Source organism: Chitinophaga filiformis, assembly GCF_023100805.1.
In the GTDB taxonomy this organism is placed as follows: domain Bacteria; phylum Bacteroidota; class Bacteroidia; order Chitinophagales; family Chitinophagaceae; genus Chitinophaga; species Chitinophaga filiformis_B.
On record NZ_CP095855.1, the window covers coordinates 6,155,704 to 6,386,389 of the forward strand.

Annotated in this window: 188 protein-coding genes and 1 pseudogene (2 of these 189 running past the window's edge); 62 read left to right on the top strand and 127 right to left on the bottom strand. The window is 44.3% G+C overall.

Annotated elements, in window-relative coordinates; all coding sequences use genetic code 11:
• From MYF79_RS23775 to MYF79_RS23805, 7 genes are all read right to left on the bottom strand, one after another.
• Positions 1-379, bottom strand: partial view of a hypothetical protein gene (locus MYF79_RS23775; protein WP_247810318.1) — the 5' portion only. It extends 2,882 nt beyond the left edge of the window; only the first 379 of its 3,261 coding nucleotides appear in the window; it begins with the start codon at positions 377-379; its stop codon lies beyond the left edge, outside the window.
• A gap of 25 nt (positions 380-404) precedes the next feature.
• Entirely contained in the window at positions 405-1,538 is a 1,134-nt protein-coding gene (locus MYF79_RS23780) for a hypothetical protein (RefSeq protein WP_247810319.1), read from the bottom strand.
• A 29-nt stretch (positions 1,539-1,567) separates the two neighbouring features.
• Complete coding sequence (locus tag MYF79_RS23785) at positions 1,568-2,974, bottom strand: hypothetical protein (RefSeq protein ID WP_247810320.1); 1,407 nt, start codon at positions 2,972-2,974, stop codon at positions 1,568-1,570.
• Positions 2,975-3,343: 369 nt separating this feature from the next.
• Entirely contained in the window at positions 3,344-4,243 is a 900-nt protein-coding gene (locus MYF79_RS23790) for a hypothetical protein (protein WP_247810321.1), read from the bottom strand.
• A gap of 297 nt (positions 4,244-4,540) precedes the next feature.
• A complete protein-coding gene (locus tag MYF79_RS23795; protein ID WP_247810322.1) occupies positions 4,541-4,771 on the bottom strand; it encodes a hypothetical protein in 231 nt (76 codons plus the stop codon).
• Positions 4,772-5,195: 424 nt separating this feature from the next.
• Positions 5,196-6,314, bottom strand: a complete 1,119-nt coding sequence (locus MYF79_RS23800) for a FecR family protein (RefSeq protein WP_247810323.1) — start codon at positions 6,312-6,314, stop codon at positions 5,196-5,198.
• A gap of 3 nt (positions 6,315-6,317) precedes the next feature.
• Positions 6,318-6,923 (bottom strand): RNA polymerase sigma factor, encoded by a 606-nt coding sequence (locus MYF79_RS23805; RefSeq protein WP_247810324.1) that lies wholly within the window; start codon positions 6,921-6,923, stop codon positions 6,318-6,320.
• A gap of 500 nt (positions 6,924-7,423) precedes the next feature.
• Here MYF79_RS23805 and MYF79_RS23810 point away from each other — a divergent pair, with 500 nt between their 5' ends.
• From MYF79_RS23810 to MYF79_RS23825, 4 genes are all read left to right on the top strand, one after another.
• Positions 7,424-7,813, top strand: a complete 390-nt coding sequence (locus tag MYF79_RS23810) for a hypothetical protein (RefSeq protein ID WP_247810325.1) — start codon at positions 7,424-7,426, stop codon at positions 7,811-7,813.
• A gap of 63 nt (positions 7,814-7,876) precedes the next feature.
• A complete protein-coding gene (locus tag MYF79_RS23815) occupies positions 7,877-8,713 on the top strand; it encodes a JAB domain-containing protein (RefSeq protein ID WP_247810326.1) in 837 nt (278 codons plus the stop codon).
• Between the two features lie 10 nt (positions 8,714-8,723).
• Complete coding sequence (locus MYF79_RS23820) at positions 8,724-9,164, top strand: hypothetical protein (RefSeq protein ID WP_247810327.1); 441 nt, start codon at positions 8,724-8,726, stop codon at positions 9,162-9,164.
• 334 nt (positions 9,165-9,498) lie between these two features.
• Positions 9,499-9,918 carry a helix-turn-helix domain-containing protein gene (locus MYF79_RS23825; protein ID WP_247810328.1) on the top strand — a complete coding sequence of 140 codons (420 nt, stop codon included), beginning with the start codon at positions 9,499-9,501 and terminating at the stop codon, positions 9,916-9,918.
• 82 nt (positions 9,919-10,000) lie between these two features.
• Here the strand turns inward: MYF79_RS23825 and MYF79_RS23830 are convergent.
• From MYF79_RS23830 to MYF79_RS23845, 4 genes and pseudogenes are all read right to left on the bottom strand, one after another.
• Positions 10,001-11,054 (bottom strand): annotated as a pseudogene (locus MYF79_RS23830) (IS481 family transposase).
• A gap of 319 nt (positions 11,055-11,373) precedes the next feature.
• Entirely contained in the window at positions 11,374-11,736 is a 363-nt protein-coding gene (locus tag MYF79_RS23835) for a hypothetical protein (RefSeq protein WP_247810329.1), read from the bottom strand.
• A gap of 265 nt (positions 11,737-12,001) precedes the next feature.
• The gene (locus MYF79_RS23840; RefSeq protein ID WP_247810330.1) at positions 12,002-12,715 is read right to left on the bottom strand and encodes a hypothetical protein; all 714 of its coding nucleotides are present in this window, start codon (positions 12,713-12,715) and stop codon (positions 12,002-12,004) included.
• Positions 12,672-18,923: a hypothetical protein gene (locus MYF79_RS23845; RefSeq protein ID WP_247810331.1), complete on the bottom strand. Its 6,252-nt coding sequence runs from the start codon at positions 18,921-18,923 to the stop codon at positions 12,672-12,674. The genes MYF79_RS23840 and MYF79_RS23845 overlap by 44 nt, the downstream gene beginning before the upstream one ends.
• 804 nt (positions 18,924-19,727) lie before the next feature.
• On the opposite strand from MYF79_RS23845, the gene MYF79_RS23850 reads away from it, so the two are divergent.
• Together MYF79_RS23850 and MYF79_RS23855 are read left to right on the top strand one after the other, a co-directional pair.
• The gene (locus MYF79_RS23850; RefSeq protein WP_247810332.1) at positions 19,728-20,168 is read left to right on the top strand and encodes a MauE/DoxX family redox-associated membrane protein; all 441 of its coding nucleotides are present in this window, start codon (positions 19,728-19,730) and stop codon (positions 20,166-20,168) included.
• Entirely contained in the window at positions 20,155-20,391 is a 237-nt protein-coding gene (locus MYF79_RS23855; RefSeq protein WP_247810333.1) for a DUF6520 family protein, read from the top strand. The genes MYF79_RS23850 and MYF79_RS23855 overlap by 14 nt, the downstream gene beginning before the upstream one ends.
• A 65-nt stretch (positions 20,392-20,456) precedes the next feature.
• Here the strand turns inward: MYF79_RS23855 and ltrA are convergent, their stop codons facing one another.
• The 6 genes from ltrA to MYF79_RS23885 all read right to left on the bottom strand — a co-directional run bounded on the left by ltrA (position 20,457) and on the right by MYF79_RS23885 (position 29,671).
• A complete protein-coding gene (ltrA, locus tag MYF79_RS23860) occupies positions 20,457-21,794 on the bottom strand; it encodes a group II intron reverse transcriptase/maturase (RefSeq protein WP_247809395.1) in 1,338 nt (445 codons plus the stop codon).
• Positions 21,795-22,367: 573 nt separating this feature from the next.
• Positions 22,368-23,798: a RagB/SusD family nutrient uptake outer membrane protein gene (locus MYF79_RS23865; RefSeq protein ID WP_247810334.1), complete on the bottom strand. Its 1,431-nt coding sequence runs from the start codon at positions 23,796-23,798 to the stop codon at positions 22,368-22,370.
• Between the two features lie 26 nt (positions 23,799-23,824).
• Entirely contained in the window at positions 23,825-27,085 is a 3,261-nt protein-coding gene (locus tag MYF79_RS23870; RefSeq protein ID WP_247810335.1) for a SusC/RagA family TonB-linked outer membrane protein, read from the bottom strand.
• Between the two features lie 150 nt (positions 27,086-27,235).
• Entirely contained in the window at positions 27,236-28,360 is a 1,125-nt protein-coding gene (locus MYF79_RS23875) for a FecR family protein (protein ID WP_247810336.1), read from the bottom strand.
• 90 nt (positions 28,361-28,450) lie between these two features.
• A complete protein-coding gene (locus MYF79_RS23880; RefSeq protein ID WP_247810337.1) occupies positions 28,451-28,909 on the bottom strand; it encodes a hypothetical protein in 459 nt (152 codons plus the stop codon).
• A 27-nt stretch (positions 28,910-28,936) separates the two neighbouring features.
• Complete coding sequence (locus MYF79_RS23885) at positions 28,937-29,671, bottom strand: RNA polymerase sigma factor (protein ID WP_247810338.1); 735 nt, start codon at positions 29,669-29,671, stop codon at positions 28,937-28,939.
• A 962-nt stretch (positions 29,672-30,633) separates the two neighbouring features.
• Here MYF79_RS23885 and MYF79_RS23890 point away from each other — a divergent pair.
• On the top strand, positions 30,634-30,990 hold the full coding sequence (locus tag MYF79_RS23890; protein WP_247810339.1) for a hypothetical protein: 357 nt from the start codon (positions 30,634-30,636) through the stop codon (positions 30,988-30,990).
• A gap of 164 nt (positions 30,991-31,154) precedes the next feature.
• Here the strand turns inward: MYF79_RS23890 and MYF79_RS23895 are convergent, their stop codons facing one another.
• Positions 31,155-33,776 (bottom strand): alpha/beta hydrolase family protein, encoded by a 2,622-nt coding sequence (locus MYF79_RS23895; RefSeq protein WP_247810340.1) that lies wholly within the window; start codon positions 33,774-33,776, stop codon positions 31,155-31,157.
• Positions 33,777-34,192: 416 nt separating this feature from the next.
• Between MYF79_RS23895 and MYF79_RS23900 the strand changes: the two genes are divergently transcribed.
• Entirely contained in the window at positions 34,193-34,543 is a 351-nt protein-coding gene (locus tag MYF79_RS23900) for a hypothetical protein (RefSeq protein WP_247810341.1), read from the top strand.
• Between the two features lie 223 nt (positions 34,544-34,766).
• Here MYF79_RS23900 and MYF79_RS23905 read toward each other — a convergent pair whose 3' ends face one another.
• Entirely contained in the window at positions 34,767-35,912 is a 1,146-nt protein-coding gene (locus tag MYF79_RS23905; protein WP_247810342.1) for a FecR family protein, read from the bottom strand.
• 45 nt (positions 35,913-35,957) lie between these two features.
• Positions 35,958-36,509: an RNA polymerase sigma factor gene (locus MYF79_RS23910; protein WP_247810343.1), complete on the bottom strand. Its 552-nt coding sequence runs from the start codon at positions 36,507-36,509 to the stop codon at positions 35,958-35,960.
• Positions 36,510-37,013: 504 nt separating this feature from the next.
• On the opposite strand from MYF79_RS23910, the gene MYF79_RS23915 reads away from it, so the two are divergent.
• The 4 genes from MYF79_RS23915 to MYF79_RS23930 all read left to right on the top strand — a co-directional run bounded on the left by MYF79_RS23915 (position 37,014) and on the right by MYF79_RS23930 (position 45,859).
• Positions 37,014-40,418, top strand: a complete 3,405-nt coding sequence (locus MYF79_RS23915; protein WP_247810344.1) for a SusC/RagA family TonB-linked outer membrane protein — start codon at positions 37,014-37,016, stop codon at positions 40,416-40,418.
• Positions 40,419-40,611: 193 nt separating this feature from the next.
• Positions 40,612-42,066, top strand: coding sequence for a RagB/SusD family nutrient uptake outer membrane protein (locus MYF79_RS23920; protein ID WP_247810345.1), 1,455 nt, complete (start codon positions 40,612-40,614; stop codon positions 42,064-42,066).
• A 38-nt stretch (positions 42,067-42,104) separates the two neighbouring features.
• A complete protein-coding gene (locus tag MYF79_RS23925) occupies positions 42,105-42,830 on the top strand; it encodes a DUF4397 domain-containing protein (protein WP_247810346.1) in 726 nt (241 codons plus the stop codon).
• Between the two features lie 311 nt (positions 42,831-43,141).
• The gene (locus tag MYF79_RS23930) at positions 43,142-45,859 is read left to right on the top strand and encodes a sugar-binding domain-containing protein (RefSeq protein ID WP_247810347.1); all 2,718 of its coding nucleotides are present in this window, start codon (positions 43,142-43,144) and stop codon (positions 45,857-45,859) included.
• Between the two features lie 271 nt (positions 45,860-46,130).
• Here MYF79_RS23930 and MYF79_RS23935 read toward each other — a convergent pair whose 3' ends face one another.
• Positions 46,131-46,550, bottom strand: a complete 420-nt coding sequence (locus MYF79_RS23935; RefSeq protein ID WP_247810348.1) for a hypothetical protein — start codon at positions 46,548-46,550, stop codon at positions 46,131-46,133.
• Positions 46,551-46,622: 72 nt separating this feature from the next.
• The gene (locus tag MYF79_RS23940) at positions 46,623-46,904 is read right to left on the bottom strand and encodes a hypothetical protein (RefSeq protein ID WP_247810349.1); all 282 of its coding nucleotides are present in this window, start codon (positions 46,902-46,904) and stop codon (positions 46,623-46,625) included.
• Positions 46,905-47,211: 307 nt separating this feature from the next.
• Here MYF79_RS23940 and MYF79_RS23945 point away from each other — a divergent pair, with 307 nt between their 5' ends.
• On the top strand, positions 47,212-47,613 hold the full coding sequence (locus tag MYF79_RS23945; protein ID WP_247810350.1) for a hypothetical protein: 402 nt from the start codon (positions 47,212-47,214) through the stop codon (positions 47,611-47,613).
• 158 nt (positions 47,614-47,771) lie between these two features.
• The gene (locus tag MYF79_RS23950) at positions 47,772-48,236 is read left to right on the top strand and encodes a hypothetical protein (protein WP_247810351.1); all 465 of its coding nucleotides are present in this window, start codon (positions 47,772-47,774) and stop codon (positions 48,234-48,236) included.
• A gap of 24 nt (positions 48,237-48,260) precedes the next feature.
• Here the strand turns inward: MYF79_RS23950 and MYF79_RS23955 are convergent, their stop codons facing one another.
• Together MYF79_RS23955 and MYF79_RS23960 are read right to left on the bottom strand one after the other, a co-directional pair.
• Positions 48,261-50,198 (bottom strand): histidine kinase, encoded by a 1,938-nt coding sequence (locus tag MYF79_RS23955; protein ID WP_247810352.1) that lies wholly within the window; start codon positions 50,196-50,198, stop codon positions 48,261-48,263.
• Positions 50,199-50,208: 10 nt separating this feature from the next.
• Positions 50,209-50,961 (bottom strand): LytR/AlgR family response regulator transcription factor, encoded by a 753-nt coding sequence (locus MYF79_RS23960; RefSeq protein ID WP_247810353.1) that lies wholly within the window; start codon positions 50,959-50,961, stop codon positions 50,209-50,211.
• 346 nt (positions 50,962-51,307) lie between these two features.
• On the opposite strand from MYF79_RS23960, the gene MYF79_RS23965 reads away from it, so the two are divergent.
• Positions 51,308-51,790: an IS110 family transposase gene (locus MYF79_RS23965; protein WP_247810354.1), complete on the top strand. Its 483-nt coding sequence runs from the start codon at positions 51,308-51,310 to the stop codon at positions 51,788-51,790.
• A complete protein-coding gene (locus MYF79_RS23970) occupies positions 51,787-52,383 on the top strand; it encodes a transposase (protein ID WP_247810355.1) in 597 nt (198 codons plus the stop codon). The genes MYF79_RS23965 and MYF79_RS23970 overlap by 4 nt, the downstream gene beginning before the upstream one ends.
• A gap of 389 nt (positions 52,384-52,772) precedes the next feature.
• Here MYF79_RS23970 and MYF79_RS23975 read toward each other — a convergent pair whose 3' ends face one another.
• From MYF79_RS23975 to MYF79_RS24110, 28 genes are all read right to left on the bottom strand, one after another.
• Positions 52,773-53,156, bottom strand: a complete 384-nt coding sequence (locus MYF79_RS23975) for a hypothetical protein (protein ID WP_247810356.1) — start codon at positions 53,154-53,156, stop codon at positions 52,773-52,775.
• A gap of 4 nt (positions 53,157-53,160) precedes the next feature.
• Positions 53,161-53,616, bottom strand: a complete 456-nt coding sequence (locus MYF79_RS23980) for a hypothetical protein (RefSeq protein WP_247810357.1) — start codon at positions 53,614-53,616, stop codon at positions 53,161-53,163.
• Positions 53,617-53,636: 20 nt separating this feature from the next.
• Entirely contained in the window at positions 53,637-54,680 is a 1,044-nt protein-coding gene (locus tag MYF79_RS23985; protein ID WP_247810358.1) for a bifunctional DNA primase/polymerase, read from the bottom strand.
• Between the two features lies 1 nt (position 54,681).
• Entirely contained in the window at positions 54,682-55,167 is a 486-nt protein-coding gene (locus tag MYF79_RS23990; protein WP_247810359.1) for a hypothetical protein, read from the bottom strand.
• Between the two features lie 176 nt (positions 55,168-55,343).
• A complete protein-coding gene (locus tag MYF79_RS23995; RefSeq protein WP_247810360.1) occupies positions 55,344-55,589 on the bottom strand; it encodes a hypothetical protein in 246 nt (81 codons plus the stop codon).
• A gap of 170 nt (positions 55,590-55,759) precedes the next feature.
• Positions 55,760-56,635, bottom strand: coding sequence for a hypothetical protein (locus MYF79_RS24000; protein ID WP_247810361.1), 876 nt, complete (start codon positions 56,633-56,635; stop codon positions 55,760-55,762).
• Positions 56,636-56,667: 32 nt separating this feature from the next.
• Complete coding sequence (locus MYF79_RS24005) at positions 56,668-57,285, bottom strand: hypothetical protein (RefSeq protein ID WP_247810362.1); 618 nt, start codon at positions 57,283-57,285, stop codon at positions 56,668-56,670.
• Positions 57,272-58,207, bottom strand: a complete 936-nt coding sequence (locus MYF79_RS24010; protein WP_247810363.1) for a DUF4138 domain-containing protein — start codon at positions 58,205-58,207, stop codon at positions 57,272-57,274. The genes MYF79_RS24005 and MYF79_RS24010 overlap by 14 nt, the downstream gene beginning before the upstream one ends.
• Before the next feature lie 51 nt (positions 58,208-58,258).
• Positions 58,259-59,509 carry a conjugative transposon protein TraM gene (traM, locus tag MYF79_RS24015; RefSeq protein ID WP_247810364.1) on the bottom strand — a complete coding sequence of 417 codons (1,251 nt, stop codon included), beginning with the start codon at positions 59,507-59,509 and terminating at the stop codon, positions 58,259-58,261.
• 16 nt (positions 59,510-59,525) lie between these two features.
• The gene (locus MYF79_RS24020) at positions 59,526-59,993 is read right to left on the bottom strand and encodes a hypothetical protein (protein ID WP_247810365.1); all 468 of its coding nucleotides are present in this window, start codon (positions 59,991-59,993) and stop codon (positions 59,526-59,528) included.
• Positions 59,994-59,998: 5 nt separating this feature from the next.
• Complete coding sequence (gene traK / locus MYF79_RS24025; protein ID WP_247810366.1) at positions 59,999-60,616, bottom strand: conjugative transposon protein TraK; 618 nt, start codon at positions 60,614-60,616, stop codon at positions 59,999-60,001.
• 36 nt (positions 60,617-60,652) lie between these two features.
• Positions 60,653-61,831: a conjugative transposon protein TraJ gene (gene traJ, locus MYF79_RS24030; protein ID WP_247810367.1), complete on the bottom strand. Its 1,179-nt coding sequence runs from the start codon at positions 61,829-61,831 to the stop codon at positions 60,653-60,655.
• Positions 61,832-61,881: 50 nt separating this feature from the next.
• A complete protein-coding gene (locus MYF79_RS24035; protein WP_247810368.1) occupies positions 61,882-62,523 on the bottom strand; it encodes a TerB family tellurite resistance protein in 642 nt (213 codons plus the stop codon).
• A 9-nt stretch (positions 62,524-62,532) separates the two neighbouring features.
• Entirely contained in the window at positions 62,533-63,177 is a 645-nt protein-coding gene (locus MYF79_RS24040; protein WP_247810369.1) for a hypothetical protein, read from the bottom strand.
• 39 nt (positions 63,178-63,216) lie between these two features.
• Positions 63,217-63,660: a hypothetical protein gene (locus MYF79_RS24045; RefSeq protein WP_247810370.1), complete on the bottom strand. Its 444-nt coding sequence runs from the start codon at positions 63,658-63,660 to the stop codon at positions 63,217-63,219.
• Positions 63,661-63,707: 47 nt separating this feature from the next.
• Positions 63,708-64,382: a conjugal transfer protein TraI gene (locus tag MYF79_RS24050; protein WP_247810371.1), complete on the bottom strand. Its 675-nt coding sequence runs from the start codon at positions 64,380-64,382 to the stop codon at positions 63,708-63,710.
• Between the two features lie 65 nt (positions 64,383-64,447).
• Positions 64,448-64,810, bottom strand: coding sequence for a hypothetical protein (locus MYF79_RS24055; RefSeq protein WP_247810372.1), 363 nt, complete (start codon positions 64,808-64,810; stop codon positions 64,448-64,450).
• A gap of 102 nt (positions 64,811-64,912) precedes the next feature.
• Entirely contained in the window at positions 64,913-67,459 is a 2,547-nt protein-coding gene (locus MYF79_RS24060) for a TraG family conjugative transposon ATPase (RefSeq protein WP_247810373.1), read from the bottom strand.
• Positions 67,386-67,781: a DUF4133 domain-containing protein gene (locus MYF79_RS24065; protein ID WP_247810374.1), complete on the bottom strand. Its 396-nt coding sequence runs from the start codon at positions 67,779-67,781 to the stop codon at positions 67,386-67,388. Before MYF79_RS24065 ends, MYF79_RS24060 begins: the two co-directional genes overlap by 74 nt.
• Before the next feature lie 66 nt (positions 67,782-67,847).
• Entirely contained in the window at positions 67,848-68,141 is a 294-nt protein-coding gene (locus tag MYF79_RS24070; protein ID WP_247815096.1) for a DUF4134 domain-containing protein, read from the bottom strand.
• Positions 68,142-68,337: 196 nt separating this feature from the next.
• Positions 68,338-68,829, bottom strand: a complete 492-nt coding sequence (locus MYF79_RS24075) for a hypothetical protein (protein ID WP_247810375.1) — start codon at positions 68,827-68,829, stop codon at positions 68,338-68,340.
• A 112-nt stretch (positions 68,830-68,941) separates the two neighbouring features.
• Positions 68,942-69,793, bottom strand: coding sequence for an RteC domain-containing protein (locus tag MYF79_RS24080; protein WP_247810376.1), 852 nt, complete (start codon positions 69,791-69,793; stop codon positions 68,942-68,944).
• A gap of 331 nt (positions 69,794-70,124) precedes the next feature.
• Complete coding sequence (locus tag MYF79_RS24085) at positions 70,125-71,294, bottom strand: hypothetical protein (RefSeq protein WP_247810377.1); 1,170 nt, start codon at positions 71,292-71,294, stop codon at positions 70,125-70,127.
• A 246-nt stretch (positions 71,295-71,540) separates the two neighbouring features.
• Positions 71,541-73,550: a conjugal transfer protein MobC gene (mobC, locus tag MYF79_RS24090; protein ID WP_247810378.1), complete on the bottom strand. Its 2,010-nt coding sequence runs from the start codon at positions 73,548-73,550 to the stop codon at positions 71,541-71,543.
• A gap of 58 nt (positions 73,551-73,608) precedes the next feature.
• Entirely contained in the window at positions 73,609-75,114 is a 1,506-nt protein-coding gene (locus tag MYF79_RS24095; RefSeq protein ID WP_247810379.1) for a relaxase/mobilization nuclease domain-containing protein, read from the bottom strand.
• Positions 75,099-75,503, bottom strand: coding sequence for a plasmid mobilization relaxosome protein MobC (mobC, locus tag MYF79_RS24100; RefSeq protein ID WP_247810380.1), 405 nt, complete (start codon positions 75,501-75,503; stop codon positions 75,099-75,101). The genes MYF79_RS24095 and mobC (MYF79_RS24100) overlap by 16 nt, the downstream gene beginning before the upstream one ends.
• Before the next feature lie 633 nt (positions 75,504-76,136).
• A complete protein-coding gene (locus MYF79_RS24105) occupies positions 76,137-76,607 on the bottom strand; it encodes a hypothetical protein (protein ID WP_247810381.1) in 471 nt (156 codons plus the stop codon).
• Positions 76,608-76,719: 112 nt separating this feature from the next.
• Positions 76,720-77,271, bottom strand: coding sequence for a hypothetical protein (locus MYF79_RS24110; protein ID WP_247810382.1), 552 nt, complete (start codon positions 77,269-77,271; stop codon positions 76,720-76,722).
• A 1,298-nt stretch (positions 77,272-78,569) separates the two neighbouring features.
• On the opposite strand from MYF79_RS24110, the gene MYF79_RS24115 reads away from it, so the two are divergent.
• The 11 genes from MYF79_RS24115 to MYF79_RS24160 all read left to right on the top strand — a co-directional run bounded on the left by MYF79_RS24115 (position 78,570) and on the right by MYF79_RS24160 (position 89,666).
• Positions 78,570-79,070, top strand: a complete 501-nt coding sequence (locus MYF79_RS24115; RefSeq protein WP_247815097.1) for an RNA polymerase sigma factor — start codon at positions 78,570-78,572, stop codon at positions 79,068-79,070.
• Between the two features lie 75 nt (positions 79,071-79,145).
• Positions 79,146-80,336, top strand: coding sequence for a FecR family protein (locus MYF79_RS24120; protein WP_247810383.1), 1,191 nt, complete (start codon positions 79,146-79,148; stop codon positions 80,334-80,336).
• Positions 80,337-80,491: 155 nt separating this feature from the next.
• A complete protein-coding gene (locus MYF79_RS24125) occupies positions 80,492-80,851 on the top strand; it encodes a helix-turn-helix domain-containing protein (RefSeq protein ID WP_247810384.1) in 360 nt (119 codons plus the stop codon).
• A 415-nt stretch (positions 80,852-81,266) separates the two neighbouring features.
• Complete coding sequence (locus MYF79_RS24130) at positions 81,267-82,016, top strand: hypothetical protein (RefSeq protein ID WP_247810385.1); 750 nt, start codon at positions 81,267-81,269, stop codon at positions 82,014-82,016.
• A 660-nt stretch (positions 82,017-82,676) separates the two neighbouring features.
• The gene (locus tag MYF79_RS24135) at positions 82,677-83,606 is read left to right on the top strand and encodes a hypothetical protein (RefSeq protein ID WP_247810386.1); all 930 of its coding nucleotides are present in this window, start codon (positions 82,677-82,679) and stop codon (positions 83,604-83,606) included.
• 20 nt (positions 83,607-83,626) lie between these two features.
• The gene (locus tag MYF79_RS24140; RefSeq protein WP_247810387.1) at positions 83,627-84,424 is read left to right on the top strand and encodes a hypothetical protein; all 798 of its coding nucleotides are present in this window, start codon (positions 83,627-83,629) and stop codon (positions 84,422-84,424) included.
• Positions 84,421-85,692, top strand: coding sequence for a hypothetical protein (locus tag MYF79_RS24145; RefSeq protein ID WP_247810388.1), 1,272 nt, complete (start codon positions 84,421-84,423; stop codon positions 85,690-85,692). The genes MYF79_RS24140 and MYF79_RS24145 overlap by 4 nt, the downstream gene beginning before the upstream one ends.
• The gene (locus MYF79_RS24150) at positions 85,689-88,298 is read left to right on the top strand and encodes a lanthionine synthetase LanC family protein (RefSeq protein WP_247810389.1); all 2,610 of its coding nucleotides are present in this window, start codon (positions 85,689-85,691) and stop codon (positions 88,296-88,298) included. The genes MYF79_RS24145 and MYF79_RS24150 overlap by 4 nt, the downstream gene beginning before the upstream one ends.
• A gap of 8 nt (positions 88,299-88,306) precedes the next feature.
• Entirely contained in the window at positions 88,307-88,756 is a 450-nt protein-coding gene (locus MYF79_RS32540) for a MauE/DoxX family redox-associated membrane protein (RefSeq protein ID WP_410688329.1), read from the top strand.
• Between the two features lie 232 nt (positions 88,757-88,988).
• Complete coding sequence (locus tag MYF79_RS24155; protein WP_247810390.1) at positions 88,989-89,249, top strand: hypothetical protein; 261 nt, start codon at positions 88,989-88,991, stop codon at positions 89,247-89,249.
• Between the two features lie 63 nt (positions 89,250-89,312).
• Positions 89,313-89,666: a hypothetical protein gene (locus tag MYF79_RS24160; protein ID WP_247810391.1), complete on the top strand. Its 354-nt coding sequence runs from the start codon at positions 89,313-89,315 to the stop codon at positions 89,664-89,666.
• An 11-nt stretch (positions 89,667-89,677) separates the two neighbouring features.
• Here the strand turns inward: MYF79_RS24160 and tnpC are convergent, their stop codons facing one another.
• The 8 genes from tnpC to MYF79_RS24200 all read right to left on the bottom strand — a co-directional run bounded on the left by tnpC (position 89,678) and on the right by MYF79_RS24200 (position 101,678).
• Positions 89,678-91,477 (bottom strand): IS66 family transposase, encoded by a 1,800-nt coding sequence (tnpC, locus tag MYF79_RS24165; RefSeq protein ID WP_247810392.1) that lies wholly within the window; start codon positions 91,475-91,477, stop codon positions 89,678-89,680.
• A 92-nt stretch (positions 91,478-91,569) separates the two neighbouring features.
• Positions 91,570-91,914 carry an IS66 family insertion sequence element accessory protein TnpB gene (tnpB, locus tag MYF79_RS24170; RefSeq protein WP_247810393.1) on the bottom strand — a complete coding sequence of 115 codons (345 nt, stop codon included), beginning with the start codon at positions 91,912-91,914 and terminating at the stop codon, positions 91,570-91,572.
• Complete coding sequence (gene tnpA / locus MYF79_RS24175; protein WP_247810394.1) at positions 91,911-92,225, bottom strand: IS66 family insertion sequence element accessory protein TnpA; 315 nt, start codon at positions 92,223-92,225, stop codon at positions 91,911-91,913. The genes tnpB and tnpA overlap by 4 nt, the downstream gene beginning before the upstream one ends.
• A 706-nt stretch (positions 92,226-92,931) precedes the next feature.
• A complete protein-coding gene (locus MYF79_RS24180) occupies positions 92,932-94,422 on the bottom strand; it encodes a peroxiredoxin family protein (protein ID WP_247810395.1) in 1,491 nt (496 codons plus the stop codon).
• A gap of 12 nt (positions 94,423-94,434) precedes the next feature.
• Entirely contained in the window at positions 94,435-95,835 is a 1,401-nt protein-coding gene (locus MYF79_RS24185) for a RagB/SusD family nutrient uptake outer membrane protein (protein ID WP_247810396.1), read from the bottom strand.
• Positions 95,836-95,866: 31 nt separating this feature from the next.
• On the bottom strand, positions 95,867-99,415 hold the full coding sequence (locus MYF79_RS24190; RefSeq protein WP_247810397.1) for a SusC/RagA family TonB-linked outer membrane protein: 3,549 nt from the start codon (positions 99,413-99,415) through the stop codon (positions 95,867-95,869).
• 373 nt (positions 99,416-99,788) lie between these two features.
• Positions 99,789-100,946: a FecR family protein gene (locus MYF79_RS24195; protein WP_247810398.1), complete on the bottom strand. Its 1,158-nt coding sequence runs from the start codon at positions 100,944-100,946 to the stop codon at positions 99,789-99,791.
• Between the two features lie 129 nt (positions 100,947-101,075).
• On the bottom strand, positions 101,076-101,678 hold the full coding sequence (locus MYF79_RS24200) for an RNA polymerase sigma factor (protein ID WP_247810399.1): 603 nt from the start codon (positions 101,676-101,678) through the stop codon (positions 101,076-101,078).
• A gap of 723 nt (positions 101,679-102,401) precedes the next feature.
• On the opposite strand from MYF79_RS24200, the gene MYF79_RS24205 reads away from it, so the two are divergent.
• The 3 genes from MYF79_RS24205 to MYF79_RS24215 all read left to right on the top strand — a co-directional run bounded on the left by MYF79_RS24205 (position 102,402) and on the right by MYF79_RS24215 (position 105,216).
• A complete protein-coding gene (locus MYF79_RS24205) occupies positions 102,402-103,109 on the top strand; it encodes a helix-turn-helix transcriptional regulator (RefSeq protein WP_247810400.1) in 708 nt (235 codons plus the stop codon).
• A gap of 273 nt (positions 103,110-103,382) precedes the next feature.
• Complete coding sequence (locus MYF79_RS24210; RefSeq protein WP_247810401.1) at positions 103,383-103,826, top strand: MauE/DoxX family redox-associated membrane protein; 444 nt, start codon at positions 103,383-103,385, stop codon at positions 103,824-103,826.
• 334 nt (positions 103,827-104,160) lie between these two features.
• Positions 104,161-105,216: a hypothetical protein gene (locus MYF79_RS24215; protein WP_247810402.1), complete on the top strand. Its 1,056-nt coding sequence runs from the start codon at positions 104,161-104,163 to the stop codon at positions 105,214-105,216.
• A gap of 19 nt (positions 105,217-105,235) precedes the next feature.
• On the opposite strand, the gene MYF79_RS24220 is transcribed toward MYF79_RS24215, so the two are convergent.
• The 5 genes from MYF79_RS24220 to MYF79_RS24240 all read right to left on the bottom strand — a co-directional run bounded on the left by MYF79_RS24220 (position 105,236) and on the right by MYF79_RS24240 (position 113,853).
• The gene (locus tag MYF79_RS24220) at positions 105,236-106,609 is read right to left on the bottom strand and encodes a RagB/SusD family nutrient uptake outer membrane protein (RefSeq protein ID WP_247810403.1); all 1,374 of its coding nucleotides are present in this window, start codon (positions 106,607-106,609) and stop codon (positions 105,236-105,238) included.
• Between the two features lie 14 nt (positions 106,610-106,623).
• Entirely contained in the window at positions 106,624-109,938 is a 3,315-nt protein-coding gene (locus MYF79_RS24225; RefSeq protein WP_247810404.1) for a SusC/RagA family TonB-linked outer membrane protein, read from the bottom strand.
• 584 nt (positions 109,939-110,522) lie between these two features.
• Positions 110,523-111,149 carry a Crp/Fnr family transcriptional regulator gene (locus MYF79_RS24230; RefSeq protein WP_247810405.1) on the bottom strand — a complete coding sequence of 209 codons (627 nt, stop codon included), beginning with the start codon at positions 111,147-111,149 and terminating at the stop codon, positions 110,523-110,525.
• A 982-nt stretch (positions 111,150-112,131) separates the two neighbouring features.
• On the bottom strand, positions 112,132-113,250 hold the full coding sequence (locus MYF79_RS24235) for a FecR family protein (RefSeq protein WP_247810406.1): 1,119 nt from the start codon (positions 113,248-113,250) through the stop codon (positions 112,132-112,134).
• A 57-nt stretch (positions 113,251-113,307) separates the two neighbouring features.
• Positions 113,308-113,853, bottom strand: coding sequence for an RNA polymerase sigma factor (locus MYF79_RS24240; RefSeq protein ID WP_247810407.1), 546 nt, complete (start codon positions 113,851-113,853; stop codon positions 113,308-113,310).
• Positions 113,854-114,640: 787 nt separating this feature from the next.
• Between MYF79_RS24240 and MYF79_RS24245 the strand changes: the two genes are divergently transcribed.
• The 3 genes from MYF79_RS24245 to MYF79_RS24255 all read left to right on the top strand — a co-directional run bounded on the left by MYF79_RS24245 (position 114,641) and on the right by MYF79_RS24255 (position 120,940).
• Positions 114,641-117,955 (top strand): TonB-dependent receptor, encoded by a 3,315-nt coding sequence (locus tag MYF79_RS24245; RefSeq protein WP_247810408.1) that lies wholly within the window; start codon positions 114,641-114,643, stop codon positions 117,953-117,955.
• 14 nt (positions 117,956-117,969) lie between these two features.
• Positions 117,970-119,394, top strand: coding sequence for a RagB/SusD family nutrient uptake outer membrane protein (locus MYF79_RS24250; protein ID WP_247810409.1), 1,425 nt, complete (start codon positions 117,970-117,972; stop codon positions 119,392-119,394).
• Positions 119,395-119,455: 61 nt separating this feature from the next.
• Entirely contained in the window at positions 119,456-120,940 is a 1,485-nt protein-coding gene (locus MYF79_RS24255; RefSeq protein ID WP_247810410.1) for a TlpA family protein disulfide reductase, read from the top strand.
• Positions 120,941-121,096: 156 nt separating this feature from the next.
• Here MYF79_RS24255 and MYF79_RS24260 read toward each other — a convergent pair whose 3' ends face one another.
• From MYF79_RS24260 to MYF79_RS24275, 4 genes are all read right to left on the bottom strand, one after another.
• On the bottom strand, positions 121,097-123,205 hold the full coding sequence (locus MYF79_RS24260) for a lanthionine synthetase LanC family protein (RefSeq protein ID WP_247810411.1): 2,109 nt from the start codon (positions 123,203-123,205) through the stop codon (positions 121,097-121,099).
• A gap of 80 nt (positions 123,206-123,285) precedes the next feature.
• A complete protein-coding gene (locus MYF79_RS24265) occupies positions 123,286-123,813 on the bottom strand; it encodes a hypothetical protein (RefSeq protein WP_247810412.1) in 528 nt (175 codons plus the stop codon).
• A gap of 3 nt (positions 123,814-123,816) precedes the next feature.
• Positions 123,817-125,103: a DUF4221 family protein gene (locus MYF79_RS24270; RefSeq protein ID WP_247810413.1), complete on the bottom strand. Its 1,287-nt coding sequence runs from the start codon at positions 125,101-125,103 to the stop codon at positions 123,817-123,819.
• A gap of 817 nt (positions 125,104-125,920) precedes the next feature.
• Positions 125,921-126,562, bottom strand: a complete 642-nt coding sequence (locus MYF79_RS24275; protein ID WP_247810414.1) for a hypothetical protein — start codon at positions 126,560-126,562, stop codon at positions 125,921-125,923.
• 346 nt (positions 126,563-126,908) lie between these two features.
• Between MYF79_RS24275 and MYF79_RS24280 the strand changes: the two genes are divergently transcribed.
• The 7 genes from MYF79_RS24280 (at position 126,909) to MYF79_RS24310 (ending at position 135,097) form a co-directional block, all read left to right on the top strand.
• A complete protein-coding gene (locus MYF79_RS24280) occupies positions 126,909-127,196 on the top strand; it encodes a hypothetical protein (RefSeq protein WP_247810415.1) in 288 nt (95 codons plus the stop codon).
• A gap of 383 nt (positions 127,197-127,579) precedes the next feature.
• Positions 127,580-128,200, top strand: a complete 621-nt coding sequence (locus MYF79_RS24285; RefSeq protein WP_247810416.1) for a hypothetical protein — start codon at positions 127,580-127,582, stop codon at positions 128,198-128,200.
• 660 nt (positions 128,201-128,860) lie between these two features.
• Complete coding sequence (locus MYF79_RS24290; RefSeq protein ID WP_247810417.1) at positions 128,861-129,514, top strand: hypothetical protein; 654 nt, start codon at positions 128,861-128,863, stop codon at positions 129,512-129,514.
• A gap of 28 nt (positions 129,515-129,542) precedes the next feature.
• The gene (locus MYF79_RS24295; protein ID WP_247810418.1) at positions 129,543-130,421 is read left to right on the top strand and encodes a DNA cytosine methyltransferase; all 879 of its coding nucleotides are present in this window, start codon (positions 129,543-129,545) and stop codon (positions 130,419-130,421) included.
• A 228-nt stretch (positions 130,422-130,649) separates the two neighbouring features.
• A complete protein-coding gene (locus MYF79_RS24300; RefSeq protein WP_247810419.1) occupies positions 130,650-131,936 on the top strand; it encodes a hypothetical protein in 1,287 nt (428 codons plus the stop codon).
• 254 nt (positions 131,937-132,190) lie between these two features.
• A complete protein-coding gene (locus MYF79_RS24305; RefSeq protein ID WP_247810420.1) occupies positions 132,191-133,429 on the top strand; it encodes a helix-turn-helix domain-containing protein in 1,239 nt (412 codons plus the stop codon).
• Between the two features lie 828 nt (positions 133,430-134,257).
• Positions 134,258-135,097: an alpha/beta fold hydrolase gene (locus MYF79_RS24310; protein ID WP_247810421.1), complete on the top strand. Its 840-nt coding sequence runs from the start codon at positions 134,258-134,260 to the stop codon at positions 135,095-135,097.
• A 460-nt stretch (positions 135,098-135,557) separates the two neighbouring features.
• On the opposite strand, the gene MYF79_RS24315 is transcribed toward MYF79_RS24310, so the two are convergent.
• From MYF79_RS24315 to MYF79_RS24325, 3 genes are all read right to left on the bottom strand, one after another.
• Entirely contained in the window at positions 135,558-136,094 is a 537-nt protein-coding gene (locus tag MYF79_RS24315) for a peroxiredoxin-like family protein (RefSeq protein ID WP_247810422.1), read from the bottom strand.
• 224 nt (positions 136,095-136,318) lie between these two features.
• Positions 136,319-136,885 carry a sigma-70 family RNA polymerase sigma factor gene (locus MYF79_RS24320; RefSeq protein ID WP_247810423.1) on the bottom strand — a complete coding sequence of 189 codons (567 nt, stop codon included), beginning with the start codon at positions 136,883-136,885 and terminating at the stop codon, positions 136,319-136,321.
• 513 nt (positions 136,886-137,398) lie between these two features.
• Entirely contained in the window at positions 137,399-137,821 is a 423-nt protein-coding gene (locus MYF79_RS24325; RefSeq protein WP_247810424.1) for a hypothetical protein, read from the bottom strand.
• Positions 137,822-138,072: 251 nt separating this feature from the next.
• Here MYF79_RS24325 and MYF79_RS24330 point away from each other — a divergent pair, with 251 nt between their 5' ends.
• Positions 138,073-138,792 carry a class I SAM-dependent methyltransferase gene (locus MYF79_RS24330; RefSeq protein WP_247810425.1) on the top strand — a complete coding sequence of 240 codons (720 nt, stop codon included), beginning with the start codon at positions 138,073-138,075 and terminating at the stop codon, positions 138,790-138,792.
• 41 nt (positions 138,793-138,833) lie between these two features.
• Here MYF79_RS24330 and MYF79_RS24335 read toward each other — a convergent pair whose 3' ends face one another.
• The 17 genes from MYF79_RS24335 to MYF79_RS24415 form a co-directional block, all read right to left on the bottom strand.
• Entirely contained in the window at positions 138,834-139,061 is a 228-nt protein-coding gene (locus MYF79_RS24335) for a helix-turn-helix transcriptional regulator (protein ID WP_317233084.1), read from the bottom strand.
• A 3-nt stretch (positions 139,062-139,064) separates the two neighbouring features.
• Positions 139,065-139,544 carry a DUF2975 domain-containing protein gene (locus MYF79_RS24340; protein WP_247810427.1) on the bottom strand — a complete coding sequence of 160 codons (480 nt, stop codon included), beginning with the start codon at positions 139,542-139,544 and terminating at the stop codon, positions 139,065-139,067.
• A 309-nt stretch (positions 139,545-139,853) separates the two neighbouring features.
• Positions 139,854-140,771: an alpha/beta hydrolase gene (locus MYF79_RS24345; RefSeq protein WP_247810428.1), complete on the bottom strand. Its 918-nt coding sequence runs from the start codon at positions 140,769-140,771 to the stop codon at positions 139,854-139,856.
• A gap of 63 nt (positions 140,772-140,834) precedes the next feature.
• Entirely contained in the window at positions 140,835-144,131 is a 3,297-nt protein-coding gene (locus MYF79_RS24350) for a PA14 domain-containing protein (RefSeq protein WP_247810429.1), read from the bottom strand.
• 452 nt (positions 144,132-144,583) lie between these two features.
• Positions 144,584-144,940: a nuclear transport factor 2 family protein gene (locus MYF79_RS24355; RefSeq protein ID WP_247810430.1), complete on the bottom strand. Its 357-nt coding sequence runs from the start codon at positions 144,938-144,940 to the stop codon at positions 144,584-144,586.
• Between the two features lie 54 nt (positions 144,941-144,994).
• Positions 144,995-145,591: an AraC family transcriptional regulator gene (locus MYF79_RS24360; RefSeq protein WP_247810431.1), complete on the bottom strand. Its 597-nt coding sequence runs from the start codon at positions 145,589-145,591 to the stop codon at positions 144,995-144,997.
• Between the two features lie 49 nt (positions 145,592-145,640).
• Complete coding sequence (locus tag MYF79_RS24365) at positions 145,641-147,719, bottom strand: alpha-L-fucosidase (RefSeq protein WP_247810432.1); 2,079 nt, start codon at positions 147,717-147,719, stop codon at positions 145,641-145,643.
• Positions 147,720-147,776: 57 nt separating this feature from the next.
• Positions 147,777-149,867: a beta-galactosidase gene (locus MYF79_RS24370; protein WP_247810433.1), complete on the bottom strand. Its 2,091-nt coding sequence runs from the start codon at positions 149,865-149,867 to the stop codon at positions 147,777-147,779.
• A gap of 47 nt (positions 149,868-149,914) precedes the next feature.
• Positions 149,915-152,098, bottom strand: a complete 2,184-nt coding sequence (locus MYF79_RS24375; protein ID WP_247810434.1) for a glycoside hydrolase family 3 C-terminal domain-containing protein — start codon at positions 152,096-152,098, stop codon at positions 149,915-149,917.
• A gap of 61 nt (positions 152,099-152,159) precedes the next feature.
• A complete protein-coding gene (locus tag MYF79_RS24380; protein ID WP_247810435.1) occupies positions 152,160-153,377 on the bottom strand; it encodes a glycan-binding surface protein in 1,218 nt (405 codons plus the stop codon).
• 22 nt (positions 153,378-153,399) lie between these two features.
• Positions 153,400-154,977, bottom strand: a complete 1,578-nt coding sequence (locus tag MYF79_RS24385; RefSeq protein WP_247810436.1) for a RagB/SusD family nutrient uptake outer membrane protein — start codon at positions 154,975-154,977, stop codon at positions 153,400-153,402.
• Positions 154,978-155,004: 27 nt separating this feature from the next.
• The gene (locus tag MYF79_RS24390; RefSeq protein ID WP_247810437.1) at positions 155,005-158,163 is read right to left on the bottom strand and encodes a SusC/RagA family TonB-linked outer membrane protein; all 3,159 of its coding nucleotides are present in this window, start codon (positions 158,161-158,163) and stop codon (positions 155,005-155,007) included.
• Between the two features lie 18 nt (positions 158,164-158,181).
• Positions 158,182-161,037: a TIM-barrel domain-containing protein gene (locus MYF79_RS24395; protein WP_247810438.1), complete on the bottom strand. Its 2,856-nt coding sequence runs from the start codon at positions 161,035-161,037 to the stop codon at positions 158,182-158,184.
• A 442-nt stretch (positions 161,038-161,479) separates the two neighbouring features.
• Positions 161,480-163,132: a hypothetical protein gene (locus tag MYF79_RS24400; RefSeq protein WP_247810439.1), complete on the bottom strand. Its 1,653-nt coding sequence runs from the start codon at positions 163,130-163,132 to the stop codon at positions 161,480-161,482.
• Between the two features lie 33 nt (positions 163,133-163,165).
• Positions 163,166-164,845 (bottom strand): RagB/SusD family nutrient uptake outer membrane protein, encoded by a 1,680-nt coding sequence (locus tag MYF79_RS24405; protein WP_247810440.1) that lies wholly within the window; start codon positions 164,843-164,845, stop codon positions 163,166-163,168.
• 11 nt (positions 164,846-164,856) lie between these two features.
• The gene (locus tag MYF79_RS24410) at positions 164,857-168,312 is read right to left on the bottom strand and encodes a TonB-dependent receptor (RefSeq protein WP_247810441.1); all 3,456 of its coding nucleotides are present in this window, start codon (positions 168,310-168,312) and stop codon (positions 164,857-164,859) included.
• Positions 168,313-168,514: 202 nt separating this feature from the next.
• Positions 168,515-169,669 (bottom strand): FecR family protein, encoded by a 1,155-nt coding sequence (locus MYF79_RS24415; RefSeq protein ID WP_247810442.1) that lies wholly within the window; start codon positions 169,667-169,669, stop codon positions 168,515-168,517.
• A 144-nt stretch (positions 169,670-169,813) separates the two neighbouring features.
• Between MYF79_RS24415 and MYF79_RS24420 the strand changes: the two genes are divergently transcribed.
• Complete coding sequence (locus tag MYF79_RS24420; protein WP_247810443.1) at positions 169,814-170,467, top strand: RNA polymerase sigma-70 factor; 654 nt, start codon at positions 169,814-169,816, stop codon at positions 170,465-170,467.
• A gap of 166 nt (positions 170,468-170,633) precedes the next feature.
• Here MYF79_RS24420 and MYF79_RS24425 read toward each other — a convergent pair whose 3' ends face one another.
• From MYF79_RS24425 to MYF79_RS24435, 3 genes are all read right to left on the bottom strand, one after another.
• Positions 170,634-171,041: a cupin domain-containing protein gene (locus MYF79_RS24425; RefSeq protein ID WP_247810444.1), complete on the bottom strand. Its 408-nt coding sequence runs from the start codon at positions 171,039-171,041 to the stop codon at positions 170,634-170,636.
• Positions 171,042-171,208: 167 nt separating this feature from the next.
• On the bottom strand, positions 171,209-172,171 hold the full coding sequence (locus tag MYF79_RS24430) for an alpha/beta fold hydrolase (RefSeq protein ID WP_247810445.1): 963 nt from the start codon (positions 172,169-172,171) through the stop codon (positions 171,209-171,211).
• 96 nt (positions 172,172-172,267) lie between these two features.
• Complete coding sequence (locus tag MYF79_RS24435) at positions 172,268-173,056, bottom strand: alpha/beta hydrolase (RefSeq protein ID WP_247810446.1); 789 nt, start codon at positions 173,054-173,056, stop codon at positions 172,268-172,270.
• 215 nt (positions 173,057-173,271) lie between these two features.
• Between MYF79_RS24435 and MYF79_RS24440 the strand changes: the two genes are divergently transcribed.
• The 4 genes from MYF79_RS24440 to MYF79_RS24455 all read left to right on the top strand — a co-directional run bounded on the left by MYF79_RS24440 (position 173,272) and on the right by MYF79_RS24455 (position 179,244).
• Positions 173,272-175,503 carry a histidine kinase dimerization/phosphoacceptor domain -containing protein gene (locus tag MYF79_RS24440; protein WP_247810447.1) on the top strand — a complete coding sequence of 744 codons (2,232 nt, stop codon included), beginning with the start codon at positions 173,272-173,274 and terminating at the stop codon, positions 175,501-175,503.
• Between the two features lie 50 nt (positions 175,504-175,553).
• Entirely contained in the window at positions 175,554-177,497 is a 1,944-nt protein-coding gene (locus MYF79_RS24445) for a sigma 54-interacting response regulator (RefSeq protein ID WP_247810448.1), read from the top strand.
• Between the two features lie 103 nt (positions 177,498-177,600).
• On the top strand, positions 177,601-178,419 hold the full coding sequence (locus MYF79_RS24450; RefSeq protein ID WP_247810449.1) for a helix-turn-helix domain-containing protein: 819 nt from the start codon (positions 177,601-177,603) through the stop codon (positions 178,417-178,419).
• 27 nt (positions 178,420-178,446) lie between these two features.
• Positions 178,447-179,244, top strand: a complete 798-nt coding sequence (locus tag MYF79_RS24455; RefSeq protein WP_247810450.1) for an SDR family NAD(P)-dependent oxidoreductase — start codon at positions 178,447-178,449, stop codon at positions 179,242-179,244.
• Between the two features lie 96 nt (positions 179,245-179,340).
• Here MYF79_RS24455 and MYF79_RS24460 read toward each other — a convergent pair whose 3' ends face one another.
• On the bottom strand, positions 179,341-180,390 hold the full coding sequence (locus MYF79_RS24460) for an ankyrin repeat domain-containing protein (protein ID WP_247810451.1): 1,050 nt from the start codon (positions 180,388-180,390) through the stop codon (positions 179,341-179,343).
• A gap of 462 nt (positions 180,391-180,852) precedes the next feature.
• Positions 180,853-181,386 carry a DUF6036 family nucleotidyltransferase gene (locus MYF79_RS24465; protein WP_247810452.1) on the bottom strand — a complete coding sequence of 178 codons (534 nt, stop codon included), beginning with the start codon at positions 181,384-181,386 and terminating at the stop codon, positions 180,853-180,855.
• Between the two features lie 270 nt (positions 181,387-181,656).
• On the opposite strand from MYF79_RS24465, the gene MYF79_RS24470 reads away from it, so the two are divergent.
• Together MYF79_RS24470 and MYF79_RS24475 are read left to right on the top strand one after the other, a co-directional pair.
• On the top strand, positions 181,657-182,469 hold the full coding sequence (locus tag MYF79_RS24470; RefSeq protein WP_247810453.1) for an oxidoreductase: 813 nt from the start codon (positions 181,657-181,659) through the stop codon (positions 182,467-182,469).
• 7 nt (positions 182,470-182,476) lie between these two features.
• Entirely contained in the window at positions 182,477-183,061 is a 585-nt protein-coding gene (locus tag MYF79_RS24475; protein ID WP_247810454.1) for a Crp/Fnr family transcriptional regulator, read from the top strand.
• A 39-nt stretch (positions 183,062-183,100) separates the two neighbouring features.
• Here MYF79_RS24475 and MYF79_RS24480 read toward each other — a convergent pair whose 3' ends face one another.
• On the bottom strand, positions 183,101-184,087 hold the full coding sequence (locus tag MYF79_RS24480; protein WP_247810455.1) for a hypothetical protein: 987 nt from the start codon (positions 184,085-184,087) through the stop codon (positions 183,101-183,103).
• A gap of 274 nt (positions 184,088-184,361) precedes the next feature.
• On the opposite strand from MYF79_RS24480, the gene MYF79_RS24485 reads away from it, so the two are divergent.
• The 3 genes from MYF79_RS24485 to MYF79_RS24495 all read left to right on the top strand — a co-directional run bounded on the left by MYF79_RS24485 (position 184,362) and on the right by MYF79_RS24495 (position 187,074).
• Positions 184,362-185,267: a helix-turn-helix domain-containing protein gene (locus MYF79_RS24485; protein WP_247810456.1), complete on the top strand. Its 906-nt coding sequence runs from the start codon at positions 184,362-184,364 to the stop codon at positions 185,265-185,267.
• A gap of 251 nt (positions 185,268-185,518) precedes the next feature.
• Positions 185,519-186,562, top strand: a complete 1,044-nt coding sequence (locus MYF79_RS24490; protein WP_247810457.1) for an NADP-dependent oxidoreductase — start codon at positions 185,519-185,521, stop codon at positions 186,560-186,562.
• 68 nt (positions 186,563-186,630) lie between these two features.
• Positions 186,631-187,074 (top strand): nuclear transport factor 2 family protein, encoded by a 444-nt coding sequence (locus MYF79_RS24495; protein WP_247810458.1) that lies wholly within the window; start codon positions 186,631-186,633, stop codon positions 187,072-187,074.
• 71 nt (positions 187,075-187,145) lie between these two features.
• Here the strand turns inward: MYF79_RS24495 and MYF79_RS24500 are convergent, their stop codons facing one another.
• The 6 genes from MYF79_RS24500 to MYF79_RS24525 form a co-directional block, all read right to left on the bottom strand.
• Complete coding sequence (locus MYF79_RS24500; RefSeq protein WP_247810459.1) at positions 187,146-188,255, bottom strand: TlpA disulfide reductase family protein; 1,110 nt, start codon at positions 188,253-188,255, stop codon at positions 187,146-187,148.
• A gap of 3 nt (positions 188,256-188,258) precedes the next feature.
• Positions 188,259-189,668 (bottom strand): RagB/SusD family nutrient uptake outer membrane protein, encoded by a 1,410-nt coding sequence (locus MYF79_RS24505; protein WP_247810460.1) that lies wholly within the window; start codon positions 189,666-189,668, stop codon positions 188,259-188,261.
• 15 nt (positions 189,669-189,683) lie between these two features.
• Positions 189,684-192,944: a SusC/RagA family TonB-linked outer membrane protein gene (locus MYF79_RS24510; RefSeq protein WP_247810461.1), complete on the bottom strand. Its 3,261-nt coding sequence runs from the start codon at positions 192,942-192,944 to the stop codon at positions 189,684-189,686.
• Between the two features lie 336 nt (positions 192,945-193,280).
• The gene (locus MYF79_RS24515) at positions 193,281-194,399 is read right to left on the bottom strand and encodes a FecR family protein (protein ID WP_247810462.1); all 1,119 of its coding nucleotides are present in this window, start codon (positions 194,397-194,399) and stop codon (positions 193,281-193,283) included.
• Between the two features lie 51 nt (positions 194,400-194,450).
• Complete coding sequence (locus MYF79_RS24520) at positions 194,451-195,029, bottom strand: RNA polymerase sigma-70 factor (protein ID WP_247810463.1); 579 nt, start codon at positions 195,027-195,029, stop codon at positions 194,451-194,453.
• A gap of 133 nt (positions 195,030-195,162) precedes the next feature.
• Complete coding sequence (locus MYF79_RS24525) at positions 195,163-195,618, bottom strand: cupin domain-containing protein (RefSeq protein WP_247810464.1); 456 nt, start codon at positions 195,616-195,618, stop codon at positions 195,163-195,165.
• A gap of 1,193 nt (positions 195,619-196,811) precedes the next feature.
• On the opposite strand from MYF79_RS24525, the gene MYF79_RS24530 reads away from it, so the two are divergent.
• Together MYF79_RS24530 and MYF79_RS24535 are read left to right on the top strand one after the other, a co-directional pair.
• Positions 196,812-197,675, top strand: a complete 864-nt coding sequence (locus MYF79_RS24530; protein ID WP_247810465.1) for a helix-turn-helix domain-containing protein — start codon at positions 196,812-196,814, stop codon at positions 197,673-197,675.
• A gap of 159 nt (positions 197,676-197,834) precedes the next feature.
• On the top strand, positions 197,835-198,680 hold the full coding sequence (locus MYF79_RS24535; RefSeq protein WP_247810466.1) for a nuclear transport factor 2 family protein: 846 nt from the start codon (positions 197,835-197,837) through the stop codon (positions 198,678-198,680).
• Between the two features lie 203 nt (positions 198,681-198,883).
• Here MYF79_RS24535 and MYF79_RS24540 read toward each other — a convergent pair whose 3' ends face one another.
• From MYF79_RS24540 to MYF79_RS24620, 17 genes are all read right to left on the bottom strand, one after another.
• On the bottom strand, positions 198,884-201,274 hold the full coding sequence (locus MYF79_RS24540; RefSeq protein WP_247810467.1) for a family 16 glycosylhydrolase: 2,391 nt from the start codon (positions 201,272-201,274) through the stop codon (positions 198,884-198,886).
• A 23-nt stretch (positions 201,275-201,297) separates the two neighbouring features.
• Positions 201,298-201,753 (bottom strand): hypothetical protein, encoded by a 456-nt coding sequence (locus MYF79_RS24545; RefSeq protein WP_247810468.1) that lies wholly within the window; start codon positions 201,751-201,753, stop codon positions 201,298-201,300.
• 4 nt (positions 201,754-201,757) lie between these two features.
• Positions 201,758-202,636 (bottom strand): phage baseplate protein, encoded by an 879-nt coding sequence (locus MYF79_RS24550; RefSeq protein WP_247810469.1) that lies wholly within the window; start codon positions 202,634-202,636, stop codon positions 201,758-201,760.
• Positions 202,633-203,118 carry a hypothetical protein gene (locus MYF79_RS24555; protein WP_247810470.1) on the bottom strand — a complete coding sequence of 162 codons (486 nt, stop codon included), beginning with the start codon at positions 203,116-203,118 and terminating at the stop codon, positions 202,633-202,635. Before MYF79_RS24555 ends, MYF79_RS24550 begins: the two co-directional genes overlap by 4 nt.
• Complete coding sequence (locus MYF79_RS24560; RefSeq protein WP_247810471.1) at positions 203,115-203,957, bottom strand: hypothetical protein; 843 nt, start codon at positions 203,955-203,957, stop codon at positions 203,115-203,117. The genes MYF79_RS24555 and MYF79_RS24560 overlap by 4 nt, the downstream gene beginning before the upstream one ends.
• Before the next feature lie 18 nt (positions 203,958-203,975).
• On the bottom strand, positions 203,976-204,272 hold the full coding sequence (locus MYF79_RS24565) for a hypothetical protein (protein WP_247810472.1): 297 nt from the start codon (positions 204,270-204,272) through the stop codon (positions 203,976-203,978).
• Positions 204,259-204,552: a hypothetical protein gene (locus MYF79_RS24570; protein WP_247810473.1), complete on the bottom strand. Its 294-nt coding sequence runs from the start codon at positions 204,550-204,552 to the stop codon at positions 204,259-204,261. The genes MYF79_RS24565 and MYF79_RS24570 overlap by 14 nt, the downstream gene beginning before the upstream one ends.
• Positions 204,549-204,770 carry a hypothetical protein gene (locus MYF79_RS24575; protein WP_247810474.1) on the bottom strand — a complete coding sequence of 74 codons (222 nt, stop codon included), beginning with the start codon at positions 204,768-204,770 and terminating at the stop codon, positions 204,549-204,551. The genes MYF79_RS24570 and MYF79_RS24575 overlap by 4 nt, the downstream gene beginning before the upstream one ends.
• 4 nt (positions 204,771-204,774) lie before the next feature.
• Positions 204,775-205,242: a hypothetical protein gene (locus MYF79_RS24580; protein ID WP_247810475.1), complete on the bottom strand. Its 468-nt coding sequence runs from the start codon at positions 205,240-205,242 to the stop codon at positions 204,775-204,777.
• Between the two features lies 1 nt (position 205,243).
• Positions 205,244-206,239, bottom strand: coding sequence for a hypothetical protein (locus MYF79_RS24585; RefSeq protein WP_247810476.1), 996 nt, complete (start codon positions 206,237-206,239; stop codon positions 205,244-205,246).
• A complete protein-coding gene (locus MYF79_RS24590) occupies positions 206,240-206,785 on the bottom strand; it encodes a DUF6046 domain-containing protein (RefSeq protein ID WP_247810477.1) in 546 nt (181 codons plus the stop codon). It lies immediately after the preceding gene.
• A 2-nt stretch (positions 206,786-206,787) separates the two neighbouring features.
• Entirely contained in the window at positions 206,788-208,803 is a 2,016-nt protein-coding gene (locus tag MYF79_RS24595) for a tape measure protein (RefSeq protein ID WP_247810478.1), read from the bottom strand.
• A 202-nt stretch (positions 208,804-209,005) separates the two neighbouring features.
• Positions 209,006-209,317 carry a hypothetical protein gene (locus tag MYF79_RS24600; RefSeq protein ID WP_247810479.1) on the bottom strand — a complete coding sequence of 104 codons (312 nt, stop codon included), beginning with the start codon at positions 209,315-209,317 and terminating at the stop codon, positions 209,006-209,008.
• 53 nt (positions 209,318-209,370) lie between these two features.
• A complete protein-coding gene (locus MYF79_RS24605; protein WP_149693771.1) occupies positions 209,371-209,793 on the bottom strand; it encodes a hypothetical protein in 423 nt (140 codons plus the stop codon).
• A gap of 29 nt (positions 209,794-209,822) precedes the next feature.
• Positions 209,823-210,992 carry a DUF2586 family protein gene (locus MYF79_RS24610; RefSeq protein ID WP_247810480.1) on the bottom strand — a complete coding sequence of 390 codons (1,170 nt, stop codon included), beginning with the start codon at positions 210,990-210,992 and terminating at the stop codon, positions 209,823-209,825.
• Positions 210,993-211,023: 31 nt separating this feature from the next.
• Entirely contained in the window at positions 211,024-211,455 is a 432-nt protein-coding gene (locus MYF79_RS24615; RefSeq protein ID WP_247810481.1) for an N-acetylmuramoyl-L-alanine amidase, read from the bottom strand.
• Between the two features lie 5 nt (positions 211,456-211,460).
• On the bottom strand, positions 211,461-211,712 hold the full coding sequence (locus tag MYF79_RS24620; protein ID WP_247810482.1) for a hypothetical protein: 252 nt from the start codon (positions 211,710-211,712) through the stop codon (positions 211,461-211,463).
• 240 nt (positions 211,713-211,952) lie between these two features.
• Here MYF79_RS24620 and MYF79_RS24625 point away from each other — a divergent pair, with 240 nt between their 5' ends.
• Positions 211,953-212,483 (top strand): hypothetical protein, encoded by a 531-nt coding sequence (locus MYF79_RS24625; RefSeq protein WP_247810483.1) that lies wholly within the window; start codon positions 211,953-211,955, stop codon positions 212,481-212,483.
• Positions 212,484-212,528: 45 nt separating this feature from the next.
• Here the strand turns inward: MYF79_RS24625 and MYF79_RS24630 are convergent, their stop codons facing one another.
• Entirely contained in the window at positions 212,529-212,840 is a 312-nt protein-coding gene (locus MYF79_RS24630; RefSeq protein ID WP_247810484.1) for a hypothetical protein, read from the bottom strand.
• Positions 212,841-213,324: 484 nt separating this feature from the next.
• Complete coding sequence (locus MYF79_RS24635) at positions 213,325-215,007, bottom strand: serine hydrolase domain-containing protein (RefSeq protein WP_247810485.1); 1,683 nt, start codon at positions 215,005-215,007, stop codon at positions 213,325-213,327.
• Between the two features lie 376 nt (positions 215,008-215,383).
• On the opposite strand from MYF79_RS24635, the gene MYF79_RS24640 reads away from it, so the two are divergent.
• Positions 215,384-216,133 (top strand): hypothetical protein, encoded by a 750-nt coding sequence (locus MYF79_RS24640; RefSeq protein ID WP_247810486.1) that lies wholly within the window; start codon positions 215,384-215,386, stop codon positions 216,131-216,133.
• 87 nt (positions 216,134-216,220) lie between these two features.
• On the opposite strand, the gene MYF79_RS24645 is transcribed toward MYF79_RS24640, so the two are convergent.
• The gene (locus MYF79_RS24645) at positions 216,221-217,771 is read right to left on the bottom strand and encodes a sulfatase-like hydrolase/transferase (RefSeq protein ID WP_247810487.1); all 1,551 of its coding nucleotides are present in this window, start codon (positions 217,769-217,771) and stop codon (positions 216,221-216,223) included.
• Between the two features lie 442 nt (positions 217,772-218,213).
• Here MYF79_RS24645 and MYF79_RS24650 point away from each other — a divergent pair, with 442 nt between their 5' ends.
• The gene (locus MYF79_RS24650) at positions 218,214-219,098 is read left to right on the top strand and encodes a helix-turn-helix domain-containing protein (protein WP_247810488.1); all 885 of its coding nucleotides are present in this window, start codon (positions 218,214-218,216) and stop codon (positions 219,096-219,098) included.
• A 128-nt stretch (positions 219,099-219,226) separates the two neighbouring features.
• Entirely contained in the window at positions 219,227-220,201 is a 975-nt protein-coding gene (locus MYF79_RS24655) for an alpha/beta hydrolase family protein (RefSeq protein WP_247810489.1), read from the top strand.
• A gap of 63 nt (positions 220,202-220,264) precedes the next feature.
• Here the strand turns inward: MYF79_RS24655 and MYF79_RS24660 are convergent, their stop codons facing one another.
• Entirely contained in the window at positions 220,265-220,837 is a 573-nt protein-coding gene (locus MYF79_RS24660) for a hypothetical protein (RefSeq protein ID WP_247810490.1), read from the bottom strand.
• A 215-nt stretch (positions 220,838-221,052) separates the two neighbouring features.
• On the opposite strand from MYF79_RS24660, the gene MYF79_RS24665 reads away from it, so the two are divergent.
• On the top strand, positions 221,053-221,862 hold the full coding sequence (locus MYF79_RS24665; protein ID WP_247810491.1) for a hypothetical protein: 810 nt from the start codon (positions 221,053-221,055) through the stop codon (positions 221,860-221,862).
• 143 nt (positions 221,863-222,005) lie between these two features.
• Here the strand turns inward: MYF79_RS24665 and msrA are convergent, their stop codons facing one another.
• The 3 genes from msrA to MYF79_RS24680 form a co-directional block, all read right to left on the bottom strand.
• Complete coding sequence (gene msrA / locus MYF79_RS24670; protein ID WP_199655707.1) at positions 222,006-222,512, bottom strand: peptide-methionine (S)-S-oxide reductase MsrA; 507 nt, start codon at positions 222,510-222,512, stop codon at positions 222,006-222,008.
• Positions 222,513-222,626: 114 nt separating this feature from the next.
• Positions 222,627-223,151 (bottom strand): GNAT family N-acetyltransferase, encoded by a 525-nt coding sequence (locus MYF79_RS24675; protein WP_247810492.1) that lies wholly within the window; start codon positions 223,149-223,151, stop codon positions 222,627-222,629.
• 32 nt (positions 223,152-223,183) lie between these two features.
• The gene (locus MYF79_RS24680) at positions 223,184-223,789 is read right to left on the bottom strand and encodes an FMN-binding negative transcriptional regulator (RefSeq protein WP_247810493.1); all 606 of its coding nucleotides are present in this window, start codon (positions 223,787-223,789) and stop codon (positions 223,184-223,186) included.
• Between the two features lie 71 nt (positions 223,790-223,860).
• Here MYF79_RS24680 and MYF79_RS24685 point away from each other — a divergent pair, with 71 nt between their 5' ends.
• Entirely contained in the window at positions 223,861-225,357 is a 1,497-nt protein-coding gene (locus MYF79_RS24685; protein WP_247810494.1) for a PLP-dependent aminotransferase family protein, read from the top strand.
• A gap of 116 nt (positions 225,358-225,473) precedes the next feature.
• Here MYF79_RS24685 and MYF79_RS24690 read toward each other — a convergent pair whose 3' ends face one another.
• On the bottom strand, positions 225,474-225,764 hold the full coding sequence (locus MYF79_RS24690; RefSeq protein ID WP_247810495.1) for a hypothetical protein: 291 nt from the start codon (positions 225,762-225,764) through the stop codon (positions 225,474-225,476).
• A 385-nt stretch (positions 225,765-226,149) separates the two neighbouring features.
• On the opposite strand from MYF79_RS24690, the gene MYF79_RS24695 reads away from it, so the two are divergent.
• The gene (locus tag MYF79_RS24695) at positions 226,150-228,153 is read left to right on the top strand and encodes a GxGYxYP domain-containing protein (protein ID WP_247810496.1); all 2,004 of its coding nucleotides are present in this window, start codon (positions 226,150-226,152) and stop codon (positions 228,151-228,153) included.
• A gap of 221 nt (positions 228,154-228,374) precedes the next feature.
• On the opposite strand, the gene MYF79_RS24700 is transcribed toward MYF79_RS24695, so the two are convergent.
• Positions 228,375-228,974: a Crp/Fnr family transcriptional regulator gene (locus tag MYF79_RS24700; protein WP_247810497.1), complete on the bottom strand. Its 600-nt coding sequence runs from the start codon at positions 228,972-228,974 to the stop codon at positions 228,375-228,377.
• A 213-nt stretch (positions 228,975-229,187) separates the two neighbouring features.
• Between MYF79_RS24700 and MYF79_RS24705 the strand changes: the two genes are divergently transcribed.
• Together MYF79_RS24705 and MYF79_RS24710 are read left to right on the top strand one after the other, a co-directional pair.
• Positions 229,188-230,099, top strand: coding sequence for an SDR family oxidoreductase (locus MYF79_RS24705; protein ID WP_247810498.1), 912 nt, complete (start codon positions 229,188-229,190; stop codon positions 230,097-230,099).
• Between the two features lie 149 nt (positions 230,100-230,248).
• Positions 230,249-230,686, top strand: partial view of an AraC family transcriptional regulator gene (locus MYF79_RS24710; protein ID WP_247810499.1) — the 5' portion only. Its footprint extends 423 nt past the window's final position; the window shows 438 of its 861 coding nt (coding positions 1-438); the start codon lies at positions 230,249-230,251; its stop codon lies beyond the right edge, outside the window.

Here is a 230,686-nt window from a genome sequence, read left to right on the forward strand (position 1 = left end):
GGGTGTTTCGAAGAAAGCCTGTGCCGGATTCATCGGCCTTATTGCCCACGATGGCGCGGGTAACTTTACCGCCGCTGCCCAGGCTCCAGCCCATGCCCGCCCAGCCGGGCACTTCATTGACTTTATTACCGCCTGCATGGTAAGAGAGTGTAAGCGGTAAATTGAGACTGCCTGATTCGATGGTATATATTGGAATCTGGATTTCCGGGACGCCGGTATGATAAGCCACTTCAAAAGTGGTGAACTTATGAAACTGTGTGGTGTTGGGTCCTGCCGTTACAGTTTTCGGTAGCAGATCAGCGTTATTACTGCTTTGTGCCATCAGCTGCCCGGCGCTTGCCGATATTAGTACGGCGAGGTAGCAAATTAAAAATTTCATTAGGAAAAGGTTTACGGATTAACAATTATTGAATGCGCGTTTTGAGCACATCTATTTCTGCTTTTAACTGGAGGATATAGAGCGTAAGTTCCTCTACGGTTTTTACCAGCGCCTTCTGGTTTTCTGCCAGGTCGATCCCCGAAGCCTCTATTTGGCTGGCAGCGGGCAAATGCGGGAGGTGCTGTTCCTTATCAATGTACTCCCTCAAAGTGGTAAGGGATGGCAACTCATATTCTTTCCTAAATACATAGTCCGGCCAGTTGCCGTAGAGTTTAATAACTGCTTTATTAAAAATGGCAGTGCCATTTACAGCCAGCTTATAGCCTTTTGTATCTGTGGTGCCAATACCTACATTGCCTCCCATCCAGCCGTTACCTGTGATGCGCAGGTCAGCTACCTGATCTGCCACCTGCTGGTTTTGAATGGTATTGTCTCGAACATCGCTCAGATCATAGACGGCAGACGATGCCACTTGCCATACCAGCGGCGTTGATACAGTGGGTGTGTCGCCTGTCAGGAAAACGTAACCACCGGTGCTGAACGTACCTGTATAACCACATACGATCATAATAGCATAGTCTTCCCATTTGCCGGTACCAACATTATTGGTAAGCCATTGGCGGACAAATCCGGTACCCATTAAATTGCTGGCATAGTTGAGCGTATAACCAACGGGGATCTTGGCACGGAACAACTGCACCAGTGTTTTATTTGCGCCACTCATTGCAGGCTGATAGTAGCCACCCAGACCGGGGGCCGCAGCACCTGTATGTGTAATTTCCAAACAATATCCTGAAGTATTGGGCACCCCGGTTACGGCAACACGGTTCAGGGTAACATTTCCGTTGCCTGCGTTATTATAGAGAACACAACTATTAGTGCCATTGTTAAACTGCTCATCGGGATGTAACCGCTTACCAGACCGCAAAGCCGGCAAAATGAGGTTGAATATCCCTCGTTCCTGTGTGGAAGCTACCTGCGGCAGGACGAGTTGCTTGCCAAGTGATATGGAATTGGCATTAAAAGTACCATTTACATCAAGGTTGTAGGCCGGTGTTGTCGTGTTTACGCCTGCGTTTCCAGAGGTAGGGAAAGTGTTTTGTGCAAAGGCGAGACCAGCACTTAGGGTAAGTGCGGCTAACAATAGAATCTTTTTCATGTTTGATCGATTGTGAGTAATTATGCTGACTATTTAGAATATCCGAAACGAATGATCAGTGGACTTTGACGCGGCGACTGATGGGTGGCCAGGAAATCATACAGTAGCTGTACATTTCCTTTTATCTTGGAGTTGACCTTGTATTTTTTACTGATGCCCAGCAAGGCGGCGGGTTGCCATTTGTTCCAGGCTTTTACATCATTAAAATCCCGTATGGCGGTAATATACCTGCCTTCAAATCCACCATTGAAAAAGAAAGAGCCCTTTAGCTTCCAGTCCATAAAACTGCGGATGCCCAGGGCGTGATGGCTAAATTTGATATGATCCCAGCCCGTGCCCATGCCGAATGCATAAGATGCCCCCAGGCCCGCACTGCTTTTATTGTTAAGTTTATAGGCCACCTGCACTGCGAGCTCTGTATTGGAAGGGAAATACGTGGAGCTCTTTTTAAACTGAATATTGCCGCCGACCTCCAACCGGCGAAGGAAGGTCTTCCCCTTCATGGGGTTGGGTTTAAAATCGGGCATGTCGGCAGCACTGTTAAGATCAGGGAGCCTGGATTTATAAGTGGCAAATTCCTGCTGCGCCTTATCCATTAACTCGGAAACTGCTTTTTTGGCCTCAGGACTGGTACCAATGTGCTGTTGAATAGTTTGTTCTACTGCTGTACGGGTCTGCAGCCCCTCTAATTGCTGCGCGCCATTGCCACCGGGGAAATTAAATAAGTCTGCCAGCATTGAATTGCGCTGCATGAAAGTGCTATAGGGCTTATACTTAGAAAGCAACTCCAGTGCTTTTTTCTCAGCTTTCTTCTTATCACTGAGCATAGCCTTGTATTCACATACCTGCTGACTATAGTAATAGGCCGTTTTATTCAGTTTGGTAAGATCCTTTGTCAGGTTGCTATAGGCACTCAGTTGCGCTTTGATAGCATCCTTTTGTGATTTAAGGTATTGCTGGATCTGAGCGGCATTGTTAATCGACTGCTGTAAAGTGGCCACCTTTCCTATGGCTCCTTCAAGGCTGCCTTTACCATTTTGTAAAAATGCCTTGTGTTCGTTTAAGAACTTCAAGGTTGTCTGACTGCTGTCCAGGTAGGGTACGAACTGCTTTGCAGCACCGGGCAATTGCAAACTTTTTAGTCGCATCGCCTTCTTCAGCACAACCAGGCTGTCCATAGACTTTTGAAATAGCTGGCTGGCTTGTTCAGGATTAATTTTTTGCACCTCTTTATATAACTTCGACTGCTGCTTCATTAAAGCGGCCATCGCTTTTTGTGTACTGGCATCTATGCGGCGAGTTGCCCGATTCGCTTTTTTTGTGAGTTGATCTACATATTTATTAGGTATGTTAAGCAAACTGTCCTGAGCAAAGGAATAGTGCGTAAGGGATACCGTTAGGGCAAAGCATAACCCTACGAAGTAAAAAAGCTTCATCTGCTACTGTTAGGTGGTTAATAAACGTATGCTTATTTATGAGGGGAAAAGAAGGTATTGGGGTGATGGGTAAACTATTTCATAGAGGGGCTGGATTTATTGAGGATCAAAAAAACAATTATCATCCTAAAGATAAATGTATACACGTATAAAATAGTTAATTCCATGTTAACGTAAATAAATTATTGAATTATACACTAAATATGAATTTTTGAAAACACTAACGTATATGAACAGGTGTGTTCATTTTTCATTAGAAATTTACCAGAAAAGCGCCAGTAATGCTAACAGGAAAAAAATGTCAGCCGCCGCTGCAAAGGTAGGAAACTCGTCGGGCGCCACGCAGATGGCGCCGGGTTTACCATCCTTTCATTCATATAAGCCATATTGAGGTAATTGAATGACGTAACAAATACATTGCCTTGACTTTTGAATGTCAAAATTCCACCTGGCCTTTGTGGCCGCCATATCGATCGTTCTCCATGATTCCGTAATAAAATTCAATGCCATTAGCTGCTCAAATTCAACGTCTCCCCTTAACGGTATGTTGATCTCAATGTTGATATAATCATCCTCCATGAAGCAGCTCAAAGACACGATCGATTGAATCTTTGCCAGACAAAATGATGTCATTCCCAGATTTCTGAAAATGAGCTGTAGATTTTCTGTGGCCACGATTGCGAGCGGTGGTACATCCGGGTGCAAATTGCGGGTCACCTCAATTTCCAGCATCGGAAAAAAGGACCACCATGGCTCAACTTCGCTGTCAAACAGCTGCATAATATCAACTGCATTGTTCTTAAGCTTATCTTTTTTACGGTATCTTGATATATAAATCTGGTCTTGTTGGATAAGCTGATAGGTTAAGCCAATAAGGCGGTAATGGTTCTGTCTATAATACTCCAGGGTTCCTTCGGCGTTCCCGGCAGCATTATCCAACAGAGCGTTTTGTGCAACCACTGATGTCGCTGCTATGCTATCGGCTGTAATATCCATTGTACCGAGGAAGGTGACCACATCTGTCAGGTTTTTAAACAATACATGTCTAAATAATGTGAGCAATTGCTTACGCTTTTTTTTAGGAATTTTAAATGATGCACCCTGGCATTTGGCAGCCGTGGCCATACTGTTGATGTACTGCAATAAAAAATCCTGGTCTTGTTTGTACTTCTTATAATTTAGACGTGCAAACCAACCAAACGAATTCCATTGGAGTTTCCTCAATATTTTCTTTATCCAACCCCTTGAACTAGCTACTTTACGAATCATATTTATATAATAGTGTGTTTTCCATTTAAATGAGTAAGTGTACTGCCTATCTTCCCCTGGTATTCGAACACGTTTATACCATCTTAAATGCAACTAACAACTTCCCCGCCCAGGAATAAGCAGGGTTTTGCCCGTCGTATATATACACAAAATGTCTTCGTTACCGGATCCTTTCAAACAGAACCAGCATTATTAATTCCGAAAATTCCTGTCTTAAAATGGAAATCTCTAAGAGTGAGTTTTGAAACTAAAATCGATTAATGGTGAACAAGGAATTATATTTTGTGGTAATTATGACTATTGTCCCGATTTATCAATCACCAGATTTATACTATTACCTATTGTTGCATCTGTTACCACTAACTGTTGCCAAAATATATTTTTTGCCTTTTCAACTTTTCTGTCATCTTTAATATATGGGGATCCGCAACTGATAGTGATATTCACGTAGGTGATATCAGGTAATGCTGATAATTTATTTATAAATTCTTCAGAGATCATCATGAGTTGATCATAATTATTTTCCATAAAACCAATCTTTTAAAACAATAATTGGAGTATTAAAAACCATCCCGACCAGGAGTGTGTCAGGACTTCACTTAATTTGTTAAACCCTAGTTGTTTGAAAACTCTATCAATCATATCATGCAAATTGATAGATTCGATGAAATCCATGTAATTGAAATATACCGCAAACAAAATTTACAGTTCAGAAAAAGGCCTGGTATAATCGATGCCTTTACCCCAGAACACAACCCAGAAAACTAACAGAAATCCAAGAGCAGACTCTGGATTGTTCATCCTGATGGTCGGGTAAAAGGCATCGATTAAGGCATAATAGATGATTGGTATTTAACTAAGCAACCGAGAAAATTTTTTATCCTGAGTTGTTGCCTATACGAATACAAAAGGGAGGAAATGGGTGATTCTAAAAGCAGATTTTTTAAAATTTTTAATACCAATGGTATTTACCTTCCTTATAATATACATGGATTCCGTATGCTCTTACAAGGTCCATAGAGGTTTCTAAGGTTTCATTTCTTAGGATGGTTCCGGTATAATGCTTGTTTTCAGCTTTCTTTTTATTGTCTATAACAATTTCAACACCATATAGGCGGTAAAACAGGCGCGCAAGCTCCATGGGTGATACCTGATCGAACTTATATCGTCCCGTTAGCCAGGCAAGCTCCCATTCATTAAGTTTTTCAACCTTGATAGCATGATTGTGCATAATAGCGGCTTTTCCTGGTTGCAGTTTCACCTCCTGGTCATCAATTATACAGGCTACTTTACCCTTGACCAAAGAGACCTTTGTTATACCGGTAGTATATGTGTTGATGTTAAAAGCAGTTCCCAGTACCCGAACCGTTCCAGAAGGCGTGTTGACCACAAATGGTGTCATACCAGGTGCTATCTCCATATATGCTTCTCCGGTAAGGGAAATTTCGCGGTATTTACCAGAAAACTGCAGTGGGAATGTCAGCTCAGAGACACTATTCAAATGAATCTTTGAGCTGTCAGATAGAATAATCTGGTAATTCATGCCTATCGGAACCCTTAAAATATTGGAACCCTTGCCCCCGGTTCCGGCATACTTAACGGCAATCACTTTAGCGTTCGTGTCAATTTTTAAGCGTAAGCCACCCATTATTACATCGGCAGGCTGTGCATACAGGTCAATAATTTCACCTGTTGCAAATTGTATTTGCAGCGAATGAGAGGATACATTTTGGGCAAAGACTACCGTATCCCTGCTCTTTTCCGGCAGGAACATTTTAGTCAGGATAACTATGCCTATACCTATGGCCGCGGCGGCGGAATACCCAATAAGCCTGCGTCTTGCTTTCCTTCTTTTTATCGCACTATTAATTATTTCCCAGTTAGCTTCAGCACTCCCCTCTTTATAGTGAGGATCATTGATGAATGCTACAAATTCTCTTTGCGCCTGAAGGAGTTCTTGTTTGACTTCGGGGTTGTCTCTTACAAGTTGCTCAAGAATTTGGTCATCTGCCTCACTAATTATTCCCGTTACTTTGTCAGAGATAAGTTGCCTTATGCTATTTTGATCCATTTATTAATAAAAGAGATTTAATATGATTGCCAGAAACAGCGTAGTATTAGTCACGCCCAACTGTTCACGAAGTATTTTCATGGCATTGCTCAGGTGCGTTTTTGCAGTATTATCGCTGACGCCCATGATGTCTGCGGCCTCTTTTCTTTTAAGATCTTTCAGGATAAACAATTCTACAACTTTTCTTTGCTGATCAGTAAGTGCCTTCCATAATTTAGGAATGTCAATTTTCCTGGAAGTAGAAGCTCCTTCTATTGGTGTTTCAGCAATATTGAGAAATTCCTCATCGACCCTATAACTAACCGGGTCATTTTTTTTCCTTTTCAATAAAAGCAGGCAGTTATTTCTTATAGACATGTAGGTATATCCCTTAAAATCCCCTTTTACATGCAGATATCTCTTTTTATCCCAAAAATCTACATAGAAATCCTGCACCACATCCTGGGCCCATTCAAGGTCTTTTAACATTTGATAGGCTGTAAACAGAAAGGTTTTGTGATATCGCCTGATGGCCTCGGCAAAGGCGAGTTCATCGCCCAGCTTTATATACTCCGACAATTGTGGCTGGGTAAGATTTTGGTACGATGAGGGGTTGCGGAATTGTTTCATTTTCAGGGAGATTGGATTCAGTTTAAAGATAAAACTCTTTCCATAACTATATTGCTCACCCAAATTAAATAACACAAACGTGTTATTAACGAATATAGACAGCCGGCGTAACCATCAACCAGATAAATGATAGTTGGTATCATACAGCAGAGCCTGGAATGTGATCCTTTTTTAAAAAAATCAAAACGCTGCCACAGCTGCTATAATAGTCACAAAATCGGGTAAGATAGACGTATCAAAATTACGTACAGATAAAAAGTTGATATTAGCTTTACATCAGCTTATCAGACTGACTACAAAAAATAACTACACATTAGTTATTATTTGGTAAGTGAATATTTGGCCACCCCTCGCCTTAAAATGGCACATATTGCCACTCACACAGGTTAATATACTGATTATATAGCATCGCAAGAGCGGTGTAGTTATGAGTGACTGAATGAATAATTCAATCAAAATCTTTATACCTCAATATTTCTTCACAAGAAAGTCTATCATTTATGAAATCGAATGTATCTACCATTAAATTAAACGCTGTTCAGGGAAATGTAATTCAGGAAAAAATCAGTTTATTATGTAATAATGGATTTACCTGGAGAGAAATATCCGCACTGACTGACCTCCCTAAAAAATTAATTAGGCTAATCGCTAAAGGCAATTATGCGCCCAACAAGGAGGAGACCCATCGGTTAGAAAAAATTTTTGATGACACCATAGAAAGGTTGCGCATAGGCACTGAGCGTGTTACTGAAAATACCTTTCCGGAGGCTGATTTTGACGCGGAAGATCACGTATGTTACAAATTAGATGTCAAGAGTGTAACCTTATATAAAGGAACATATGATGACAAAATGATTGTTCAAATTCACGGTATTATTCTGCATTCCTAGCCTTTGTTCGGCTTAACCCAGCCCGTTTTTAATCTCGACTCTTACAGTAATTGCGAATACTTTATGAAAACTAAAAACTGCTGCCATCCCTCCAGCCATTTTAATATTCCTCAGGTAAAACTTTCCTATAAAACTAAGGTCAACATATCGGAACGTCCTTTTATAAGGGGATCATTAAGTGCCGGAAAGTTTTTATTATCAACCTGGGATAAAAATACACTTGAGTTGCAGGAAACATGTAGGGTAATGCTTTTGTCTCACTCACATCGAATACTCGGCATTTATGACTCAACCATCGGAAACGGCGCTTCTTGTATTATTGATATACGTCATATTTTTGCTACTGCTTTACTGGCTAATGCTGCTGCTATTATTGTTGCACATAATCATCCGTCAGGCAATTTGAAACCAAGCAGGGCTGACGAAGCCATTTGTAATAAATTAATTAAAGCCGGCAGATATCTGGATATTGCTGTTCTGGATTTTATAATAATTACGCGGGGCAAGTTTCTATCATTTGCTGATAATAAACTAATGGAAAGTGTCCAGATTTATGATAGTGTTTTGGATGAACAGGAAGAACAGATCTCCCGGGATTGTATTGAAAGTCAATCAGGGTTACCGGATTTGGAAGATACATCAAAGGTTACCAAACACCTGCATGAGTTAGCAACATCTGTTAAACAGATTCCGCATTTATTAAAGGCATCACCTCGCAGTCTAAAGGTAGAACCTCATAATCGAAGAAGCCGGTCCAAATGTACATTTCGTCCCCCGCCCGGTCGTACGACCAGCAAAATAAGATTAACCGGCAATTGGCTACAGAAGTCGGGCTTTCACTGTAACAGCCGGGTATCAGTTTTACCAATGGAGCGTATGTTGATAGTAATTCCGGAATAAAGTTACCACCATGATCCGCAATCGTTGTATAGATCATCATGCAGCAGCTACAGAAGCCAGGTATTGCTTATTATGTGGTGCAGCACTCAAGGGGCGTGCAGATAAAAAATTTTGCGACGATTACTACCGAAATGAATACAATAATACCTCACAGAAAGACACAATTCCACTTATTAAACGCATAAATCGGATCTTGAAGCGTAACCGGGATATTCTACGGGAGGCGTTGGGGAATGGCGTTAATATAGAACTTCATTTACAGGTTTTGATAGAAATGGATTTTAATTTCAGCTATCATACCCATTTCAGACAAGATGGGTATGGTAATACAACTTTTTTTTGTTATGAGTATGCATTCAGATTATTAAGAGATAGCTGTGTAATGATTTATAAAATAAAAAACCTCCCTTTGGAGGGAGGTGCGCTAATCAATACCAACATTCACCATTAATCATAATTAGTTTTACCATCATAGATGCTGATTAAGTCTTTATCCAACGAACCGCCTCAAAAGTTGCCGGTTGTATGGTAGTCCTGCACCATGACTGTAATGTTATTGGACGGCTCCTAAGGGAGGCCGGATTTACCGGATCATTTGGGTGGTTCAATACAAGGGAAGTACCGCTGTTCATATGTGTCCTATTTGGATTCCCCGAAATAACGGCAAACCCACTTTCTATTGAATTTTTTAAATGTTTATCTTAGCGGCAAAAGCGTTACTTTTAGCGCTATTTTACCATATTATTTAAGTAAAATATATTTGCAATATGTTAACCTCTACAGATATGCCAGAAAAAGTACACCATGGAAAAAACATTAAACGTTTCCGGGAGATGCTGGATATAAAACAGGAGGCTTTGGCACTTGAATTGGGAGCTGAATGGACGCAACGAAAAATATCTTTGTTGGAACAAAAAGAAACAATAGAGCCAGAAGTGTTGCAACAGATAGCTAAGGCGTTAAAAGTACCTGTAAAGGCCATCGAGAATTTTACAGAAAATGGCGCTGTTAACTATTTCAATTCGTTTCATGATCAAAGTTTAAGTCATAGCAATGGTGCTTTTGGGGCTAGCCATTGCACTTTTAATCCGCTGGAAAAGTACATTGAAACAGTAGAAGACAATAAAAAATTATATGATGCTTTGTTGAAAGAGAAAGACGAAAAGATTGCGTTACTTGAAAGAATACTAACCGATAGAAAATAAAGGAAATCGCAGTGATCATAAAAGCCGCCTTTGATGTGTAATAGTCAATATTTGATCTGACAGTACAAGGGATTTTGTATGATTAAACTGTAGCTAAAGATAACTGATTTAGTTGTTTTTCCTTCGCCAAGTGTTTAGTTGCCATAAAAGTCTCCATGGGAGTTTTACCGTAACAGTATTTTCCGCTATGTGGCCGTTCATTGTTATAGTAATTGAGCCAACTATCTAAGTCAGTCTGCAGCTGCTCTAATGTAGTGTAAAGTCTCTTGCGGAATGCGATAACGTAAAACTCCTCCTTTATCGTCCTATTGAGCCGTTCACATATTCCATTTGATTGAGGGCTACGAACGTGTGTTTTAGAGTGTTCTATGCCTTCTATAGTCAGGGTATAGCTCATATTCATGATGCTCGTATTTGCCCTTATATTCGGATCCTCTATCGGTTAGGATACGTAACATAGGCACATCTTGATCTTCGAAGAAAGGCAACACCCGATCATTAAGAATGTCAGCTGCAACAATTGCATTTTTGCGATCGTAAACCTTTGCAAAAGCGATCCTGGAATAAGTATCGATGAATGTCTGCTGATAAATACGGCCAACGCCTTTAATGCTGCCCACATAGTAGGTGTCTTGTGCTCCGAGATAGCCAGGATGCTCTGTTTCGATCTCACCATAAGCTTCTTTCTTTTCCTTTTTGCGCTCAAGTGCCATCATTTGGGCTTCCGTGAGAATAATACCTTCCTTGGCAATCTTTGCTTCCAGCGACTTTAATCTCTTATCGAATACCTCCAGGTCGTGCCTTTGCCATACGCTACGAACACCGCCTGCAGATATAAAGATGCCTTGCTTACGAAGTTCATTGCTTACTCGCTGTTGACCAAAGGCGGGATACTCACAAGCAAGCTTTACAACTGCATCTTCAACAAATGGTTCTACTCGATTTTTAAGAATGGGCTTAGATCGGCTGATCTCCTGAAGGGCTAATTCTCCGCCTGTATCATACATCTCTTTTATGCGATAAAAGCTGTCTCGACTGTATCCCATCACTTTACAAGCTCGAGAAACATTACCTAGATTTTCTGCTAACTTGAGCAGTCCTAACTTGGTTTTGATTAACTTGTCATTACTTTTCATATCTGACAGTTTTAAAGGGGATTAATTAGAAGTGTGGTTACTTAAAGTTAATCCCTTACTGTCAGATTAAGTCTTGACTATTTCATTTGATGAAAGGGGCTTTTGATTGATCTTTCTCAATTTCGAACCAAAATTTCTTCGCACCATTAATTAATTTAATGCTAATGGCATCTAGCATTGTGGGATGGCGAAATAAAATAAACTGAAGGTGGTGAAAAATTCGAATACCATTTTCTCCCATTACTTTACTACCACGTTTTAACAGCATCAACATTTTTTCAAGTTGGATTCCAGCTGTTCCTCTCTCCAGTTGACAGGATTAGCCTTTAATGAAATTAAGAATTTGCGCATATTGACTTCTTCTCAACACTTTTTTAGCACTATTGTGTACTACCTCGAAAGCCCTATCAACCTCGATAAGAGTATCTGTCAAATATTCCTGCTGACATGATGCTCTATGTTCGCAAATATACCAATGTTCAGAGACAAGACGGTCTATGGCCGCTCTTGCTTTTTTTGTCAGATACAGACCAGCTATACTTTGGCACTCTCTTACGCTTTTAAAAGCTTTTATTCCTTCGTTTCGGCATGCCTCGTAATTTGGCGTGTTTACATGTACATTATATATGATGAGCCAGGCTCCTGATAATAATTCAACCTTTCCTGAAGTGATTGTTTCCATAAACCTATATTTCGCAGAATATCGACATAATATTTTTCGGCCGTATTCCATTTCAAGGCCTGTCTACCCCACAGAAATAGAATTACAGCAGTCAACATAATTGGCAAAGGAATCCCTATGCTGGCCGCCGACTCGTTAATTTTTTGGAATCCCTGGAAAAAGCCTTTGAAACTGAGTTGAATTGTGTTTAACAACATTGACAAATATTTTTAACTGTATGAATCTAAAATGGAGTATAGCCTTTTTGATTTGCAGCTCGGAATCATCAAAAAACATCTAAAGCAGATAATCGCTGTTTCAGTCCTTCTAACACTTGTTCATTCACCTTTGCCAGCGTTTCCAGTCGCCCAATATCTTTCTTCAGTTGTCCTATCTCGTACCTTTTTACCTGGGCCTGATCGTCGAGTTCATTCTCATCCTCGCTTCTGTCATCCGAAAGTGCGATCATCAACTGGATATCGATTTTGTCCGGCAGGTCTATGCCGGCTTCTAAGAACTGTTTTGTTGTATCATTGTCTATTGTAAGGGCCGCCTGTTTTAATAAGTACTTGATGCAGGCCCGGGCGCCTCTATCCACGTCCATAATTTGGGTGTCAAATTGCTGTTCTGGAGTGAGATTAGTTTTTCCCTCGGCCAGTGTCGCCCTTTTAAATTCGGCGACCGTTGAATAGAACGGATCCCTATTGTCTGGTGATAATTTTTCCAACACCTCGAGAAGATGCTCATAGCTTCTAAGTGGCTGTTTGCCTTCGGGGAAAGACCATCGTTGCTTCCATAGCTTCAATATAACATCGAAGCATTCTACACGTGCATCCTCTTTTTTCTGTTCTGTGGCCGCCGTTTCAATTAATGCCATCTTTTCCGCCAGGTAGTGGGCCATCCATCGGGAAAGGATATCAGTGCTATCTTCCAGACCCAATTGATCAACAAGGATTTTACCCAAGTTGATAATCTGCTGTTGTTGTAGTAAGTTTTCCATGTTTTGATAATAAAAAGATTCTGGAAACAGGGTGTCGATATTCAGCATCTCGGCTTCGGTATTCGGCCGGGATATCTCTTCTGATGCGTACATCAAAAATAATGTCACAGTCAAAAATATCGCATACATGCTGCAGGAAAGGCAGGGTGGCTATCAGCCGCATGCCGTACTGGCCTGGCTCTTTATCTGTCGCGTCCTGGTAACTGCCCCACGTATCACATTGGAGGGCCAATTGACCAGTAGCACCATCCAGCCAATGGTTCTCAACGTTTCCCATTTCCAGTCCACATTTTCCGATAATACTATCTCCTAATTGAAAGAAAGGGTAGTCAACACGACCTGCATATGGGTCTTGTTGGTCTATACCCTTGGAAATATGATGATCCTGCACCCATCCTTTAAGTGCAAAGGGAGCTATATCAAACTCCAGCCAGGCATCCTCATAAGCGGGCAGACCGTAATCATACGTACTTTCATATGTTGACAATGTCCGCAGAAGTGCCGAGGCTGCTGCTGTAGACACCAATGCAGAAGATATTGATACTGATTGCATTCGACTGCGGGTATTTTCCTGCCAACTTCCCTTTATTATGAGCCCCTCTTTATCTAAAAGCTGCGTTTTTAAACAGGCGAGAAAATCCTCCGTAGTAATCTCTTCCTGCCAATGTGTAAAGTCATTTTGTGCAGCCTCATTGTTGACCAGCCTTGGTGGCAATGGCGCCCTATGATCTGCCAACCACTTACCGTCTTTTCTGGTCAACCAATGCTCTGATAACCAATCTTCCAAGGGATCCTCTCCAGTTTCTTCTATTATCACTGGCATAGTTTGCAGCAGACGCCCAGCGACGACCATCAGAGCATGGTAGGATAGGTAAAACTGTAGATTGTCCGTCTTGGGATAGTTTCCATGGCTGCTCCATACTCCATCTTCAGCCGAGGAGCTTGCCCATTGAGTGCGTCTGGCGTCCTGCTTAAATGCATCTTTATTCCCTTGTGCCCATTCATTGATAACGACGTTTGCAGCTATCTGTTCAACCTGTTGTTCTGAAATACCAAATACCTTTCCCTGCGGTGCAAACCAATAACGGTCAAAATCCCAGGCAAAATCGAATTCGATGTTATCGTCTACCCTACCCTCTTGGTGCAGATAACTATCTGTAGTGTAACGATGTGATTCAACCCTTTGACCAATTGGTCTTCCAACGTTGTTCAGCGCTTCCAGCATTTGCGCATCAAAAGTGTTGGGAAAAGACTGTTCAACAGTTAAAGCAATATCTCTTGCCGCACGTTGAATTAGAATATGATCCTGCTTTAGTGCCAGATCTGCAAAGCTTACTGCATATGAGTTGAGCAATGTAACCCGGCTCTGGCTTATCCTGGAAAGGGCTATTAACAGGTAAAGCCTTGCATGCAGATGATAAAAAACAAGCTGCTTTCCGCCGAAGGCACCAACATGGTCGCTATGCAAACACTGTATCAACGCATCTATTTCTGCGTTACAACCGAAATCTGAAAGTTTTCTTACACAATGGGCAGCACTCCATCGCTGGCTTGTTTTAGGAGCACCCAGAACCGACCATATAAATTGAGCAATGTTTTTAGCCGCAGTGTTGGAAGGACATAGCCACTCACTCCATGGCCCATCACCAAAGTCTGGTTCGCAGTGCAGCTCAAAACGCCCGATGGCATAATCCAGTACCTGGGTTGCCTGCTGTGCATTCAAAAGTGAAGCCACCTGTTGTGCCAAGCCAAAAAATACAGTAGCATCATTTACTTCAGAACCACCTGCCAGGCCAGCCATGACTCCTACTTTGAGAGGTTTTGACTGTGGCTCCTTTATACCTGTCTGCTTGATGAATGTATTAAAGTTATACTCATTGGTCAGGTCATGTGCATAACGCATTCCGCAATCATGGATTACTTTTTCCCATTTTTGCTTAAAACTCACTCTATTTTGCCAGTTTGTTGGAATCAGTGAAAGAAAGGTCGACATCTCAAAGTGATTGATATGGTCACAATCCAATAATACGTTAATAAAATCCCATAGCTGCCCTTCTTTTATCCGACCGATCACTTCAGCGAAAAGTATCTTATGTCCTGTATCGTGCATAAGATTATTTGACTTGTCTAACAGCATCAAAAAGTCGTTGAGGTTGAAAAGGTCAATACCTGCAAACACTTCATTCCAATCTATGATTTTCGGGCTGGCATTGTCAGTTGGAGTGATTTTATCGGGTGCATTATCACTGTCATGCCTAACCGTTACAGCGACTTTGTCGTGCACGATGTCGGGGATGCCAAGAGAATGGCGCTGGCCCAACGTTGACATTTTCACCCAAGCGTCGTCCTGGACTCCTTGCTGTGATAGGAGCACTATAGCGTCATCAAAAATCTGCTGTTGTATAACCGGTGAGGGTTCATGGATTAAACAACTCTCTAGTATATGCTTAACATCATAGCCTGGAAGCAGCCGTGTCAGGGACCAGCTGATTACGGGAGTGATGTATCCGGATTTAAGGAGTTCTATTATTAATGCCTGGAAATTGTACTCAAATCTACCAACTGCTCTGTCTCTCCACCGGCTAAGGGAAGCCAAGGCAACTGCCGGAGACATCTTAGCACAGATACTGATAGCCTCGTTGCGGCTCCAGTGTTTTTCACGGGTGACGCTATTGCCGACAAGTTCAGCACAACGGATAAAACGGTACGCCAATTCCTCCGGTATCACGCCTCCGGCAGCCTCCTTGGCGAGCGATGCGACTGCTTCCCATCGCTGCACAAGTTCGTCTCCAAACTTGGACACGATGATTATCGCCTCATTAAAATACAAGCGGGCGTCATCAATGGAGGTATTAATTACAGCGCGGGACAGTGCCACATAATCGTCCGAAATTTCATCCTGTCCTCGTCCGGTTGCCCGCTTTACTAATTCGAACGTCGATAATTCCAAATCCTGGGCTATAGACACCAAATGTGTTGTACGATTAGCTGCACGAAGTATTTGCAATCGGATGCGAATATCAAATGTTGAGGCCTTATGAAGATATTGTTGGTAAAAAAAGGCAATTTCATCAGCGCTTCCCTGTTGGTAGTTAATCAAAATACTCGCACATACTTCGGTAATTTCTACAGGCAAGCGATCATAGGCCCGATATCGGAGCCTTGTCGCTTCTTTAGAGGCAGTGGACACTTCGCCGATAAGTTCCAACAATGGTAATCGACTGTTATATATTAGTTTTGCTCTTAGCAAATACCAGGGCAGCAGTCCACCCGATATTTCCACAAATTGTTGACGAGATTCTCTTTCGTAATCTTCTTTACTGAGTACCCATTGCTGCGGCATCAGATGATCGGGAGATATGCTGACATTTTCCTGCAACAATGATCTGATAGCAACTGCTTTGAAGAACAGCGCCCTGTCCTGGCTATAATTCGAGCTGACAGACATTGTCATCGCCCTCATCGGCACATATGCGCGCAATACCCATAATATTTTCACTTTAGACAACCGGGATGCCAGACAGGCTTCTAAAAACAATATAATGGCAGGCATTACCCTGTCATGAAGTAAATCTTCGGGTTTTGCAATGCGTGTATCACGATGAAAAAGCAGGTCTAAGCAGCCGGTAAGCAAAGACGCTTCGGGATAACGTCCCACCTCCGCAAGTGCGCTGGTGATCGCGACCGTAAAGTAGGGTTCAGATTGGCACTGATACAGTAGTGTTGTGATCTCATCAAAACGCCCCATATCTACCAGCCTGTTTGCCAGGTCCTGGACAATTCGGAAAACTGCTTCATTGGGCTGAAAGCCGGATAAAAATTCCAGGCAAGCGTCGACGCCATGAATATTTAAACTGGCGTAGGCCATTTCCAAAATATCCTGCTCGGCAACTTTATAGCGGCGCCCATCGGTATCATCCTCCTTGCCCGCTTGCTCAAAACAGATTTCTAACCACCGCTTTGCCGCCCGTAAAAAGCCGGCCGCTTCTCCATGACTATCTTTAATACCCGAAAGCAATGCAGCAGCATATATATTCTCTGACCCGTCCCATTGTCCCTTCAGCGATCGCTTAAAGGCAATTTCCTGTACCTTCTCTTTGTCCTGGAGGCTGACAAGCAAATCGATATTGTTCTGCAATAATTGAAATTGCCGCTGATCACCTGCTACTTCCTCCCCTGCCCGCATGGCCAGCTGAACAGCATCCTTATATTGAGATAAGCGCAACGCCGCTTTAAATGCAAATTGAAGACGGTAGACCCTGACATTTCTAGCATCGATCGGATTGTCGACCGGCAGATACCGGTCCGAAAGCGCGATATCAATCAATTTTGCGTATTGCTCTGTCTGAAGATATAATTGAGGCAGCACAGCCGCGACGTAAACAAAATCTGTGGCTATAGGTTCCAACAATTCCATGTACTTTTCATAGGCCTGCCGGGAAGCGATGAAAGTTTTACGGAACCAAGTTTCTGTCGGCTCATCCCGGAACTGGATGGAAGTATCCGATATCCATAATGAACTACCAATGTCTGCAACAAAGCTACGCAAAGTGCTGACTTCAATATCTGATACCTTCGCAAGCACCTCAATAGGGATATAGGGGGGCAGACTTGCCAATCCCTGGCAAACTGCGTCAATATTGCCATGATAAAGTCCGGGTAGGCTATCCTTCAATCTACCTATGGCCAGGCGTAGCTGATGTTCGATCTGCTGGTCTACCGATATCCCTGAAGGGCCAAGCGATTTAAGAAGATCCTCCACTGTTGCGTATTTCCCATGGAGTGTGTTGGCCTGCGCTCTTGGATTGCCAGCGGTCAACCGGTGAAATTCCGTCCCTTCGATGGATGACGACGCTGGAAAATGCTGTTGAAGGTTGTGCCGCGACTCTTGCGGTGAAAAAGGCGCTAACTCTAATCGTTCGACCAGACTGGGAGGCTGTAATAAAGCAATACGCTCTGTCCGACAAGAGTACACAAGGGTACACCCCTGCGGCATTGTTTCTCTAAGCAGTTCATGTACAAAACAGGGCTCTCCGAATTCAGTGGCTGCCATTTCAGCATTGTCAGCCGCATCAATGATAATAAAGAGCTTCGCATCCGGGACGGTTTTACGTAAGGAATCCACAACCGTATGCATCCGGACAAGAAAGGTACGCATAATCTCCTTTTCCTGGCTTCCCGCATGCACGATCATGGGTGAACAAAACCCCTGAGACGCCAGTTCATTTGCAATCTGCACTAATGCATCTCGGTGTCTGTGTCGGGTAGAGCTTCGGTTTCTGTAGCCACCAGCTCCAAAACAGTCATATGCGATGCCCAGGGATCCTTCCGGTAAAGATTTGACGAATTGTTGACAAAACACAGACTTCCCAACGCCACCATCTGCATGAACAATAACAGGTGCCGACGCGGCTATGATTTTCGATATCAGCACATCATAAGCCTGCCTGTTGATGATGTTATCAATATGGTTAAATATTGGTGGTGCCGGATGTAAGTCCCGCTCAGCAGTGACACCAAATCGTTGTAAAACATCTTCTTTTTTGATAACACCATTCGAATCAGGCATTACCTTGTCCTGCATCAGGGTCGTCACGCTGTCCATTTGGGGTGTGTCGATAGCACCTGCCATCAGCTGGTTCAATTCAGCCCTAAGCTCATCGCGCTGGACATTATAATCTCCCAGGCCGTCTTCAAACCTCAGTCTACCACAGAATAGCTGCAGCTCATCTGGGCTAAGACCCTGTCCGTAACGTTCAACCGCACGTTTAAACCGGGTATCTTGACACCTGCTTTCAGACATAGCCAGCATATTGTCCTTTACATCCGGCTCAATAGGTCTGTTAGTGATAATAGTAAATGTAATATCTGCCGGTTGAATATCTCCTAAACGAAGATGCTGGATAAATTTTTTGGCAAAACCAGTCAGGGTCTTTTTAAAATTACCTAGTTTAAATGGTGTATCCCCCTGAACGGTTGTATGTTTGAGCTGTTGATATTCTACCTTTTCTCTTCCATCGAAAGTGGCATATTCCGACAGGTCAATAACATGTTCCCCTTCATGCTCTTCCTCCGAAGGAATTGCTCCCTCAATGACAATGGTATGTAATGCTGCATTTGGATAGACCAGTCGCAAACAGCGTCTGGCCGCCCATCTATAATGAAAGACATCTCCTGCCCTGGAATAACTAACTGATTCGTTCGACATAATATTGATACGACTATTATTCAGGATCCTGGTCCCTCGTCCTGTCGGCCATTTTCATATATCCATATTCTCCTTCATACCATCCAAAACGGCGCCCATTCCGCATTTCAAATCCTATGAGGAGGGATCATGAACAACACACTCCTATCTTCAGGACTTGATTAATACAGGATCCCAATTTCTAAATCTGATAAATAGCGCTTAGACTTGTAAACTTACCGAAGCTGAAACTACCCACACTAAAAGTGTGCACATGGAGGTTATTTCATTAGGAGTCAGGAACAACCAAGCAAATTTTACCATCTCGAATGTAAGTAATTTTGCGCAACCATGTGGCAGGTGAGACATAAATGTTCTAAATTAACCATGTACTGATCGCCGACGCAGGAAGTATCTCTACGAAAATATTTAACTGTGAAATTATTTCTGCGTAGAAGAAAGGATTAGCATTTACACGCTTTTGCTACTGTATGCACAGATAATGGTTGTAGTGAGTGCGACGAACAGCCAGATACAATTTTTTACATGTCTTTCCGTAGAAACTATTAATCGGATTTCAATATTGAAATTGCTCACCTCAACGCATGCAGATGTCATCGTCGTTTTGCGAACTTTTCTGCTATGAATCGCCAATTAAGGTAATTGTTAATGATTTATCTTTTTTAGCTTTTTTATTTATATTAGTAGCAGCGTTTGTTAGCATCTTATACTTCAAGCCGGGACAATAAGAATGAATTAAAGCGGCAGTTAACCCATACGAACCTCCCCAGGTTTTCCTCGGATATACGGCTTAATTCAACAATCATGAAAACAACTACCCTTGTGGCATGGATATCCTATGCTTTATTCTTTCTGTTTATGTATGCCAGCATCAGTAAGCTGATAGCGTTCGAATATTATCTGTACGATCTTACCAGGTCACCTTTATTAAAAACCTATGCGCTGACAGTAGCCATAGCTGTTCCTGCCTTGGAATTCATAACTGCAGCCTTACTGGTGCCTGGAAAAACACGTGTTTTTGGATTGGCAAGTGCAGTGATACTGCTGCTGCTGTTTACAGGCTATGTCTTGTATGTACTTTCGTTTACTAAAGATCGCCCGTGTACCTGCGGAGGCATCGTAAGACAGCTCACCTGGCCGCAGCACCTGGTTTTTAATCTGGCTTTTTTGCTCCTGGCCATTGCCGGGTTCTGTCTACAACATATTTCTTTTACCCTTAAAAACAAGTATCATGAAAAAGTCTAAAATTATACTGGTGGCAATCGTTCTACTTGCCGCAGTTGGCGCGGCTATGGCTACAAAAGCCCGGTCCTTTATTGGCTATATCAATATGGGGGGCGTTTATTCTCCCGTATGGGTGCCTTTTGATTGTCCACAGGCTGGCTGGGGATGTGTGTATACGTCAAACAACATGACGTATCAAATCTATACGCTGTCAGGCATCTGGTTTAATCCTGTACGTCCATAAAAGAGGGCTGGCAAAAAAACCAGCCCTTTATACCTATTTATCAACCAATTTTCAACTATCAATTATCAGTAAGTAAACCCAGGTATCACAACCTGAGATTCTGTTAGAACGGCACGTAACAGTCTCCCGTTATGCCGCTCCGATTTTCCTACCGTTGGTTTCGAGTTAAGTAGTTCCCAGTGTGCAAACAACTTTGGTCTGCGCACGGAGATTTGATGAAGCCATTTAACTGTCTTCATTCCTCCTGTTCGAAGTCTCTTGTATTTTCGTCTTGCCCATGCTTGGAGCTTGACATTTAAAATGTGCATAAACTCTTTCAATTTTGTTTTGTAAAATGTTCCATAGTAATGGATCCATCCTCTAACTACAGGATTGATCTCACGAGCAATATCCTGCAGCGTATTTGTTGTCTTCTTCAACACTTCCCACTCTTTCATCTTCTCATTCATCGCTTTCATCGCTTTTCTGCTCACAGCGGGTAGAAAGCTGGTGAACCATTCTCCTCTTATACTGTTCTGTGCACTTCTTGGCATAAACGTAAATCCAAGAAAATCGAACGATATATTTGGATAGTCCTTGTAAAACCTTCTGTTACTGTCCTTGCAGAAGACAAGCTTTGTTTTCGATGCATGCATCTGAAGACCACATTCGGATAACCTCTTAGCTACTGCTTTCATCACTGTCTGGCCTTCATTCTGTGACCAGCATGTTATGATAGCGTCATCAGCATAGCGAATAAGAGTACACTGTGGGAACTCAATGCTTAACCATTTATCCATTGTGTAATGGAGATAAAGGTTGGCAAGCAGTGGCCCGATAACAGAACCTTGAGGAACTCCTTTGGTTCTTGCTACTAGTGTTCCATCTTTTAGTTGAAGTGGAGCAACTAACCATCTTTCAATGTATAGAAGTATCCACTTCGTGTCGCAATGCTTCCTGACTGCTTTCATCAGCAGATCATGTGGAATGTTGTCAAAGAACCCTTTGATGTCCATGTCTACTACCCAAGACTGTTTCCAGCAACTTTTCTTTGCTTTCTCTACAGCTTGTACAGCAGATTTTCCTGGACGGTAACCATAAGAGTCATTTAAGAACAGTGGCTCAAGCGTAGGTTCGAGTAAACCTCTTACTACGGTTTGGGCAATCCGGTCTTGGATGGTTGGTATGCCAAGAGGTCTTAGTCCACCTCCTTTCTTTGGTATCTCAACCAGTTTCACCGGTGGTGGCATGTAAGAGCCTGAACTCATTTTGTTCCAAAGCTTGTACAGATGATTTCTGTAATCTTTGTCAAACTCGTTCATGCTTACTTCATCCACTCCTGCGCTACCTCTGTTTGATTTTACTTTCTGATAGGCAACCATTACCAGTCTTCGACTGATACTAAACGGTTTTGTTTTGCTCATTTTCGTACCTCCTGACTTGTTCGTCAACAAATCAGTTTTCGTTAATGAATAAAAACTGGAAAACAACTTCCCTTCGCTATTATTACTTTTCAGTAACCGTCATCACTACTACGGAAGTTTCTGCCCCAGTGCTGCACATCAATACTTTCCTTCTTGTAGTGTCTCTTACTTGAAGTTTTCTCTTAGCATTGCAACGACTGGTTCTCACGTTCCATGTAAATGCCTGTGTTAAGCTCACGCTGTCTATACGCCGGATGCCGCAGTATCAGTAAACAGGTATCCTTACTGCTTATCCCAACATTGCTACTACATATTGGTTTTGACATCATTTAATCCTTTCGACGCTTCTGCTGACAGTTCACTTATTGTTCGTCTTCATTAACACATACCTGACATCTTTCTCGATGCCTTTTCCTTTGATGCTCACTACCACAACTCTTTATTGCAGCAGCTAAAGGTGGTTTGATAACAACTCCTGTAAGCCGTTACCGATGGGCCGTCCATCATCATCTACATAGCATTAAATAACAATCTCAAAGAACTAATTTGAAAATGATCATTTATTCGTGACACTCAGTAGCCTGGATTCTGCTGCAAGTTGGGATTGAGCAGGGTTTCGGCTTTAGGAAAGGGCAACAGCTTATATTCAGGCTTCCAAAAGTTATTGTTATTGAGAGCCAGGGCCTCCATTACTGCATCGCAGCTGCCGGAGCGTTTAAGATCGAACCAGCGGTGGCCTTGTTCGGTGAACAGTTCTACCTGCCGCTCTTTCATTATTAACTTTAGCAGGTTGGCCTGTGATATTTGCGTATTGTTTAACGTATATAAAAATAAGCCGGCCCGCTTTCTCAGTACATTTATATCAGCCAGCGCTTCCGCATATCTACCTAAATGCACACGTGCCTCGGCTCTTATCAAATATAGCTCCGCCAAACGAAGCATCATAGTATATTCCGTTGGATCGGTACTATTCTTTATTTTATATTTATACGCATAGTAATATGATGCGGGATGTACAGAGGCAGTGTCAATATAAACCCCTGTCCAATAGGTTCTTCTTTGGTCACCTGCTTCAAATGCATCCATTAATGTTTTGCTCAGTGCTGTTCTATGGTCATTTTTGGGTGTATTTGTGAGTATAAACCAGAATCCTTCCATAGTATTAATGTTCATCGCGTTAGGCGTAGGTAATGCGAACTGCCAGATGGCCTCCTGGGAGGTACGCAGAAAAGCCGACTGGATAGACTCTATTTTATAAGCCGGATTGCTGATTACTAAAGACGCCGCCCGTTCGGCTTCTGCATATTTAGCATCATACAGATAGGCCCTTGCCAGCAGCGCGCCGGCACAGGCGCTGTTAGGCCGGGTACGTTCGGCATCTATACTTAAATTGCTGTCCTTTACATATGTTATGCTTAGCTGTTGCCGGGCAATGATAAGATCATCTATGATCTGTTTATATACATCACTCACAGGCGTACGGGATAATTCAGCATTCGCTTTATAGTCGCTATTAAGCGCTAGGGGTATATCACCAAACAGATTAACCAAGTTCAGATACCAGTAAGCCCTTATAAACAACGCTTCTGCCATTAATTGCTTTTTTACGCTGGCATCAAGTGACGGTGAAACACTACATTTTTCGAAAATTACATTAGCCCTGGAAATATAATTATATGCCAGCTTCCAATACTGGGAAATGTAACCATTGGTACCACAATTGATGCGGTGGTAGTAAAACTCCTCTTCATCTTCATTAGTAGGATAATCCAGTTCGTCCCCTATAAGACCGGTAAGCACCGCCGTATAATAGGGACTGGCTTGCATGATCAGCATTTCGCCATAAATGCCGCGCATGGCAGATATAGCGGTTTCATTGGAACTAAATACTTTCTCTTCTTCAATTTGGGTGCCGGGCTGCGGTACATTTACAAATTTTTCACAGGCAGTAGCCGGCAGTAGACATAACAGTAGTAAATAAATTCTCAGAACATTCTTTTTCATAAAATACGTAGAATTGTTATTGATAATTAAAAGGTGATTTGAAGACCTGTCACCATAGTGCGCATGGGAGGTAAGGATGGCGGTAGACCGTAATGGCTGGTTTCCGGATCAGCGCCTTCATAGCCTGTTATAATGAACAGGTTTTGTCCCTGCATATAAAACCGAGCATTTTGAACTTTTAGCTTGCGGAGTATACGATTGGGCAATGTATAGGATAAGCATACATTTTTGAGCCTTATAAACGAGGCATCCGTAATAGTGGCATCACTTTGCTCATACTGCTCAGCAGCCAATAACGCCGCCGCGTCCGAAGCGGAGGCCCGCTGGTACCGCGCAATGTCACCAGGTTTTCGCCAGCGGTTAGTGTACCGTGCGGGCTGATTGGCGCCGCCGTATAAATTGCGTCCCGGGGAAGTAAGACCGCCGGGAAGATAACCGGTTTGTTTTACAAACTGGAAGAACAGATCCAGGTTCCATCCTTTATATGACAGGGTATTACCTAACCCGCCAAAGAAATGCTGCCCTATAAAGGTGGGCACCTTATCATATCGGTTTAGCACGTTGTCCTCTTGGTGTTGGTGAAAGGTGTACAATCCTGTGGTAGGGTCCACCCTGTTATAATCATACAAATAACGGATACTGAGCGGCATATCCAGCGCGTATTTGAGCGCATAGTCAGATGCCGGAAAATTGGGATAGGATAAAAGCCTGTTTTTTGGAAAAGAAATATTAAAGTTTGTTTGCCAGCTAAAGTTGTGCATGCGGATATTTTGCGAATGCAGCTCCAGCTCAAATCCATTATTTTCCACCTTAGCGGGAATATTTGTCGTAATACTGCTATAACCTGTAGTGGCTGGTATGGCATAGGCCACCAGCTGATTGGTGGTGCGGTGCAGGTAATACATAGCATCAATAAAAATCTGGCTGCGTAAGCCCAACTCCAGCCCGATCTGCGATTTTTTGATCACCTCCCATCCAAAAGCATTATTGGTAAGCTGCACAGGAACCAGTCCCCCATTGCCACCCATCCCCGCGCCTACCATATACCGGTTTACATATTGATAATCCTGTATCTGGTCATTGCCCGTAATACCATAGCTGGCCCTTATTTTACCGAAAGTTAAAAGCGGCAGCAGCTTTTTCATAAACTCCTCCTCGGTAAATATCCAGGCAGCACCAATGGCTCCAAAGTTTCCGAAACGTTTGCCAGGGCTCAAACGGCTGCTTCCGTCCCTTCTTCCTGTAAGGTTAAGCAGGTATTTGTCGTTATACCGATAGCCGACACGGGCAAACAACGCGTTATAAACATATTTACTGTTGTCTTGCCGACCGGTTAACAGTTTGCCCGCGGCTACATTAGTGATCATATCGTCGTTATCAAATCCCAGGGCGTCCAACCGGGTTCTATTATTGATGCTCTGCTGAAAGGTTGCACCGGCAGTTACTTCCAGGTTGTGTAAGCCGTTAAAGATTTTGCTGTAGTTAACCTGTGGCTCATAGTGCCAGGTCATCACTTCATTGAAGGCTGATTGATTCAGCCGGTTCTGTACAGTGTTTTGCGTAATGGGATTAAAGGAGCTGGACGGCGTAATAGCCCGTTCACTCAGTTCTGTGGAAATATAGCCGAAATTGTTGATTAGTTGCAGGCCCTCCACTAACCGGTAGCTCGCTTGAAAATACCCCATCAGGTTCCTTATGGTAGTTTCTGATGTTTTTAGGGATTCTGCTGCCGGATTTAAAAACATGTCCATATCCTTTGGCCAGTTCAGTTTACCGTCAGGATTAAGCGCCGCAGGCGCATTAGGGCTCATGAAGGCGTTTTTGTAAAAATCGGTCTGCGGTAGGACGTACTTCAGATAAGAATAATCAGCACCTAGTTTCATCAGAAACTTTTTATTGAGCGACTGATGATAAATGGATCCTCCGAAAGAGCGTACACGGTTAAAAAAATCTCCCGGATGATACACCGATTCTTCGTGCCTGTATTTGCCCACTATTCTAAACTGCGTTTGCTCATTGCCCGCGGAGATTCCTATTTGGGCAGTGGTAAGTTTTGCGATTTTGCCTGCCAGGTATTTTTCCCAATCAGTATAGCCAGAGGTGTCCCAACTGCCGTTAATATCATAGTCATCAGAGCGCGGTGTCGTTTGATCATTCTTTACTGCTTCCCTTCGCAGCTGAAGATAATCGGCAGTGTTCATCAGCTTTAGCTTACCGGCCACCTGGTTAAAACCCGTGTAAACGTTCACGTCGATTTTGGTTCGGGTGTTAACGGTTTTCTTAGTGGTGATGAGTATTACACCGTTTGCACCTCTTGAACCATAGATTGCCGTTGCATCGGCATCTTTGAGAATTGTTATGCTCTCTACATCTTCCGGCCTGAGTACAGTAAAAATGCTGAACGTGCCTGGGGCGTTGGGCGTTTGGGATAGCGCTGGCAGGTTAAAGGGAACTCCATCTATTACGTACAGAGGACTATTACCGTTGGCCATGCTGTTGATTCCCCTGATGTTCACATTTACCGATGCACCCGGTATGCCCGAATTTTGGGCAACATAAACACCTGTTGCCCTGCTCTCCATTGCCATTAGAATATCCCCAACCGGTTGGGCGGATATTTCATTACCATTTATAAGGGATACAGCTCCGGTGTTGAACAGCTTGAAAACCGAATAATATCCACGCGGTAGCGTAACCTTTTGCTCTTTTAATACCTCCAGTTTAGGTATCAACGTAATGTTAAACAGCGTTCGTTTTTCATACCCCATCTCCACTGTCTCAAATCCAAGATGGCTGACAATCATTGTGCCTTTCGGCGGTACACCCTCCAGCACAAAATTCCCATTGCCGTCAGTTTTTGTGGCTCGTCCTGGAATTTCCTTTAATTGTACTGTTGCCCCTATCAGCCTTTCGTCTGAACCACCCCGCACAGTTCCCGAAATGTTCACGGTAGCCTGAGTGCCTGTCCGCTGGCCGGAAAGGCCACCAGAACGAAGTCCTTTATATTTAAGGATAATGTCGGTGCCGTAGAGTTTCCAGTTGAAAGGCTGTCCCTCCATCACTTTTGCCAATATCTTCTCGATATCTTCGTTCACAAAATGCCCCGAGATCAGTCGGGTCGCGATGGTTAATGTTGTGTCGGGATAATAATCATATCCCCAGGGATCCAATGCGTTCATGACTTCTGCTAAAGGGGCATTATTAAACGTCAGGTTTATTTTCTGGGCATCGGCATAGAAAAATAACCATGAGGTAAGGATGAGAGTAATGAATACAGTTTTTCTCATATTAAAATTAATTTTTAATGATTGGTTCGCTAATCTAGTTTTCATCCACATGGAATCCTTTACGATGGTTATTTGCATGCTATCATTGAAAAGCCCTCAGTCCGAACAAGGGTCGGTCATGAGGGCTTTCGGCATGTTAGGTTGAGGGAACTATTTTTTCAGGACAATCTTTCGTCCATCTAATTCGAGTTTTATGTTATTGGCCCTGTATATGTTTTCCAATACATCTGCCAGTGGTTTTGATTTTCTAAAGGAGGCAGTAATCCTTTTGTTAAATTTGATATTTGTGGTATCTACCTCCACATCAAACCATCTGCCCAGCTTAATCAACACTTGCGACAGAGGTTCCTGGTCCAGCACAAAGCGGTCGTCACTCCACGATGTTAATTTAGCGGCATCAACCTTTGATGTGGTTATTGCTTTACCATAAACATATACTGCCTGCTGATTGGCAACCAGTACTTGTTCCTGCGGTCTTGCTGTATCCAGGGTTTTCAGCTTTACCTTCCCCGTAACTACGGTGGTAACCACCGGCTCACCACTATAGCTGCTTACACTAAATGAGGTACCCAATACATTTAGGGTTTGTTTGGTAGTGACTACCTTAAAGGGGTGCTGATGGTCTTTCGCTACATCAAAAAAGGCTTCTCCCTGTAAGTAAACGATACGATCAGCTCCATTGAGCAAGGGAGCAAATTTTAACCGACTGGAGGCGCTAACAGTAACAGTGGTTCCATCTGGTAATTTGAGTTTATACTGGCCACCTCTGGGAACGTCGAATTCACTGAACGCCTCTATCTGATAGCTGCCACTCTTGCTACTGGTATATGTAACAACTCCATCGTGTGAGTTAGAGATTGAAAGTCCGTCTTTTTGATACACTACACCCGTCACTAAAGGGTTGAGAGGAATAATGTTACTCTCACCCAGTTTTATGGTAGCCTGAGGCTTTGCCGCCAGCAGATCTGTATGTGCTATCGCTTCAGGTGCTGGTAACATAGCCTGGCGCCTTCCGTTGAAATAGAAAACACTACCAGCTATCAATAAGGCCGCTATGGTAGCAGCAACTGACTGGCGCCGTCGCCGGTATCTTACCTGCTCAGGGGCCATATTCAATTCATGCTGGTATTTCGCTTTTAACTCGCGTAAAGTACCTTCCAGATCTGCCTGTCGCGCCAGAAAGTCGCCAAACCGATGCGCTTCAGCCCTTTCTTCAGGAGTGGCTGTCTCATCCAGGTAGTTATCCATTAACTGTTTAATATCCATCTTAGACATGGGGGATTAATTTGGTTATAAATCGGGTTGCGTTACATATTACAATACGACGGACAAACCCTGACATAGGTAGTGGTTCAAAAAAAAACTTCATTTTTTATTGTTTAACAGCGATTTAATGCCGGATAGATTAATCCGGAGGGAGAGCTTTATCAACTTGTAGAGGCTCTCCCCTTTCATACTATCAGATGAGTATAGTACAAATACACCCAGCAAAACGAACAGCGTAGGAATGGCCATTAAAATGCCGGTAAACCTGAACCAACTCATGCCGCTTTCCCCCAGATCTTTAAGCGCGTAAATCAATCCGCCCAGGCTACCGGGCCAGAACAAGCGCGATATAAAAGTTTCCTTCACCGGATGTTGCTTCATTTCTGCCGTCAGGCGTTCATATCTGTCCAACCGCCGTTTTAAATCATACACTTCTTTCATGAGTGCAAAGATTTGGTTCGTTTTTTCATGCCATTCATCAGCAGATGCGTCTTTCTGCAGACGTTTCTTCTTTTCTGACCTTTTATGTCTGCTTTTTCCTGAGGTGGTTCCTGACATACATGTAAATTTTTACTACTATTCACGTTAGTTTTTGTTTTTGAAATGCTTACTCTGTAATCGATTACTCTTAGTTAGCTGATCGTTCGCATATTGATTACGACTGTCAGGAAGGAAATAGGTAGTTGGTCCGACAAAAAAGTTTATTTTTTTATTAAAATAAAAATCTGCCGCCAGTAGCAATGACCAATACCACAAGTAAAACTTGAGCCAGCGTACAATGGCCGGCCGAAGTTTTTTCTTACCATCCCGTAGTTGTGCGTTCACAGTCGTTACGGGTTTCTGCAGTAATTGGGATATTTCCCGGGCGTTCAAATGATGTTTTACGCTAAGGGCTAATACCCTGCCCATTTCCCTTGGAAGATTAGTCAATTGGCGATCGACCATATCGTCAAGCTCCTCCTCAGTCATGAGTTGCAAAAGGGAAGTATCCCCTTTTTCAGCGGCGCTCTCATAATCTCGATACAGCTTGTCTCTTCTTTCGCTGGCTTTAACATAATCCAGTCCTTTATTGTGTATACAACCAGCAACGTATGCGCGAAGTGATCTGTTTACATCAAAGTCGCCGATACCCTTTTTAAGTATACTATAAAAGACATCCTGAACAACATCTGCAGCTACCTGCTCATCTCTGAGTTCACGCAGGGCGATAGAATAAAAATATGCTCGATGCCTTGTAAACAATTCACCTATTGCAGCCGTATCCCTACGGAAAACATGTTGTGCAAGTTCTTCTTCAGACATTATAGCGTACTGATCCATAACAATGACTGGGATTCTTTGAGGTATCCCATCTAAATACGACTGTCAAAGACGGGATAAGTAGTCGTGTTAAAAAAAAAATGAAACATTTTACTTCGAACCACTGTAGTAAAGTGTTCCAGAAAAAGGTTACTATTTAAAGTTGGGTGATTAAACAGTAGAAGTTTAACACTAATTAACTTACCTGGTCGGGTAACCAACAAACAGGGATTGGTTAAAAAACACCTGATAAGGACATAATAGCCCTTTTCATTTCCAATAGTTGCACTTTTTTCTCTAGAGTGACATAAATACTGCGATCAATTCTCCTTCTCCTAATAATTTTCCCGGATCTCCTAAGTTCCCGCATGCAGTAATATTGCAATTTGCAGGTAGCTAAAACAAACAACAGCTAATGCACCACCAAATAGGCAAAGAGCACTGTTCGTTAAGATAATTTAGCTTTTTTCATGCAAAGGGGTTTCAGCTTGGGCTGAGACCTTTTTGTTAAAAAAACTTCCTGAACAGTTGTCTGAAAGAAGAAGAGATTAAAGTGTGATTGAACAAAAAAAAACGTTCTCTCCAAAGTTTATTGACTAACTACTAAGTGCAACTGTACCACGCTCTGCTATCTTCGTATTAGTAAGTCATAGACAAAACCACCATAATCACCACATTTTTTAACCCAAACGAAGACTATGTGTCCAAATTCCATATGCTAATTATTCATTACTGCTGTTGATTTCTTCAATCACCATCTTAGCATGAAACAATTTCAGTCCTACGTACTATACCTAATGACTGTGACTACCTGCTCGCTAGCGTGGATATTCACAATACAAATTTACTACTGATCGGTAATGCCTGAGATGATTGCAAGCATCCAGACATAATACATGGAGCAGCCGAAAACCATTAGAAGAGAGTAGGCAATATTTAATTTATTTAAGTTTAGCCTTTTAATTTACAAAGGCAGCTATTTTATGAAGAAAGCACGTATAGTTCTTTCCGCAGTAGCATTACTCGCACTTATAGGAGGCGCTTTTGCATTTAAAGCTATGCGCACCGGTTTACCAGGAGTATTACATCAAACAACTGCTGTATTCCTGGATGGAGAAACCTATACACGGGCTGGTAATGCTACATTCGTTTATACAAGTCCTACGCAATTCACTACGGCCGCGCCAAATGGAGTTGCCACTACAACATGGACTACAACTGCAGTTCCAGGTCTAACCATTACCCTGACAAAAGTGGGTGGTACTGAAACCATAACTATTCCAAACTATGGTACAGTAATAACTACAACTTTCCAAACCAGGGTTACTTCCCTTGACTAATTGAGTTAAAGATTAGTAGTAATTCAGCATTTACAACTAATCTGCTTTTCCGAAAATTCAGTATCTCCACGGCAGTAAATGTCGTGGAGATTTTTCTGTAAACAAATGTCCGATGTAGTAGGCATAATAACATCTACAAAGGCCGAAGACTGCGGGAGCTAAGACTATGGCTCTCTTCCTAATGAATCGAGCTGCAGACCAGATCTGATTCCTTTCAATTTAACTGGAATTCCTTCAGTCATCCAAAGCGGGGCCGGCTTCCCGTTCAGATAGTGATCGAAAAATTGCTGCTGTCTTAAAATAAAATCCGTTCCGACTTTACTATAACCATCCATTAGATGTCCAGCTGCATATTGTAGAAACCATACCTTTTTTCCAGCTCTTCTTAATGCTGTGAATAGTTCAATAGCCTGCCCAATGTTAACAGCACCGTCATCTTTACCATGCGCTATAAGTAAAGGAGTCACAGCATTGCCAGCACCAAAAATGGGAGAATTATTTACGTACACGTCTGGCCTATCCCAGGGTGTGTATCCTAGATTATTCTGAAAAATTTCTATAGTAGCTTGCAAACTTCTTCCCCCAAAACCAAGTCCTCCATAACAACTAATAAAATCACTTCTTCCTGAACTCGATTGTGCAGCAGCAAATAATTTCGAATGTGTAGCTACAAAATTCGTAATGGTGCCTCCAAAACTGTGCCCCTGTAGCCCCATCCTCGATTTATCTATCCATTTGTAATTACTACAAAGATGTAATGCTGCGCTCTCAATGATATCCAACGCATTTTCAAAAGTATGTCCCTTTTTACGAGGGATGTCAGGTACAAAAACGAGATAGCCCTTGCTTAGATAGACAGGTATGTTAATGTTAGCAGCATTTAAATCAGGTCTAAGAAATTTGCGAAGTTCACCACTACGAATTTCATAATAATTAAATAGTAAGGGATATTTCATCGTAGTGTCTAAATTATCGGGAATGTATAGAATACCTTTTCTAGGTTCACCATACTTTGAAGTCCAACTTATCAATTTTGTATGAAACCAAATAAAATCTTCCTCAGGATGAATATTAGTAAGAGAGACTTGATCAACGAAATTATTCGTCAAAACTAAATTCAGCGACTTTCTATCGCTCTGTTTTTGAATCAAATATACATTTGAACTCAATGCCTTTAAAGGTGGTCTTGGGGGATTTTCAGCAAATATTCCAGGAAAATAATATAAAGATGGCTCCAAAATTATCTTTTTTGGTTGAACCGCCGATGACAACCTAATCTTGTAAAAGCCGTTATTCATTGATGAATCCTCCATCGCAGCAACTATTACTTCATCGTTTAATTTTTTCATTTCTAAACCTTTCTGATCATCAATCAGAGCAAAGTTTATCTTTTTCAGTTTTCCATAACCAGCTGTAAGGCATATTGCGGATTTGACGCCTATTGGATCAATTTGCCATAGGTCATAATCATCGTGACAAATGACAAATGCGTCATTTGCTGTCCATCCATCCAGGTAAATTTTATCAAGCAAGCTTTTGCCGTGACCATCGGTTTTACCCATCAAAGAAATAGTGTTCCCTGTTCCAATATTGTAGCAATAGTATGCTTTTGCACTTGTATCAGCCCAGGTAATAAATTTTCCCGAAGGCGATAATTGTACCTCATGAACATTTTCATACGACTTCAAAAAATCGGTATGAGTACCATCCTTTAATGAAACTAGCTGAAAACTAGGCCATTCGTTCGCTCTCCAATATACCTCATGATCATTATTTAAAGTCTTTATTACTGCATATTCGTTTCCCATAGATAAGTGAACCAATGTATCTGCATTCTCAAACAAAAATGCTGCTCCTTTGTTGGTTAATGGCATTACACCTTGATACAAATGGTCGGCGTCAAACTCGTCTTTCTTATCTAGTTGCTCCGACTGAAGAAACCTGTCTTTGTAATTCCAAATATCAACATACTTGGTTATTAAATTGCTATCCTGTTGAGGTTTCTGCTTTACAATTTTATATTTAAAAAATATAATATCGTTAGTATTATTAAAACCCAAGCCCTGACTCGACAACAATGTCCCTTTCCTCATACCAGGAGAATTATTTGAAATAACTTGTTCAGTTTTATTAGCAATCGACAAATATTTATGTATAGTTACCGTATCGCCATTTACAACCGAAAATAAAAGTTGATCTCCTAGACCATTAAAACATATGCTCTCAATCCTACCTCCAGCATATACTAGATTTGATTTATGATTAGTAAGATTAAGTAAGCACAAGGAATCCTCATATTTAACCAACAAGCTCTTCCCAGAAGGATCAAACCAACACTCTAAGGCTCCATCCATAATACGCTCAGATCCATCTTTTATATTCATCAGCTTCATTTTATTGTCGTGATTGTATAACGCCCAATCGCTATTTTCGGAAACTTTTAAGTCTCTTGCATTCTTAATGAATAATTCCTTAAAATCATATAACCGGATTTTATAAATTCCTTTCTCTGAAGTGAATAGGATATTTTTACAATCATTAGAGAATTCAGGGCCGTAACAACGGCTATACGATATCTTTCGCTTGCCTGAAGCATTTTTAATAAATAGCATAGATCCTGTACGCCCAGAATCCACTACATACCATACATACTTTCCATCATTAGATATCCCATAACTAGCAAGATTCGGCCAGGTATTAATTGCATTGAAATCCATTTCTTTCTTTTGGGCCAACGACGTCGTTGCTTCTAATAACATAAAAATGAAAATGAATAGCTTTTTCATAATAGCAGAAGAAAGGTTTACATTTTGTTTGAGCACCAACCTTAAATGTACCTCATTGCAGTGTGATGGCATCTCAGTGTTTTTAATGAATTAATACATTTGATATTCTAATAACGCAGAAATGACTAATAAGTATTATAATTTTCTATCGGCCGATTACTTTATGTGATTTCTTTGGCTACAAATGTCAGCAGATATACTGTGATACAAATTTAGTTTTATAAACCACCGCGAAGGCCCCCAGTAAATCGCACAGCGATATGCCGGTTCTCCAAGGTTTACCATACAATCTCCAAAAAAGCTTACCCGTATTTATAATATCTTCCTTTATAGGACATAGTGAAGTCTAAAATCAGCTTAAAGAGTAGACAGTATTCATTTTTAAATTTAGCCTTGAACTACAAAACGATTATTTTATGAGAAAAGCAATAACAATTCTTTGCGCCATTGCACTATTTGCAACAATTGGAGGCGTCTTTGCGTTTAAAGCAAGGTACACAGGTTTCCCGGTTTTTACCAGAACAACTGCGGTGGTTTTGGATGGCTATATATATACCAGAGCAGGTAGTGCCTCCTTCTGTTATCCAGATGAAACTTTATTTGTTACGGTAAATCCATACGGCGTTCTGAGTACTATCATGACTACTTATGCGATTCCTATGCAAGTTTATACCCTGACAAGAGTAGGAGGAACGGAAACGGTCTTTATTCCAAATTTTTGCACTGTTTCTACAACGACCGCAACAAGGGTTACAGCCGTCGATTAACTCAATCTTTTGTGTTACAGCGCTGTTAATAACCAAGTCTGTCATTTTTGTGTCTGTGGATCGACGACAACAGGAGGGAAACAAAGTAGTGAAGCAAATCGAGGCGCAAACGCACTGCTTAAGTTCCCTCCTTTCGCTGACAAACGGCGAAGTAACGCAGACTGAAAAAGCGTAATTGATAAAAAATGGGTAAATATAGCGAGAGAAGACCTATGATAAAAAGCTACTTAATGTGGATGATTCCTTTTTCATCAGTAGAATAATCAATGGTATTGGTAAGTTGAATACTCTTTAGCATAAGTTCTACCGGTTTGCTTCTATATAATATTCCAGTAAACCGTTGGCTCGCGGCGTCTTTTGTGTCAACAACTACAGTGCAACCATACCACCTACTTAATACGGCGCTCAATTCAGCGAGTGTTGCATTGTCGATATAATACTTACCTTCCCGCCATGCGAGCACTTCATCTGCATCAAACAAGCCGACAACAATATCATTTGCAGTAGCTACGGCTTCCCTTCCTGGTTTTAACAGGGTAGCGCTAGCAGGAGTTTTGATTCTAAGGGATCCTGAAACCAGTGATATTCTCTCCACTGCACTATCGTAGGTGTTGATATTAAATTCCGTGCCCAATACTTCAACTGTTCCAGCCGGCAAATGAACTATAAAAGGTTTTTCGGTATTGTGTGCCACTTTTAAATAGGCTTCTCCATCAATCGTTACCTCCCTGATGTTGCCCGTAAATGTTAAGGGAAACCGCAGCTTCGTAGCAGCGTTTAAATGTATCTCCGAACCATCTTTTAAATGAATTTTGTAATCTCTGCCCGCAGGCACTGTAAGCGTGGCATATTCAGCAGCAGACGCATCTATATTCGCAGCATAAGTCAGTGTACGGTTCTTGGTACTGATTCTGATCCCTCCCACCTGTAATTTTTGATCAGTAGAATCGAGTTGCATTCTCCTGCCATTTGGCAAAGACAATATGATATCATGTGATGATGGCGGACGGGTCGCGATGGTTGTATCAGGGACATTAGACCCACGGTTGTAAAAAAAGTACCAGATACAAGCGAAAATGATTAGACTTGCCGCTGCAGAAATGCTGATAAGCCTCAATATATTTTCACGCTTTTTTTTATGTGCCTGAATCTTTGTTATTATCTCCTGGGTAAATACTTTCTCATCGTTTTTTAGCAAAAAGTTCCTCAGCGCAATAACATCTACCTGACTTCGTATTTTTTCAGCAAGCTCACGCGCCTTAGCATCGCTTTTTAACACCTCGCTAAGCAGGGCCGCTTCAGAGGAGGTGATATCGCCTGAAATTTCTTTGAGCACAAGGGTTTCTATCAGTTCGTGTTCTATTTGCATGACATTTTAATAACGCGAAAACCTCAAAAATGTATTAAGAATATTTTATTTTACCATATCATGCAATTTAGCACGCAATGTCTTCAGCGCTGAGTGAATAGTGACTTTAACTGTGGGCAGTTTAATATTATGTTCTTTCATTACTTCCATATGACTTTTCCCTTCGAAGTATACGGCTTGAAAGATCTTTTGCTGTGTAGCAGTAAGAGATTGAATGGCAGCAGTAAGTCGGCTGCCAAGCTCTGCGTTCTCAAGTTCATCTACATGTGAAAACTGTGGCTGTCCATAACAGAAATTATCTGTACGACGCTGTCTTGTCTTATTCTTTCGTATTACTGATATACAATGATTCTTCGTTAGGGTGTTCAAATATTTATCTAACGAGGTTGATTTGGTAAGTTGATCCTTTACCAGCCATAATTTTATAAAAACATCCTGGACGGCATCATTGGCTTCATCAACATCACCTAAAATATAATAGGCATAATAGATCAGCTGATTACGGTAGCGGTGAATAATCTCCACAAGGGCTTGTTCCTTCCCTGCCATAAGCTGCTTCAATAGATCTGCTTTCAGGATTCTATCTTCATCCTTCATACTTCCTTTGATGGTTGGTTAGTATTTAGTTCCCTACAAAATGAGATATACAATTATATTTTACTTAGCTAGTTATTGGGATCTGTAGATTTTGTCCAATTTAGCCATAAAGTAACAATTTTTTAATAACCTGGCGAAATTTGATATTGAAAATAATACTATAGCCCTGCCGAAAATTATTTTGAAAATCTCATAATACCTTTTTTAAAGTTTTGCGTTATTGTATTAGAGGGAACAGTACTCATACATGATATACCATAAATGTTTTATTAAGCCTGTGTTTGCTTATTGCAACCGCAAGTAATGGTTATTGTCCATTAAATCTGATTCTTCCTTTTCCTTTCACCAATAACCAAAAAGAGGTGCCGGTCTATCGGGGAACTAAACATTTATCCGCTAATCAACTAGTTAAAAAACGTGCCACTTATATCTTAATATAACGTGTCTGGAGCACCATTATGAATTGAACCAACTATTTATTTATCAACCAAATTAATTGCAGTTATGCCTTCAGCTGTTCATTCCGGTAATCGGCTTTTTTACAAGCTGTTATTCATCATTATTTGCGTTCAATGTTATTCCTTTGCGGAGGCCCAGGGTAATGCCCGGATCTCTGAAAAGCTCGTGACATTGTCTGTAAAAGGTAGCCCTCTGAATGTAATTCTTAAAAGAATTTCTAAGAACACAGGTATTACCATTTATTTTAACAACCTTCATGTTGCCCCTTTCACCAATGTTTCAATTAATGTTAAAAATAAGCCGTTTAAGGAGGTGATGCATGATTTGTTGGATCCCCTTGGTCTGGATTGGGTGGAAGTTAATGAAAGTACGATCACCGTGAGGAAAGCGCCTGCGCCAATTCAATCCACCAACACATCCACCTCTGATACCACTATTTCGGTTTCGGGAAAGGTGATGAATGAGAAAGGATCACCAATCGTGTCTGCAACGGTAGCGCTTAGCGGCACAAACCGCGGTACGACAACAGGTCCAGATGGATCATTTATTCTCAATGGAGTTCCGAAATCAGCATCAATTACAATTTCCAGTGTGTCATTTTTAACACAGCAAGTTTCTGTTAAAGGCAGGAGTAATCTTGGAGCTATACCAATGAAGGAGTATGTCTCAGATCTTGATGAAACAGTGGTAAAGGGATATTATAATACTACCAAGAGATTCAACACCGGAACAGTGTATAGTATTAAGGGAGAAGAACTGGCAAAACAGCCAGTTACTAATCCCATTATGGCATTACAGGGAAGAGTGCCTAATCTTATAATAAATCCCTCATCCGGCCTTCCTAATGCGGCAATTAAGTTTCAAATGCGAGGCCAAAACAGTTTAAGTTCCTTTTCTTTAAGATCAGAACCACTTATTATTATTGATGGAATCCCTTATCCAAATACAATCCAAGCTGGCGCCTTCGGTTCATTAACCATCAACAATGATCAGATTTCTGCACTAAGCCTTATCAATGTTAACGAAATAGAACAAATAGATGTTTTGTCAGACGCTGACGCAACCTCCATCTACGGATCGAGAGGAGGAAATGGCGTTATTCTGATTACTACCAAAAAAGGTAAGACGGGTGAAATGGCCATAACCCTTTCTTTATCAACAGGCATGAGTCAGGTTAGCAATAAACTTGAACTTTTAAATACAGAACAATACCTTCAGTTAAGAAGACAAGCATATAAAAATGATGATTTAGCGATTCCCGACAGATCATCTCCAGTCAAAACTTTTAATAACTATGATTTAACGGTTTGGGATCCCAATCGTAATACAGATTGGCAGAAAGAGTTCCTTGGGGGCACTGCAAGTACTTATACCGCTAATTTGTCCGTACAAGGAGGTTCTCCAACCATTCAGTATTTGTTAAGTGGCAACTATAATACTCAAAAGTACATTTACCCAGGTAAAAATAAATATGAGATTGGAACAACGAATCTAAGTATTACTGGCAATTCCCTTAACGGAAAATTCCGTGCGCAATTGAACAGTTCATATACTTTTAACAACGTATTATCCCCCGGTTCAGATTTTACCAAATTTGCCGTTACCTTAGCTCCTAACGCGCCATCTTTATACGATAGCGAAGGCAAATTAAACTGGGAACCAGATACCACCGCATCTGTAAGAGTTTCCACATGGGTTAATCCATATGCACAATTGTTAAGAACTTCCGAGTTAACCAACTCAAATTTCAGAGAAAGTGCTGAATTAAGCTATAAAATATCTGAAAATTTATCTGTGAAGTCAACAGTTGGCTTCGCAGAAGTGAGGGCGAAGACCCTGTCAATCTATCCAATTGCCTCCATGGATCCTTTCATTTCAACTAACACGGGATTTGCTTTCCGATCCGATACAAAATCGCAATCATTTACAGTTGATCCTCAAATAACATATAGCAAGATATTTAATCTCGTGAAGCTTGAAGCGTTATTGGGTGCATCTTATCAAAGTTTAAACCAGGAGTTTGAATATATTAGTGGTGAGGGTTACACCAGCGATGCATTATTACGGAGTATTCCAGCTGCTCGAATCATAACTGGTGACAACACTAATTCACAGTACAAATATGTTGCAGGATTTGGTAGGTTGAATTTTAACGTGTCAGACAAATATTTATTCAATGCTACCGCGCGACGAGATGGCAGCAGCAGATTTGGTCCTGACTATCAATTTGGAAACTTTTGGTCACTCGGTGCGGGTTATATTTTTTCGCAGGAAGATTATTTCAAACACATCTTGCCTTCATTAAGTTTCGGTAAACTTAGAGCTAGCTACGGAACGTCAGGAAATGATGGTATTAGTGACTACCAGTATATAGAATTGTATGAACCACAAAATGGTTATTCCTACCAAAATACCACACCTTTAAGATCCCTCGGGGCAATAAATCCAGATTATCACTGGGAAACGATCAAGAAGTTAGAGCTGGGTATCGAAATAGGCGTTTTCAACAACCGATTATTCTTAAATGCTTCTTACTGGCGGACAAGGGCTAGTGATCAGCTAGGGCTGTTTCCTCTTCCGGCAACAGCAGGAGCTGACGCCATAGTAAAAAATCAAAATGCCAGGATACAAAATATGGGATGGGATTTTGTATTGAATGCAAAAGTTTTAAATAGCAAGCGTATTACATGGACCTTGAGCGCAAACCTGGGTACTCAAAATAACAAACTGTTAGCCCGGCCGGAAGGATTATATAATGGCTATGGATTCAACCGTTTTGTTAAAGTGGGAGAACCATTTACAGGATTTGCAGTTGCATATCGGTCTAAGGGAGTTAATGCGGCAAATGGCCTGTACCAATTTGAAACGGCAGATAAAAACGTTAGTACGGATTTGAACAATTTTTATGCGGAGGCTTTAAAGATAAAAACCATTCCCCTAACAATGGGAATAAACAATTCTTTTACATTCAAAGGGTTTAACATAAGTTTCTTTTTACAGTTAACTAAACAAATGGGAAGAAATGTTTTGTTTGACCCTGCATTTACTTTCTACAATCCAGGATCATTTACAAGTCAAAACCCGTCTGAGTATGGCAATTTACCTGTAGAATATATGAATAACTGGCAAAAACCGGGAGACAATGCAGTGTTTCAAAGATTGACTTCGGGCAATTTTTCAAATCCTTCAAAGAATACTTTGGGAAGAGCGGTGGCGAGTGATTTGGCTTGGGTTGATGCTTCATTCATTAGATTAAGAAATGTGTCTTTGTCTTATGCTGTTCCTGCATCTTGGATAAAAAGATGGCATCTAAATACTTTCTCACTGTTCCTACAGGCGCAGAACGTATTCACAATAACTAAATACAAGGGCCTTGACCCAGAAGTCCAGAGTGCAACGTCGCTTCCGTTATTACGAACTTTCAATGGAGGTATTCAAATTGGTATCTAGTTTTCATTCAATCCTTCAGTGGTCTCTGAGATCGAGATGCTTACTACACACATGAAGGCAACTTGGCCTAATAGAAGAAGGCACGTAGCTAATCGACAATTGATAGCTCCATGAGTACCACTCCTATAGCCAATGAAGAGGAAAATGTAGAAAAGTCCGCTGCGGTGGTAGGTTAATAAAAAAAATTAAAGTCATGAAGAGTGTTATAAATAACAAATTCTCAAAAGCAAATTTCAGCTTTACTGCATTTGCTCTTATACTGTCTGGTAGCCTTTTGCTTCACAGCTGCAAAAAACTTATAGAAGTCGACCTGCCTATAAATAGAAACACCAATGAAACAGTTTTTGCAAACACCTCGACGGCAGTTGCTGCAATGAATAGTATCTATTCATCAATTGGAGCAATTTCTCCTTTCGTGGGCAATAGTGGTATTTCAATCCGGTCAGCAGTGATGGCAGATGAATTAAGCTCAATTATACCTGAAACGGACCCAGAATATCTAAATAATTACACAGGATCGGAGGGATGGAATATTTGGTTAATGGCATATAAAGAACCTATATATAGAATAAACTCAATCCTGGAAAACATATCTCGCTCAACTACATTACCTAATCGAACAAAACAAATAGTGACAGGTGAAGCAAAATTCTGCAGAGCTTGGCTGTATTTTTATCTCGTCAATTTGTATGGGGATATCCCACTAGTATTAGGAACTGATTTTAATATTAATTCCTCCATCGCCCGTTCACCGATAGAGGTTGTGTATCAACAGATTGAAAAAGACCTGGTTGACGCGCAACAACTTTTGGTAGAAGGATATTTGGACAAAGATCTGGTGACTTCGACAAATGAACGTATCCGACCGAATAAAGCGGCAGCGACGGCGCTATTAGCCCGTGTATACTTGTACCGGGAAAAATGGCAGCAGGCAGAAACAGAGGCAACAAAAGTTATCAGTAATGGTAACTTTGAGTTGTTACCTGATCCTGATCAGGTATTTTTAAAAAACAGTACTGAGTCAATCTGGCAATTGCAGCCAAATATATTAGACGGTGATGGTCAAAATACCCCCGACGGCCGTTTCCTTATCAATCCTTACGGAGGTGCCCCATTATACTATATAAGCTCTCAGCTACTGGCAGCCTTTGAACCAAATGATCAACGCCAAAATAAATGGATTATCCTCAGTCCTTCAGGTATTGTCATTCCTTATAAATATAAGGAGGGTTGGGCAACTACAGAACAAAAAGAATATACAACTGTACTCCGAATAGCTGAACAATATCTCATCAGAGCTGAGGCACGTGCGCAACAGAATAAATTAACAGGTTCTAATAGTGCTGAAACTGACTTAAACGCGATTAGAAACAGAGCAGGTTTACCCAATACCACCGCAATAACCCAAAGCGATTTATTAACAGCAATTGCAAAAGAACGACAGGTGGAATTGTTCCTCGAATGGGGCGATAGATGGTTTAATCTTAAGCGTACGGGGAAGATTAACGATGTAATGTCAATTGTTACTCCCTTGAAAGGTGGCACTTGGATTCCTTACAAGGCTCTTCTCCCCATTCCATATGAGGAGTTTAATTATAATCCGGCATTAAGGGGACACCAGAATCCCGGCTATCAAGAGCAGCCATAAGTAAGAACAAATAATTTAGTCAAATTAATTTTACTTCAATGAATACAAACACTTTTATACTGTTGGTAATTCTTTGTGTCGCTTTTTTATCCTGCAATAAAGAGGACGCTGATATTACCGGAGCGCCTGCAGCGATTACCTTAGTAAACTCAGTAGCAGGTAGTGGTTCTGATCTCACAATGAATTTTAGCGGTCAAAATATTAATTATATAGATAGCAAGAGGTTGACTTATAATGCCAACGATGGTAAGCAGAACAATGGATCATTAACATTTGGCGTCCCTGTAAACCTACCTATTCCCTTAATTGTCACCTTAGTCAAGGATACAACAAAACCCATTTTTAGTCAGTCAATTACTTTCCAACCGGGAGACATTTATTCTCTGTTTTTTGGGGGTAAGCCTGAAAGTGTAAGCTATGTCCTGGTAAAAGATACACTGCCGGAAATAAAAGACAGTTTAACTGCCATTCGCTTCATAAATATGTCACAAGATCTGAAGACCGTTAGTATTAATTTAGTTGGACAGCCCAATGGTTCAGAAGTAAGTAGTTTAAATTATATGCAGATTACTGGTTTTAAAACATATCCTGCTAAATCCACCAATTCGTCGTACATATTTGAAGTGCGCGACTTTGCAACTGGAAATTTCCTTGCCCGTTACAATTATAACAATATAGCGCGGCAAAAGCACATAACCCTAATTGTCAGAGGTCTAAAACCAGGTTCTCCTGGACCTTCAATGGTTAGAATGAATAATTGGTAATTGCCCCTTGCGGTTCTTCTCTGATGTTTGTTTCTGTCACTGGTCGCTCTCAGAAATTGTGATTACAATAGTAAAGGTTCACCAAAGAAGCAACCCAACATTTTCTTTTGTTGGTTAGAAGACATGACAACAGCGGAACGTGCGAATGGTTACGAGCAAGGTTGGAGCGAAAAAAGACAGTACTGCCGAGCCCCTTTCCTCTCACTTTGGTCCTTCCATGATCTCTGAGATCTTCGACACCAAAGGGTAAAGGTTCTTGGTGGAACGTAAAATGAAAATCAAAACCCGGAATAAATCAAAATTCTAACGTAATGTTTAAAAATGAATGCAGGCTTTTAGTCACGGTCTTTTGTACCGTTTTCCTCAGTACCTGTGCTATTGCTCAGCAAAAACCGGCCTGGCAAATCCAATCTGGCACCATAACCACACGCTGGGCTGACCAGGTAAAGCCGTCCAATGTGCTTTCTGAGTATCCTCGTCCTCAACTGGTACGCAATAAGTGGATCAATCTTAACGGTCTTTGGGAGTATGCTATTACTCCTAAAACTTCGGATGTTCCAAATGCTTATGATGGTTCAATCCTCGTGCCTTACCCAGTCGAATCAGCCTTGTCAGGTATTAAAAAATTCCTGAAGCCGGAAGAGCTGCTATGGTATCGTCGTAGCTTTAAAAACCCCACCACCCGCTCAGGCGAAAGAGTGCTGCTGCATTTCGGAGCGGTTGACTTTGAATCCACCATTTTTTTGAATGGCAAACAACTTATGGTGCATATTGGAGGCTATCAACATTTTACTGTAGATATTACTGACCACTTGAAGATAGGCAGGAATGAGCTGATAGTTAAGGTCTGGGATCCGACTGATGCAGGTCCTAACCCACATGGCAAGCAGGTTTTAATTCCACAAGGTATAATGTACACTCCCAGCAGTGGCATCTGGCAAACAGTTTGGATGGAAGTAGTGCCGGAAAGCTACATTCAGGCGCTCAAAATAATTCCTGACGTCGATAAGCAGTCCGTTTCGTTAGAAGTTGCCATCAGTAAAGGAGAAGCAACGTTTTCTGATGATTTCAGTAACGATTTAAATACAGAAGCAGATCTTTCTGATTATTCGATTAATATCGAAGTTAAAAAAGGCAATTCAGTGGTAAGCCGCTGTGCTGCTCCTGCTGGTAAGCCAATCATCGTCCAGGTCAAAAATCCGCACCTTTGGAGCCCGGATGATCCATTTCTTTATGACCTTAGGCTACAACTGGTTAAAAAAGGTAAGGTGGTGGAAGAAATAGGAAGCTATTTCGGTATGCGTAAAATTGCTGTTCAGAAGGATGAAAGGGGAATCGATAGGATATTCCTGAACAATAAGTATATCTACAACCTTGGCACCCTGGATCAAGGTTTTTGGCCAGATGGTCTCTACACCGCGCCTACCGATGAAGCATTAAAGTTTGACATTATTGCAGCCAAGGCCATGGGCTTTAATACCATTCGTAAGCACATAAAAATAGAACCGGATCGCTGGTACTATCATGCTGACAAATTAGGGATGCTGATATGGCAGGATATGGTAAATCCAGGCAATGATACAAAGGAAGGGCGTGATGAGTTTGAAAAGGAAAACAAAATAAACATTGCGCAACTCTATAATCACCCCTCTATTGTGACCTGGGTATTGTTCAATGAGAAATGGGGACAATATGATCAGGAGCGTCTTACGAAATGGATGAAGGAATACGACCCTACACGCCTGGTAAACGGCCACTCCGGTGAAATGCTGTATGTAAATGATCAGCTCCGCAGTCTATCACCCAATGCCTGGATGGCAGCAGATATGACCGACGTTCACTCTTACCCCTTTCCAAGAATTGCACCTTATCAACCAGGTAAAGCGATGGTTTTGGGCGAATTTGGTGGTATAGGTGTCCCCGTGGAAGGTCATTTGTGGGATGATCTGGTGGCAGGATGGGGTTACGACGGGGTAGTTACCCCTCCTATGATGCAGCAACAATATACGGCTATGGTTGATTCGCTGAAGATCCTGGAAAGCCTGGGTTTGAGTGCCTCCATCTACACACAGCCTTTTGATGTGGAGTCCGAGCAAAATGGCCTGATGACTTATGACCGGGCTATTATCAAACTGCCGGTAGCTACCCTTAGAAACATACACTCAAAAGTATGGCAGGTGACCGGCAATTATGCTGTAGCTACCAGTGAGTTTTCAGCTAGGGTTGCCGATACTATTAATAGGGATTATGCAGCACGTTTGGAAGAGTACAAATCCGGCAAAAATGACTCAGCATCGTTACGGAGCCTTACTATAATGGCTTTAAAGTACAAAGACAAAGCAAATGTCACAAAATTTTCCGCAGAATATATTAACAAGTTGAAAAATCCTTACCTGGAAAACAACCTGAGTTTTATAGAAAAGGTCACCACTAAAAAAACTGATCCAGGATTCACAATATTGGAGAAAAGTGTTGCTTTGGTGGGTTACGATAATATTCCCAGATCTATTACAGCTAAAATGGAGATGCTCATTTTTGATAATGAAGTGAAAGGGATTTTAAATGAAAGCCCCGATTGGATTCAAGTAGAGGAGATTATTCGCAAGCATCAACCTCTGGAGGGAGAATTGATACGTGGCCTTTGTGTCATTAATTACCTTAATGCAACTGTTGCTGGTCAGAAGAATGCTACCAAAAATTTGGTTGAAGCCGCAACTCGTTATGATGACCGTTATCATTCTGGCAATTATAATGCCTGGGCCTGGTTATTATTTGAAAAAACAAAAGAAAGAAGAGAATTAGAAAAAGCTATTGAATGGAGCCAAAAGGCTATCAATCAGGAAACTGATCAAGCACGTAAAGCAGCTTCTATGGATACCTATGCTAATCTGCTTTATAAATTAGGCAATAAGACGGAAGCACTAGAATGGCAGGAGAAAGCTGTTGCAGCATCTCGTGGTGATCAAGAGATCAAAGCGAACTATGAGAAAATGAAGCGCGGCGAACCAACCTGGCCTAATGTTAATTAAGCCAATTATATTACCCAAGAAGCCCTAAATAGGCACAACGCATCTGAATACAGTTCCAAAATGCGTAACCCCAAAAAGGAAGGCTTCGGCCTTCCTTTCTATTTGAAAACAGATATCCTGCAAAAACGAACTCCTTTTAAACCACCTAATGAGCACAATAAAATTCCGATTAGCCGATTGAATCTGATAATAAATGATATAATCCCTTCTATAGCTAAGGCTACAGAAGGCAACTTATGCGAGTAACGACACTTTAAGAATAAAGAAATATTTATCTAGCCAATGCAGCGGTATCTACACTTCGCCAATTTTGTGGATCGATGAGTTGGATAACATCATTACCTATCAAATATAGTAGCCTGTGCTGCCACCGGAACAAATGCGGTACGTACCAGGTACCACCGTTTATCAGGTCCGAAGAATAATTTAAGGCTGGATCACCATACTTGTCATGCCCCATACACAAACAATCACAGATATACTCCATCGGCCATTTAGTGTCATGCTTTCTCGGCTGCCAGTTCACCAGCTGGCAGTATACATCACCCACAACGGGTCCTGTTGGCGTTGGCTGCCTTTTTTCCAAAGAATATATCTTAAATGCAAACCTGAATGGCATACCCACCATTTTCTCGTATTCCAGGGCAATTGCAGACGTCGTCTCATAATGCTGCCCTACCTCTAGCTTCATGCATGAAAATTACTAATTTTTTTTAGCAAATCATTGAAGTAAATTTTCCTCCTTATTGCATAATAACTCTACTTACTCTATTCTTTCACGCTTTACTTTTTTTCTAATTTTAAACAGGGGCCTAAAACGAGAGACAGTTATTTTGATGGGTTTACTCATTTTTTCTAATTCATTGTTAGTTGGATTCCTTTTCAAGCGGATGCTTTTCATTCTTGCTGGCGATATTTTGGCATCATAGCAGTATCGGGAAAAAGAAACGAACACAAAAACATCTTCAAAATCAGTAGCGGCACCAGTTTCGATTACTGCTTTTAACGCATGATACAACCAATCAAAGTTTTTTTCCCTACTCATAATTCATCAACTTTAAAAAGATAGGATTGGCCAAAAATATCAAACTTATTGAGTAAGTCCCCTATCCTTTCATTCGGGATACTGTTAAAAGGCATCTATAAAGTGTCAGGAAAAGTTATACCTATTTATACTATGGGCTTTTTCTTTTCACCGACCTCCAGTCATAAAATTTCCCTACTGGTAGTTTCTCCCAATTTAACACTCTGCTGAACGGTAGATTTGTATCGATTAACCATTATTTGGTTGCAGAAATTTATAAACAACACTTTCACAGATGCACACCCTGGAAACACAAATTCAGCTTTTTTTGCACTACGCTCTTAAACTGGGTTACCTGGACGCGCAAGTCACTGATACGGTAACCGACATGGAAAGCAGCTTACGCCAACACATACAAAATGCAATACACTTTCCCCGTTTCAACCAGCAGCGCTGTGCTATTGTAGACCAATGGGATATTGTCAGCGTAAATGCTCAGAAAGACACTGGCAGCATCCAGGTGGAGTTCGAGTTTATTTTGGAGCTCCATCACCATTACGAGACCTTACAAGTACGGGCACTGCGGTTGATAGCGGCTGGTCAGCCGCCCACTTATTTTCCTTTCACCCATCTTTCCAAACTACCGCCAGTCATGCATTTAATTGAAAGCTGCCAGTTTTCCAGCAGAAAAACGACCATGGGATTAAATGACCGTAGGTTTCGCGCATGACTCAAATTACGGACTATGTCCAATCATGACGTAATAAATACGCAGTGGCACTTTTGAAATTTTTTATCTCTGCATGGATGAATCTCCATCTTTTCTTTAGCTTTTTTATAATACAGGATCAACACCCATGATAAGTTCACTTTTATAATAAGCCAGTTATGTCAAAGCTGCAAAATGAAATCAATCGATGGTTAGAAGTGTTGGAAAATAAAGGTTATTTCAGAAATCTGAATCCTGAACAAAACCGGGAGATGAAGGAAGCATTTTCTTTATCCATCCACGGTATATTTGAAAAAAATAAACTTGTAGATACAGAGAAAGAAGATTTTGTAATGGCCTTTCAAATATACGGCCAAAACAGTGATATCAAATGGAATAGCGAATTCAGGATTGCTCTGAACAAAAACCAGGAGATAGAGATAGCTGGTAGCAATATCTCATTAGAAAATAAAAATAAGGGCATCTCCTTTGAGGTGAGCAGCGATAAATCCTTGCTGGATCTGGATAGCATCCTTACGATCGGGCAAATTTTGCCGGCAAGACTGGAATTTTATCAGATCCCCCGGCATGACCGCACTTTCAATCCTGATAAAGGCAAAAACCAAGGTCCCAGTCTGAATTGACCCTATCGCTGCTTTCCTACTGTTTTATTCACCCATGCCAGCTACATTCAGAGACTCTTTTACCGGCGCCAACCTGTAAGGAATCAATATTTCAACCCTGGTGCCGGTGTGTGCTGCGTCCTCATTTCTTTCCGTAATAGTAAGTACAGCCGGCTTGCCGGACTGCCGTGATAAGATCTGTAAGCGTTCGGTTGTAATGGCGGTGGAATAGGAAGGTTTACCTTTCCCTTTATCCGGCGCCATTGATCGCAGCCCTTTACCGTTATCTTCAATTACGCAATGGAGCAGTTGTTCTTTCAAACTTATACGGATACGCAGCTCTCCTTGCTCCGGCAGCTCTTTAAAACCATGTATAATGGTGTTTTCTACAAAGGGTTGTAGTAACATCGGGGGAATGTATACCTCTTTTTCTTCCAGCGCCGGGTCCAGCAGGATCGCATAGAAGAATGGGGTATCGGCCTGCATGACCTGTAAGGAAAGGTATTGTTCCAGTGCGGCCACTTCACTATCCAGGCTCACAAAAGGTTGCCGGGCATTCTGCAGGGATAGGCGAAGTAATTTTGAGAACCTACTGAGGTACTCCGTCGCCCGCTCAATATCGTTGTCATAGATATATCCCTGTAGTACAGATAATGTATTGAAAATAAAGTGGGGCTCCATCTGGGTGCGCAATAGTTGCTGACGTAAGGCAGTTTCCCGCAGCTCATTTCTTAATCTGCGCCGTCTATACCACATCACGCCAATAATTGCCAGCAATACAAACGTGATGGATAAACTCACTATTAAGATTCGCTGCTGACTGCTGATTTTTTCATTGGCTGTGTTTAGCGACGCCAGTGATTGGATTCTGTCATCTTTGGCCTTGACCTGGTATTCGGTCTGTATCTGCTGTGCCTTCTCCGCAATGGATGAGTCCATCAGTACCTGCTTATTGGCCAGGGCCGAATCTGCAGCCCGATACGCCTCCCGGTAATCACCGAGTTTTACTGCAATCTGTCCTTTTAGTTTCCAAACGTTGGTGACGGTTTCCCATCGCCGCTGTTGCCTGGCTATAAGAATGGCACTGTCAGCGTATAGTAACGCGGTGGGATAGCGCGCTAATTTGTCGTTAATGGAAGCCATGGTACTGTACAGTATCGCCTGTGGACCATCATATTTTGTAATGGCGGCAAAACCGCTATTATATTTTGTCAGGGCCAGTTCATACTGTTTTTTCTTTAGTAACAATTGGCCCATATTCCAATCCAGGACACCTTTATAATACGGTTGCAGATGGCTCACTGTATCATTTATAGCTATGTTATAAAAGGCGATCGCCGAATCAAATTCTTCCATTTGGACATAAAAAGCAAAATAGGCGCAGGCAAAAGCAGAGGCATGGGCAGTGGAATCGTAGCCGGACAAATGGCTCATACGCCACCCCTCTTGCAGATATTTACGGGTAGCAGCATAGTCTCTTACGCTTAGATAAATCTGCATAAGTGAATAACAAAGCTTAGGCACTTTGGTGGAATCCACCTTTTTTGCCAGATAGTAAGCATTTTCCAGGTGACGCAGTGCAGCTTGCAGGGAGTCGCGGTCTATCAACCAGTTCGCATACTGGGCCTCTGCCACGAGGTAAAGCTTTCGGCTACTGTCCTTTTCCAGTGCATAACGCATTTGCTCCATCAAAACCGGACGTGCACTATCGTATTTGCCTTCTCCCATAAGCTGAACGGACTTGGTGTTCAGCCAGAACAGATTTAAGGTAACATTGTCCAGGCTATCTAATTTGGGACGCAGGCTATCCAGTAGCTGCCCAACCAGGTGATATTGTCTTTGGCGAAGCAGGTCATCCAGAGGGCCATCCATGTATCGATGGAGACTGTCAATGTCGGACCGTTGAACGGATATGCGGGACGGAGCAGGCTGACAGGCGATCTTTGCTGCAGTCAGCAGGCAAAGTAACAACAAACGGTACATAACAAACGCTTTACCGGAGTTTTCTAATTAGGGTCGTGATTAATTCCTTTCGCCGGGTGGCAACAGGTATCTGGATATTGCCTTTTAGGATGATATAGCCATTCGTGTGATACTTTTCAATAAATAAGGTATTAACGATATAAGACTGATGCGGGCGGATAAACAGCGCCTGGGGCAATGTCTCTTCGTATACTTTGATGTTCTTTGAGGATACAATTTTTCTTCCGTCCCCCAGAAAAAAAATCGTATACACGCCGCTGGCTTGCAGATAAATAATATCAGCTGCCTGCAGCACATGTAGCAGTTCACTGGTTCTGATCACCAGGCGCTGGTTGTCAACACTGCTGTTGTATTGCATGCTGGCCACCTGCAACTGTTGTATAGCAGGTGTCTGCAATTGCTGCATTCTTCCAAGCGCCTGGGTCAATTCCCCGGGGTCCAGGGGTTTTAGCAGGTAATCCAGGGCGCCATATTTGATGGCCCTGATTGCATGCTCCTGGAAGGCTGTCAGGAATATAACCTTAAATGCCGGAGGCCAGAAATGTTGCAGGATGTCAAATCCTGTCCCATCGGGCAGTTGAATATCCAGTAGTAGCAGGGCGGGTTGCTCCCGGTTGATAAGGGGGATGGCGTCTGCTACAGTAGCACAACTTCCCAATAGCTGGACTCCGGGATGGGCACCAAGTAAATGAGCTGCATTTTTTCTAACAATGGGCAGATCTTCTACAATCACTACGGTGATCGCAGCAGGGTTTAGCGTCATCCGTCCGGAGTTTTAAATTTATGTTACTAATTTATTAATTCTTTTAGAATGCGGATATGCATTTTAGTTACAATTCTGTGTTCATTTTTTGTTCATTTTTACTTCACGCGTAATGACCCTGACGGATGCGCTGTTACAGCAGATGAGTTTGTCGTGATATTTATTAAAAAATAAAAGAGGAAAACTCAAAAGTAAAAATAAGCGCTGAGAATCGCTTAAATGGGTACCTGACTCCATCAGGTACCCGAATAAAAAGAGGGTGTATCGTACTTTTGAGTTCTTATGTTTGAAAAAGAAAACATGGCTTCGAGATGAAATGTAACTTTAATTACAAAATCTCTGAGCCATGTTTACAAAGTCACTTAAAGTTACCGATTTTACGGGACAGAACATTTATGTGGGCTTAGATGTCCACCATAAGAGCTGGATGGTGAGTATTTACAGTGATGAATTTGAGTTGAAGACTTTTAGCCAGTTGCCAGATGCATTAAAATTGGGCAATTATTTGAGGCAGCACTATCCGAATGCGAACTTTCATTTAGCTTATGAGGCTGGTTTTTGTGGTTTCTGGATACATCGGGCTTTTAAAGCACAGGGAATAAAATGCATTGTCATTCATCCGGGAGATGTTCCCAGTAGTGACAAAGAACAAAAGCGAAAAACGGATGGGGTTGATAGTCGTAAGATTGCCCGAGGTCTGAAAAATAACGAGTTAAACGCCGTTTTTGTTCCTGGAGAACAGCAAGAGGCAGATCGTATGTTGATAAGGAGCAGAGCCAAGACGGTAAAAGATCTGACCACCGTTAAGAATAGGATCAAGGCCTTTTGAAGATCTACGGCATCGGCATTCCAGAAGAGTTCAACACAGGGAATTGGACAGGTCGTTTTACAGAATGGTTAAATCAATTATCATTTATGGAACCCAGTAGTAAACAGTCCCTTCAATATTATGTGCAACAGTCTAACTTTCTAATAGCTCAACGCAAACAAATAGAACAGGGTATACAGAGCTTAGCAACAAGCTCCCACTATGCATATAAAGTGAAGTTATTAACTACTATTCCGGCTGTGGGGATATTAACGGCAATGACTTTTCTTACAGAGATAGGAGACATCACACGGTTCAAAAATATAGATCATTTATCCAGTTATTGTGGCCTCACACCAGATTGCCGTAATAGTGGACAGACAGAACGTATCACTGGTATAACCAGGCGGGGAAATGCTACTGTTAAAACACTGTTGATAGAATGTTCCTGGATGGCTATTAGAAAAGATCCGGCTCTACTACTTTATTATAAACAACTTTTACCTAGAATGAATGGTAATAAAGCCATAGTGAAAGTTGCGAGAAAGCTACTAAATCGCATTACCTACGTCATGCGCAATCAGCAACCATATGTATTGGGTGTAGTTGCTTGATTATCCAAACCGGGTGAGGCGCTGTTGCCGCGCCATCCCCCCTTCCCCCTCCCGGCAGGGTTCCAAACAATGTCAGGAGGCCTACAGAATATTGAATAATAATTCTTATAAAAACTTTGGTTGCCAATCAATGCAGGAGGGTGTATGTGGCTAATCTATTAGACCACTCTTTTGAGTTTGCATGTGGCATCCTATAGAAAATGATACAAGAAATTGCAGCTTGCATGGCAATGTCTGCTTAGAGAAGATTGTTTTTATAGGGATAACAAAAATAAAAGCTGGCCTTAAAAGACCAGCCTTAAAGTTCTTTTAAAACTTTTTTTCTCGAGGGCTTGTTTTTCAACATAGAATACACCCTCTTGTCATGGAAATGCTACATCAATACAGCATTACCCCATCGCAAACAAGAGATCTACGCCCTGTCTGAAACGCAGGTTTTTCACTTTATCGCTGATGCTATATTGTAGCAGACAATGTTTGGTTAGAAATGCCCTGTCACCTTCAAACAGTTGCTCACTGAATTGAGTGCTGCTTTTTTGCAGTTTACCATCCGAGGAGCGTATACGGCGGCTGATTTCTTCGGCCAGTTCCAACCAGAATGTCCCAGGAAAAAGAGCTGTATCGGTCCCCTGCCCTTTCAACTGTTCTCTTTCCTTCTTGATCTTTTCAGCCATCTCCGCTGCATAGGGAACAAAGGCAGCTGTGTCATCCGGAAAAAGGTCAAACAGCAGTTTGGCTCTTTGAATATTCGTCATTCCCAGTAATCCTTTCATGATACTATTGATTTGAAGTGCTGATCAATCTATTTTGCTGGTCGTCACTCTCATTTGTTAAACAACTGTGAGCGTACGTCAGTGAACGACAGTATTTCTTCAGCTGATATAACTGCAAGCCCCTCCAATGGCGCCATTGCAGGTACAGGGTATATGCGGGATCCGGCGCCGCTGTCCCCGCTGTAGGCCCAGCCTTCATCCCTGCAGCAGTAGAATCTTGTTGCAAGGACAGCCAGTCCTGCAGATAACGTTCATATCGTCTGCAATAGTCGTCGATCATTTGCTGTACCGGTGTACATACCGCAACAACGGCTGTCTGAAAAAGCTGGGACAGGTCCTGTTGCAACTCGCTCGCATAACCGTTAAGCAGAATTTCAGCCAGTTGACGACCACGATAATGGCAATCAGGATAGGCTTGCCGGGCAAGCGGTATTAAGTGTTCAAACCTTCGTAGTTCCATCTTCATGTTTTTTAAAGTGGTTATCGCCTTCGTTTTCGTCCTGTACCTGGAGACTGTGGTCTGTACTGCGCCAGTCTCGCTTTGCCGTACCCCATCTTGAGTAAACGTCTGGCAGCTTCGCGAAAATCTCCATTACATGCAAGGATGGCAAATACGGCGCTGGGCCGGTAGGCGACCTCATGCTCAAACTGCGTGCTGGTAGAAAACACCTTAAAACAACGCAGCCCATGGTGATAGTTACCGGAGCTATAACTATCGGTGTCGCCCGGTCTTTTTACCAGGGTGCGCTCACCATCCTGCCCTACAATTGTCCAGCCATAGCTTAACAATAAGGCTATCACGTCGCCGCGGGCATTATAGTCAGTAAGGGGATCATCGCAGCTTGTACTGCGGTGGGTGGCAACTGCGGGTGTCCATTTTTTTTCCGGTACCAGATTAAAACTTTTCGCGATAGTCAGTAGAGACAATCTATCCGTTGCGGAGATCAATGGCACCCGATACAGGTCACCTTGTATAAACGCGTAGCCAGGTGTCGGCGGGGCGACTACATAGCCCTTTTCACCTCTGGTTTCGATGAGCACTTTTAAGGGCTGATTAGGTGCTGTGCGCCGTTCCTCAGTAGTCGTAGGACGACTGGCCAGTTTGGCATTACTACCTGCCTGGTCACACCGATAGTACAGATGGTAACCGCCGCTTCGGGTACGGGCCACCACCAGTTGCGCTGCCAGCGAGGGAGAATATTGCAGGATCTTTGACCATAGTTTTGCAAACAACTCCTGATCCAGCGCATGTTTACAATCTATGTCGATCACCTCCAGGCCTCCGCTGACAGCACCGCATACCAGGGCTATGCCATTTGCAGGCGGCAGTGAGAACATCCACCGCAAGGTTGCTGCTGTCGCGGGCGACTGCTGGTAAGGGCGCCACTTGACACAAGGACGTTTACTCGTACCTACAGCAATGGGCGAATAACCTATAGAAGCATATGTCAACGCTTTCTCCCAAAGCCAGCAACCTTTCCAAAGGGAGGATGTTGCCTGCCTATGCGATATTTTTGGTTGCATCTTACTTTATTTTCCTGTTGCGCCGCTGACCGCTGGAATTTTTGTTATCCGCCTGCACGCGCAAACGTTTTGGTAGCACCTTTTTCTCCGGTAGCTGAAGCATATATCCATTGTCGGTCTGCAGCACAGCAATAAAGGGTCCCAGCGTTTTCAGCAGGCCGACGGAAAGTTTTTCAGCCGGAACGAGCAGATGAGCTCCGCCAGGGATCGTAGCCTGAATGGAAGGCCGTTTCTCTCGCTGCAACAACAAGGCACCACCCTGATATATACTGGCGCGCCGTATATAGGCCGGCAGTCCAATCTTATGGACTTTTCGCGCATCAAACAGATCATCATGGATGGTCCTCAGCTGCTGAAAAGCCTGCTCGAGTGTTGGAAAGGCGTCCCTCAGCTTCTGCGTACCAGGATCCCGCTGCCGGGCTAACTGCCGCTGTACATTACACCATTCTATTTCCAGTATAATTGCAGGTGTTTGTTCTTTCATCATGTGTTGATATTAACTAACAGGTCGACAATGTTTATTTGATAGTACCAGTATGTTTTTACACCCGGTTTGCGTTATTACGTGACCATGCCGACTCCCGGACGACACGCTGTTGACTGGGCGCCGGTGTAGTGTCAATAGGACTGCCTGTTGTATAAATGCCCCGTGCCTGCGCTGGTCTATCTATGCGTTTTTTCGTCAATTGCATCGATGTCGAGAGCTGTGTATAGCAACTGGATAGAGATACCGGGAGGAAGAGCATAGCTATGACGGAGGCCGATGAGTTTATCTTCCAAAAGATGCTGCGGGTCCCCGGCGATGCGCATACCGGCAAAACCAATGACCACGGGTAAACGAAAAGCCCGGGTAGCCATTTTAACAAAATACCTGTTATTAAACCGTTGCAGGTACAAAGTGCCTGTCAAAAGGAATAGGCCTGAAAGAACGCAATCCGGTGATTAAACGTGTTCAACGGATTATAGCTCTCCATATAGAACAGATATAGCTGTTGTCTGGCCATGATCACTTACTAGCGAGTATGTTAAGCATAGCCACTGACAAAATGTAACTTACCCGGGCCTGTCCAGCTTTTCTGTTACCGGCCGACCTTTTTATCATGCTTGTTTTTGCCTTCCTTCACTTGTCTTGGTCGTTTGTTGCCCGTTGACTGCCGGGGGGTATCATTTTTTTTTTCATTATCGCCCGCAGCTTCCTTTGCCTGTTTATTGGAATTATCAACCATATTGACCACCGTCATCTGCTGGTGGGCGTTCTTTTTCTCCAGGGCCTCAGCGGTTCGAAACTGTTGATGGGTCAGGAAATTTCCTTCCATATCACGAATAGCATACCCTCTGCGTTCGGGGTTGGCGTTAACACGGACCATATCATACTCCTTGTTATTGACAGGGGTGACAATGATTTCAGCGCCCTGCTCCATGATCCTAACTGCCTCCCTTCTTTTTTCCGGCGTCGACAGTTCTACAAAAGCATACTCTTCCAACTTTGCCACCGGTTTAAAACCGTAGTTATCATGGAAGGTTTTAACAACGTGGTTGTCATTTTCCGTCTTCTGGTTAAAGTCTAATTGTAACCAGGTGCCATATCGCTGACTATTGTCGTCATAGTAATGTTTGTATACTGCTCTGGGGTTTTCCTGGTCAACTAGCAGGTTAGCCGCTTCGGTAACGGTGATCTTGTCATAGTAAGGAAAGAACTGCGTGACACCGGTGGTGGCTCCATCTTTATACAATGTTGTTTTCATACCGTTGTAATAAGCGGAATTTCCACCCAGGCTAAATTCCAGTTCTGCTGTTAGTTTGTGCCTGTCTTCAATGGGTGCTTCTCCCATGAGCTTAAAGCGCGTTTCTCCGGCTGCAAAACGACGGTCGATTTCCGCGTCAAACTGGTGCCCCCAGCCGGCGTCATGTACCTGAGCCTTTACTGTGTCCAAACGTTCGATTGTCTGTTCCATGATGTGTAAGTTTTTATGGTGATCAATAGTTATCAGCGCACTGTCTTACCCCTGGAAGCCTTTGCAGCTTGTTTTACACGAGGGCGCCCGTTGGGTTTATAGGCGACAGCGGTCCTTGGGTTTTGTGTCGGTTTGGGTGCAGGTTGCCCAAGCATTGTTTTGAGTGTTGGCTGAGGGATACGGCTACGCTGGCTATAGCCGGGAGAAGGTGGGGAGACTGCTGGCGTCTGACGCACAGGTGTACTACCAGTACGCTGGTTGGCCCCCGCCAGCGCCCCTGCTAACTGCCCGGTTACACGGGCTGTCCCTTTCATAAGTTCCCAGCCAAGTTTTGCGGTTCCTAACAGGAGGTTACCTGCCAGTAGTACAGTGCTTCTGGCCAGTCGCACAAGTCCGGAAGGATAACGCTGTTTAACCAGCGCTTTTTTCTGTGACTGCAGCAGCTTTCTTTCTGCCTTTTCTGCCCAATTGAGATCCTTGTCTTTAAAGCGGTTGATGATCTCCTTCAGTATCTGCTCTTTTGCTTTGATATAATGCCTATCCTTTAAAATATCGCTGCCATATCGCTGGGTGAAATTCCTTTCTATGCGGTCCCAGATGGCAACGACGTCGGCCACCCTGTTAGACAGCGTTTCATTAATCTGTGCCATAACTATCCCGTTTTAATGATTGAATAGATGATTGTTGTTGGAGGCTGCCAGGATGTAAGAAAGGGAGGGCGCTGGGCAGAGGCTTGCTGCGCAGCAGGTGTTTACCTTTCAGTGGCAGCACCAGATGCCGGTCCCCCTGCCCTTCAAATACTTCGATGACAAGCTTTTTACTATCTGCAATAGTAAACTGTGGAAAGGCCAGGACAATGGTGTTATTGCTGCCGGCGTCAACGGCCTGCATATGCAGGTGACTTTGCTGCAGGAGCTGCTTTTCTACTTCCATCACAGAGGTACGTTTGCCCTTGCGGCGGTCACGTACCATAGCACGGCAAAAATGCAGGGGATAGGGAATGGCCGAGTGATTATGCAGTTCCAGTTGCAGGAAAAGCACTCCCTGATAGAGATAGCTGCCACCAAATTGCAGGTGTGTACGCCCGATGGTTTTAGACCGGGGCCGATGGACGTTGCAGCCACTTTGGCTGAGCTGCGCACATATGGCTGCAATAGCAGGTGCTGTGAGCGCTCCTTCACTGAACTGCAGCGGCCCTGATGAAGAAGGTGCTGTCTGTGAAAAATCCCACGTCGGCTGCGCCGGCGAGGCGTTGTAAGATACCTGGAAAGTATATACGCGGGCGTCAGCAGTGAACACATGCAGGCTGGTAGGTATCAGGGTGTCGCTGGCAGCCTTCACTTTTAAAATGTTGTCTATTCCAGCTACCGGTTTGGCCAGCAGGGTATTTCTACCCCTGTCAATTGCTTTGATGCCGGCTGGGAAGATCAGCACGGTGGTGTTGCCGGTTGATACTTCAAGGTGATACTCGCGTAGTGGTGTAGGCCTGTCTGTAGATTGCCCCCTGCCGGTTAGCAGTATCAGCAAAAGCAAAACGATCAGCGCAGGCGCTTTTTGAAAAACAGTATACATAATGGTGTTGAATTTTTTTTGTGAAGAAATGAATTGCTCGCCCGTGCTGTTTTAGTTGCTCACCAGTAGGACTGGATGGTCAGCTTTCACGGTGACTTTGATTAACCTGATCTTTTTACCGAGCAGGTTTTTAGCCGTTTCTATTCCCGCAGCAGCAGCCTGGGCGCCCAGGGAAGGATCCAGGCTGCCCATGGCTAAGGCCTGCATGGCTTGCTGGGAACCCTCTTTGGCGGCATCCCGGCTTACGCTACCGGGTATACGTATACCTGGCAGTCCATCTCCATCATATACTTGCAGGGATACCGAAAATATGGAGCTGCCATAACGTATGGAAGGGATATTGACCTGTAGCCTGTCGGCCTGTAGCTGACAGCTGCCGTAAACAAAGCTGCCGGCAGGTATCAGTACCCCCTGAACGAAGGCGTTTTGTTGCAGGCGCAATTTGATGGTGGCACCACTGACCAACACCTGGCTTTCATGCACAACGGCTGCCACAGCGTTATTAACAGCTTCGGGGGTGGGCGTTTCCAGTTCATAAAAACCGTCGCTGGCAGAGCTGCCCACCGATGTCCTTGCACCCGCAGTACCGGTGGTGGTCATAAGCTCCGCAACAGGTGAGTGCTGGGTATCAGCGATGACAGGAAAGGCTGCCGTTGTATTCTGCAGGGAGGCTTTCTTTATTTTTTCCTGCAGTAGTTCGGGGTGTTGTATGTCGATAATTTTTTCCAACATACCTTCCAGTTGATCCAACTGGGCATCGCCACTCTGTGGTGGCAAACTGGCGGCGGGCATGCCCGTCGTAAGCAGAAGACTGTCGCCCGGTGGGTAAGCAGCAGCAGGTGGCGCTGTCGGTATTGGCATCACCGGTTGGGTGGTATCTGTCCTGGTGACCAGTTGTTGTAATAGCGCCAGTCTTTGCTCGACTTGTGCTTCACTGGCTGCTGTTGCTGTGACCGGATTGTCTGCTGCTGGCAGTAGCGTGGTGGCCGTTGGCTTTGCTGGCGCTGGTGGCCACGTTTGGGCTACACTGCTATCACCGAACAGGTAGGGATCGGTGGCGGCAGTCTCCTGTTTGTGGAGGGCCTCTTTTTCTGCCAGTTTATACATGGCCAGCTTATCCAGATCCCCTTCTTCAGCAAGTTGCGCTGCAGGCAGGGAGGCATTCAGTCCGGTCGCCGGCGGCGTGTTTTTGCTACGGGCCTTACCTCCTCCCAGCCCATAAAACAGCAGGGTTAAAAAGGGGATCACAAACAGGGGTAACATCAAAAAAAACTTCTTTTTCCTTTCAGCTACATTTTCCATACACACAAAAGGTTTACTAATGATGAAATTGTCGTATCATATGCTCGGCCTGGTATACACTATCCATAAAACCAGGGCGGGCCTGTAAAAAACTATCCAACCGCCCTCTGGCGGAACTGTGACGCAGGCTGTCGATATAATATCGAAACTGCCGGAACAGCAGCGTATCCTGCTGCATGGGCGCCGGTGGCTGCGGTAGGGTATGCAGCGGCGTTGGCATGGGTGCAGTCCGCAGGGTCTTTTCCAGGCGCTGCTGCTGCCAGCGGTCTGTTGAAAAGGTCGCTACCAGCAGGTAGGTACTGGTACCCCCAAATACCAACAGCACCGCATATAGGAAATTAGCCTGTTGTCGCACTTTCCAATGGCGGGTACGCCGCTGCATCCAGGCGGCCCACCGTCGCTGTGCGCCTACGATTAGCCGGGCCAGATAACTACTCAATGCATCCCTGGCCCTTGGCAATACCTTATGTCGTTTACTGGCCATATACTTTATCTTTTTATCATGTTGATATCCCTGTTCTCTATGGTCACCCATTGGGTGATCAGAAAACCATGGGTATTGTTATCGGAGCGATCCACGTTACGCAGGTATCCCTCCGTGACCAGGCTGCGGGTGACGATGGCGCTGGTGCGGATAATACGCAGAGTGCCGTAGTAGCGGAAGCGATAAGGATACTCGTTCAGGTTTAGCTGCACGGAATCGCAGGTGAGCTCCTGGCTGACGTTGGCGCTGATGATAGAAGTGAAGTAGTTTTTCTCCTTCAGGTCATAATAGGCCTCTTTGGCGCTTTCATCTGCCAGGTACAGGGCGCTTTTCATATGTGCATCGATCACCTTTTCATCGGGAGAGAGTTCAAAAAACAGTTGGTGAAACAGGCGTACATGGCCCCTTGCCTCTACCGGCACGTTGTCTTTGCGGTTGCTGGCGAAAGCTTCTATTGCCCTTTCACCGGCGATCAGATAGATACGCTGTTGTGCATTTTCTACCTTATCCAGACAACTGTAGATAATATATCCGCAAAGGCAGGTATATGCTATGACCAGTACGGCACTGAACAGGCGCGTATGCTTAAAAGCGGTGTCGATGTTTTTGAGTTGCTGCATCATCAGTCACACATTTTCATTTTCACAAATCGCGATACATTAACTATTGGGATCGTCACTCAGTTTGCTGCCGAAGTAGCCGGAACCAGTGCCATGGGCGCCCATTCCCTGGCTCATCATCAGGTTCATGTTACCAAAGGCATCGCCGGCCATGCCGCCAGCTCTGTCGACCATGAGTGCAGCTGTGCTCACACCGCCCGTGGCCATGGCCGCCGCCGTAGTCGGCGCAATGGCCGCCATGCTGGTGATTTTTGCTGTCAGGGCGCTGCCTCCGCCACTGTTAACCACCATGTTACTAAGGTTGGGGATGGTGGTGTAGGAAATAATACCAATGATCATAAAGATCAGGTAGCCGACATCTGAACTGGTGAAGAAGGTGTCTCCGTACTGGGTGATCTGGTCAATATCCAGCTTTAACATCCCTTCCTGTATTTTGCCCAGCAGGGCACCCAGGATGTTGGCGATAGGCAACCACAGATAAAAGTTGACATAACGTGCAAGGTATACCGTGAGTGTATGCGCAAAACCATCAAAGCAGGCCAGCCCAAATACAAACGGACCGAGTAACGCTAACACCAATAAGTTAAAGGTGCGCACGGTGTTGATACATAGGGCGGCCGCCTCATAGAGTAGCTGCAACACAAAGGAGATAAACTCTTTGAACCCGCTTTTGAAGTTGTAGTAGGCCTTGCTCATGGCAAATTCTATGTCATTGCCTATACTTCCCAGCAGTCCCTCATCACCTACTTCGTCATCATGGGTGTACAGCATCCAGAGATCTCTGTCTCCCTGCCCGTCGTTGATGCCGTACATGCGGTAAGACACCGTTTTTTTCATTTCCTCTTCCCGTTTTGCCAGCAGGGCGGCCACGCTGCTGTTGGCCTTCTGGCGCAGGGCTTCTGTACCGACGACCGTAGGCTTTAATATCGAATTACAAAGCGCTATCACCTGGGGGAAGATGAGGATGCAAAAACCCAAACAGAACGGCCTGAATAAAGGAAAGAAGTCCACCGGTTCTGCGTTGGCAATATGCTTCCATACCCGATACCCGATATAAAAAGTCGCAGCAAAACCCGCGATCGCCCTCCCTACTCCGATCAGATCTGCACACATAGGCAGCATCTCCTTATAGAGTTTGTCCAATACGCCATGCAGGCCATGCACCTGGTCCACAATGCCCTGTGCCCAGCAGCATTGCGGAACCAGTATTGTGAGCACAATTATCTTTATCCACTTACCCATCATCACAGATTTAATTGTGTAGTCTATTATTGTTTGTCAATGCCATGCAGGCTGCGCAAGGTGCTCAGTTCTGTTTTTTCTTTCATACCGGCAATGGCCACCAGTTTTTGCTGCGTGTTAAAGCTGCGCAGGAACAGTAGTTTCTGCTCCATGTTATTATATATCCTGTCGATGGCCGCCAGACGCTCATCATCACTCATGCGCAGCTGCTGTGCAGTCAGTATCATCGTCAGCTCATCCAGTTGAAAAAGGGTGTCGTCCATCAGGCGCTTGTAGACGGTGGCCAGATAGGCCAGGTAGTCGGCGTCGAAAGCCCCGCTGCTACGAAACTGCTTTAGAGCGGCTTTGTATTCCCTGACCATGGTCAGCTGATAGGACAGTATATCGGCTACCCGCGCGTATTTGCGCACGGCGGGGCTGACCAGGTATAGTCCGTCCAGAAAGAGTTCATGCAGCTTGTAATTACCACTGGTGATGTCTTTGACTTTGTTATAACCCTCGCTGATAATGCGATAACCGTCATACATGGACTGCAGGATTTTTTTCAGCTCTGCCAGTTTTTCAATGTTGAGTGCCAGTTGTGCCAGTTCATCTGCCTGCGCCCGGGCATAGTGCGGGCTCGTACCTGCTACAAACAGTAGCAAGCAGGCTAACCATATTGCTCTCATGTTGCTGGATTATTGGATGCCGTAATAATTTTTGATCACCTGGTCTTCTATACGCTCACCCTGTCGTTGCTGGCCCAGCCAGGCCGCCTGCGCACGACAGGATTGGAAAAAGGCCCATTGTTCACGACTGCGCTGGCGCAGCTCTTCCAATATCTGCAGGCGGTGGTCATCACTCATAGAGAAGGTATGAGCAGAGAAAGCAGCGTTCAGCTGATCTATCAATGCCAGGGCATCGGTGGACAGACGACCACAGCCGGTGACCACAGTGGCTTTGGCGGCAGGGGCCAGCATGTTGTTTTGCTGCGCCGCGTGCCTGAGTGCCTGGGCCTTTGTCACCAGCAGCAGCTGGCTGGCCGCCAGCGCACCCACATCGGCATGTGCCGTCAGGGCTGGGGAGACCAGCTGCAGGGATTTGTAGAACAGGTCATGAAGACCAAACTCGCCATTTTTAATCTGGTGAATAAAAGCGATGCCCTGGTTGGCAGCTTTATATCCTTTCTGTAGTAATTCCAGGTATATTTTCAGTTCAGCGATCTGGGTCAGCAGGTATTCTTTCTGGGTCTTTTTCTGCTTGAACCATTCTTTAAAGGTAGGCGTCTGCGCGCTGGCTATGACAGTCAGCAGACAAAGACATATACAACAACACATTTTCATACGCACATATTTTTTCTGTAACAAATCACATTTTCTTTTTTACAGTCGTCGTCTTCGTTTAGCCGGTGGCGGTGGCAGCACGCGCTGGCGGTTGGTTTGCGTTTTTTGCGGCACGAGCTGATGGATAGAGGGCAGCTCCCAGTTATTTGCTATGCGCCGTTGTTCGCACATCCCATGCATGGCATGCAGGTTGAGTTTTTTTACTCGAAATCCCTCTTCCTGATTGTGGGACAGCTGAAATTCCAGGCGGTATACCTGTTGTGGTTTTCCCAGACGCACATCTGAGAGCAGCCGGAACTCTGGTATGGTGCCTTGTCGGCGTTCACATTGTGCCACATATTGATGCAGGCAGCCTTCAAGGGTACCGGAGGCCAGTACATGTCCACTATGCAGGGGCTGCAGCTGAAAGGGTGCCTGGTATCCTTTCAACTTAAAGATGCCAACCAAAATGCCGATCTGTTGCTCATTGCTTAACGTAGGCATACAATAGTTTTTTTAGCTGATCACTTTTGCGGATACACCGGCATCATTTAGCGTAGGCCATACATGGCCTTAACTGTACTCAGTTCCTGTTTATCTTTGGTACGTTGCAGGCTTAATACAATGTTCTGGTTGGAATAGTGACGCAGGTCGGCAATGTTTTTCTCTATACGGCCTGCTGCTTTGTCGATGATAGCCAGCCTTGCGGCGTCGGACATCTGGGTGGCAAAGGCATTTGTCACCAGTAGGATCTCATCCAGGTTTTTTACACACTGTAGTAACATACCGTTGTATACCTTGCTGATCTGGTATAACTCAGTGGGTGAGAAATGAGCGTCCCTTTCAAACAGGGAGTAATATTTCTTGTACTCGCTTACCAGGTCGGCTTGCTGGCGGATGATCGATTTGATACGCTTATAGTAGGCGATGGCAGCGCGTACTCGTTGCAGTTCTTTATAATAGGTATCAAAGATGGCCCTTTGTTTTTCCCCCCACTCACCTATCTCCTGTAGTTTCAGTTTGGACATGGCATTTTCCAATGCCCGCTGTGCAGCCTGCAGCCGAATAGTCTCGTTCTGCACGCGTTGTACAGCCAGATCCATGGCTTTGATCACTTTCTTTAATGCCTCTTTTACAACCACCCAGATCACGGCATGCGTTTGCTGGGTAGGGACAAGGGTAAGCAGTCCCACACAGACCATAAAGATCCATACACACCTGTTCATTTTCACATATTTTTAAGGTCCTTTCAAATGCACAATCCCCCTGCCCTACCCATCGGCAAACGCTGTCAGGGCTGTTTATAGTAGGTATTGTCTCCTGCCTGCAGGGTTCCCTTTTCCAGATTGAAATAGTAGCGTAGTCCATCAGTTCCCAGGTCCATCATGTGCTGTGAAGGATCATAGACACCATGAAACTTCCTGACAGTAGGCAGCTTTCGCTGTGCGGTACCGCCGCTGTCCAGGTGATGGGCACTGCGCCGTATCTCAAACTCACGCCCTCCCCGGGGGCTGGGCGTAATAACGATGGTTTCCTGCAGGGTGCCTGCTTCATGGCGCCAGATACGCTCGTAGGTGCCGGTAATGGCACTGCTATCGAAATGGCTGCAGGATACTGTATAAATTAGTAGCAGCATGACAAGTAGCTTCTTCATAAAATGCTTTTGCGCATAAAACAGAGTAAAATTTTAATACAAAACACACATTGCTGCTACATTTTTCTATTTGTTCACAACTTTTCCGGCGCCGAGGCTTAATCAGGCACTGGCTTTTGCCTGATGCGCAATCAGCGCCTGGATACCTTTTTTCATATCACCCCCACATTGAGCTGTAAACTGTTTGACCAGCACCTTCTCCTTCTCCTCGGTAGTATACGCATAATACTCTTGTGGGGAGGGTTCATAGCCATAGACTTTCATACTGACTCCACCATGATCAATATAGACCTCCCGATATCTGCGTTTGGGATCGTTGGCTTTGTTTAGTGACAGCACCATGGGTTTGCCTTTGTCGGGCATGCCCATCACAGACTGTAACTGATCAAACTTATTCTGAAACTTACGCATGTCCAGCAGTATCTTGGTGTCTGCATTGTTTAAGATGGCTTCCTTCACCACGGGGCTGCTGAGCGCATCATCCACTTCCTGGCTGACGGTAATAGCTTCGCCAAAAAATTTGCGCACAGTTTTATACAAGTAGCGCATGAATTCTGCCATTCCGGATTTCGCGATTGCCTTCCATGCCTCTTCAATGGTAATCACCTTGCGAATGCCTTTTAATTTGCGCATCTTACTGACAAATAGCTCCATGATAATAATAGTCACCAGCGGGAACAGGATGGGATGATCCTTAATGCTATCGAGCTCAAAGACAATAAATCGCTGATGAAACAGATCAAGTCTGTTACGTGCGTTGAGCAAAAAACCATATTCGCCTTCTCCATAAAAGGGCCGCAGGACGTAAAGAAAATTGTCAAAATCAAAATCTTTTTCCTTTACGCCATCCTGTGACAACACCTTAGCATACTGGTCCCTCAAAAAGTCATAAAAACTGTCAAAGCAGGGAAACACTGCCGGATTTTTGTCAATGTATTCAAAGTAACGATGCAGGGCGTTGGACAAGGCAACGTATTCTGAGCGCTTAAAGCTCTCGTCATCCTTTTTCCATAGTGCAACCAGCAACGACTTAATACTTTCTTTCTTTTCGGTGTCCAGGGTATCCCCTTCATCAATAAAAAAAGGATTAAAGCAAAGTGGATTTTTCTCATCGTAAGTAAAGTAATAACCACCCACCAGCTGACACAATCCCTCATAGCTATGCCCAACATCTACAATGACCGCATGTGCTCCCAATTCAAAATAGCTGCGCATAAGGTGACACATGAACATTGATTTTCCTGATCCCGATGCACCAAATACTACTTTGTTGCGATTGGATATCCATCCCTTGCGCATCGGCTCATCGGTAATATCAACATGAATGGGTTTTCCCATTTGCCGATCTACCAGGCGTACGCCAAAGGGACTTACTGAGTCCTTATAGGTGGTCTCCTGGATAAAAAAGCAGGATGCCTGTTCAGCAAAGGTGTCAAAGGTCTCGTTGGCAGGCAGTGCCCCGGCATTGCCTGGCAGACCACACCAGTATGTTTGTGGAGCGCCTTTGATGGTCTGGCGTGGAACCACATCCATTTGTGCCAGTGCGGCGCTGGCCATATTGCGCAATTCTTTCTGCCGGTCTGCATCGCTGGACCACACCATTATATTAAAGTGGGCTTTTACCGGCAGTCGTCCCTGGCTGATGGCTTCATTTAAGAAGCTGTTGGTAGCCTCTCTGGCGATGGCGTTCTCGCGGGAGTAGGCACTGAGCGATTGCAGCCGCCGTCTTTTTGTTTCCAGTTTTTTCAAGGTCTTCTGAGTGTCTTCGATGACCACAAACTGGTTATAGATATGATTACAGCTCAACAGTTGCCCCACTGATGCGGCAAAGCCTATCGGAAATTTAGCTTTGTCACTGGAGTATTTGTCATAGGTAAGGCGGCTGCCACACAGCCCGGGCAGGTCATCAGGGCTGCTGATGGTATATAGCTGGCAGAGGTTTTCGCCAATACGCAGCTCTGGTTTAAAACAGATATCGCGTACCATTGGCGCCTGCTGGGCATGAAGCAAAAAGCAATAGCGCTCTATCAGGCCAGCCTGTTGCGGGCTACCTGCCAGCTGATCGTCGGTGAGCCGTATTACTTTGATAAAGCCTCCTTCGCTTAACAGACGGGAAAACTGTGATACTTTATCATTAAAGTCCAGGAATTCCTGCTCGTTTAAAAGTCCCGGTGCTACCAGTGAAGGACGCAACAGGTTGGAGAAAACGGCATTACTTAAAGGCCGCGTCCCCGCCCTGCGGGTAATCATCAGGTAGCAATGGTGTTCCAGCACTGGCCTTTCATTAAAAAAACGATCACTGCTGCTATTAAAAAAGCTATCTGATGAATTCACAAAATCCGGCTGGAACTGCTCCTCTGTAAACCAGTCCTGCTTATGCAGGATCACGCCAGGGGGCAACAATTTCATTGCTCTGACCCATATCTGGTGTAATGTTTCATACTCGTCGCTGCTGAGGCTAAATATTTCCGGCAGCTCCAATTGCAAGGCAATGGTCAGGTCTCCATTTTTTGCGAGTATACAGTCCCGTTCTACTTTATATACCGGCAGTAATTTTTCCAGTGCTTTACCTGGCTCACTGCTGTCTTTGAGTTGTAGCAGCAGGGCTGCCACCACCACCATGGTTACGATCATTATCACTATCATCATGCGCACGTTTTAGTAACCTTACAAATACATTTCTATTTCTACAGATAATAGCGGAGGGTACCTGCCGGAAAGCAGCAGCCACCATCAGGCCATGCTCTCCATACTTGTGACTGAGTCGATAAACCCAGGAAAACAACACAAATCCACACGCTGCCACTACCACCAGGCACAGGTAGACAGATACCCCCGCTATATATCCGATTGCAAACAACACCAGCAATGCTACTAACCCGGCAGCCAGATAAGTGATATATTGCCCTTTGAATCCTTTGAACTCCACCGGCTTGTTAATGCCTTTATTGATTTCATAAATACTGCTCATCACTTTTTGCTTTCAGGTGTTGGATAACAATGTTGCCTGCTACAATCCGGCATGTAACCCAATGGGCTAAACGCCAAAAAATCCCTTCAATACAGTAGCTACTACTACAAGAAAAATGCAGCTACCAAACCAGCTAGCCGCCACCCGCGACGTATCCTGCTCGCCCGAATTCCATTTGTTATACACCTTGACGGCTCCAACCAACCCGACGATCGCGCCAATCGCATACATTAAGGTGGTCCCAACGGCGAAGTATCCTTTAACTTCTGTGGTGGCAGCGCTGATACCACCGCTACCACTGCCAGTCTGTGCCTGAACCGACTGACGTATAGCCAATAATATTATCATGACAGATAACATTTTCGGAGATGCACTCAGTGTCGCCTCTCCCCATTTTCTTACTCCACATTTCATACGCTTCACGAGTTTAATATTGAAAAAGAACTGTCTGCAACCTGGTGCCGGCAGGGCATGGCTTGCCCTTCCCCTGTGATCGGTTGCCCTCACAGGTGTTAAAACATATTGTACTGTTATACTTATCTGAAAAAGTGCGCTGTTAGGACCATAGCGCTTCTGCCTCTGCCATGGTGAATTCAATATTACAATCCACCTGTGCCGCTTTTACGATGAGGTTAGTGATGGCACCTTTAAAGGCTGGTTGATTTAAAGCGGGATAAGCTGCAATCTGCTCCCTCAGCTGTGCACTCAGGTTTGCTTTGCTGGCGTTAACGCCCGCCTCTGTGCAGATATCCTGCAGTGCTACCGCCAGCGACTCCAGCGCAGCAAAGGTTCTGTCGCTTGCAGCGCGCTCCTCGTCTGCATCTCCTTCCTCTGCGACGGCCATACCGTTCATTTCCGGTACCTGCTGCACACCTGCCGGCGGCCGTTGTTCTACCTGCCAGAATCTTTTGGGAGTACTTTCTGCTGGTCCGGATCTGGCGGGTGGTTTAATTTTCAGCTGACCTGTCGCCAGCAGTACGATAAAATACAGAAGCAGAGCCCCTGCTATGATGACAGCAAAATATCCCCAGGTAATACCTTCTAACATACATTTTCGATTTTGCTTTTAAATAATTGCCGCTTACTGGCGTATCTGGAAACAAATAACAGATTCCAGGTGTGGGCCTTTTAAAACCTTTTGGTAGCTGGGAAAAAAAAATCTATAGGCTGTTCTCATCGTCGGTCTCCAGTCTACGTATATAACTGTTGGCGAGTGCATCCAGAAAGGGTTTACGCCCTTTTTTACGCAGACGGTTGTCTTCATATATTTTGAAGATATTACCCAGTTTGATATTGAACACTTTTGAAAAATAGTCCGCTAGTTTCTTCAGGGGTACACGGGTGTTATTAAATACACCATGTTCCTGCAGGGCTACGATCAGTTCTGTCAACGCAGCTTTGGAGCCTGTCCAGGTCAGCAGGGGTCTTTCTGTCGCAGGCTCCGAGCCTGCCGGCAGTTGTTGTGCAAGTAACCACAGGCGGTGGTTGATGTAGGCAGCCATCATCTCATGGGCTTTGATAGTGGCCAGTTGCAGACTCATAGGGGCATTAAAATGCTGATCATGCATCCAGTAGTAGTTGTAGGGGTGCAAGGCATAGGGAACCTGCTGGCGAACAAAATAGTAGTTGTCCAGGTAAGTATGCTGCATGCGATGGTAAAGATAAAACTCGCTATGGGCATCAAAGTAGCGATCTATCGCTTTGCTTTCAATACCATAGTAGTTACGGATGGCCTCTGCTCCGCTGGCAGGCTCTCGTACCAGCAGGTGTGTCAGCCGCAGGAAGTGCATGAGCCGTGCATCGAATTCCGGTTTGATGTGTTTAAAGAAGGTGATCTCTTCTGCTGTATCGGCAAACCCTGTTAGCGTGACCTGTTTTTTTACTTCTTCCAGGCTGGCAGCTGTCAGGTCAATGGCTTTCTGCAACTGGGTGGTGTTCAGATCTTCTTCACTTGTCAGGCTGTCCAGTTTTGCCAGCAGCTGCTCCAGCAGCTGCGCAGGTGCTGTTTTCATAAACTTTGTTTTATAGGTTATACATGGTGTTTAGTTAGTACAAAACACGGTTTTTCACAGATGTGAAAACAGCCCCCGGGACCGGGACGGGGATCCTCATATACATTGATATACAATGATTTTAAAGCGCTATTTTTTCTAAAAAAAGATGTGGGATTATTTCGGTTTGATGTTTACGTTATCACACAATACTGGGTTTAACTCCAACGATAACATGGCCAGCGCGCAGGATCAAGGGAAAGCAGGCGATGGTATGTGGATGGGCAATGGGGATTATCCTTGTGGGTAGGAAATAGTGAACAACAGCGCAGCGTAGATTTGAAGCAGGTTGCTATTCTTCTTTGAGCAGATCCAGCAGTCGCAATAACAGTTGCCTCATGACTTTGATAGCATGCAGGGAGGTGTTTTTGTTTTTGGTACGGATACTTTGAACGGAGATATCAGCAGATTTTACAGTGGAAAATACCTGGCTGGTGATACGAAATACTTCTGCTTTGGACTGGTTATTGATGATGCCGGCTTTCAAACAAAGTTTAATAAACAATGTCAGCACAGGCACGGAGACAGACAGCTGAATACGATGTTGGTATGGGGGACCGGCGGCTTCGGAGGTTGCCTGCAGGGAGACATTTTTTTCTATCAGCAGTCTATGTACATGCCGCAGTGATGAGACGATCTGTTCGGTGACGGAGGGCAAGGTAGGAATAAAGCAATAACCAGGCAGTGGCTCCAGTTGTTCCATGGTACGAAAATACCACTGTAGGGTAGCGATTTTTTCTACATCTGATTTTTCTATCAGTTTCTCATCCAGACGGGTGGTACAGAGCAGCACATAACGGGGCAGGTTATAGTTCATTTGTATAAGTACAGTATGTATCTCCCAGTTCATATCCTTGACACCCAGTTGTACGGTGGTGTCATATAAAAAGGATAGTTGCCTGGCCAGGGTTTGCAGATAATGCAGTTGCCGGTAAGTAGTAGAGGATCTTTCGGAGGTGACAAAGTCGCGGATGGGTTGAAGGGCCAGTCGCAATAGCGGCTGCTCCACCTCCGGGTAAGTGTAGGCTTGCTCCAGTTGTTCCAGTGCTGCTGACAGCTGTGCCTGACTCTTTAACCAGGTACTATAGGGAATTTCAAGATTGTCCTGGAAGTATTGAGGCAGGAAGCGGCGGATGTGATCCATTACTTTTTCCAGGCTGGCAGCCACCCTTCCATAATAGGGCCACAGGTAGTGCATGGCGCCCTGCGCCAGTTCCCTCATGTAGGTCCCTACCCTTTCGAGCAGCCCAAGTATGCGTAGCTGTAACTGGTAAATATGTTGTTGTCCCTGCTGGGTGTGGGCGTTGTCCACGAGCGCAGCACAGAGTAGGCCCACCTGCTCTTCTATGAACAGCAGCCCCTCGTTACTTTGCTGCAGATCCCCTGTCGTCTGTTGCAAGGCTAACGGATGGATCATCTGGTTGACCCATTCTTCGATTGTATGTAGTGGTTCCTGTTCCATTAAATAACCCTGGCGCATTTTTCCAGAAAAATGTGTCAGCTGGAAATTGAAAGGATGTGAACAACAATAAGTTACGACAATCTGCCAATACTGCCAACACTCAGCTAATAGCCGCTGGCAATAAATTAATAAGCGCGTGGACAAATTTAATAAGCGAAAATTTGGTTACCCCTTATGTACCGGTTTATACCAAAAAAGTTTGCGGACTTGCTGCTTGCGGCCAGCCAATCCGCCACCAGGCCATTTTTAGCTTCCGGGAACAGAGGGCAGCTCGTCCTCCGGTTTGATGAACAGCAGGTGTGCCAGCTGCGGGTCCTTGCGGATACGATCAATCTCTGTTGCGATCAGTTGCGCAATATCATTTTTTATCTGTATGTAGTTTTCCTGTACTTCCAATATGGAGACTTCTCTGACGATGGGTAGTGGCTGGTAGGCGGCCTCCTGGGTACTGATAGCCTGCGGATCATTGATGATATTACAATGAAAGGTTTTTAGTTTAACCGGTGTGTTAGGGTTATCTGCTACCATGCCGACAAACTCACCACTGCTCAAAGCGGAAATACGCGAGGGCGGTACGGCGTAGTCCAGTTGCGTATTATGGCTTACACTGGTATCCTGCCGGTTGATAGAAACGCTATCCCTTGTCTGTACAATTTTTCCGAAACGCTCGCTGAGTACTTTGGCAGTATCACCAAAGGTTTGTCCGCACAAGATGTTTCCGGGTAGGTTGATGATTACATCTGCCTGTTCACGCCCATAATCTTTGCGTAATTGTTCTGTCGACTGAACTGCCAGCAGCACACTTACAAGATTGCTCCTCGCCGTTGCCAGGCACGTGTCCAAAGGTGCGTAGATAGTGGGATACTCGTCAAAAATCAGGGAACACTTTTGTTGGTTTTTGCGGTTTACCAGTTTAAGCATGCGGGATATATAGAGAGAAAGTAAGGCCCCATAGATCTGAATCTTTAATGGGTTATTGCCCATGGCGACAATCTTGGGCGCTTCGGGATTGTTGACATCGAGGGTAAATTCACTACCGCTCATGACCCAATATAATTGCGGTGAGCTTAGGCGCGCCATTCCAATTTTCGCACTGGCTATCTGGCCTTCCAGTTGTTCGTTCGCTCGTGCCAGGTAGGCTGAGATAAAGGGGTTTAAAAATACATCACACTGTGGGTCGGTGCCCAGTACAGGGAACAGGTCATCATAGTGCACAGACATCATTTCAATGACATGGGGTAAGGTACAGAATCGCCCTCCCTGGTAGCCACGTAAAAACCAGATCACCGCCGTCAGAAAGTTGCAGGGACTCTCCACGAAGAAATCCCCCTGGCGTCGGATCCAGTCCCTGTTAAGACCCAAGAGGATGGTGCGTGCCGCTTCTGCCGCATCCGTGATATCGGTCATCATATCGGGATCCAGAGGATTGCAACGATGGCTGCGGCTTAGGTCATCGAAATTGATGACATAGAACCGGGGAGGTATGCGGTAGGCAGACTGGTTTTGCAGTAAGGCGTTGTAGGCAATTTTGGTCAGGTCGTCGTATTTGAAATCATACAAAAACATCGTATAACCCTTACTGATATGTTGCTCTATCCATGAGCGGACAACAAAAAATGTTTTACCTGCCCCTGCGGAGCCGCAGAGCAAAGTGCCCCTGAACGGATTCTGAATATTGATCCACATCTGCCGGATCTTATTTTTGAGCCGATAGCGTCCGCGCAGGTTAACAGAATATTCGTTTTCTATCAGCTCCTCCTGCTGTGGGAATGTCTCATTGATCTCGTTGAAGATGTCTTTGCCTAATTGCAGTTTGATCAGCCGTGACAGGCGGGCACCTGCGGAGAGCAGCGCCAGATAGCCAATGCTGGTGACGCTGATATAGAGGGTGGCCAGCGTAGACACGGGGAGTACCAGATACAACAACAAGGCTGCCCCCCAGTACAGCAGCAGCCCTATTACCAATAAAGACAGGATAGTAGCCAGGGTGGCCTTCTCATCTTTTTTACCTTTGGTGCCAAACAGTGAAATGGCGAGCAGCCCAATTACGGCTCCCTTGGTATAGAGCGGATGGCTAAATAGCGGTGTTGCGGCAATGTTGACTAATACGCGCTGCACTATTGCGGGTACCATCCCCCATTGTACGAAAGCGAGATAGCAGTAGATGTAATAATGTAGTCCCAGTAACAGGATGGAACCTTTGCGGACAAAGTCGATGATGGCCCGCAGTCCTTGTTCATTTTCTCCAGTATTCATACACACACGATTTTTTCATACACACATTTTCTCTCCCGCTGGTCGTTGTGCTACCGGCTCAGGATAAACGTTTTCTTTTCTTTTTCTTTTTGGCTTCTCTCAGCAGCGCCGCCGGTATCCAGTTATCGGTATATACCGGCTCTATCCATTCGATAAAAAGTGCGCTGTAGGCCTGGGTCAGCATCGCCAGTGCGGCTATGAAAGGCGACTCCTGGCTGTTTGGCTGGGCCGTTAAATATGCCTGACTGCTACCGGCTGCCGTAGCCGATGTGGAAGTGCTGGCGGCAGCAAGCAGGTAGGCTTGTACCGCTTTTGAAGCCAGCACAAAACTGGCAGTATCACTCCCCTGCCTTCCCATCCAGAACAAAGGCGGCTCAGGATGTTGCGGTTGGGTAATCAGCTGTAGTCCTGCCTCCTGCCAGTATTGCATTACTGCGGCTGTACCTTGCGCGAAGGGAGTAAGTTCCATCAGGGTGTCGACAAACTGCTGATTGGATGCTGCCGCGCCCACCGGCTCGGTAAGCATTTTTCGCAACAGTGCAGGTGCGCTATATTTTTTACCCAGCTGGCTACCGTTGAAGACACAGCAGCTCAGGTGATCGATGTAGGTGAAACCATAGATGATGCCTTGTGAATTGCTACGCACTACCAGACTAATCTCTTCTTTCTCCAATGCGGCCGATAGCGCTGACAGTGACAGCGGCTGTTGCAGCAACTGGTCTATGGTACGTGTCAGGCGTCCGGCATACTTTTTCTTATGCTGGGAGTGTTTCAAAAACTGGAGGTGCAGATTTTTGATGGTAGGCGCCTTATACAGACTGCTCGCTTTGATAGGTACGCCTTGCGGCTGTCCCTGCTCATCCAGCAGCCGGTATACTAACCCCTGGTGCGCTGCCAGGCGGCTGCCAGGAGCACCACTGTCTGCCATCACGCCAAAATGCCGCAGTACAGCATTATACTCCTGCAGGCTACCAAAGTGGTAGTTGCGTAGTACGCCACCGACGATTTCTGCGATGGTTGCTTTGGTAGGTTTCTGGCCATAGCGCACCTTACGCAGCCAGGCTGCCGGCAGCTCTCCGGTGTCAGAAGCCCTTCTGCCTTTGGCAGGTATTAATCCATAGGCCGCCTCTATGGCCAGGCGCGCCGGTGCTGATTTCTCTTTGCCGATGTTATGCGTGGGGATGCGATCACCATTTGCCTGTATACAGGTAGTGACGATATGCAGGTGTGGGTGACCGGCATCGAAGTGTTGATAGACCAGGTAGGGTTGGTCACCAAAACCTATGCGCGTCATATAGTCGGCGGCAATCTGCTGCAGGACATCACAGTCCAGCTGCTCTTCCGGTGGGAAATTGAGGGAGATGTGAATGACGTTTGTCTCTGCCACCTCATTGCGTGCTGCCAGCGACGAAAAGCGGTGAAGCTTCTGGTAAAAGTTGAGCCGTTCGGGACCAAGCCCAAATCCTTCCGCCGCCAGTAGCTGCGCTACCCCTTTTTCTACTTTGAGCTCGTTATAGCTGAGCAGGCGCCGCATATGTTTGCCACAGATCACTTTTGCAACCATTTTTCTGCCAGCGCTTCTATAGTGGGAATCAGCTGTTGTGTCGTCGCAGACACCTGCTGCAATAACGATGGCAGGGCCAGGGTATGCAGCAGTTTCCCGGCATGGTCTGGTGCTGCGTTGATCTGTCGGGCGAGCTGATTGATATTAACACCAATGGCGTTCATTTCCTTACGCACCTTTACCAGCTCCTCCATCACCGTTCCCAGGCTGTCATCTTTTGTGTAAACCGTCAGAGGACGTTCACAGATAATGATGCGCAGCAGCCCACTCATATTCTTACAACGGGAGGAAGCCAGCAGTCGCTGTAAACGGTCGAAATGATACTGATTGATCCTGGTCTTTACGTCATAGGCCAAAGCTTCCTGCTGCGGTACTTTCTTTCTTGGCATAGTGCTGTTTTGATTGTTTAAAAAAAATCCGACTTCGGAGGATTTTGTAGCGGGGCAACCATGCGTTGCCGGCTACATCAGTTGTGCATATTGTGCACAACTGTACATCTTGCTGGACACGCCAAAAGGTGTCCGCCCTAACCCTTGTTGAGACAAAAGCTGTTGCAGCTATAACATAGCTGCCTACACTGATTAATAACTTAGTATTGTTGTTCTCCCACTCCTTTTCGCTCCCTTGTTGAAGGCATCATTTATGCGGGATACTTGAGCGCTTTGCGGAACATATCTTACCGACACCATTATATATAATGGTGAGAGCCTGCCCGCGGCTATCAGATATCGGCAGTTACCCCTGCTCCTATTTGCAGAAGCGGATTTTACCATCAGAAAGCAGTATGACGAATGGAAGAAAAGGGGGAATCGTTCCTGTTTTAGTAGTGCCATATCCCATTAGCTGATCCCCCCTGCAATGGCTCGCAGATGCCTCATTTTTTATTGAAAGGAATCTATGATCAATGATCTTTAAAAGGTGACTGTTATCAAAGTCTGCAAACAGCTGAACAGCGTTGTTCCTGTCATTCGATAAAATAGCTTTCCCGGACCACCGCACGCTCTCCGCCTACAGTGGTGGGTTCAATAAAATTTACCTCTCGGTCCTTTTTTCCTGTTGGCCGGTTGCACCAAACGATGGTTAAGGTTATTAGGTACATACAGTTTTTTGCCAACAGCATAAACAACGGCTGCATCAATCGTCGGCAATTGTTCCGGTGCTTCTATTGGTATATGGGAGGTTTGCCCGTCTGATAGTTTTACCGACAGGCTGGATATTGTCAGTTGCCTGGTATCTGTCTCCAGCTTAAAAAAGATGGGAAAGGTCACCTGCTGTGTAGCCATCTGCGCTATGATGGGCAGGTCGAACAATTCCCAGTTACCCGCCTGTGCCTCTTTCGGCAAATAGTTATTTAACAAAATGCCATGTATTTGTCCCCGTAGTGCATGTTCAAAGTCTGTACTACTGGTCCCCTGTCCATTATCGAGATATCCCTTGCTTTTCAGCAAGCCGATATTTCGCTGTATTTGTTCATCGATCAGTTTATCCGACATGGCTTTTTACATTTTACACAAGTAATTAATCAAACGCCTCAAAAGATATCGGGTAGTTGCTGCTTTTTGCGACCAGTAGCTTCCGGGTTTTGCACCAGGATGCGGCAAATGACTATTGCAACATGGCCATCAACAGGAAAAACGGTATGTTCTGGTTGATGACATATTCTCCGGGTTGCAGGTAAGGAACGATTCCCTTCAGTGCCTGTTCCAGTATCCGGCTTCCCTGGGTAGAGGTCAGCAGGTAGTCAATACTGGCATGTAAAGGATGGTAGCGCAGGTCTCCATCCAGCCGGCCATAGACGATGGCTTTTTCCATGGCTGCCGCCAGTTGTGCATCCAGTCGCCAGATCATTCTACGTTGTATACATTGATAGACCTGGTGTTCAACAAAATGCTGCAGTGCACTTTGCCGGTGGTAAGATGGATCAGATGGATCTATGACTGTTGGGCGCAGGGTATAATGTAAAGCGCAGCACCGGGCGACCTGACCCAGTAGCGGTCCATCTGCGGGCCGCAGGGGCATGACCTCAATACCGGCCCCCTTTCCCTGGTCACGGAGCAGTGCCACGACACGATCGTTTACCGTCAGCAGTGCTGTAAAGGCGATAGCCTGCCCGCAACCCGCTTCATCTATATCTATGTTCTTTACCTGGATATTCATTATGTAAACTCTTAATAGTTCCTGGTAAGACGAATTGGCTAAGAGTAATGCTTTACCGTCTATTACCAAATGCTATCCAAAGGTAGATGTGCACAACAAGGGCTTTTTGAACCTTTTCCCAGCAGGGAATAAATTTTATGCTTTTCCGCCTGACAATGTGAATATGCTATTACTCCATTATACCATAATCAGATCCCCTATAGCAACTACCGCTATGATTTCGGTCATATGCAATAATCTGCAAGATGTATGAACTCATAGGGAGAGGAGCAACTGTAATTTTATTTCAACATGACCTTTATATGGAAGAGGAAGTTATGACGCATACGTACTTTTGAGGTGGAAGCAGTATAACAGCTAAGTCAATGATTTCAGCTGCTGACGAGATGCCAACTTATGGAATTTTACCGCGGTGGCAGGACGCATTTTGGGTTGGTTTCATCACAGACGGAACAGCCTATATGAAGCGGCTGTCAAAGCGCGCAAGCGGCCACTCGCCCACAATTTGAGAAAATCTAAAATACCGGGATTTCTAATGGCAGCCAGATCAAGGCAGAGCAATTCTATTGACAGATAGCGCGCGGTTCGTAAACTGTAAACCAGCGAGAGGTTCAATATAATACCGATCGGTGGGTGAACAAATCCGCATTTAGCCAAATATGTGGTTGAATCACTTCCTCGACCTTTGCAGATGTCGCCGACAGCAACGCCCTTTTACATTGGCACGATAAAGGTTTGTGACAAACAATTTTCATTGCTTGTTTGCCGTAATATAAATTTTGGGAAACTTTGAATACAGCATATGTTCGTTTCAGCAGGTTGTTAAAAAAAAATTGGAGGGAAGATCCGGGATTTTCTCCAACCGATGTCAGACTATTTGTTCAAACAGTGAAGGATATGAAACAGTTGGGTATTTAAACAGGTGCTCTCAGTTTCCTGTGACCGGGAAAGCTCAATTACCACCGGTCCATTTATTAAAGGTTCACTTCACCGGTTTTTATCTAATAACTTCTACATTATAAAACAGGCCAGCTGGTGAAGTATTGAATCCAGGAGACTCTCCTAAAACAGGAAGTTTGCTAGACGGCATTGACCATCGCCTATCCGGAGATGCCAATGGAGCAGTTGACGATTAATCGCTTATTGACACAGGGTAGAATACTGTAATATATGAAGTTCAGACAAAAAATGGGGGAGCATTAAAATTAGATACCTCTTCAGTAGCCAAATATTTTTCTTTGTAAATTAGTATACAACCAAATGTGCAGCCCTGGGCCCAACTCAGTCGCTGGATTTCCGTGTTTAAGGAAATATACATAAAGTACTATCCTCGAGTATATGCAACCGCATACTCGCTGCTACGACAACGTGAAAAAGCGGAGGATGTGGCACAATCAGTATTTCTTCGGCTTTGGGAAAGCTGGGATACGATTTCCCCGGAAAATGTCGAAAGCTATCTGGTTACCATGGCCAAGCATGCCGTACTGAATGAGTGGCGTAAAAATGCTGTACATGCCCGGTACCGAACGTTTTTGAAAGAACGCTTTCAGGAGTCTACCGACAATGTGGAAGAACAGACAATTTCCCGACAGCAACACACCTTGCTGGAAAAAGCAATACAGCAACTCCCGGCCCGCCAACAGGAGGCCTGGCGCCTTTCCAGGGATAAAGGAATGACTTATAAGGAAATAGGAAAAATCATGAAGATTTCCAGGTCTACTGTAAAGGAATTAGTCCATAAAGCGATACAGGCATTAAAGTCATCATTGCGATCATTCTGGTCTTATCTGCTTGTTTAAATAAATTTTTTTTTCTGAACCACCCTCCCACCCTCTGTAGAAAAGTGTCTAATTATATAGAAGGCACCAAATATCATGACAACTGATAAATTCCAGCTGCTGTTGGAAAGATATTTGAATGGACGGTTATCCAATCGAGAATTGGCCAGGTTCCTTGCTGCCCTTGATCAGATAGAACACCAGGAGCAAGTACTTAAGTACCTGGAGGCTGAACTGCAGGAAACCACCGTCGCGCCAGACGAAGAATTTGCGGAGAAAAGCTATGAAGCATTGGTCCAATTAATCAACAACCGTATGCAGGATCCAGGCTCCAGTATTGCACTCTCTCCAAAAAAATGGCGTATTGACAGTCAGTTCTTTCGATATGCGGCGATCGTTTTGGGCATTGTAATGGTCTCAGTGATCGGGTATTGGCTGATCAACAAACAACGGGATGTGCAAACGCCGTATGTAGAAAGAAAAGTGCCGCAACAGCTAGACAGCCTGCGGCAAACGTATATGATCCTTGAAGATGGAACCGTACTTATATTGGATAGTTCAGCACTAAAAAGTAAACATCTGCAGGATATTGGAGCAACCGTTGATTTAAAGAACCGCAGGCTTTTGTTCCAAACTGGCGGCCAGCGTCCTGGTTCGTCCCAGGGGATCAATACATTGGTTACACCCAGGGGATGCCAATATAGTGTTCTACTACCGGATAGTTCCAGCGTGTGGTTGAACGCATTGTCACAATTACAGTTTCCAGCCCAATTTGGTGACCGTGACCGAAGGGTAACTTTAAGCGGAGAAGGCTTTTTTGAAGTAAACAAAAGTGCGGGTCGTTCTTTTCAAGTGGCTGCAGGTACAGTGACTATAAGGGTGCTTGGAACGCAATTTAATGTACAGGCTTATAACAGTGAGCCGACTTTACGTACAACAATAATACATGGAAAAGTCCAGGTTTCGAATGATAGGGAAAATTATGCAATTTCTGCCGGTACGACTTTGGTAATCTCCGGCACCCATTGGAAAGCGTCGCGCACACCGGATGCATCCCAGGTGATTGCATGGAAACAGCAACTTTTTGATTTCCGTAAAGCCGAATTGCATACCATTATGCCAGAACTATCCAGATGGTATGACATCAGTTATGAATTACCACCCAATATCCACAAAACATTTACCGGCAAAATATCAAGAACAGCAGATATAGCCACCGTACTGGAAATCCTAAAGGCCAGCGGGATACGTTATCGCCAGGAGGGAAAAAAAATTGTATTCCTGTAAACTGATAACGCACTCAAAGCGCTGTTTCTCCTTAGCGTCCAGTCCCCCTTCAGTTCAATATTGAAGCGTCTATTAGCAGAGGATCTTGAGGAGATCTCCCTGGGCCTCTTTATGTAAAATCAAAAAAATAAAGATTAAGCATTAAATCTTCTCCTATGCGCAATTGTTCATCTACACGTTTGACCAAAAGGTCAGTTGAAATCGCCACAAAAGCAATCACATATATTGATCGCAATTATGATCAACCTATAACCCAGGAGTCCCTTTCGTATGATTTTAATGTACCGGTAAGAATTTTACAGGCCGCCTTTCAAAAGCTGGTAAACGCTTCTGTCCACAAATATCTGGAGAAAAAAAGGCTGGAGGCTGCAATGACCATGCTCGAAGATGAAGAAATTTCCATCAAAGAGATTTATACAAAGGTTGGCTACAGCTCGCAAAGTCATTTTGGAGAATTTTTTAAAAAACATACCGGTATTACACCTGCGCAGTATCGGATTCGAAAAACTGCCTAATGTTTATTAAATAGAAAACGCGGTACACACTTTCGATAAAGATTGACTTGTTTTCTACAAACTCATGCCACTAAATTGCATTACACACGTACCTGTTGCTGATAGTAAAAAGCGACCAGGCAATTTTTCCGGACTGCTAATTGAATTCTGAATCCTGGTAATTAGCAATATACCTCGATGGTAGAGAGGCCAACCCTTGTTCTTGAACTATAAATGTTTATATCCGAATCATATGGAACAAGCACAGATAAGATAATTACAGCCAGTAATACGCAATTTACCTGGTAAAGTACAAATGCTGGAAACACGCCAGAAACCTGACTATACCATAGACCCAAATGAAGCGAGCCTTAATTATGAAATCAATCCGACCAGGAAGATAGTATACCAGTATATCAATAAAACTTAGCCTATTATGAATACTTCAGTCAATTCAGAAGCTTTGAATGAGAACGATTGTAACTTAACGCCTGATCAACTCCCTGTTCTCACCCATCATTTAACTGAAGCTGAAGCGCTGGCTATCAATGGTACGATGCTACAAGAGGCCGAGTTCCAAAAATTTGTTCGGCTCTGGTGCGATGCACACAATGAAACTGGAGATTCACTTTCTTTGGTTGAACTTTTTGGTGCCTATTACTGTCAGGAGGCTTCACGCCTTTGCGCCAAAAATGTAGCATCCCATGAATTATTACTTCGGTCCCTAAATCATTATACCGTTTTCCTGCAAAACCCAACCCTCAAAAATGATATCAGGTATTTCGCCCAGTGGCAAATGGGTCTTGTCATGGAAAGACTATGTTTTCCATGGCCCGAGGTCGAAAAAACGCTCCTGGCTGCCAGCCCGATACACGAGGGACGTGGTGAAGCGACACGGCATGTGATCCAGCATTACCGGGCAAAAAAAGCGTGGACTTTCGGTTATTTATATAGTACTATCGCCATTAAAAAATTCCATGAAAAAATCCCTACGGATTGCAAATGGTTCATTGATCCGAGTTTCTATACTTGGAAGGTAATGTACTACCACGCTGATATCTGTTCCAACCTGCGTATGGAAGAAGAAATGATGAATGCCTATCGAAAAATATTGCCCTATGTCGAGCAACATCCTGAGGAATTTACCAAAAAACAGATAAAATTCTTCCAACAATTTAAAAACTAACACTTCGTGAAAAGGCAACAAACATATCGAGCAGTTATCGACCGTTGGTTTGAAAGCAGAAGCGGCGCCGGACTTACAGGACAGGTATTCCACCGCTCATTCAGAGCCTTTGTATTCCGCGATCCCGCCAACCGGTTCTATCTGCTGGCAATTTTGCTTTTCACTGTCATAGAATTCTTCCTGTTTAAACTTTGTTATCCTTTTCCGGATTTTTTCTCGGACAGTTATAGTTACATTTTCGCGGCATTTGCCAACATGGACATTAATATCTGGCCAGTCGGATACTCGAAATTCTTACGATTTTTTCACATGCTGACATCATCTGCTGTAGCTTTGGTATGGTTTCAATTCCTGTTCTTTGAATGCTGCTGCCTGCTGTTATATTTTACCATTGACTACTTGTTTGGGCTAAGAAAGATCTATAAGCAGATTCTAACGGCATTTCTCTTCTCCAACCCATTATTCCTGTATCTGGCCAACTACGTTTCCAGCGATACATTATTTCTTTCCTTAAGCATACTTTGGATCGTGCAGTTAGTATACATTTTAAATCGACCCAGGTGGTACCATGTTCCGCTACAGGCGATCCTATTGTTTCTGTGCTTCACTGTAAGATTTAACGCGATGGTTTACCCTTTGATTGCTGCTTTAATTTTTACCATGTCCAAATTCAAAACTATATGGAAGTTCGCAGGGATTCTTGCAGGGCCGGCGCTTATCATACCATTTGTTATTCACTCAAGAACAGTAGCCAAGCAATTAACCGGCTCCCCACAGTTTCCGATGCTCTCTGGCTGGCAATGGGCCAACAACGCGCTCTATATGCGAGGATATATTACTGTGGCGCCCGGAACATGGACAACACCTGAGTTACGGGAATTAGACCAGATATCCGAGACTTTCTTTCAATCCACCCCGCCCGAGAAAAGGAACCTGAGCGCATATGTTGCCAATTATTTTATTAGAAAACCAAAAGCGCCCCTAAAGGTTTACATGGACCGACATGTGCATACAACGAACTTCTACCAGTACCTGTTGGGATGGGGAAAGGTCTCCCCTCTTTTCGGGAAATACGGCCTTACACTGATCAAACAGCATCCAGGTGCCTTTCTCCGGTACTTTGTAGCAATAAATACAAAAAATTACTTCTACCCTCCGCTGGAAGTGCTTTCCCTATACAACCTGGGAAAATCGCAGATTTATCCTTTCGCGGTAGATTGGTTCCAATTAGAAACCAATCAGGCAAAATCAATTTCCAAACACCTGCAGGGAGTCGTGCTGTTGATATTCCCGCTGCTATTCTTACTACTAAATATCTTCTATACAACCACGCTATTGCTCTTTAAAGTAAAGCGAGCAATGGCACTATTACCCAGGTCTTCATTAGCTGTGAGCTTGCTGCTGTTATTGAACTTCTGTTTTAGCATCTCGGCTAATATCATTGTAATAAGATATCAAATATTCCCTATGATGCTACTACTGTCTTTCGGATTAATAAATACAGAGATACTGTTAAAAATGAAGCAAAGCTATGGTGACAGGCAATACCCATCGAGAGCGGCGCCATCTCAACAGTTGATTATTCAGTAATATTCAACAAAATTTTTACCATGAACGCAAATCTCTATAAACTACTGGCAACTGGCTTTTACCAAGGCCCAAAATACATAGAATCTGTATTGGATAGAATGGCAGGAGAAGTGATGGCTACAAGTGACATGTCATATGAAGTTTATGAGGCCTATTTGAATACGTTGACAGCAGCCAAAGAAAAAATGATAAAATACAACACGGCTACTTACAATTTTTTACTTGCTTATCTGCATTTACAAGCCGGCAATATATGTAATAAAGAAAGCGATCGGTATCATCATTTTGGTATGGCCATTGATGGATTCAAAACATACATTCATAACTCGCGCAAAAGCGATGAATCCCTGTACATTTCGTATTGGAAACTCGCTGATCTTCTGGATCGCCTAAATACGCCCTGGCCAAGAATAGAAGAATTATTACTTCAAGCTTTCCAGGTATGTCCCTCTCGCGCCGAATCGTTACGGGACATCATTGTGCATTATTATAATGAGGATAATCCGAGGGCAGCATTTGTCTTCAGTTCGTACTGCAGTGATTATTTATATGGAAAACAGCCGAAAACCGACAATAAGTGGTATGTAGATGATTCCTTCTACCAATGGAAAGTGCTCTATTATCATGTTCCTATTTCACTATCCATCGGAAAACTGGTGGAAGCCAAACAGTGGTACGAAAAACTGATTACCTGTATTAAAAGGTGTCCCAGTTCGATTAATACAGAAGAAATTACCAGGATAAAAGGTTATGAACGGTATTTCAATATTCAAAAGCAGGCATCATCACATTCACCACTTGAAGTTATAATATCATGAAAAAGTTGGCGCTCAACTTCATTTGCAAAAATGAAAGTCATATAATTGAAACAATGCTGAGCTCAGCCTTGCCGATTACCGACCTGATCGTAGCCGTTGATACGGGTTCAACAGATAACACTATAGCAATCATAAAAAGCTGGGGGAATGTTCATGCAATTCCGACGTACGTATTCGAGCGGTCTTTCGACGATTTTGCCAGCTCACGGAATTTTGCCCTGGACAAGCTACTTGAAGTAGTAGAACACCTCTGTTGGAACAAGCAGGATATCTGGGGATTTTGGTTTGACTGCGATGAGGAAATGAAGTTTGTGGGAGATTTCAATAAAGACGAGATTAATGATGACCTATATTTTGTAACCGGCTTATCTGAAGATATGGCATTTTCAAAGCAACTATTCTTCAACCTCTCAAAGCCGTTTCATTGGGAAGGACCTGTGCATGAATACCTCCAGTGTACCAGCGAGCAAGTTACAGTATCTCATTGCAACAATATTATCATGAACTATGAAATGAAAGGCGCCAGTTGGAAAACTGACATAGAAAAAAAGTATCTCTTCTATGTTGAAAAACTGAAGGAATACATTGCCAGAGGACACAGGACCTATCGGTGGTTATTATACCTGGCCGATAGTTACTACGCCGCGGCTATTAACTGCAAAGACCCGGTGCGGGAAAGACAATGGCATTTGCTGGCTCAGAAATCTTATTTAGAAGTCGCTGGTTTAGAGGGGATCGAGCGGTATGAACAATGCCGGCTATACAACCATATAGCAGCCAACCAAATGGATCTAAATGAACCGTGGCCGTTAATCAAGGTCAATCTTTTAAAGGCATTTCGTGCAGATAAAAGGTTTGCAGAGCCTATAGAAACGATTATTGAATTCTATATAAATATGAGGCAGTGGAACATAGCCTTCATTTACAGCAAATTTGCAGTAACCCAGTTCCACGGGCGACGTCCTCATGGGCCGGGTGTAGCGGATGTGAAACCTTCGCTGTATCAATGGAGGCTTTTGTATTACCACTATACAATACTCATGCAAATTAAAAGGTTCTCCGAGGCTAAAGCTGTATATAAAGCCATAAAACAGAATCAAATTGAGCATCCGGACAATTTTTCCGAGAAGGACGTTCAAATGATATTTGTGAACTCTGCTTTTATTATACAATTCCGATCAAAAATTGAACTCAGTAAGAAGTGGATTAAAAGCGTAATTCAAAAAGCATCTAAACCAATTCCATTGTATCTAATACCAGAAGTATGATCACCGATAATGACAATATCATTATTAGCAACCTTCGGATCGAGCGAGAGTATAGCGCCCTTGGATATACTGAAATTCTAGAGAAGTTTCGGCTCCGCTTTGCGGAAGATGAAAAGTTTCTGAAAGTGAATCAGCGTCCACACAAAGGAGGTTGGGTTCTGTACATGTCAGTAGTAGTGACTGAGATAGAAGCATTGTTGGTACAGATCGTTCCATACCTGGCCAAAACCAATTTATCCTTTGATGTTGCAAAATCTCCTGCAATAGTCCGCGCCCTATTTGCTGGCTTTTATGGATATGATATGATCGGAAAAATCATCACTATTTACCCTGATGAAAATGACATTTGCCAACTGGCCGCGACCTTAATTAAGCTTACCAGTGGATTTAGAGGACCTATTATTCCAACAGCATTCCACATAAAAGGTCTCGTGCATGCCAATATAGTAGACAACAGCAAGGAAAGCAACGTATCAACAAATGGTATGGATACAGCCGCCACTGATTGTATCAATGTACCTGGCGTTCTGGTGGCCCGGCAACTTACATGGCCGTTTATTTCCATTACTGCGCCTCCAGCCATTAAGAAACAGAAAATATTAGCCAAAAGGTACCTAATTGATAAAATTTTAAAAAACGACGCTAAGGGACGGGTGATGAAGGTCCTGGATCTCAGGTCACTTAGATACCGAGTGGTTAAGGAAGGAATAAAATACATGTCCTATGATTACGCCGGCAGAGACGTTACGGACAGACTCCTCTGGCAATTTGAGATGCACAAGCGACTATCCCAAATTATTCCCGCTCCGGATGCTTACGCTCTTTTTGAAGAATCCGGAAATTATTACCTGGTGATTGATTTTAAAAAGGGTATGCCATTGAGCCAGTATATTGATGAAAGCTATGCTTTAGGCCATTGTTCAACCTTGCCATCAGACGTGTGGGAAAACATATTAAATGCTTTAAAGTCAATCCTGCTGTTGTTGATTAAGCTTCACTCTAACGGCTACATATTCAGGGATGTGAATCCAAGAAACTTTCTTATTGACAGACCTCACTGCGTCACGTGTACTGACTTTGAGTTGACTTATCATATTGATACGGGTAAACCATCTCCTCCTTTTGAACTTGGAACGCCTGGTTATATGTCGCCCGAACAAAATGAAGGTGCTACGCCGACAGTACAGCAGGACATTTATGGCGTCGGAGGGCTGATGGTCCGGTGTTTGACCGGAATATCACCTATGGCATTTGATCTGGACAATATAGATGCACTACGGAAACAACTCAGCTTTCACATGGGCCCCAACCAGGCGAGCCTGGTAAGTCAATGCTTCTCCCCGGTTGCTGAACACCGGCCAACGCTATCCGGTATCGCTGCCGCTGTGAATACATGGCCGAATAATTACTTTAGCCCGGCGATGTTTAACATGGGTAAACCAAATCCTGAACAAGTGAGATCAGTTATTCAGCATGCTATTGCGGGATTGACCAGTAGAAAAGTAGTGAATTCTGAAAAGTTGTGGGTTTCAAAATCTAGTGATGCAGCCGGTATCCATCCAAATGAAGTTGCTGAAACCGTAATATCACCAGACCTCTACCAGGGCATTGGAGGGATTATTTACCTCTTAATGGATGCGAAAAGTCTAGGATTTGATCTCTCTCCATGCAAAGGTGTACTGGAAGCTAATTTCAATTACCTTTTCAATCACTATGTAAATAATACTCAAATAGCAAATACCGGATTGTTTTATGGAATGGAGGGGAATGCATTATTGGCATTGAAGGCAATCAATCTCCAATGGGTTACCTCAACTCCTGAAATTTTAAAGGCAATACGAAGATCCACAGGGCTGTTATTGCCTGAGCTTAATTTAGAAACCGGTTCGGCTGGCATAGGAATAATACTAATTGAAGTTTGTAAAATCTTCCAGGAAGATTGGCCGAGACAAGCGCTGGATAGCATTATTCACCGAATTTTAGAACAACAATGCAAAGATGGCTCCTGGCGCCTCAATTCTACGACTGGCTCAATTCCTAAGGATATCGATTTTAGTTTTTTTACTGGAGTTTCCGGAATCATATATTTTTTGCTGAAGGCATATCAGTATAAGAAAAGTGACACCATCATTCTAAGTGCGATGAGAGGTTTAGAATATCTTATAAAGAGTGAACGACGGCGCAGATCCCGACAAATAAAAGCCCCCTGGATCAGAGCGGGAATTGCAGGGGCAGCAATTCCTTTCTTACAGGCATATGGTATTACCCAGGAAACCAAGCTCCGAAAACATGTAGAAAAATTGCTCAGGAAAATTCCCAATAGACTGAATGCAGCAAACCTGGGGTTCTCTAGCGGTCTTGCCGGTGTTGGGGAAGTGTATTTGCAAGCAGCAAATGTGGCCAGCTCACAAGAATGGATGGAGAGAGCTGACTGGATCACCAATTATGTACTACACAGAGCCATCCATGATTCTGGAGAAGGCCTGCTTTGGGCGACTGACACAAGCGGTGTTTTTACCGGAAGTCTTATGACAGGCAATGGCGCTATAATTCATTATCTGTTAAGATACCTTAGACCTGATAAAATAACCTATCCCATATTTTAACCATTTTTATGAAAAAAGATATCATTGTCACCTTACTTGGGGCCGTAATCGTACTAACCTTTCTTTACACAGCGTCCGATAAGCTTATTAAGTTTAATGACTATACTGAAATTATGGGGAGACAGCCTCTCCCAGCATGGTCCAAGCCCATACTCATTTGGGGCATTCCTTCGTCCGAATTTATTGTTTCTATGCTATTGTTCATCCCTAAAACCCGAAGATTGGGATTTGTGGGAGCCACAATATTGATGATTCTATTTACTGGCTACATAGGATTGGCGTTAATACACGCATTCAAGTATGTACCCTGTATTTGCGGAGGAATATTTCGAAATATGAGTTGGGAAAATCACTTTCTCATCAACGTAGCACTGTTGGCGATTGCAGCCTCCGGCTGGTTCTTCAATAATAGATCAACCGAAATTGCCAAAACTAGGAGAAACCATAGGCAAGTGTGACATTCTTTACACTTGCGTTAGAACCGCAATAGATAATGTCTGCCCCCAAATTAATTCACGGGCATATTAATATCCGAAATTCCATCCGGGAGTGCATCTTCTCTCCTGTTGCTATGTATTCATCTGGAGAAAAGTATGCGCTCACTGTAAAAATATTTCATGCGCAAGAAGTCAGGTTAACTGTCGAATCCTGATAAAATCGACAATTCTTTAAAAAATTAAATTAGGGTTTATGAAAAAGTTACAACTGGGTATTATGGCAATCGCTTCACTTACTGGCGTCGGAATAGCTTCATCTGGATTCACCGCCAAGCATAAATTTGCTACAATTACGGTTTATGCTTATAAAAATGGTAGTACATTTAGTTACTACACTCAAACTGCCAGTCTTCCACTAGGTGCCGTATGTGGTGGGACTACGGACCCAACATGTGTAAACCTCCAACGTGCCCCGTCTTTTTACTATCGACATTTCACCAGTAATATCTCGTGATATTCCGTTTTTCATTTTAGCGTGATTTTGTCGATATTTGGTTTACAACCAAATAGTTCCGTTATGTTAACGTTCTCCCCGCCCGATAGATTGACTGTAGGCCAGGCGCTGGCTAAATTGAGAGCAATCTATCAACCCGACAACACCGCTTTTTCACAGGCCCTGCGTACTTCCTATACGACATACTTGAAAACAGAACGGGATCAAAGAGAACTGAGCTTTTTAATGGCATTGAAGATCTGTAAATTTTACAAGATCGATATTCACGATTTGGTCGTCATGCTCAGTGATGAAGAACTTGATAGAAGAGATCAATCTGTTATTAGGGCCCAGGAGAAACGCGACAGGAAGAAGGCGGAGGCAGAAAGTGCAAAAGTGATAGATCTCGCTACCGGCAAAATAAAGCAAGGGATATAATCGGATATCTGTCAGACAGCCGATTTATGTGTGGTGTTGGACGATTTCCAGTTCTGGGGCAAAAGTTCCAGATACTTGTCTTTAGGGTGATCAGTAATTCTTCGCAGCACATCATCCAACCATTTTACAGGATTGACACCTTGTAGACGGCAAGTAGCCAGCAGACTGTAAATAATAGCAGCGCGTTTACCTGCCAGATGAGAACCCGCAAACATGTGGTTATGCCTGCCTAATGCCAGTGGTCGTATTTGTGCTTCCAGTAAATTGTTGTCAGCCTCTAACATTCCATCAGTTGTATAGATCATCAGTGCGTCAAAGCGGGTAAGTGCGTAAGTAATAGCTTTATGCATCGGAGTCCCCGGTATAGTACCAGGAGCTTGTTGTTCCAGCCACTGACGCATTGCTAATAGTACCGGAACGGATTCGGCCTGTCTCTTTTCAGTGATCTGATCATAATCCAGGTTCAATGCTTTACATGCTGCTTCGATGGCATATAAAGGTTTAAAGAAGTTATCTAAAGCATATCCCGCACGGCTGGAGTCATAATTCAGGGCTTGCGTAAAATATCTTCTCACATGCACAAGACATTGTTGATGGATGACACCTGGCTGTTTACCATAGCTGGTATACACCCCATAACCATCTGTCAGCAAGTATCCCCGATACCCTGACAATATTTTCGCAATATCCTTTTTACCTCTTCCTTCCTGATAGGTAAAACCAGCTATGCGCTGAACAGGGGACATTATTGCCCACATCCAGCCTAAATGTGATTTCTTACCCTTCTTGCGGGTGTCATCCAAAACCTTGTAACAACTCTCATCAAAATGAAGATGCCTGCTGCTTAATATTTCCTTAAGAAGTAAATGCCATAATGGTTCCAGTATATCGCAGACCCTATTCGTAAAATAGGATAGCGTGCTATAAGATAGCGTGATCCCATACTGGACAAAACGTCTCTGCTGTCGCCATACAGGCATATGATAAAGGAACTTGTCAATCAATAGCATTACCAGAACACTAATGTCTACTTTACATCTGGGGATAGGATGTTTTGGTAGCGGAGCTACGAACTGTTTAGCATACAAGCCATCTTCACAAGAAGCTATGTAAACAGGTCTCCTGGTAACTTTGACGTACCACCGTAGCGGACTACAAGCCAACTGCCGCTGTTCTTCTATTCGCAAAAGTCTGGCGCCAACAGGCAGATTTTCTACGTCCAGGACAATAATCTCTTCTTCCAACCCTTCAGGAAGATCATGTCGACCACCTCTTTTCTTTGGGGCAATGGTAATACTGGTCCTGATATGAGCGGCTACTAGTTTTCTACTGTTTATGTGACATACACCCCAGTCATCAACGTCCAGGGATAATTTGCCTTGTATCACATCTACCGACATGGGGAGTTCGTTGCTGGTATGACGTTTCTCACTTTTTATCCCATAGATCCATTTCTTTACTATACGCAACTCATGCCGAAGCATATCTAGCTTACTTAACTCTTTATTCTGTTCGTCTAAGTGTTGCTGCTGTGTAGATATCTGTTTATGCTGGTTGGTGATCAGTTGATCATACTGAGATAATTGTTCGACTTGTTGTAGGATTGTTTGCTGATAGCTGGCAAGTTGCAGATCCTTATCGCATAAATACTGATGCTGTCTGATGATCAATTGGTCCTGCTCTCTGAGTAAGTTATCAGTAGTCTCACGATCCTGCTGCAGGAGCAATATTTGCTCCTGTAATAGTACAATTACCTGATCCTTTCCATCAGAGATAGCAGCTTTGTTGTATGTTTCGTGAGATTGTTTCATCAGACACTACCAATAACAGCGAAGGCAGATCTTTGTTCGATCTACCTTCACTGTTAAACAAAAATAATTTGCGCACTGAGATTAATAAAAGATTAAGTGTATTGACGATACTTATGGAAAGATAATCCTTTAAGAATAGATAATAAGTCACTGGCATTTAATGCAACTGCGTTGTTACCTCCTTCCTGCATCAAAAGATCGAACCTCCCCTTATCTAACTTACGATACAGCATCGTAAAACCATTGTGTTCATGCAAGAGTATCTTCATGTGAGTCTTGTCTTTGTTGAGGAATACAAATATGTCATTATCTGTGATAGTCATGTGCATCTCATTTATCACGATTCCGCAAAGTCCTGCAAAACTTTTACGCATATCAGCACTGCCTCCATATAAAAAATACCTATACCGGTCTGTAAACAATATTATGTTGCTCATGCCAGTAACGATTTGAGATAATCAGGGCCAACTGGCTGGTAAAGACAAATATCTCCCACTTTGGCAAATAATCGTTCTTCCGGTAAATCTCTAGCGGGAAGTGAAGAAATGATTTCTATAAATCCTTCTGAAGGAGCTGTTTTTATGGGTGGATATTTCTTTCGCCAATTGTAAAAGGTGGCATCGCTTATATTATGAAGTTCGCAAAAGTCCTTAACTCTCATTCCTCCCTTATCAAACATATCCATCAAGCCACTGATTTCACTCTCCGTGCGACGCATTTTAACCGGTTTGTTTAATTTGCTGCTCATAGTTTTTTTTAGCAGCAAAATTAATGGGCAGAACACCTATGACCTATGTGGGGCAGGTTGTTGGTTTACCAACATGTACATTTACCACAACACTATCCATTGCAAGACTGAATGATGCAACTGCCAGTCCCAATTATACAACGAACTTCCCAGCAGAAATAACAGGGGCAGGGCAACACCCCTATGTTAACTATCTGAGTCCTGGTAAAATTTGGAAGTAATAACAACAATGAGGGTAGCTGATATCATCGGCTATCCTCCTATCTCGCGCAACATAACTTTTCAAAATATTTTTTTTATGCGGAAACTACATTTGACGGTTATGGCTATCACCTCTGTCGTAAGTATTGGCATTGTCCTGACTGGATTTTCTTCCACTCATAAGTTTACGACAATCACCGTTTATGCTTACAGAAGCCTGAATGGAGTTTACAGCTACTATTCTTCAAAATCGACCTTACCATTATTTTCTACCTGCGTCTTTGGCTTTTTTTACGAAGTATGCACCTTTACTACAACTTTATCAATCGCTAGGCTAAATGACGCATCAAGCAATCCGAACTATACGATAGTTTTTCCATCAGAAAACACCACTTGTCATCCGTACGTTAATTTTTTGAGCAATACAGGCAGGATATATAAGAACTAGACGCAGAGTAAAGATTTTTTCAAGGTTTGCCGACTTTCCAATCTATGTAATTATAAGTCACAAATTATTATGAATTAGCTCATTCAAATGAGCACCGTTGTCAACGTATGGAATAATTGGACTTCCAATTAAGCGGCCATTCTTATTAATTAGGATTAATGTCGGGAATCCATTCACTTTATACTTACTTGCAACATTGTGGAATGTATCAGCATAAGCCTTATCAATTAAATTGATGTCGATTTGGGAAGTATATACTTCATCCATGACTAACCTCCTCCATAATTTTTTATTTTGGGTCCCACTTGGTGAAAAAATTCCTATTACAACAAAGTCCTTGTGTAAATACTGTTTACTGATGCTATCAATTATAGAATGATTTCTCCTGCAGGCCCCACATGGATGGCAATAGAAATCGAGTAACACAACCTTACCTTTAAAATCTGTTAAACGAACTCTTTCTCCATGAATATTCTCTGAAGAAAAATTAAAGGCTTTTTTGCCGGGGATTAATAAGTCACAATAGTCGACTAAAATATTTTTTACCGAATCAGAATCTACAAAGCCACTTTTAATAGCATCTTTAACACACTTTTCAATGTTTTCTCCGTCCTCGCTATCTAGGTTATGTTTTTGAACAAGGTTTAGAATTGCCCATTCTCTAGCCGGCCCACTAAGTTTTCGCGTTATGTACTGATAGCAATTTTTGAAATTTATTCTTGTTTTTCGGCTATAACATGAATCGAACTCATACTGGCTAGTTAAGAAGTCAGCATACATAATAGATTGCCTTGCTATTAAGGTCGTTTTGAAATATTCGCTTACTGATTCATTCCATATCGGGTTTTTATAATTGAATTTTGATATTGAGTCATAGTGATTTAAGCTTATTATTTCAATATTTTTTTTCCGCTGACATCTATCAATAATAAAACTTTTGATTACCATGAAAACACTATCAGATATTTCATTCTTATATTCATCTAATACATTTAGACTTAATAACGAAATAGAGTCAAGATAGTGGATGTAATTGGTTTTACTTAATGAACGTTGCGATGTGGAGGAAAATAAAATTTGATTTAACCGATGTTGACATTTATATTTTTCAGATTTGTTTCCACTGAAATTAAACATGCCGTTATTATAAATTATTTTTATGGAATCCCCAGGCTCTATAAAAAAAGGGAGAGTGAATGCTATATTCTCAGAAATGTAGCAGTCGATCTCGGCATATCTGAGGCCAACGGGATAAATTTTAGAGAAATGGATACTGTACATACCGTTGCCAGAGTTAGCAGCTTTTTCATCAATTACCTTATTTCGATTTTCATTGTGCTCCCGTCTGGAATCTGCAAAGTATTCGAAATCTCGCATGAAAAGTTGAGCATGGGAAGAACTGCTTAGATTATTACCTTCAATACTAATCGTAGCATATGTTGTAGAATCTTGGCTAAGGGCGTTTAATTTTGGAGCTGTGCTACTTAATAGGAGAAATGGAATACTTGAGCAAAAGTATAACTTTATTGAACTTTTAAAATTTTTCATAAAATACAACATTTATCTATTATTTTGTTGTATTCCGCTCAATTCTATTTCATTGTCGGGGATTGGCATTGCATATCGGGAATCGTTTGGTGTAAGTATGTACTTTGTCCCGTTAACAATTCTCTTTAGTGTCACGGAAAATCTTGGATCTTTATTAAGTCGTCTTAGGTCCGTCCATCGCGTACCTCTAAATGGCATTTCTTTCCTTCTTTCTTCCAAAATAAGTTTTAAGGCCTCCAGTGGATCTTTTGTCACCTTAATAATGTATGTACCTTTCTTATAGCGCTTCACCAATAATTTGTTTAAATCACTTATTGCACTCTCAACATCTCCCATTCTTGCTGCACATTCGCCCCTAATTAAATAAAGCTCGTCGTTGGCAATTCCTTCATACTGACTAAGAACCATTTTGAATTCATAAGATCCTTTGAACCTTTTTTGGCCCAAGTAGTCCATGAAGAACATCGATTTCCTTAAATCATTTTCTTCATATGAGTTGTATAAAGAAGAATCAACAATTGTTCTCGTAACAGAACTGCTTAGGGGATCTCCAAGAAATATTGTATGAAAGATATCCTCTGGTACTGGATACTGTGATAGGCTCATAAAGTAGTAGAATGCGGGGCCAGGTTCAGCCAAATTATAATCAAACAGAGTATCATTTATATTGAGTGCCGAGTTTGCATATAATCTAGCATCAGTATAATTTCCTATGGCAAGACAAACACGAGCGAGGAAGCCATATGCGGCATTTTGACTTGGCAGGGTTATATAGTCCGCTTTGATAGGCAAATGCATTAAAGTAGACAATACATCAGAAATAATTTGCCTGTAACATTCTTGCTGCGATGAACGTTGGGGAATTTCATTCATATTCGAGTTTAACTTCAGGGGAATCCCTAATGCCGTCGATGCTGTTGCAGAATCATATGGAGTCGTAAATATCTGCATTAAACTATTAAAGGCATAGGATCTGTAAAACAGAGCCATTGCCCTGATTCTTTCAACCCGTTTCGAATCTTCCGCTTCGATATGTAGTAACTTCAAAGCATCCAGTATAGTGTTGGCGTAATACACTCTCGAGTAGGCATCGGACCAATTCGCGTCGTTTGCCCCTGGACTATATATTTTTTTTGCCCAAACATAAATGTTTTGGTAGATAGGTTCCAAATTAATCAAATCACTTTCACTAACAAAATACTCATCAGTAGATGCCTTACCAAGAGTGGGCTGAAAGTAATTAAATATGCGTTCATTCTGTAAAAGATACTCACAATCTCTCAGCGTTGAGATAGTGAAGAGTTTGTCCTGTGGCTTTACGTCAAGAAACTTGTCCTCTTTTTTACATGATGATAGTATTAATAGAGCTAGAGTGAAAATCACGTGTATCTTTATGGTGCCTTTGATATTCATATGGTAACAGTTGAGTGATTAATGTTAATGTCTACATTACAATCCTTACACCTACCGACACAGATTTTGTTGGGGGGATTCCAATACCTTGAAACAAATCAGGATCTAAGCCGTCTTTGTTAGCCCTCCAGATGATCCCAAGGTTACTGAAATTTGAGTATATTTGAACTTGATCAAAAGGGAGCCATTTACTCTTTCCTTTTGCAATTTGATAACTCAGCGTAATATCCTGCAAGCGTATGTTATCTGCCTTGTCCACTAAAATCGAGGAGTATTGATAAAACGTCGACCTGTTGGTATTAAATGGGGGATATTGTATAAGAGGAATACTTGTTTTTTCTTCATCGCCTGGTGCCTTCCAACTATTTTCAAAAGCTTTTTCTCCTAATGCCAATCCACCCAAAGCAACGGAACTAACATCAATTGTTCCGCTTTTTCTGAAGAAATACTTAAGCTTATAAATAATATTGCAAGAAACAGAAACATTCCCGAAGCTAATCGTATTTCTAATAAAACCAAAGTATCTAGGCCGCGCAGCACCGCTATAGTGTATACTATCAAATGAACCTGCACTAAAAATTGACGCGTAGTCATTAGTGGATTTCCCATTTAGATTGCCGAGAGGATCACCGTTATTGTGATCAATTCCTGCCCATTCATAACTGTAAATTCCATACATTTCTTTTCCTTCAAACGGAACAATAGTTCCTGCAGGATTGTCATTTCGAATATACTGGAGTACTGTTGATTTTACTCCATACTTTGTTACCTTATCATATACATAACTAAAAGAGAAATTAGTCGTCCACTTCAAATTTTTCCTACAAATATTTTTACTATTTAAAACAATGTCAATTCCTTTTCCAGAGGTGTTGGCTGTGTTCCCAAAAAATGATTGAAGACCAGTGGTCGGGGAAAGTGGTGAATACCCAAATAAGTTCACCCCTCGCTTTATAAAGTACTCAAGGCTTCCTGAAATGATATTCTTTTTAAATGAAAAATCCAAACCAAAATTTATCATTTTGACTTTCTCCCATCTTAAGTCTGGGTTGCCGGGATTTTCAATGAAAGCGTAATTATAACCTGAGAACGGCGAAACTGTATTTAATGAAATTGTAGTTGCAGCTGTTGCACTTTTATTAATATTTGCATTATATCCATAAGTAATTCTGGAACGCAAATATGGGATTAAAGGTAAATGGTAGAAATTTTCACGACTGGCTTCCCATGAAACACCAACAGAATATAGAGGTACAGCCTTCTGATTTGTATTCACTCCGAAAAGATTTGAATGGTCTACCCGTCCACTAAGAGAGAGTGAGTACAAAGAGTTATATGAAAACGTGCCGTTGGCATAATACGAAACAAACCTGTCTGTCCCCCTATTGAAACCTACACCATTTGGGATCTGTCCAGACCCGTAAGGATTTATAGGGTAATAATTCTGATAGTCAATTGTCCCTACGCTGTTCCTCGTTTTCTTATCATATCCATAGGCAATGCTTCCCTCACTCTCAGAAACTGAATGTCTAATTTCCGAACCTGCTATTATATTTGCATCATACTTATTTTTCCATGTATGGTTAAAATTTAATTGTAACCTCCCCTGGTGGGAGTACACAGCCGATTTTGACAGTTGCATTATTCCACTCACTGGAACCGGATAGCTTAGACTACCGTCCTGTGAAATCTGTGTATATTGATTCACCAAGTTTCGAGTGTAATAGGAGGAGTCACTAAAATAGTTTTCATTAGAATAGTTTAGTCGTTCATATTGGTATTTTGCTTCTATGGAAACTCCTGGAATTAAATTATAACTTATACCTAAGTTGACTCGATTGTCCACTCCTTTGGTTGTATTGTCGCTCAACGCTAACTCATTTAGTGGAACATATTTCCAATTTAAAAAACCCATTTGTTGCATACTATCCTTGTAATAGTCAGATCGGTCCTTCAGTACTGGGATCGGATTTCCATGGGGGTCAGCCAATTTTTCATAAGGAAATAAGGGCTGCAATTCACCCAAGATACCTGCCACTTTGCTTTGATTTTGAATGAAGTTTAAACCGACTGACAACGTAAGATTCTTTACAGGAGAGTAGTTGTAGTTGGAGTTTATAGTGACACGGCTGCTTTTGTTCCCTTTGACACTGGGAACCATCCGATCATATCCAAATGATATGATATAGTCATTATTGGAACCTCCCCCATTCATGTTTATGGCATACTGCTGGTTGACAGATCGCTGATAAAAATATTTTAGCAGATCATTTCTTACATCTTGCTTACTCAATGCTTCCAATTGAGAATTCGCCTCAGACTGTGACATCTTCCCTAATCTCTGACTGTTTAGAATTTGTACAACAGGGGACACTATAACTGTCGGATCCTGTAGTGTTCCGTCGTAAAATCCTGAATTGAAGAGATTCTTTTCAATTTCAATGTAGTTGCCTGCACTCAAGTAGCGTGGATCATAAAACAGGTCTGGTTTGCCCTGGAGAGTCACGTTTGTGTTGAACTCCGTTTTTATTTTTTGATTTCTTGCGCCTTTTTTTGTGGTAATTACTATAACGCCATTTCCAGACCGTACGCCCCATATACTGGCTGCTGCGGCATCTTTTAATACAGTGATGGATTCAATATCATTTGGGTTGAGATTTCCAATATCGCCGTCGTAGGCAAAATTGTCGACCACGATTAGGGGCTGGTCGTTTGCGAAAAGCGTATTATGCCCCCTAATGCTCATGTCGTACTGATTTGGGGAATTTGTGTTTTTATTGAATATTAATCCGGGTACATTGCCTTCAAGTCTACTTATTACATCCGGGCTTACTCTTTGATTGAATAATTGCTTATCAACAAACGCGAATGAGCCGGTCGCTCGTTCTTTGGGGATTTGTTGAAACCCGGTGGATACTGGTATCACTGTCTCCGCAAGTTGCAAAACTTTCCTTCTGAGTTGTAAGACGATATTTGTCCTACCGGCCAGTTGAAGAGTGGTATCGAAGTACCCTACACTAGATATTTTGATACTGGCATTAGGATCCACTCCCTGAAGCCTGAATTGCCCATCCTTATCAGTGATTGTCATTTTCTTGGTTCCGGGAATAACTACTGAAGCGCCCGATAAAGGTTCAGCTTTTTCGTCTATGATTTTTCCATCTATGTCAACAGGAGCTGAGAGGAAAGGAGAGCCAGGTGTGGGAGACCTGGCTGGTTCCTTCGCTTTAACCAAAATCGTCTTGGTCTTATTGGATATGGAATAGGTGTATGGTTGGTCTTTGAAACACGCTGCTAAAACTTCTTCCAGACTAGCTTTAAGAAAATCCATGGTGACTTTGCGTGTCAGCTGTTTACTATTGTCATAGTACATATAATTATAACCGGATTGCCTGGACACTTGTGTAAGCACATCATCTAAGCTGGCATTTGTGGCTGTGATGGTGATCCTACCCTGGCTGTGGACTCGGGCATTCACATGAAGGCAGGCGATAAGGAGAATAATGGATAATTTCATACCAAGTAGTTTTGGTGTTTTGCCGGGTGCAAAGCATACTTGCACCAGTCGGTTGGTTTGCATAACTCTAGTTCGTATTTCGTGTGGTTCTTTAATGAAGCAGTTCTGCCGTTCCATTACAGGCCTCATAACGTAATAGCCGCACCCCCGCCCCACCGGTGGACGGTTTTGTTATGAAGCCTATAAATTTTTTGTATTACTGTTGGGAATAATTCACTATAGCGAATGACCCTTTCATTTCACAGTCATGATAAAGACACTGGAATTGGGAATAATAACGAAAAGCAAGTTCCTACCAAACCATACTACGATCCGGAAAATGTCAAAATTAAATCAACATGCATTTAGGGAGCTTCAATAAGCGCGCAACCCTGACGCGGCAGCCAGGTGCCTTCCCTCAACCGCCAGTTTATAGATTATGGCAGGTTACCCTTCGTTACGGTAGTACGGTAATAGTCTTGTTTTCAACTTTCAAATTAACGCCACTCATTTTTAATAACTCCAGTAGATCATCTGCATTCTTCATCCGGCTGATCCTGGCCGACAGCTGCTTGTCCGGGACAGCGCCTTCATACTTTACCTCCAAATTATACCACCGCGATATATCAGCCATTACGTGCCGAAGATCCGCGTGTTTGTATTCAAAATAACCTACCTTCCACGCCATTACCTGAGCAGTATCTGCCGGCGTCACCGATATTGTACCTCCTATTTCTGCCTGTTGTCCTGGCTGCAATATGGTGGCGCCGGCAGGCGAGCTGACTTTAACAGCTCCCTGCATCAGCGTGGCGCTTGCTTTCTCGAACTCTTGGTAAAAGTTAATATTAAACCTGGTGCCCAATACCTGTATCTGGCTATTGCCAAAATCCACCATGAACGGTTTCGCTGGGTCATTTGCCACCTCAAAATATGCTTCTCCGGTGATCCGAACGTGACGGTCCTGACCATTGAAAGCGGTAGGAAACCTGATAGAAGAAGCGGCATTCAGCCAGACCCCTGTGCCGTCACTAAGCACGATGTGGTACTGACCACCGGCCGGAGTGACAACAGTATTAATCATGATCCTTTTCTCATTGCTGGTTCCCTGCTTATAATCCAATCTACCCTCGCCCTGCTTTATTAATTCAGTGCCCCCCTGTGCCCCTATGGTACCAGTGCCGGATTTTTCCAGATCCAGCCGACTGCCATCATCAAGAACAACATACGCCCTGTACCCCCCCGGTGCCAGCAATGGCTGAACCTTTGATGACGGGAGTTTTTCGACGTCGAGGCGACGCTGATAAAAAATAATAGCGGTCGCCGTAACAGATATGACTGCAGCAGCTACGGCCAAACGCCAGATTTGTCTAGTTGATCTGGAGACCAATAACCGCTTATTTAGCCGCTCAAATGCTGCCGGTTGCAGCTGCTCGCCACGCTCAAGTTTTTTAAATGCGTCAAGTATATTCTCCTCATTTGTCCTTCTTTCAAAAGCCGCACGATGCTCAGGATTCTCAAGCCATTGGTTGAGCTCCTGCTGTTCGGCAGTTGTGATCCTTGCCGTACTATATTTGATCATAAGATCCCTTATCCGGGATAATTCTTCTTCCTCCATCTTTGGATGAATATGCCTCAACGGCCGGTGAAAAAATGCTTGTTGCCCTTTAGATGATATTAAAACGCCTGAGCAAAAAAAAAGTCGACATCAATTGCCGACTTTTTTGATTTTTCATGACTTCCAGGTTCAGGATAAACTGGAGATAATGTATGTGATCACGGTTAGGCCTTCTATAAACGACTGGGATTGCAACAGCTCGCGTAAACGCTGCAGGCCTCGGTGCCTTAGTTGCTTAATGGTGGGCACCTTGGTGGCCATTTTATCTGCCACCTCCTGCAGACTATGGTCTTTAATATATAACAGGTCCAGTACCTGCTGTTGTTTTTCGGGTAGCTGCTTCAGGTAATTCTTCAACATAGCCCGCAGAGTTTCAAAGTACAAACCATCCAATATATCATCGGTAGTTTGTTCTGCAGGTAAAGTTGGGAGTAGCTTCATTTTCAGCGCCCGCGTACGTTTGAGCTTTCTGAAATGACTCATACAGCTGTTACGTGCTGTCACATAAAGGAATCCCCTCACGGTGGCCAGGGAAGAAAAATCCTTACGCTTTTGGTAGAGCTTGAACATGGTGTCGGACGCAATATCTTCAGCCTCCTGCTCATCACCTAAAAGATTATTGCAAAAACGGAACAGTTCGGCAAATAACATTTTATGTAGTTGTTGAAAGGCCTCCCTGTCTCCCTGTTGAAAGGCTGTAACTATTTGTTGAGGATCCATTATTTCACACATACGTCAAATTTTAGGTACGGATTGTAAGGGATTTTTGAATCTACTACTATGCGGCTATATCATCTGCAAATGCTTCTCAGGGGCATGTTTACGCCCCGCGTTATTTCTTACAATCATTATAAATTGCTGAGGGAAAGATTATCAGAAAGTAGTCGAGTGTTTTTTGTACGACTGTAGATGAACGGTGGAATTTAAGATTTCTGCTAAGTTAAATTTTTTTTGTGACAATACAAGAGCAGGCACTCATTCATAGCAACTGATATTTATAATATCGTTTATTGGTTAGTTCTTAAGATTTTTTTTTAATTTTATATAGCTTGTTGTCTTAGAATCTTAAATTCTTGTTGCCCCGAAGAGCCTTTTAGATACATCTGCGGATTTTTAAAAAGTGATTCTATGATCAGCATTCTGCCATTCGAAATTTGCTTCGCAAAAAAATCGGCTCCTGCGATTTGGGGTATGGGGCTGCCAAACGAACTGACAAATTACAATTTGCCTTTTACAGACAGCTATTATCTGGGTATAAAGCAAACAGGTCATGTAGTTGCACATCAGATACCTGAACATGATACACAGACCTGGACCAATCATTTCTTAACGGGAGATGCGCCTTTCAACTGCTTTGTCAAATCCAAACATAAGCACATAGTTTTTTATTATGTAATAAAGGGTTGTGTTGAATACAGGCATAGAATGCAGTACAACGTCGCAATTTCGGGCAACATGAATTTACTGCCATCCATCGATCACGAGCTTAGGATACACGAACATAGCCAGCTATTCCTTCTATATATCCCGACTGAAATGATGTGCGGATATAAGGAAACGTTCCCTAACATTACAGAAATACTTTCCTGGAGTAGTGATTCTGAGATAGTGGCATTTAATGCACATAACATTGAAGATGATGGGCGCGTTGGCCGCTTGGTCAGTGAATTCTTCCCTGCCGGGAAGGTAACCGGCCAGTTTGGGCCAAAGTTGATTGAGAAAATTCTTCTGTCTGCACTGGACCAACTACTTCCTTTACCGGACGAAAGTTGGACTGGGTCTCAGTTTCCGTCAGCCATTAAGGTTGTACGCTCAGTGATTCTGGAGCACTTATATGAAAGGCGCCCGCCATCACTGGAAGTGCTGGCACGAAAAGTAGGCCTCAATAACAGGGTACTTCAAACCGTTTTCAAACAATATTGCAGCACAACGATGCTCGATTTTTACCAGAACGCGCGTATGGAGGCCATTTACCGGGCACTCTATGATCGTAACAGGTCCCTGCAGGAGATTGCCGATTCCTTTAACTATGAGGATTACTCCACTTTTTCTGCAGCCATCAAACGAAAATGGGGAAGAAGTCCCAGGGAACTTCGCAATTATCTATTTAGTTCACCTATTAAGTCAAAAAGCTACACGGCAAACAATCACCTGCCCTCCTAAGTTTTCATACGCCTGTTCACAGGAAATGGCCCTTCAGCTCCTAATCACTATTCGAAATTCGGATGGTAAATTTGAGATAGAAATCGCTTCATTCGCAAATACGAAAGAGCGTTGTACACCAACCAACAAAAGAAGGAGTAGGTAATCTCCTTTCTCGTTGAAAGAGAGCAAAAACACATTCATGTAGGTGTTCACCTGCATTTGAATAAACTGAGCTCTTCACGAAAGTGAGATTACCTGCTATTTAGCCATCAATTATGTTTTAGCCTGTGTATGAAAAGGGACCACATTGTATTTATCATTGCAGTGTTACTGCAGGTATTATTCCTATATGCTGCCGTCAGCAAAGTGTCTGATATGGAGAAATTCAGGACCGAAGTCGGCCAATCTCCCCTGCTCACTTATTTCGTGCAGCCGATAGCCATCGGCGTCCCGGCTTTTGAATTAGCCATTGTTGTTCTGCTGTACTTTTCTTCAACGAGACTAATGGGCCTATATCTCAGTTTCTTTTTGATGACAACTTTTACTGCATATGTCGTGGCCATAATGTACTTCGCATCCTACGTACCTTGTTCATGTGGCGGTATACTGTCTGAAATGAACTGGGAGCAACACCTGGTCTTTAACCTGACCTTTACAGGTATTGCCCTTGCCGGAGTCATTCTTGCTGAAACCTTATTATTCAAAATAGACAAAAAGGTAAAGCCTGCAGCCTGATTGTGGGCGTATTTATATATCAAAAATCCAATTCAAATGAAGATTCAAAAAATTCTAATGACTGCTTTACTATTGTTGACTGCCTATGCCGCTTTCTCGATGAAAGACCGGTCAAAAAGAGGACCATATATCTATGGTGAAGTACAAGCTCAATGTCGGGCGCTATGTTCCACTACTGTCAATCTGGTTTGTGCCTATAAATCTGATGACAATATCTACTATGGACTTGCTACATGTTCAACACCATATGCCGGTATGCGGTACGCAATACCAGGTACAAAACGTTAGTCAACAGGACCGGAATTTTTCGGTCCTGCATAATACAATTGAGTAAATGAAAACAGGAAAAAATATTTTCGGATGTTTTATTGCGGGAATCTTAATCATCGTATTCTTACAACAATACGCACGACAAAAGGAGGGATTTCCAAACGGGTTTAATAGAACGATTATACAAGGCATTCTCGAACCTCCAGTTCTAACAGGGTTAAAGATAAATTCATATTACATCATTGGATTCTCCAATGATCGCATTTATCTGGGAAACCATGCCCGATCTCGTCAAATACTTGAATTGCCTTACGATTTAGGTCATGTAGATACATCCTGGTTAAATATTAAAGATTCTGTACTATTCGGTTGGGGGGCCGCTACCATTCATAAACAGGGAAATTCGTTTTACCTGGCAGAAGGTGTGACGCCATGCATCATTGGATTCCCAAAAACCGATACAATAGGGACCGTATTGGAGACGGGCACGAATCATTTTGACCTCATTTTACCTTCAGAAAGATCTTTCGTATTTCGCACCTATGACACTTCCGTACATAGGAACGTGCTGGCCTATGCCCAATATGGAAAACGAAGTCTTACGATACCGGCTCTCTTAAAAGATCAACAAGATGGGGTTTTTTCGACCGACGGAATGCTGCTTTATGATAGTCTGTCAGCGCGGTTCCTGTACATCTATTACTACCGCAACCAACTAATGTCGTTTGATAACAACCTTAAAAATGTAATTCATGGCAATACTATCGACACTGTAACTCGAGCAAAAATTCAGATACATGAAATTAGGAGCGAGCATAGCATCACTTTTTCTGCACCACCATTAAAAGTCAATAAATTAGGATGTACATTTCACGGTTTACTCTTTATTTACAGTGGCCTACGTGCAGATAATGAAATGGGTAAGATAGCACATAAATCATCCCCAATCGATGTATATAAAATAAACGATTTTAAATACCTTGGTAGTTTCTACATACCAAACTATGATGGGAAGGGTATCAGGGATATGGCTATCTACAATGACAAACTGGTTGCTCTAAGAGAAAGCGAAATTACAATATACAATCTGCATTTGTCATCGTTTATTACTAAAAAATAGTGACAACTGTTCACACATGCTAATATCCTGCGTTTTGCGTAAGATGAGGATTGAGAATAATGTCTGACTGCGGAATGGGATACAATGTAGCAGAAGACTTCCACCATGGAGATTTATGGATACCGAGCGTCTGGTCAATCATTCCTGTTCTCTTCAAGTCAAGCCAACGATGCCCCCATTCGGCAAAAAGCTCCAGTTGTCGCTCTTTATTAATCGCCTGCAAAGCATCTTCCTTTGACGCCAACTGCATGGGCTGCAACCCTGCCCTTATTCGTATCATATTCAGATCTGCAGTAGCGCTATCCGGCATACCCAGTTGAGCATAAGCTTCACCCCTTACAAGATAAAGCTCACCAAGTCTAAACAACATTAAGTACTCCCGAACAACATTAGGTGCCTGAACTTTATATTTATATGGAAAATAAAATGTATCGTGACCTGTAGTAAAGCGTCCTATCCAGCCACTCATCCGTCTGTCGAACGATTCAAACCCCTTGATAAGTTGTTTACTACAGGTGACACTGGTAGGGTAGGAATTCAAAATGAATACGTCCGCATCAAAAGTATTATATAAGGGTAGAGTTGGCTGGAGCTGGAGGATAGCTTCTGAGCTATTCTTGAGAAATACGTCCTCGATCTGCGGACAGAGCTTGTACTTGTCACTTCGGTTAATTACTAGGGAGGCACATGCAACACTACGTCGCCAGTAGTGGCGGTAAAGATAGATCCTGGCAAGCAAAGCGTTCACTGCTGAACGATTCGCACGTATCCGTTCGGCTCCTGAAGCATACTCATCCTCAAGAATCTGCCTTGCCCGAAGTAAGTCATTTATTATTTGGTCATAAATAGTTTCCACTGAACTTCGATGTAGCGTATCGTTTACCTGATAATTAGTAGTTAATGCCATAGGCACTGGACCATATAAATTGACCAGATAAAAATAGAAAAAGGCCCTGAGAAATAATGCTTCCCCGGAAAGCTGTTGCTTAAGGTTTGTTGCAATCGACAAAGAACCTGTAAGTCCTTCTAAAACACTATTGCACTGATAAATTCCCTCATAGAGCTGATCCCAAATGCCACTATTAATGTTATTTATAGGGCTAATGTTGTTATGATAGAATTCTTCCAAATTGAAATTGCCGGAATAATTATCCAATTCGTCTGCACTTAGCCCTGTCAGCAACGTAATGCTTTTGTTGCCGGAAGTGAAATATTCCTTGTGTGAACAAAGTGTTTGGTATACACCGATCAGAGCTGCAGTTGCCGTGGAATCATCTGAAAAAACAATTTGGCTTACTAGCTGATCCTGTGGAGCTTTAACAGTTAGAAACTTTTTGCATCCAGTGGTTAACTGGAGAAAAATGAGTATTGCAACAAAGTAAATTTTTGTCATAACATAACTGATAATTAAAAATTTATGTCCGTTCCGATAATAAATATCCGGAGTGGAGGTATGGTGTTACTTAAATTCTGATTTTCCGGATCGAGTCCTTGATACTTGCTGTATGTAAAAAGATTCTGTGCTTGTAGAAACAATTTAACCTGTGTAACTCGGATTTTACTCAACATCTTGTTCTTTAATTCATAACTAACAGAAAAATTTTTTACTCGTAAATAGGATGCATCACTAATAATAGCATCACTTTGAGTAAAATTATTAAAGGCATTATAAGCTGCACTTCCCAAACGCTGTGTGAATTGTTGGATACCAGCTTCCATTCCAACTTCCTGCCATCGATTCAACACATAATTCGGCTGGTTAACAGACATTCCAGGTGCCGGTGCCCAAATGCTACTATACACATAGTATGGGGATATATAATTAAAACCGGATTGTTTAACAAATTGGATAAAAATGTCGATATCCAAACCTTTATATGAAATCTTATTAAGCATCCCGCCATAAAATTGCTGGTTAACAGATTTATAGGCTGTGAAGTCGTTTGGAAAAGAAATCCGCCCATCTTTATCAACATCTTCAAATATATATAACCCTGTATTTTTATCGATACCTGTAAAATGAAAAGCCTTCAACACATTCAAGTTTTTTCCGATAACATATTCATTACGATATTTACTTGCCTCCAGTTTAGGGAATGCTTTTAAAACGTTCTTCGGAATTGTGAGATTAAAACTGGTGATCCATTTAAAAACATTTGAGCTCACATTTAACGTGTTAATTTCGAACTCTAACGCTCTATTCAATACAACCGCTCCAAGATTTCCCTGGACAGATTGAAAACCAGTTACTCCGGAAAGAGGATAGGATACAAGTTGGTTAGACGAGCGTGCACGATAGTAACTCATAGCCAGTTGTATCCTGTTGTTCCAAAAAGCGGTTTCAATGCCCATATTCAATTTGTGGTTACTCTCCCACCCATATTCGCCATTGTAAAGCCGAACCGGAACAAGCGCTGCTCGACTGCCATAAAATGTTGTAGTGGGTCGCCAGGTGGGTAAGTATTCGTAATCGAAAATCTGGTCATTACCCAAAACTCCGTAGCTGACTTTCAGTTTAGCAAAGTTGGCTACCTTCAACCACTTTTTTTTAAACCAGGTTTCCTCGGAAATTAGCCAGGCAATGCCGAAAGCGCCAAAGGTGCCAAATTGTCGATCCGGTCCGAATCTGCTGCTACCATCCCTTCGTCCTGTGAATTCTGCGATGTAGCTGTTCTTTAGCTCGTACTTAATACGGGCATATGCCCCCACGTACCGATATTGAGAAAAGCCTTGGTTTACTACACTTAAAGCGGCTGCCCCATCCAATGCTTCCAACAACGAGGGGTCGGTATATCCTGTCGCCGATATTAATTTAGAATTCGTTTGTATATGCTGAAATGTCACACCAGAGAGCAAAGAGATTTTCCCACGGCCAAGGTAGCGAGTGTACTCCAGTTGTGGCTCCGCAATCCACGAGAAAACGTTATTGTGGGCAAACGTACTGGAACTTGTTGTAATGCCATATGCTGGATCAAGTGTCGTCACAGGTATCGGAGTTATCTCTTGTAAAATGGTACTGGTAAGCCCAAAGTTGGCTTTCACTTTAAATCCTTTCCAGGGATTATAAGTTATGTTGGCGTTTGTAATCAAATTACTACCCCGTGCTTTATATAACTGGCATAGTATCGGGTACGGATTGTTATAACCGGGTGTCCAATTAAATGAACCATCAGTATTGTAGCCTGAGGGAGTATTGGGGGGAAGGGTTAAGGCTGCGAAGGTGGGATCCGAAATAGGCAAAACCTTTCTGTCTATTGCGCCAATAATCGAAAAAACTGCGATCAAATTCCTGTTCGCGGAAGTAGAACGTACATTTGTATGAAAGAAGCCTTTATCGTTAAAAAAATCACCTGGAAATACTGTTGTTTCCCGACGATATGTTACCGACGATTGAAAGGAAGTTCTTTGGGTTCCTCCGGATACAGATAATCGTTGCTGATGAATACGGCCAGTGTGACCAATGAGTGCTTTCCGCCAGTCAACATTTCTTAGGGTATCCCAGGTCAATAAATCATAATCAATAGTGGGATCAGGTTCAGCCTGATCATTTTTAAATGCTTCACGCCGCATTACCAGGTATTCAGGCGTAGAAAGCAACTTCATTTTAGAAGCCACCTTACCAGTACCTACAGCAGAGGAAAAGGTGATTTGCGGTTTGCCACGGTGCCCCTTTTTGGTCGTGATTAGTATTACTCCATTTGCGCCGCGTGACCCGTAGATGGAAGTAGCGTCTGCGTCCTTCAGTACCGAGATACTTTCAATATCTTGCGGATTCAGATAAGTTAATGGACTACCGTATAGGATAATCCCTCCGCCAGTTTGTATCAAACTTGAAGTTGGAAATGGAACACCATCAACAATATAGAATGGCTCGTTACCACCAGAAATACTGTTCTGGCCACCAAGGTGAACTTTTACCTCTCCGTCTGTAACGCCTGTCGTTTGCTGAATAAATAGCCCCGGAATTCGGCCCTGAAGTGCCAATAAAGGATTAGTGACCGGTTGGATCCCAACCTGTAAACTATTCAAGGTACCAACAGATCCGGGATTGATCCGCTTTGAAGTTGTACCATACGCTATAACAACAGGTTCGTCCAGTTCCTGCACTGATTTCGACAGCTCAATTCGCAACACTGGCATTTCACTGATACTAATTTCAAGGGTCTCATATCCTACTGAGGAAATGATCAATATGGTGTCGGAAGGATTCCGAACTAAAAAGAACTCTCCATTTGGACCAGTAATGACACCCTTCCGTGATCCTTTTATTTGTACTGATGCACTTTCTAACGGTTGACCTTCTGAAAACACCGTCCCGCGAATTTCCCGTAAGACCGGGACTACCTTTCGTCGATTGATGACAATTGTATGGCCAATCACTTTATAGCTCAGTGGTAGGTTTCGGAAAATAACTTCCAACGCCTGTTCAAGTGTAAGATTGTGTACATCCACGTCAATTCTGGGCGCCTTGTCCAGCAGTCCGTCCTCCATCCAGGCCATGTATCCGGTTTGCGCCTCGATTTTCTTCAATACCTGCTCGATACGTAACTGTCTGCCGGAAATGGTTATCCTCTCCTGCCCTTGTGACGTCCAAGCAAAATGTAATAATGTGATAAGTATAAAAAGCAGCTTTCCCGAATGAACAATTTTCGGTTTTATGTAGGCCAGCAAATTATTTGCCGTCAATAGGACAAGTGTTTTGTAGTAGAAACGAGTAGTCATAACTTTGTTTCTGATCTACAAATGACCCATATTTTGTAGTCGAAAGGCGGATGTTGATACCAGCAGCATCCGCTATTTATTTGTGCCACGTGCAACTTTTTAAAGTTGCACGTGGCTATTATAAAGATACAACCGGAAGGTTACATCTGCATATTTCTAAGATGCATTTCTTGTGCGGTAATACCGATGTGCGCCGGCAGAAATAGCACGAAGAGAAGGCAACGGAAAGACAATGTAAAAAACACTAACTTTCAAATGGGTACGAAATAAAAAAAATTATATCCCTGAATGAAGCTCAAAATGGCTTTTTCCCTTATGTATGGTCGTTTGACATGTTTTTTTACAATTTTTATCGTTAATAATGTAGTTGCGAGGGCCTTATTTGTAACCTGGAGCATGTGGTTGAAGCCACATGTTTAAACCTGCGTGTTCTCGGAAATATGCTTTGAAACCATATTCCAGTATGCTACTGGATTTCTAAAAGGACCTGAATACACTCAATGGGAAAACAAAGCAGAAAGCAGGACTACATTTCGACCCTAAAAACCATGATTACTTGTCCTGCAGAGACTTTCCTTTTTGAATTATGAGCTCTTTGCTTTTCCGCCCTTTCTACTCTTAATCAACTTGCGTTGGCGCATGAGGCTATAGCGCGACATTCCTAAATAATCAGCGAGATCTTCTATGGTGACGAGGGTTAGCAATCGCTCGAAACGGGCTGCCAATTTTTGATAGCGTTCGGAATGCGTGAGATATTTCAGATCATATCGCAGCTCTTCTATACGCTGCATATAACTGGAGGTAAGTAGACGAGATAACATCGCCGCATCCCTGGGGAAACGTTCTGCCACCTGTGAAAATTGGTGATGCGTGAAAGTAATTAGCACTGTATCTTCTACTGCATCTAATAATACATCAGCCCTTTCTTCGGTCCAAAAGACACTTTCTATGCCAATGAGCTGACCAGGAAACCAAAAAAAATCGGTCTCATATTTATGCGTTCTGGGGGATTTTACTTTGCGTCGAATGGTCCCTTTTACGATAAACCACAAGTATAACGGTACCGTATTTTGAAAGTGTAGTATGGCTTTATTGGGTACAATAGAAATAGCAGGTTCTTTCAACAGATACTCACGAAATTCCCTGCTAATTGGCCACAGCTTCGCGAGTTGCTCAATCATGAAAAGGCTATGACGATGGCTTTCGTCCATAAATAATGTTTCCCGTTAATAAATATGACTTAATTAGAAATGTTATATTCGAACTAATATGGGAGAGATCTTAGCTTTTTACCTATGAAAACAATCATAAAAAGCAGGCACATAAGTATACAACTTAAACCATTATCAGCCACATTATTTCAACCACTGATAGTATTATTATTAATGGTGTCAGTACGCCCCTTAATACAACTACTTATTTGTTCTTTATTTTAAGTCCCCCTATATTTTGATATCTATTCTTACTTATTTAAACATTCGATGCCATCATCCTAATGGCAAGAGTTATTTACGATTATCATAAACACCGGAAGCCAATTCCCGATAGGTCATTCCCAATCGCTATATGACATACGGTTGAACTTTCGCATTTCAGAGGTTCAACATGTTTTAAATATGGGTAAGCCTCAAATAATCGATGCGTTCTCTCGTTTGCCTAAGGGACATCATTTCCTCTAACCAATTGGTGGCAGCAAAACTATAATTGAAACAGGTGCATCGCTATTTCCGGTAACACTTTCTGAGATGGCTGATGCTACAAAATTTAGGTGGCACAATGCGCATTATTGTACTACCATTTGCTAACATCCAAACAGATACAGGTAGATGTTCGCTCATTCAGAAACAACAGACTGCCCAAACACCCTTATTGTGCCGACTATTTTTCGTCTGTGTAATAAAAGAACTGTAAATGCCTCTTCATCTGTAAACAGGTAATATCCTTCGGTTGGCATAATCAATGAGTGTCCAGGGTAACTTCCACACAGCATGCCGCCTGGATCCGTCCTATTCCAATTCTCCATTCATAAATACCCAAAAGCAAAATATTATGGAGCACTGCTATACCATAACACATTTAGTTATTTGCTATATTAATAAATTCGCCGGCCTTTAGGTAGAAAAAAATGTACGCCGTGCACAAGGGCCAGTTCCACGGTTATCTCATAAATAATTGAGAGGATAGAAGCATGGACTAACGGATAAACACCGTATCCCCTACTATGACATAGTTAAAAGCGTTGGTTTCTTTTAATAGGTCCAGAGATTGCGAGATGGGTGCATTCCTGTCAATAAAGCCGGTAAATCTACTCTTACCGGTTTTACGATTCTCGATAATCACCTCGACACCAAACCAGCGAGGTAAAATCCTACTAACTTCTTCAAAGGTGGCATTGTGAAAGAAATACAAACCCCGGCGCCAGCTCAGCCGTTCCCTGGCGCTAAAAGCGTCTACTTTCATCTCCTCTCCCTCTGTAACAGTCGCTTCGTTACCAGGCGTCAGTAATAAACTTCTATTGCCGGCCGCCATCTTAACAGATCCTTCCACCAGGGCAACCCTTTCCTGGCCGACTTCATAGGTGTTTACATTGAACTCCGTGCCCAGTACCTGTACGGTAGAATGTGGCAGATGTACGATAAAAGGCCGCTTGGGGTCTTTGGTAACTTTTATATAAGCTTCCCCGATAATTGAGACCTCCCTGGTATTACCTGTGAATTTTAAAGGAAACTCAAGGTGTGTAGCTGCATTTAGCTGTATCTGCGTTCCATCATCTAATTGAACCGTATAATCCTTACCTGGCGGGACAATAATGGTAGCTTTCTGGCTCCCCTCTTCATGGCTGGAATAGGTCAGGGTTTTATTGTTGTTACTCAGATGGGTATTGCCTACATTTATTTCCCCCTGACGACTACTCAGGCTAATTGCTTGTCCACCCGGTAGCTGCAGCATAATCTGTTTGGATTGATTTGCTGCAATAGGCATATGATCAGGCGAAGAATTTCTGGAAAGTAATAAATAAGTTCCTACAGAAATAACAACAGCCGCCGCGATACCGGCAGTGGCTTTCAACCACAGCTGTCTGGTTTTTTGCTTACGAATCTTATGTAATATAATTGACTCATTGGGCTGGGCCTGAAGCGCCACCTCATGAAGGTACTCAGTTGTGTATTGCTCATGAAGTGTTTGATAGATCTTAAGTGCTTCCGGGTTCTCAGCAATTAGTTTTTCCAGATAAAGCGCAGACTCCTCATCTATGGTGCCTGCGATCTTGTCAAGTACCAGTTCCTTTATGTAATCCGGATCGAAATTCATATTAAATTAACATATAACTATAAGGCATGAAAAAGGAAGAAATGGGGTATAGGAAGACTAAATTTCATTGATATTTCTCAATTTCTTCCGCAACTTGCGAAGTACATTACGAACATGCGTTTTGACTGTATGGGCACTAATACCCAACTCCAAAGCGGTTTCCTTCTGACTTTTATGGTCAATATATATCATTTCAAAAGCTGTACGGCTGGCAACCCCCAATTCGCCCATGGCTGCGTGTAGCGTTAAGCGTAATTCGGAATTTTCCATGGGCACAGCTGTTACCATGGTCTCTTTTAAGTAGGCATATTGTTTTCGGCGCTTCTCCCCCGTCGCCAACTTGTCCAGTTTGTTGATGCATTTGTTACGTACTGCCTGCAGCAGATACCCTTTTAGCGTGGTGTTGATGACAATAGATTCCTTATTCTGCCAAAACCAGATGAAAACCTCCTGAACGATATCGCATGCGTCGGCTTCATCCTTTAAAATACTATGAGCCCCCAGATGCATACGCGTCCAGTACCGATGAAACAAAGTAGTAAAGGCTGTCTCATCCCCCTTTTTTATAAGGCGTAATAGTTCATTGTCATTCAATGTGTTCATTGCATTCGCTTGAGATCACTATTTTATAATCAGCCCTTTTGGGTTATGCCAAATAATTAGTGCAGGATGAATGGGTTTAATAGCAAACGGATGGATGAGGTTTGCAAAAGTAAAAAAATGTTAGTCATAATTCCAATAGTCGCCCAGTTCCGTTTTTCGGAAGGCTAATATTAATAATGACACCCCCGGATACTATTTAGCTGCATGAAAGCATTGCTTACCAGCGCATCATGCGTTGGTAAGCAATGTTCGATTGTATTCGTTGCTGCAAATAACGAAATTGGGAGGACAAATCAGTTAATGCCAGGTTAACAGCCTAAGAATCACGTTGCAATGTTATGCTTATGTTAAGCCGACTACCTTTTTCTATTAGGCCCATCCGCTCAAAATGCCTACGGGCCACGATTACAGGTCAATCGACAAAAAATTACAGAATAACATCGAGGTATTTTTTTTAATAAGCAGATACCCCTTTTTTTTCAATTTTCGGCCTTAATGATATAGGGCTGCCAATGTGGTATGCCAACCAGGGGATTCTGTAATGTGTGTATTGTCATTAAGACTGTCAATTAGTAGAAAACCAGTGTTAGCTATTGTATTCGTTACGTATGTCGACTTTTTGAGTTTATTCGAAAAAACAGTTTTATCGATTGTCACGGGGACGTTCATTATTTATCAGCAAACCAACACCAAAAATCAACTATCACTTATGAGTAGGATTCTAAGCGGGCACCCTGCGTTCAACAGGTTAGTCATGTGCCTATTGCTATTGCACATTGGCATTTTTATGCAAGCTCAATCTGCCAGGGCCGGCAAAAAGGTAACTATCATCGCGAACAACACGCCTTTGCGGGAAATTCTAATGTCTGTAACTCAACAAACCGGTTTTGAGTTTGTATACCTGAATGAGGATATAAACGAACATGAAAAGGTTACAGGACGGTTTATCAATCAGGAAATTGATGAGTTTCTCGCAAAGCTATTTTCTGGTAAAGGTTTAAGTATCAGCTATAGAGGCAATGCTATTACTATCAGAAAGAAAAGCGATCGTCCGGTTGTCAATACCAGCACGCCACCAGGCGACTCCAGTACCATAGGTACCTTCTCTGTTTCCGGGAGAATAACAGATGGTAATGGTAATGCACTACCCGGTGCCACTATCATGGTCAAAGGTGCGCGGCGAGGTGTCTCTGCTGACGATCAGGGACAATTCGCATTTGCCGCTATTCCGAAAAATGCAACTCTTACCGTTTCACTTATTGGTTATGAACCTAAAGAAGTGATTCTGACGGGTAACGCTTACGTAAGTGTGAAACTGAAACCAGTCATTGGAGACCTGGATGAAGCGATCGTTGTCGCTTACGGAACAACCTCCAAATCAAAAAATACTGGCGCAGTCACCGTTGTCAAGGGCAGCACGATCCGCGACATGCCGAACCAATCATTTGATAGATCGCTTCAGGGACAGGTGCCCGGACTTCTGGTAACTACAGGTAATGGTCAGCCAGGCGGTGGTGTCAGCAATTTTGTGCTGCGTGGTATAGGGACCGGAACGTCGGCAGCAGGGGGCAGTACAGTAAGACAGCCTTTAATCGTTGTAGACGGTGTTCCGTTAACAGATGCAGGGTTTATTAATTTCCGCATTAGCGATGGTGCAAATCCAATATCCAATCCATTATCGCAAATTAATACGGCAGACATCGAATCCATTTCTGTGTTAAAAGATGCCTCCGCGATCGCGCTGTACGGCTCAAAAGCGAGCAATGGCGTAATATTAATTACCACGAAAAAGGGAAAAGTTGGGGATGCTAAGATTAACTTCAGTTCTCGTGTTGATATTGCTTCTCCGGTTACCCATAAAAATAGCGTGCTGACAACGGACGAATATTTGGGGCTGCTGTATGAGTCTTACAAAAACTCCAATCCTACCCAGTGGACAGATGAGGCTATAGACAAGGATTTAAAGGCTAAGTTTCCTACAGTAACCAATAACCAGGGGCAAACTGCATTCTATGAACCGCAAGACTGGTTTGACGGCTTATACAAGAGTCCTGTAGCGACTACTTCAAATAACCTGTCTCTATCCGGTGGAAGTGATAAAAGTACCTATTATCTTAATCTGGAGGTAACTAACCAAAATGGTGTTGTCAAGAATTCCAGCTTTGACAGATATTCGTTAAGGTACAACATGACCAATCAAGCCAGAAATTGGCTAAAGGTCGGCTTAAATTCAACCTTCTCATATACCAAGCAGGATTATCCAACCTTCGACGACAATGTTCAAACCCCTACCGGCTTCGCATACGTTGCGCCACCTCTGGATCCAATTCGACTGTCTACTGGTAAGTACTATCTTCAACCCTTCTATCATCCGGCAGTAAAGTATTTCAATAATCCTGTTGCTCAATTGGATTATAATAAATATAATATTAAAGCGTATCGTACCATAGGCAATTTATTCGCAGAGGCCATGTTGAACAAAAATTTGCGGGTACGAACAGATGTTGGTGGTGATGTGATGTTTTCGTTCAATAACGAGAAGCTTGATCCACGGTTCTACATAAGTTCAATGCCTCCTGGTATTGGGCAAATAACATCCTACAATTTGTTAAGAACCCGAGTAATCAATACAAACAGCATCACCTATCAGCAGCTGTTTAATGAACACAGTGTAAGCGTACTTGTTGCACAGGAATCGCAATTAGAATACCAACGTAATCAACTAGCCATACGCCAGGGCATCCCGAGCGTTGATCTGGACGATCTGTCGGCGGCAACAACGTTAATAGATGGCAGTGGCGTGAGTAACAAAGTAACATTAATGTCCTATTTCGGACAGTTAAATTACAGCTATAAAAACAAGTTGAACGCTACAGTGTCTGCAAGGAGAGATGGGTCTTCTAAATTTGGTCCCAACAATAGGTATGGTAACTACTGGTCAACAGGTGCTGGTTGGGTGGTATCCAATGAACATTTTATGAACAGGCTTTCCAAGGTAATAAATTTATTAAAGCTGAGGGCGAGTGTAGGAACAGCAGGAAATTCAGCAACGATTTTGAATACTACCAGGTACGATCTGTTGCAATTTGCTACCGATAATGGGGTGACCTATGCCACTTTGAACGACGTTGCAGGCAATAGGGATATAAAGTGGGAAAAAGTTTTCAATAAAGATGTAGGCCTGGAGTTTAGCCTTTTTGACCGATTGAATGGTACTGTTGACTTGTACGAAAGAAGCATATCAGACCTTCTGTATGCTGTTAATCTGTATGCTACCTCGGGTTACAATAGCGTCATAGACAACATCGGAAAGATGAGCAACAAGGGTATAGAAGTGGGGTTGTCCGTAGATGTTATCAAGAGCAAGGATTTTTCCTGGCGACTGGCAGGCAACTGGAGTACCAACAAAAACAAGCTGGTGAAGGCGAACCAGGCGCTGGCTGTCAACGGCAAGCTGATTGACAAGGAGGGCGAAAATTATAACTCCTTTTATCTGGTTAGATGGGCTGGCGTCAATCCAGATAATGGCAAACCAACATGGTATGACATTTCAGGCAAAGTAACGGAGACCTATTCCCTTAATGACAGGGTAATCGTCGGTAAACCGCAGCCAGATGGGTTCGGCAGCCTGTCAACGACCATCGACTACAAGCGGTTCCAGTTATCTTCACTGGCTGTGTACCAGTATGGATTCCAGGTATTCGATGTTTCCGGCGTTACATTGTTAAATGATGGCGTCACCTTTTCCTATATCAATCAATCTAAGAAGGCGCTTGACAGATGGCAAAAGCCTGGCGACATTGCCATGAATCCAAGACGGGTGCTAAACAATGTTGATGGAGGCAATAGAAATTCCACAAGGTACTTGTATGATGGCGACTTCATTCGCCTGAAGAATATATCACTCAGCTACGCTTTCGGAGAGCAGCTGCTTTCAAAACTTAAAGTTAGGCAGCTAAGGGTATATGCCAATGCATATAATGTCGCATTATGGACCAAATACAAGGGCCTGGATCCGGAAAACGTTGGCGCTCTGGGTGATGGTAACGCATCTTACCCTCAAAGCCGGTCCTATTCTTTGGGATTAGATCTTACATTTTAAACCTGAAATATTTTATGGCACGTATATATATATTCATTTTTATTGGAGTAATAGTTTTCTGCTCGGGATGTAAAAAAGGTTTCCTTGACGTTACACCTTCCAATCAAGTAGAATCCGGGAAATATATTAGCAACTTGGCTGCCTGTGAAACCGTTTTAAACGGTGCATATGTGGAGCTGAAAACCAGGTTCTACACGGGATATGCATTCATCTATGGGGAGCTTGTAGCAGACAATATGAAGCCTATTATTAGCGGCACTCCTCTTACTTCACACTATGCCTGGCGGCAGATTGCAGATGAAACCAATAGTTATCAAATGAGCAGCAGTAGCAGCAATTTAAATCCTTTCTGGATTTCCGGCTACCATATGCTGCGCGAAGTCGCATTGGTTTTAGAAAACGTAGATCGGTTTAAACAGGAAGATAGTGTGAAAGCGAATAATTTAAAAGGGCAGGCGCTGGCATTACGTGCACTTGCTCACCTGCAGTTGTTAAATTATTTTAGTCAGCAGTACAATTATTCCGCAGACGCCTCCCACGCCGGCATACCGTATGTGACAGCTTCAGACTGGAACACAGAGTATACCAGAAATACTGTGTCCGACAACTATAAGCAAATATTAAATGACCTGCAGATAGCGCTAACATTGTTACCTGCCAATGTCCTTTCGAATCAGGTCCTTACCAAGACGGCGGTCCAGGCATTAATAGCACGTGTCTATCTTAACAAAGGTGAGTATGCACTGGCAAAAGACATGGCGGTATCTGTATTAACTAAAGTCCCCTTGATGGTTACGGGTTATCCGGAAAATTTATTTACAAATAAAGAGTCAGAGGCCATATTTCAGCTGTCACCGCCACTAACTGAACTGGATCAAAGAGTTGCTTTTCCGGGATATTACTTTCGGGAGTCATTCAAGTACTACGGAGCGACCAAAGATATAGCGCTGCTGCTCACTCAATACCCTACCGATATTCGCAGAGCCTGGGTAAAGGATACCGCCGGCGCCTGGGAAATACGCAAATATCCGACAGGTATTGTTGCCAATTCCAAGTTTCCCACCACCTCCTATTACCAGACTCTGATACGCTCATCCGAAATGTATTTGATTGCAGCGGAAGCTTTCGCTCAAAACAGTATGAAGGACAGTTCGCTGTATTATCTTAACGCTATTCGGGTAAGGGCATATGGTGTAAATAGTGCTATAGATGTTTCAGGCGGCGCTTTGCTGGACTCAATATATATGGAGAGACGAAAAGAACTCTGCTTCGAGGGGAATCGTTTATATGATCTCTCACGACAGAAAAAAGCGATAAAAAGGGCCGATGTCGCTGACAACGTTGGCCCGGAACTACTCTATCCTAATGACAGATATATAGCACCCATTCCTCTTTCAGATGTGCTTGTAAAAGGTCTGAATCAGAATAAGGACTATTAGGGGTTACTCATACTCTTGCCGCCTACTAAAATGTGAATGTTATATGAAATGTGAATGTTATATGAAATATACAATCTTAGTCCGATTTGTCAATGTTATTTTCCTGGCGATGGCTGCGCTCTATCCGGCCTCGTTTGCTCATGGGCAATTTCCGGATACTTCCGGCACTTTTACCCTCCATGGTACTTTTGAGGGCACCAGGTCGATAGACAGCATCTCAATTGTTGTTTTACAGGATATAAGTAACCCTGATGCGCAACATACTTACAAGGTGCCTGTCACTAACAATGAGTTTAGGCTGACAACAACATTAAACCAACCTGCGCGTTTTTGGATTCGGGATTTCATGCGATTCGATTATTTTGTCGAACCTAATGACGACTTATCAGTTGTTATCAAAGGACGTAATGATAGTTGTATTTTCAGCGGACGAGGTGCTTCCAAACTTATTATGCTTCAAGGTATGCAGCATGAGTTCAAAAATAAGCCTAAGCCGTCTGCTGCAACTTCTTCCAATTACTTAGATTATTATCTGAAGTTATCCGGTTGGACCGATACAGCCGTTGGTGTAATGAACGATTACTTATCGAGGTTTAAAACCACGGTATCGCCGACAGCGCTGGAGATAAGCCGTATCATGGTAAAGTTTCATTTAGAGGAGGCAAGGTTCCAGACAATGCAAATGTTAGTCGTTAAAGCGCCCTCTTTGAGTATGTCGACTAACGACCTGATAAGGATATTCGATACCACCATCAACATCAATGAAATTTTCCAACTGCCGGTGACCGATTACATGGCCAGCATGGGTTTGCTCAGTCACGCCCGGCAGATCATTGAGTTATCATCCTGGCGCAGTATAGACTTTGCCAAACAGTCATCTATGTTCCCTGAGATTCAATATAAGCTGGCGAAGTCCAAATATAGTGGCTTGGCCAGGGACATTGTTACCGCAAAGCTGATCAAAGTATTACTTCGCCATGATGGGACCTCTGAGTCGGTCATGTATTGCGTAAATGACTTTTTGAACAACGCCTCAAACGCATATCTCAAGGAAACCGTTAAGAAAGATCTGGGGCAGGCCAGGCGTATCGCTATTGGTCAATCAGCGCCTTCTTTTAAGCTCTACGATGCGCGAAACAGGCTTATTACTGATAAAGATTTTAAGAATAAGGTCATTGTAATGGATTTTTGGTTCACTGGTTGTATTCCATGCTCCCGCCTGGTGCCCGTGATCAGGGAGATCGAACATCGCTTTAAAAACGACACTGGTGTCGTTTTTATAAATGTTTCCGTTGACACAGATAAGAAAAAGTGGCTGAATAGTCTAAAAGAGGGAAGATTTACAACAGGAAGTGGCATTTCACTCAACGCGACCGGTGAGCATGCTTCTGATATCGTCAAAGATTATTCTGTGCAGGGATTTCCGAAACTGGTGTTAATAGACAAGAAAGGAAGGATATTGAGTTCAATGCCCCCGGACGAAAAGCCTCGTGCAGGTGAAATCGACGATATTTCGGGTGTAATTTCAAACGCATTATATGACTAACGCCGTCGGTAACTACGCAAATGATATTACCGTCCTGTAGGGTTTGGTTACATGAAGACAGTGCCCTTTTCGGCTTATGCTTCAGGCTGTAGCGATGGACAGCTTGTTACTCAGCTGGGAAGGGCACTTCTCGTACTATTCCAGGAATTTAAGGACTTACAACAGGAAAGGAAAGCTAAATGAATAAGGGGCGCTATAGCGGATTAGAAAATGTATGATGCCTGCATTGCCGGAGGTAAAGCTGGCAATGGGTTTGGGCTCTTTTTCTATAAGCCAGTACGTGCCAGATTGAGCGCTTGATTTTTTAAGACAAAGTAAGTGTTGAACAATCTCTTTTGCCCGTTCCAGCCATTCAGGATCCCTGAACACTTTATATGCCTCTAAATATACCTCCCCCAAACCGGTGAGGCCATAGGAGTGACTTAGATTATTATGTATGATGTTTCGGTCAAAATATTGCAACGCTTTGTAAGCCAGGTCGCGGTAGTAAGAGTCTCCTAAAACCTCAAATGCTTTTATGTAGGTCAGGGCTATGCCACAACCGCCATTATATAACCACTCATTATACCGAGACACAGACCAATCGCTCCAGAATAACGAATTTCCCTGTCTATGTGCCCTTGACTGTAGCCAATGCAACCCTTTCCTGATTGCCGGTATTAATTTGGGGTTCTCACTAATTTTAAGGTAGCGTATCAACGCCAGTAGTATACCGGCCGTCCCGGTAAATAGAGATATGGACGTTTTTTGCCCATTGAGTCCTTTCCAGCTGCCGTTTTTATTTTGACTGTCGAGTATACTTTGTATGCATCGGTCCAGCTCTTCATTTATATTTTCGTCTGCATGATCTTCGACCAGCGTTAGCAGTGCGAGTACCTTTCCTGCCAGGCCTCCTTTTATTTCCTGCGTACTGGCAGCCTTTGATACCAGGACTGCCATCACGCTGTCGTATTCCTCCCGTGTAGCTAATGGGATCACTTTTGATACATAATGTAAGGCCATAGCGATGCCATGACTCCCCGAATAGAGTCCAGGCCTTATTCTATTAGGATCTTCCAAATATGTCTTCAAAAGGCTCCAGGTCCTGGAGGCCAGGCTATCAAAAGCGTCCACCCTGAAGTGTGCTTGCCGGGCAACAGACAGCAGATATAGCACGCCTGCCGCGCCGTTATGTATTTCACAGCGATATTGGCGGGGATTGACTTTCTCGTTGGGACTATTATTTTCGAATGAAAACCACCCATGGTCATCAGCCATTAACGGCGAGCAGACTGCATCAATGGCACTTTGAATAATTGTTCCAAGGGCATCATCCGAAGCTGCCATTATCGATGAGGACTGTCGTTTCATTCCTTGGTCCCTGAGGCGTGTCTTAAAGGCGCTCAAGGCATCCTTTATTACTTCAAGTGAAGGCCTGTTATCCGGGTCATCATCGAAACATCGCAAAAGCATATTTGAGAGCGCATCGTCTCCAATAAAATGATCCAGCTTGCTTTTGGTGATAAGCTGGTCCTTTTCGACAATTTTATAAGGGTCGATGCCGGTCAGCAACCTTATAATAAGTGCTCCCATTGCAAAAATATCTTCTTTAAAGGTAGGCGTCTGCTTATTGAGTTGTTCCGGCGACATATAACCTAATGTACCAAGCTCAAAAGGCGGCGTTGGGAACTGCCTATTTATCGAGTAGGAAAGTTCAGGATCAATTAATACGACCTTTTTGGCGCGAGTAACTATGAAATTACTTGCTGTTATATCCCGGTGAACATAACCGTGCTCATGCAGCCTGCTTATGCTCGAAATGATGTCTTTTAAGTAATCTAACATTTGTAAGCCAGGGTACCGCCCGCGTAATAGTGAAGTATGTATCGCCTTATTGTTTTCTTCAAATTCCCGCTCTATAGTTTTGCCCTTTATATACTCCATGGGCAGATATAAGTTACCGTTAACCCGTAATTCCTGCCTAATCCTGGGAACTGGCACTAATGGCTTAAATTCCTTCAGTAAATTAGCTTGCCATAGTAGTCGGTCTATATTATTTCTGCCTGCAGCATCCAGATTGTGGCTGGCGTTCGCTTCCTTCAAAATACATATCCCCCAATCAAAAATACCTTTGATATAAAGACATTTATAGACAGACCCTTTCCTATCTTCCTTAATGATGCTAAGAACTAAGTATGTTTGATCTACCAGGCTCCATTTCTTCAATACATTGTTTGTTGCCATGCTTGGCTTCTCAACGGTTGCGGAAATTGGTTGAGTTGTCATGCCTTAAAAATTTTACGTACTATCTTGTTTGTTACCTGTATTTGGGAATAAGTGTACCCAGGTCTCAACCATGGATACTCCTATTCAAAAAATAACTGTAAATCCTCTTTGACTGTTATTGAATTGGATGTGACTCGTTTATAGGCTTTTCTATCATAACAATAATATGCGGTGGGACGTATGTATACCAATTGCTCTTTGAAGGCGACATTCTGATGATCCAGGATTATCCTGTCATCAGTTGGATCCTGCATATTCCTGGATGTGAAGTAGGCTTTAATAGTCTTGAGACCATTGGCCGATATAATTGCAAAATGTCCCTTTTTAAATTTACTTCTATGCTCCAGTACCGAATCTATCGCTTTATCCCGACATGCATCGCAGGCGGCGTCAATCGGTATGATGAGAATCGCGATAGAGTCGCCTATCTCATCGGGTTTTATTTTTCCATCCAACAGTGTCGCAATGTTTTTGAATAATGAATCCTGTTGGTGTTGATCACCAATCGCTTCAGTGCTTTTTTTCCTCGGATCTTTCTTTTCGTAATCCTGCTGGCGGATACAACTGGCAAACAGTATGCAAATCAGTAAAATCAATTTATTGCTCATTGTCTATTGTTTGTATACTAATTTTGAAAAGTATATGGTATCCTCGTTTACCGAGGTTTCAATTTTGGCATATATGCCATCATTTGTAGTAAATAATGTATAAAGGTTTAAACTATCCGGCACTTCAGTTTCTCCAATAATTTTAAAGTCCTTATCCAGTATGACAAGGCTACTCTTTTTGTTGAAGATCTTTTGATCATACTTATCCTTGGTAAGCTTTTGTTCAGCTACTCTCAGGTATCTATTCGAATAACTATCAAAATAGACGGGACCATATGAATCCCGGAAATATCTTCCTAATGATTGTTTGTCGCTATTGCTGTACTCTTCTTTTGTAAAAGGTGGAATTGCTTCAGTAATGTACTGGCTACCGCCGAAATAGGCTGTTTGGCGATCATCTAATTTTGTCACATAGAGATTGGAGTCTGCAGGCAGGCTAAAAACGAATCGCGAAGAGTCGTTATTATAGCAATAGTAAGTTGTCAGGTAACGTCTCGCATATACGTTCTCTTTGAAAAAGGGAGGAAGGGAGTAAGCTAATTCAGCCTTTTTCCTGGTCCAATCGAGGATGAACATGCGTTTCCATTTTCTTAATTCCTTCTGTTTGCGCATATCCAGATACGGATAGGCCGCAAAGAACATGGAATCGCTTTTAAAGACTGGCGGCGAGAATCCATTGAAATCGCTTAGTGCTGCGTAGGGTTTAGAGGGAAGTTTTATTCTTTGCTTTACCCTACCTGTACTGTCTATCATATACACGTCAAGTAAGGTATTCAGATAGATGCTGTCAAAGCTTTTTACAAATACGGTAATCTTGGCTAACCGGGATTTATTTTCTTTGATGTTTCTGGTACTTATCTGTGATACCAGTGCGCGCCGATTTACATCATATATATTTATTCTATTTGTCAACTTATCTATGAAGGCCAGGAATAAAGTGCCTTTCTGTTGAAATACGCTGTAAGAGGAAAAGTTTGGTTTGGTCAGGGAATCCAGCGGCAGCTTTAAGACATCGCCTGTGACTTCCAGACGTATGTTATGGTACTCCGGTTTACTATAATGGTAATCGGTTACCATATGATCTGTTCCTTCATTACATGATTGGCATATGGATATATTGATCAACAATATCAAGGCTAAAGAAATGGATCTGACAAGACTACTGGGTATTTTCATTTGAACGCGTGATTTTATGATTTCATAAGCAATTGCTAGATAACCTGTCGAAGGTGTGCCCGCGGAGTTTCTATCAATCATTTCCCGTTGATAGAAGCTACTTTCGGAGCTCATGCTACTATCCATTATCAACTCACAATTGCACGTCAAATTTGCTCCTGTGATTCGTCTGAGATAATGATCCGGAAGATTCGTTAGTTAAGTTAACACCACTGATGGCCGGTAGGTGATACATAGCGCGCAAACTCACAAAAGTATCTATGGGGCTCAGTTGACCAGGCTTGTTAATTGCTGCACCTGTTTAACGGTATTTATGTTTAGTCTTCGTGTGGTGATGATACGCTGCCTTATACAAATGGAAAAACGCTCATCGGGTTTGAGACGTTGAGTTAACTACACTTCTGATTTCATTTAATGAGTCCAACGTATATTATTGCCCCACCATAAGGTGGGGCAATAAATTTTAAAATATCAACCGCAAGTATCAGGTGTTGCTGCGATAGTACAAGTTGGAGGAGCAAGGGTTACAGAACATGTCTGGGTTGCGCCTACTTGGGTACAAGTTCCATTAAAAACGAAATTTTCATCATCGTTAGAACTGTTTGCAGCTACGCTTAGGACTGGGGATGAAGCAACTGCCGCTATACCCAACAGCAGTAAGCCATAGATTTTCTGTTTCATAAGAAAGAAGAGTTAAAAAAGTTAACAAAATAATATTTAGGCTTCGACGCGTCTTTGAAGTCTTTGTAAAATTAAATGTTGAAGCTGTCGTTTTAGATCACCGAAAGAAAAAATATGCTTCTTTTTTTATTGTGTCGATCGTGATACTTTATCTTGTTACTTTAATATTCAGAGCTGGAAAAACTCTTCAATATAAAAGAAGATACTGCAAAGTCATTGCAGTGATATAGTTTTTGCGGGTTAATACCACTTAGTCTCTGTTTTGAATAGCAATTGTATTTTCATCTGAAGCGATGGAGAAAAGGATATCGACTATTCGTTCTTCGAATTGCCTTTGATTCTCCAACTTCTTTAAATCAGTGCTAATTACTTCATCCAGTGTTTTACCAAAACCTACCGGATAGTCCAGCAGCCGATATTTACCACTCTGCTTTTTTAATCTTTCAAGAAGGCGCCTGGCATTTACTATATTTTCACCAGGATCGTTCATCTCCTTTCTGGAAAACTCAATACGGCTTATTTCGTAATTTCCTGGTGTCAAGCTTAGCTTTTGAGTAGTACTTCCCCAGTAATAAATGAGCAGTTTATTTTTCGCCAGTTGTACTTCGTTTTTATCGTCTATCAGCACGTTCACTAAAGACGTATTCATTGTTTGTATCACTGTTTTCGGATTTTTCATTAAACAGATCAGGCTTAATGGTGATTTAACATATAGACTAAGCGATCGTAGCATAATTCCTTCTTTTGAATATTCATGCACTAAGATATCTATATAGGGAGAGCTTACTGAATAGGGTGCAGCAAAGTTCTTTATTTGATGACTGTAATAAATCGGAATTGCTTTGCTCGATCTAAGTCTATAGTCCGGATGTTCATGTATTTGGAATTTCATATGAATTAAGCTTATTTGTGTAGAGGCTTAACTGCAATGTTAATTATAGGTACTGCATTTTAGGTGCAGCCCAAAGAGGTTGAGAGAATCACAGCAACTATTTTGCAGTGATGTTAAATTTTTATGATGCCGATTTAATGAAACATTTATTGTTTAATTTTAATTCAACGACTAGTGAGGGTGTATTTATCTGGGAAATATTCCAATATGTTTGATGCCCCCATATGCAGCTAAAGAGAATCTTTATCATCAACCTTTATTTACACTACTGCATTATCAAGCTTGCTGGTAACCATTTATATGATGCAGTACACTGCTTGACCCTTTTTACTAAAAATGTCTCCAGATGATTATTGACATTGTGCACCGTTTACAGCGAATTGACTATTTAATAAGAATTAAAGGAACTGGAACTCCAAAAGCGTTAGCACAGAAAATCGGCGTTTCCCAACGCAGAGTATACATATATCTGGATTTAATGAAGAATTTGGGGGCGCCTATTAAGTATTCAGATACCAGACAAAGTTATTTTTACGACATGGAAGGAGCTTTCGTTATCAGATTTATCAATTTTGATAGGGATTCGATTTTCAAAGATGATCATAAAGATAAACTATTTGAAGACGGTAAATGATTTATGGCCCATGATATGTCCATGTACTTATTCCTGTGTTATTGGTGACAGAAATTAAATCAACTGAGACAAATGCAGATAAATAGGATATTCAGTTAATTATTAACTTGGTAGAAGATAGTTGTTGTGCTGTGATCTTGGAAATACTCCATTGTAGCTTTATCTGTGCATCATTTGCTTTTCGCAAAACGAAGAACGGTTTGGCCCGATCCCACGATATATGATCACACTTCAGTTGTATGTCTTACAGAAATGACTTTAAGTTTAATATCTAAACATCGAAGGCAATATCATGCGTGCCCCGCGACTGCTATTTGCTGAAAATGATTTATGCCTTTCGGCTTTCTTTAATTAATCATCTTTTCAAGGTTAATAGAATGAATTTGAAAATTGCAGCTCACCCATCAATGGGATTTAGACGTATTAACGAAGTACCCCGTTCGTGTTTAGATTTCGTTAAGCCATTTTCCAAGCCAACTTGTTATACCTGCCCGGTTTTAGACATCGTCGAACAGGAAAGAGTTTATCACGGTTTCATGGTTAGATCCATAATCTATAATGCCAGGGAGAGCGTAACCTTTTCGGGTAAAATCAGGAGAGAACGGTTTGAGTTCCAGAGTATGATGTATGGTGCAATGTATGTTGTAGTTCCTTCAGTTGCAACCTTTAATCTTGACAATTTCCATTACACCCTGATTCAAATGGATAGGCGTGAATACAGCTACACATTACAACCCGGCCAACATCATTTTTTGAGCGTAAATATCGCCAAGACCATTCTTGAGGAAAACGCATTGCTGGACGATGTTGTTGGTCATTGGCTAACCAGGTTCAATCCAGGTGCCAGCCATTTATATGGTGCACACTTTAAAATGGAACCCTTTAAGATCTTGCTGGCCGAATTACTTAACATAAACGTAAATAATAGATTAAGAGAACTCTTATTTGGTTGTCAGCTGAACGAATTATTGTTAAAAATCATTGAAGATCAGGGCCGATATTAGGTGTTCGTCGACAAAGCTGTACAAGAGCATATACTACTGCTAGTAAGACCGACACCACAGGTAACGCTCAGGATTCAAATACTGAATGATAGACGTAAGGATGTGATGTTTGTAAGATTTCGGCAGTGTCAGTTTAAAATACTTCTTTGGTTTCCTTTTGGTTCAGTAATTCTTTAATGGTCTGGTAAATCAGATAATCCTCGTCGGTCTTAACTGTTCCGAAAGAACAGCAAATCGTCCGGCAGGTCCCGTAATTGGTCAATTTTTTCTCAATAGACATTGTTGTGGCAAGCACGATCTCATAAGACATTCATCAACCGGTCTACACTCCTCTCCCCTTCCCTGGCATAAAGTCTGCCGCTTCTATTAAAACCATCCGGTGTCAGTCAGATTCCGGACCAGTTACTACTTGTGAGCATCCTTCTTTCGCAGGTGGTACGATGTGTATGGAGCTGCTGACATAATTCTAATACTCTGTGTTGTCAATCGCCATTTTTTTCGAACCTACCGGTAACTCCCATTTTTTCCATTTGGTGATTCTCATTTTTGCTATGTAAAAATCAGAAACATAAAAGCCTTACCTCATAAAGGTCTCGTGTCATTGTGGAAATCAATTAACCGTAGGCATATATGAGTGACCAGATTTCAAAATAATATTGTATGCAAATTGAATTAAAACGAATAGCGTTCTCCGAACAACTTTCAGAAGAAACATTGGCGTTTAGTGCAGACGTCTATATTAACGGGTATAAAGCCGGATATGCGTCGAATAATGGACACGGTGGCAGTACAGACTATCGTTCTTACGATGAGAAAGGCCGTTCTCTGATTAACGAAGCAGAAAAATACTGCAAATCCCTTCCTCCGGAAGTGAGTGAAGATATTGTGATCGATGGAAAACCGATGGTGACAGAAATGACGCTTGAATATTTCATCGATAACTTAATCCAAAAGCACGTTGAAAACAAAGCATTAAAAGCGTTTAACCAAAAAATCGACAAATACGCGAAGAACGGTATCGTTTATGGTATTGAAAACGTAGAATTCGGCACTGTTAAATTTGCACACCGGTCCATTGAGGAACTTTTAAATAAGCCGGAGGGGCAGGAACTGTTAAAAAGAACAATTATTAATTCGGTATTACCGGAATTGCACGCAAATCCAGGATACAAAATATTAAATAAAAACATACCCCAGGATATTATTGATTCGGCGATACTGCACGGAAAAAATGCTCAACTGATAAAGCAGAAAAAACGAGAAATTAAACCTCCCGATAAACCAGGTAAACAGAGATCTGCAAAAAGAAAATAAATAACGATAAATATGGAGACCAGCAGTTATGGTACATGGAAGCGTGTTTTCCGGGCTCGGCGGATTTGATCTCGCAGCACAGTGGATGGAATGGGACAACAAATTTTATTGTGAAATTGATCCTTTTTGCAGACGAATATTAAAATATTACTGGCCACATGCAGAAGAATACACGGACATCAAAGAGTTCAATGCAACTAAGTTTCGGGGAGTGGTTGAAATCGTCACAGGAGGGTTCCCCTGCCAACCATTCAGTATCGCAGGACAGAGAAGAGGAATGGAAGATAACCGTTACCTCTGGCCAGAGATGCTTAGAATCATTGGAGAGATTCAGCCACGTTGGATACTTGCAGAAAATGTTCCTGGCCTCCTTAATTGGAAGAAAGGATTGGTATTCAACAAAGTTCAGACTGATTTGGAGGCTGCAGGGTACGAGGTCCAACCGGTTGTACTTCCGGCTTGTGCCGTTGGAGCGCCGCATCTCAGATACCGATTATGGTTTGTTGCCTACTCCAACGAGTTCAGACAGCTGGGACATAAAAAATCCCCGAAAGGAGTCAACACTTTTGATTGGAGGCAAACATTCTCTGACTTTAATGGCGATGGGACACGCTGGACGTCTACCTACTCCGACTGCACGGGATTGGAAAGGACCGCAGGCCAGAGCATATCGTCAACAGGCGGACGATTTGAGTGGTATAGTTCGATTCCAGTATGGGATAAGTGGCCAACTCAATCCCCAGTTTGTAGCCGAGATGATGGGATTCCCCGGGAGTTGGACGGTGTTACCTTTTCTAACTGGAGAGCCCAAAGCATCCATGCTTTAGGCAATGCAATTGTTCCCCAGGTGGCTCTTCAGATTTTCAGGTCGATCGAGGAAATGAATAATAGGATCAATACCTTATGAGTCAATGCGCGTGTACTCACCCTGGAGCATTCCGGGTAATCAATAATATTTATTTATCATATAACATATTCGAGAGGTATCACCTAAAGGTCACTGCAGGCAATAATGGATACTTTTAGCCAATACAACACAATTGCGGCAAGGCGGCGCCTAGCACCTAAATAGAAAGTTCCAGGTAATTTGTTAACTTAGAAGGGATAGCTATTGTTGGTGCTAACCCTTTCGGATATGTTTTATCAAAATCGACCTGATTTATCTAATTGGATTATTCATTTCGTTCATGACAGGGATCCGTCTCTGCAACCGCAGGACTACAGCAATGAATTGTCGACGCCGACCCTCTCTGCTAATAGTTACGATTACCAGGGCAACGATATCGACAAGGTATACGGAGTTTGCGATGACGAGTTCCCACTACAACCAGACGCAGATGCCTTTTTTGTGTTACAGAAAATACTCCATTGTGGATTTATCCGTGCAGGATTTGCTTTTCGCAAAACGAAAAGGGGACTGATCGTTCCCACGATTTATGGTCCCAAACCAGCTGTTTGTTTTACCGAAATGCCATTTGGCTCCTATCTTGAATACGTAAAGGCAAGAAATAAGAACGATATTGTGTCCCCATATGCGTTTGCCATCCATCGCAGTGATTTATTTGCTGTAGGTGCCCGGCCGGTAATCTATGGATTAAGTGGTAGACACCAGGAAAATACCAATGGCAATATCTTCTACGAAAAAGGGCTGCGGACGCTCCATACAGACTGTGGCATCTCTCTCAGGGAACAATATAGGTATGTTTACACCAACCTATCAGGTTTATCGCCTATCGATTGGACGCATGAACGGGAATGGCGCTGGGCTGATACTGATGATCGTTATGAGACCCCAGGATTGCCTTTTTTACTCCAGTCGCTTTGTCACACATTCAAGGGTATGTTCATTCTTGTGCAATTTGAGGATGAAGCGGAAGAAATACAATCCCTCTTGCAATACTATTACCATAAAAAAGTCAACTACGCTAATGATGCCTACAATCTACAAACATTAGCCAATTTGCGCGTCACTTCATTAGAGTTACTAAAAAAAGAAGCTATAGACCTGCAACAGGCAAAATTTGAAGATTTTGCCCGACCGGCTATTTCCAAATCGATCCCTCAACATCAGCCTTCTTCTGAGATAATTGAACTGGTAAAATCGGAAATGGATCAGGCAATTACTATGATAGAAGAATTCGAACAAAAAATAAAAGGACAAGTAATCATAGGGGGTAAGAAGCGGGTGGATTATCCCTATTTTGTCGGTATCGTGACTGAGGAAACTTTAACACCTATCACACAAACAATGATCGATCTGGGGTATTTACAAACTTGGGAGGGAGAAGGCTATATTATTTGCACAGAGCCACTGACGTACAAAAATAAACCCAACAGTCGTTTTATAGAAGATACATTTGTGAAAATAGCCGCTTATCTAACTGAAAGATTGGGGCAAATGTTTTACTGCGTTACAACGTAATTAAAGAAGTTTTCCGCATTGGCCTTATGTTGCATGTTGCCATGTCAAAACAACGGGCAAGCACAGTATGAGCCACCTTCTGCAGCTGGCATCCTGCTTCAAGCAATAGCATTCTTGGTTGTGGTAGCTTCCCCTTGAAGCGCCTTGACTCAGGAAAGATATAGCTGCTAGGCGCCTCGGTAGCAGGCTCAACCCAACCGCCAGTTCGCTACCATTGGGTATTGTTTATAGAAATAGTTAGTAAATTTTCACATATGATATTGTTTGATAAAAAGGTTGAGGATTTTGACCAGGCTTTTATTCAGTTGTTGATCGATGATAAGGTACCGGAATCCCGTACTTTGGATTACAAATTGAAGGTGGATATCACCAGAGATGATAGTAAGGAAGAGCTTCTGAACGATATCTGCTCTTTCTATAACACTGAAGGGGGCATCATGATTTTTGGATTGGATGAACTAAGAGATGGCAAAAAAAAATTAGGTATACCAGCGATACCGGCCACCAATGCCATTGAGATAGCGGATTATCCCCAGTTTCAGTCGCGTCTACGCAGTGCCCTGCAGTCAGGTACAGATCCTTCTATTATAGGGATCCGGTTTAGTCCATTAATCAAAATTGACGGGATTTTCGTTTTTGCCGTCGGTATTCCTAAATGCAGCTCCATGTTGTCGATGGTAACTTTTAATGGAAGCCATCGTTTTTTCCGGCGAAATGAATCAGATAAATACCGGCCAAGAACTTATGAACTATTTACGGCACTGACGACTTTTGGTCACTTAAAACAGCAGATTGAACGTTATACTGAATCACGGGTACTGACCTTTCCGGCGACTTTTGCTCATGATCTGGAGGGCAGGCCGGGCGCCTTGGTCCACATTGTCCCTACCACATTTTTGGAAACAGCATCCATTCCTGCCTTCACAAGTAAAGATTTTGTCAAACAGGCCGTTGGGCTATTTCCATCCCAGGGCCGGTACATTAGTACAAAATTTGGTTATAACATTGATGGCCTTACTTTATTACATATCAACGAAGATAATGCCCCTATAAGAGGTGAGCGCGGCAGTAACCTCGACGCTTATACGGTGTTGTTACGTAATGGTGCAATAGAAAATTTTAGCTCAATCTTTGTTGCCATTAATCCAGGTTCTTCGCCTGAACTTTATTTGGAGGGGCTTGTTACCTTTATTGTAGAAACTATTAAGTCTGCCTTTAAATATTATGCCTTTGTAAAAATAGCTACTGAATTTTATGTTAGTGTTCGACTAATCAATCTTGGAGCGCATGCCCACCTTATCAAAGATTCCGGAAGCGGTGAGTTAAGACAGCCCGAGCTAAAAATGCCTATAGTTTTTATAACAGATGAAGAAACCGCTACTGGTAGTTTTTCACTATTATTCGACATCTTATGGCAGGCAATCGGCGATCGAGGATGCCCAGATTTGCTTAAAGAGAAGTATTTAAGTGCGGGATGGCTTTACAAAGAATAGAACATGTGAAATTGTGCACAGGAAATTTTACATTTGTAAAGCCGGAACAATTAGGGGCTATCCTTTTGACCGGTTATAAAGAAAAACCGTTTTAAAGCTCTTTACATGGTCTCCCACCTGCTATGCGGTGAGTAAATCCGTGAGTAGACAACAGAGATAGAAGTATATTTAATTGATAATAAGGCATTTGCTAAGGCAACTCGAATCCAGTCCACCCGACTATAAGGTGTTGAAAGCGAACAAATTAAATGATTTCAAATCTAGGTGAGTAAATCCGTGAGCCGCTCTTAGCTCATCAGTGAAGACGAGCCACCATATTGATAATCAGCAATTTATTCGAATCTTGTCATCCCGACTGGAAGAAATTAGACCGCATCGTAATGGTGCGGCTTTTTTTTGTGTTATTGCGTCCCGATTAGGATCGGGAAGGTCGCAAGAATCTTGCTGTTCCGACTGGAAATAATAATTAGACCGCAGTAGGCCACTATCGCCATAGAGCTTAAGGCACTCCGATATCGAAGGGGCCAACTGTTGAATTTCCCATATTTCTTATAAACAGGTTTGAAAATTCCAGTTGTCCCGACACTAAAAAGTCTCTGGTATTATCCAGGGACTTTTATTTTTGAACTTGCTTAAGCAGCTCTGAAAAGAGCTATTTTTTTTGCATATAATATCGCTGTTCAATATCTTTGCAATTCTTCTTCCCAATTTTGTGAATAGATAAAATGACAATAAGGTAATTCATATTCTCTCAATTATGCCTGGTTCTCGTGGAAGGACCCGATCTGGCACGTCTATACCTTATTTTTAATCATTACTAATTCAAAAATGAATACGAACGTTCAAAATGGTTACATAACCATCGATGACATTGCCATATATTATGAAGTTCAGGGAAGCGGGTACCCCCTTTTGTTAATCCCTAGTATGGGCGGAGATAGTTGGTGGTTTTACAAAATCGCCAATCACCTGAGTTGCCATTTTAAAGTAATAACATATGATATGCGTGGTTGTGGCAGAAGTATTGCCAACCAGGTTATCAATTTTGAAATCAGCAGGCATTGCGATGATATATCAGCCTTGTTGGATTCCTTAGGTGAGCAACCGGTATATATTGCCGGCTTTAGCAGTGGAAGTGTTATTGCTTGTGAGATGGCCATTCGTTATCCTTCATTAGTCAAAGCGATGTTGCTATTTGAGCCGCCAATGGTGAGAATACATCCCCGTCATAAAAAATTGCATTCAATGATAGCCGGAGTGTATCGGACAGCGTTCAGGTACGGTCCTATTATAGCAGGTTTAAAATTTGTGTGGGGGGCAGGATTGCCTTTACAGCCTTTATTAAAGGGAGGGGCAGAGCAAAAGCAATATCTTAGTCAAACAAATATTAAACCTAAGCAAATTTCACTGGCCGATCAATATCTGGAATTCGTAATTGTCACCAATTACCAGCCTAATATTGAAAAATTAAACCTTTCAGGGGTAAGAATATTTACCGGCGCAGGTAAAGACTCTTTACGCAAAAAGCGATTTTATGCGCAAACCGCTGAGTTATTAGCAGCTTCACTAAAATGTAAACTGGTAGTTTTTCCGGGCCATCACTTTTCATTTTTTCATTCAGCTGCAGATTTTGCCCAAGTGTTAAAGTCGGCTTTCCTTAATGACTAGTTAATGTTATAAGCCTTGAAACGTAATTCTAAAAAACATTTCAGGGTTTTGTTATCCGAGTCAAGCGGCTATCCCGACCCCTATAAATTCTCGATGAAGGTTTATAAATTCACCAATTACCTTTAAATCTTGAATTAACAGGTTAGATATTTGTCCAGTTGTTCCGACAAAACGTATAAAAGAGAGTAAATTCGATCAAATCTGATCATTTACTCTCTTTTGTTTTATCTAAGCGCTATATTGTTTCTTTATTTACCTACGGGGTAGCTACCGAAATTTGTAAATTTTGTCTCTGTACATTTCGTCCGGTAGTCAACAATATTTTTTATAACATCTCTCAATTTTTCATATTTCGTAGGCTTGGAAAAGAAGCCCTGTACTGAATTCACATAGGATATAATAACATTATGTTCGGATGTAGCCGTTGTCACCCAATAATTTATTCGGAAAACATGCATGATTAGTTTAAGAATAGTTTGATTTTATCAATGGGCAAATGGTCGCCAATGTATTTTCCGTAATAAGCGGTTTGTACATTTCCATTCTCGTCAATTAGAAAGTCTGCGCTTATCCGGGTTGCGTTTCCGTCTAATTCAATTTTCTTCTTGAATAAGGCTTTCCCTTCTTTCATTTTCCGCATTGCTCCATGAAACATTCCTTTCATCATTTTTCCAGCACTTCGTTCAACGTCATAAAGCTTATACAAACTTTGGTCGGGGTTAGGAATCATGGTAGCATAGAAAGTTTCGCCTTCCATATATTGTTTTATATTCTCGGCTGTGCTTTCATAAACTGCTAACACTATCAGCCCTTTTGATTTGAAGTAGGTGGCTTGTTCCTGCAATTCGTGAAACCGAAGATTACAAATGGGGCAGCCTACATTCCTATAAAATGTAAGCATTACTTTTTTGCCTTTGTAGTCGGCAAGGTTTACTGTTGCTCCATGTACATCTTTAATTGTAAATGCTGGCGCTGTTTGTGGCGGTTTAATTTTCATTGTGTCTGTTTTTATTGTAAATGATTGAGTAGTTAGAGTTAATCCTACTATTGCCAATAAAGCAAAGCCTGTCAGTCGGTAATTATTTAATAACATACTATTTTGATTCTTTTGATTGATTATATATTAATACCAATCGGTACAGAATAATCACCAACAGAAAATAAAAATGGCGAATCATTTTTTATAATTCGCCATTTCGGTCCCAGACTTTATAAAGTAGCTTACCCAAGGCTTTTAGAGCCTTTTCTTGCTTGTTCTAAGCATTTGAATTTTTGATTTTGTGCATTGTGTTTGTTTGTATATTGAAACTCCTTTGTAACAGTTTCAATATTTTTTTCATCAAAGAATATCGCCGTTAAAAGCATCTTGCATTTATGGCTTACTTTCTTAAATACATTTAATGCTCTCTTAATTTTGTTTTGATACGCTTCTACTTCTTTCTCTTCTGCTTCTTCATAATCCGTCAGGTATTTTTCATACATATTTAATTCGGTTTTCACTATTTTACTGGCATCTCGCAAACGCTTTAGCCATAAATTACTGCTGATGGCGAAAATGTATGTTTTTAAAGAAGATCTTAAATCAAAATCTTCCTTGGGAACTTTGGTTAATAACACTAGGATTGTTTCCTGAAAAATATCTTTTGCATCATCTTCACTTCCATTGTTCTTGCAAATGAAGTTTTTTACCGAGGGGTAATAAAATGTATATAGGATCTCATAGGATCTATTATCCATCATTTTTAAGCCGTTAAGTGTTTCCTGGTCGGGTTGTTTTTCGATATTCATACACTTCTTTTGCTGGTTAATACCCAAAAGGGATCAAAAATCACCCAATGGAAAAAATAACTAAGAATTATGGGGGCTTTTGTGGTTGGGGCGTCTGCCCCACAAGCTTAAACGGACCACCAGCGACCGCAGAAAAGAGCATGTTTCAATTGGTAGATCATAAAGAAAACATCTGTAACAGATATGTTGGGATTCGCTTGGCCAAGACCGGTGTATTATAAAAATATATCGCTAGAAATCAAAAATAATTAAAACCAATAGCATTTGAAGATTAATTTATGAATTTAGAATTAGCTTAATTAAGTTATTATTGAAAATTTCTTCAACTATCTTTTTGGAAGATACAGGCTCCTGTAGTGGATGTTGTTGAAAAATGTACAGGAGGTAAATTGTATGCACTATTAATTATACCTGTGTACCGGACGAGAAATAGTGCCTGATGTCAAACGCCAAAAAGGGGGCGTTACTTCGCCCCCCTTTTAACGTTAATGCAGCATAGAGATCAAATCACTATCATTCCCATCCGCAATACACCATGCAATTTGCGAGTACTTTACATATGTCTTCAAAAGATACGCCTAGTTGCATTGCGACTTCAACTGTTGGATCTAATCCCGGATAATTTCGCATGGCCTCACCGCCAACCCAATTGGCCACTTCATTAGAATAACCCATACCTTTCAAATTGTCGTAGGTCATCCTCCCCCAGCATACTCCATCACCTATCCATGCGCTGCCAAATGGAGAAACCCACCGCCGGTGAATGTCAGGACTGCTGATAGAGATTACAAAGAGCTGGCGGGCAACAACACGCTCCATCTGCAGCATGGGCACCGCTTCGGAGGAACGCTCTCCGTCGGGTAGAGGGATCGCACCCGTAAAGATAAAACAGGTAAAGAGGGCTAAAGTGGTCTTTGTCAGGAAACGTAGGGGCATAAATTGTTTTTTAATAAGGTTAAAAAATGGGATATCAGTAAATATAAATTTTTCCGGATTGCATCAGAAAATCCCATTTTGACATTTAAACATAAAAGGTGTGTTTTGCTGAGGTATTACTCAATGTCAAACAACCTGATATTTTCCACTGTCCCATTAAAATCTTATATTCATACATTAATACGATTAATTGTTAACTTGAATATAGCTTAACCCAGGTTATTTCGGCACATTTCTATAAGACTATCCACATGAAAAAACACGCTATTCTACGTAGATTACATCACTGGTATCGGGAAAGAGAATTCTGGGGCTTTAAGAATAAGCCAGTCGAACAGATCTTTTCTGACATTTATAAGAACAACACCTGGGGCGGTCCATCCGGTGAATTTTACTCCGGCGATGGTACATACAGCCCCAATATTCATTTGTACATCAATAAGGTGGTAGAAATTATTAATGCCAATAATATTAAATCAGTCCTTGACATCGGATGTGGCGATTTTGCAGTAATGTCACAGGTGGTTGACAAGGTGGATGTAAATTATACCGGCGGTGATGTCGTTAAAGATTTGATTGACCGGAATCGGCAGTGGTTTGAAGGCCCCAAGACCAAATTTATTCAGTTAAACGCCATTGAGGACGAATTGCCAAAGGCTGACCTGGTTATGATAAGGCAAGTGTTACAACACTTAAGCAACGGGCAAATTTTAAAAATATTACCCAAGTTATCGAAATTCAGGTACGTACTGATTACCGAACACGTGGTGGTCGGAGACGATGCTGTTCCGAATTATGACAAGATTCCCGGCCCACATATCAGATCAAGATCTTCGTCAGGGGTGTATATTGACTTGCCGCCGTTTAATATGAAAAATGCAAAAGTTGTACTGGAAACACGGGAAGATGAAACCTTTAAAGGCAAAATATACCCTGCCGTATTAAGAACGCATTTGATTGAAAACAAATAGCAGGCTTATCGGTGTGAACAGTTTGTAAGCCAGGCAGCTTATTAACCACTCGTTGTTTTCTCTTCTTCTTTTACATATTCCAGAATGTCACCTGGCTGGCAGTCTAATGCTTTACAAATTGCTTCTAATGTGCTAAAACGAATTGCTTTTGCTTTCCCTGTTTTCAGGATAGAAAGGTTGGACAATGTGAGATCAACCCTTTCGGAAAGTTCATTGAGAGAAAGTTTTCGCTTTGCCATCATGACGTCTAAGTTTACAATAATCGGCATCGCTTAAATTGTTAAGTCATTTTCAGATTTCATATCGATGGCGTTCTGCAATATCTTTTCGAATATTGCTGCAGCAGTGGCAACTACGGCCGAAACAAAGGTGGTTACGATACACATAGCAATAAAACCCGCAGGGTCGTCGTCTTTATTATGGAATATCCTGATGTATATTCCTGCCAGCACAATTAAAATACTTAGCACGATCGCACAATACTTTATGCTCTTTAAAGCCTTAACAGCGTTTGATGAGAATACTTTATTCTGCCCGATATATCCAAGTAATTTAAACGCCTTGTATAAGGCGACAAAAAAAGCAATGGATGCCGCATACCCATACAAGATGAAGGGGTCAGCGTAAATGCTAAACAAATCTAAGTTTGCGGCCCTTCCTTCGGTTAAGGGAACCCTGATCAAAATGGCAAGTGCGATAAGGGCGATAAGCACGACAACTCCCTGAAGAAATATTATCGAAATTCTTTTCATATGGATTTTGTGAGTTTAAGATCCTGTTGCAATAGTAATAAATATTTATCGATAAACAATAAATATTTAGTGTTTTTAAGGAAATAAAGGATGAAATAGTCCCGGTCGTTAAACTGCTACAAGTTCAATTTTGAATTGGCAGACTGGTTGTCAGCCCATTCCGGGGAAATGAAAAAGGCTTTATGACAATCGTCATAAAGCCTTTATTCAATTAAAGACCAGCACTTAGCCCCTTCTACCCTCGTGTTTCATAGGATACATAGTACGATTTATATTTTAGGTAATCATTCCCCTACTCCTGTTGCTTTCCTACAAGCGTTTAAAAATATGTTCAGAGAACAGATACAGGTTACGATCCCACTCAATATTATCATGGCCATTAGTATCTACATTCCAAACGTGCGGTAAACCGATTTCGCTAAGGTACTGATGGACCTTTTCACTGATTCCCCAAAGGCCGTCTTTGTTACCACATCCTATCCATAGCAGCTTCAACTTTTCGCGGGCAGCTTTAATGTCCGGAACCAGTTGAATATCTGTATACATACCACCAAACTTATTCGTATTAGGTGCAGAAGAGAATCCACCCACATAGGCAAACGTCTCCAGGTGATGCAGGCCAATATTTAACGATTGCCCGCCGCCCATGGACAAACCTGCCAATGCACGATGTTCAGGGTCATTGATAGTAGCATAATGTGCATCGATGTAAGGAATGATATCTTTCAATAAATCCTCTTCAAATGGTTTTCCGTAACCTTCGAAATTATCTGCTCTCCCGGAACGATTGGCCGAGGATGTGTCTGTTACGGTCAGCCTGGTATCGCAATTTGGGAAAACCATTATTACAGGCTGAATTTTACCATCTGCAATCAGGTTATCTACCACATTATCTGCCTGGCACCATTCCGTCCATTGACGATAATCCTGGCCCAGACCATGCAACAGATATAATACGGGATATTTCTTGTCAGGGGAATATCCCGGAGGCGTATATACACTCATTTCCCGCGGTTTCCCCAGCGTTTTCGAGTCGTACTGAACCACTGATAATTTTCCGTGGGATACATTATTACGCTGTACATTAAATCCGGCAGGCGGATCCGGGAAAGTGGGTATAGTGTCCGCTTTTAGTGAAACCTTACCTGTTATTGCCAGACAAGTATGACTGGCAATAACAAATACGATCAAAATAAACAAATAGAGCTTGCTCATTTTATTTTTCATTACGCTAATTTTATTCGTTCCAAATCATACCGCCTGGTTTCAGTACGCTGGATGAAAGATCTGTCAGGGCACGATGAGCTTCTTAGTGAAACTGGCTGCTTCCGAGTCTATCCTGACAATGTAGAACCCTGCCTTCAACCGTGCATTGATATCTATTTTGGTACCACCGTAAGCTATCTTTTCGTACAACATTCTGCCCTGGTCGTCATACACCCTTACGACTGCTTTCCCGGAAATTTCCGGAAGAAGGATCGAAAACCTTCCTTCACTGGCCGGATTTGGATACAGGCTGACAGTCTTATTAATGTTGGATTCAGTTACTTCCGCCGATTGCATTCTGGCAGCCAAAGTAGCGCCTCCTCCGGGAAGGAAGGGGGAAAGATAGGTTCCGGCAATGACCTGTTGTGTAATACCAGGCCCCTGCCAGGCCACCGCTACATTATCTCCACCGCCAGCTTCCTTGTGAAGGACTTCAATGTAATATTTTTGTCCGGCAACCAGGTTAACCGTAGCGGACTGCTGTGTGCTGTACTTATTCCATTCTCTCGAATTGGTCCATCCATTCACGTAAGCTATTCTTGAGCTATTGGCCGGGTTGTCATTGGTACTCAGGTAAAGATCTGTGTTGTCATCTCCCGCAACCCAGAATGTATAACTACCACTTGCAGGAGGATAGATATATCCACGGATCCTGGTGCCATAGTTATCTGCCCAGTTTGTCGGGCCTTCCAGGCTGGTGATCTGTCCTGCTCCCGTAGGATTGTTTGGATAACTGGTATTGGAGGTCAGGCTGCTAATGGTAGTTCCGCTGATCCCAGTCCAATATTCTCTTAGTATCGTGCCTGTCACAGCGACGTTAAATGTCTGTGTGCTTTGGCATCCGCCGCTATTGGTGTAGGTAGCCACATAATTCCCTACCTGGTTGGCCTGGATATTTGAAATGGTTACTTCGCGTGTAGCTGCACTAAAATTACCCGGCCCGCTCCAGCTCCATGATCCTCCCTGCACAGGCTGAGGACCAAATTGTACGCTGCCGCCTGCTGCTAAAGAAGCATTGGCCGCCTGTTGCCAGCTCCCTCCGTTCAACCGTAAGTACGGAGTGATGGCAGTAGGTGTACATGCAGCGGGCTCCCAATAGATCAGACCTCTTCCTCCACCGGCACTCATAAATACCCTTCCGGCAACATTCATGTCTCCGATCAGCAATGGTGCACCTGCGAACTGATGAGCGTCATCATTTATCTTCGACCAGCTAAGCCCCTGGTCTGTTGATCTGAAAAGCCCCGTTACATTCGAAACTGTTCCCCAGATGAAAATAGTGGGATAATTGGATCCGGACATCGCCTTTCCTATCCCAATCGTTTTACAATAGGTTACATTTGAAACAGTGGTATAAGCCGCTCCATAGTCGGTTGAATATTTTAATCCATTGCGGCCAAGAGGCACCCATACATGTCCTTCAAAACCCGATACTGTCCGGATCTGTGCCGCCTCCCACGGATAATTCGCGGTGGATGCGCCCGGCGTGCCCGCCAGTGAAAAACTGACGCCTTTATTGGAGCTCCTCAGCACCTGTCCGTTGCGCGGATCGTATACATAAAAATAGTTTGCATTTACCTGGTCAGCTACAGGAGCCGCATCTCCGAGTGATACACCTGAACAGGCAGACCAGCTGGCGCCGTTATTCGTTGTAAAGTACGTGGTTGTCGAACCTCCGGGGCAATGTAGTATAGTTCCTCCGTCCGCACTGATGGCGACCTTTCCTCCTTTACCCATGTTGGTGGCAGTTCCTGTCCATGATGTCCCCTTATCTCCGGAGTAGTAAACAACGCTTCCATCATTGGAAGCTCTTACTACCCTGGTTGTATTGACCGCAGCATAGGCAATGCTCTGGTTATTCTGATCGGCAGGTGCCAGCCTTTTTGCCGGATAAGACGTCAGCGGTTCATGCACAAAGCCTGTTACATCACCAAAGGAAGAAATAAAGGGTCCTCCGGGAATGCTTACCCCGTCAAGCAAGGCTGTTTCCTCAATCCCGATCACATCGTATTTCCAGGAAGGATTTGTAGCTGTAATATCGGAACAGGTATATACGCCACCACCACCAACTACCCGCACCTTTGAAGGGTTGGACTGGTCAAACTCGATACAGTCCATCCAGTTAACCGCGCCTCCGTCTGTCCATGCCATGCCATTACTATCATATGTTGCGTTCGTACCGTTCTTAAGCGTCCAGGTCGATCCACCGTCGGTAGAGAGGAAAACAAAATCGCCCCAGCCGGTGCCAAACTGGTTGTTCCAATACATACCGCAGGAAGAAACTATCACCCGGTTAACATTAGTAGGGTCTATACTTACGCCTCCGTACGGATAGTCTTTCGAAGAAACGGGGGTAACGTTTGCCCACACACCGGTAGCTGTGTTGAGCTTATATAACTTCCCATCTCCTCCGCTGGACTGTGGCCCTGCATCGTCTGAATAGGTAACATACATGGTAGTTCCCTGCAGCGCTGCCCGGTGCGGCATAAAACTGGTGGTTGCAGAAATGTCAGTAAAGCTGTTTCCGCCATCTGTGCTTTTATAAATATTCGCGCCTCCCGTGCGGGAAACACCTATGTATATGGTTTGCGTGGCTCCACCCACCACACTGCCGGAGGGATCATATAGTACGAAACATATCCCGTTCTCATTCGGAGTGGTAGTTACGCCGTTCCAGGCAAGGTTCCAGGTAAGGCCGGCATCTGTACTCTTCCATAATCCGTTCGCCCGGGTTCCACAGAATAATATGTTGCTGTTGTGCGGATCTACCGCGAGCCTTTCTCCATTTCCGCGCCCGTTGCCATTTCCATGCGCTTTAAACTTAGCCGTAACATCGGTATAGGTGAACGTATTCCCTTTGTCAGTGGATTTCAATATAGCCGTTCTTCCACTGTTGATATAAGAAGTACCGCAAAGCATATAAACGTTGTTGGGATTCTGCGGATCCAGCGCCAAAGCTTCCACTCCCACAAATCCATTTTCATCCTCATTGAGCCAATCCAGCAGTTGCACCCATTTATTGTTCGCTGCATCCCAGCGGTAAGCGCCGCCTACATCTGTGCGGCAATATCTGTCGCCCGATGTCTTGTGAGTAACGATCCCTGTCACAAATCCGCCACCGCCAACAGGTGCATTCTTCCAGACATAGCCGGTTTGGGCCTTCAGTTCATAGCCCTGAAAAACAATACTTACAAGAAGTAAGCATAGAAAGACAAGTTTTTTTTGCCTGAATAGCGGAAATACCTGAGGGAAGGTAAAAGTTCCGAATACAAAGGGTAGCATCCCCTTTTTTTTAAATGGTGTCGGTAATTTTGTTTTCATAGAAGTTATGGTCGTTTAAGTAAAACTGTGTGAAGAAAACCGGCACAACGAAACGTGTACACCTGTCCGGATATTTGACGAAGGTGCTGAAAACATAACATTACGCCAGAACAGCCGCGGGAAACAAAAGCGGCAGCAGGCGCATTTTCAAAACGGCATTCATTGTCTCACTGTGTGTTGTAAAACTACTGAGATGTTCTTAAGATGAGGGGGCTCAAATGTTGCAGATCATGGCGGAAAATGTTTCAAATGTTGATTTTCATAGGGGTTTTTACGGGGTCAAACTGCTTTACAGGCCGTTTTTATGCAAGTGCCCATCATACCGGCACGGATGATTCTTTGTTTTTAGCAGGCTTTCTGCCTGCCCATGAAAAGAACACGGGTACCGGATATGATGGGCAAGAATGTGGCGCGCGGCCCAGATAGCGCTCACCTGACTTACTGTTATCCTTCTAGTTGTAATGCCCCATCGCCTGGAATACCTTCCCGTCCTCATTGAACACGAAATATTCCGCCGCTTTCTTTCCACTAACACTTGTGTAATAAAGGATTACAGTATTCATGCATGATAAAACTTCGTGCAGATCGAAATGAAGATCAGGATATTTTGCCATCGCCTTTTCCCAGTAATTCCGCACATTTTCCTTTCCCTTCAGACGGCCATCCGGGCTGATGCCCATTTGTAGTATAAAAGGACTGCTCATTTCAAAATCGTCCGTATAATGTGAAAGTACCGCATCCAGGTCGTGCGCGTTCCATGCGGCTACCCATTCATCCGCAAATTGCAGGGCTTGTTCCCGTGAGATCATATATTTTTTTTATAAAAGTACAGCGCCGGAACATGTGGGAATAGGACAAAAAGGTCAAATTGCCAGCTGACCCGGTGTATGCCCGAAGGCTTGTTTGTACCTGCGGATAAAGTAGGACACATCTTCGAACCCGCTCCTGTAGCAGGCCTCTTTCACGGATAGCCCTTTGTGTTGCAGCAGGTATTTTGCCTGTTGTAAGCGTTTTTCTATCATCCATTGACCAGGACTGCAACCCACGTTCTTTTTGAACCATCGTTTAAAAGTGCTCAGGCTCATATTGTGAGCGCTGGCATAATGCTGCAGCTGCATCCTGTCGGCAATGTGGCAGGCCATGGGACTGAGCAAGGTATCCGCATCGCCAAGCAGCAGGTTCAGGCTTACAAAAGGTTCCCGCTTCACAATGATGTCAGAATACAAAATGGAATTTTTCGGAACGAAAAGCGCATCACCGGCTTTCATATCATAACATTCACCGTTCAGGAAAACCACTTTCCGGCCTTCGCGTACATAGGTAAGTGCGGCGTAAGGCATGAAGAACGCATCTTCTGAAGAGCGCCGGTACTGGCAGAAAGCCATGTTCATGGCATCATCCGCATATAACAGCTCTACCTTTGCCTTGCGCTGGTTGAAGTTTTCATATAGCTGGATCATAGCCGCCAAATTACAAAGTCTACATGATATTTCCGGAATGTCGCGGAAGCTAACGGGTGATTATATCCAACTCTGCATAACCCGCAGCATCGTTCTGATGGGAATTGCGTAGCGCACGCAACCTGATATAACGGGCCTTTACCGGTATAAATTCCTTTATCTGCCACAATGGGTTATTCTTAATATTGGAAAACTCTCCTTCATCCACCACTTTCCATTCCTTATTATCTTCTGACACGCAGAACTGATAATGCGTAATAATCCCCTCTGTACTGCCCTGGCCAGGCAGGTATCTGAAGCCGGATACATTTTCTGTCTTTCCCATATCAATGTCAATATCTGCCGGCAGTTTTTTGTCTGCCGCCTGGTACCATGCCGTTGCAGGGTCGCCATCTATCACACGGGTCACTTTATCGTCATCGATACCTGATATTTTCCAACTTTTCCTGGATATATCAAATTTCTCAGTTGCAATGGCGCTGCTTTTTTTCGACATGGGGTCATATGCAATCGCCTTTACGTTAACTTTTCCATCAGTTTGTACAGGTCCTTCATACCGTTTCGCGCCCTTCGCAGGCACGCTGCCATCCAGTGTATAATAGATAACGGATGCACTGTCTGCAGGCCTGATGTACACTGTCCCGGACTGATCCCTGATAATTTCAGGGGCCATCAGCACAGGAGGCGCATTATAAACGCCGATATTGGATATAAGAGGGCAAGCTTTTGCACCTGTGATGGTAAAACGTAGCCTCGTAGCAGTTACAGCAGGAAAAAGCAGGATGCGTTTGTAACCAATAGTTGTACCATTAGCCAACTCTTTCCAATTGCCTCCAACCAGACCTTCCACCTTAAAAGCTTTTACCCGTTGGCCTAATTTTATATATTCCTGGGCAAGAAAACGGTTAAAAGTAACAGGCTTACCAAAGTCTATAGTTAGTGATGCCCTTGTTATTGTATCATCGGTTGCCCAATAGGTGTTCTTATTCCCATCCACTGCCATACCTGCACCGAATGTTTTTACGTTACCTCGCACATTTGAAGCGCTCACTTTTTTCTTTTCCGCAAGGTTTACGGCAAATGCTTCCTTGACGGCTTTTGCCAGTTCCAGCACTGCCTTCTCATCGGTTTCATGGATCAGGCCCCTCTTGTCTACAGGAAAGTTCAGCAACAGGGTGCCATTACGTCCGAAAGAACTGTAGTAGGTATTCAGCAGATCGGGCAGGGATTTTACCCTGCTGTCTTCATAGGCATGATAGAACCATCCGGGACGGATGGAGGTATTCACCTCGGCAGGCACCCAGGAATCGCCGTTCTCCAGTCCATGGTGTAACATATCGTATGGTACCTCACCCGTAGCATTCAGCAGGCTCCAGTTCGTTTCGCCCACATAACCGCCCTCCGTACCTACCCAGCGCAGATCTCCGCGATCCCCGCCGTCATTCCATATAACGATCTTGGGCTGCAGTTGGCGTATGAGCTTATAAGTGTTCTTCCAGTCATAATAGGTTGTGCGGTCTATTTTCCGGGTTTCCCTGGCGCCGCCGTAGTAGCCCGAACCACCGTTAGCCCCGTCAAACCATATTTCAAAAATATCTCCGTAGTTTGTAAGCAGTTCTTTTAACTGGTTTCTGAAATAAGTAATGTATTCAGGTGTTCCATACACCGCGCTGTTCCGGTCCCAGGGAGACAGATAAATGCCCAGCTTAAGCCCATATTCCTTACACGCATTTGCCAGATCACGCACAATATCTCCTTTGCCGCCACGCCAGGAAGCGTTCTTAACCGAATACTCCGTATACTTTGATGGCCATAAACAAAATCCTGAATGATGTTTGGCGGTAAGAATAATCCCCTTCATACCCGCTTCTTTACATACGCGGGCCCATTGGCGGCAATCCAGATTTACCGGGTTGAATATTTTAGGGTCATCTTCACCATATCCCCATTCCTGGTCGGTAAATGTATTGGTAGATAAATGGATGAATGCGTAATATTCCATTTCCTGCCATCTCACCTGGTTCTCAGAGGGAACCGGACCACAGGGGCCAGGGGTACTGGTTTGAGCATAACCGTTCATTGCCAGAAACCCTACCACCATCATTACCTTACAGATTTTTCGAATCATAATGTTATAGCTTTTCTTACCTGTTATTCTTTACTCAAAGTATGATTTTCCCCTGATTTATCTTAATGACCAGACCAACACGCCCCCGGGTTGCAATGTTCTTTCACCTACGATAACACTGGCTGTTGCAGGTACGTTCATGGTATAATTATCCGAGGAATAATTTACCGCCACATAAAAACCATCCCGCCAATAAACATATACACCAGGCGGATAATTTTCGGTGGTAGCCCCTGCAGCGGCATAAATGCCACGCAATACATCCTTTTCCAGTTTTGCATCATCCGTATCCACACCGATATAGGTTACAGTACCTTTACCCACCTTATGCCTTACTACCGCGGCTTTTCCTTTATAAAACTGGTTGTCATATACAGCAAGTGTTTCCGTGTTTTTATCCGGCGCCAGCAGATCGGCCCAGTTATTCCAGCTATAGTGGTTTGATCCCATAAGGATCTCTCCTTTGCCGTTATTTGAAAGCATATCTGTTGCTTTCACCTGTGCCCCTATAAGGGCCGACAACGGAGCCGCCCATTCCGCCTCCCAGAAGTGTCCCATGCGATCTTTGGTGGCGGTACGGCAGGTGATGATCAAATGCCCCCCATTAGCCGCATATTCGCTCCATTTCTTTACCAGGGAACTGTCGGCCATTTCGTATGCGGGAACTATCACAAGGCTGTATTTCGACAGATCTGCAGTTTCCGGGATCACATCTGCCGGGGCGCCGAACGATTTTGCTATTTCAAGGAATTTAAGCGGGTAGTTCCAGGTATCCCATTGCCAGGTTTGTTTTTGCCGATCAATAGTCCAGTAGTTTTCCAGGTTCCAGACAATAGCGGTCGACCGCGCAACCAGTGATGCAGGCATAGCAGCTCCTGGCTTATATTGCTTCCTGAGCGTTTTAATTTCCCTGATGAATTGCATATATTCCTCTCCGCCCGGCGAAGGCGTAATACCATCCGGTTGTATTACGCCTGCATGGTATTGTTCCGCGCTGTAATTAATCTGACGGAAGCGGTAAGAAGAGGCTAGTTTTCCGCCTGCAGCAAAGGTGTGGTATAGCCACATACGTACCGTACCCGGCAAAAGCAGCGGGTTGTAGCCGCCCCAGTTCACCGGGCCGGGCTGGATTTCCATTACGCCCGATACCCCACCTGTTGTTTTATAATATTCAGCGGCAAAGAGGATTACCTTACTATTTCCCAACCGAAAGCCCTGTTCTCCAATATTATCGGTGCCACCATTTGGATAAGCAGTATATGTAGCAAAATCAAGCTTATTCGTTCGCCGCGGATCGGCGCCTGTGGAGACGGCTGTATAATTGGTGGTTATAAACTGCGCCTCAGAAATGTAGCTGCGTAATGTTGCTGCCTGAAAATCCAGAAATTCCGCCTGGGCATCTGCCGAATACCTTTTAAAATCAAGGAGGGCATGGGGATTATTGCCCCACCAGCCTACCAGGGAGGTATTGGGAATAATGATCTGATCAAAACTGCCGTACCACTGGCTCCAGAAAGCAGCCCCCCAGGCAGCATTCAATGCCTCAATGGTCTTATACCTGTTCTTTAGCCATTGACGGAAAGCTTCCTGTGAAGAAGGACTATAATCAGGTTTGGCATCAGGCTCATTATCCAGCTGCCAGCCAATCACATTTTTATGCTGACCGTAACGCCTGGCCATTGCTGTTACAATGGTGGTCACAAATTTGCGATAGACAGGATTAACAATTGACCCTAATCCGCGGGTACCATGCTCGGCCCGGATGTAATGACCATCCATGACAAAAGTTTCAGGATACCGGGCCCTCATCCAGGCCGGCGTAGCCGCAGAAGGAGTACACATCAGCACTTTCAGGTTATACTTGGCGCAGAGGCCTATCACCTTGTCAAGCCAGTCAAATTCAAATTTCCCTTCCTGTGGTTCCATTTTAAACCAGGCAAATTCGGCCAGGTGCACAAACTCAAAGCCTATATCGGAAATCTTCTTTATATCCCGCTCCCATTGATCTTCATTCCAATGCTCTGGATAATAATAGATGCCGGTTGTAATGAGGTCCTTCTCCGGGAAAAATCGCTTGCCTTCCTGCGCAGTTGTATTTAATCCGGAGATCAAAATGATTATGATAAAGAGTATTGTGTATCTGTTCATCTTAAGGCCTGTTTTTCTGTTAGCGATCGCAATTATACCCGTAAATGCTATTTAACCTGGATCTTTACCGATCCTGCAATATTGTTTGACGAATTGCCGAAGTGTAATACAAATTCACCTGCTTCCACATTCCAGGCCTTTTTGGCTTCGTCATAAAAAGCCAGATCAGCGACCTTTACATTCAGCTCAATGGTTTTTACCTCGCCAGGACGCAAAAAGACTTTTTCAAAAGCCCTGAGCTCTTTTTCGGGACGCAAAACAGCACAAACCGGGTCGCTGACATAAAGCTGCGCAACTTCTGCTCCATACCGGGAGCCTGTATTTTTAATGGTGCATTTTGCATGGATGGTCTCTCCATTCTTATAACTGGTTTTATCCGTTGAAAAATGGCTTAGCGAAAAACCGGTATAGGAAAGACCATAACCAAATGGGAACTGAGGAACAATTTTCTTTGTATCAAACCAACGGTATCCTACTAAAATATCTTCTTCATAATTTACCTGGAGATCTCTCCCCGGAAAGTTGCCTAATGCATGAGCAGGCGATTGATCAAGGGATACCGGCAATGTGAAGGGCAGTTTACCGGATGGATTTACTTTACCGCTCAGCAGGTCGGCAACCGCATTTCCGGCTTCCATTCCGCCGAACCATGACCACAGTATGGCAGGCACGCGATGAACGATCCCCGATAGTTTTACCGGTGAACCGGCAATGATCACAACCACTGTATTAGGGTTGGCTTTGGCTACTTCGCGGATCAGGACATCCTGTCCATAAGGCAGATCCATATTTTGCTTATCGAAAGATTCTGAATCAAAATCATGATTTAATCCGCCGAAAATGACCACTGCTTCTGACTCCCTTGCTACTTTCACCGCTTCATCAACCAGTTTCCAGTCAATCTTGTCAGAGCTTACTTGTCCGGTGTTGCTGCCTTCTTTGAAAGTGGACTGCTTTTCATACCCCTGTGCAAAGTTTATCTTTACGGTAGCCCCGAATTTTTTCCGGATAGCGTCAAGTGGGGTAACTTCATACAGCGCTTTTATTTCGGAGCTAAGCCCGCCATTGCATTGCAGGCGTGTGGCATTATCCCCGATAACTGCAAGGGACTTTATTTTATCGAAATTCAGTGGGAGTATGTGCCTGTTGTTCTGCAGTAACACTGCTGCTTCAGCGGCATCGTTATATGCCGCCTGCTGATGCTCCGGCGTGTTCATCTTTCCTTTTTCCCGCCTTTCTTCATCAAACATTTTGGTCTTTGTCATTACCCACAGTACATCCGCTACCTTTTCATCAACAACGGAAACCGGTATCTTTCCCTCTTTTACTGCGCTGATCAATGGATCAGCGAAATACCATTCGTTGTAATCCTTTTTATCCGTCCCCATTTCCAGGTCAAGACCGGTCAGCGCAGCTTTTATTGTTGAATGTGCGGCGGCCCAGTCGGTCATCAACACTCCTTTAAAACCGAACTCTTTACGAAGGATCTCCCGGTTCAGGTACTCATTTTCAGAACACCAGTCGCCTCTGAACTTATTGTATGCGGCCATTACGGTGTAAGCGCCGCCTTCGGTTACCGACGCTTTAAATCCAGGCAAATAAATTTCACGTAATGCCCTTTCGCTCATGTGCACATCAACAGAATCTCTATGCGTTTCCTGGTTATTGGCCAGCCAGTGCTTTACACTTACTGCCACATCCTTCGACTGCAATGCCTTGATATAGGCAACCGCCATTCGTGAAATAAGGAAAGGATCTTCGCTCATGTACTCAAAATTTCTTCCACAAAGCGGCGAACGGATAATATTGATACCGGGTCCCAGTAAAATATCCTTTTTCCGGAAACGCGCTTCTTCACCTAACACAATTCCCCGCTCATAAGCCAGTTTAGGGTTCCAGGTCGCAGCCAGGGCTGTACCCGGCGGAAAGCAGGTGGCTGCATCATTGGCCCATCCGGCATATCCCCAGTCGTGGCGGTTTATTTCCGCACGCACGCCATGAGGCCCGTCGCTCAATGCCCATTCAGGAACACCTAACCTTTTTATTCCCGATACATAAAATTTTGAATTCCCATGCAGGAGACTGACTTTTTCCTCCAGCGTCATCCGGCTGATCAATGAGCGGATATCGTCTTCCTGCCCGCCGGCATTTACTCCATGCTGCGCACTGGCAATACCCGCCATCATTACGCCTGCCAAACCAAGTACAAATTGTCTTACTACTTTTTTCAATTCTATTAAATTTCTATTTCAGTTATTAACCAGCCACCACCAGTCATCAGTGGCGCCAATATTATTTAATCTTCACTACCCTGATGTTATCGATAGCTGCCTGCAGACCCGAAGCAGAAGGTAAAGCCGAAAAATTCTTGGTCTGAATATTTACTGCTCCATTGCCATTAGTACCTAGCAGCGTGCTCAGGCTTGCAGCTGCAGAACCTTTACCATCATTCGTCCTGAACAGGGACAATGGAATGGTTACTGTGCGCCATCCTTTTGTAGTGAAGGGAGATACTACACCGTTAGTACCCTGCCACGGCTCGTAGCGGGCCATATAGTCAAATGAATATCCCTTTATGACATATATTGAAGTACCGCTCCACGCAAGGGGTACGCTGATCTCAAACTTAAGGGCATATTCATCCAGGGAAAGGCCTAAACTGTCCGCAGGCACCCATTGTACATCGTTTGTATTTATACTGCGCTGCCAGCCCCACCAGGTGCCATCGCCTGCAGGCAGAATACCATTGCTCAGCACTGCGTAATTACCCCTGTTGCCGGGAAAGTTAGCGCTGCTGTTATCAATACCCGTGCCCCAGCTGAAAGTATTTGTCTTATCAAAATCACATAGAACGCCTGTTGTAGCATCGTTTACATTAAAGGGGGTAGAAGCCTTACCCGATTTTGTAGTCACCACTACAGGACCGCTCTGTGTGAGCGCCGGCAACACAAACCCTATGGAAGTCCCGTCACTGGCTGTTGTATAATGGGTAATCTGCGTACCCGAAAAAGTGAGCTCACTTATAAAAAACAAATTCAGCCCGTAGATATAAACGGAATCGCCTTCATTGGCATTTTCGTTGGAAATGCTTGTGATGGTGGGCGGCGGGGCCACAATATCAAATGTAAAAGTAGTAGCTCCCTGCCGGGTAACGTAACGGATCGTGTTCAGATCTTCTGCAGACACCGACGGAAACGGTATTACAGCGGGTACCAGCACGGTAGCGCTTGTATCTGAGAACATGGTGCTGTTGATAGTGGCAGGTATGCCATTGAAGGAGACCTGTACAGCGTTCCTCAGGTTATGTCCGATCAATACCACCCACTGACCGGTAGTAATGTCACTCACAAGGGTATCCGCAGGCGACGCTGCGTAATTCCTGACGCTGGTTATAACAGGGGCGCCTTCCGTTACCTCTTTCTTACAGGCGGACTGCATCCATGCAAAAGCAGTAGCAATCGCCAGGAACAGTAATCTGCTATAATGCTGGTTGAATATAACTTTATTCACGGTAGAATGTTTTTAGTATGGCTTAATAATATGATACCGGAGGTTCCGACAATTTCGGGTTGGCAGTAACCTCTGAAGAAGGCAGGGGGAAAGTGAAGCTTTGAATAGTAGGCGGCGTAATAACACCATATGGCGCTGCAGGTGTTAAAACACCATTTGACAGGGTAAATGTCACGCGCGTTTCCCCCTTCAATTTACTGATGGCCTTTGCCGGGTTGTAATAAGACAACCTGACCAGGTCTGCCCAGTATTGCCCCTCTCCTGCCAGCTCAATCCGTCTTTCATTAAGCAGGGTATCAATATCTATTTTAGTAGTCGGAGTAATACCTGCCCTTGTACGAACCTTGTTAAAGTAAAGCAGCGCATCGCCGTCCGCAGTTTCACCGCTGTTACCAAGTATGGCTTCCGCATAAATGAGGTAAACATCCGCCAGCCTTAATAATGCATTATGTTCTGCAGAGGAGGTCAGGTTCATGGTGGGTGCATTATTATCCTTGTTTGTGCCGATAATATGCTTCTTCAATCCACAACTGCCTGTATACTTATATCCTCCGCCTGCTGCGTTCAGTTCGGGGTAATAATCACCATTGATCATAAATGTTGCCTTACGCCTTACAGAATCGCTTGTGCTGTAAAGCTGGTACATATCTACAGTCGGACTGATAGCAAACCAACCTGGGGATCCATTGGCAGATATTTCTGCTCCTCCGGGAGAATAGATCTGCAGCATATTTCCTTCCAGCCATCCTCCACCGGGAGCCCACTGCAATGCAAACAATGACTCAGGATTATCGTTGAACTGCGTCTTAAAAAGGTCGGCATAATTAGCTGCCAGTGCAAGGCCGCTATTCTTACACACATTGCCTGCATATTTCCTCGCACTATCCAGGTAAGCCTGATCCCTGCTGCCGCCCTGCTGGTTCAATCCTGCTGCTGTTAAATACACCTTACTTAACATACCTTGCGCCGACCAGGTAGTTACCCTTCCGGCGGCGTCGGAAGGCGGAAGATTTTCTGCTGCGAAGGTCAGGTCATTAATAGCGAATTTATATACGTCCTCCGTTTTTACACGGTTGATCAATGGAGATATGATCAGCTTACTGTTATCTTCAATAACGGGTACGGCGCCCCATAACACCGCCAGGTTATAATAGGCAAATCCACGTATAAAGCGGGCCTCAGCAATAGCAGCCTTCTTGTCTTTGTCGGGAATGGAAGCGGGCGCCTTCTGTTCGATGGCATTGATAGTAACATTACAGTGTGCAATGACGCTATACATTCCTTTCCAGTTGGAGATCATGATGCCATTCAAGCCGGTAACTGTAAACGTGTTGAGCTGCACCGCATCGCCCCAGTAACCAACCGCCATGTTGCCACTCAGTACATCGCCAACAGGTAAATAACAGGTATAATTCCAGTCTGCCCATTGTGAACCCGCATATAATGCGGCTGTTGCCAACCTGAGATCATTGGAAGTCTGATAAAAGTTATCAGCGCTTATCTGCGACAGGGGCGGACGGTCTAAAAAACTTTTGGAGCATCCCGATATCATTATCATGGTTAACAGGAAAGCAATGATTTTTTCCAATATCGTTTTCATAACTATTTATATTAAACAGATGAAGATTTACTTAGTCAATTTAATGTTGGCGCCAATGGTATACACCCGGGGCTGTGGATAATAACCGCCGTCAACGCCCGCGGTCAGCGGATCCCAGGATCCGATCTCAGGATCCATTCCCTTGTACTTTGTAATCATGAAAGCATTTGAGACGTTGAAATAGACCCTCACATACTTAATGCTGGCTTTTTCAACAAGTCTTTCAGGGAGCGTATATCCTAGTGAAATATTCTTACATCGTACGAAAGAGCCGTTTTCCACAAATTTGTCAGAGTTCCTGTTATTATCGTTGGTATTATCATTTCTAATGCCGGGAATCCTGGTATCGGGATTCGTTACACGTATATTATTGATATCGGTAGCCGATCCGTTCGGATCAATCAATGTCAGTTTTGCATAGTTCATCAGCGACCTGAGATACCCGAAACTTGTTCCCGGATATTCTCCGTTCACACGCAGCTGATTATATACCTTATTGCCCACGTTTGCCGTGAAGAATATGTTCAGATCAAAATTCCTATAAGAGAAAGTGTTATTTAAGCCAAACTGGTATTTAGGTACGGGAGAGCCGAGGAAGGTCTGATCATGTTCATCAATAATACCATCACCATTAAAGTCTTTGAACTTCAGATCACCATACCAGATGCTACCACCTGCAGCGCCAACCGGCAAGGCCACCCCGTTTTTAGTGGGTAATGCATGGGTCTTAAAATCTTCTTTCGTGGCAAACACACCTCCGTCAATCACATATCCGTAAAATTCGCCAATAGACCTTCCCACTATAGTTTTGCTGTACTGCTTGTTCAATGAGGCGCCATCTGTATTGAGCTTCAGCACTTCATTAATATTGCGCGAAACGGTTACATCTGTTTTCCAGGAAAAGTTTTTGCTTTTAACATTAGTTGAACTGATCCTGAAGTCGAAACCCTTGTTATTAACTGTACCTACATTCACGTAAGGGGCATCCAGCGAGCCTGGTGAATAGCCGATCGCCGTACCGGAATACAATGGTAACGGGATCTGCAATACAAGACCGTCGGTCCTGCGATTGTAAACGTCGACGGAGAAGTTTAGCCTCCAGTTTAACAGCGCACCATCCAGCCCGATGTTTGCATATTTTGTTTTTTCCCATTGCACATAAGGATTGCCCACATTCTGGGTTAGTTGTGCAATGCCTGTAAGCCCCGTAGCCACAGTAGCCAGTGTAGAGGTATAGGCATAATCCCGGATATTCTGGTTGTTCGTTAAACCATAGCCCAGGCGCAGCTTTAATTCATTAACGCTTTTTGAAGACTGTAAAAATCTTTCTTTATTGATCTTCCAGGCAAATGCTCCTGAGTAGGTGTTCACCCAACGGTTCTCAGGGGCGAACTTCGAAGATCCGTCCGCCCGGAGATTGATGGTAAACAGATATTTATCATTGATGCCCAGATTTATGCGTCCAAAGTATGATTCCTGGGCGCTTTGTCCCTTACTGCCGGAATTGGTGGCGGTAGTAGGGTCCCCGCTGCTGATCACCTGCACATTGTTGGATGGAAAATTTGATCTTCCCGCAGCACTACTTTCACTGGTGCTCAGCTGCGCTTCATGCCCCAGCAACACATTTACATTGTATTTATCTTTAAACAGATGTGAATAGGTAAAATAGTTCCTTATAGTTGTAAATAAGCTTTGTGAAAAATTATAAGATGCGCTGTTGGTGTTATTTTTTACCAGGCCGAAAGTATAGGAAGGATTAAAACGGTCTTCCGTTGCCATTGAAAAACTGGCCGTTGCTTCATTTCGCAGCACCAGATCTTTGGTAAAAGCAATTTCTGCATACAAATTACCAAACAGCTGTTTCCTGTTTGCCTGGTCTTTATTAATAAGGGCGATTGCATAGGGGTTCACTGTGCTGTTGACCCACCCATTGGGGTTATAGGCGCCACCCCAGCTACCATCCTCATTCTTTACAGCAATATCCGGCGTTTGGCTTAATGCAGTATTAATTACATTTGAACTGGTTGAATTCACATTTTCTTTGATGCTGACAAGTTGCAGACTGGTCCCGATCTTCAGCCAACTGGTCGTTTTATTGTCAAGGTTCAATCTTAATGATATCCTGCGGAAATCGGATCCCAGGGCAATACCTTCCTGGTTGAAATAAGAGCCGGACAGCAGGTATTGTGTTCTTACATCTCCCCCGCTGATGCTTAGCGTATGGTTGGACATCGGTGCATTTCTGAAAAGCGCTTCCTGCCAGTCAGTTCCCTCACCCAGGTATTTTGGGTTCACGAATTCCGGCCGGGTGTCAAATCCCCAGCCTAAGCCCGTATTCCTTTCATTGATAAAAGCGGCATATTCCCTTAAATTCATTACAGGCAGCTTTTTTGGTATTTGCTGGTAGCCTGTATACATATCATAAGAAATGCTCGGCGGAGCCACCTGTCCCCTTTTGGTTGTTATTACGATTACGCCATTTGTTGCCTGGGATCCATAAATTGCCGTTGCAGATGCGTCTTTCAATACATCGATGGATTCAATTTCAGAAGGATTGATACCTGCCAATGGATTAACGCCTGCGCCCAATGTGGCTGTACCGCCAATAATAACCCCATCTATTACATACATAGGCGAACCTCCGCCAAAAGAGGACAAGCCCCGGATCTGAACAGACACCGCTCCACCTGGCTGACCTGATATTTGTTGAGCTACTAAGCCCGGAACCTTTCCCTGCAAGGCCTGATCGAAGGTTACAGGTTGTGTTTTACGGATCTCATCACCGGAAACAGAAGATATGGCGCCGGTAACGTCCGGCCGTTTTATTTTGCCGTACCCGATTACAACCACGTCACCCAGTTGTGAAACATTTTCAGCCAGCTTCACCTGAATGGAAGTACTTTTGTTAACTACCACTTCCTTTCTCTGGTAGCCTATCATTGTAATCACCAATACGTCTCCTGTTGACGCCTCTATTGTAAATTTTCCCGCTTCATCGGTGATCGCGAAGCGATGGGCGCTTTTTACGGCAACGGATGCTCCCGGAACCGGAGCAGAATTGCTTTGATTAACGATCGTACCACTTACTTTTACCGTTTGTGCAATGAGGTTAGTGCTGAAAAGCAAGCCGCAGAGCATACCCAATAACGGCAGTATTCGCGAGCGAATCATTTTGGTTGAATTCATACGTGTAATTTAAATTGGCTATTTTTTTATGTTTAAGTGTTTCCCTTCATAGACCACTTCTTTATCGCATGTTGTATCAAATGCCAGGCGCCCGGGTTTGTCTGGCGTTATAATATTTATACGGAAGGTTCTTTTTTGCAGCATTCCATTGAATGATCCCTTCCGGTCTCCGATGGTAATGGTTCCTGTTGCTTCACTATACCGTACCGGAATGATGGTAAAAGCGCCTGCTTCATAGTTGTAATTGGCTCCTTCATCTTCATACAGGTTAAAGGATGCGTCAGCGCCGGTATAAATATTTAATGTGATGGTATCCGGCTGCTTTTCTGTAGTGTATTGCAATTCGGGGCCGAAGGGAAGGATGGAGCCGGCTTTTACAAACAGGGGCATCCGTTCATAAGGCGCTTCGGCAATGATCTTCTGACCACCGGTATACCATTTTCCGGAATAGAGATCATACCATCCGGCACATTGGGGCAGGTACAGGGTACGCGCCGTTTGCCTGTATTCATAAACGGGGTTTACCAGGAGCGCAGGGCCGAACATATACTGATCTCCGATGTTCAACACAGCTGTATCTGCCGCAAAGTCCATTGCAAGCCCACGCATTATGGTATAGTCATCATGGTATGCCCAGCCTGCCAGCGAGTAGACATAAGGAAGTAAACGGTAACGCAGCTTATCGTAATAGAGAAAACTTTTATAGGCAGGGTGGTTCTCAGGAGCTGTATTATATACCTCCCGGAATGGAAATTGGCCATGGGAACGGAACAAAGGAGTAAATGCGCCAAATTGCGACCAGCGGGTCATCAGCTCCCTCCACTCTTCCAGGCTTTCATGATCCGGTTTTTCAAATTTTACGGGCACTACAAAACCACCTATGTCCATGGTCCAATACGGGAGTCCGGACATGGAGAAATTCACCCCTGCTGTTATCTGCGCTTTCATATCCTGCCAGGTGGAACCAATATCACCGCTCCATATGGCCGCTGCATAGCGCTGAGAACCTGCAAAGCCAGAGCGTGTCAGCAAAAAGACCCTTTTACCCGTATCGGTTGAACGTTGTCCTTCATAGATGCCCCTTGCATTTTGCAGTGGATAGGCGTTCAGGAATTCGGCTGCACTGCCTAAAGCGGTAGGCGTCATTTGCAGCTTCCGTTTATCCGGACTTACATTGGAGAGAATGTCCGGTTCACTGGCATCCATCCACCATGCGTCAATTCCTTTACTATAGATCTTCTTATTGATCAGGTCCCAGAAACCTTTGCGGGCAGCTTCATTGAAGGCATCGTAAAAAGTGGATACATATCCGTTGCCAATCCAGTCTCTTTGCCGGTCGGCAATATTTCTTTTATACAGCCATCCGTGCTTGTCAAATTCATTGTACGCTGATATGCCGTCATAAAATTTAGGCCATACCGATATCATGATCCGGCTATTGTATTTATTATGCAGCACACCGATCATGCTATCAGGAGCGGGAAAACGTTTTTCATCAAACTCCTGGCTGCCCCATTCGGCTTCCCTCCAATAGCTCCAGTCCAGAACGATGTTGTCAAGCGGGATCTTTCTCTTACGGAATTCATCAACAGTGCCAAGGATCTCTTCCTGTGTTTTGTATCGTTCCCTGCTTTGCCAAAAACCAAGGGCCCATTTCGGCACAATAGGCGCCTTACCGGTGAGATTCCGGTAACCGGAGATCACCTCATCCATATTATTACCATACACGAAGTAATAATCGATCTGTTTGCCGGCTTCAGAATAAAAGCCAAAACTGTTTTGCTCTTCTTCGCTCAATGGCTCCTGCCATCTCAATGAAAGGTAGGATTCACCTCCTTCCGGTGTCCATTCAATTCTGACAGGCACTTTTTCCCCTTTTTTGAAATTCCAGGGAACCAATGCAGACGCGGGATTCCAGGCCTTCCTCCAGCGGTCCAGCACAAGCTTCCCGTCCAGCCACATTTTCAGGGAACCACCGTAGGTGAACCGGAACTGGTGAAGGCCTGACAGGTGACTGGCAAGGCTCCCTTCCCAGGTTACCATGCCCGTAGCGGGTGTAAATTCACGGGGGAGCTGGATCTTTGAGTCGCCCAGGAACTCCATATTAATATTGCCCTCTGCTCTTTCTGTACTTATTTCCTGTGGCTTATGCACATTGTTGGAATAGGCGGCGGTAAGCCAGCCCGGGTCTCCCTGCTTTGAAAAAAGCTGCATGGAAGAAAGCGGATGAAGCGGCCTGACATCGCCGACCCTGGTCAGGGAATAATTATCCCACAGAATACCATAGTTCTTGTTGGAGATTAAAAATGGAATGGCTACTTCGGTATTGTTCTGGAAGAAAGTAACCTGCTGCCCCCGGTAATTCATTATACCATCCTGGTGCTGTCCCAATCCATACAACGCATCGCCACCTGCCGTCTGAAAGTTTTGCGTCAGCGTGTAATACCGTTTGCCGTCAAATACTACAGATTGAAAATTTCTTCCAAGCGACTGTTTTTCAGCCAGTATTTTTTTGCCTGCCGGGTCTGTGAAAGTGACAGCCCCGGTTTTACGGTCAACAATAGCCGTCAATTTCTTTGTCCTGAGGGTCAGGCTTTCCTTAGAAGGAATAACATTCCACGTAAGCCCCGGCTTTTTGTTGTAAACAGTGATCAGGCTATTACCAGGAACTATTTCCCTTCCGGGAGCTGCTATCACTCTTATTATATTATCCGCAATCACTTCCAGTTTAACGGCATGCGGTGAGCCCGTCAGCAAAGGATCGGTAAAAAGCATTATGCCATCAGGCAGTGTAACATAGGTGGGAGGCACTGCAAATAAGTCATTCGAAAACGCAGCAGCCAACAAGCTAAACAGCAGCAATCTCAATTTCATATACGTGGATTAGATGCTGTAAAGCTATCACCTTGCCTTCTGAAAGCGGGTGGCCTAATGTTTCAAATTGGGGGGGCAAATGTTACAAATAGCTGATTTTCATCTACCTGCCCGATACTGCCAGTACTTTCCTCACGTGTCAGAACGCCAGGACCATTGGCGGAGGAGTATCTCCCGCCGCAGCATTATGCCCCCAATACAGATATGGGGTAATCCTAAAACAAGGAGGCTGCTCAAATTTGGCAGCCTCCTGTTTATCAACCAGAACATTCTATCACTCTTCGCTCTTTACCGAAGATCAATCTTAACAGGTTTCCAATGGATGATGACCTTTGCTTGCATCGATCAGGGATATTGTATGTTTTCTTACCGGCCCGATCAGCACGGTGCTAATGGTCGGGTATTAACTAATCAGACGCCCGTAAATGGCAGGGCCAAAAGTCTAATTAATACTAACAAGGTTCAGGCGTATCTCATTCTTTTCCGGTTGCAGGCGGAACACTGCACCGTTGGCAGGCTTGGAGAAACGCCCTTTGCCGGCGGACATATGATAATTAAATTTCTCAAAGCTACCGTCTATCTGCCGCGCTGAGATATTTGTGAATGGCAGACTGGCCCCCGGCGCTGTTTCCAGGTCGAGATACCAGCCAATGGATTGGTTGCCTGCCAGCTTTATAGAAACAGTTTTCTCCCTGAGCGTCACTTCTAAGGTGCCTCCCTGGCTCAGCGGCCATGATACCTGTACAGTTTCCCTATCCTGGTTTTTGAATACAGGGTCTCCGCCTTTTAATGCCACTTCCTGCCCTCCAACAAGCGCCTTTAAGCGTAAGCCGGCCAGCTGCCCTGGTTTGCTCCACAGATAACCATCTACAACAGGCAGGGTAAAGAATGTGCATTCATTGGAGGTGGCTACCTGGGTGGTGTAGATATCCGGGATCTTCTCATTGAAGAGATGTATGTCCCTGATCCGAAGGCTTCCCTCCTCCCACAGTATATTCATCCTGTAAAAACGGCTGTTATACCATAAAGTCTTACGGTCGCTTCCCTCCACGTCTTTTGTCACGGAGAATGATGTAGGAGGCGTCACCTTATACTTTGCGCTGAACCATTTGCCGGATTGCTCCATGGTCTCCAGCCTGATCCTGCCCTTGTCCCTCAGGCCGGCGATCAAAGGCATCTGTATCTCAAAACCTTTAGCCATGGCATTCCAGGTGAAAGAGTTCTCCTGCCCTGCCTGGGTATAGTTAAAGTTCAGGGAAGGATCTTCCGTGAAAGTCCTGAAAAACCAATTCACCCAGCTTTCACTACCGCCTGCCTCCGGATATACCGGCTCAAGCGTGATCACACCCTGCCGGGGTGAACTGATGCCCTGGTCATACTGGCGCACAGGATCGCTCCCCAGCATCCTGAAAATCGGCACAGGGATCTGACTGGCGGCGTTCTGCGCCGGCATATAGGAGTTGATCCTGCTGGGATAATAGGCCTGGTTCCAGTAGCCTCCCCATAAGGTGTAGCCATCCGTGCCATATTGGTCTTTACAATTTGCAGAAGCAACGATCCTGTATTTGTCATACAGGTATTGTAAGGTATGTGCATCAATAAACCAGGAGGCAACAGAACGCGGATAATAGCCGAAAATGTGTTTAAAGTCTTCCATATATACGTCTGCGATCTTTTCCCGTTCAGCAGGAGTATAACCGGTCGAAAAACCTACATCTGCATGCCAGTCCCAGGGATAGCGCCCCCTCCATTTCAGTCCGGCTTTTTCTATCAGCGGCTGGGGAAGCTCCCACCAGGCGCCTATCTCAAATGAATCTTTGGGCAGGTTCCTCAGCAGGTCCTGGTAACGACGGTCCATCAGGGCATCATATTGCAGGAGGAATGTACCTGTAAGGTGATATGTACGCATGATGTTTACCTGCTTCACCACGGTCTGGTAAAGCACATCTTCCGTGATCTGCGGATCCCTTGGTTCCAGCAGGCGAATGAAATTTACGATATTGACAATCTTCGGTTCCTGGCCTGCGGTTGTCTGCGCTGCGCTGGTCATGCCTGTAAGGGCCAGCAGCAGCAGTATTACTTTTGTTCTGATCATATGTGATATAAGTAGTTATGCATTTTATGCGGGTTACCAGCCCGGATTTTGTTCAAGGGTCTTTCCATTAGCCGTATAAAAGGCAACTTCCTTTGTAGGTAGTGGCTGCAGATAATCTTTCGCCGGATCGAATTTCCGGTCTTTCTCAGCAATGAGAAAGCCATTTGCGTCGACCTTTGATAAATACACAGGATCGCTGTAAGGCGCCCTTGTAGCCCAATCCGTACCGGAGATCTTAATACCCTTTATATCCTGCAGCAATTCCGTTTCTGCTGTTTTCCAGCGACGGATATCATCATAACGGAACCCTTCCAGCGCCAGTTCCACGGTACGCTCCCTCCGGAGTTCCGTACGCATATCCAGGCCATTGGCAGCAACGAACGCATTGGTGAGATGCGGCATATTCACCCTGTCCCGCAGTTTGTTTACAGACAGATCAAGGTCATTATCACTGATAACGCCATTCTTTTCAAACAGCGCTTCTGCATAGATCAGCAGCACTTCTGCATAGCGGATCAGGTGGCGGTCAAAATCAAACAGGCTGGCATCGCCAAGACGGCCGGAGTTATTAGCAATGGGATCTTCCGACATGTATTTATACAGCATATACCCTGTGTTAAAATTGCGCTGTGGCTTATCCGGCCAGTTGGCCACCTTGGTTACGGGATAGAATACCCGGTTGGTCAATGTACCCGGGATGATCATCGTCATAGTCATGCGAGGGTCTCTGTCCTGGTATTCCGAAATGAAGGTGCTGTAGCCATGAAAGACCGTACCACTGGCAGTAATGGGCAATCCGTTTTTATCAAGGTACATGTCGGCCAGCTTACGTGTGGGATTATAACCATCCTGGTCGTACATATATGGCGCATCCTGCCCCAGGATGTTACGGGCAAAGCGCCTGTCCAGTATAGATTCTTTTGAATCATCACCAGGCTCCAGGAAGAGGTAGCGATAGCTTTGCGCACCATTGCCGGTATACAAGGCATAAGCGCCGCCGCTGATCACTTCACCTGAACTGGCAATAGCTTTATCCAGGTATCGGGCAGCACCTGTTTCCCCGCGGAACTTCTCCCAGGTACCTTCAAAAAGAGCCACCCTGGCAGACAGCGCAAACGCTGCACCTTTGCTGATCCTGCCAATATCCGGGGATGAAAGATCAGACTGCAAAGGAAGATCTTCCTTTGCTTCATCCAGGTCTTTCAGGATCATGTCAGTCGTTGCCATACGGCTGCCGCGCGGTGTAAACAATTCAGGATCGCCGATAGACAATACTTTGGTAATAAGCGGAATACCACCATAGATCCGCAGCAATTTCCAGTAATACCAGGCCCTGAAAAATTTTGCTTCTGCTACATATCTTTTTATATCCGCATCCTGGGTCCCGGCACCTTTTTCGATGATCTTATTGGCAGACCTGATATACCCATAACTGGTATTCCACTGGTCCGACGTTTCTGAAGGCTGAAGGTTACCATTGCTGACAGAATTGGGTACATTAAACGCAATATCCGATTCCGTATCTTCTTCACCGAACCTGTCCAGGCCATTATACAGGTTGTTGGCGGCCAGTTTGAAATCATTGCCCGTTTTCCAGAAAGTAGCATCTGTGATACTGTCCTGCGATACGAGGTTCAGGTCCTTGTTACAGCTCCAGCAAATGACTGTGAACAGTAACAGGTATATTTTATAGTGTGAAAATTTAAATTCCATAGTGCGCTTCATTAAAATTTTACATTTAAGCCCAGTGAATACACCTTATTGAAGGGATAGGTACCCTCATTACGATATCCGTCTTCCGGGTCAAAGTTCCCGCCCAAAGTGCCCTTTGAGAAGGTAAAGAGATCCTGTCCGCTGAAGTAGATGCGGGCTGATTTGATCCCGGCTTTTTTCAGGATACTTCCGGGAATATTATATCCCAGCGTGATGACCTTGAACCGCAGGTAAGCCACGTTCTGCCGCGTAAGGGCGGAGGCACGGTAGTTATAGCTCCTCACATCATCATATCCTAAATTGCCTGGCAGGTACCTGGGATATTTTGCGTCTGGCCTGTCGGGCGACCAGGTCTTGCCATAAAAGTATTCCAGTGAAGGCCAGAAGAAGGTGTTAGGCTGGCTAATGGCGCCTTCATAGATGACGTTCCGTTTGCCTACACCCTGCAGGAAGATCTGCAGGTCGAAATTTTTGTAACCGGCACTGAGATTGGCAGAATAAGTATAACGGGGAGTAAGATTACCCAGGTATTTCATATCGCCCGACAAGCCTTTGGTTTTGTCGCCGAATGCCGTCAGCTTCCCATCCCCGTCCACATCTTTATACATGACATCACCAATTGATATCCGGGAAGGAACGCCCTGGAGCTTTTTGTAATTATTCAGCTGTTCGGCTGTTTTAATAATGCCCTCATACACATAACCGAAATAGGAATAAATTGGATAACCTTGTCTGAATTTGTTGAGCCCCTCGCCGTAATTGTCCGTATTCCGCAGTTCCACCAGTTTATTCCTGCTATCGCTCAATTGCAGGGACACACTGTACCTGAAATCATTTACCTGGTCTTTCCAGGTGATCATCATTTCAAAACCTTTGGTGTCGAGTTTACCCTGATTGGTGGAAGGAGGCGTAGCACCGTATAGCGCCGGCACAGCTACGTTCACGAGCATGTCGTTATTGATCTTATTATAGTAATCAAAGGAAAAGGAGAGCCTGGACCGCAAAGCGGCGAGGTCAATACCGATGTTCCGCGTTTCTATGGTCTCCCAGGTCCTCGTTGACGATGCAGGGTTGGCGTTAGCCCCTGGCAGGCCTGCATTAGGCGAGCCTATAGGGTAATTACCACCGATGGTGATAAGCGGGATATAGTCGTATAGTCCCAGTTCCCCAATATCCTGGTTGCCCATTTTGCCCCAGGATAATCTCAGCTTCATCAGGTCAAATACATTCATTTTTTTGATGAACCTTTCCTCTGACAGGTTGTAGGCTACGGCCGCAGAAGGGAATACGGCGCTCCAGCGCTTTTCGGGCGAAAACTTAGAGCTTCCGTCCGCGCGGGCCGTAAAGTCGACGATCAGTTTTTCCCTGAAGGTATAGCTTAACCTGCCGAAGTAAGAGGCCAGCGCCTGGTTGTTCAGGTACCCGGTAAAGTTTGCATAAGCCGCCTTCGTTCTGTCTGCGAGGTTTAGGGTAAAGATGTCATTACTGATGAAATTATAACCGTTGGTGGTCTGTCCCTCACTCCTGGTTTGCTCCAGGGAGGCCCCGCCGGTAAAGTTAATGCCGTGATCCCGGCCGAATTTCTTATTGTAATCCAGGTAGCCCTGGTATAGCTTATTCAGTAGTTTATCATTGCTGTAATTCGCGGAATTCGGGGTATTGCGCACATCCTGTACACCTCCCTCCCAGTTATGGCGGGTAATGGTACGGTTGGTTGTACTGCCATTCTGGTATTCCATTCTTACAGCCGCCTGTCCGGTAAGCTTAAGGCCAGGAATGATGGTATAATCTATTTTCACGTTTGCACCAAAGCGGGACAAATTGCTCAATTGCCGGCCACCTTCCTCCAGGTACTGTGCAGGGCCTTCGTAACCCTGGTAGCCATAGAACTGTCCTACCTTATTGTAAACAGCCTGATAAGGGAATTGCCTTGTTACATTCGTTAAGGCGCTTCCCAGCAAGGTAGGCGTCACCACCGCCCTGTTATCAAAATAAGACCGTGTTTCCACAGCAAAATGATCACTGAGGCGAAGGTCATAATTGAGGCGGAGATTGTAGCCGTTCGATTTGTTCTCCCCGAACCGCACAATGCCATTATCGCGGTTGTAGCCGGCAGACAAGAGGTAGCTGTTATTCTCTCCGCCGCCGGAAACATTGATATTATGTAACTGCTGTGTCGCGTCTTTGTAAATGACCTTATTCCAGTCAGTATACCCGTAGAAACCAGGATAATTCGTAACGCCATAATTCCACCCCGTAGGGTCTGGCGGCGCGTTGGCAGCAATCTTGTCGAACACTTCCTGGGAAAAGCCGTTTATACCTACGTTCCGCAGTCCCTCATCCATGAATCTTGCAAACTCCATAGTATTCTGCATTTTCCTCAGGTAGGTAGGCGTTTTGTAACCGATATTGGCGGTATAGGTAACGGTGGGTGGACCTTTTTTACCACGTTTGGTACTTACAATGATCACACCGTTGGCCGCCCTTGCGCCATAAATGGCCGCAGCAGCATCCTTTAAAACAGTTACTTCGGCAATATCATTGGTATTGATGGTATTGATATCGCCGGGAATGCCGTCAATCAGCACTAATGGAGCATTACCATTCACAGATGAATAACCTCTTACCTGGAAGCCGTAGGTGGTGCTGCCCGGCTGACCGCTGGCTTTGGTGATAGTAAGGCCTGGTATGGTACCCTGCAATGCGTCATAACTGTTATTAAGCGGTCTGCTCTCAAATACATCCGATTTTACAGTAGAGATGGCGCCTGTGATGGCACCTTTTGTTCTCGTGCCATAACCGACCACCACCACCGCATCCAGCTTGGCATCTTCACGGAGCAGCTTTATCTGCAGGGTGGTCTGATTGCCTACGGCTATCTTCTGCGGCTGGTAGCCCACATAAGATATTACGAGTACAGCACCGGCTCCTGGCACATCGAGAGAAAAGAAGCCCTTTTCATCTGTACTGGCGCCTATAGCGCTTCCCTCTACAACTACAGATGCTCCTATCAATGGCTCTGCATTGGTTTCATCTGTAACAGTACCGCTTATTCTCAAGCGCTGTTCCTTTTGAATATCGTTATCGTTTGCAGGCTGAGGGGCCGGTCTGGCCATGATCAGCACCGTTTTGTTTGAAATGGAATAGCTGACCGGCTGGTCTTTGAAACACCTGTCCAGCACTTCCCGCAGGTTCGCGTTCTTTATTCTTAAGGTGACCGGTTTGACGTTTTTTATCACCTCGTTGTTGTAGAGGAAATCGTAATCTGTTTGCTTCCTGAGTTCGGCAATCACTTCTGAGAACCTGGCATTGTTAACGTTGACAGAGATCTTCTGTGCAAACGATTCTGCCTTTAACTGGATGACAGCTACGACTATTAAAATGGCGGTGAGCTTCATTTTTAAATGGAAATTAGACCAGGCATGAGCATGCCTCCTGAACAGTAATTCAGTGAATTTTTTATACATTTGGTTGTCAGCTTTTTGTTAATGTTATGATACAGCGTTAATCAGGATGCCTGGCACATAACCAGGGACGCTTCCGACGTTCCTGGTTTTCCCGGCCATCCGACGTGGAAATGTGTTAGTTCTGTTTTCTCAATATTGCTTCGTTTTAGGTGATTGATGAATATTTGTTGCGGCACTCAGGTTTGATATTCATAGACGGTTATTACTGCACCTGTGTGGTCACGGTCACTTTCCCGGGAAAGAGCTCAAAATGTACATGTCCGATCCGTTCGAGGTTCGTAAGTATTTCCGGCATATAGGAAGCGCGTGAAAAAGTACCCCCAAATCTTTCATTGCCCGGTGGCCCCTTGTATTCAATATCTACATCGTACCACCTGCTTATTATTTTCATAATGCTTGTAATATCCTGGTCGTCAAACAGGAAATAACCATTCTTCCATGAAATGGCATCTTCTGCATCTACTGACCGAACGTCCAGTTGTGCGCCGGCGTTCATGGTGCTGGCTTGCTGTCCCGGCTTCAGCACAGCGGCAATTCCTGATGTCATATTGGTCACCTTCACACTGCCGGTTAGCAGGGTGGTACTGATATCCGGATCATCCGGATAAGCCTTCACATTGAAATGGGTGCCCAGTACAGTGATCTCCTGTCTGGCGGTATGCACTTTAAACGGCTGGCCTTCCAGTTGCGCCACTTCAAAATAGGCCTCCCCCCTTACCGTCACGCTCCGCTCCTTTCCATTAAAGGAAACCGGATAAGTGATGGAAGATGCAGCATTGAGCCAGACCTGCGTACCGTCAGACAAGGTAAGATGATACTGCCCGCCCCTGGGAGCGGCCAGGGTATTCAGTGCAGGGCCTGTACCCTCCTGTTTTCGTGGATGGTCATATACCAGCTCACCATCTGCCTTTTTGCTGATAGCAACGGAGGCGTCCTCTGCCAGTTCCCCGTTCTGCGCGTTTGTTAACACGATCTGCTGCCCGTTGGACAAGGTCAATGTAGCCCGGTTACTCCCCGGCATAAATTCATTCGCCTGCTTGCGGACCGCCACCATTTTCGTGGTGTCTGGCTTTTTACCGGTACCAGGGCCGAGGAAATACAGGGCAGCCCCAAGCAGTACAAGCACTGCCGCAGCAGCGGCCAGCTGTTTCCGCCAGTGCCTGCGAACGGGCGCCGCATCCTGCAGGTGCAAAGATTGCCACACCTCGCTTTTAAGCGTTTCCAGCTCTTCAGCGGAGACATCCAGCGGCTCGGGGCGCCATTGCAGGTACCAGGTTTCCAATAAGGCCATCTCCTCGTCAGTAATGACGCCTTTTTTATATTTCTCCAGTAGTTCCTTTATTTCCGGTGCTTGCATAGAATGTTTTCCGTGTTGTTATAGTGTAGACAGGAAACAAGGGGGTAAGGGGGGTAAAAAAATAAAAAATATTTTAGCGGGGTAATTATTATAATTACAGCGGGATAAAACCAATCTTTCATTTTCCACGAGATAAGTGTAATCATGGCTGAATATGATAGCATGAACGACTTCGAATTGGTTAATTTGATCAGGTCCGGCAATAAGCATGCTTTCGCCAAAATATATGAACGTTATTTTGACGTGCTTTATTTACATGCCTATCAACGTTTACGGGACAAGGACGAAGCCAAAGATCTTGTACAGGAACTATTCTCTCATCTCTGGAGCAGCCGGGAAAGCCTTCCTCCCGTTTCGAATTTTTCCGGCTACCTCTATACATCCGTCAGGAACAGGATATTGAATATCCTTGCCCATAAATACGTTGAAGATAAGTTCCTCTCATCGCTGCAACATGCTGAAAATAAGGCAGAAGCCATTACTGATCACCTTGCGCGGGAGCGCCAGCTGGCCATGATCATAGAGAAAGAGATACAATCCTTGCCCCCAAAAATGCGGCACGTATTTGAATTAAGCCGGAAGGCAAACCTGTCGTATAAGGAGATAGCGGCAAGACTGGAATTGAGCGAGCAGTCTGTCAGGAGCCATGTAAAGGGAGCCTTAAGGCTGTTACGGACAAGGTTAGGCCTATGGATATGTTTATGTGTGATCATTAACATTATGCCCGTATCAGCTCCTGGTACAGAAGGCAGACTGTTACCAGGTATTTCTCGTGAAAAAAACATGTTTGCTCAGTAGTAAGCTATACGCTGTGGATGATACCTGTGCCCTTACAAGACCAATCCCATTGCAGCATCGGCTACTGCAACGGGATTGTTTGTCCGGTATGATGCCGGGAAAAAATATTCCTGTCAGTTATAAAGAGTATGCGCTTCCAGCCCATTCAGCACAATACATTTTAAACTTATTGCTTTGTCTTTCCCGGATCATCTGCAGGATCTACATACGTTACTCCTGAAGGACCATATCCTGTTATTTCAACAATAACAGCTTCTCCCCTGGTCATTGCAAAATGATTTTGATCCGGCAGTTCCGAGTAAATACTTCCAACGGGCAGCTTCTTTAACTTGCCCTCATCAAATACGTCGCCATACCCGAAATACCATGTTCCTGCTACCACAGTGCCGATCCTGTCGTCCGGGTGCAGGTGGGCCGGAATTTTCGTATTCGCCGCCACCTTCAGCAAAATTGTGTACAGACCAGGTTTGGAAGGATCTCCGTGAATAACGATCACCTGCACAGCACTTAAATTAGAAGATCCCGGAGCTGATGGACCATTTGATCTTGCTGCTATAACTTCCTGTGGTGTCATTCTGAGCTGTCCCTTATTATCCGATTGCGCGCTTGCCGGCGTAACATACCAACACAGCAGAAATAATATTATCAATTTAACCGTATGCATAAATTTTGCTTTATTACCTATGATGAGACTTTAGAAATTTGCTTTTTTCTCCGCGAAAGGACCGGGCCATACGCGATTTACTTTGCAAGAAGGAATGCAAGTAAATCATGTTGTACCTGCGGAGTATTTTCCTGTACTATCCAATGGCCAGCTCCCTTGATAATAGATGAAGTAACATGCTCGGCAACCAGCTTACAATGGTCCGGTAAAAAACTACCTCCATACTCGCTGCCCATAGCCAGCAAAGGCATCTTTAAGCGCTGTTTCATAAACACCTTATTATCCAGTGCATCCTCGTCAAAGGCCGCAAACCAATGAAAAGCGCCATATGTGGATTTTGGCGTGCTATAAGCGCGTATAAACTCTTCCGCCTCATCCCTGGTAAATGCATCATGTATATGTCCTACTACAGGCCAAAACCCGGTGAGGAACTGTCTTTCCTTCCCGGCCACAACATCTGCAGACGCTGGCATGGCAAAAAAACCAAACCACCATGCCTTCGCCCTTACCTCACTCCAGACAGGTTCCACACCAGGCAGTAATGCATCCAGCAGCGCCACCTTCACTACCTCGTCACCAAATTGCGCAGCGTACGCATATGCTACCATCAAACCAATATCATGACCCACTACATGCACTTTGTTATAACCAAGCTGCTTAACGAGCCCATGTAAATCCTGCGCCAATTGCTTTTTTGTATAACCGGTATCCGGCTTGTCACTTTCACCAAGCCCCGGCAAATCCGGCGCGATAACAGTAAAATGTTTAGAAAGCTCCGGCAATAAGCGGTTCCACATATACCAGTTTTGTCCAAATCCATGGATCAGTAATAATGGCTCTCCCGAACCGCCAGCTACATAATGTATCCTGAGGCCATTGACATCAGCTACCTGGCTTTTAAAATTCGATGGCGGCTGTGCAGGCTTCGGCACTCCTTTACTCGTATCTGTATTCATAGCGCCGGCGGTTTGTATATGCGGCGGCTGGCTGCTACATGCTGCAATCAGAAAAGCGGCAGCGAGAACAATTGTCATTTTCATAGTAGAAAATTTTAAGTAATTATTTGAATCTTTGTTTGAGTTTATTGTACAGAATAATATCTTCGGGGTACCCTTATCCAACAAGTTTTGTTCATACTACCCCGACTGCTTTTCTATCCATTCAAGAATATAAGTAGCGTCTGTTTCCCAGGTAGATTGTCCTAAAACAAAATGATTGCGACCTTCAAACTCCCTGTACTCCGTGACGGAATTACTGTGCCTGTATTTTCTATAATTGGCATAGTTAAGAGACGCCGGTATAGTGTGGTCAGCACTACCGGCAGTAAGCAGTAAGGGAGCATGGGGATTCTCAAAATTCACACGCGCAGCCCGGGTTATTGTGTCTCTCACAATAAGTTTTGACTCCGGTATAGCGAACTGGTAATAGGCCTCCTTTTGCGCCTCGCATTCCATTCCGTTCGTGAATGCATATTGCCACTGTTTAAACGACATTAAGAACGTATTCTCCGTTGATGTAAAAAAACCAAGCGGGCCCCAGCCGGCTTTCAAAAATGATAACTTAAAAGTGAAGATACCCTGCGGCGGAACAGAGTGAATGGCAACTCCCGCAGCACCCAGTCCCTGTTGTAATAAAAGCTGAACGATGAGCCCCCCGATGGAATGCCCGATCAATACAGGCCGTTCGGGCAACGCTTTCACAATCGAAGCATAATGATTGACTAATGCAGGCAGCCTGATGGATGCGATCTTTGTATTCGGATGGCTATTACGCAAAGCTTCCGCCGGTGCATCTTTATATGGCCACGCAGGAGCAACTGTTTTATACCCCCTGCGTTCATAATAATCCTTCCATTTATCCCAGCAGCTATGGCTTACAAAAGCACCCGTAATAAAAACTATTGTTTTTGTAGGAATACCTTTCATGATTCATTTTTTGGTTAGTAACCACTTCCAACACCAAACAAATGCCATCAATCTAAACAGGTATCAATCAGTCACTTGTTGAAAACGAAATACAGGACCACCGCGAAATATCGCGGTAACAAAACAATGCCATGAAATAAAACGGCATTATTGTATCTTTAAAAAGGATATAAGAAACGACATTGCAACCCGGGCACTATATTTTCTAAGACAATATGATAAGGCAACTTGTATATGTAGCTATATTGATAACAATAGCACATGCTGCTGTCACTGCACAGCGGGTAGACGATAATGCCGCTGATCTGCTTTTACAATTAAAACAAAGTAAAGAAGATACCAATAGAGTAATACTGCTGTTGCAGTTAAGCGACCAGTATTTCCATAAGGCATCTGAAAACACAAAACATCTTGACAGCGCGCTATTACATGAATATGCTGCCGAACAGCTCAGCAGGAAATTAAATTACCCCAGGGGCATTGGAAATAGTTATGAACAGCTTTCCAAAATCCTTCATGTACAAAACAAAACGGCCAGTGCAAGGAGCTTCGCCGAAAAAGCAATCACCATCTTCAGGGAACATGATTTCTTCCTGGAATTAGGTTATGCATACTATGACCTGTCAGGTTATTATTCAATAAATTCCAACGAAGGGTTAGCGGAGAGAATACGTATTGTAGAGCAACTTGCACTACCTGCCTTTCAAAAGTCCGGAAGCATATTAAAAGAAGCGGACATCCTGAAAGAGCTGGCTGACCTGTTGCAGCTAATAGGAAACTATTCAAAGGCCTTAGCCATGCTACATCGCTCGCTTCAATTATACCAATCCATACAATATACTCGTCTCGAAGACATTTATGATCTGCTAGGCGCCGTTTATAGTGTAACGGGAAACAACGAGCAGGCTTTAAAATACGGATTGCTTGCTGTAAACGCCGCCGCTTCCCTCAACGACACAAGCATCCAGCTGGCTACTGTTTTTAACCGCGTAGGTTCAACCTACAACCGCATGAAGAAATATAACGCAGCGTACGAATACTTCCAGAAAGCACTATCAGTTGCGGAAAAACACAATAACATTGAAACAATTGATCTCCTGATATCTAAAATCTCGAGAACGTTAATAGCCTTACATAAACCGCATGAAGCCCTGGATATCTTGCAGGAGGCAGAACAAAAATACCCACCCGGCGACATCTATTCCAGGCTATATCTCACCGCAAGTTTACTGATCACCTATAAAGAATTAAAACAATATCAACAGGCACAAAAGTATTGCGATCAGCTCCTGGCTATTTCAAAAAGCCTTGATAAATATGAGCCCGACCAGAGCGAAGCGCAATATCCGGTAACAGAATTCTACCTCGCAACACATCAATATGAACTTGCCCGTAAACATCTTGCCGGATCTGATACTTTTTACAAAGCGATTCAAAGTCCCCTTGAATTAAACCATAATCATTACCTATGGTTTAAGCTGGATTCCATACAAGGGAATTACCTTGCTGCAATTTCCCATTATCAGCTATATAAAATGCTAAGTGATTCTTTGCTGAATGAAACTACAAACAATCACATCGAACAATTGCAGGTCGAATTTGAGACCGAAAAGAAAGACCAGGATATTAAAATGCTCGAAAATGCGACGAAACTCCAGGAAAGCAGATTAACCCAGGCTACGCAAACCCGCAACTGGGTGATCGGCGCTGTTCTATTGCTGCTTATCATCATAGGCTTGCAGGCAAACAATTCATGGATAAAGCAACAGGCCAATAAAAAATTAAAGACACAGCAACAGGAAATCGAAAAGAAGAACATTGCGCTTCAACACCTGATCAGGGAAAAAGAATGGCTTATAAAGGAGATCCACCATCGTGTAAAAAACAACTTCCACACTGTGTCAGGCTTGCTGGCTACGCAATCGGCATACCTCAAAACAAATGAGGCTATTGAAGCCGTGAGTGAAAGCCATCACCGCATCCAGGCCATGTCCCTTATTCATCAGAAATTGTATCAATCAGATAATCTATCTGCCATCTATATGCCGGACTATGTATACGAACTGGCAGATTATCTGCGTGACAGTTTTAATATACGCAAGTCGGTTCAATTCAATTTACAAATCGAGCCCATAGAATTGAATCTGTCACATTGTGTTCCGCTCGGGCTAATTATGAATGAAGCTATCACCAATTCGATTAAATATGCTTTTCCGGACAACAAAAATGGAACTATCTGCATTTCATTAAAACATACGTCAGAAAGCAACTTACTGCTAACAATCAGCGATGATGGTGTGGGTTTACAACAAAACCCCGCTTCCCAAAGCGCTCAGTCAATGGGCATGAAGTTAATGTATGGATTGAGTGAAGATATAGACGGCAAATTTACCATAACCGGCTGCAAGGGAACTGAAATAACACTGGAATTCATTTACGATGCATAATAAGCATACTTACTATCGCAATTAAGCATTTAAAAGACAACTTATTCTATATGAAAGAGAAAATACTAATTGTGGAAGACCAGTTTGTAGAAGCTGACTATCTACAGCTTATGCTCACGCAGGCAGGCTATACCATTGCAGGCATCGCACGCTCAGTTCCCCAGGCAGAGCAGATCATAAAAACTGAAAAGCCCGATTTTGTGCTGGTCGACATTTTCCTGAAAGGCAAGCAAACAGGTATTGATCTGGCCAAACAACTATCTGCCGACAACATTCCATTCGTTTATCTGTCTGCTAATTCAAATGAAGAGGTACTGAACGCCGCTAAAACTACCGAGCCATATGGCTTTCTAGTAAAGCCATTCAGGGAGAAAGACCTGCTTATTGCACTTGAAATTGCGCACTACCGGCACAAACACAACCAGGAATCGAAATGGCAAAGAGAAAAACAACTACGAAACGACCTGTTTAATATCGAGAAAGAAGGAGGCAACTGGAATACCAAAGTTATTGAAACGGCCAAAGCACTTCAAAAGCATATACCTTTCGATTGTATGTGCGTATATTTCAAACCCCTGGAAAGCAGGCATTACAGTGGTTTTATGTTCAGAAGATCAGGATTTAGTGAATACCAGACAATTGACATTAACAGTCTCTCAAATATATCCGCAAGGCCGATAGAAGACATTAAACGCCTGCTCGAGCATAACCCTATTGATAATACGGCAGGGTGGTATAACGGTGATGAGTTTAAAAACCTGTTACCCGTTCATCCTATGAAAGCCATGCTTGCAAAAGTATTTGGTTTTTCTTCCAACATTGTGCTGCCATTTTTAACCTCGGACAGCTATATGTTTTCACTCAGCTTCTTCCGTCGTTCGGAAGAAGGCTATAGTGCTGAACATCTCGACATGCTTTTCCGCCTGCAACAACCCTTGATCGCTGTTATGAACAGCATCTCTCCAAATGAAAAAAGATCTGCATTGTCCATACATCCAGAGTTCGATATGCTTGCCCCGGCTAAAACAGCCGGCATAAGTCCGGACTTCGGAACTATTATTGGGAAAAGCCCGGCACTGCTGAATGTAATGGATCTAATAGGCCAGGTGGCTTATTCAGATACCTCTGTGCTATTGCTTGGGGAAAGCGGAACCGGGAAAGAAAAAATTGCGGACGCAATACATAATTTATCTACCAGGAAAAATAAACCATTTGTAAAAGTAAATTGTGCCGCACTGCCCCCAACCTTAATTGAATCTGAACTATTCGGTCATGAGAAAGGCGCCTTTACAGGTGCGCTTGACAAACGTATCGGGAAGTTTGAAAAAGCTGACACCGGCACTATCTTACTGGATGAAATCGGAGAAATGCCGCTTGAACTGCAGGTAAAATTATTGCGGGTATTGCAGGAAAAGGAAATAGAAAGAATAGGCGGCAGAAATACACTAAAGATCGACGTAAGAATTATTGCAGCAACGAATAAGAACCTCGAAAAAGAAGTAGCGGAAGGGCGTTTTCGGCTTGACCTCTACTATCGTCTGAATGTTTTCCCCATCCGGATCCCCCCCTTACGTGAACGCAAGGAAGATCTGCCCGCACTGGCCTATCACTTTATGAACCATTACAATCACAAATCCGGGAAAAAGATCAGCGGTATTTCAGACAATGTCCTGAAAAGCATGATGGCATATGACTGGCCGGGCAATATCCGCGAATTGGAGCATTTGATAGAAAGGAGCGTGTTGCTTACCAGGGGAAGTGTGATAGAAGACATTCAACTACCAGCTGCGCCCAAAAAACCAGACGCAGGCATTGAAGACTCGTATATAAAGACCATTCACGAGAATGAACGGGATTACATCATTTCAATCCTGAAAAAATGTAACGGGAGGATCTGGGGCGCTGGAGCAGCGGCTGAAATTTTAAATATTCCTCCTTCTACATTAAAATCAAGAATGAAAAAACTGGGTATCAGGAAGGAGTTTATACCATAGCAGATTGCCCGGCAATGCTGACCCTTTAAGCAAACCAGATTGACCTTTTAAAACAAGCCCACAAACATTGGTTTGGCGAACTTTGTATTGTAAATACAGAGCGATGCTTAATACCGGTGACATAAGAAGTCTGCAAAAACCAATTATTCTCTTCAATAATTATGGCAGTGATTTTATCGAAGGAGAAGCATTTGTGACGGATCACATATTTAGCTATATCATATCCGGTACACAGGAGATATGGTCCGGTAATCAAACTTATGCTTTCAAAGCCGGCGATTATCGATTCTTCAGAAGAAACCAGCTGACCAAGTATGTGAAACGCCCTGCCCCGCAAGGGTTTAAATCAATAGCAGTACACATCGATCAGGGTACACTCCGGGAAATGGCGGCTTTATATGGAAATCATCATAAAAGCCCCTACCAGGGAAAAGAGGTGGAACTGCTCAAGCCCTATTCCTCCCTGGAAAGCTATGTAAACAGCCTGACGCCTTACTCAAACGGATCAGGAATTTATGAGGAAGCACTTGTTTCATTGAAAGCCAAAGAGCTGGTATTGCTTTTACTACAAACAAATCCGCTGGTCGGGCAGGCCCTGTTTGATTTTAGTGTGCCTGGTAAAATAGATCTTGTTGCCTTCATGAACACACACTACCGGTACAATGTGGGACTAGACCGGATGGCCTACCTGACCGGACGTAGCTTATCGACTTTTAAAAGGGATTTCAAAAGAGCGTTTAACACCACTGCCGGCCGCTGGCTTACAAAGAGACGACTGGAAGAAGCTAATTACCTGATCACCCAAAAAGGTAAAACAGCATCCGAGATCTATCTGGATCTTGGATTTGAGGACTTGTCACATTTTTCTTCTGCATATAAAAAGATCTTTGGGACCTCCCCTTCCTACCGGTGGCTACCATAGTATTCAAATTTTACTAAAATAAACATCATGGATTACAAATTAGCGGGCAAGCGTGCGCTGGTAACAGGTTCCAGCGCCGGCCTGGGAGAAGCTATTGCCCTAATGCTGGCAAATGAGGGTGCACATCTGATCGTACATGGACGTAATGAAAACAGGACTAATGCCATAGTACAGCGGATTATTGAAAGCGGAGGCAAGGCAGAAGCGGTGCTGGGCGATCTCTCCACTGATGAAGGGGCAGATCAGGTAGCCAACCAGGCATTGGCAGGTGGGCCGGTAGACATACTGGTAAACAATGCCGGCTTTTATGCACACACTTCGTGGTCAAATACTTCCTGTCAGGACTGGCTGGACGTATATAATGTGAACGTGATCTCTTACGTACGCATGATCCAGCGGATAGTCCCTACAATGAAATTACAGGGCTGGGGAAGAGTCATTAATATCGGCGGCGGCCTCGGTTTACAACCAATAAGCGATCTGCCACATTACAACGCCAGCCTGGCTGCGCGTCATAACATGAGCGTATCACTGGCAAGGCAATTGAGCGGGACCGGTATTACATCGAACGTAGTAGCACCCGGCGCCATCATGAACCCGGGCGTTGAGCAGTGGCTCCGCCAGGCAGCGCCGCAGAAAGGCTGGGGAACTGATATTGAAGAAATGGAGCGTAATGCAGTAAAAGAGCTAGTGCCCAATGATGCCAATCGTTTTGGAAGACAGGAAGAAGTTGCTGCCGCAGTAGTTTACCTTGCCAGTCCTTATGCAGATTACGTCAGTGGCGCGCTGCTGCGCGTTGATGCGGGCACTGTCCGCAGTATTTAAGGATAAATGGTTGTATATCCGGGCAACTGAAAAGCGGTTTCTTTGCGACCGCTTTTCAGCTGTTAAACAAATTGTATTTCACCCCTCTTTATTCCCTCATCGTTTATACTTGACAGCCGGAAGTCTTAACGGCGAAGGGTTCCCAAGGACCCATTTTACGCCAAGTTCACACATTCGGGTTGTATCGCCTGATTTTCGTTTCACTGCCTTAACGATCTCTTCTGCTTCTTTTAGTTCAGCAGCTGGAAGTTGTTTGCCCTCCCCTACAAATGACAAAAACGCGTCAGCCATCCCCTTAAAATCCTCATCCCAGTTTATTCCTCCATTACCTTCCAGTTCATGGGCGATTCGCCCGGTAATTCTGATTACTTCCCCCTGAATAGTTTCAGCCGCCCCACTTGATGGGACCAGGAGTTCCCAAAGCTCCTGATGCTGTTCCTGCCAGTTTTTTGCATTCGTCGTTATCGGAGATCGTCCATCATGCAAAACCCGTTTTGCCACCGGTTCAACACCAAACATGCTGTAAATTTCCTGCAATGCATTACTTACTTCTTCGACGGACTCTTTATTGAAACCGGCTCTGTGAAACTCGAACCGCTTACCAATTTCAACTATAAACTCCCTCATTCTTGCGGTAACTTGCACGCCGGCATCCAGGTATATTCCGGACAGTTTTGCTGTTCTGACTATGTCTATATTATTGCAGGTTCTAAGAGCCTGCTCCAATGGTGTAAAGCCGCCTGAATTTAATGCATCCATTTGCGCACCATGTGCCAGTAACAGCATCGTATTTTCAACATTATGAGAATCTGCTGCTGCATGCAGAGGAGTACCAATGGAACTGCTTTTATTATTTACGTCTGCCCCTAATTCCAATAAACTCTTTATATTACCATATATGCTACGGGACCGGCTATGAAGTGGTGTATTTCCCCAGGTATCGGTAGCTTGCAGATCCGCTCCCTGCTCAACTAACCATTTTGCCAATTCATGAGGGCACTTATCATATGCCAGGGCAGTCTGTTTACTATATCCTCCACGGGCGTCGGGTTCACATTTATCAAATATCTCTTTAAGTTGCTGAAGAGTTCCCTTGTCTAACAAGTCTTCAAAGTCTTTGGGAAGTGTTTTTTTCTTCTTTGCCATGTCATGTACGATAACTTATTTATTTAATCCGGCACCTCAACCATCTTCAATCGCTTATGTCGATTACCTGCCTCAAAATTAAAAGATAATCCTATAAATGTTAAATGCGTTATCGTTTATATTTCCATAACATTAGTTCAACAGATATCCATAGATCTGGTATCCAGGTTACCCTGGAGAAAACAAAAAGCCTTCAAATCATTCGATCTGAAGGCTTTTCGAGATATGTTTAAATTGAAGAGCTTATAATGGTTTACTCTTCTCTGTCCATATAAAGTCTATTGCGATACACCAAGAGATTGGGTATCAGGTCTGGACGCCGGCATTTTATTGTTCGAATTTTGAGCCATTTGCCAAAACAAAAAAAGGGAAGCATTGTCTTCCATAAACTGTTTAAGCCTATCTCCTGGTGATTTCGAAAGCCATATTTTTAGTTGTAAGTCTTTTATTGGCTGAGGTGTATCATTCATGTTGTAATAAATTAAATGATTTTAATCTTAGCTGTTCAATCCATTTGGCGATATATGGCCAATCCAACTGATCAATTTCTGTGAGATTTTTGATATCTTCCATTTGTTGGGCTGATTGAAAGTCCTGTATCCAGATAAGCTTTGAAAGCAGCAAGTCCTCCGGAGATACTACATAAACAGTTTTATTAAAAAAATCTACTCTTTTCCTCCTGTTAAACTCTTCCTGTCGAAAGGCTTCCTCCTTTAACACAACAAAATCCGCTTTAAATCCAGACGCATGATCAATAATGTTAAACATACTTCGTCTCTTTACGGCATCCTTTATAGCATCACGGTCACAGTAATAACCTTCCTGAAAATGTTGAATGAAGCGATCAATATCCCTCTCTTCAAGATGAACAACAAAATCAAAATCTCTTGTCGCTCTTGGTACAATGTAAATACTCATCGCCACACTGCCAGAAAGCATATAAGGAATATTTGACTCATCTAATACATCTGTTATTTTTTGAAAAAATGCGATCATATTAGGTTCAAGTTACTTCAAATCGCCGATTTTATCAAAAAACAACTATTAAATAATTGATTTACAAGACAATACATCGACCTAAAGATATGAGCTGTAACTACCGGGATACGATTTAGCCTTCACGCCTTGCTTCTCTGGAAAAATATTAAGCCATTCATGACTAGCACCATAATATCCATTGCCCCCCATTATTTGCCATTTGGCAAATGATACCAGTTTTGTCAAAAGTACCTTCGCACCATTCCTTAACTTATAAAAACAAAAAGAATGGCAAAAACAGTTTTGGTAACAGGTGCGTCATCGGGAATTGGTAAGGCTACAGCGATCTATCTGGCGCAAAACGGCTATAATGTTTATGGAGCCGCCCGGCGAACAGAAAGGATACAGGCACTGAAAACATTTGGTGTCAAACCGATTACACTGGATGTATCCAAAGACGAGAGCATTAGCGCAGCTATAGAGCAGGTACTAAAAGAAGCAGGAAGCATAGATGTTTTAATCAACAATGCCGGATCGGGCTCATATGGCGCGCTTGAAGACGTACCTATCACCGAGGCCAGGAATCAGCTGGAAGTAAACTTGTTTGGGGCAGCACGATTGATACAACTGGCATTGCCTAAAATGCGCGAAAACAGGTACGGAAAAATCATCAATCTCTCCTCTGTTGGCGGTAAAGTCGGCTTACCAATGGGCGTATGGTACCATGCAAGTAAATTTGCTATAGAGGGACTGAGCGATTCACTACGCAACGAGGTAAGACAATTTGGAATTGACGTGATTGTAATAGAACCAGGCGGTACAAAGTCTGAAATGACAACAATCGGATCCGAGGCCTTACAACGCACCTCAGGGGATACAGTTTACAAAGGATTGGCGAATGGCATTAAGAAGATGTATACAGACATGGAAAAGCGCGCCGTCGAACCAATCGTGATCGCCAGGCTTATCAAAAAAGGAATTGAAGCAAAACATCCAAAAACAAGGTATATTGGAGGTGCTATGGCAAAGCCAATGCTGTATCTTAGGAAAATATTATCAGACAAAATGTTTGACAAGATCCTGATGAGCCAAATGAAATAGCATATCAATGGAACAACTTATCAATTATTTATTGCAGTTTGGGCATTTAAACCCGCAGCAGATAGCGCTGATAAAAAGTAAAACTGTACTAAAAACAACTCCCAAAGATGCATACTATCACGAAGCCGGTAGAATTCCCCGCGAGGTTATTTTCCTGACAGCCGGAATTATGCGGGTCTGTTATTACAACAATAAAGGCGATGAGATCACCAAATATTTCATTGGCGAAAACAACTTTGTAGCAGATGTAAACAGTTACAACCAGGGCATCCCTTCCACCGAATATATACAGGCTATCACGGATTGCGAATACTTTGTACTGTCAAAGACCGCCATGGAAGAACTATCACTGACCATTATAGGTTGGGATGCCATTGTTGCTAAAATAACTGCTAAGGCCATGGCAGAGAAAGTAAACAGGATCAGCCCGATGATGACAGAGGACGCAACGGAACGCTACCTGATGTATTTAAATAATTTTCCTACACTGGCCAACAGCATACCGCTATCTTATGTAGCTTCCTATTTAGGCATAACGCAATCATCATTAAGCAGAATAAGAAAAAGTGTATCCGGCAGGCAAAAAAAGTAACCTGCATCGTTATAATGCAGGTTGTTAAGGCGTTATCTGCTACTTATCAAAATGAATGGAATACCCATACCAGGGCCTGGTTTCTGAAGCCGAATATATTGCATAGGATAGCGTGATCTTCTCATCATCTTCCTTTGCAGGCCGGACGAAAACAGCCTGGTTTCCCCCTCCCGCTACTGTCTGGGCAGGGAACGTGTTACGGATATTCACAAGCTGGCCTCCTTTAATCGCATATACGCCTTTCTCACCGGCAGCCAGAATGATCTGATCATGCGCATAGGTCAAACCTGCAAAATCCAGCTCCGGATCTGCTACCGCCAGGTCAAAATGTTGGCCGTCCCTTGTTTTCCAGACTCTTCCCTCCTCACAGGCCAGGTAATAGTCCCCATCAGGGGTGCGGGCAATCCCTTCTGCTATCATCGGCCCTTGTTTATTTTCATCGTATGCTGTACGGCGCCAGGCCTTTCCATCATAATACAGCAGTTCCCGGGAAAATGAACCAATTGCGTAAACGTCACTTGCAGAAGAACCCGCAAAATGAGTAATATATTTTCCCTCGTTCTGACTGACCGGTGTTTCCTGTTTTGTCCAGGTTTGCCCGTCCCACTGGTAAACATGTCCTGAATACGTCCCTACAAAAACGTTAACACCGTCCGGCGACCAGATCGAAGTCGCATTCTGAACGGCGTCAAGACAGTACATCTTCCATTCAAGCCCACTATTCCGGATGTCAGCTTCATCCAGGTCGTAGGGTGATTTAAAAGCACTTTCAGGAAACTGGACATTGGCAGTTGTATAGATATTTCCATAGGAACTACATAACCAGATATCGCCGGTGGAAGACACCCAGACATCATAGATGCTGTCGCTGTTATAGAAAAGCAAGGTTGATTCGGGCTTTGCACCGGAAAAATTGTACAGTAATAACTGACCCGGAGTATCGAGACCGCCGTTATCCTGAACAACTAATGCGAGCGCGGTTTCTGGTTTTGGGCCGTTTACGATCTTTAATAATTGCATGTTCATAGGCACGTGTATTAAGTTACGCCGGAATGAATCCTTAATTTCTTTGTTATTGGTGTTAAAACAACACAATATATAACGAAATTTACTTTTTTGTATACTGGGGATTTAGACTACACATTTTACAAATCAGGCTAAGTTTAGATAGCCGACTTTACTGATCTTTGTACTGGAAAACGATATTAAGACGAAGTGCTACCAGGTACCGCCATAGAAGCTGGGAAAAGGCCCGGTAAATCAGATATCGAAGAGATTTATAATTTATAAAGCCTGATTCATGAAAGCGACACCGCCTCCTGTCATCTATAAAAGCATCTCTGAGCTGATGAGAGCGATAAATATGCCGGAACCGCTGCATCCGCTGGTGGCCTTGGTAAACTATGATAAGCACAAAGGCGGCCCCAGCGAGGACGTGCATAGCTTCCTGATCAATTTTTATAAAATTACTTTTAAGAAGAATTTCAGAGGCCAGGTAAAATACGGGCAGGACTATTATGATTTTGAAGAAGGCGGACTCGCCTTTTTAGCGCCTAACCAGCTGATAACGATGTCCAGGGATCAGAACTGCTATCAGGGTTATAACCTGTTCTTCCATGCCGATCTGATCCGGAATTACCAGCTGGGAAAGAATATTCAGCAATATGGTTTCTTCTCATATGCGGTAAATGAGGCATTATTCCTTTCTGAAAAAGAGAAGAATATCATCGCCGGCTTGTTTGAGAACATTGCCGCCGAACTGGAGAACAATATAGATGCTTTCAGCCAGGACGTACTGGTTTCCCAGATCGAACTGCTGCTCAACTATAGCAATCGCTTTTACAACCGGCAATTCCTGACACGCAAGGCAATTCATCATGATGTGATCAGCCAGATGGATACTTACCTGTCAGCCCGCTTTGCGGACAAGCAGGGAGGCATACCAACCGTACAGGACGTGGCCACGCACCTTCAGCTATCGCCGAGATACCTGACAGATATGCTCAAGACCCTGACCGGGCAAAGCGCTCAGCAGCATATACATGACCGCTTAATTGAAGAGGCGAAGGTGGTCTTAAGCACTACCCGGCTAACGGTTGCAGAAGTAGCATATCAACTGGGGTTTGAGCATCCACAGTCTTTTAATAAACTATTTAAGCGATACACTAATCTTTCTCCGACAGATTTCAGGAAGTCTTTTAACTGACCGCTAAAAACAGCGCTTGCGCTGTCATTGCAGGCAGTACAACACCTGTTTAAGTGGTCCGCTGAAGCAACTATAACCAATATTCCCGCATCAGGAATATTGACCGGTATCCTCCATCCCTATACCTCGTATATCTGATAAACTTTTTAAGGAAACGAATTGAGCACGGCACTTCATAGTGTCGCCTGTCAGGGCGCTACATGCCTGCATCTTTTCGATTTTAAAAACGACAATATAAATAGCATAATAAAATGAAACAGGTTGAAAACAATGTAGATAAGATTGAAAGTATTCCCATGATGAAGGCCGTCCGCCTGCACGAATTTGGTGGTCCTGAAGTATTACGTTACGAGGACGCGCCGCGTCCCGAACTGAAAGCGGGTGAAGTGCTCATTCGTGTGCACGCGGTAGGTATCAATCCGCCGGACTGGTACCTGCGCGAAGGATATAAGGACCTTCCCCCGGAATGGCAGCCGAAACTATCTATGCCGGTTATTCCAGGATCTGACGTATCGGGCGTAGTAGAAGCGGTAGCCCCCGATGTGCAGGGTTTTGCTGTTGGCGATGAAGTTTTTGGTATGATCCGCTTTCCCAGCTTTGGCGTAAGTGCTGCTTATGCTGAGTACGTAACAGCACCCGCATCAGACCTGGCACATAAACCGGCCAACATCGGTCACGTGCAGGCCGCAGCAGTGCCAATGGCAGCACTCACAGCATGGCAGTTCCTGATCGAACTGGGGCATGAGGTACAGAATCCGCTTCAGGCAGAGGCGCATCGCCCGGTACCGCTAAATGGTAAAAAGGTACTGGTCAATGGTGCTGCCGGAGGTGTAGGACACTTCGCACTGCAGCTGGCGAAATGGAAAGGAGCACATGTCATAGCCGTAGCCTCAGGCAAACATGAGTCATTCCTCCGTGGCATCGGTGCCGACGAGTTCATCGACTACAAAAAGACTGCCCCGGAAGACGTGGTGCAGGATCTGGACCTCGTTGTCGACACCCTTGGCGGTCCTACCACCGGTCGTTTCCTACGCACGCTCAAGTCGGGCGGCGCATTGTTCCCGGTGTTCCTGGGCTTCTCAGATGCGGAAGAGGCTGCGAAACGAGGCATCACAGTATCAATGACGCAGGTCCGCTCAGACGGTTCACAGCTCGAAGAACTCGGACGCTTGCTCAATGCAGGGATCATTCGCGTAGCCATTGATAGTACGTTCCCCCTTGCAGAGGCTCATAAGGCACATGAACGTGCCGCCCGTGGGCATATACAGGGTAAGATCGTACTTACTGTGGCGTAGTCATAAAAGCGTCGAAGAGCGCGCCCCCTGGGCGTGTTCTTTCGTTAAACACCATTAATAAAGCAAACATGGACATCAAAGAATTAGCAGACAGGGTTTTACTCAAAGACCTGGTAGATAAGGTTTCCATTCTGGCAGATAAAAAGGATATACACGCCATGGCACAGCTATTTTCTGAAAATACATGGTCAGAGACTTTTGCCGGAGGCGTGTCAATCTTACAGCTGAATGGCAGAAAAGAGATGGAAGAAAAGCTGGAAGGTTTTCTTAAGAACTTCGAGACCGCTTACCATCTAAATGGTCAGCAGCAGGTAACTATCAATGGCGATATGGCCACCGGAAAGGTTTACTGCCTGGTAGTACTGGTCAGCACAGAGAACGGAAAAAAAATACAGACCACCATCGGGGCTACTTACCAGGATGAATATGTCCGCGAGCATAATCGTTGGTTGATCGCTAAGAGAATAGGGAATTTTGAATGGCAGGAAAAGCGGGAATGCCCCGCTCCGTGAGACATTTTTGTTAGGACATAATGCTCTTATAAAAGAGGCTGTATTACCAGAATACAGCCTCCAACCAACAACTAATGGATCAACCTGGCTAATTCACTTTCCAGGGCCTCTCCTCTCAGGTTCTTACCCACTATCTTTCCCGAAGGATCAATCAGGAAGTTTTGAGGGATTGCCCGTATATTATACAGTTTAGCAGCTGCGTTATTCCAGTAACTCAGATCAGAAACCTGCGTCCAGGTCAACCCGTCATGTTGTATCGCCGCCAGCCAGGCATCTTTTTTACTTGCCTGGTCTAAGGATACACCGAGCACCGTGAAATTGCGGTCCTTATACTTCTCATATACCCTGACAACATTGGGGTTCTCCGCCCGGCAGGGCCCACACCACGATGCCCAGAAATCCAACAGCACATACTTCCCCCTGAAATCGGACAAACGGACCGGCTTTCCGTTCACATCATTTTCCGTAAAATCAGGCGCCATAGCTCCGATTGAAGTCGGACCAGTATCAAACAGTTCATTCCCCAGTTTCTTTCCTGCCTCAGTGTTCCTGACTTCGGGCAACAACTGTTTAAATAACTGCGCGGTTTGTGTAACAGGGAGCTCGCTTGCCAGCTCTAACAGCGTCTCAAGACTTATATACGACTCAGGATGGCGCAGGATGTAAGCATATTTCAAAGAATCACGCTGCTTCAACAGCTGCTTTGCCTTGTCATACAGCGTAAGCAGATATGCACTGTCAACCGGCTGCGTGGTAAGCGCTTTCCTGTAACGTTCGTCCAGCTGTGCAAAAAGCACATCGCCCGATGCCATTACCTCCTTGTAATAAGCAGCATTCTGCGTATTGATCTTCCCTCCCTTCACTATTGCCTGCTTTAGTGAGTTGGTTCCCTTAATACTGATCACGCCGGGTTCCAGGTAAAAAGTGATCGCATCCTGGCTTTCCCCGATCATAATACTTACCTTCTGCGGATCTGTGATCGGCCCCTTGAAGGTGAACCTGCCTCCCGATAACGCTGCAGAATCCAATATCTGCTCGTTCGTCCAGCCCATCGAATAGATCAGGTATGCTTTTGCCGGCATTTGCACCTTGCTGAGCTGACCTTGTATCGTATAATGTTTTTGCGCAACTGCAGGACCTGCAAATAAAAGTCCCAGGCCCGCGATAATAATTTTTCTCATCGTTTAGTATCCGGAAGTTTGAGTAAGGTTAGGATTATAGGTAATTTCCGAAGGTGATATTGGCCAGAATTGCTTGTAGGCAGCCCATACACCATTCCCTTTTGAAGCAACTATGGCGGCTTCCAGCTTGCCCGTGCGCCTCAGGTCAAAAAAGCGGTTTCCCATTTCAGTGAAGAGCTCCACCCTGCGTTCCTGTGCAACAGCAGCCAACAGGTCTGTCTCATTGGAAGCAGTAGTATTTAGTAAGCCCGCTCGGCTCCTTATTACATTAATATCTTCCTGCGCCCCATTCAGGTGCTTTAACCATACCCTTGCCTCTGCTCTTACCAGGTAAATATCTGCCAGTCGCAGGATCATGGATCGTTCAGCGCCATTGGCCACTGATCTGTATTTGTTAGGGAAATAATAGGTAACGGCAGGCCTTACTCCCGTATAAGTTGTAGCCCTTACCCAGTTAGCATATCGTTCATCGTCAGGTTCAAAACTGTTCAGCATATCGGCAGTTAAGTGTATCTGTACACCGTAGGTAGTAACAGGGTCTTCGCTCACCGTAGCCGGCATAGATTTGTTATAGAGCTGATATTCCGCTGTTACTTCATCATTTATAGTAGCCAATGACCAGATGGTTTCCTGGCTGTTCTTCAAAAACACATCGGCGGTCGGTACCAGCTTGTAAGTAGCCTTATCTTCTATCACGGAATCTGCCATATCTGCCGCATGCTGCCAGTCGTTTGTAGCCAGGTACATCTTTGCCAGCAGCGCCTGCACTGCACGAAGATTCGGACGGGCCCTGTCTGAAGTAACTGCGCCATAACCGTTTTTATAGTCAGCTGACAACAAGGATGCAGCCATCTTCAGGTCACTGATGATCTGCTGGTATACATCATGCTGTGGTGCACGCGACAGCTTATTGGTGATGTTAAAATCGGAATTCAGGGCCAATGCCACATCTCCATACAAGTTGGTCAGACAATAGTAATTGAATGCCCGTAGAAAGTAACATTCACCTAACCACTGGTTTTTGAAATACAATCTGGCATTTGTAGCATTGATCCCTTCTATTGCCAGGTTCAATGCATAGATCTTGCTGTAGGCAGGCGACCAGAAATTCACAGTAGCGGGCGAAATAGCGTCTGCATAACACATCTTGATCTTATTGTTGGCCGATGTATTCGGCATGGTCAGTAATTCGTCTGCATACAGACTGGTAAGCTGCGGGAAGTCGCCGGGACCATCACCATTTAATGCCGCGAGAGAACCCGTTACAATGGCTGATATTGAATTGTCGGATACATATGCGTCTGAACCGGCAATTGTGCCTGCAGGCAGCTGACCATTATCCAGGTATTTTTTGCAACTGGCGAACAGCAGCGATAAGGCCAATAATTTTATGATGCTGATTTTCATTTTCATCTCAATTAGTTAGTATTAGAACGATACATTTAATCCCGCTGTGATCACTCTCATGGGTGGTATTACCGACAGGCTCAGGTTTTCAGGATCAAGACCTCCAAGATTTGAAATCGTGAAGAGGTTCTGTGCCTGTACATATACTGAAAGGTCTTTCACATGTAATTTGGAGACTATCGCTTCGGTAAATCCATACCGGATGCTCACATTTTGTAACCTGGCATAGGTCGCGTCACTATAAGCACCGGTACTGTTTACAAACAATTGTGAAAAATTGATCAGGTTCATTAAACTGGCACTCATGCGCGGAATGTCAGTAACATCGCCGGGCTTTTGCCAGCGGTCCAGCCAGTAAGTAGGCCCGTTCAGCCCATAGAAGCCTACTGCAAATCCGTTCTGCGCCAGTCCATTCAGCGCCGTACGCTTGGTGAAAACAAAAGAAAAATCTAACGACAGATGTTTATAAGTAAACGTGTTCTCGATTCCTCCATAATACTTAGGCGCCAGATCAACAAACTCGGTTTTATCTTCATCCGCCAATTCCATGACCTGGTAGTCCGCCTTTTCTCCTTTGGCGTTGACATAACTGAAATAGCCGGTTTCAGGATTTACACCGGCATAGTTGAACAGTTTAATACCGGTAACTGGTTTATCAAGCACATAGTTCATCCCCAGGTTCCGATACGTCGGCAGCTTCACCAGCTTACTGGCAGGAATAGAAATATTAAACCGCGTGGTCCAGTTAAAATCCTTTCTACGGATATTGTTCGTGCTCAGGCTCATCTCCCATCCGCTGGTACGGATCACTGCATCCGTGTTCACAGGAAAGGAACCGAAGCCTGTTACTGTCGACAATGGTATATTGATCAATTGGTTCGAAGCTATATTGCGGTAATAGTTTCCTTCCACATGTACCCGGTCTTTAAAGAAGCCCAGTTCCAGTCCCACTTCCGTATTCCTGTTATGTTCCCAGCTCAGATTAGGGTTTGCCAGGCTGCCCGGATAAAGGGTCGTACTGCCGGCATAGGTACCCGATCCCGCCGTATATTTACTCAGATAGGCAAAGTCGCCTACGGCGTCTCCTCCTATAATACCTGTACTGGCACGGAGCTTTCCATAGCTCAGGAACGGCAGGTTGTATTTGATAAAGGATTCTTCACTGAAGATCCAGGCAGCGGCCACAGAACCGAAAGTGCCGAATTTTTTACCGGGCCCGAAACGGGTAGAGCCATCCCTCCTTCCATTGAGGTTAATGATATATTTCTGGTCCCAGATAAATTTCATGATAGCATACATACCAATATCCCGGTAAGGCGTCTGGCGGTAGGAGCTTGTCACCAATGTAGCTACAGAAGGATTGCTGAGCAAAGCATCCGAAGCAAAGCCTGTACCTGAGATCTCATCGACAGTGCTGAGATTGTTATCCAGTTTGCCGCCCACCTTAAAGCTGAAATCCCCTTTCTGCCAGAAGTTATTGTTATACTCTGCATAAGGCTCAAGGGTTACATTCCGCGTTTGAAAATGATGGAAGCTGCTATATGTCTGGGCTGCAGCATCTACCTTTGTTGGCGCCATGGCGGTAGTAGGATATCCCATTAATTGCTGTCCGTTGATATTGCTGTAACCAAGGTTCACCCGTAATGCAACATGGTTGAAAGGCCGGTAGCTGAGGTTTGTGTTGCCGAGTAAATTGTTGGTTACATTACGATAGGTACGGTTGATGTCTGCCGCAACTGCGCTGGCAGGATTTTCCCAGTTCACACTTCCATCGGGCAGAAAAGGAGGTGGTGCATTCGGTGGTGTCATTACTGCCAGCGCTGAAAAGTCTGTCGGCACCATCTTATTCACACTGGAAAGATAAGTGCCTGATATGGCATAACTGAATTTATTATCTTTTGTATTGGTATTGATGGAAAAATGCAGAGAACCATCCAGCATTGAACCTTTATGCAACTGGATGTTGCCGGTCTTGCGGATACTGCCGCTTACCATGTAACTGCTGGTTTGTGTACCGCCGCCATAACTAAGGTTCACATTGGCTGTTTGTGCCATTTTACCCAACAGCTGCTTTTGATAGTCATTATCCCTGTCCAGCGGATACGTTCCGTTCAGATCCAGGTCGCCGTCACCCACAGTGGCGCCATCATTTTTCAGGGCCTCCCGGCGCAGCATAAGGTATTGCGCTGTATTCATCGGCTTCACATGCTGCCCCAACATAGAAACGCCGTCATATATATTCAGATTCAATGTAGGCGTTCCGGCTTTCGCTTTTTTCGTTGTGATAAGGATAACGCCATAAGCACCTTCTGCACCATACAACGAGGTCGCATCTGCATCTTTCAGTACACTGATACTCTCAATATCATTTGGGTTGATGTAATTCAGGCCATTACCTCCCTGCAAAAAGTTGCCGGTACCAAACAGCGTATTGGTTTCCATCGGCAGCTTCGCACCCGGATAGGTCACACCATCTACCACTACCAGCGGAGGCGGCGCCGTGGAGCTAAAGTTGGCCGCATTCCTCAGGCGGAGGGAAAAAGCGCCGCCGGGCTGGCCGGTCACCTGCTGAATGAATAAACCTGGTATCTTGCCCTGTAAGGCTTCCAACACATTGTTGACAGGGTTCTTCTGAATATCTTTAGCCGTAATAGTGGTTACATCGCCTGTATTAAACCGTTTAGTCGTCGATCCATATGCAATGACCTGCACCTGGTCCAGATCTCCTACGTCCACCCGTAAAACGACCTTCAATGGCCCCGCACCGCCACTTACAGGTACTTCGCGACTCACAAATCCCACGGAAGAAAACTGCAGGATGGCTTTCTCGTCGGGAATGACGATGGTAAAATTTCCTTTTTCATTGGTCAGGGTTACCCGCTGCAGATCTCCCTTCACCTTTACGGTAACACCCGGCAGGTAATTACTGTGCTCGTCTGTCACCAGACCTGTGACCACCCGGGGTGGCACAGGCTCAGTGATTGCAGGTTTAGCATGGATCAGGATAATATTGTTTTCAATGCTGTAGGTAAGCGGCTGATTTGCCAGGCATTTGCCAAGCGCTGCCGGCAGGTCAAGATCTTTCACATGAACTGTGACCGGTTTGCTGGAGCTTAGCATATCATCGGTATAAAAGAAGTCATATCCTGTCTGTTTCCTGATCTCCCTGAAGACCTGCGACAAGGGAGTCTTCTCCATATTAAGCGTGACCCTTTGTGCGTAGCCGGAGGCACTTGCCTGTACAATGCCGATTGTAGTAAGGATGAGTACGATCAATTTCATAATGCGCAAGGACATTAATGCGCAGGTTGTCCACCTGCCTGATTTTTCAGGACAAAAATTCATAATTTTGGTTGAGTTAATTCGCAAAGCAGCCTTGCCCACGAAGCGATGCCTGCAACGCGAATAAATTTTAATGAATAATGTTTAGTCTGGGACCGGCCACACCGGTATCAGCAGCTAAGCACAAATCCTTAACCGGAAGTGTTCCACCGCTTCCGGTTATTCATTTAATGCCATAGCCCTCCATAAAGGCGTAGGTGAATTATTGCATTATCGTCATAGTATTTAATGTGTTGGTTGATAAAATAATGTATGGTTGGTCCCTGAATTACGATCTTATTTGTCAGCTAAAGTAATGTGGTTATTCCTCACAGTAAATTTTACCGCCGCGGTGCTTTCCAGCATTTTCAGCACTACAGACAGGTTCCGGGACCGGGATATCTCACCGCTAAAGGTCAGCGTACTATGGCTGTAATGCCCATAATCCACGTCTACATCATACCACCTGGACACCTTGCGCATAATATCGGGCAGGGTCTCATTCTTAAATATAAAATCCCCCTCTTTCCAGTCAATAGCCACTGCGGGATCCACTGTATGCAGCTTCACCTGTTGACCGCTATTCAAAACAGCCTGCTGTCCCGGCTTTAATACGGCGCTTTCCCCACCATCGGCCGTTACGCGAACGGCGCCCTGTAATAATGTAGTTTTGATCACCGGCTCATCCGGATAAGCATTTACGTTAAATTGCGTGCCCAGTACATCTATCCTTTGTCCCTTACAAACCACCCTGAATGGCTGACCAGCATGTTGCGCCACTTCAAAATAGGCTTCGCCGGTAATTGTTACTTCACGTTCCGCACCATTGAAAGTGACCGGGTAGGTGACAGAGCTGGCTGCATTTAACCATACCCTGGTGCCATCTGCCAGCACCAGCTGATGTTGTCCCCCACGGGGCGTACTTACGGTATTGATCATGGGGGCGCCCTCTTCATCCGGCATCTCTGCACCGCTATAATGCAGCTCGCCATCTGCCTTCTTTTGGATAGTGACATTCCCCTGCTGCGCCAGCTCTCCTTCCCTGGCATCTTCCAGTATAATGCGCCGGCCATTGGCCAGTGTAAGCACGGCCTTACTAGATCCCGGGAGGGCATCATCCTTTATTGCTACTATTGGCTGATGTTTCCGGGTATTTCCGGAATGATATACAAAGTATCCCCCAGCCATCACCAGTACAGCTACAGCCGCGGCCACAGATATCCATGGCCGGCGGTTCCGCTGTTTGGCTGGTAAAAGAGGGATAAGTAGTTCTGTTTCAAGCAACTGCTCCTCCGTCAATGCCTTCAGACCAGGTAATTCCAGCTGGTCATACCACGATTCAATGATCGCTCTCTCCTCCGGAGTGCATTCTCCGGCGTTATATTTATGTAGCAGCTCTTTAAATGATACTCCCATATAATGTATGACAGTACAAAAAGGGGGAAGGGCTAGTGGAAATGAAAATTTTTAAAAAAAATAATGCAGGGCTATCAGAGTACATAACCCAATCTTCAAACGCAGGATCTTTAATGCGCCTTTGATATGGTTCTTCACGGTAAATTCAGATATATTAAGCCGCTCGGCAATCTCTTTATGGCTTAGATGTTCCTTCCGGCTCAAGACAAATACCTCCCGCATTTTGGGTGGGAGCGCGGCAATTTCCTTATCGATCAGTTGTTGTAATTCCTTTTCCCGGAGCCGGATATCGGACGTATTCAGCCCTTCATCCATAAAGTTTTGAAAATTAAGTGCATACCGGGCCTCCACCTGCTTGTGCTCAATGTAATTCAGGACCTTATTACGGACCATCGCATATAAATAGGCCGATACCTGCTGAATGGACGGAAGCTGCTCCCTTTGGCTCCAGAGGGTGGAAAACACCTCCTGTACAATCTCCTTCGCATCTTCAGGTTCGCCGATCTTCTTATAGGCGTGGATGATCAGGGGTTTCTTATACCTGTTGTAAAGTTCTGTGAACGCAGCTTTATCGCCCGCCTGCAGCATGACGATCAGCGCGCTGTCATTGGCATGTATTAAGACCCCCATTCAACCAAAATTAAAAAAAAGGGGGAGATTTTCGAAGATTGGCTTTTCCGGGCTGGCATTTTAGCAGGAAAAGCTCTGAGGTGCAACGAACAACGCAGGAATGACAATGCTTGTAATATTCGGGGCCAGGTAATTATTTCCCTGTTGCCTTAGGCGTCTTTTCCGTCTTCCATTTTATAACATGGTACACTGCTCTGGTGTTACCCACATTCCTGATACCATGCAGCTGATTAGATGCCTGGAAAATAACGGAGCCCGGACCAACACGTTTTGTGATACCGTTTGCCGTCGATTCAACTATCCCTTCCTTCACAATGATCAGTTCTTCATCAGGATGCTGATGTGGCGGATGTGGCGCCTCTCCGGGATTTAAGGTGGTTACATGCAGTTCCAGCTCGTCCAGGGTTGGCGTAGGTGCCTGCAGGAACTGTCTTTTTTCTCCCGTTTTGGTGGGTTCGACCTTGATATCATTCCAGTCGTATATAGCGGAAGATAAAGGCGGCTGACGGTCCTTATGCGCAATAATGGCCAATGGGATACACATTATCAGCACTGTGATGCAAACAAAAGTTATTTCGCGTTTTGTCATTGTATCTGGGTTTACGTAAACTTAATTTACAGAAAAATCTGTGAATCATCCACGTAAAACCGTGATATGTTAACCACCCACGCCTCTTGTTGAGCGACCTTTGTCAAAAGTTAAAACAATATGAAAAAAATACTTTAACCGCCTATTCAGAAAGGTGATTGGAATATCTCCGGGCGTATTCCGCTCAGCAGCACAGGAGCAACTACAGTACCTGGCTCAGTAATGAAACGCTAATTTATTCAGACGCGTTATCCGCGGATTGTTCTCAAAGATACCAGCAAAATAAGCATGCCTGGCGTACTTACCTCGTTGATTACATCACAAAACTAACGAGAATACCGGACATAACATATACGGGAAATACGCATTTTTTCTCTCATTAAATGCATTCCGAAAGTACCTTGCACTGAGATATAGCACAGGTTCGCCCGAGGTAGCCTCATCCTCCCTTAATCTTCCGTTCGAGAACGGAAGATTAAGGGAGGATGAGGCTACCTCGGGCGAACCTCCACCGAACCTCTGCCGAAGCGCAATACAGGATAAAGCCCAATTTTCAGCATGACAAAGCCTGGTTTTAAAATAGCTGTGTAAAACTTAATTTGCACATCTGTAAAGCAAATAATGAATTTACAATAACAACTGTAAAGTCAATCCTGAAGCTCCGCACAAAACTGTAAAGTTTTTCTGTACTGGGACAGTACTAAAACAAATACCGGTTTGACACCGCTTTAATACCGCTAATCTTACGTTAATCTTACGTTCCTGAACGTAACTTTAACGTAAGATTAGCGGTATTAAAGCGGTATGAAGACGGGATCAAGCAACAAAAAAAGCCACTTTATTAAAGGCATTGATGTAGAAAAACAATAACGAATAATCATGACAACTGCAGAATAAAATGAATGAAATGAACAGCATTTGTTTATATCAAAAATGTATTTTCGCCGTCGCTATGAATAAAGAAAAATATCCGCTGAAGACCGACTATACGCATGCTAATTTCGAATTCGATAGTCATGGACCGAATGCGGCAGCGCCGGCAGTGGCTGATTATCTTTGCGCTTTTTAGCCATTTTTCTTACTTTTCCCCCTATTTACACTAAAATCAGTCACTGCCCCGGATGCAGACCGCATATCAACGCCGGCCCATCACCGCAGTATGCTATTTAAACGCCTGGTATATTTCTTTCATTATGGCAACAGATATAAAGTCCTACAGATTTAAAGCCGGCTTTCGCCACGAAATAGAGGTCCAGCCTTTAAAGAAATTGTACACCGAACACCGGGATATTCTAAGCGAGCCACATCGCGCTGATTTTTATCACATCTTCTGGTTTCAACAAGCGCCACAGGTACATATGGTCGATTTTAAACCTATCCACCCCATGAATAATACCTTGCTGTTTGTAAACAAGCACCAGGTACAAACCTTCCAGAAAAGCCGGAAAGTAACAGGTAGAGTGCTGTTATTTACAGATAACTTTTTTGCCAAATCGAACGAGGATCTCCAGTTCATTAAAAATTCCATTCTCTTCAATGACTTCTTCGACACCGCCACCTTTAAGGTTGCTGCGAGGTCAAATGCCATCATCGATTGTTTCACCGAAATTGAAAAAGAACTTACAGAAAAAGAAGATACTTATACATACGACATCCTTCAGAACCTGCTACATACCCTCCTCTTACGCTGCGAACGTGCATATAGACGTTTAGGGCATCACGAAATAAAAAAAGGGGCTGATCTCGACTATACCACACTATTTAAAGACCTGCTGAATCATCAATATAAAAGCCTGCGTTCCGTTCGTGGCTATGCCGGTCAGATAAACGTTTCCGAAAAGCGGCTTACAAATGCCACAACAAAAACACTTGGCAAAACACCGAAGGAAATGATAGATGAACGCGTAATGCTCGAAGCCAAACGCCTGCTTGCCCATACGCTTCATTCCATCAAGGAAATAGGCTACGAACTGGGCTTCGAAGAGCCCACCAATTTTATTAAGTTCTTTAAAAAACATGCAGAAAAGACCCCGATAGAGTTCCGCGAAAGTCACTGATGCCCGTATCTCCATCATACATCCATGAGTGGCGGGCGCAGCCTGCGTTCCACAGGCCACTCATCCTCCCTGTTCCCAAAAGTATCATACATATTCCCATTTTGACCTTTCCCACGCCCGGGAATTGAAAGACCTTCGTTGTGTCAAAATGAAACTGAAATGAAACTCAAATCCATCATTTATCTGGCGGCAACTGCGCTGCTAATACCATCACTATTTATTTACGCTAAAAAATCTGACTATATGGAGAAAAAAGAACAAGTTGCAGCACTTTTAAAAGCTATTGAGACAGGAGCAAGTGAGCCCGTTGCTGTCATCAATCCCAACAAATATATTCAGCATAACCTGGGCGTATCGGACGGATTGGCTGGTTTCGGAAAACTGCTGCAGCAATTGCCGCCCCACTCCGCAAAGGTGAATACAATACGCGTATTCCAGGACGGCGATTATGTGTTTGCACACACCGATTACAACTTCTTTGGTCCCAAGATCGGGTTCGACATCTTCCGTTTTGAGAATGGAAAAATTGTAGAGCATTGGGACAACCTGCAGGAGAAGCCAGCTACAGCTAATCCCAGCGGACACACCATGACAGACGGCACAACAGCAATAAAAGATCTGGACAAGACAGTAGCCAACAAGCAAGTGGTTAAAAACTTTGTGGAAGATATTCTTGTAAAGAATAAAATGGAAAAACTGGCCGGATATTTCGACGGCGACAATTATATCCAGCACAATCCACTGATACCCGACCAGCTGTCAGGCCTGGGCGCAGCATTAGGCGAAATGGCAAAGCAGGGCATCACCATGAAATACGACAAAATTCACAAAGTACTTGGTGAAGGCAATTTTGTGCTGGTTGTAAGTGAAGGACATCTTGGCGGCAGGCATTCATCATTCTATGATCTTTTCAGGGTAGAGCATGGTAAAATAGCAGAACATTGGGATACGATTGAAGAAATACCAGGCAAAGACCAATGGAAGAACGATAATGGCAAGTTCTAAAATTTAGTGACGAGGGTGCCAACAGTAAAAGGGCACCCTTTTTTCATTTTTATGCGACGCTGTACGGCGTGAAAGCGCCGACACAATAAGTGTTAATAATTGTAATGATGAAGGCAATGCAGGAAAAAAGGCGGAGACGGCTTTATCTGATGCCGTCCCCGCCCCTGCTCACATATACACTACAACTATGTTCCTATAATATCTCACCCGGGAAGAGGCTGTTCATAACCGCTACACCCCTGGAAAGGATAGGTCTCACCCACCAGGCGGTTGGTACCGCCGGCTTCTGCATCTGTGAAAGGTGTATGCGCAAGCCGCCTGATGAATAACTTCTGGTATTTCCAGTCGGCTGCTGCACCTGCCCATGCGCCGTAAACACCAAAGGGATCCACGCGCCATGGAAGGTCTTCATTTGCGGGGGATGGGAACCAAAGGCCAACAGCCCACCTGCTGGCTGCATCCGGAACAAAGCGCCTGTTTACCTGGATCAATTGTCCATCCACATAATACTCTACTCTGTCCGCATACCAATCAAACCTGAACTCATGAAACGCCCCATCCCACAGATCTTTTCCAGCGGATGTCTGCATAGCAAAATATTCATCTTCGGAAGGATAACCCTCGTAATTAATACCATTGCCTGGGCCCGTCTCGCCTATCCCGGCGTTACAACGAATAAAGTCTTTACTAGGCTCAGCTATATACTGCACCTCGTTACTGATCTTTGTCCAGCTTGTCAATAATGACGGCGCTGCGGTATCATCCAGCCGCCAGGTGCCAATATTCTCAGGGCTTGGGTCGTCCGCCACAGCCACCAGTTCACCGGTCCATTTAGCATAATAAGCGTAGGAGAGCATTTCCTCAACAGTGGAATAAACATACATCGCGTTACTGCAAGGCATTTCCATACTTACCTGGTCATAAGCTACTACCCACATATCTCCATCCCGGTTACCGGCGGGGGTTAAACCCTGGGCCACCATTGTATCATAGCGCGGATCCTGTATACGGGCCTTTACATAATGCGATGTCCATAGTGCAGGCGCAACGCCCATATTACGGGGCAATTTTACTTCCATCACATAACGGCCATAACCATAATAATCTCTGGAGATCAGTGCGGCGCCTACCCTTGTGGTCCAGGGATCCCCCAGGGAGGGATCTCCCGGTGCATCATGACGTTTAGGCTCGCCCGATTCTGTAAACCCCTGTGAACGGCCGTTGTACTGGTCTCCATGTGCTTCAAGCACCAGCAGGTTGTCCTGGAAATAAACGTGTGTTGGCGCTACGCCGCCACTGGCGCTTTCTTCACCATTAATGCCACCCCAACCTTTTGCCATTGGATTAAATATCTGTTTGAAGTCATCGCTGTACTCCTCGCTGTTGGGATCAAAATGAACGGTTACGGGGGAATTCGCTTTCTGTACAGCGGAGATATTTACCTCCACCGGAGCACTTCTGCCAGCACTGGTCTCAAGATAAAACACCCTGCGGTCAAGCGGTACGTCGGCAGGCAGTGTGAAAACAACCTGCTTATTATCTATTGCCACCAGGTACTTCGCCGGGATAGTATATCTGTTCTCCGGCTCGTAGCGGGCCTCCAATATACCAACAGGATATGGCGGATGCTGATACTTCTCAGCAATCGTATTATCTACTGTAATGGAAGTAAAATAAACCCTGCTGAAAATACCGTTCATTGTTCCCACGGTCAGGAAATCAGGGCGTCCCTGGTACACACTGTTCTCAGTAAATGCCCCTGTGAAAGCATTAGAGGCATTCAGCCACATCCGTGACGCAGCGATATTGCTGTCCCGGAAAACAAGTACCTGGTTCCATGCCCCGGTGTTGATCGTGCTGGTACTGATGATCTCCTGCGTAACGGTCTCACTTGCCTGCCGCCAGTGTACCTTCTTTGTTGCACAGTTAACATATACATATACACCATACTCCCAGCTGGGTACTTTATACGATAACAGCGGCCACTCCCCTGCTGTGGGAAGATCTTCAGCAGCTACGTAAAAATGTACGCCTAACGCATACTGTGTTTTCATGGCATGCTCGAACGCACTATCAGTCATTACCTCCAATACGCCATATTCATAGGAAACGTAATGGCCTCCCTGATCATCCTTTCTTTGCCACGTCGCGCCGCCGACCGGCCTTATCTCCTTGTCGGAATCAAACCAATCTTTGGTGGTATACTGCAGGCTGTAATAAAAACCTGATTTAGGAGGCAACATCTGATCCCTGAAGCCCGCGCCAACATATGTCAACTCCGACTCCGGATAATATACTGCGTCTGGTGCAACAAGCTTAAACGTTTGAGGCGTTGTATAATCAATGTCAAATTCTCCTCCGGCAGGATCATTGTTTATGAACCTGAAGGTATAGTTTTCAGATGCGTCCAGATCATTGATCGTTGGCGGATTTAATATAGTGCCATCTGTATGCACTTGTAGATTTTCTGTAATAGTGGTATAGCTGGCTTCCTCATCAGGGTCACTGGTCCTCCTTACATGCAGCGTCATCAGCTGTGGCATTGACGCTGCATTTCCACCTTCCCAGGTTATCTTCTTTAATTCTATATTCATTTCATATCATTTAAGGGGATCAATTAAACAAAACAGTCTATGTCTACGCTGGCGATCTTACCAGGATTATTCACTATGCCTTTTGTCATGTATAACCGGAACCATTTGTTGCTGGTCTGGTCAAACTTTTCATACAACTCTCCACCTCCTGTGATAGCAGGACAGATCACCTGGAAACCTGGTAGCGCGTTCGGGTACTGTGTGTTCAGGTCTGTATCGGATAATGCTGTCAACACATCCATCCGTACTATCTTTGAACTGGCCCCCACCAGATCCTGCACCTGCTGGTACAGGATAAGAAATGCCTCCAGGTCTGCCTTATTATCCACAAGGCTGCGCAGGCCGTTTATATTATCAATGTCCAGCTTGTCTTCCGATTTATGTACAAAGCTGTCAATCCAATCCCAGAACTGATCTTGCGTAGGGTAATTACCGGTTTGGAACCAGCTTTTTAATTTATTACGTTCACGAATTGCCATATGATTATAATTTCATTATCCAGAGGGAAACAATGTAAGGAGGACGGTTCTCGTGTGCTTCGCCGGATCCCGTATAAGTGGTATCAAGGGTGTGTCTGTACCTCGCATCCTGTTCCCGGGCTGCGTTAATATAAAAGTTATTATTGGCGTTGTCCCTGTCACCACCATGGTCGGGATTTCCGCGTGCAGATACCAGGGTAGCTCCTTTGTGCATATGGGGCGGTAGTTGCCAAACGCTCAGCGACACTGTTTCCTGGCCTCCCATATTGCCAATCACGTTATATTCCCACCTGGATGGATCATAACCTACAGGGAACCTGCCTCCCCGGTTGCGGGTGCCGTTGTTGCCGTTGCAGATGGCCCATCCGGTTCTTTCATTCCTTCCAAGGCCGCTGCCATCAAAGTTCGCCGCCAGGTAATCTCCGCTGCAATCAATCTCAATGATATCACCCCGTTTCCATACCCTGTCAATCTGCTGTGAGATGCGGGCTTCCATCGCGGCCAGCGTGCTTTTTAAGCCTATCAGCGTGTCTATGCGCTGCAAGCTGCTGTATGGGATACCGCCAGCCGCAAACCTGGCCTTACGGGTAAAATACACGGTGCGGCTCACCTGGTCTGCAAAAAGCCGGTTCTCGGTTGCTTCTTCAATGATCCAGGTAGATTGTTTGGGGCCACCTGTAAAGGGAAGTAACTCTCCATTATAGCTGATCCAGCCATTGCCTACTATATTGCCGTTCTCCTCCATACCGGACACGATCACAGCACTGCCTACCAGGTTGGCCAATGCGCCCAGCGCATCCCGGTACGATTGCTGCATAAAGTCCAGCGTATACTGGGTCATAGGGAACCCGCCGAGGTTTGTAAGTTGTTCTACTTTGTTCATACTTTTTGAATTTTATAGCGCTTGCCGGCCAGCTTATAGTTGTTGATCAATGCCGTCATTTCATTTTCATTATAGAGCAGATCGGAGGGCATCAGCACATAGAAATCAACTGAGTCGCTCCCTATTTCGTCATCTGTAAACAGGTATACCGGCTTATGCTCTTCTTCCTGATAGATGTACACCGGCTTCAGCTCCTGATCCTGATAGATATACTGAGGCGCATATACCAACGCATCCCTGACCCGGATCCTGCGCAGCGATATATCATACCGGTCATTCAGCAGTCTTTCCATATACACTACCTGTGGTGTGATGTAAAGCCGGTAGAGGTTTGCATCCCTGTTACGCCGGAATTGCTGGTACAGGTAGTTCACAGGATTTGTCAAAGCCTGTAACCAGGCCACATGTTTTATCTTCCGCAGTCTCGGCGGCAGCAGGAGCCGTACCAGTTTGGGAAAATCTACATCGAATAGCTTACTCATATGATCACGCTTTGTGGGATATAAGAAATCTGCAGGCCATCTGCATCCAGTATCCGGAGATAACCGGCGTCAGGATTGTATTTCACATCAAATGCAATCGGAGAGATCTCTCCATAACTTGCACGCGCCTGCGAAATATGAGGGATCACCACACCGTCCACCTGCTGCAATGCATCTACCAGGTAAGCCAGCACCATGGTGCCGTTAAAGGGCAGGTTCTTCAGGTATTCCCTTACCTTCTTCCCTACAGGGTCCGGGTCAGTGCCATCCAGCCTTGCACCGGTACTATCCAGTACCAGCGGATTATAATAGATATTCAGCGACAACCGCAACCTGTCTGCCGGCCTGCTTTCTATGACCAGCGGATTAACGCCGGCATCTTTAATGCGGTTCATATATTCCACAAATGCTTCCAGCTGTCCTGGCTCCAGGGCATCCAGGTCGTCATTCCTGATCCTGGCCACCTTGATCCGCAGGCCTTTTTCCTGTTCTACAACAGCGCTAAAAGCAATGATCTTTTGTGCAGCTACATCCTCCTCGGAACGATTGGAATTATCATAATAATCTTCTTCATGCACCAGCTCCGCGCCATATTGGAAATCCTTTGACTTGTTGGCATACCATCGCAGGCTGTGCGGCGCTTTTTCATTAATGAGTGTATTCACCTCATTCCTGTGTACGTCAAACAGGTTTTCCAGGGCCCATACCGTTACGGCTACAATGTAGGTCCACATCCGCCATACAGCTGTTTTGCTGGTGCTGTTCAGCTCAGCCAGTCCTGCTGTTGCGCTGATCCTGCTGATAATATCATCCTGTATTTCGGTGATTGTTCTTGCCATAATACTTTTTTTACTTTTTTAACTCACACGGAAGTCCATCTGTATTCCCATGTAGCCGATACCGCCCTTTATAGCGGCTTCGTCTTCTACAGTATAGCCGTTGGCAGGTATTACCAGTTCCTCCTTCAAAGTCAGGAGCGTACGCCGGTCAATGACTTCCACATCGGGCACCCATAAGGCGCTGCCGGATGTAAGATCATCGGTGATACTGATACCATTCGCCATTGCAAAGTCGAACATGGCATTAATACTGCCCTTCTGCTGCATGGACAGGTCCATCAGGCACTGGTGGGGTTTTACATTAATTGTCTCCATAAACTGCATCAATATTTAACTGGCCATCGTCCGTCATGTTGATCGTTTTCACCCGCATGCCATCAGCTGTAAACTGCTTGCGGATCTCCTGTAACAAAGCCGCAGTATCATTATCCTGCAGGTAGCCAAAAGCATCCACTCCAACTACAGGAAACTCTTTTATGTTTCCGCGGTTGTTTATCAATATCAGCTCCTGGTGCTGCAGATCGCTGTAACCGGCATGCAGGTCGCCGGCCCGTATATCCAGGTCCAGTTCTTCATTTAACAATATATCTTTCATGATAAATTACCTTGAAATGTTCCTGATACCGGCCCTCCGCTGGGAGTACCAAGGCCGGTGACATAATTGATCTGCGCGGTTTTAACAAAGGCGTCCACCGCCTCAGCCAGCTTGCTGCAAAGGGTATTCAGCGCTTGTTCTTCATCGCCATTCCCATCCTTCATGTTTTTGAATGCACTCTTGATACTTTGTTCCAGTGCGTTTTTGTTCAGGGGCATATGATCATTTTAAAAGTTTAGCTAATCGGTTTTTGACATCTGTAAAGGCAGACTTGTTCATAGGGGCATAGATGGTGATGATCTCGTCCAGGAGATCATCCAGGCATTTTTTCAGGGATTCATCACCGGCGCTTAGCTGCAGGCCATCCTTATCCAGTTCCAGGTATTTTTCGCCTATTGTACATTTCAGCAGCTCCGGCTCCTGTATGCTGATCACGATGTAATTGTCGCTCCTGTTGATCCTGGCCATCAGCACGCTGCTACCCTTAAGGGGGAATATGAGCACGCCTTTACCATCCTTATCTATCACTGATCGTAATCGTACATCATATATATGCACGCCTTCAAAGGTCACTACGTCAATGGTGCCTGTCTCTTTATTTGACTCCTCCACCTGCGCGGGTATGATGGTGGCCTTCTCCTTGCTCAGGTTTCTGAGCGCCTCAATCAATTTTGACTGTTGTTTGCTCATATTACTTACTTATTTTGGGGCCTATTTCGCAGATCCTTCTCCCGCCACCGCTGCCAAAATTCACTTCCGTGCTTTCTATCAGATAGGTGCCTTCCCGTTCGCTGTAGTTCGGATCCTGCAGCACAACGCTATAACCAGGCAGGGCAAACGGCTCCAGGAAGCCTGTTACTTTTCCTTCATAACCATCGTAGCGCAGCTCCTTCACATTTTTTTCGGCCATTTTTTTCAGTTCCGATGCCGGTGTGTTATGCTGCGCAAAAATGGTCCGGATAGCGCCGTTACTATCGCCGGCTTCGGCTTTAACAGCTTCGTTCCTGTTATTAAAGGAGATCATCTTCACCAGGAGCTTTATATCGTCTGCCTTTCTGAACTTTAACTCGTTATCCTTTACCAGGTTCCATCCTACGCGGTATTTGATCTTCCCTTTATCTTTCATATCCAGGTAGGCCAATCCGGCATATAACTCCTTTCCGGCAAAACAGACAGTGAGGTAGAGGTTCTTTTTCAGCCATTCCAATACTTCCGTTCCACTGATATCTCCTTCGCTGATCTGTTGCACCTCCATATCCGGTATGTCTTTGCTCAGGGTGATGTCTGTTCCTTCCACCACTTTTGACAAAAGGCTTTTCAGTTTTTCGGGCGTTTTTCCGGTTGACCAATGCACATTTTTTCTGCTCAGTTGCCAGCTGTATCCTTCACATTCTATTACACAGGGCATGGTCGCATTCACCCTTTTCACAAATCCGCTGAATTCAAGATGAAGATCAGCTTCATTATCATATCCCAACCAGATCTCCACCATATCACCTTCCTTAAAGTTCGCGGATGTTGAAACAGATGCAGGCACATTAGCCGCATTATCCTTTAGCCGGGCAGATGCAGGCAGCGTAATGGAGGCGGTGTCAACATAGGAATAGATGCTCCTTTTTATCTTCACAGCCGTGGCGGCCACCATCTTATACTTACCTATTATTATCTTGCATTTAAGTATAAACATCTATTTAAGTATTAGTTCAAATGGTCTGTCACTCAGCAGGTTCATTTCATATGTTTTCACATTCTGCACGCCTGCTATTTCCGGCCAGCTGATATCTGTGATCACCACACTATTGTTATCCGTCAGGAAAATATTCGTTAATGCGCTGCTGATCGTTAAACTGGTGTTCCTGCTGTAAAGCTCATGGATGGTAGCGATCATATCTTCCGGGTAGGTGCTGTCCTCCATAATGATGATCCCTTTGATATTGATCTTATAATCTTCCTGCCCTATCAGTTCTTTTACCGTACCTATACGACCTACCAGGGCCGTTTCTACGATCGTTTTCTTATTGGTGACCTTGATCACCGGGTTGGGAAGGTCCACTTGCCCGAGTTTCACAGGCATGAAATAAGAGCGGCCCGAAAGATCCCTGCCGAAGTAATTGGCCATCTTTGACGACTGCTGCGGCTGGCGGATAATATTCTGAGCGTCTACATCAAAGACCGCGGGGTTGTACCCCCACGTGTCTTTGAAAATTTTTTGTACGTTAAAACTAATTGCCATGATTAAACTTGTTGTTGTGGGGGTAATGCATTTGCACTGTTCAAAACACGCAACAGGGCTTCTGTCACTATTTCCTCCATCTCCGATACACCTTCCTTAATAGTGGTAGAGCTGATGTTTATATTATCAAAAAGCTTTTGCAGGTTGATAATGATACTACGCGCTCCTCCGTTGGTGATACCATCTACTTTATCCCTGGCGCCCGTTCCCCCGCCGCCTGATGGCTCAGGGGCTCTGCTGACGGCGGTTTGCTCTGTTGCCGGTTTCATTTTAGTTGAAGCCGGGCCGGCAGGTTTGGCCGGCGTCTTAGCGGGTGTTGCATTCTTCAGCGCATCAAGCGCACTTGGTTGCTTCGCTGTTGATGCAGGCCCATAGCCAGGCGGCACAAGGTCAAGGCTGGATGATGCAGGCGTTTTACCCGGAGCTGCAACGCTCCATCCGGCGGCCTTTGGCGCCATGGCAGGAGCAGCAGGCGGTTCAAGCGCTGGCTTAGATGCGGGTTTCTTATTGATCTCGTCATTATATGCTTTAGACACTGCGCTACCTAATTTGGAGGCATTGTCGGCCGCATGTTTCATCGCATCTACTCCCACCAGGTCTTTCACCGCCTGCTTACCCGTTTCCCATGCCTTGCTCCAATCGCCCTTGAACACATACATAAGCGCCTGTCCAAGGCCGCTGATGCCGTTGATCACGCCTTTGATACTATCTACCACAAAATCCCAGATCAACGAAGCAAAGCCTTTCAGTGCCTCCCAGGCCCCCATAACAACTCCTCTGAATCCGGCAAATGTGTTCCATGCATATAATACCGCTCCTATAACGGCTCCCACAGCCAGGGCTACCCACGCTGCCGGGCAAAGGTTCATCGCCGCATTAAGCAGTGCCTGCGCTGTGGCTGATAGGTTCTGCCACATAGTAAGCGCCTGGTAACCAAGATAGGCACCGCCTATGGCGATAGCCAGGATCCCGAATAGTTCCTCGTGCTCTGAGATAAGACCGGCTACCCACTGGAGGGCGCCTACCATTGGCATCAGCGCATTATCCACAAACATCGTTACAGTGGGTAACAGACCGGATGCAAGCGTGGTGCCTGCGGCCTCCAGCCGTTCGCTGAACTCCTGCCATCTTCCCGAGGCGGTGCTGCTCTGATCAGTCATAGAACCAAAGAACTGTCCTCCGGGGCCGGCTGCCAAGGCCAGCGATTCAGATAACATGCCGACTGTTATCTGGCCAGCTTCCATCTTCGTCTTTAAGTCGTCCATGGAAAGGCCCGTTTTCTTCGACATTTCGTCCAGCGGATTAAAACCGGCGCCTATCATTCCCTTCAATGCATCGGATGTAAGTACACCGCCTAACTGCACTTCTGAGAAAGCTTTGACCATGCCCTCCATGTGCTCTTTATTGCCATTACTTGCATCGCCCAGCAGGATAAGCGTCTTCATTACGTCGTCTGCAGCTGTACCGGATTGTAACAGCGCTTCGGCATCTTTCATCAGCTCAGTGGGGCTAAAAGGTGTTTTGAAGGCCATATTCTGGAGGTTGCTCATCAGCTCCTGGGCCTTAAACGCGCTGCCGGTAAGCAGCTCAAAGGACTTCTGTGTCTCTTGCAGGTCCATTGCCATCTTTAACATGGATGTTCCCTGCTTCAGAAGGCCGTCAAAGCCCTTCTCCTTATCTTTTTTCTCCTCTTTGGCCGGGTCTGAAGCCGGCGTGGATGCACTGCCTGCGGCACTGCTTGCAGCACTGCTTCCGGTGCTGCTTCCGGGATTGCTTGCAGGATCACCGTAGTCATTCCTGCCGGTTGGTGCATTTCGGGATGAAGGACCATGCCTGAGCGGTGGCACGCCACCAGGGGCCACCGGCCCGTTGGCGAAGCGATCCCTGAGCTCGTTTGCAGACGAGCTCAGGGCCTTCGCACCTGACATGGCGGTTTCACGCAGCATGGAGATACTATTGGCAGCAAAACCGGCGGCCGCTCCCATTTGATTTAACTCCTCACTTGTTGTTCTTGCCATTTTGTTATTTTTTTGCACGATCTCTACCTTGAGAGTAATGGCAATCCCTTTAACTCCCGCTGCCGTATGTCGTGCAGTTGCGCAAATTTTTCTGCCCACTGTGCGTCAGTCAGCTGCGAGGTGTCAACCTGGGGCAGATAGTATTCGAACAGCGTTTGAATGTACCCTAAAGGGTTCTTTTCAAAATCGCCGGACGCCTCGCTTAGAGCTTTTCCACTTCAACCTTCTTTGCTTCCAGCAGTTTATCCAGCTGCGAGCCCAGGCCATACAGGTAAGACTTGTCATTCAGGATCTCATCATCCCCACCCAGCCAGGTGGATTTCAGGATGGTCTCATGATAAGCCAGCGGATCGCCTGTGATCAGCGTCATGGCATAACTTACTTCGTCCCTGTTAGGTTTGCGGCAATAACCGACTTTTCCGTCTGTAGCTGTCAGCTTAAATACATCTCTATATTTCTGCTTCCAGGCATCAATGTGATCTTTGGTAATAGCTACCGGTTTTTCTACTGTCATAGTATGTTAGTGTATAAGGTATTGTTTTTAAATAAGGTGATCGTGCAATGTGATTATACGTTCTGTTGCAGGCCCATGAAAACGATCGGCATAGTGATCTCCATGAACTTCGCTCCTTGTTCCCAGCCCTTTTCAAATTCCTTGAACTGGAAGCCGCGGATAATATCCGTACGCGGAGCGGAGGTGACATCTTTCACATAGGTAACAACGATATCTGCGGTAAGGTCCAGCAGATCCCTGCCGCCAGCTGCTTTTACAGCATCTTCCAATACATCGTATTCGAATTTCAGCAGCTTTATCTCGCCTTCATAAGTGCGTTTGCCGCGTTGAATGCCGATAGGCTCATCACCAGCGCCATGCAGATGTTCTTTTTCCTGCAGCAGCTTGTATTTAATACCACGGATACCTACCAGTTCTTTACCCAGCACTACCACCTTCATGTTGGCCCAGGTGCATTCTTTGTTGTCAAAAATCATAATGGTTTGTTTTTAGAGTGAATAAGGGCTTACTGTAAAGCAGGATTAGTGAAGCCAAGCAATACTTCTATTGTTTTGGTATATCCCACGGGTACAATAGCTGCTTTTACAGTGAGCTTGCCTGTGCTCAGCACATTCTGGCTGGCATCGATGTTCGCGCTGAAAGAACTGATCTCGTCCACCATGCCAAGGTTTACGGCAGATTCGATCCTGCTCTGCAGATACTTGATGACAGGCACGCTGATCTTACCATTTTCGTCAATGGTGATCTCATCATTCAGTTCGTCCACATAGGTCTGATAGGCGATCATGATGGCCTTGTCTATTACACGGCCCAATGCCAGCTGGCTGTAGTCGTCTGTAACAGGTGCACACATGGGGTCATCATTCAGATAATAACCGGAGCGGCCAACAAATGTGCGGAGGAAGATGTAGCCTCTGTCATGCAACAGATCGCCGGCACTAAGCTCTTCTGCTTTGGTGGCGTTTACATATGCCGCCAGTACGGGCAAAGCGCCATCTTTTACACGGCCGATATTGCGCTGCACAGGAATGGAGGCTGCACGTCCCAGCACTAAGCCTACAGAAGCGCTGCCATCGTTAGTGGTGCTGCCTGTTACCACGCCAACATGATTTGCGGTATAAGTGCGCAGGTCTTTTAAGGTAGCGAGGTTGGTGGTATCCAGCTCACGGCCTTCAATCAGTATACGTACAGGTTTGTACTCCGCGCCAAAGGCCAGCGCTAATTGTTGCGCCATGGTAATAGCGTCCAGGCTGTCCTTATCCAGGCCGGCTGTCAGATCCGGTACATAGGCAGCTGCAGGGTTACGGGTAAGGCCCAGTAAACGGATGCGGCCTTGTGCTGCGTTCAGCAGTTTTGCAGCGCCATTTGCATTTGTCAGGTCTGCCGCCTGTGTGAGCGTTACGGTGTCTGCAACAGTCATGATATGCAGTTCAGCGCCTTCACCTGCCAGGTCATAAAATTCTTTGATGTGACGGTATGCGCTGGCATTGCTACCCTCAGCCAGGATGCCGAGGTCTTTTGCTTCGCTCAGGCTAAAGATCACTTTCGGAGTGCTCAGGGGCAGGTTTGCTGTTGCTACGCCGGTCAGCACCAATCCCGCTACTCCATCATTGCTGGCAGCATTCGCTCCCAGGTTACCGTTTCCTAATGTAATTGCTACTTTTGGTAATCCCATTTTTTACTTTTTTTGGTTCATTGTAATTGGTTTAAATGCTATTTACTATTGCTGTAAAATCGTTGAACTCCTGGCGCGCATCAAAACAGGGGCACGCTTTCTTAACAAATGGAAAATCCCGGTGGCCCTGGATCTGCGCCTGCGGATACTGTTTCTTCAACTTTATGATCAATACCCGCATTGACTGCCGCTGCGCAGGCGTTCTGTTGTCCAATGGCTTGTTATCAGCATCTACCCCGCCGATATAACTGACGTGGATGCTATTTGCATTATGTCCTGCTACGCCGTTACAGATACGCTCTTCAGTAGCCAGTTGCCTTACATCGCCCGATGCTTCTATCAGGTAGTGGTAACCGGGATTTTTCCATTTGAGATATTCTTTCCAATAGTGCTGGATGGCTTCAGGACGGGTATCCTGAGGGGTTGCAGTACAATGGATAACGATGAAATCTATTCTTCTCATTTTTCTTACCTGGGGTTACTCCTGTTCAGCACGTCTTCCAGCCGTTCCATCACTTTCGTGTTGTTCTCTATCACGCCCATCATTTTCTCGCGGTCGTCATCCAGGTATTGGGTTAAACGATCTTCCAGTTTTATCTGGCGTTTCCATAGGATCCATGCAATACCTATTAACACGATCACAGAGAATGCCTGGTCGCCCAGCCGCTGTAAGACGGTCTGCTCAGGATCTGCATTTATAATTGTATTTAATAGTAACATCTGAGGTTAACTTTATAACTTTCACAAACTGCCTCTTTCACACTTTACTTACTGTGTCAGCAAGCGATTACAATACAAAGGAACAACATCGCCGCATGCTGAAAAAATCAGGAAACAATGCTTATTATTTCATTGCATAATCATACTTCATCCGCTGTTCAATCATTAAAAGTGCAGCAGGAAAAGAAACCAATTGCACCGACCTTTATACCGGAAATTGATCACTTTAAATAATAAAGAATGGATAGTTTATTTTCGAATCTTTTCCTTTCACTGGAAACACTTATTGAAGAGAAAGCACCTTTGATTAAAGGTGTATACCCCGAACTTTCTCAAACGGAGAATTACAACGGCACCCCTTCCCAATGGCCCTGCCTGTTTATTGATTTCACCAACCTCGCGTATGCGGAGCTCACCGGCTATGCACAAGCCGTATCCGGTGAGCTGCAATGCAGGCTGGTCACACAGATCACAGTGGCAGACGGCATCACCTTCCTGGATACTCCCACAGCGCTCGCCTGTTACGAAGCAGAGCTGCAAATGCACCGGGCATTACAGGGATGGACGAATGGTGCAATAGCGCCCTTGACACGCATCAAAACGATCACAGAAGACAGAGGGGATGCATTCCGCATACGGGCGCTCACCACTGTAGACAAACACGATGCCTTCCGTGTGCGTGTGCTCACCTATAGCCTCAACTTTAATGAGTACCCTGTACCTGCTGCTACAAGCGAGATCCCTACACCGCCACTGGACATGCGCCCTTAAACAAACAAAAAACGCTGCAGATGCTGCAGCGTTTTTTGTTTATCCTTACCATGCCCACCAGGGATATAATACTCTTAATTGCTTTAAATCCGGTTGCTCCTCTTTCATGATCTGCTCCAATCTTTCACTATTACATTGCAGGCGGTAAATAATGTTGCTGTTCTTGATCCAGAATTCGGCCGACAATTCCTGCAGCGCCATATCGTAGCGCTTCCCCTGCAATTTGATGTGATAATAGTAACGGTATAGCAGGCATTGGTCCCTGAGTGCGATCATATCAGCAGAACGCCCTTTCCGGCTTGTTTTCTTAACAGGCTTTTCAATATAATTATCGAAAAGTGATTGTTGTCCTCTCATATAGCAGTGATACTTTTAGTTGTGATGAAATAGTAGTTATCCGTCCGCATCCAAACCACCAGGAAGTATGGATGGTGGTGGTTGAATGCGGTCGAACAGCTTCGAGGAATTATCCCCGGTCAATTAAATAGTTAAAAGGTGTTTGATTTGCGGGCAGGCATAGGGATCATCATCCCTTCCAGGTTAAACAGCGTTTGTATTCGGTTCAGTCTCACATCGGTCCTCATAAATGGCTATTTTGGCTTAACAATATCAAAGTTAGCCGGGCACTTACTATCCATTATGCGCAGTGAATGATTTTATGGGGAAGTTATCCACAGGGAATGCACAGGGCTGCATCACATATATTTGATTACCAATAACAGCGCTGAAACGCGGGGTTATGAAACATATTAACTATTATAACAACCACAACATCAAATTAAAACCAAACGGCTTGAGTCCGGTATTTAACCGGGCTCAAGCCGCTGAATTATTAAACATCTTATTCCTGTTCCGCTCCCAATTGCGCGAGCATTTCCTTTGCTTCATTATACTCCTGATCTTTTGCGTCCATAGTTTCCTTGAACCGGATCAGGTTTTGAAGCATCTGCCGTGAACGCTGCACATTAGTGCTCCTGTATTGCCGGGCGAGTATCATCATTGCACTGAATTTGCATCCCTGTTCACTAAATTGGTCGCCGGTGGCGAGCCGCTCAAAACAGGCTGTCGCTTTATCCGGTTGTCCGTTTTTCTGATAGATAAGACCTGCGTACCACTCCTTCATGGGATGCAGTTTTTCAGACCTGACATATTGATCGGCCATCTTCACGCCAAACCGTACAATCCGTGGATCTGCAGATGCGCTCACCAGCTCAAATGCAGTGGGACTTTGCCAGATCTCATCTGAAGGATATTGCTTTATCAGCTCTTGTAAAAGACGTCCGGCCGCTAATGTATCGGGATGAAATGAGCGGGGCAAAAACGATAATGTCGTTGCTTTTGCAAATTTCTCCTCAACGGGCAGGCGTGAGTTCACCGTTTGCGGTTGAACATAATTTCTGAAGAACGCACATGCCAGCATAGCGTTAAAAGGATTACCATAACCCAATCTCGTTGTTTCCGACGGCAAGGTGCAGGGCGAGAGGATGATCAGCGTAAGATTTTTTGAAGGCACCCGGAGCAGAAGAGCGGCATCACTGCCGCCATATCCGTAGGCCCAGTGCAATGCTATACCTTCAAAGGTAGTCGTAAACCATCCCATACCATAGGGGCTACCGGGGTAAAAAGGCGTGGTGATCTTTTTGTATTGTTCCGCTGTCAATAATTTATGCCGGCCAATTGCTGATGAATATCTGACGAGATCATTTACGGAACTCATCATCCCAAATCCCGGCCCGCTTTGCATGTTATTAAGATTAACCGCATTGGGCATAAACCTGCCCGCTGCATCCAGGTGGTAAGTCCGTACAACCCATTTCTTTAAATGTCCATACTCACTTTCCGAAAACCTCAACAGGGTATGTTCCATTTTCGACGGCGTCAATATCCGCCTTTGTATCTCGTCAGTGAAAGGCCGTGCAATGTCGTTCGGGATGTTTATCTTATTAATAGCGCAAAAGGCATTGAACGCTATATTGTATTTGCTCCCATTGTAAACAAACTGCGTTCCCGGCGGATCGCTTTCAGCGGTCTGACTTATCAGGTGAGCGAGAGTAGTTTGCTGGTTCCACCTCGCAGGAGTAAAGTATTGGTTGGGATATTTCGAAATAAGGTCATTCAGCGACAGTTTCCCTTCTCCCTCCATTTGTTCGAGCGCAACTGCTGTAAAGCTTTTGGTTAGAGACGCAATAGGAAAAATATGATCGGCTGTGAGCGGCTCTTTTGTCGAATCGTTGGCTGTTCCGATACTTTTAAAAAAGATAAGACTATCACCAAGCGCTACCCCAACCACCAATCCCGGCAGATGCAGCAATTGTGAATAATCTTCAATGCTTTTACTGAATGCAGTTGTATCATTCGCACATGCCATGGGCTGGCATTTTCCACTGGCCGCATGGTAAATCACGGCATTTCCGGAAGCTGCAATCCTGCAATCCCCGTCGGGAGTCGCGCTCAGATGTTGTGTGAGAACAACAAATATTATCATGAGCGTGACTGAGAATGTGGAACTTTTTTTTCCTGGCATATATGAGCTGTTAAGAATTACTTTTCTCATTCCAATAACGGGTAAATACACAAACTATGCGGGTGGTCTCGTCTCAAATATATCACATTTTCAATTGTCTTTTATTCCGCTCCACAGCGCCGCTTATTTTCCCCGGCAATGAAACATCAATCACTTCCCGGTCACCTTTCTCTGCCTGCAGCTCAGTGCTTCTACCTGCATGCCATAAAAGTCATTTACCTCTTTGCTGCGCCATATATATGAAGAATGAAATGGAACATAACGTTTAATCAGACCTTAGCCGGGGATAGGAAAAACCTTCATGAGGACGGCTTTAGTAAATACCGGAAAAAATTAGTGTAGCTTTAACGCTTTTAAAACAATTTTTGTAGCATTTATGGAAGAAAGATTCGCCCAAATGGAAAAGGAGCTAAGAAGGCTCAGACGTTATACGGTTATACTTACCTTACTTTTGGTTATCACCGGATTATTTGCCTTTTCTAAGTCTGGCATTGACCATTTTAAAGAGATTTCGGTGGAACGTATTAATATTGTTGAAAATAACGGCCAGTTGAGAATGGTCATTTCTAATAAGAGTCGCTCACCGGAGAACCTGTTGTACGGAAAGCCTATTACCCCGCCTATTCCTGGCGGTACCAGGCCGGGAATGATCTTTTATAATGATGAAGGTACTGAGAACGGAGGCCTGGTATTTACGGGCGCGAAAGACAGTAGTGGCAAGTATAATGCTTTTGGTCATTTTTCATTTGACCAGTATAACCAGAACCAGGTACTCTATCTGAGCTACCAGGATACTAACGGAGACCAACATACCGGGCTACATATAGACGACTGGCAGACAAATCCTGAATGGGCAGATTGGCGTGCGGCATATAAGAAGGCGCAGAAACTCCCGGACGGACCTGCAAAAGAGGAATTATTGAAGAAACTGATGGAGCCGGAGGAAGGCAGAAGAGCGTTTGCACAACGTGTTTTTGTTGGTAAGGACGATACAAAAACGGCCATGGTAACTCTTTCAGATCGCATGGGGAAACCAAGACTTCAAATGCTTGTAGACTCAAACGGTACAGCTAAATTGAATTTCCTGGACCAACAGGGCAAAGTGACTTATAGTTTGCCAAATTAGTTTTCAGGAAACAGGATATAACCAGGTAAAGAGCTTCCAGATCAACACATCCGGAAGCTCTTCCTGTTTTACATATACTTACCACGACTAAGCTGAAATACTATCCAATTGCGGTTCCTGCACCTGATCACTATCCTGCGGAGCCCTCACCCTCAATTTATCTATTACCAGCTGATGCAGTTGTTTTGCAAGATCCTCGCGGATCTCCCTGTATGCAGGGTCATATGCCAGGTTAGTATATTCGGATGGATCGTTCACCAGGTCATACAGTTCAAACTGGTTGTAGTAAGCGCCTGCTGCATCAAAATAATAGGTAAACTTCCATTTCTCCGTACGGATACAGCGGATGCGGTTGGCAGCATTTACCGCCGACCATTGGCTGTTGGAACCAGCCTTTGTATCGTCGTAGGTGAACAATATGCTGTCCTGCACCGGTGTGCCGTCTTCTATGACCGGCAGGAGGCTGGTGCCTGCAAGTCCTGTTGGCGGATTGGATACGTTGGCGATCTCCAGGAAGGTAGGCATGATATCCGCCAGCGTTGCGAGGGCCATGGAGTTCTGAGCCTGGTCGCCTGAAAACAACAAAGGATTGGAGATCACCAGCGGAATGCGCAATGCTTCTTCGTAAGCCACGAAAGTTTTCTGACGCAAGCCACCATGTGCAAGTCCCATCTCTCCATGATCGGAAGTAAAGGTAACGATGGCAGCATCTGCCAGGCTTTTTCCATTCGCATCTTTAGCATACAGCTCTTTTACAAGGTAACCGATCTCTTTGTCAACCCAGCTTAAGAGGTAGCCATAAAAGTTAATATAATTCAGCTTTTGCTCTGTTGTAGCCAGGGGACCCAGTAAGCCCGCCATCCCTATTAAGATCTGTTCCTGGGCCATTGGTTTTTTATTGGCCAGTAAATGCTCATTCACGGTATCGGGCAAACCGATCTCTCTTCCTGACCAGGAATCAGCATGATAACCTGAAGTGCCGGCTGTTTTCGGATAAGCCAGTACATCGTGCGGATTTACCAGGGATACGATCAAACAATAGGGTTTATGATAGCCTGCCGCTCTTCTGGCCTTTACTTCCTGCAGGTATCGGATCGCTTCTGCTACGTAGCGGGCATCATGATTGGCAAATCCACCGCCGAAGTTTAAAGGATTCACGTCTTCGCCTGCATCTGGCGCCATCCAGCCCATGGCACCGAATAAGGCAATATCTGCAGGCGTTAAGTTATCATAATTGGTTACAGCACCATTGCCCGCAACGCCTTTACTCATATGCCATTTACCACGATATTGCACATCATAGCCTTCATTCCAGAGCACATTCATAATGTTGGGCAATGATGTACTTAGGGTTGGCTCTGCGGGCGACAAGGGGCCCCCTATGGTCAGCGTTTGGGAAACCATATGTTTGGCCGGATATATGCCGGTAAATAAGGTAGCCCGGCTGGGTGAACACATGCAGGTGTTACAGAAAGCCCTGTCGAAGCTAAACCCGTTCTTTTTGAGGAAAGTAAGTGTTGGAAGGTTCTGCGCTTCCCATCCTGGCGGGAAATGTTGTGTGGCCCGCTGTTCGTCAGTAATGATCAGGACGATGTCCGGCTGTTCGCCAAGTTGTGCTAACTTTTCTTTGAAGTTCATGGTGTAACGTGTTTTTATTAGGAAATATGGAATAAATCAGATGATGTTGGGGCGTTGTTCACCGTGGTGTGGGCATTTGAATCCTGCCAATACCTACTTATTACATTTATGCATGAAGAATTAAAATAAACTATAACATTTTGACCTGTTCCAGGCTGAAGGGATTACATCAATTAATTAAGACGTCAGGTATAATTAGAATTGTCTCTCCGGGAAGGATACGGTCTCTCTCTTAGATTTCATAGTATTCCCGGCATGCTTTGCTCTCTGCATTGAATACACTCCTTTACTAACCAAATAGTTTCGCTTTTGTTTAAAAAAGATACATCAAAAAGGAAACTTGTCTTTTAAATGCTTTCATAACAGGGATGTTGGTTAACTGTATAAAACCGATTACAGTAAGGAGAATGGTACTTAGGTTTGATTTTGTTAATTTTACCGGATGAACAGACATCCTGAATGCGAAGCTGCCGCCTTTCGTTCTTCCGATTTGAAACTGAAAGGCTTTAAAGTGCATGAGATCACCGGGCCTGCCTATGCGGCACTCTCGTATGGCAGACGGGACTTTTATAAAATAGTGCTGGCTACGGGGCATATGAACATCTGCTATGGCGATAAAACGATCAATATCGACGATACATTCCTGTTTTTTGGTAATCCGCATATCCCCTATTCCACAGAACACCTCTCTCCCGAACAAAAAGGTTATGCCTGCCTGTTCACAGAAGAATTTATCGGCAGCAGGGAACGTAAGGAAAACCTGCTGAACGCCTCTATATTCCGTATTGACGGTATACCCGTCATTCCCGTAAGCAGCGAGCAGGCAGCGTTTATCGAAGGGCTTTATAAAAGGATGTTATCCGTATACAGCGGCGAGTACGACCGGAAAGACGAAATGCTCAGAAGCTGCATAGACCTCATCATCCACGAAGCACTGAGAATGCAGCCGCAACACGCACTGAAACAAAGGAATGCTGCCGCGCGGATCACTTCTTTATTTACAGACCTGCTGGAAAAACAATTCCCGATAGAGACCGCAGCAGATCCTCTCACACTAAGGACAGCCCAGGACTTTGCAGAAAGCCTCTCTGTTCATGTAAACTATCTCAACCGTTCAGTAAAGGAAATTACCGGCAAACCCATCTCTGTACATATTGCCGAGCGCATCGCCACAGAGGCAAAAGCCCTTTTGCAACATACCAACTGGAGTATAGCCGACATCGCCTATGCCCTGGGCTTTGAATACCCAAGCTATTTTAATAACTACTTCAAACGCGTAAGCGGCATCACACCCAATTCCTTTAGAAAGACTAAAGGGAAAGTATGAAAATCATAATTTTTCGTTTGATTCTCTTTAAAATTGAACGCTGCTTAAGCGGAGCTTTGTATGCATAAATCAAGTGAGCGATCAGTCACCAGGACTGATCTTACATTAAACTTAATAATACAAGCATCATGGAAAAAGAAGCATCAAATGGATCAGCAACATCAGCAATAACTGCAGGCCGGAATACAGCCATCGGCACACCAGCCCGCGTCATATCGGTAAGCCCTGTTACACTGCCTGTTCCCGGGCGTGGCGCAGACCTGCAGGTGCGGGTATCAGCACCGGTTAGCGGTACACAGTTGCCGATCATTGTGTTTGCACACGGCTATGGCTCTTCATTAGACGGCTATGCGCCACTCGTGAATTTCTGGGCAGCCCGTGGATTCGTCGTTATACAGCCCACCTTTCTTGACTCAAGAACACTCGCTATCAGTCCCGAAGATCCACGCACACCGCTTATCTGGCGCTTCCGCGTGGAAGATATGAAGCGCATCCTGGATCATCTTGATCTTTTTATAGACGCCCTTCCCGGCCTGAAAGAACGCGTTGACCAAAGCCGCATTGCAGCAGTTGGTCATTCCTTCGGTGCGCAGACAACGGGTATGTTATTAGGTGCAAGGGTAATTGGCCCGGATGGCAAGCCGGGAGAAGACATGTCCGACCCGCGGATCAAGGCTGGCGTATTGCTTTGCGCAGGTGGCCGCGGCGGTGAAGACCTCACTCCTTTCGCAGCGGAGCATTTTCCTTTTATGAACCCCAGCTATGCAGAGATGACAACGCCGACACTCGTGGTTTGGGGCGACAAAGATGATTCTTTCCTCAGCGTTCGCGGACCGGAGTGGTTTACGGATGCGTATACACTGAGCACCGGGCCTAAAGCACTGCTTACCCTGTTTGGCGGCGAGCACCTGCTGGGTGGTATTTCCGGATACCTGGTAACGGAAACATCAGACGAGAATCCTGCGCGTGTGGCCACGGTACAACAGCTTACATGGGCCTATCTCCGCAGTCAGCTCTATCCCGGCGATACTGCATGGCCGGCAGCATGTGCTGCGCTGATGGAAAACCCGGAACGGAACGGGAGTGTTGAAGAGAAAGCATGATATTTAAAACACAAACAGCTGGTGGTACTCCCACCAGCTGTCTGAAAATATACCTGATACTTCTTACTTCATCTTCGAATTGATCTTGCCCAGTGCAGATGCAAGATGGCTAATAGATTGCTGCAGACGGTCGTATGCCACACCCGCATCCAGTGCCAGGTCCCGTTTACTTACATCCAGGCCCGCCAGGAATGCCTCCAGGTTAGACAGGAACTGGGTGCCATCACTGTTCAATACATTAAATATCTTGTCGTTCAGGCGGTCTCCCTCTGCCCGTAATTCATTATTGGTAAGGTCAGTAACATTGCGCATCTGCCTGATCACATCCCCCATCTGCGTCTTCAATGCCTCCAGGTTGTCCGGGTCCTTCTTGCCGGGAGCCATATTATTACGGAAAATGTTGTCAGAGAGATTTTTCCGCGTCTTCATGTAAGTGGTGAGATCCCGCTTCAGGGCTTCAAAGCTGCGGTTCAATTCTTCTCCTTTCTCCCTGGTGAAATATTTGTCAACATCAGCATCAAGGTGCTTGGTCCAGTTGAGCAGGCTCATGGAAACATCTACCACCGGTAAGGTCTGAGCGAAACTATTGGTGGCAGACAATAAAACGATAGCAAGCGTTAAAATACGGAAGACCATTTTCTATTGAAAATAAATAATTTATAAAATACAGCTGAATAACGTCCGGTTATTTATTATATTTTAAAAAAGACTTTTTTATTTCACGTATTACAAATAATTAAAATACTATATATTTGCGCCGGAAATACGCGAATGCTTAATCTTTTCAGTTAACATAAACCCATTACAACACTTTAACCTTTAAATATAAATCTGAATTTACACAAAAACCTATGAAGAAACTGTTATTAAGTGCGGCCGCACTTGTAGTATTATTTGCTGCCTGCAGCAAAGATGACGACAACAAACCTGAATCTGCAAAAAAGTATCTGCTGCATATTGTATCTGATGAAGACAGCGTGGAAGTAACATACGATGCTGCCTACAACATGAAAAAAATAGGCGCCTATGGTAGCTCAAAAGAAATTTCGGAGCTGACCTATGAAAATGGCAGGCTTACAAAGAAGAGCAGCAGCCGCAACGACGGTCCGGTGCAATTGCTGCAGACTTTTGACTACAATAGCACAGGTAACCTGTTGAGGGTAAACAACTATAATTCAGATGGCTTCAGATCCCGCTACGATAGTCTGACTTACGATGCCAATGGTCGTCTGACCGGTTTCTATGAACTCCGTTCCGGGGAGACTGGTTACCAGAAACAGGCGAAATACGCCTATACCTGGGACAGCAAGGGAAATATCATCAAAGAAGTAAGAGTTTCCATGCCGGCTGGTGTTGAATCAAAAGACAGCTCTTTCACTGATTACACTTACGACGACAAAGTGAACTTTGCATCCAGACAGCCAGAGTTCTTCCTGCTGGAATCTGACAATCCTACTTTCGGATTATCTGCGAACAATGTCGTTAAATCTGTACGTACCATCAACACCATCCCTGGCTATGTTTCAACTGCGACAGAAGAATATACTTATGACGCAGACGGATATCCTGTTACAAGGAAAGAAGTGGAGAAAGACGTGCGGGACGGCGTGGTAGAATACACTTCTGAGGATTCTTTCAAGTACCGTTATATCAAAAAATAAACGGTAGCTATAATAACAGATCAGGTGTTTTCCCAAGGAGAAAACACCTGATTTTTTTTGCACTTAAATTACCACAGGCCTCCGCAACTACACCCCTCACCGATAAGCCTCCTGTGGATCTATTCCTGAATCAATCAATTCATTTACTTCCCTTCCGTTTCCGCCAGTTTCCATTCCGGGCGGATAAAATGGCAGGTATACCCAAAAGGATGCTTCTGCAGATAATCCTGGTGTTCTTCCTCCGCATCCCAGAAATCTGCGGCCGGCACTATCTCCGTAACGATCGGGTTACGGTAGATGCCCGCTGCGGTCAGTTCCTTCACCAGTTCTGCAGCCGTGTTTTTCTGCGCTTCATCCAGGTAAAAGATTGCTGAACGATAAGAGGTACCTATATCATTCCCCTGCCGGTTACGGGTGGTAGGATCATGTATCTGGAAGAAAAATTCAAGCAGCTTGCGATAAGAAAGCTCATTTGGGTCGAACTCGATCTTTATGCCCTCTGCATGTGTTCCATGATTGCGGTAAGTAGCATTAGGGACATCACCACCGGTATATCCGACCCTGGTCTTCTTTACACCAGGAAGCGCACGGATGAGCTCCTCTACGCCCCAAAAGCAACCTCCCGCGAGTATGGCAGTCTGTGTTGACATATAACTTATTTTAGCCTTTAAGCCCCATTTTTATGCCAGGGATGAAACGGCAGTCATTTTAGCAGATAAAAGCGGGAATGAGGCCTGTTCTGTCAGGATGTCAAGCAATTCCCCTCAATATCCCTCCTTTCCTATCTTATATAAAAAATTCTGTTTGGAAGCTTCTCCAAAGTAAGCCACTTCCATCTCACCTACTTTCTCTGCACCCAGGCGACCAATAGACACCTGTGAGCGGATATTATTCACTCCTATATGAAAATACACCTGCGAAACGAATTGGAAAATATAATCGAGCATCATTCTCTTAACGGAATGATTGAAGCCTTTTCCCCAATACGCAGTAGCATAAAAGGTATATCCGATGCATATGCTGCTTTCCTCCTCATTATAATCATAAAAACGGGTACTCCCGGCTACTTTGCCTGTTGCTTTATCCACGATCTTAAATGCGCCCCTGCTCCGGATAGCGCCATCGAAGAATGTGCGGAACACATCGTGCTGCCATCGCTCCCTGTTAGGATGCTGTTCCCATATTTCCGGGTCTGCAGCTACTGCATAAACATCCTCAAAATCCTCTTCCCGCAAAGGGTAAAGGATGGCATGTTCATTTTCAAGTACAGGCTGAATATCGATCACCATATCTTGTTTTTTATAGCGTTACAATATTGATCTTACAGGTCTTTAATATAATTCGCCAGGTCTTTTTCAACCGTATTTTCACTTTTCTCCAGCTGCCGGACGATCCGCTCCCGCTCAGCATCCGTTTTGTTCTGGCTTAGCTTTTTCTGTCCCTGCAGGTCTGTTACTTCCAGTTCAAAAGCCACGATCCCCCGCATCATACCTGTCTTATATTTTTCAGAAAGCCCTTTCCATTGTTCCAGGTATTCCCGCTCATAAAAAGTGATCATCTGCTCCAGTATGCGCAATTTGGAAGCCTCATCCGCCAGGATCTTCGCCTTTCCATACGCATGCACACTGATGTAGTCCCATGTGGGCACACTTTCTCTTTTGTCGTAGTGCATGGGAGAAATATAGGCGTGCGGCTCAGTAAATATTACCAGGGAAGTATTGGCTTCAATATACCTTGTCTGCGGATTAACGGCTGAGAAATGAGCGGTCAGTATCAGTTTGCCTGCATCTTCACTGATAAAGAATGGCAGATGACCGGCAAGGGGCACAGCATCTCCCATCGTAACAATAGTAGCAAAGCTGTATTGCTTCATGAAGTCTATCATCTCCCTGTTGTCCTGGAACCGGAATGACTGAGGAACATACATAGCGGATTGTCTTTTAACTGGTACAAATGTATTTTCAGATTGGATTATATTTGTAGTCCAATTTCAACAAAATGGGTAGTCCAATTTTAACCCGGGTCTTTCATGATATCCACCTCGAACATGCAGCGGAAAGACCCGTATATCTCCAGCTGGCGGACGCTATTTTGTCGCTTATCAAAAAAGGGACACTCCGCCCCGGCCTTAAATTACCCAGCTCGCGGGACGTGGCCGGCCAGCTGCAGATCAACCGGATTACCGTGTCCAGGGCATATGAGGAACTACAGATGCAGGGATGGCTGGAAAGCGCTGTTGGCCGCGGTACATTCGTTACCTCGCATATACCGGAGCCTGCACCGGGAACCTTAAAGCATGCGCCCACAAACAATGCCTCTCAAACGGCAGGTTTCAGGCTTCCCGATCAGCAATACCTGGAAGTTTTACCAACCTTCATTAATAGCGAATTACATCTTGATGACGGGTTTCCTGACCCGAAACTGGCGCCTTTAAAGGAATTGTACAGGGCTTATCGCAGCCAGTTAACCAGGAGTGGCTTATACAACAAGTTCGGGAAATACGGTCAACCCGATGGCGCTGAATTTTACAGGAACGCTATATCAAAATACCTCAACGAAACACGCGGATTAAGCACCACTCCACACAACATCCTCTCTGTAAAGGGAACCGTAATGGGCATTAACCTGGTGTGTAATGGCCTGATCAGTCCCGGCGATATTATTGTATCCGGCATTCCCGGATGGCGAAGAGCTGAGCAGAACTTTATGCATGCCGGCGCAAAACATATCGGTATTCCGGTAGATGAACATGGCCTGGTAGTAGATGAACTGAAGAAGATCTGCCGCCGGAAGAAAGTAAGGATGGTATACGTCACACCGCATCATCACTACCCTACCACCGTCTCGCTGCGGATCGACCGAAGGCTGGAACTATTAAGACTGGCAGGTGAATATGGATTCATCATCTTTGAGGATGATTATGACTTCGATTTTCATTACAAACACCGCCCCCTGCTGCCGCTGGCAAGCGCCGATGAAAATGGTATGGTCATTTATTGCGGTTCTTTCAGTAAGAGCTTCTCTCCGGCTTTCCGCATCGGGTACCTGGCCGCTTCGCAGAATGTGATTGCACACCTGAGCCGTGTCCGCATCCTGCTGGACAGGCAGGGCGATCATATCCTGGACAACGCCATAGCAGAACTGCTGCATGACGGTACCATGCAACGTTACCTCAGGAAAACATTACCTGTATATAAGGAAAGGAGGGATTTCTTCTGTGACTTGCTGGATCGTGAATTAAAGCCTGCTGTCAGCTTTAATGTGCCGGAGGGAGGCATGACAGTATGGACAAAGTTTGCGGCGTCGATTGACGTAGAAAAGCTGGCAAATGATGCTTTGAAAAAAGGCCTGTATATATCAAACGGCAAAAACCACCTGTACCCAACCTTCAATGCCAATGCCATCCGGCTTGGCTTCGCATCTTCTTCCAGGGAAGAACTGGAAAAATGCGTAAGCATACTGAAACAGCTGCTGAAAAAACAGCGGCTTATATAAAATCAAAAAAGAGGCTGTCAAAAAATGAGCAGCCTCTTTTCACTTTTTTTTACTTGTAGTCATGCAGGCACCCGCGGGGATGTTCATTTATTCCTGATACATCCGCTCTTCGATAACTACGGGTGTGTGTAAAGCCGGTATACCAGGGTTCCTGAAGGTGGCAAACCAGGACCGCCATCGGTATAACCGATCAGCACTAAAGTTCCATTGGTGGGATTGGTGTCGGCATCGCTTACGATTTCGGCATTTGCCAGGGTACTCCAGGCTACGAACTGGCCGGAAGGACTATACCAGGCATAGTTTATAATAGCCGTGCTTACCTTTTGCTCCTGCCGGGGAGCAAATGAACTGAACAACAACACCATGGTAAATAGTGAGATCGACAAAAGGGCTTTCATTTCTTTCATGTGAAACTGGGTTTTAATGATTAACAAAAAAGAGGGTATATCGATTACTATTTTGTTGTTCCTGAATACGAATACAATATCACGGGTACACTTTTCTCTGTGGCCTTAATATCAGTGGCGGGTTATATTAAGGATCGGGCTATAACGATTGTAATATACTGAAATTATTTTACAGCGCAACAGGTATCCGTTGTCACTTATACTTTCCCTTATTACATCTTTTTTCGTATATTTAAGCTGATATATCCTTATTGTGAACCCATCTCCATACAGTTAAAACTTGTTCAAATTTCGTTCACGTTATATTATGGTCTCAGAAACAGATTCTCATATGAATCACTTTATGTCACTTAAACCAAATTACTGATTGTAAAAACGTTAGCCTATGATCACACCAATTAACGGGACTGTCCGCCCGCTAACCGCATTTTTATTGCTCATCCAGTTGTTCATTACGCCGGCAATGGCACAGATAACCTGGCCTGCAGGACAACTCCTTCCCTCTTTTCCCGCTACGGCGCAGACCCAGGACCTTTTCATCCTGCGCGAAACATCTTCCCGCTGGGAAGCAGAAGGACCCTCGCTAAGTCATAAGACCGGAAGATTAGAAACAGACGGCTGGCTATGCCAGACCGGCATCGACGCCGCAGATGAGCACATGATCTACGGTCCCTACGACGCCAGCATTCCCGCAGGCCCCAATGTAGCCGAGTTCCGCATGAAGGTGGACAACAACACCGCCAATGACGATCCTGTTGTGGATGTAGATGTCAGGAACGCTACCAACGGCCAGCTTCTTGCCTCGAGAACCATCACGCGCAGGCAGTTCTCTATCGCGGGCGACTATGTGAACTTTACGTTACCATTTACACTCCCTGCCAATAATCAGTCCATCGAGCTCCGCGTGTACTGGCGCGGCACTTCCTATACGAAAGTGGACTGGGTGGGCGTTCAGCAGAATGCCTCTTCCGCAGAGATGTATCTGTTCGCATCCCTGAAGGGTATTGTTAACAGAACCCAGCCACGCCTTTTCTCTTATGAAGGAGATGCATTTGCAGAAGGACAATATACATGGCTGCGTTCCCTGGGATTAAGCTGGTCTGAAACCTCCGACAAATGGAGCCTTATCAGTAAATACCGTAGTGAAATATCAGGATTGATCGTCTACGACCCGGCACAGATACACACGGTCAACCTGGCCACCATGCTGGCGAAAGACCGGAAAGCGCTGATCGCTTCACCACTGCTGTTATCACGCTTAACTGCAGCCCCTTACAACCTGCCCATATTAGTGGACCTGCGGGGTCAATTCAGCAGCAAACTGCAGGTATACCAGTCCATCTACAACAACTACTGGCCCTCCCTCGATCATCGCGTGCTGATAGGCCTGAACCCTGAGATCCATAAAGCGGCGCTCCGTGAATACGCAGTAGCAACAGGGCTTGCTACCATCTGGCTGGATCCCAACGTAGCCGGTGAAAGTGAATTGCTGAACAGCTTTTTAGGTTCCATGCCGGCCGGCTCCAATTATATGGGATGGTGGCAGGACGAAGGCTCCGGTGTTGAAAGGGCGTCAAGATATGGTGTTGCCACTGTTGCCAGCGACTGGGCTACCAATCTCACCGTTCACAGCGGTATGCCCAGAACGGTCAATACGAAGCCAATGCCGGCCAAACCTGCCCTCCAAAACAAAATGTATGTGGCGTTTATATTGAGCGACGGCGACAATCTGCAATATGTCGAGCACCTGATGCGCAAATTGTGGGATAATCCTGACCGGGGCACTGTCCCCATCGGCTGGACAATTTCACCAGCTATGCTCGATGCAATGCCCGGAGCATTGAATTATTACTGGCAGAGTTCCACCAACAACGACAACCTGATCTCCGGTCCATCCGGCTACGGTTACGCTTATCCCAACAGCTGGCCCGATCAGGCACGTTTGAACCTGTTCGCGTCCAAAACAGACGAGTATAACCGTCGTGCAGGATTGAGGGTTATCACCATCTGGAACACCATTACAGGCGGTATTAACCAGAACGTAGGACAGGCATTTGCCGCCAATGCGCCTTATACGCTGGGCCTCACCGCCCAGAATACCGGCGGCGGGCTCACCATCTACAACAACAGTCTTCCGGGTATGGCGCTTTCCTGCAACTACTGCACCAATGAACAGGCCATGAAAGATCATATTACTTCCGCTTCCGCGGGATGGAATGGTACTTCGCCACGGTTCATCATAATACAGGCGCAGCCCTGGCAAAATGTAACGCCTACAAGCTTTAAGAACGTGGCTAATTCCCTTAACGCCAACTACGTAGTAGTGCGTCCCGATCATATATTCCAGCTTATCCGGGAAGCCAACGGTCTTCCGGTGAATCCGCAATAAGAATAAGGCATAAATGAAGCGGGTGTATTGTACTTTGGAGTGCCCCCAAAAAGTCAGACACTTTTGGGGACACTCCAAAGTACAATACACCCGCATTTATTTAGGTACCCGATGGCGTCAGCCAGTCGTTTAAGAAACTCTCCGGTCCATTTTACTTTTGATCTTTCTCCTTCTTTATGCTTAGCCCGTATATCTCACAAGACACTGCTTACCCGATACTGTTATCCTTCGGTTGCATCCTTCTGTTGCCTGAGGCGGGCCTGCCTCACACGTGTCAGCGTTTCTCTTGATACGCCAAGATAAGACGCTACCATGTGCAATGGCACACGCCTGAATATATCCGGGAAAGAGTTGATGAAGTTCTCGTATTTCTCTTCAACACTATAGCTGATGTTCATCATGATCCTTTCCATACTTGCGTCCAGGTTATTTTCCTTCAGCCTGTCCGAGAAGGCCCTGATGATAGGTATGGCGCTCATTATCTCATCAAAATCTTCCCGTTTCCACATGATGATATCAGTATCTTCCAGGGCGTCAATATTATATTTTGATGGCAGCTGCTTGTTATAACTATCATGCACCACGCTCCAGCTGTTCTCTGCGGCAAACCGCAGGATGTGCTCGGAACCGTCGTCTTTCAGCTGGAAGGTTCTCAACATGCCTTTTACAACAAATGCCTTATGACGGCACACCTCCCCTTCTTTCAAAAACAGCTGCCGCCTGCAGAGCTTCTTCACTATTGCCAGTGAACGCATGTATTTCAGCTCATCTTTGCTAAGCTCACCATAGGCAGTTATATAAGCTTCAAAATGATCAAACATTGATTAAGGCGTTTTAAACGGTCTTTGAGCCCTGTTCCTTGTCTTCCCGTGGATCTTCCCGGGCACAGCTCAATAATGCAAATTTAGGTCAAATGACCTCAAAAAATTGCGTCAAATCTCCTTGCTTCCTGCCTTGGTTCCTTCGCAATTTTGTGCCGTAAATGTTCCAACAGATTGTTTCAGGAATCGATTTATCAATTAAAATTACAAACTATGCGTGTTTTTGTCACTGGCGCCACAGGTTTTGTCGGTACAGCCGTTGTCCAGGAGCTGCTTGCAGCGGGCCACCAGGTATTGGGCCTGGCCCGTTCGGAGGAGGCTGTTGCAAAGCTCACCGCTGCCGGCGCTGAAGTACACAGGGGTACACTGGAAGACCTCGACAGACTCAGGGAAGCGGCGCTTGCTGCGGATGGTATCATCCACACGGCCTTCATCCACGACTTTTCCAACATGGCAGCCTCCGCTGCAACAGACCAGACGGCCATTACAACCTTTATCGAAGCCCTGGCAGGAACGGGCAAGCCCCTGGTAGTCACCTCAGGTATTGCCACCATCGGGGGCCTCGAAGGCGGCCGGCTGGGAACGGAAAAAGACGCTCCTAATCCCGAAACGCCGGGCAGGCACCGTGTTCGCTCTGAAGAGATCACACTGGCTGCCGCTGCCAGAGGGCTACGCGCTTCAGTAGTGCGGCTCCCCACATCCGTACACGATAAGGACGATCATGGCTTCGTTCCGGCCCTTATCAACATTGCCCGTAAGAAAGGCGTTTCCGCCTACATCGGGGAAGGGCGCAATCGCTGGCCGGCAGTACACCGCCTGGATGCTGCCCGTGTTTACAGACTGGCACTGGAGAAAGGAGCCGCCGGTACCAGGTTCCATGCCATTGGCGATGAAGGTATTCCTACCCGCGATATCGCCGCCGCCATCGGTAAGCAACTGGGACTGCCGGTGGTGTCCATACCACCCGCCGAAGCTGCAGACCATTTCAGCTGGCTGGGACATTTCTTCGCAGTGGACTGCCCCGCGTCCGGCACCCTGACGCAGGAATGGCTGGGATGGCAACCGGTACATCCGGGGCTGATTGAAGATCTCAGTAACGGAAGCTATTTTGGCGACGGAAAGTAAAAACTGAACCTTCCCCCTAAAAGCCCCTCTCAGGTACTTCAACCAGAGAGGGGCTTTTTTACAGATCGCCGGCAGCTGTCATTTACACCAGCAACGGATCTCCTTGTGGTAAAATCACTATCTTGCAACGTCATCAGTAACCAGGCCTCATGGAGAACATTCCCGTCAGGAATATTATTACAGTCGAAGAAGGGGAACCTTCTAACAACTTCAACATCCGCGACCTGCAGGAGCTACTCGCCGGGAAAGACATGATCCAGGAGCTTCACCGGCATAATTTCTTTTATGTACTGGCATTAAAAACAGGCGCAGGCAGGCATGATATAGATTTCACATCGTATGAGGTTGCCGGCAATACTGTTTTCTTTATGCGCCCCGGACAAGTACATCAGCTTACATTGAAAGCTGCCAGCACAGGTTACCTCATGTCATTTAAAGCCGACTTCTATACGCCGCAGGATAAGACGTCCAATCAACTATTACGCAAAGCAAGCGCCATGACGCATTATCGCCCGGATAATGAAGGATTCGAAAAGATCAATACCCCCTTAGCCAATATGTTCCGGGAATACAGCAGCAAACAGGAA

What these genes read in the sequence shown, in the direction of transcription:
- MYF79_RS24620 (WP_247810482.1), bottom strand. Translation starts at nt 211,712, where the DNA reads ATGTTACTATTAAATACAATTATAAATGCAGATCCTGAGCAGACCGTC.
- MYF79_RS23890 (WP_247810339.1), top strand. Translation starts at nt 30,634, where the DNA reads ATGAAGAAAGCACGTATAGTTCTTTCCGCAGTAGCATTACTCGCACTT.
- MYF79_RS24040 (WP_247810369.1), bottom strand. Translation starts at nt 63,177, where the DNA reads ATGAAAATGTGTTGTTGTATATGTCTTTGTCTGCTGACTGTCATAGCC.
- MYF79_RS24145 (WP_247810388.1), top strand. Translation starts at nt 84,421, where the DNA reads ATGAAAAAGTTGGCGCTCAACTTCATTTGCAAAAATGAAAGTCATATA.
- MYF79_RS24350 (WP_247810429.1), bottom strand. Translation starts at nt 144,131, where the DNA reads ATGAAAACAAAATTACCGACACCATTTAAAAAAAAGGGGATGCTACCC.
- MYF79_RS24275 (WP_247810414.1), bottom strand. Translation starts at nt 126,562, where the DNA reads ATGAAATTCCAAATACATGAACATCCGGACTATAGACTTAGATCGAGC.
- MYF79_RS23835 (WP_247810329.1), bottom strand. Translation starts at nt 11,736, where the DNA reads ATGGAAACAATCACTTCAGGAAAGGTTGAATTATTATCAGGAGCCTGG.
- MYF79_RS24610 (WP_247810480.1), bottom strand. Translation starts at nt 210,992, where the DNA reads ATGGGATTACCAAAAGTAGCAATTACATTAGGAAACGGTAACCTGGGA.
- MYF79_RS24595 (WP_247810478.1), bottom strand. Translation starts at nt 208,803, where the DNA reads ATGGCAAGAACAACAAGTGAGGAGTTAAATCAAATGGGAGCGGCCGCC.
- MYF79_RS23785 (WP_247810320.1), bottom strand. Translation starts at nt 2,974, where the DNA reads ATGAAGCTTTTTTACTTCGTAGGGTTATGCTTTGCCCTAACGGTATCC.
- MYF79_RS24050 (WP_247810371.1), bottom strand. Translation starts at nt 64,382, where the DNA reads ATGAACAGGTGTGTATGGATCTTTATGGTCTGTGTGGGACTGCTTACC.
- MYF79_RS24135 (WP_247810386.1), top strand. Translation starts at nt 82,677, where the DNA reads ATGTCCAAATTCAAAACTATATGGAAGTTCGCAGGGATTCTTGCAGGG.
- MYF79_RS24655 (WP_247810489.1), top strand. Translation starts at nt 219,227, where the DNA reads ATGGAAAAAGAAGCATCAAATGGATCAGCAACATCAGCAATAACTGCA.
- traM (WP_247810364.1), bottom strand. Translation starts at nt 59,509, where the DNA reads ATGGAAAATGTAGCTGAAAGGAAAAAGAAGTTTTTTTTGATGTTACCC.
- MYF79_RS23955 (WP_247810352.1), bottom strand. Translation starts at nt 50,198, where the DNA reads ATGTACCGTTTGTTGTTACTTTGCCTGCTGACTGCAGCAAAGATCGCC.
- MYF79_RS24220 (WP_247810403.1), bottom strand. Translation starts at nt 106,609, where the DNA reads ATGACAAAAATTTACTTTGTTGCAATACTCATTTTTCTCCAGTTAACC.
- MYF79_RS23840 (WP_247810330.1), bottom strand. Translation starts at nt 12,715, where the DNA reads ATGGAAAACTTACTACAACAACAGCAGATTATCAACTTGGGTAAAATC.
- MYF79_RS24555 (WP_247810470.1), bottom strand. Translation starts at nt 203,118, where the DNA reads ATGAGTAAGCTATTCGATGTAGATTTTCCCAAACTGGTACGGCTCCTG.
- MYF79_RS24630 (WP_247810484.1), bottom strand. Translation starts at nt 212,840, where the DNA reads ATGAGAGGACAACAATCACTTTTCGATAATTATATTGAAAAGCCTGTT.
- MYF79_RS24645 (WP_247810487.1), bottom strand. Translation starts at nt 217,771, where the DNA reads ATGAACTTCAAAGAAAAGTTAGCACAACTTGGCGAACAGCCGGACATC.
- MYF79_RS24695 (WP_247810496.1), top strand. Translation starts at nt 226,150, where the DNA reads ATGATCACACCAATTAACGGGACTGTCCGCCCGCTAACCGCATTTTTA.
- MYF79_RS24370 (WP_247810433.1), bottom strand. Translation starts at nt 149,867, where the DNA reads ATGAACAGATACACAATACTCTTTATCATAATCATTTTGATCTCCGGA.
- MYF79_RS24295 (WP_247810418.1), top strand. Translation starts at nt 129,543, where the DNA reads ATGGTACATGGAAGCGTGTTTTCCGGGCTCGGCGGATTTGATCTCGCA.
- MYF79_RS24400 (WP_247810439.1), bottom strand. Translation starts at nt 163,132, where the DNA reads ATGATCAGAACAAAAGTAATACTGCTGCTGCTGGCCCTTACAGGCATG.
- MYF79_RS24530 (WP_247810465.1), top strand. Translation starts at nt 196,812, where the DNA reads ATGGCAACAGATATAAAGTCCTACAGATTTAAAGCCGGCTTTCGCCAC.
- MYF79_RS24210 (WP_247810401.1), top strand. Translation starts at nt 103,383, where the DNA reads ATGAAAAGGGACCACATTGTATTTATCATTGCAGTGTTACTGCAGGTA.
- MYF79_RS23985 (WP_247810358.1), bottom strand. Translation starts at nt 54,680, where the DNA reads ATGCAACCAAAAATATCGCATAGGCAGGCAACATCCTCCCTTTGGAAA.
- MYF79_RS24190 (WP_247810397.1), bottom strand. Translation starts at nt 99,415, where the DNA reads ATGCAAACCAACCGACTGGTGCAAGTATGCTTTGCACCCGGCAAAACA.
- MYF79_RS24245 (WP_247810408.1), top strand. Translation starts at nt 114,641, where the DNA reads ATGCAAGCTCAATCTGCCAGGGCCGGCAAAAAGGTAACTATCATCGCG.
- MYF79_RS24020 (WP_247810365.1), bottom strand. Translation starts at nt 59,993, where the DNA reads ATGGCCAGTAAACGACATAAGGTATTGCCAAGGGCCAGGGATGCATTG.
- MYF79_RS24685 (WP_247810494.1), top strand. Translation starts at nt 223,861, where the DNA reads ATGGGTAGTCCAATTTTAACCCGGGTCTTTCATGATATCCACCTCGAA.
- MYF79_RS24150 (WP_247810389.1), top strand. Translation starts at nt 85,689, where the DNA reads ATGATCACCGATAATGACAATATCATTATTAGCAACCTTCGGATCGAG.
- MYF79_RS24570 (WP_247810473.1), bottom strand. Translation starts at nt 204,552, where the DNA reads ATGAAAGATATATTGTTAAATGAAGAACTGGACCTGGATATACGGGCC.
- MYF79_RS24160 (WP_247810391.1), top strand. Translation starts at nt 89,313, where the DNA reads ATGTTAACGTTCTCCCCGCCCGATAGATTGACTGTAGGCCAGGCGCTG.
- MYF79_RS23910 (WP_247810343.1), bottom strand. Translation starts at nt 36,509, where the DNA reads ATGAAGGATGAAGATAGAATCCTGAAAGCAGATCTATTGAAGCAGCTT.
- MYF79_RS24435 (WP_247810446.1), bottom strand. Translation starts at nt 173,056, where the DNA reads ATGAAAGGTATTCCTACAAAAACAATAGTTTTTATTACGGGTGCTTTT.
- MYF79_RS23805 (WP_247810324.1), bottom strand. Translation starts at nt 6,923, where the DNA reads ATGAAACAATTCCGCAACCCCTCATCGTACCAAAATCTTACCCAGCCA.
- MYF79_RS23800 (WP_247810323.1), bottom strand. Translation starts at nt 6,314, where the DNA reads ATGGATCAAAATAGCATAAGGCAACTTATCTCTGACAAAGTAACGGGA.
- MYF79_RS24510 (WP_247810461.1), bottom strand. Translation starts at nt 192,944, where the DNA reads ATGAAATTGATCGTACTCATCCTTACTACAATCGGCATTGTACAGGCA.
- MYF79_RS23815 (WP_247810326.1), top strand. Translation starts at nt 7,877, where the DNA reads ATGAAAACTAAAAACTGCTGCCATCCCTCCAGCCATTTTAATATTCCT.
- MYF79_RS23905 (WP_247810342.1), bottom strand. Translation starts at nt 35,912, where the DNA reads ATGCAAATAGAACACGAACTGATAGAAACCCTTGTGCTCAAAGAAATT.
- MYF79_RS24260 (WP_247810411.1), bottom strand. Translation starts at nt 123,205, where the DNA reads ATGACAACTCAACCAATTTCCGCAACCGTTGAGAAGCCAAGCATGGCA.
- MYF79_RS24460 (WP_247810451.1), bottom strand. Translation starts at nt 180,390, where the DNA reads ATGGCAAAGAAGAAAAAAACACTTCCCAAAGACTTTGAAGACTTGTTA.
- MYF79_RS24705 (WP_247810498.1), top strand. Translation starts at nt 229,188, where the DNA reads ATGCGTGTTTTTGTCACTGGCGCCACAGGTTTTGTCGGTACAGCCGTT.
- MYF79_RS23810 (WP_247810325.1), top strand. Translation starts at nt 7,424, where the DNA reads ATGAAATCGAATGTATCTACCATTAAATTAAACGCTGTTCAGGGAAAT.
- MYF79_RS24390 (WP_247810437.1), bottom strand. Translation starts at nt 158,163, where the DNA reads ATGAATTCAACCAAAATGATTCGCTCGCGAATACTGCCGTTATTGGGT.
- MYF79_RS23780 (WP_247810319.1), bottom strand. Translation starts at nt 1,538, where the DNA reads ATGAAAAAGATTCTATTGTTAGCCGCACTTACCCTAAGTGCTGGTCTC.
- MYF79_RS23960 (WP_247810353.1), bottom strand. Translation starts at nt 50,961, where the DNA reads ATGACGCTAAACCCTGCTGCGATCACCGTAGTGATTGTAGAAGATCTG.
- MYF79_RS24005 (WP_247810362.1), bottom strand. Translation starts at nt 57,285, where the DNA reads ATGGCACAGATTAATGAAACGCTGTCTAACAGGGTGGCCGACGTCGTT.
- MYF79_RS24110 (WP_247810382.1), bottom strand. Translation starts at nt 77,271, where the DNA reads ATGAATATCCAGGTAAAGAACATAGATATAGATGAAGCGGGTTGCGGG.
- MYF79_RS24680 (WP_247810493.1), bottom strand. Translation starts at nt 223,789, where the DNA reads ATGTATGTTCCTCAGTCATTCCGGTTCCAGGACAACAGGGAGATGATA.
- MYF79_RS24325 (WP_247810424.1), bottom strand. Translation starts at nt 137,821, where the DNA reads ATGCCCCTACGTTTCCTGACAAAGACCACTTTAGCCCTCTTTACCTGT.
- MYF79_RS24200 (WP_247810399.1), bottom strand. Translation starts at nt 101,678, where the DNA reads ATGTGTGAAATAATGGATCCTCAACAAATAGTTACAGCCTTTCAACAG.
- MYF79_RS23850 (WP_247810332.1), top strand. Translation starts at nt 19,728, where the DNA reads ATGAAAACAACTACCCTTGTGGCATGGATATCCTATGCTTTATTCTTT.
- MYF79_RS24385 (WP_247810436.1), bottom strand. Translation starts at nt 154,977, where the DNA reads ATGAAAACGATATTGGAAAAAATCATTGCTTTCCTGTTAACCATGATA.
- MYF79_RS24330 (WP_247810425.1), top strand. Translation starts at nt 138,073, where the DNA reads ATGAAAAAACACGCTATTCTACGTAGATTACATCACTGGTATCGGGAA.
- MYF79_RS24195 (WP_247810398.1), bottom strand. Translation starts at nt 100,946, where the DNA reads ATGGAGGAAGAAGAATTATCCCGGATAAGGGATCTTATGATCAAATAT.
- MYF79_RS32540 (WP_410688329.1), top strand. Translation starts at nt 88,307, where the DNA reads ATGAAAAAAGATATCATTGTCACCTTACTTGGGGCCGTAATCGTACTA.
- MYF79_RS24125 (WP_247810384.1), top strand. Translation starts at nt 80,492, where the DNA reads ATGCGCAATTGTTCATCTACACGTTTGACCAAAAGGTCAGTTGAAATC.
- MYF79_RS24340 (WP_247810427.1), bottom strand. Translation starts at nt 139,544, where the DNA reads ATGAAAAGAATTTCGATAATATTTCTTCAGGGAGTTGTCGTGCTTATC.
- MYF79_RS23875 (WP_247810336.1), bottom strand. Translation starts at nt 28,360, where the DNA reads ATGTCTAAGATGGATATTAAACAGTTAATGGATAACTACCTGGATGAG.
- MYF79_RS23885 (WP_247810338.1), bottom strand. Translation starts at nt 29,671, where the DNA reads ATGGATCAGTACGCTATAATGTCTGAAGAAGAACTTGCACAACATGTT.
- tnpA (WP_247810394.1), bottom strand. Translation starts at nt 92,225, where the DNA reads ATGAGCAGCAAATTAAACAAACCGGTTAAAATGCGTCGCACGGAGAGT.
- MYF79_RS23965 (WP_247810354.1), top strand. Translation starts at nt 51,308, where the DNA reads ATGTTTACAAAGTCACTTAAAGTTACCGATTTTACGGGACAGAACATT.
- MYF79_RS24000 (WP_247810361.1), bottom strand. Translation starts at nt 56,635, where the DNA reads ATGGAACAGACAATCGAACGTTTGGACACAGTAAAGGCTCAGGTACAT.
- MYF79_RS23925 (WP_247810346.1), top strand. Translation starts at nt 42,105, where the DNA reads ATGAATACAAACACTTTTATACTGTTGGTAATTCTTTGTGTCGCTTTT.
- MYF79_RS24485 (WP_247810456.1), top strand. Translation starts at nt 184,362, where the DNA reads ATGAAAGCGACACCGCCTCCTGTCATCTATAAAAGCATCTCTGAGCTG.
- MYF79_RS24650 (WP_247810488.1), top strand. Translation starts at nt 218,214, where the DNA reads ATGAACAGACATCCTGAATGCGAAGCTGCCGCCTTTCGTTCTTCCGAT.
- MYF79_RS24515 (WP_247810462.1), bottom strand. Translation starts at nt 194,399, where the DNA reads ATGGGAGTATCATTTAAAGAGCTGCTACATAAATATAACGCCGGAGAA.
- MYF79_RS24010 (WP_247810363.1), bottom strand. Translation starts at nt 58,207, where the DNA reads ATGTATACTGTTTTTCAAAAAGCGCCTGCGCTGATCGTTTTGCTTTTG.
- MYF79_RS24055 (WP_247810372.1), bottom strand. Translation starts at nt 64,810, where the DNA reads ATGAAGAAGCTACTTGTCATGCTGCTACTAATTTATACAGTATCCTGC.
- MYF79_RS24365 (WP_247810432.1), bottom strand. Translation starts at nt 147,719, where the DNA reads ATGATTCGAAAAATCTGTAAGGTAATGATGGTGGTAGGGTTTCTGGCA.
- MYF79_RS24105 (WP_247810381.1), bottom strand. Translation starts at nt 76,607, where the DNA reads ATGTCGGATAAACTGATCGATGAACAAATACAGCGAAATATCGGCTTG.
- MYF79_RS24235 (WP_247810406.1), bottom strand. Translation starts at nt 113,250, where the DNA reads ATGAATTTCGATCCGGATTACATAAAGGAACTGGTACTTGACAAGATC.
- MYF79_RS24250 (WP_247810409.1), top strand. Translation starts at nt 117,970, where the DNA reads ATGGCACGTATATATATATTCATTTTTATTGGAGTAATAGTTTTCTGC.
- MYF79_RS24550 (WP_247810469.1), bottom strand. Translation starts at nt 202,636, where the DNA reads ATGAACAAAGTAGAACAACTTACAAACCTCGGCGGGTTCCCTATGACC.
- msrA (WP_199655707.1), bottom strand. Translation starts at nt 222,512, where the DNA reads ATGTCAACACAGACTGCCATACTCGCGGGAGGTTGCTTTTGGGGCGTA.
- MYF79_RS24035 (WP_247810368.1), bottom strand. Translation starts at nt 62,523, where the DNA reads ATGAGAGCAATATGGTTAGCCTGCTTGCTACTGTTTGTAGCAGGTACG.
- MYF79_RS24140 (WP_247810387.1), top strand. Translation starts at nt 83,627, where the DNA reads ATGAACGCAAATCTCTATAAACTACTGGCAACTGGCTTTTACCAAGGC.
- MYF79_RS23920 (WP_247810345.1), top strand. Translation starts at nt 40,612, where the DNA reads ATGAAGAGTGTTATAAATAACAAATTCTCAAAAGCAAATTTCAGCTTT.
- MYF79_RS24225 (WP_247810404.1), bottom strand. Translation starts at nt 109,938, where the DNA reads ATGACTACTCGTTTCTACTACAAAACACTTGTCCTATTGACGGCAAAT.
- MYF79_RS24095 (WP_247810379.1), bottom strand. Translation starts at nt 75,114, where the DNA reads ATGGTTGCAAAAGTGATCTGTGGCAAACATATGCGGCGCCTGCTCAGC.
- MYF79_RS24475 (WP_247810454.1), top strand. Translation starts at nt 182,477, where the DNA reads ATGGAACAACTTATCAATTATTTATTGCAGTTTGGGCATTTAAACCCG.
- MYF79_RS24070 (WP_247815096.1), bottom strand. Translation starts at nt 68,141, where the DNA reads ATGTTATCTGTCATGATAATATTATTGGCTATACGTCAGTCGGTTCAG.
- MYF79_RS24420 (WP_247810443.1), top strand. Translation starts at nt 169,814, where the DNA reads ATGGCTGAATATGATAGCATGAACGACTTCGAATTGGTTAATTTGATC.
- MYF79_RS24520 (WP_247810463.1), bottom strand. Translation starts at nt 195,029, where the DNA reads ATGGGGGTCTTAATACATGCCAATGACAGCGCGCTGATCGTCATGCTG.
- MYF79_RS23870 (WP_247810335.1), bottom strand. Translation starts at nt 27,085, where the DNA reads ATGAGAAAAACTGTATTCATTACTCTCATCCTTACCTCATGGTTATTT.
- MYF79_RS24495 (WP_247810458.1), top strand. Translation starts at nt 186,631, where the DNA reads ATGGACATCAAAGAATTAGCAGACAGGGTTTTACTCAAAGACCTGGTA.
- MYF79_RS24450 (WP_247810449.1), top strand. Translation starts at nt 177,601, where the DNA reads ATGCTTAATACCGGTGACATAAGAAGTCTGCAAAAACCAATTATTCTC.
- MYF79_RS24445 (WP_247810448.1), top strand. Translation starts at nt 175,554, where the DNA reads ATGAAAGAGAAAATACTAATTGTGGAAGACCAGTTTGTAGAAGCTGAC.
- MYF79_RS23990 (WP_247810359.1), bottom strand. Translation starts at nt 55,167, where the DNA reads ATGATGAAAGAACAAACACCTGCAATTATACTGGAAATAGAATGGTGT.
- MYF79_RS24345 (WP_247810428.1), bottom strand. Translation starts at nt 140,771, where the DNA reads ATGAAAAATAAAATGAGCAAGCTCTATTTGTTTATTTTGATCGTATTT.
- MYF79_RS24565 (WP_247810472.1), bottom strand. Translation starts at nt 204,272, where the DNA reads ATGGAGACAATTAATGTAAAACCCCACCAGTGCCTGATGGACCTGTCC.
- MYF79_RS23825 (WP_247810328.1), top strand. Translation starts at nt 9,499, where the DNA reads ATGCCAGAAAAAGTACACCATGGAAAAAACATTAAACGTTTCCGGGAG.
- MYF79_RS24560 (WP_247810471.1), bottom strand. Translation starts at nt 203,957, where the DNA reads ATGGCAAGAACAATCACCGAAATACAGGATGATATTATCAGCAGGATC.
- MYF79_RS24405 (WP_247810440.1), bottom strand. Translation starts at nt 164,845, where the DNA reads ATGGAATTTAAATTTTCACACTATAAAATATACCTGTTACTGTTCACA.
- MYF79_RS24535 (WP_247810466.1), top strand. Translation starts at nt 197,835, where the DNA reads ATGAAACTCAAATCCATCATTTATCTGGCGGCAACTGCGCTGCTAATA.
- MYF79_RS24575 (WP_247810474.1), bottom strand. Translation starts at nt 204,770, where the DNA reads ATGCCCCTGAACAAAAACGCACTGGAACAAAGTATCAAGAGTGCATTC.
- MYF79_RS24305 (WP_247810420.1), top strand. Translation starts at nt 132,191, where the DNA reads ATGATATTGTTTGATAAAAAGGTTGAGGATTTTGACCAGGCTTTTATT.
- MYF79_RS24540 (WP_247810467.1), bottom strand. Translation starts at nt 201,274, where the DNA reads ATGAATATAGAATTAAAGAAGATAACCTGGGAAGGTGGAAATGCAGCG.
- MYF79_RS24085 (WP_247810377.1), bottom strand. Translation starts at nt 71,294, where the DNA reads ATGGAACAGGAACCACTACATACAATCGAAGAATGGGTCAACCAGATG.
- MYF79_RS24470 (WP_247810453.1), top strand. Translation starts at nt 181,657, where the DNA reads ATGGCAAAAACAGTTTTGGTAACAGGTGCGTCATCGGGAATTGGTAAG.
- traK (WP_247810366.1), bottom strand. Translation starts at nt 60,616, where the DNA reads ATGATGCAGCAACTCAAAAACATCGACACCGCTTTTAAGCATACGCGC.
- MYF79_RS24440 (WP_247810447.1), top strand. Translation starts at nt 173,272, where the DNA reads ATGATAAGGCAACTTGTATATGTAGCTATATTGATAACAATAGCACAT.
- MYF79_RS24665 (WP_247810491.1), top strand. Translation starts at nt 221,053, where the DNA reads ATGAAGAAACTGTTATTAAGTGCGGCCGCACTTGTAGTATTATTTGCT.
- ltrA (WP_247809395.1), bottom strand. Translation starts at nt 21,794, where the DNA reads ATGAGCAAAACAAAACCGTTTAGTATCAGTCGAAGACTGGTAATGGTT.
- MYF79_RS24310 (WP_247810421.1), top strand. Translation starts at nt 134,258, where the DNA reads ATGAATACGAACGTTCAAAATGGTTACATAACCATCGATGACATTGCC.
- MYF79_RS24455 (WP_247810450.1), top strand. Translation starts at nt 178,447, where the DNA reads ATGGATTACAAATTAGCGGGCAAGCGTGCGCTGGTAACAGGTTCCAGC.
- MYF79_RS24430 (WP_247810445.1), bottom strand. Translation starts at nt 172,171, where the DNA reads ATGAAAATGACAATTGTTCTCGCTGCCGCTTTTCTGATTGCAGCATGT.
- MYF79_RS24500 (WP_247810459.1), bottom strand. Translation starts at nt 188,255, where the DNA reads ATGAGAAAAATTATTATCGCGGGCCTGGGACTTTTATTTGCAGGTCCT.
- MYF79_RS24505 (WP_247810460.1), bottom strand. Translation starts at nt 189,668, where the DNA reads ATGAAAATGAAAATCAGCATCATAAAATTATTGGCCTTATCGCTGCTG.
- MYF79_RS24045 (WP_247810370.1), bottom strand. Translation starts at nt 63,660, where the DNA reads ATGCCTACGTTAAGCAATGAGCAACAGATCGGCATTTTGGTTGGCATC.
- MYF79_RS24660 (WP_247810490.1), bottom strand. Translation starts at nt 220,837, where the DNA reads ATGGTCTTCCGTATTTTAACGCTTGCTATCGTTTTATTGTCTGCCACC.
- MYF79_RS23845 (WP_247810331.1), bottom strand. Translation starts at nt 18,923, where the DNA reads ATGTCGAACGAATCAGTTAGTTATTCCAGGGCAGGAGATGTCTTTCAT.
- MYF79_RS23895 (WP_247810340.1), bottom strand. Translation starts at nt 33,776, where the DNA reads ATGAAAAAGCTATTCATTTTCATTTTTATGTTATTAGAAGCAACGACG.
- MYF79_RS24270 (WP_247810413.1), bottom strand. Translation starts at nt 125,103, where the DNA reads ATGAGCTCCGAAAGTAGCTTCTATCAACGGGAAATGATTGATAGAAAC.
- MYF79_RS23950 (WP_247810351.1), top strand. Translation starts at nt 47,772, where the DNA reads ATGTCAAAGCTGCAAAATGAAATCAATCGATGGTTAGAAGTGTTGGAA.
- MYF79_RS24205 (WP_247810400.1), top strand. Translation starts at nt 102,402, where the DNA reads ATGAATTTACTGCCATCCATCGATCACGAGCTTAGGATACACGAACAT.
- MYF79_RS24265 (WP_247810412.1), bottom strand. Translation starts at nt 123,813, where the DNA reads ATGAGCAATAAATTGATTTTACTGATTTGCATACTGTTTGCCAGTTGT.
- mobC (WP_247810378.1), bottom strand. Translation starts at nt 73,550, where the DNA reads ATGAATACTGGAGAAAATGAACAAGGACTGCGGGCCATCATCGACTTT.
- MYF79_RS24355 (WP_247810430.1), bottom strand. Translation starts at nt 144,940, where the DNA reads ATGATCTCACGGGAACAAGCCCTGCAATTTGCGGATGAATGGGTAGCC.
- MYF79_RS24130 (WP_247810385.1), top strand. Translation starts at nt 81,267, where the DNA reads ATGAATACTTCAGTCAATTCAGAAGCTTTGAATGAGAACGATTGTAAC.
- MYF79_RS24615 (WP_247810481.1), bottom strand. Translation starts at nt 211,455, where the DNA reads ATGAGAAGAATAGATTTCATCGTTATCCATTGTACTGCAACCCCTCAG.
- tnpC (WP_247810392.1), bottom strand. Translation starts at nt 91,477, where the DNA reads ATGAAACAATCTCACGAAACATACAACAAAGCTGCTATCTCTGATGGA.
- MYF79_RS24215 (WP_247810402.1), top strand. Translation starts at nt 104,161, where the DNA reads ATGAAAACAGGAAAAAATATTTTCGGATGTTTTATTGCGGGAATCTTA.
- MYF79_RS24230 (WP_247810405.1), bottom strand. Translation starts at nt 111,149, where the DNA reads ATGGACGAAAGCCATCGTCATAGCCTTTTCATGATTGAGCAACTCGCG.
- MYF79_RS23795 (WP_247810322.1), bottom strand. Translation starts at nt 4,771, where the DNA reads ATGGAAAATAATTATGATCAACTCATGATGATCTCTGAAGAATTTATA.
- MYF79_RS24120 (WP_247810383.1), top strand. Translation starts at nt 79,146, where the DNA reads ATGACAACTGATAAATTCCAGCTGCTGTTGGAAAGATATTTGAATGGA.
- MYF79_RS24700 (WP_247810497.1), bottom strand. Translation starts at nt 228,974, where the DNA reads ATGTTTGATCATTTTGAAGCTTATATAACTGCCTATGGTGAGCTTAGC.
- tnpB (WP_247810393.1), bottom strand. Translation starts at nt 91,914, where the DNA reads ATGAGCAACATAATATTGTTTACAGACCGGTATAGGTATTTTTTATAT.
- MYF79_RS24395 (WP_247810438.1), bottom strand. Translation starts at nt 161,037, where the DNA reads ATGAAATTGAGATTGCTGCTGTTTAGCTTGTTGGCTGCTGCGTTTTCG.
- MYF79_RS24545 (WP_247810468.1), bottom strand. Translation starts at nt 201,753, where the DNA reads ATGGCAATTCGTGAACGTAATAAATTAAAAAGCTGGTTCCAAACCGGT.
- MYF79_RS23975 (WP_247810356.1), bottom strand. Translation starts at nt 53,156, where the DNA reads ATGAAAGGATTACTGGGAATGACGAATATTCAAAGAGCCAAACTGCTG.
- MYF79_RS24065 (WP_247810374.1), bottom strand. Translation starts at nt 67,781, where the DNA reads ATGAGCAGTATTTATGAAATCAATAAAGGCATTAACAAGCCGGTGGAG.
- MYF79_RS24280 (WP_247810415.1), top strand. Translation starts at nt 126,909, where the DNA reads ATGATTATTGACATTGTGCACCGTTTACAGCGAATTGACTATTTAATA.
- MYF79_RS24490 (WP_247810457.1), top strand. Translation starts at nt 185,519, where the DNA reads ATGAAACAGGTTGAAAACAATGTAGATAAGATTGAAAGTATTCCCATG.
- MYF79_RS24410 (WP_247810441.1), bottom strand. Translation starts at nt 168,312, where the DNA reads ATGTATAAAAAATTCACTGAATTACTGTTCAGGAGGCATGCTCATGCC.
- MYF79_RS24185 (WP_247810396.1), bottom strand. Translation starts at nt 95,835, where the DNA reads ATGAATATCAAAGGCACCATAAAGATACACGTGATTTTCACTCTAGCT.
- MYF79_RS24180 (WP_247810395.1), bottom strand. Translation starts at nt 94,422, where the DNA reads ATGAAAAATTTTAAAAGTTCAATAAAGTTATACTTTTGCTCAAGTATT.
- MYF79_RS23930 (WP_247810347.1), top strand. Translation starts at nt 43,142, where the DNA reads ATGTTTAAAAATGAATGCAGGCTTTTAGTCACGGTCTTTTGTACCGTT.
- MYF79_RS23940 (WP_247810349.1), bottom strand. Translation starts at nt 46,904, where the DNA reads ATGAGTAGGGAAAAAAACTTTGATTGGTTGTATCATGCGTTAAAAGCA.
- MYF79_RS24320 (WP_247810423.1), bottom strand. Translation starts at nt 136,885, where the DNA reads ATGAATATCGAAAAACAACCCGACCAGGAAACACTTAACGGCTTAAAA.
- MYF79_RS24425 (WP_247810444.1), bottom strand. Translation starts at nt 171,041, where the DNA reads ATGACACCACAGGAAGTTATAGCAGCAAGATCAAATGGTCCATCAGCT.
- MYF79_RS23865 (WP_247810334.1), bottom strand. Translation starts at nt 23,798, where the DNA reads ATGAAAAAGAATGTTCTGAGAATTTATTTACTACTGTTATGTCTACTG.
- MYF79_RS24060 (WP_247810373.1), bottom strand. Translation starts at nt 67,459, where the DNA reads ATGATGATAGTGATAATGATCGTAACCATGGTGGTGGTGGCAGCCCTG.
- MYF79_RS24690 (WP_247810495.1), bottom strand. Translation starts at nt 225,764, where the DNA reads ATGAAAGAAATGAAAGCCCTTTTGTCGATCTCACTATTTACCATGGTG.
- MYF79_RS24640 (WP_247810486.1), top strand. Translation starts at nt 215,384, where the DNA reads ATGGAAGAAAGATTCGCCCAAATGGAAAAGGAGCTAAGAAGGCTCAGA.
- MYF79_RS24300 (WP_247810419.1), top strand. Translation starts at nt 130,650, where the DNA reads ATGTTTTATCAAAATCGACCTGATTTATCTAATTGGATTATTCATTTC.
- mobC (WP_247810380.1), bottom strand. Translation starts at nt 75,503, where the DNA reads ATGCCAAGAAAGAAAGTACCGCAGCAGGAAGCTTTGGCCTATGACGTA.
- MYF79_RS24155 (WP_247810390.1), top strand. Translation starts at nt 88,989, where the DNA reads ATGAAAAAGTTACAACTGGGTATTATGGCAATCGCTTCACTTACTGGC.
- MYF79_RS24525 (WP_247810464.1), bottom strand. Translation starts at nt 195,618, where the DNA reads ATGACAAAACGCGAAATAACTTTTGTTTGCATCACAGTGCTGATAATG.
- MYF79_RS23915 (WP_247810344.1), top strand. Translation starts at nt 37,014, where the DNA reads ATGCCTTCAGCTGTTCATTCCGGTAATCGGCTTTTTTACAAGCTGTTA.
- MYF79_RS24605 (WP_149693771.1), bottom strand. Translation starts at nt 209,793, where the DNA reads ATGATTTTTGACAACAAAGAATGCACCTGGGCCAACATGAAGGTGGTA.
- MYF79_RS23935 (WP_247810348.1), bottom strand. Translation starts at nt 46,550, where the DNA reads ATGAAGCTAGAGGTAGGGCAGCATTATGAGACGACGTCTGCAATTGCC.
- MYF79_RS23790 (WP_247810321.1), bottom strand. Translation starts at nt 4,243, where the DNA reads ATGATTCGTAAAGTAGCTAGTTCAAGGGGTTGGATAAAGAAAATATTG.
- MYF79_RS24590 (WP_247810477.1), bottom strand. Translation starts at nt 206,785, where the DNA reads ATGGCAATTAGTTTTAACGTACAAAAAATTTTCAAAGACACGTGGGGG.
- MYF79_RS24290 (WP_247810417.1), top strand. Translation starts at nt 128,861, where the DNA reads ATGCAAATTGAATTAAAACGAATAGCGTTCTCCGAACAACTTTCAGAA.
- MYF79_RS24255 (WP_247810410.1), top strand. Translation starts at nt 119,456, where the DNA reads ATGAAATATACAATCTTAGTCCGATTTGTCAATGTTATTTTCCTGGCG.
- MYF79_RS24625 (WP_247810483.1), top strand. Translation starts at nt 211,953, where the DNA reads ATGGATAGTTTATTTTCGAATCTTTTCCTTTCACTGGAAACACTTATT.
- MYF79_RS24675 (WP_247810492.1), bottom strand. Translation starts at nt 223,151, where the DNA reads ATGGTGATCGATATTCAGCCTGTACTTGAAAATGAACATGCCATCCTT.
- MYF79_RS24315 (WP_247810422.1), bottom strand. Translation starts at nt 136,094, where the DNA reads ATGAAAATTAAACCGCCACAAACAGCGCCAGCATTTACAATTAAAGAT.
- MYF79_RS24465 (WP_247810452.1), bottom strand. Translation starts at nt 181,386, where the DNA reads ATGATCGCATTTTTTCAAAAAATAACAGATGTATTAGATGAGTCAAAT.
- MYF79_RS24585 (WP_247810476.1), bottom strand. Translation starts at nt 206,239, where the DNA reads ATGTTTATACTTAAATGCAAGATAATAATAGGTAAGTATAAGATGGTG.
- MYF79_RS23855 (WP_247810333.1), top strand. Translation starts at nt 20,155, where the DNA reads ATGAAAAAGTCTAAAATTATACTGGTGGCAATCGTTCTACTTGCCGCA.
- MYF79_RS24480 (WP_247810455.1), bottom strand. Translation starts at nt 184,087, where the DNA reads ATGAACATGCAATTATTAAAGATCGTAAACGGCCCAAAACCAGAAACC.
- MYF79_RS24600 (WP_247810479.1), bottom strand. Translation starts at nt 209,317, where the DNA reads ATGACAGTAGAAAAACCGGTAGCTATTACCAAAGATCACATTGATGCC.
- MYF79_RS24075 (WP_247810375.1), bottom strand. Translation starts at nt 68,829, where the DNA reads ATGTTAGAAGGTATTACCTGGGGATATTTTGCTGTCATCATAGCAGGG.
- MYF79_RS24415 (WP_247810442.1), bottom strand. Translation starts at nt 169,669, where the DNA reads ATGCAAGCACCGGAAATAAAGGAACTACTGGAGAAATATAAAAAAGGC.
- MYF79_RS24580 (WP_247810475.1), bottom strand. Translation starts at nt 205,242, where the DNA reads ATGAGCAAACAACAGTCAAAATTGATTGAGGCGCTCAGAAACCTGAGC.
- MYF79_RS24080 (WP_247810376.1), bottom strand. Translation starts at nt 69,793, where the DNA reads ATGAAAACAGCACCTGCGCAGCTGCTGGAGCAGCTGCTGGCAAAACTG.
- MYF79_RS24635 (WP_247810485.1), bottom strand. Translation starts at nt 215,007, where the DNA reads ATGCCAGGAAAAAAAAGTTCCACATTCTCAGTCACGCTCATGATAATA.
- MYF79_RS23980 (WP_247810357.1), bottom strand. Translation starts at nt 53,616, where the DNA reads ATGGAACTACGAAGGTTTGAACACTTAATACCGCTTGCCCGGCAAGCC.
- MYF79_RS24335 (WP_317233084.1), bottom strand. Translation starts at nt 139,061, where the DNA reads ATGCCGATTATTGTAAACTTAGACGTCATGATGGCAAAGCGAAAACTT.
- MYF79_RS23820 (WP_247810327.1), top strand. Translation starts at nt 8,724, where the DNA reads ATGATCCGCAATCGTTGTATAGATCATCATGCAGCAGCTACAGAAGCC.
- MYF79_RS23880 (WP_247810337.1), bottom strand. Translation starts at nt 28,909, where the DNA reads ATGTCAGGAACCACCTCAGGAAAAAGCAGACATAAAAGGTCAGAAAAG.
- MYF79_RS23900 (WP_247810341.1), top strand. Translation starts at nt 34,193, where the DNA reads ATGAGAAAAGCAATAACAATTCTTTGCGCCATTGCACTATTTGCAACA.
- MYF79_RS24360 (WP_247810431.1), bottom strand. Translation starts at nt 145,591, where the DNA reads ATGATCCAGCTATATGAAAACTTCAACCAGCGCAAGGCAAAGGTAGAG.
- MYF79_RS24240 (WP_247810407.1), bottom strand. Translation starts at nt 113,853, where the DNA reads ATGAACACATTGAATGACAATGAACTATTACGCCTTATAAAAAAGGGG.